Origin of the sequence: Actinacidiphila acididurans (genome assembly GCF_016918855.1) — a bacterium.
Taxonomy (GTDB): domain Bacteria; phylum Actinomycetota; class Actinomycetes; order Streptomycetales; family Streptomycetaceae; genus Actinacidiphila; species Actinacidiphila acididurans.
The window spans coordinates 56311-286996 of the sequence record NZ_JADKYB010000003.1 but is presented as its reverse complement, the minus strand read 5'-3'; the positions used below and the strand labels follow the sequence as shown (position 1 = coordinate 286996).

Genomic DNA, 230686 nt, shown 5'->3' with positions numbered 1-230686 from the left:
GGGGGCGCAGTGCGGCAGGATGGACGGCATGGCGACGAAAGAGGCGGCCGGGCTGGGTGCGACGATCCGCGCCTGGCGGGAGCGGCTGTCCCCGCCGACTACGGGGCTGCCCTCCGGCCGCACCCGCCGCGCGGCCGGGCTGCGCCGGGAGGAGCTGGCCGAACGCGCCGGCGTATCGGTCGATTACGTGGTGCGCCTGGAGCAGGGGCGGGCCACGACCCCGTCGGCCCAGGTCGTCGCCTCCCTCGCCCGCGCCCTGCGGCTGACCGCGACCATCTCTACCGCATGGCCGGGCTGGTCCCCCCGAACGACGCCCCGATCCCCGATCGCATCCCGCCGGGCGTGCAGCGCGTGCTGAACCGGCTCGGGGACGTCGCGGTCGCCGTGTTCGCCGCGGACTGGCAGATGATCTGGTGGAACCCCGGGTGGGTGGGACTGCTCGGCGATCCGTCGCTGTCGCCGCCGGAACTGCGCAACTTCGCCCGGGAGAGGTTCCCGATCGGCCTCGGGCAGGTACGCGTCTCCCTGTGGCCGGTGTCGGTGCAGAGCCCCGACGAATCGGACCTCGCCATCGTGTCCGACCTGCGCCGCGCCACCGGCCGCTTTCCCCATGACGCACGCCTGGCGGAGCTGATCCATGAGCTCACCGAGGGCAATCCGACCTTCGCGCGGCTGTGGGCGAGCGGCACGGTGGCCGCGCATCGCGAGGACCGCAAGACCGTGGAGCACCCCGAGGTCGGGCCGGTCCACGTGGACTGCGATGTACTGACGGACGGCGATTCCGAGCTCAAGATCGTGATCCTGACCGCGTCGCCCGGCAGCGCGGACGAGGCGAAGTTCAAGCACGCCCTGGGTGCGGGCGTCGGCAGCGCCCCGGCCCCCGCTTTCTGACCGGGCGGCGCCGCCGGCCCGCGGTGCTCACCGGTCGGTGGACCGCCAGAGGATCTCGCCGTCGGTCATCTCGTCGGTCTCGCTCAGTCCGAGGGCCCGGGCGATGCCGATGGACGCCTTGTGCCCGGGGTGGATGTGAGCGGTCAGCCCGTCCACGCCGTGCGTGCCGAGCCAGTCGGCCATGGCCCGCGCGCTCTCGCGGCCGTAGCCGTTGCCCTGGTGGTCGACGCCGATCACCCAGGCGAGTTCGGCCTCGGTGCGGCCCGGAGCGGGGTGGTACAGGGTGGCCTGCACGGTGCCGACCAGTTGCCCGTCCGTCAGGCGGCGCAGCATCCAGTTCAGCCAGCCGTGGCTGCCGTCCGGCGACTGCCCGGCCGACTGGCGCAGGTATTTCGCCTCGAGTTCCTCCAGCGTGCACGGTGTGCCGCCGGTCCAGGTGTGCAGTCGCTCGTCGTCGAAGACCGAGACGGCCTCCCGCGCGTGTTCGACGCGCAGTGGCTCCAGGTGGAGCCGGGGCGTTGTGAGGGGTGCGGCGGTCGGCCAGATGGCGATGTCGGACACGCGGAAGATCGTATCGACTGTGCCGCCGGTGGCCCGGCGAGATCGAGCGACTCGCGGCCGAAAACGGTGCTGTCCATGTCAACACCGCACCGCTACGTTGAACAGTCGTTGCACCTTGGACGTGATCACGTCATTCGTCCGACATCTGGAGGCGCACCCGTGGCAACCAGTCCCGAAATCGCCACGTCGCCCGATCCCCAACTGGACGCCGAACTCGACGCCGCGGCGCTCGAGGCGGCGCTCCCGACACTCACCGAGAAGCTCGGCAGCCTCTCCGCGACGCTCACCGAGGACGAGCGCGCGGTGCTCAGCAGCATCGTGACCTCGGCGAGCCTGCACCTGAAGGAGCTGCAGAACATCAACGCCGAGGCCGAGTACATCTACTCGAAGCCGATCTCGGCCGCCGCCACCCCGACCATCCGGGAGCAGCTGCTCGACCTGCCCGAGGTGCTCGGCTTCACCGAGTAGCGGCGCGAAGGCCCCGATCAGACAAGCCGAGCAGAGGAGACTGCGGTGGAACCCTCGACGTTGGTGGACCGGTTGTCCCAGTTTTCGTCCGAACTGACCACCGCAGAGCGGGAGAACCTGAAATTCCTGCTGAGCATGGCCGCCGGGGGTCTCCTCAGCGGCCATGCCCGGACCGTCGCGGAGCCGCTGCGCAAGGCCGCGCTGACCACCGCCCAGCACTCGCTGCCGAAACTGCACGGCGCCCTGCGGCCGGCGTTCGACACCGGTGTCGTGTTCTGCGGCCGGGGGCCGTTCTTCTCGGCGGACGACCTGGCCGTGCTGGACCGGGAGTCGCTGGCGTACCGGGCCCGGGCCGAGCGGTTCCAAGACCACTACGTGGCGTCGGGCGCCCCGGTCGCCCGCGAGCTGGCCCTGTCACAGTCGGTCAGCGACTTCCTTGCGGCCAAGGTCGGCCCGGTGCTGCCCACGTACAAGGCCAACTACCTCTACTACGACGAACCCGGGCTCGGCATCGATCCGCATGTCGACAAGGACGAGTTCTCGCTGAACGTCCTGACGATGCTGGAGCACCGGGCCGAACCACGGCAGTCCGAGCTGATCCTCTACCCGCCCGACCAGGAGGCCCTGCGCATTCACCTGGACCCGGGGGAATCGCTCGTCTTCTTCGCCGACAGCGTCACCCACCAGCGCACCCGGACGGTCTCTGGCGAGGCGATCCGGCTGGTGTCCTTTGGCTACCGGACGATCGGGAGTGCGGCATGAGCGACGGATCCGCGCTGGGGCGCCGGCTCGCGGACCTGCACCGCAGCCTGACCCCGGCCGAACAGGCCAACCTGAAGCTGATCCTCGGGCTGTCGGCCGGCCGGCTGGTCCCGGACAAGGACCCCGGCTCCGAGCAGGGCCGGCGGGCGGTGTCCGAGGCGCTGGAGATCCTGTGCCCGTACGACGTCGCCGATCCCCGCGGCATCCAGTACCGGGGGCGTCCGGACTTCCTCACCGGCGACGTGCTCACCTCGCTCATCGACGAGGCGCGGGACGTGGGGCGGACGGCCGTCCCCTTCGACGAGCACTACCTCGGCTGCGGCGGCCCGATCGCGGACCGGATCGCCACCAGCAGGGAACTGGCGGACGTCGTCGCGAGCGTGGTCCCCGGCGCGGAGGCCACCGGCATCGCGAGTTACTTGTTCTACCGCGATCCGGGCCAGGGCATCATCCCGCACATCGACACCGACATCTTCTCGCTCAACGTCCTCATGATGCTCGCGCACGAGATCCCGCAGGGGCCCGGTGAACCCTCCGCGCTCTACATGCACTTCGCCGACGGCACCGAACAGCGGCTGCAGCTGACGCCCGGCGAAGTGGTCATCTTCCTGGCGGGCACGCAGGCGCACAGCCGCACGCCCATCCGGGCCGGCGAGCGCGTGACCATCCTGACCTTCGGCTTCATGCCGCAGGGAGCACCGCTGGAGAACTACCGCCGGTGACTGTCGCCCTCGGGATTCACTGCGGACACGAATCCTCCTGCGCGGTCGTACGCGACGGCCGGCTGGTGGCCGCGGTCCAGCAGGAGCGGGTCACCCGCCGCAAATACGACGGCCAGGAGTTCCTGTCCAGCCGGCTGCCGATCGAGGCCGCCCTGCGCGCGGCCGGGGTGACGATGGACGACGTCGACATCGTGGTCAGCTCCTTCCAGGCGGCCGGCCCTTCGGCCGTCGGCTTCCAACGGCCGCTGGTCTCCCCGGCGTTCTCGGCCTTCGACCCGCTCGACGTCCGCCATCACGTCGTCTCCCACCACCTGGCGCACGCCGCCTCGGCCGTCTACCCGTCCGGCATGACGACGGCGACCGTCCTGGTGTCGGACCTCGCCGGGACGACGTCGCGGGACGGGAAGGACTACGTCCTGCCGTTCGAGCAGTTCTTCGGCCGCTACGGCACGGACACGCCGGCCGACGCCGCGCTGTTCACCGAGATGCGCTCGGTCTACGCCTTCCGCGACGGCGAATTCGAGCTGCTCGACCGGGCGTTCAGCGCACCGCACAACCAGCCCGACGTCTTCGTGCAGAGCGAGGCGAGCCTCTACGACAACGTGGCGCGGTTCCTTTTCCGCCAGGAGCACGCCCACGGCCAGCTCATGGCGCTGGCGGGTCTCCCGGTGGAGGGGCCGGCCAAGCTCGTGACCGGTGACATCGTCACCGCGGACGCGGTGCCCCGGCTCAAGAACGGCTGGCAGCTCTTCGACGCCGCGCCGGATCCCGTGGCCAACGCCGACGTGGCCGCGGCCGTGCAGGACGCCTTCACCCGGCTGCTCACCCACCACGCGCGCCGCGCGGTCGCGCTCACCGGCCACCCCGACCTGTGCTGCGCCGGCGGGGTCTTCCTCAACCTGACGGCGAACACCGCGATCGCCGAACTGCCGGAGGTACGGGAGCTGTACGTGCCCTCGTGCCCGCACGACGCGGGGATCTCGGCCGGCGCCGCCTTCCTCGGCTGGGCCCGCGCGCAGGCGGATCCGGCCGACCGCCGGGCCCGCTCCCCCCGCCGGCCCCGCCTGGGCGACGACTTCCTCGGCCGCCCCGCCGAGCCCGTCACCGCCGAGCACGCCGCCGAATACGGCTGTACGCCGCTGTCCGCGCCGGGTGACGCCGACGCGGCCGCGGCCCGCGCCGCCGAGGCGCTGGCGCGGGGGTCGATCGTGGCCCGCTACGCCGGCCGGGCCGAGTTCGGTCCGCGGGCCCTGGGCAACCGGTCGCTGCTGTGCCACCCCGTGACCTGCGCGGACGCCCGGGCGAAACTGAACCGGCTCAAGCAGCGGCAGGACTGGCGGCCGGTCGCCCCCATGGTGCGGGAGGAGGACTTGCACACGTATTTCCGCGGCCCGGACCGGTCCCCCTTCATGAACTTCAACTTCCAGGTCCGGGAGGAGTACCGCGGCATCCTCGCCGAGGCCGTGCACGCCGACGGCACCGCCCGGGTGCAGACGGTCCGCGCGCAGGACAACAAGCCGCTGCACGACCTGCTGACGCGGGTGGCCGAACTCGGCCAGGTTCCCGTCCTGATCAACACCTCCTTCAACGGGCCGGGCCAGCCGATCATCGACTCCGCCGACGACGCGCTGGCCTTCGCCCGGCACCCGCTGGTCGACCATGTGCTCACCTCGGACTGCCTGTTCGCCGCGTCGGGGTCCGGGCCCATCCCGGTACGGCGCCCGCCGTCGGTCGTCATGGCGATGTTCGGGGCCGGCGCCGACGCGAAGTACGTGCTCAGCAAGGGGAATGCGGCCGGCCCGGTGGACCGGCGGCTGTTCCTTGACCTGTGCCAGGGCGACACGGCGCTGGCCGACAGTGGTTCCCCACTGGTCCGGGACTGCCTTCGGGCCGGACTGCTCGTCGAAGCCTGAGGCCTGATGACCACGGAAACCGAGGAGACCGCGGCGGCACAGCACAGCGAGCCGCTGGCGACCGCCCTGCCCGTCGCCACCTTCCTGTCCTACTTCGCGATCGCCGCGGTGGAGTTCTCCGTGCCGTTCGTGGCGGTGGCGACGCTGGGCGCGAGTTCGCTCGTCATCGCCGCCCTGGGCATCTGCCGCTTCGCGCCGCAGGTGCTGCTGGCCCGGACCGCGGCGCGCACCGTCGAACGCTACGACCAGCGCACCGTCATGCTCGGCTCCGAACTGCTGCGCGTGGTCGCCTTCCTGCTCTCCGCCCTCGCCCTCGCCTTCACCCGCGGCGCGGGGCTGGCGATCTTCGCGCTGGCCAACGTCGCCCTGGCGTGCGCGTCCATTCTGACGGCGGTGGCCACGCAGGTGCTGGTCCCGGCCGTCTTCGCGGAAGAGGAGCTGCCGCGGGTCTACTCCCGGCTCGGCATGGCCGAATCGACCGCCGACGCGGTGGCCCCCTTCCTCACCGGGCTGAGCCTGGCCGCGATCGGCGTCTCCCGGTCCTTCGGCGCCGCCTCGGTCCTGGCCCTGGCTGCCTGCGCCCTGCTGCTGCGCATCCCGCGGATCCGGCTGCCCGCCGCCGAGCCCGGCAGCCCCGGACCGGCGACCGGCGCCTCGCGCAGCACCCTGCGGCGCGGCCTGCGGCTCAACGTCCGCACTCCCCCGCTGCGGATCATCACCCTGTGGGCGGTGTCGTACAACTTCGGCCAGTGCGTCATCGAAGCGCTCCTGCTCATCGCGCTCGTCGACCGGACGCCCGTCGGCGCTGCCTCCTACGGCGTGATCCGCACCGGCGCCGTGCTGTTCGCCGCCGTCGGCGCCTACGCGGCCGAGCGGCTGCCCGCACCGCTGCGCAGCGGCCTGGGGACCTCGCTGTTCGGCTGCGGCGCGGTGGCCTCGTACGCCGTCCTGGGCACCGGCGTGCACATCGGCGGTACGGCGGGGCTGGTGGTCGTGCTGGCCGGGTTCGCCCTCGACGAGTTCTGCTCGGGCGTCGTACTGGTGCGCATCCAGGCGTTCCGGGCGCGCGCGATCACCGACACGGACCGCCCCATCGCGACCGCGGCCTACCGGGCCGTCAACCTCACCGCCGTCCCCGCCGGCTTCGCGGTGGGCGGTGTCGCCGGCCTGCTGATCAGCCCGGCGAGCACCATCTTCGTCGTCGGCCTGCTGATGATCCTGCCCGGGATCCTGATCCTGTCCCGTTCGGTGCGCGCGACGGCGTGACGCTCCCCGCCGGGCCCGGCGGCGGGTTCGGGGGCTCAGCCCGCGAGCAGGGGCGTCACCCGGGACAGTGTGTCCTGGATGTTGGCCTCGGTGACCAGCGCCCGGGCGTCGGCCGGGGTCAGCCACCGCAGGGGGGCGTCCGGGTGCTCCGGCCGGACCCTCTCGGGGTCCGCGGTGGCCAGGACGAAGCGCAGGTCGGCGTGTTCGTGCGCCTCCTCCCGGCTGTTCGCCGGGACCGGCACGATCACCAGGTGCCGCGGGTCCCGGTCCGGCCACGGGGTCAGGTCGGGCAGGCCGGTCTCCTCCTGGGCCTCCCGCAGGGCGATGGCGAGCGGGTCGTGTTCGCCCGGGTCGGCGTGCCCGCCGACCAGCAGCCAGGACCGGTGGCGCGGGTGCCGGCGCAGCAGCACCCGGCCGCTGTCCGGGTGCACGATCAGCGCCGAGGCCGTGACGTGCAGCGGGTTGGACCGCGGCCACGGGTCACCGGCTTCGGCGAGGGCACGCACCCGGTCCACGTCGGCGTGCTCCGCCGCGGTCCCGGGCCGGTAGCGGGCGAGGACGTGGGCGAGCGCGCGGTGGGTGGAGGACATGGGCCGGATCCTAGTGAGCGCGGGGTGGGGAGGACTCGTGATTTTCCGGCGGCAGGGCTCAGGGTCCCGGTGGATGCGGGGCGGCTCCCGCCGTGCCCGGACGGACCGGGCGCGGGCAACCTTCGAAGGAGTTCGGCGGTCAAAGCTGTGAGTCCGGCCCGGCCGGCGACTCGCCGGCCCCGGGGACCGGGCCGAGTCCTGGGGGGAATCACCTGTGAAACCACGTCCGTTCACCATCCGCATCGCCACCGCCGTGTCGCTCGCCGCGGCCGCGACCGGTGTCGCCGCACTGCCCGCCCACGCGACGGACGGCCCGCCGCCGCAGCCGTACACGCTGACCGTGTCCGCCGACCCCGCCGCCACCGACTACGGCCACCGGACCGTGGACGTCTCCGGCGTCCTCACCAGGGCTGACGGCACCCCGGTGGCGAACGCCTCGGTCGACGTCACCGAGAGCGTCCTGTTCGCCACCTGGAACCCCTGGGGAGACCCCATCCCGCCGACCGAAGCGAGCGAATCCCACGCCCTCGGGCCGGTCACCACCGACGAGAACGGGCGGTTCACCCTGCCCGGCACCGTCATCGCCCACTTCGGGAACGGCTCCATGCTCGGGGCCCTGGCCACGGTCGACATCGATGCGCAGTGGGACCCGGACGGCAACCCCGACACGTACGACTCCGTCTACGGTTACACCGAGGTGCGCACGCCGGGCGTCCAAACGGGCGTGTCGGCCAAGGTCGACCGGACGCGGGTGCACAAGGGCGACGTGCTCACCGTGACCGGCACCGTCTCCGTGCCCGCGGGACACGGCAGCCCGGCGGGGACGCAGGTGTTCCTGCGGGCCTTCTGGGAGGACGAGTGGAGTGCTCGCGCGACGGCCGACGCGACCGGGCACTACACGATCAAGTACCCCGTGCGGGGCTACGACCAGGACTTCGAGGTCATCACCGCTCCCCAGGACCTCTACCTCACCGGGGCCGACGCGTCCCTGCCCGTGCACAACCCGGTGGGGATCACGTACTCCAACCTGTCCGCCACCGTCGACCGCAACGGCGTCGCCACCGTCCAGGGGCGCCTCAACCAGGGCTGCTACCAGTACCACAAGGAGAAGGTGAACCTTCAGTTCGCCAAGAAGGGCGAGAAGGTCTGGCACACGGTCGCCACCGCCGTGAACGACGCCGACGGATGGCTGAAGGCCACGTACAAGGGCGGCAACGGGCTGTACCGGTGGAGCCACCCCGAATCCGACAACTGCGTCCTCTACAGTTCGGCGTCCCGTACGGTCTACCGCACCATGGAGCGCATCGCCGGGTTCCGTGCCACCCCGCAACCGGTGCGCAAGGGGCAGCCGTTGCGGCTCAGCGGCACCCTGCAGTACCTCGACGGCAGTGTCTGGCGCAACCGCGGCACGCACCCGGTGGAGATCTGGTACCGGCCGACCAGCGTCAGCACATGGGTGCGCAAGGCGGTCGTCCAGTCCAATACGAAGGGGTACTTCCAGAAGACGGTGACCGCCGGCGCCGACGGCTGGTGGCGCGCGGTGCAGGTCGGCGACGCCACGACGTACACCTCGGTCAGCCCCTCGGGCTGGGTCGACGTCCGCTGACCCGTCCGGGCCCGTATCCACCGGCCGCCGGGCCGGCCGTTTTTGCGGCGCGCCCCGCCCACACCGCGGGGCGCGTCGCCCTTCCCGGCCGCCGTGCGGTCAGCCGGTGATCTCGGCGATCGACCGGACCGCCGTTTCGAGCACGTCCGTGCCGGTCAGGGCGGTCGCCGCGCCGGGCGGGACCGGCCGGTCGTCGCGGCGGGTGACGCGGAAGGTGCGGGACTCCCCGGGCAGGAGGGTGACCAGGGCGTCGTCGACGGCGAGTTCCTGCGGCTCGGTGCCGAGCGCCGCGGCGAGCCGGTCGGCGAAGACGCAGACGTCCCGCAGCAGGGTCACGGCGGTGACGGTGAGCCGGAGTTCGCCGTCCGTGACGGCGAGATCGATCCGGCGCTCCGGCGGTACGTGGGTCAGTTCGCGGTCCGGACGGTACGTCCAGGTGGTCCTGACCCCGCCGGCATCGACGACGAGCAGTTCGCCGTACGGGTCGTCGGGCAGGGCGACCACGGGGTCGAGGGTCAGCCGGTACGTCCCGCCCGCCGGGCAGTCGGGGCGCAGCCGGACCGCGGCGCGTTCGCGGCCGTCGAACCCGATCCGCCGGACCAGGACGTCGGGGCGCCACGGCGTGCCGGAGTCGTCGGCGTCGTCGGCCAGGACGAGGACGAGTCCCGCGTCGCCGGTCGGGTCGTGGGTGGGGCCCGGGTGCACCGGCTGGATCGTGGCCAGCCGGGGCGCGAACGCGTGCCGCAGCGCGTACCAGAGCGGCTTCTCGATGCCGGCGCTGTCGACGGCCGACCAACTGATGGCCGGCCAGCAGTCGTTGAGCTGCCAGACGACGACCCCCGAGCACCGCTCGCGCGAGCGCAGCCACTCGACGCCGGCCGCGACGGCCCGGGCCTGGACCACCTGGGTGGCGAAGTGCCAGTCGGCGCCGTCGCGCGGGGTGGGCACGTGCGGCTGCAGGCCGCGGGTCAGCTTGTGCATGCCGTCGATCGCCCGCAGGTGGTGGCGGGTCAGCGGTGAGTCGGGGCCGGGCGTCTCGCCGTCGATGACGCGTTCGAGGGTGGTCCACGCGGCGGGCCCGCACCAGCCCATCTCGGCTACGAAGGCGGGGTCGTGGTCGCGGTAGTGCGCGTAGTCGGCCGTGTTCCAGGCGTCCCACAGGTGGCTCGGGCCGTGGGTGTCGGCCAGCGGGTCCCGGTCGAGGTCCCCCGACCAGGGCGAGTTGGGCAGGTACGGTCGGGTGGGGTCGAGTCGGGCGAGCACGCCGGGCAGGACGTCCAGGTAGTACGCCGCGCCCCAGCCGCGGGTGCCGAGCTGGTCGGCCCAGCCCCAGTGGTGGCGGCCGAGCACCGTCTCGTTTCCGCCGCACCACAGCACCAGGCTGGGGTGCGGGGACATCCGGGCGACGGCCTGTTCGGCCTCGGCGGTGACCAGTGCGGTCGTCTCGGCGTCCTCGCAGTAGGCGGCGCAGGCGAAGAGGAAGTCGTGCCAGACCAGGACGCCGCGTTCGTCGCAGGCGTCGAGGAACTCCTCGGTCGCGAAGTGGCCGCCGCCCCACACCCGCAGCAGGTTGGCGTTCCCGGCGACGGCCTGGTCGATCCGCCGCTTCACGCGTTCGGGGGTGACCCGGCCGGCGAAGGTGTCGTCGGGGATCCAGTTGTAGCCGCGCACCCGTACCGTCCGGCCGTTGACGACCAGGGCCCAGCGGGTGCCGGCCGCGTCCGGGGTCTCGTCGAGGGCGACGCTGCGCAGGCCGATGCGGACGGTGGTGGCATCCAGCAGGGCACCGGCCTGGACGAGTTCGGCCCGCAGCCGGTAGCGGGGCTGCGCGCCCAGGCCGATCGGCCACCACAGGGCAGGGTCGTCCACGGTCAGGGTGATCGCGGTCTCGTCGCCGGTGACGGCGCCGGTGGCCCATGCGGCGACCTGCCCGTCGGGGTCGGTCAGTTCGACCCGGACCTGGGAGCCGGCCGGTGCGTCGACCCGTACGTGGGCGGTGACGTGGGCGGCGCTGTGGTCGGGGGTGAGCCGGGTGAGCGGCCGGACGTGCTCGATCCGCCCGCGGTGGATCTCCAGGCGGATGCCGCGCCAGATGCCCGCGGTGACGTAGTGCGGTCCCCAGTCCCAGCCGAAGTTCGCCGCGGCCTTGCGCAGGTGCGGGTAGGGCTCGTCGTACGGGCTGGGCAACGGGCCGTGCGCGCGTTCGTGGGCGCGGGCGGCGTCCCAGGCGGAGGCGAAGCGCACCTCGATCGTGTTGTCGCCGGCCCGCAGGGCGTCGTCGACGGCCCACCGGTAGGCCAGGTGCTGGTCGCGGGCGGCGCCGATGTGCTGCCCGTTGACGTACACCTCGGCAATGGTGTCGAGGCCGTCCGCGACGAGGTCGGTGCGGGCGCCCGGCACCGGCGACCACTGGACGTGGCGGCGGTACGTCCACCGGGAGCGGCCGACCCACATCTGCTGCTGCTCGCCCCATCCGGTGTCGGGGTCGGCGAGGAGCCCGGCGGCGATGAGGGCGGTGTGCACCTCGCCGGGCACCTGCGCGGGGACGGCTGCGGTGCGGACGGCGCCGGGGACCTCCGGCGGGCCGCCCGACCAGGTCAGTTCCCATGCGCCGCCCAGGTCGAGCCGGGTGGCGGCGGTGGGGGTGGCCGGCTGCGTGGTGAGTGTCATCCTTTGACTGCCCCTGCGGTGAGAGCTTCCTGCATGCGACGGCTGGAAAGCGAGTACGCGACGTACACCGGCAGGAGGGTGAGTACGGTGCCGGCGGTGAGCACGCCGAAGTCGGTGGCGTCGGAGACCAGGGTCGGGAGGGCGACCTGGGCGGTGCGGATGTCCGGCGCGGTGCCGGTGATGGTGAGCGAGAACAGGTACTCGTTCCAGAAGGCGAGCAGTTGCAGGATCGTCACGCTCACCACGCCCGGCATCGCGATGGGGATGAACACGTTGACCAGCAGCCGCCAGTTGCCGGCGCCGTCGAGGGCGGCCGATTCCACCAGCGCCGGCGGCACGGTGCGCATGAACTGGGTGAGCAGCAGCACCGACAGCGGCAGTGCGCCGGCCGGCAGGAACAGCATCTGGAATTCGCGCGTGTAGAACAGGTTCATCTTGATCGACAGCACCACGGTGGGGATCAGCGCGGCGAACGGCGGGATGAGGAAACCGACGGAGAAGGTGCCGGTGATCAGCCGGGCGAGCCGGTTGTCCAGGCGGGCCAGGGCGTAGGCGGCGGGCAGCGCGAGGCCGAGCGTCAGCACGATCGCGACCGCCGAGATCAGCGCCGAGTTGAGCAGGGCCTGCCCCAGGTCGGCGGTCCGCCAGGCGGTGGAGAAGTTCCGCCACAGCCAGTGCTCGGGCAGCGCGAAGGGATGGGTGAAGATCTCGATGTTGGTCTTGAGGGCGCTGACCACGAGGTAGTACAGCGGCGCCGCGAGCACCAGGGCGTACAGCCAGGACAGCAGGCCGGCGACCGGGCCGCGGGCGCGCGGTGAGCGGCGGCGCGCGGACGGGCGGACGGCAGCGGTGGCGGGCCGGGGCGGTGCCGGGCGGCGGGGCGGAGGCGGCGGCTGGGGCAGCCGGGTGGCGGGCTGCGGGGCGGTCATCGGGTCCTCTCCCGAGGGCTGCGCAGCAGCGCACGGATCAGCAGCATCCCGGCGACGCCCAGGAGGAGCAGGACGACGCCGACCACCTGGCTGTAGCCGAGGTCGCTCTGGCCGAACGCCTTCTCGTAGACCAGGTACGACAGCGTGGTGGACGAGGTGCCGGGTCCGCCCTTGGTCAGCAGCAGGATCAGCGCGGCCGAGGTGAACAGCGTCCACAGGAACTGCAGCATGGTGAGCGTGCGGACATAAGTCTTGACCATGGGGAAGGCGATCTGCCACATGATGCGCAGGCGTCCGGCGCCGTCGATCCGGGCCGCCTCGATCACGTCGGCCGGCACGCTGGCCAGGCGCGCGGCGAACAGCACGGCGGTCCAGCCGATGCCACGCCACAGGTCGATGGCGATGAGGCTGGGGAGCGCGGTACTCGGGTCGGCGAGCCAGGAGGTGCCGAGCGAGTCCAGGCCGACCGCGCGCAGCAGGCCGTTGGCCCCGCCCTCGGGGGACAGCACCCCGTAGAAGATCATCCCGGTGACGGAGATCGAGATCAGGCCCGGGGAGAAGTACAGCACCGACAGCACCCGGTAGCCGCGGGGTTTGGTGCTCAGGTGGTAGCCCAGCATGAACGCCAGCGGAATCATCACCGGGATCACGACGGCGACCTGCACCAGGCTGTTGCGCACCGCGTCGTGGAAGGTGGGGTCGGCGAAGACGTGCCGGATGTTCCGCGTCCCGATGAACGTCGGGTCGTAGATCAGGCCCTTCCAGCGCAGGGTGGCGATGACGAACATGGCGACGAGCGGGCCCACCGAGAACACGGCGAACCACACCAGGGACGGGACGGTCAGCCACAGCAGGCGGGGCGAGTTCAGGCCGCCGCGGCGGCCGCGGCCGGGTCTGCGAGCGGCGGTCGGGGGCGCGGCGCGGCCCCCGGCCGGGATGCTGGTCGATGACATGTGTGTGTCCTTCGGCGAGACGACGGCGGTCAGCCCGTGGCGGTGGGTCAGCCCTTGGTGGCGCTGTCGAGGCCGGCGCAGATCTTCTGCGCCGTCGACTTGCCGTACGCCCCGGTCAGGACCTGGATGATCCGGTCGGACGCGGAGCCGATCCAGACGTCGGGCACGACCGGGTAGTCCACGGCGGTGTCCAGGTGGAGCGACTGGGCGAGCAGCGGGTCGGTCGCGTACGAGCCGAAGTCGCCGCTGGTCGGGGGCAGGATGCTTGCGTCCTTGACGAAGTGCCCGACGCTGGCGTTCGCGTAGAAGGCGGTGATCAGCCGGCGTACCTTGTCGATCCGGTCGGGCTGGGCACCCCGCTTGGTGATCATGAATCCGACGCCGGTGAAGCCCTGGAACGCGGTGGGCTTCCGGTACGTCGAGCCGCCCGGCACCGGAAGTCCGGCCAGTGTGGTGTGTTTCTCGATGCCGGTGCCGGACTTGGTGGCCTCGGTGTACGCCCAGGAGCCGGCCGACATGATCGCGGCCTTGCCGGAGTAGAAGGACGCGTACATGCTGTCGGCCGTCAGGCCGGCGGAGTCGTCGGCGAAGACACCGGCGTCGCGCAGCCGGGTGAACAGCTTGATGCCGTCCATGACCGACGGGGTCGCGCAGTAGCCGCCGTTCTTCATGACCTTCTCCATGGTCGCGGCGTCGGTGTAGGACTGCGCGATCTGGTAGAAGAGCTTCTGCCCGGTCCAGTCGTTCCCGCCGACGACCAGCGGCTGGATGCCGGCGGCGCGCAACTTGCCCGCGTCGGCCACGAGTTCGTCCGTGGTGGTCGGGATCTTCGGCACCCCGGCCTTCTTGAGCAGGTCGGTGTTGTACCAGACCGGCCAGCTGAACCCGGAGAACGGCAGGCCCTGCAATGTGCCGTCCGGCTTGCCGCCGACGCGCCACTCGTCGAGCGCCGCGGGCTTGATCCGGTCCTGCAGGCCCCACTCCTTCAGGTATCCGTCGACCGGGACGGTGACGCCCGCGTCCAGCCAGCCCAGCGTCTTGTCGAAGAGGTTGACGATCACCAGGTCGGGGGACTTGCCGGCCGCGACGGCGGTCTCGACCTGGTCGTCGATGGTCTCCAGGCCGTCGGTGGCGTTGACCTTGATGCCGGTCTGAGCGGTGAATGCCTTGAAGACGCTGCTCTGCGCCCCGGCCGCCGAGTTGCCGGCCGACCAGCGGGTGACGACGTCGATGGAGTTGCCGCCGCCGGCGGCGTGACCGCTGGTACCGCAGGCGGTCAGGCCGAGGGCGAGGGCGCTGACGATGAACACGGCCACGGCGCGCACGGCCCGTGGCCTGGTGCGGTGGTTCATAGGCTTTCCCTTGCTGTGCGGGCAGGACAGGGGACAGCGCGTCGATCACGGCGATCGGCCGGTGGCGTGCGGGGAACGACGAGCTGGAACGAGCCCGGGACGGGTCGTCCCGGGCGGTCACCGAGAGCACACCGGCCTGCGCGGCGGGTGCTCGCCAGACAGCGTGGAGCACCCCAACCGCCAAGTCAATAACTTAGATTAGTAATCTATTAAAGCGCCCCGCGGGCGACCAGCCGGGCCGGCGCCGCCTTGACGACGCGTCCGCCGGCCGCTGGCGCACCCTCCGCCAGGGCCTGTGCCAGCGCGTTCCCGACGAGTTCGCCCAGCTCCTGCACGTCGTGGCCGACCGCGCTGAGCGGCGGCACGGCAAGCTGACACAGCGCCGAGTCGTCCCACGCGACCAGCGCGAGGTCGGCCGGGACGGCCAGCCCGCGGCGGCCCGCCTCGTGCAGCGCGCCCAGCGCCATCACGTCGTTGTCGAAGACCAGCGCGGTGGGCCGCTCGGCGGACGCGGCGAGCGCGGCGATGGCGCGTACGCCCGCCGCCTCGGAGTAGTCGCCGTCGAACACCGTGGTGCGGACCCCGTGTTCCGCCGCGACCGCCTCGAAGGTACGGCGCCGGATGATGGTGTGCGCCATCTGCGCCGGGCCGCCGACGTGACCGAGGTGCGTGTGGCCCGCACCGACCAGTCCGGCGACCACGTCCCGCATCGCCACGTCGTCCTGCGTCCACACCGCCGGCAGTCCCCCGGCCGTCTCCGGATCCCCGATGACCACGGCCGGCATGCCCAACTCCTTGACCAGCGCCACGCGTTCGTCCCCGGGCAGCAAGTCGATGAGGATCATGCCCTGCACCTGGCCGTACCGGGCCCAGGCGCGCATGCGCTCACCTGCCTGCCGCACCGTGGCGACGACCTGGAGCAGCACCGGCACCCCGAGCGGCACCAGGACCCGCTCCATCCCGGCGATGAACTCGTGGAAGAAGGGCTCGGCGCCGAGCACCTCCGCGTCCCGGACCAGGGCCAGGCCGACCGGGGTGCCCTCCTGCGGGCGTGCCGTGCGGGCGGCCGGTGCCGAAGCCATGCTTCCTCCTGGTCGATCGGCCTCGTCTAACCTTCATCCACATAACGTGGTCGTGCGACAGCGTACGGCGGGACGAGAGGTGGTCGACGGTGGCCCGACGGGAGTCTTCGGCCGCGGGGCCCGGCAGCCGCGCGCTGGTCGTGGACCTCATCCGCTCCTCGGGGCCGATCAGCCGGGTGGAGCTGGTGAAGGTCACCGGGCTGACGCAGCCGACCATCTCCAACATCGTCCGCCGGCTGATCGACGACGGCGTGGTCCGCGAGACCGGCGACACCGTGGCGACCCGCGGCAAGCCCCGCGCCATGCTGATCATCAACTCCCGTGCGGCGTACGGCGTGGGCATCCACATGGCCGCCGACACCCTGACCTGCGTGGTGACGGACACCCGCGGCGGGACCATCGGCCGCCAGCTCGTGGCCGCGCCCGCCGACGGCCGGCCGGCCGAGGTGGTCGCCCGGCTCGCCGCGCTGTACCGCGACGTCACCGACGGCCTGGGCCTGCCGCCGCGGAGCGTGGCCGGGCTGGCCGTGGTCGGGCCGGGGCCGGTCGACGTCGCGCGCGGCGGGTTCCTCGCGCCGGACCCGGGGCAGCGCGCCGGGCTCGATCTCGCGCAGGCGCTGAGCGGCCGGCTGGACGTCCCGGTGCTGGTCGACAGCGATGCCGCGGCGGCGGCCGTCGGGGAGTTCTGGGGGCGGCAGGTCTCGCGCGAGCGGACCTTCGGCTGCCTCTACATGAATTCCGGCATCGGCTCCGGTGTGGTCCTGGACGGCGCCCTGCACCGCGGCGCCAGCTCCAACGCGGGGAAGATCGGGCACATCGCGGTGGTCCGGGACGGTGAGCCGTGCCCGTGCGGCAACCGCGGCTGCCTGGAGCAGTACGCCGCTCCACACGTGGTCGTCGGGCGCGCGCGGGCGCTGCCGGGCCTGGCGGAGCGGCTGTCGATCCGGCCCGAGGACCCGGACGCGCGGGCCTTCGACGTGCTGGCGCGCGCGGCGCTCTACGGCGACCAGGAGGCCCGTGCGCTCGTGGACGAATCGGCGGCGCTGCTCGCGGAGGGCGCGGTCGTCCTCGCCAACCTGTGGGACCTCGACACGCTGGTGCTGGCCGGCCCGGGATTCGCCGTCGCCGGGTCCGTCTACGTCACCGAGATCCGCCGCCGGCTCGCGCAGCGGGCGTTCACCCGGGACGTGCACGGCGTTCAGGTCGACCTGTCCAGCAACCCGCGCGACGCCGCGGCGATCGGCGGGGCGGCGCTGGTGCTCCAGGGCTCGGTCGCGCCCGGCCACGGGCCGCAGGTCGCGGCGCGGGCGTAACCGTACGGATCCGACGCCGCGTCAGGCGCCCTGTGTCCGATGTCTTGCTGACGGGGCAGCACGCCGGTACGGTGCACGAGCCGCCGGGACTGTCGCAGGTCGAGTACGCACTCGACTTGCATAGATTAATAATGAAACTTATCGGCTTCCGTGAAGGAGCCCCCCATGAGACTCCGCAGGACCCGCCGGACCGCGCGCTTCGGCGTCCGGATCAAAGCGCTCGGTGCCCTCGCCGGCACCCTCACTCTCCTGGCGCTCGCGCTGCCCTCGTTCGCCGCGCACGCCGCGGCCCAGGCCCCGCGCGTCATCCATGTCGCCAAGAACGGCAGCGACAGCAACCCGGGGACGCAGGCCGCCCCGTATCTGACGATCAATCACGCGGCGCAGGAGGCGCAGCCCGGCGACACGGTGATGGTGCACGCCGGGCTGTACCGCGAGACGGTCAAGCCCGCGCGCGGCGGAACCGACGAAGCGCACCGCATCACGTACACCAACGCCGGCGACGGCGAGGTGGTCGTCAAGGGCTCCGAGGAGGTCAACTCCTGGACGCAGACCGGCGGCAACGTCTGGAGCGTCACCCTGCCCAACAGCTACTTCGGCGACTACAACCCGTACGCGACCGGCCAGCCGCAGGGCGGTGACGGCGGCACCTTCCCGGGCTACACCGCGGGCGACGTCTACCTCAACGAGCAGGCGTACTACGAGAAGCCGTCACTGAGCGCCGTACAGGGGTCGGCCAGCAGCTGGTACTCGGAGGTGTCCACCAGCAGCACCACCATCTGGGCGAACTTCAACGGCGCCGATCCGAACGCCGGGCTCGCCGAGATCAACGTGCGCCGGCAGATCTTCGCCCCGGACGCCTGGGGCCTGGGCTACATCACCGTCAACGGCTTCACCGTGAAGCAGGCCGCGAACACCTACTCGGACTTCCCGAGCAGCCCCACGCGGCGGCAGGCCGGCGCCATCAGCGTCAACGGCGGCCTGAAATGGATCATCGAGAACAACATCGTGATCAACGCCCGCACGATCGGCATCGACATCGGCCTCGGCAACGACGAATGGGCGGGCAACCGGCCCGGCACGACCCGGACCGACTTCCACGACACCGACAAGTACGGCTCGCACATCGTCCGGAACAACTACATCGCCAGATGCGGCCAGTCCGGCATCGCGGGCGTCTTCTCCTGGCATTCCCAGATCCTCTACAACATGATCGAGGACACCAACTACCGCAACGAGTTCAGCGGTGCCGAGACCGCCCCGATCAAGGTGCACTACATGAACGAGGGCCTGATCAAGGGCAATTACATCAAGAACTCCAAGGGCGGGAACTCGGCCGGGATCTGGACGGACTGGGGTAACCAGAACGTCCGCATCACCCAGAACATCGTGATGAACAGCCCGTGGGGCTACTACGCCGAGGCCGTCTTCGGCCCGATCCTGGTGGACAACAACGTCTTCATCGGCAACAGCGACATCCGGACGCTGGACGCCACCGGTGTGGTCTTCGCCCACAACCTGTTCATCGACAACGGCAGCATCCACAACGACGGCAGCGGCCGGGACGCTTACTACTTCCAGCCGGGCACGATGAACCAGACCACCGCGCTCACCTCACCGGAGAAATTCTTCTGGTACAACAACCTGGTCCAGGGCTCGACCCTGCCCGACAACGCGACGGACAAGACCCAGGTGAAGGAAGGCGACTTCACCGGGGTGATCTCCAACGTGCACTACACGGCGACCAACACCCAGATGTCGCTGAACTTCGACCTCGACGCCTCCGGCATCCACGGCCTGACCCCGGTCACCCAGTCCCGGGTGGGTGTCATCCCGCTCGCCGACCAGAGCATCGCCGCCGATGTGACCACCGACTTCTTCGGCCAGCCGGTCAACACGAGCAATGTCATGGCAGGCCCGTTCGCCGCCGCGCACAGCGGCACCAACTCCTTCACGCTGTGGCCGCCGGCCGGCCAGACCGTACCCAAGCCGCCGACGAACCTGCCGGTGAACCTCTCGCTGAACCCGGGGACGAAGGCCGTCGCCTCCTACCAGGACGGCGCCTACACCGCCGCCAACGCCATTGACGGCAACGCCTCCTCGCGCTGGTCCAGCGACCACAGCAACGACCCCAACGCCTGGATCCACGTCGACCTCGGCGGCGAGTACAACGTCAGCACCGCGGTCCTGTCCTGGGAGGCGGCGTACGGATCAGCGTACAAGATCCAGGTCTCGGACGACGCCACGCACTGGACGGACGCCTACTCCACCACCAGCGGCCTGGGCGGCAACGAGACGGTGACCGTCAACAAGGCCGCGCGGTACGTCCGCATGCAGGGCGTCACGCCCGCCACCCAATACGGCTACTCGCTCTGGGAGTTCGAGATCTACGGCACGCCGGCCTCGGGCGGCGGCAGCGGCGCCCCGACGGTCTACGGGGACAGCAATTACTCGGGCCCCTCGGCGACCTTCCCCGCGGGCAGCTACGACCTGCCGCAGCTCCAGGCCGCCGGTATCGCGAACGACAGCATCTCGTCGCTGCGGGTGCCGGCCGGCTGGACCGTGACCGCCTACGCGGACGCGGGCTTCTCCGGGACCCAGTGGACCTTCACCGCCGACGCCCCCGACCTCACGGCCACGGGCAACAACGACAAGATCTCGTCCCTGCGCGTCACCGCCGCCTGATTCCCCCCAGCCCGCACCGGCCGCTCACCGGTGCGGGATTCACCTCGGGCAAAGGACCCCCACGCATGAAACACCGCACGGAACTCCGCACGAACCGGCCCCGCTCCCCCGGCGCCGTCGGCAGGCGGCTGCTCGGCGTCACCCTCCCCCTGCTGCTGCTCTTCGTGACCTCCCTCCACTCCAGTGCGGCCCAGCCGGCCGACACCCCGGTGAACCTGTCGCTGGGCCCCGGCGCGACAGCGGTCGCCTCGTACCAGGACGGCTCGTACACCGCGGCCGACGCGATCGACGGCAACACCGCGACCCGCTGGTCCAGCGACCACAGCAACGACCCCAACGCCTGGATCCACGTCAATCTCGGCGGCGAGTACAACGTGACCACCGCCGTGCTGGTGTGGGAAGCGGCGTACGCCTCGGCGTACAGGATCCAGGTGTCCGACGACAGCACCCACTGGACGGACGCGTACTCCACCACCGGCGGGCACGGCGGCACCGAGACCGTGACCGTCGACAAGGCCGCCCACTACGTGCGGATGCAGGGCGTCACCCCGGCCACGCAATACGGCTACTCCCTGTGGGAGTTCCAGGTCTACGGCACGACGAGCAGCGGCGGCACGGGAAGCCCCGGCTCGGCGACCATCGCGCCGTCGACCACGTACCCGCAGACCTACAGCGACTGGCAGGACGGTCTGCTGGCCGGCAACGGCAAGCAGGGCATCATCGTCTTCGGCAATCCGCGCAACGACACAGTCGTCTTCGACGACAAGGACTTCTTCATGGCGCGGACGGAGGCCCACCCGCACCGGACGTTCAACACCGTCAGCGCGGACAACATCAACCGCATCCGTGACCTGCTGATCGCCGACGACTACCAGGACGCCAACCAGCTCGCCGCCGACGTCCAGGGATACCAGGGCGGCGGCGAGGGCAGTAAGCACCCCGGCTACAAGATGACGATCGCGATGCCGGACAGCGGTCCCATCAGCAACTACGTCCGCTCCACCGACTACTCCTCGGGCGTGGTCAAGGTGAACTGGACGGACGACAAGGGCAATTGGGAGCGGGACTCATTCGCCTCCCGGACCGACGGCGTCACCGTGCAGTACCTGCCCGCGCCGGCCGGGCAGCGGCTGGACGTCAAGCTCGGCCTGTCCATCGACCCGGGCATGAACCTGCTCAACAAGGGCGTCACCTACACCAACAACTCCACCACCGACTTCCTCAACCTGCGGGCGAAGTACCCCAGCGGCAGCTTCAACGCCGGCTACGAGGGCGTCACCCGGATCGTGACCGACGGCACCAAGACGATGTCCGGCACCGACGTGTCCGTCTCGGGCGCGAGCTATGTGATGCTGCTGTCGCTCACCCAGCGCTACAACGGCACCTACAACGGCGGCGTGCCGGCCGAGCAGGACTGGAACAAGCAGCTCCTCCAGTCGAAGCTGGCCGCGATCAACGACAACTACCAGACGCTGCTGAACCGCCATGTGGCCAAGCACAGCGCGATCTTCAACCGGGTCTCCCTCGACTTCGGCGCCTCGCCGCAGGACCGCGCCAAGTCCACCGAGGAACTCCTCGCCGAGCAGAAGGCGTCCTCCACGCCGATCCCCGCCCTGTACGAGCGGATGTTCTACGCCGGCCGCTACCACCTGCTCGGGTCGAGCAACGAGACCGCCGCACCGGACCTGCTCGGCAACTGGACCGGCGACAGCAATGTCGGCTGGGACGGCTACTACCACCTGGACGCCAACCTCAACCTGCAGATCTCCAGCGGCAACATCGGCAACATGCCCGAGGCCATGGCCGGCTACTTCTACCTCAACAAACAGTGGCAGAACGACTTCCGGACCAACGCCAAAAAACTCCTCGGCACCAGAGGCATGCTCACCGGCGGCAACACACCCAACACCGAGGGGCTGATCTCCAACATCAACTTCGACTACCCGTACCAGTACGTCACCGGCGGCGAGTCCTGGCTGCTCTACCCGTTCTGGGAGTACTACGAGGTGTCGGGCGACAAGAACTTCCTCGCCAACCAGTACTACCCGCTGATCCGGGACATGGGGGACTTCTACGAGGACTTCCTGGTCAAGAAGGACAGCAACGGCAAGTACATCTTCGCGGGCTCCATCTCCCCGGAGAACACCCCGCCGGGCGGTGTGCCGCTGGCCGTCAACTCCGTCTACGACATCTCCGGCGCCCGGTTCGCCCTGTCCACGCTGATCCAGACCAGCAAGATCCTCGGGCGTGACGCCGACAAGATCCCGGTCTGGCAGGAGAAGCTGGACAATCTGCCGCCGTACCTGATCAACAACGACGGCGCGCTGGCCGAATGGGCCTGGCCGGACCTGGCCAACAAGAACAACTACCAGCACCGGCACTCCAGCGGCCTGATGCCGGTCTGGCCCTACCGCGAGATCACCCCGGAGACCAACCCTGCCCAGTTCAAGGCGGCCCAGGTGTTCCTGCAGAAGAAGGACGCCGGGAACTACGAGAACGCCGGGCACGGCCTGCTGCACGGCGCGCTGATCGCCGCCGACCTGAACCAGCCGGACTCGGTCGGGGCGAAACTGCTGCGGTTCGCCAAGGAGGACTACTACTACACCGGCATGGCGACGTCGCACTACAACAACCACAACACCTTCGCCACGGACGTCGTCAATTCCGTGCCCACCGTGATGATGGAAATGCTCGCCGCCACCAAGCCGGGCACGCTGGAGCTGTTGCCCGCGCTGCCCAAGGGCCTGGACAAGGGCTCGATCTCCGGCCTGCTCGGCAAGGGCCAGTTCACCATCAACAATCTGAGCTGGGACATGGGCAGCCACACGGTGAAGGTGACGCTCACCTCGGGCATCGACCAGAACCTGACGCTGATCCAGCGCTCGGGCATAGCGTCGATCACCGCGGACGGCGTCACGGTCCAGAGCTCCCCGCTCGGCACCATCGCCCGGGTCCTGCCGCTGCAACAGGGGAAGACCGTCACCGTCAACCTGACCCTGAACGCGCCGCGGACCAACCTGGCCCAGGGCAAGCCCGCCTCGGCCTCCTCGGAGTCCAACAGCGACCAGACCGCCGCCAAGGCCTTCGACGGCGACCTGTCCACCCGCTGGAGCGCCAGCCAGAGCGCCGACAACTGAATCCAGGTGGACCTGGGCGCCACCTACAACATCAGCGAGGTCGACCTGATGTGGGAGGCGTCCTACGCGAAGGGCTACAAACTCCAGGCGTCCACCGACGGGTCGACGTGGCGGGACATGTACACCCAGACGAATTCGTCAGGGGGCACGGAGAAAATCGCCGTAAGCGGACCGGCCCGGTACGTCCGCATGCAGGGCACGGCGACATCAGGCCAATGGGGCTACTCCCTCTACGAGATGCAGGTGTTCGCCTAGGTCGTCCGGCCGCCCCGTGAAATGACACATCAGGAAGGGTGCCGGGCTCCTCCCCGGCGAGGGCCCGGCGCCCTTCCGCATGCTTCCGGTCACCGTCCCGGGTAGGCCAGAATGCCGACCCGGGCTTCCATGCGAGGAGTTGGCGATGAGCGGGCCGGAGTTCCTGCAACTGGACGTATCCGCGGCACGGTCCGGGCGGGCCCCGGCGACCTGGGGTCAGCAGGCGGTCTGGGACGCGGTCCTGGTCCTCGGCGAGGACGCCCCCTGGTACAGCGTGAAGGCCGGCTTCGAACTCCCCTCCCCGCGGCCGCGCGCCGCCGTGCTGGAGGCGCTGACCCACGCGGTGCGACTGCACGAGGGGCTGCGGACCCGGCTGGAGCCGCAGGACACCGGCGCGCTGACGCAGATCCTGGACGCCTCCGGTCGCATCCCGGTGACGGTGCGCACCAGCGCGCGCGAGGACACCGCGGCCGCGGGCGGGGAACTGCTCACCGAACTGGGCGCCCGGCCCTTCGACTGCGCCGTCGAGTGGCCGCTGCGCATCGGGCTGGTCGAGGCCGACGGCCTGGTCCGCCATTACGTGATGGTGGTGGCGCACACGGCGGTCGACGGCGGTGCGCTGCGCCGCCTGGCCCGGGACGTGGTCATGATGCTGGACGGCGTGTCACCGCAGCGGATACGGGAGCTGTTCCCGGCGACCCAGCCGCTGGACGAGGCCGCGTACCAGCAGTCGGAGCGCGGGCGCAAACGCGACGCCGCCTCCCGCCGGTACTGGATCGGCAAGCTCGGCAAGGGGCCGCGCGAGCTCTTCCCGCCGCGCGCCGAGCGGGCGCCCGGCCCGGTGTCCCCCTACGCGATGCTGCACTCCCCCGCGCTGCTGCCCGCGGTGGACCATGTGGCGGCCGCGCGCGGGGTGAGCAGCGCGTCGGTGCTGCTGGCCGCGGTGGCCCAGCAGACCGCGCGGCTGAGCCGGACCGCGGAACCGCTGCTCCAGGTGGTGGTCAGCAATCGCTTCCTCCCCGGTATGGCGCAGTCGATCAGCACCGTGGCCCAGGAGGGGCTGTTCCAGCTCCAGACGGGCTGGGAGGACTTCGGGTCCCTGGTGAAGTGGGTGCACACCGGCGCGCTGGGCATGTACCGGCACGCCTCGTACGACAAGCGGCTGCTGGACCGGGACATCGAGGACCTGCGCGGGCGGCTGCCGGACGTGGCGGACCACTCGTGCTTCTTCAACGACACCCGCGAGCCTGAGCTGTACCGCCCGCCGGCCGGCGACGCCTCGTCGCTGCCACTGGCCCGATCGCGTGAACTGAGCACGCTGGCCTGGCCGGGCGAGTCCTCGCCGCGCAAGAACGTCACCTTCGCCGTCAACGTGAACGACGAACCGGGCGCGGTCAAACTGTCGATCACGGCCGACACCGCGCTGCTCCCCCCGGCCGACATGGAGTCCTTCCTGCTGGGCATGGAGGAAGCGGTGATCGAGGACGCGCTCGCCACCGGCTGCGCCTGAAAGCGGCCGAACAGCCGCTCCAACGACTCGTACCGGTCGGGCCCGCTTGTGCGCCACTCGGCCGCGGCGCGCGCCATGATCGCCGAGCGGGCGGGCAGGAGCTGTGTCATGGTCGGTGCGGAAAGGGGTGAGGCCCGGTGAAGACGTCGCTCACGACTGCCGCGCTGCTGCGGCGGGTGCTGCCGAACCCCGACGGGCCCGGATACGTCCTCGCCGGGATGAACCGGCTCGAACAGGCCGATGCCCTGGACGGGCTGACGCAGGTGCTGCGCCGTGCCGTACGGGCGGTGCCGCTCGGCCGCAGCAGGGACGTCCTGCACGGGCGGTGGCTCGGCCACCCCGTGCATCCCGTGCTGGTACAGGTCCCGGTCGGCGCGTGGATCTCCTCGGCGGTGCTGGACTGGACGCCCGGCGGCAGCCGGTCCGCGGCGGTCCTGATCGGTGTGGGGCTGGCGGGCGCCGGGCCGGCGGTCCTGGCCGGGCTCGTCGACTGGGCGGAGCTGGAACACGAACAGGCCCGAGTGGGCCTGCTGCACGCGGCCCTGAACACCACCGCGGTGGCCTGCTACACCGCGTCCCTGACCGCCCGGCTCACCCGGCGCGGGCTGCGCGGGCGGCTGCTCGCCCTGGCCGGCCTGTGCGCGGTCGGCGCGGCAGGAGCGGTGGGCGGCCATCTGGCCTACCGTCAGGCGTCGGGGACCAACCACGCCGAGGCCGTCCCGCACCTCGTGCCTCCCGGCTGGCATCACGCCGGCCCGGTGGCCGAACTCCCGGTGGGACGCCCGGTGCGCCGGATGATCGGGGAGGTGGCCGTGGTGGTGGTCCGGGGCGCCGGCGACACCTTCCACGTCCTCGCCGACAGCTGCACCCACCTCGGCGGCCCGCTCTCCGAGGGCGCGGTCGAGAACGGCTGCCTGCGCTGTCCCTGGCACGCCAGCACCTTCCGTCTCACGGACGGCTGGAACAACCACGGCCCGGCCACCGCCCCGCAACCGGTGTTCGACGCCCGGGTGGCGGACGGCCAGCTGGAAGTACGGCTGCGCACGCCCCCGCCGACGCCGCACTGACCCCGCAAGGGGCCGTCCGTCACCAGCCGGAACGTATGCACGGCTCCGAGCTCGGCCCGATCGACCGGACCCGCACCCCGCCCGCGCCCGGCGCGTCCGTCTCCTCCTTCATGGTCCGCGCCCGGGGATGGGGTCAGGCGGCGCGGGTCGTGCCCCGTTCGAGGGTGCTCAGCGCGCCGCGCAGCAGGATCCGGCCCGGCAGCCCCACGCCCGCGGCCTCGGCCACGACTTCCGCCGCGGTGAGCAGGGCCGGGACGGCGAGCGGGGCCGCGGCGCGCAGCAGGCGCGCGGCTTCGGGGAGGAGGGCGGGCCCGGGAAGGGCGGCCGGGAGGGTGATGCGTATCGTGATGGTCACGGGTGCTCCGACGGGGCGACCCCGGCAGGGGTACCAGGGGTACGAACATGGGTCGTACCCCCAGGCAAACCCGGCGAGGCCAGACGGACGGGTCGCACACATGTCCAGCGGGTGAATTCGGGGCGAATCGGGCGTGCCGCACTCAAGCCGCGCCCGGTCCGTACTCATTCCGAGCGGAGAGCCGTGGCCACGCGGGGCGCGAGCGCGGCGGCCACGGTGGCCGTCGCGGAGCAGCCGGTGACCGCCGCCCAGGCGACCGGGCCCAGCGGGGTGCAGCCGAAGAACTGGCTGACCCCGGGCGTCTGCACGACCGCGACGAGCACGGCGGTGGAGATCCCGGCCGTGGACAGCACCAGCGGGCTGTGCCAGTCGGTGATGAGCGTCTGCCCGAGCTGGGTGCCCACGAGCGCGGCCAGGCCCATCGTGTCGGCCCGCTTGCCCCGGCCGGTCATCCGGCCGATCTGCCAGGCCCCGGCGGCGCCCAGCGTGGTGGCCCCGCCGCGCACGGCCAGCACCCTGGCCAGGTCCGGGCCGAGCAGCCCGGGCGCGGGACCCCCGGCCAGCGGGTCGGCGCCGGCCGTGGACGGGCGCGCGGGCGCCACGGCGACGGCCAGGGCGGGCAGCATGTCGGTGAGCAGGTTGACCAGCAGGAGCTGACGCGTGCTCAGCGGGGCGCGGCCGGAGAGCGCGGTGCCCAGGACGGTGAAGGCGACCTCACCCGCGTTGCCGCCGACCAGGATGCCGACGGCGTCGCGGACACTGCGCCACAGGGTGCGGCCCTCGACCAGCGCGTACAGGAGACGGTCGGGGGCGGGATCGGTCAGGACGAGGTCCGCGGCGGCCCGGGCCGCCCCGGAGCCGTACGCCGACAGGCCGATGCCCACGTCGGCCATACGGATCGCCGCCGCGTCGTTCACCCCGTCGCCGGCCATCGCGACCACGTGTCCGGCCCGCTGGAGGTCGTGGACGACCCGGACCTTGTGCTCGGGGGACATCCGGGCGAACACCGCGCTCGCCGCGGTCCTGGCGATCCGGTCCGGTTCCGCCAGCGCGTCCAGCTCCGCCCCCGTCACCACTCCGGCCACCTGGATCCCCAGGTCACGGGCCACGGCGGCGGCGGTGGCCGGGTGGTCGCCGGTGATCATCGCGATCCGCACCCCGGCGTGGGACAGGCGCTTGACCGTCTCGGCCGCGCCGGGCCGCGCGGGGTCGGAGATGGCCAGGAAGCCGAGCAGGGTCAGGCCGTCGATCCCTTCCGGACGCAGGTCCGGTTCCGTCGCGGCCCGGCCCGGTGACGCCTGGGCCACCGCGAGCACCCGCAGTCCGTCGTCGGCCAGCCTGCGGACGACGTCCTGGGCGGCGCGTCTGCGGCCCGCGTCCAGGGGTACGGCGGCGGCGCCGGGATCACCGACCACGGCCGAGCAGCGGGCGAGGACCGTCTCGGGGGCGCCCTTGACTGCGAGGCCGGGGCGGCCCGCGTCGGTGCCCGCGGTGGCGGAGAAGCCGCGGCTGGCCTCGAAGGGGAGTTCCGCGGTCACCCGCCAGGCGTCGTCGGGCGGGCAGTGGGCCGCCGCCGCGTCCACCACGGCCTGGTCGGTGGCGTGGGCGAGCCGTCCGCCGGTCCCGGGCCGGGGGCAGGCCCGGGCCGCGGTGCGCAGCAGGATCAGGCCGCCCGGGCCGGCCAGGTCGACCTCGTGCTCGCAGGAGGCCGCGCGGGTCACGGCCAGCCGTCCCTCGGTGAGCGTGCCCGTCTTGTCGTAGGCGACGACGTCCACCCGGCCCAGTGCTTCCAGGACCCGGGCGGAGCGGGTCAGGACGCCGTGCCGGGACAGCCGGCGGGCGGCGGCGGACTGGGCCACGGTGGCCACCAGGGGCAGCCCCTCGGGCACGGCGGCCACGGCGACCGCCACGCCGGAGGCCAGGGCCTGGCGCACCGGTGTGCCGCGCAGCAGCCCGAACATGGTCACGGCGGCGCCGCCGACGCCGACGGCCGGCAGCGCCACCCGGGTCAGCTCGGCCAGATGGCCCTCCAGACCGGTCGGGACCCCGGCGGCGCCGGCGAGTTCGGCGGCCCGGCCCGCCTCGGTGTGCGCCCCGGTGGCCACCACCACGGCGTAGCCGGTGCCCGAGAGCACGGTGCAGCCCTGGTAGACCATGCAGGTGCGTTCGGCCAGTTCCGCGCCCGGGGCGGCGGCGGGGTCCTTCGCCACCGGCGTGGGCTCCCCGGTCAGGCTCGCCTCGTCGACCTCCAGCCGGTCGGCGACCAGCAGCCGGGCGTCGGCGGGCACGATGTCGGCGGGGCCGAGCGCGATGACGTCGCCCACCCGCAGGTCGTCCGCGGCGACCGTGTCGGTGCCGGCCCGCGCGAGCCCGGCGAAGAACCGGCTCCGGTCCCCGGTGACCGGCCCTTGCGGCGGCTCCCAGCGCAGCCGGCGCGCCGAGACGCGTTCGGCCAGCAGCAGCCCCGACAGCGCCCGTTGCGCGCGCAACCGCTGGGCGCCACTGATCAGCGCGTTGCCGGCCATCACCCCGCCGACCAGGGCCGAGTCGACGGTGGAGCCCACGGCGGCCGACGCGGCGGCGCCCAGGGCGAGGACGGGGGTGAGCGGGTCGCGCAGTTCCTCGCGTACGGCACCTGCCAGTTGGACGCCGGCCCGGACCGCCGGGCCGGTACCGGTGACGCGGGCGGCGTACTGCGCGCCGTCGACGAGCAGCCGCCGGGCCCGGGCCACGGCCGGGTCCGGCGTGGGCGCGGCCGCTGCGGTGGCCGGCCGCCCGCTGACGGTGTGCAGGACGGCGAGGGTCTCGCGGGCGCCGAGGGCGTGCCAGGCGCCGCGCACCCGCGGCGGCGGTGGCGTACGACGGGCCAGGCGCCGCGCGGTGCCGACCCCGCCGGCCTGGGCCAGCAGGGCGGCCCCGTGCACCGGTGACGTGGTCAGTCCGGCCACGCCGCGGCGGGCGTCCGAGCCGGTGGCGGCGAGCAGCGCGCCCAGCACCGAGCCGCCCACCGACAGGTGCGCGGACCTGCGGCTGACGTGGCGGGCCTCGCCGGTGGCGGTCAGGACGCGCCAGACCTCGGCCAGCCCGGGGCCGCAGACCAGATCGGCCGACCAGCACACCCGTTCGGCCGTACCCGCCCGGGTCAGCACGCCGACGCCGAGGTCGGCGGCAGCCAGGGCGTGGTCGGCGTGCGCGCTGACCAGCAGGACGACTTCGCCGTCCGCCTGCAGTGCCCGTACCTCGGAGGTCAGGGACGCCGCGCCGTCCAGCACCCGGTCCGCCCACGGCAGCAGCTCGCGGACCGCGGCGTGCCCGGTGAGGATCAGGCGTCCGGCCGCGGACCGGGCCGCGGCCATGACGGCCTCGGCGAGCGGGTCGAGGTCGTAGGTCACCACCACCTCGCCGCGTTTCCCGCCGTCCGGGCCGAGGAGTTCCAGCGGCAGACCGTCGCGCAGCGCGGCGCCGGGCCGCCCGGGCCGGCTGCCGCGGACCCGCCGCAGCCGCCATCCGTTGCCGCTCCAGGGGCCGGCGCCGGCCAGCTCGGCGGCCGGCCGGCCGGACAGCACGGACTGGGCGGCACTCCACACGCCGGCCTCGTCCAGGTCGTCGCCGGCCACGGCCGACAGCAGGCGCGGGCTGGCGGCGCACAGCGCGGCCGAGTCGATCACCACGGTGGTCACCCGGTCGAGCACCCGCAGGGCGTTGCCGTTCATGGGCACCACGCCCAGGCGGGCCAGGTCGCGGCCCAGCCACGCGCTGAACGCCTCACGGCCCATCCCGGCGGCCTTGGGCACGGTCGCCAGCAGGGCCCGCGCGGAGCGCCCGGGATCACCCGTCCAGACCAGCAGGCCGCCGGCGCCGGCCAGCCCGGCCAGTGACGTACGGTCGGCGCAGATCTCGACCGGCCCGGGCGGGAGCGGCGCCGGGCGGGGCAGCCGCTCGGCGATCCGCGGGTGCAGGCCCTTCCCGCCGCGGACCAGTTCGTGTTCCCGTCTGGCCCACACCTGCTGGCGGGAGCGGATCTCGGCGAGTTGCCACACCCGCTGCGCCCCGTCCAGGGCGATGGCGGCCACGCCGTCGGTGAGCGCGTGCGCCGCCGCGCTGGAGACGGCGAGGACGACGTCGGTGTGCTGTTTGCCGAGCCGCTTCTCCAAGGCGCGGCGCACCCGGGGCTGGGTCTCGGCGACCACCGCAGGGACGCGCAGGGCCACCGGGAGGACCCGCAGCGGTACGACACGGCGGACGGCTGCGACCCCGAGTCCGGCGACGTCGGCGAGCAGGACGGCCTTGGCCAGGGCGGCCGGCGCGGTGTCGGAGGGAAGCGGCGGGCGCAGGCCGGGGAAGTCCTCGTCGTCGGTGCCCTGTTCCCGCTCGATCTCCTCGACCAGGTCGAGCAGGTCGTCGGCGTCCACCTGCTGCTCGTCCAGGTCCACCACGACCTGGCCGAGCACGGCGTTGACCTCGGCCCAGTGCACTCCGTCCATCGCGCGGACCGCGGCGGTCAGCGCGCCGCTGAGCCGTTCGTGCCGATCGCCGTGGCCGGTCAGGCCGCGCACCTCGATGTGGGCGCGTCCCCGGTGCGCCCACACCCGGCGGCGGCCGCGGCGCGGTCCGGCGTCGGCCAGGGAGGCGACCGCTTCCACGAGGTCGGCGGGCATGCCGCCCACCGCGCCGAGCAGGGCACGGCTGCCGTGTTCCACCCGTTCGGCGGCATCCCGCGCCGCGCTGCCCAGTACGCCGATCGGTCCCGCCACCAGACCGGCCATCGAGGGCGCGAGCCCACTCCAAGGCAGCACAGCCGTCTCCCTTCGCCCACGGACTCCGCTCGAAGCCCGTTCGAACTCCGCTTGCACCAGGTCGTCGCCGCCCCGGCGGCGGGTACGAGGCGTACCCGCCGCCGGGGCGGCAGTACCCGGACGTGCACATGGCACGCATAGGCACATAGCGGAATAATGCGACTTAATAGGGCATGACTCTTCATCGTGATCGGCTATAGGAAGGATCCGGCATGACGACCCCCACCAAGCGCACCCGCAGCGGGCAGGGCCGGACGGCAGCCGAGGCCGCGAGGGGCACCCGCGCCCGGAAGGCCACGCGCCCCGCGTCCGAGGCCGGGCGCAGGCGGGCCACGGGCAGCACGACCACCCGCGAACGCGCCGCGGACGGCGCCGAGCACGCCCATGACATCACCGTCACCATTCCGGTGGACCGCGCGGCCGACACCGCGAAGAAGGCCGTGGCCCTGCCCGTCGCCACCGCGCGCCGCGTCCTGCCCGCCAAGGGCGGCCTCCCGCTGTACGCGGGCCTGGGGGCCCTCGGTGTCGCGGGCGTCCTCGAATGGCCGGTGGCGGTCGGGATCGGCATCGGTTACGCCGTCCTGCGCCGCGGTGGCCCCCTGGAACCCCGGCCCGAGGAGGACGGCAACCGCTGACGGCCCGGGCCAAGGGGGCGCGTGTGTTGTCCGGGCAGAAGTCCTCCGTGGCCTGGTCCACCTTCCGGCCGGACGGCTTTGCACTACGGGGCAGCGCACCCCTCCTTCGTCCCGCGGGCGGATCTCCCCATGCCCGCCCGGCCAAGTCCCCTCCGGGCCACCGAAGTTGTGTGCCACCTCTGAACATGCGAAGGAACCACGACAGGTTGCTTCACTCGTCGGGGCGACAGCGGCACGGAGGGGCCGTCACGTGTCCCATCGGATGGCTACGGTCGTGTTCCGTACGTCATTTCGGCTGCCTGGGGAGGTCACGGGATGACGGTCGAATCCGTACGGCCGACGAGGACGGTCGACGGTTCGTGGGGCCGGCGTCCTGACCGGACGCGACCAGGCGAGGGGGGAACACATCATGGCGTTGCCCGTGAAGTGGCTGTACGTCAGGGACACCATTCAGGTGAACGACCAACTGCTCAACGAGATCAAGGCCGAGATCACCTTCCACGCGCTGCCGGCCGGTTCGTTGCTGGCCGTGGTCGCCCGTGAGATCACCCATGACCAGGGGTATGTGCTGGCCCTTGCGGACTACCCGCTGCTTTTCGTGGCCGAGACCTACCGGGGCCAGGGCGGCGCGATCGACACCTCTGGGCAGCAGGGCGCTTACGGGGGCACCGGTACCGCCGGGGGAAAGGGCGGGCACGGACCGGAGGGCCGGGACGGCGGGCCCGGCGGCCCGGGCGGAGAGGCCGGGCCCGGCCGTGCCGGGTCACCGATCACGCTGCTGGCGGCCCAGGTCAGCGATCTGCGGCTGATCGCACGGGGCGGCCGGGGCGGCACCGGCGGCTCGGGCGGCCGGGGCGGGGCCGGCCTCGAAGGGCACAAGCCCAACAAGCCGGACATCGACGGTACGGATCCGGGCAACGGCGGCCCCGGAGGTCCGGGAGGACACGGCAGCACCGGCGGGCCCGGAGCGGCGATCGTGGCCGAGTTCATCACCCAGTCGGGTCTGAACGCGGACGGCAGCGGCGGCGATCCAGGGACCGCCGGGGCCGGGGGCGCGGGCGGACAGGGCGGCGGGGGCAACAACGGGATCGGCGACCCCGGTCCGCAGGGACCTGTCGGCTCACCCGGCGCCCCTGGCCCCTCGGTCCTCCCGCAACTGACGGGGCACGCGGACGGCGACTGGTGGGCGCTGGTCCTGGATCGGCTGGGGGACAACGCCCGGATCTGGGCGGACTACCGCACCCGGGTGGGCGAGTACCACTTCCGCGGTTACGCGCCGGGCGATCCCGGCAAGAGCGGCCACCGGGCCGTCGCCGGGTACGAGTTCGGGCGAGCCCTGACCCTGGCGGCGGATCAGGCGCAGGCAGCGGAGCTGTCCCGCTATGTCGCCGGGAACCTCACCCCGGTCGGGCAGCCCTACGACCTGGATCTGGTGCCGGACTTCCCGCAGTTCGAAAAGGTCGTCACCGATTACGACACCATCGTCAAGAGCCTTTTCGACAACGGTCTGAGCCTGCTGCTCCGGGCGGAGGACACCGGGCAGAAGAACCAGCGGCTGCAGACGGACATCGGCCATCTCGTCGGCCTGGGCTCGGTGCTGGACATCGAGAAGACGGCCGCCGCGCTGGCCGTGGAGGAAGCCACGGCACGGCGGGCCGAAGCCCAGCGCCGGGTCGTCGTCAACCAGGCGGCGATCGACGCCGTGCTCGAGCAGATGGACGAGGAGCGGCTGGATTTCCCGATCGAGCAGGTCGTCTCCACGGTGGCCGCCGCCGCCAAGGCCGTGGCCGGTCTGCTGGCCTTCGCGGGCGTCTTCGCCGTCGCCGCCGTATCGGCCCCGGGAACCGCTCAGGGCGCCTTGTCGGCCTCCGGCGCCCCCGCTGCCCTGGACACTCCCACCGCGTCGAGCCCTGTCGCCGTACCGGACGCCGCCGTCCAGGCGTCCTCTGCCGACCTCGATGCCGCTTCCCGTTACGCCGCCGCCGCGCGGCTGACGATCGCCCGGGCGGAGGCGGTGGAGAAGTTCGACCTGAACACCGGCACCTTCGAGGGCGCGTACCTCGTGGAGTGGATGGACTGGAGCGACCCGCAGAACCCGAAACCCAAGGACGACAAGAAGGACAAGCTCGGCGATCTCAAGGACCTCCTCGGGGTGGCCAAGGACTTCGCCGACCTGGGGAGGACCATCGGCCAGCTGCGTATCGCCGAGGTGAGCCCGGAGACCGCCGCCCTGCACAAACAGCTGGTGCTGCGGCAGATGGAACTCCTGGCCGACCTCGACCTGGCCAAGCTCGACCTCGGACAGAAGAACATGCTCGCGGCCGAGACGCAGGCGAAGATCGCCCTGAACCAGCAGGACCTCGCCGACCTGCGCAATCTCCAGGCGGGCTGGGACGCCGACATCGCCAGGCTCAGCGCGATCGCGCGCATGGTGATCGCCCAGACCCAGGTCTACATGGACGTGCTGATCACCTACGCCTTCTACGCCAACCGGGCCTTGGACCTGTGGACGTTCAGCGGCAACGCCCCCCGCTTCAGCTTCGACATCGGCCATCTGCCCCCGGACGACGTCGAGAACGCCTACCAGCCGCTGGCCCGAGGCGACGACAGCCGGATCATCCCGCTGCTCAACGCGTACCTGACCACCTGGTCCCGGATGCCGGAACTCATCGCGCTGCGCGCGGCCTACGACGAATACCAGAACCATCTCGACGACTACAACCTGCGGCTGACCGTCACCAGCCCCGCGGTCCTGGACTCCCTGCGCGCCACCGGCACCGCCGAGTTCGACGTGACGCTGGCCGACTTCCCCACCGTACTCAAGGAGTTGAAGACCGACGGAGTGCACATCGGTCTGGTCGGTGCCACCGGCAACGCCCAGCACATCCCGGTGTTCGTCCGGCACGGCGGCGCGGCCGTCAACCGGTTGCGCGACGGCAGCCACGTCAGCCTCACCGCCCCGGCCCGGCGCACCATCGTCGACGCCACCCTCGACGCCTCCGAGCCGGGCCACCGGGAGGGCAGCCGGCCCTCCTTCTGGGGCCGCAGCCCCGCGACGACCTGGCAGATCACCATCGATCCGGACGACGCGAAGCGAGCCGGCCTCGGCCTGGCCGGGCTGAGCGCGCTGAAGGTGTCGCTGTTCACCTTCGTCTACGACACCGGCAGCCCTTCCGGCCCCGCGGCGGCTCCCATGGCCGTCCAGGCCGACTTCGAGGGAACCGGGCATCCCGTCACGGCGCAATGGTCTCCCGAGGACGGCATGTGGACGGTACCGCTGTCGTCCGGCGGCTCGGTGATCGTGCCGTTCGGGCAGGCGGGGGACTTCCCGGTGCCCGCCGACTACGACGGCGACGGGAAGGCCGAGCCGGCCGTGTGGCGCCCGTCGAACGGCAAGTTCTACTCCAGGCCGCTGGCCGGCGGGCCGAGCATGATCCGGCCCTGGGCGGACCCGACGTACCGGCCGGCGCCCGAGGACTACCCGGGCCTTGCCCGGTTCGCGCAGGCGTGCGGGATCCGGGCCAACCGGCTGGCCGAGGCCGGGCGCGCCGCCGAGGCCGTCACGGTGGCCCGGCAGGCACGCGACGGGTACCGCAAGCTGGCCGACGCGGACGGCTCGTACACCACCGCTCTGGCCTCCAGCTCGGTGTTCCTCGGCAACTACGCGCAGAACGCCGGTCTGACGCCGGAGGCACTGACGGTGACCCGGGAAGGCGTCACCCTCTACCGCGGTCTCGGGGACCGGCCGGGGCTGGCCTGGGCGCTGACGAACCTGGCGTTCCGGTGCTCGGCGGCCGCCGACGCGGGCGGCGCGGTGGACGCGCAGCGCGAGGCACGGGACATCTACGCCCACCTGGCCCAGACCGATGCGGCCACCTACCAGCCCCAGCAGGCAAAGGCCGACGTCTTCCTCGGGGCCTACCTCACTCAGGCCGGCCGGTACGCCGACGCCGTCACGGCGGGCCAGGCCGGGGTCGACCTCTACCGCCGGCTGGCCCAGGACCCCGAGCTCGCCTGGTCGCTGTGGAACCTGGCGCTACGGCTGTCGGCCGCCGGACAGGCGTCGGCGGCGGCGGACGCCCAGGGCGAGGCACGCGACGTCTACGCACGCCTCGCCCGGACCGACCCCGCCACCTATCAGCCCGAGCTGGCCAACGCCGCCTTCCAACTGGCCCGGCTGCTGGTCCAGGCCGGCCGCCGCCCCGAGGCGCGCACCGCCGCACAGCAAGCCGTCGACCTCTACGGCCAGCTCGCCCAGAGCGACCCCGGTGCGTACGCGGCGCGATTGGAGGAGGCCCAGCACCTGCGCGACTCCCTGTAGCGACGCACCCGTGCCCTGCCCGGCCGGTCCGCCGGGCGCGGCCGCGCGGACACGCGCTGACCTGCCGAGTGCCGCCGCACGGCACGAGGCACGGCTACCCTTCGACCGGTTCCCGGTGTCCGCCGGAACGGCAACCGGGGGAACACCGGGGGCGGTTGCCGGCTTGGAACCGAGCACGTGACCGCCACCGAGGAAGGGAAGCGACCAATGGAGACCTGGGACGCGATCCGGGCCCGCCGCAACGTCCGCAGATACCGGCCGGACGCGGTGTCCGACGAACACCTGCGGCAGATCCTGGAGGCCGGCCGGCGGGCCCCGTCCGGGGGGAACCGCCAGCACTGGGACTTCGTCCTGGTCACCGACCGCCGGCAACTGGCCGATCTGGGCGCCATCTGGCAGGGCGGCCAGTACATCGCCGCCGCGGCCGCCTCCATCGCGCTCGTCCTCCCCCAGCCCCGGGACGAACAGGCCGTGCTGCTCGACCAGTTCGACCTCGGCCAGGCGACGTACGCGATGATGCTGGCGGCGACCGACCTCGGCATCGGCACCGGGCACTCGCTGGTGGGCGATCAGGACAAGGCGCGGGCGATCCTCGGCGTACCGCAGACGCATGTCGTCTCCTATCTGCTCGGGGTCGGCCACCCCGCCGACCGGCCGCTGCGGCCGATCGTCACGCCGAAGCGGCGTCCGTTCGACGAGGTCGTCCACTTCGGCCGCTGGCAGGGCAAGGACGACCCCACCCGCTAGCCGCACGAGGCGCCTCCAGTTCTTATAACGATGGAAAGATCTCGCCTCCTGACGCACCCACTCCTCCTCGCAATCGGCCGCCACCCCCGGAGCAGCGGAAAAACCCGTGGCCTCCGCGGGGTTGACGCGAACCTGTGAGCGGGGCCAGATTTCCATCGTTGTACAAGCCGCATACGACGGAGGCGATCCACTGTGCGTCAGCACATCATCAGGGGACCGAGCAGACGCAGATCCGCACCGCCGGCACAGCGCCGGCTGACCGCCTGCTTCGCGGCGCTGGCCGCCGTCGTCGCGCTACTGCTGAGCGGGACCGCGCAGCAGGCCGGCGCGGCGGGAGTTGCCGCGCCGGCCGGGACCGACCCGGCCGCGCCCTACCCGGAAGTGGGCCCCGGGACGCATTTCCTGGACGACGCCTCGTACCTGTCGGGGATGGACGACCCGCAGTGGTACGAGGCGAACATCCCGTTCGTGGACCTGCCGGACGCCACGATGCAGAGCGTCTACTACTACCGCTGGCGCACGTACAAGGAGCACCTGCGCTACACCGACCCGGCCGACGGCTGGATCTCCACCGAGTTCCTCGACTGCTGCGGCTACGCGGCGCCCTACCAGGCGATCAACGCCGCCGCCGGGCACCAGATCACCGAGGGCCGGTGGGTACGTGACCAGTCCTACGACGACGACTACATCCGCTTCTGGCTGACCGGCCCCGGCGCGGGCGCCAAGCCCGCGACCGACGACGTCAACGCCGACACCTCGGACTGGGCGCACGAGTACAGCGTGTGGCTGGCCACCGCGGCGTACGAACAGGCCCAGGTGACCGGCGACTTCAGCCGGCTGCGGGCGCTGCTGCCCGCGCTGGTGCGCCAGTACCGCGGCTGGGACAAGCAGTTCGACGCGAGCCTCGGCCTGTACTGGTCGGTCCCGGTATGGGACGCCATGGAGTTCTCCGCGTCCTCGTACGCGTCCAGCGATCCGTACCACGGCGGCGCCGGCTACCGGCCGACGCTCAACTCCTACCAGTACGGCGACGCCATGGCGATCAGCGAGATCGCGGCGTCGGCGGGCGACACCGCCCTGGCCACCGAATACGCGGGCCGGGCCGCTCAGTTGAAGGCCGGGATGCAGAAGTGGCTGTGGGACCCGAGCCGCCACTTCTACTACACGATGGCGCGCGACAACAATCCCGGCCACAAGCTGTCCGACACCCGCGAGGAGATCGGCTACCTGCCCTGGATGTTCGGCGCGGCCGGGTCCGGTGACACCGACGCGTGGTCCCAGCTGCTGGACCCGCAGGGCTTCGCCGGCGCCTACGGCCCCACCACCGCCGAGCGCCGCAGCCCCTGGTTCATGCACGAGGCGTCCGGCTGCTGCCGCTGGGACGGGCCGAGCTGGCCCTACGCCACCTCGCAGACGCTGACCGGGCTGGCCGATCTGCTGGACGACAGCCCGGCGCAGACCACCATCGGCAAGGACGACTACGCCGCCGCACTGGCCACGTACGCCAAGACGCAGATGCGGAACGGCCAGCCGTACGTGGCCGAGGCCCACGACCCGGACAGCAACCGCTGGATCTACGACGGGTACAACCACAGCGAGGACTACAACCACTCGACCTACAACGACCTGGTGCTGTCCGGGCTGATCGGCCTGCGCCCGCAGTCCGGCGGTTCGCTGCGCGTCCAGCCGCTGGTCCCGGACTCCTGGGACCACTTCGCGGCCGAGAACGTGCCCTACCACGGCCACAACGTGACCGTGCTGTGGGACCGCGACGGCAGCCACTACCACCAGGGCGCCGGCCTGCGGATCTACGTCGACGGCCGGCTCGCGCACTCCTCGCCGACGCTGCGCGACACCACCATCGGCGTCGGTGCCGTGCAGGCCCAGGCGGCCACCGCGCCCGCCGCGCACCTGGTGAACGACGCCGCCAACCCGCTGCGCCAGGGCTACCCCAAGCCCATCACCTCGTACACCTGGCCCAACGACAACCCCTGGAACGCCCTGGACGGCAAGGTCTGGTACAACCAGGTGCCCGAGGACACCCGCTGGACCAACTACTCCTCCCCCAACGCCCAGGACTACTACGGCGTCGACTTCGGCGCGCCGACCCCGGTCGGCGACATCCGCTGGTACGGCTACGACGACGGGGGCGGCGTACGGCCGGCCGCGGCGTACCGGGTGCAGTACTGGGACAGCTCGGCCTGGCAGGACGTGCCGGATCAGGTCCGCACGCCCCAGCAGCCGGCCGGCGACGGCCTGAACCGTGTCACCTTCCCCACCCTCACCACCACCCGGGTCCGGCTGCTGTTCACCAACCCGCCGGGGGCGTTCGTCGGCGTGACGGAGTTCGAGGCGTGGGGTCCGTCCAGTACGGACGCGACGGTCGCCGTGGGGCCGACCGACGCCAACGGCCTGATCAGCGTGGGCACGGCGACGCCGGTCGACGTGACCGTGCACAACACGGCCAAGCGGCCGCTGGACTCCGCCTCGGTCGCGCTCGGCCTGCCGGCCGGCTGGACCGCGCAACCGGTCGGCGCCCAGCCGTCGGTGGTCCGGCCGGGCTCCTCGGCGGTGTGGCACTACACGGTCGCCGCTCCCGCCGACGCCGCGCCGGGCACCGCCGCCGGGCTGCTGGCCACCGCGACGTACCAGCAGCCGGGCGGCCCGGTCGAGACGACGCACCGGCTGCAGAACCTGCACACCGCGTACCCGCCCGGACAGCACGACCCGGTCGGGGTATGGAGCCTGGACGAGGGCACCGGCGCCGTGGCGCACGACCCGGCGGGCGGGCACGACGCGGCCCTGACCGGCGCTCCCGCATGGGTGCCCGGCGTGTCCGGCACCGCCCTGCAACTCGACGGCCGCTCGCAGTACGGGCAGACGGCCGGGCCGGTGCTCGACACCACGGGCAACTTCACGGTCAGCACCTGGGTGAAGCTGGACAGCACCGGCTCCTGGGCCACCGCGGTCAGCCAGGACGGCCCGGTCAGCAGCGGCTTCTACCTCCAGTACTCGCTGGCCGACAACCGGTTCGCGTTCTCCACCGCCGAGGGCCGCGCGCTGTCCGACCAGCCGCCGGTCACCGGCAAGTGGTACCGGCTCACCGGCGTCCACGACGCCGACGCCGGCTCGTACACCCTGTACGTCGACGGTGTCGCGCAGTCCACCGTGTGGCACCAGCCCTCCGGTGACGCGGCCCCCGGTCCGCTCGCCATCGGCCGCGCCTTTTCCGGCAGCCACAACGCCGACTACTGGCCCGGCGCGATCGACCAGGTGCAGGTCTGGAACCGGGCGCTGAGCGCCGCGGATGTCGCGGCCCTGCCCACCGCCTGAGCCCGTGCAAGCAAGCAGCCGGGGCGCCGTCGTGACGGCGCCCCGGCTGCTTGGTTATGCGGCTGTCTCGGTGTCCGGCTGTTTCGGCCTCGGCGGATCCGCTACCGGCCGTTCAGGTGCGGGAAGCGGAATTCGGTGGTGCTGTGGAAGGCGTCGGCCGGGGTCAGGACGGTGGAGGGGTAGTCGGGGCGGTTCGGGGAGTCGGGGAAGTGCTGGGTCTCCAGGCAGACCGCGCCGTGGCGTTCGTACGGCTTGCCGTCGGCTCCGCTGAGGGTGCCGTCCAAGGTGTTGCCGCTGTAGACCTGGATGCCCGGCTCGGTGGTCCACACCTCCAGACGGCGGCCGCCGCGCGGGTCGGCCAGCCGGGCGGCGCGGCGCAAAGTGCCGTCCTGCGGGCCCGGGCCGAGCACCCAGCAGTGGTCGTAGCCGCCGGCCGCGCGCACCTGGGGGTGGGCGTCGTCGATGTGCTCGCCGATCAGGTGCGGCTCGGCGAAGTCGAAAGGGGTGCCGGCGGTGGGCTCCGGCGCGCCGAGCGGGATACCGGCCGGGTCGACCGGCAGGTAGGACGGGGCGTCCAGGGCCAGCGTATGGCCGAGCACGTCGCCCACGCCCGCGCCGGCGAGGTTGAAGTAGGCGTGGTGGGTCAGGTTGACCACGGTGGTGCGGTCGGTGCGCGCGGCGTAGTCCAGCCGCAGGGTGCCCTGGCGGTCGAGGGTGTAGGTCACCGAGGCGTCCAGGGCGCCGGGGAAGCCCATGTCGCCGTCCGGGCTGTGCAGGGTCAGCCGGAGGCGCACGCCCCTGTCGTCCAGGTGTCCGGATGCCGCCTGCCACACATGCCGGTCGAAGCCCTCGGGGCCGCCGTGCAGCGCGTGGCCGCGGTCGTTGACCGGCACCCGGTACGGGGTGCCGTCCAGGGTGAACCGGCCGGCCGCGATCCGGTTGGCGTAGCGGCCGATCACGGCGCCGAAGAACGCGCTGTGCGCTTCGTATTCGCCGACCGACGGCAGGTTGAGGACGACGCAGTCCTCCTCGCCGCCGGGGGCCGGCACTCGCAGGCTGTGCAGGATCGCGCCGTAGGTGAGCACTTCGGCGCGGACGCCGGTGCCGGAGTCGAGCGTCCAGCGGTCCACGGGAGCGCCGCCGGACGTGACGCCGAAGGCGGAGCGGACCAGGGATGGGCGAGTCATTCGGTTCCTCGGACGACGGGCGACTGCCGCCGGGAGCAGTCGGCTGGGTGTGGGGAGGGCGGCGCTGGCCGGGGTACGGGCGCCCGGCGGGCGGGGCGCGTCCGGGGGCCGGCCGTGCCGGGCGCCCGGGGCCCGCCCGGCCCCTCGTCGACTCGCGTACGACGAGGGTGTGGCCGGGCGTGATGCGGCGCGGGGCGGGCGGCGGCGACTCCGGGTCCCGGTCGATCCGGTCCAGCAGCCGGGTGACCGCGAGCCGGGCGATCGCGGAGGTGTCGGGCGCGACCGTGGTCAGGGAGATCGCGGCGTACCGGCCCTCGTCGGTGTCGTCGAAGCCGACGACGGCGACGTCCTCGGGCACGCGCAGGCCGCGCTGGGCCAGCACGCGCATCGCGCCCAGCGCCATCTGGTCGTTGTAGGCGAACACCGCGTCCACCGGCGGGCGCCCGCCGTGGCCCGGGCCGGCCAGCAGCCGGGTCATCGCGTCCATGCCGTCCTGGCGGCCGTGCCCGTCGGTGGCCACCACCAGGGAGTTGCGCGGTTCGCCGCCGGCCGCGGCCACTTCCAGCCGCCAGCCGCGCAGCCGCAGATGGGCCTGCCGCCGGCCGCGGTCCGGGCGGGCCCCGATGAAGGCCACCCGGCGGCGGCCCAGCGAGGTCAGGTGCCGGACCGCGGTCCGCGCGGCGGCGAAGTCGTCGATGGCGACCCGGTCGTAGGGCACGCGGAAGCCGGCCTCGCCGAGCAGCACCAGCGGCACCGTGCCGGAGCGGGCCAGCAGGTCGGCCTCGCCGAGCCCGGCCGGGCTGAGGATCAGCCCGTCGGCCGGGTACGAGCCGGTGCCCTCGCACACCATGAGCTCCCGCTCGAACGAGCCGCCGGTCTGCTCCACCAGCACCGTGCGGTCGTACCGGGCCGCGGTCGCGATCACCGCGTCGGCCAGTTCGGCGAAGTGCGGCCGGGCCAGGTCGGGGATCGCCATGGTGATCAGCCCGGTACGCCCGTGGCGCAGGTGGCGCGCCGTCTGGTTGGGCCGGTAGCCGAGTTCGGCGACCGCCCGCAGCACCCGCTCACGGGTGGCCGGGCGCAGGTGCGGGCTGCCGTTGACGACCTTGGACGCCGTCCTGAGCGAGACGCCGGCGCGCGACGCCACGTCCTTGAGGCTGGCCCCCACGGCGGCTCCTCCCTTCTGCGGCGCGGGCCCGGACGGCGGTCATTCGAGTTGCTGGGTGCGGCTGAGCAGGGTCTGCAGCAGCACCACGGCGGCGAGGAAGCCGCCGTTGACGGTGTCGGTGAAGGCGGAGCCGTACTGCGAGAAGTAGTGGTCGATCAGGTTGTGGATCACCGCGAGCAGCAGCACGCCGCTGGCGGTGCCGCCGATCGATCCGCTGCCGCCGGTCAGCAGGGTGCCGCCGATGACGACGGAGGCGATGGCGGTGAGTTCGTAGCCGACGCCGATGGTGGTCACGCCCGAGCCGAGCCGGGCGCCGCCCAGCGCGCCGGCGGCGGCCGCCAGCGTCCCGGACAGCAGGTAGACGAGCACTTTGGCGCGGACGACGGGCAGGCCGAGGAGGGTGGCCGCGTGCTCGTTGCCGCCCATCGCGGTCAGGGTGTGACCGAAGCCGGTACGGGTGAGCAGCACCGCGCCGAGCACGAAGAACGCGGCGGTGATCAGCACCGGGGTCCACACACCCGAGCCGAAGTTGCGGAACGCCGAGTGGGCCGGCACCAGATAGGTGGTGGCGCCCTCGTTGGTGACGGCCTGGAGCAGTCCGCGCAGGCCCAGCAGGCCGACGAGGGTGACGATGAACGGTGCCATCCCGGCCTTGGCGACCAGCAAACCCTGCACGGTTCCCCAGGCGGCGCCGACGGCGAGCGGCAGCAGCACGGCGAGCCATGTGCCGTGCGTCGAACCGTAGGCGCCGAGCACCCCGCCGAGCGCGTACATCGAGCCCACCGACAGGTCGATGCCGCCGGTGATGATGACGAAGGTCATGCCGAGCGCGAGCAGCCAGACGAAGGCGTTGTTGCCCAGGATGCTGCTGATGTTGGACCAGGTGGGGAAGGTCGAGGAGGTGGCCGAGGCGATGGCGCACACCAGGACCAGCACGGCCAGCGCGCCGCGGCGCTGCAACTGGGAGGCGATCCGCTCGCCGAGGGTGGCGCGCGGGGCACGGGTCTTCGCGGTCGCCGGCGGCGGCAGCACGGTGGAGGTCATCGGGTACCACGCTCCTGGGAGGCGTAGACGGCGAAGCAGATGATGGCCGCCTCCACGATCTGGGTGTACGAGGTGTGCACGTTGTGCTGCGTCAGTACGGCGGTGATGAGCTGCATGAACAGCGCGCCCGCGACGGTGCCGAGGACGCGGACCCGGCCGCCGGTGAGCGGGGTGCCGCCGACCACCACCGCGGTGATCGCGTTCAGTTCCATGTTCAGGCCCTGGTTGGCCGGGTCGGCCTCGGCGCCGTGGCCGACGATGAGCAGCCCGGCGAGCGCCGACAGGACCCCGGAGATGACGTACACGGTGACCAGCACGCGGCGGACCGGCAGCCCGGACAGCCGGCTGGCCTGGCGGTTGTCGCCGATGGCGACGAGCTGCCGGCCGAAGGTGGTGCGCCGTACCAGAAAGCCGGTCAGCAGCGCGCAGACGGCGGCGATCCAGGCCATCTCGGGGATGCCCACGAGGCTGCGGGAGCCCAGGTCGAGGATGGCGGACTCGGTGACGGGCTTGGCGGAGTTGCCGTTGATGAGCTCGGCCAGGCCGCGCACGCCGATCATCAGGGAGAGCGTGGCGACGATGGGCTGGATCCGGGCGAAGGCGACCATCGCGCCGCCGACCGCGCCGGAGGCCGCGCCCAGCAGCAGCGACACGAGCAGTGCGGGGAGCAGGCCGTAGCCGAGATAGAGCGGCACCACCGAGGCGGCGAGCGCGATCACCGCGCCGACCGACAGGTCGATGCCCTCGGTGCCGATGACCAGGGCCATGCCGAGGGCGACCAGCAGGGTGGGCGCGACCTGGTAGAGCTGGACGCGGATGTTGCTCATCTCGACGAAGTTGGTGTCCAGGCCGACCGCCACGGCGAACAGCACGGCGAGCGCCGCGTAGACGCCGTACTCCTGGAGCAGGCGGCGGAGCCGCGCGCGGTCGAGCGCGGGTCCGGTCCAGGTGAGGGAGGTCATGCGTGGTTCTCCTTCACGGGCGCGGCGGCCGGGTCCTGCGCGGGGGCCTGCGGCGTCCCGGCGGGGTCGTCGGGTGAGTCGGGTGTGCCGGGGGCGGCGGACGTGCTGGCGGCGCTGTCCGAAGCGGTCTCCGACGCGGCGTCCGGGTCGGCGTCCGGGTCAGGAGCGGGCGCGTCGGGCGAGACGGCCGGCGCGGTGGCGAAGGCGTCGAGCAGACCCTCCTCGCTGACGTCCTGTCCGACGAGATCGCCCACCACATGGCCGTCCTTCAGGACGACCACCCGGTCCGAGCCCTCGATCAGCTCCTCCAGGTCCGAGGAGATGAGCAGCACGCCGAGCCCGTCGCGGGCGAGTTCGTCGATGATCGCCTGCACCTCGGCCTTGGCGCCGACGTCGATGCCGCGGGTCGGCTCGTCGAGCAGCAGCACCTTGGGGTTCAGGCACATCCAGCGGGCCAGCAGCACCTTCTGCTGGTTGCCGCCGGACAGGTCGCTGACCTTCTGGTCCGGCCCGGACGCCTTGATCCGCAGCCGCTCCATGAAGAAGCGGACCACCTCGTCCTGCTTGGCCCGGTTGACCAGGCCGGCCCGGGACAGGCGGGGCAGCGCGGCGAGTGAGATGTTCTCGCGCACCGACAGGTTGGGGATGATGCCCTCGGCCTTGCGGTCCTCGGCCAGCATGACCACCCCGGCCCGGATCGAGGCGGCGGGGCTGCGGCGGCGCATCGGCCGGCCCTCGATCTCGACGCTGCCGGACTCGGTGCCGAGCGCCCCCACGATCGCCTTGGCGGTCTCGCTGCGGCCGGCCCCGAGCAGGCCGCCGAGGCCGACGACCTCGCCGGCGTGGATGTCGAGCGACACGTCGCGGATGCGGTGACGTACGGTCAGGTTCTGCGCCGACAGCACCGGCCGCTCGGTGCGCCGCTCGTGCCCGCCTGCGTCGAAGGCGGTGGTGCCCTTGTCGCGGACGGTGGACATCTCCCGGCCGAGCATCAGGGAGATCAGCCGCAGCCGCTCCAGGTCGGCGATGTCCCCGGTGTGCACGACGGCGCCGTCGCGCATCACGGTGACGCGGTCGCAGATCGCGTACAGCTCGTCGAGCCGGTGGCTGACGTAGACGACCGCGATGCCCTGCTCCTTCAGCCGGCGGATCACCGAGAAGAGGGTCTCGACCTCGCGCGGCTCCAGGGACGAGGTGGGCTCGTCCATGATGACCACGCGGGCGTCGACCTGGACCGCGCGGGCGAGCGCGACCATCTGCTGCGCGCCCAGGCCCAGGGTGCGCAGCGGCCGCGTGACGTCGACGTCGACGCCGTAGCGGCCGAGGGTCTGCGTGGCCTGGCGGTTCATCCGGCCCACGTCGACCAGGCCGAACCGCCGCGGCTCACGGCCGAGGTACAGGTTGCGGGCCACCGACATCAGCGGGACCAGGTTGACTTCCTGGTAGATGGTGGAGATCCCGGCCGCCTGGGCCTCCAGGGGGTTGCGGAAGTCGCGGTCGCGGCCGTCCAGGCGGACCGTGCCCCGGTCGGGGCGGTAGACCCCGGTCATCACCTTGATCAGGGTGGACTTGCCCGCGCCGTTCTCGCCGATCAGCGCGTGCACCTCGGCGGGCCGCAGCGCGAAGCCGACGTCGCGCAGCGCGTGCACGCCCGCGAAGCTCTTGTGCACCCCCGAGACCTCCAGCACGGAGTCACTGCGGGGGTCGAGGTCCTGCTGGACCACGTCTGCCTCCTCGTACGGGGCTGCCGGCAGGCAGCCCGGGGCCGGCCCCGGACCGGAGGGACGGGTGGGGACCCTCCGGCCCGGCCGCATCAGCCGGCGCGACGGTCAGTACACGAGACCCTGCGACAGGGCCTGCTTGGCGTTGTCCGTGGTGAAGTGACCGTCCTTGATGATCACCTTGTCCTGCACGCCGGAGGTGCCGTAGAAGTTCTGCAGCGACTGGAAGGCGAGCGGGCCGAACCGCGGGTTGGTCTCGATGTCGGCGACGGCCAAGCCGGAGGCGACGTTCTGGACCATCTGCTGGATGCCGTCGATGGACACGATCTTGACGTCCTTGCCCGGCGTCTTGCCGGCCGAGCGGATCGCCTGGATCGCGCCGAGCGCCATCTCGTCGTTCTCGGCGTAGACCGCGTTGATGTCGGAGTGCGCCTGGAGCAACTGCTCCATCACCTTCTGGCCGTCGGTCTGGGCGAAGTTACCGGTCTGCGAGGCGACGATCTTGATGTTCGGATACTTCGCCTTGACCTGGTCCTGGAAGCCCTTGGTCCGGTCGGTGGTGACGTTGTTGCCGGGCGTGCCGGTGAGGATCGCGACGTGCGCGTTGCCGCCGGTGGCGGTGTTGAGGTCGTCGGCGGCGATCTGGGCCTGGCCGTAGAAGTTCGAGCCGATGAAGGCGATGAAGTCGGTGCAGGCGGTGCCGGTGACCGTGCGGTCGATGGTGAGCACCGGGATCTTCTTGGCCTTGGCCTGGGCCAGGGCCGGTCCGAGGCCGTCGGAGTTCTCCGGAGCCACGACGAGGACCTTGGCGCCCTGCGCGATCATGTCCTGGATCTGCGAGTTCTGGGCGTTGACGTCGGCGTTGGCGTTGCGCTCGATGAGCTTGACGCCCAGTCGCTTGGCCTCGTTCTCGATGCTCTTGGTCTCGGTGGCGCGGAAGGGGTTGCTGGTCGACTCGGACTGGGAGAAGCCGACGACGGTCTTCCCGTCGGTGATGTCCAGCTTGGCGACCCCACCGCCGTACTTCTGGTACGTGCAGCCCGCGGCGGCGGCGCTGTCGGTGGGCGTGGCCACCTGCTGGGCCGCGGCGGTGTTGTCCGCGGCGCTGCTGGACGGCGACGAACTCGACGAGTCGTTCCCGGAGTTGGTGCAGGCGGCGGCGGTGAGGCACAAGCCGGCCGTGATCATCGCGGCTGCTACGGCCTTGGCGCGTGGGATGGCGATCATGCGCCGATCACATCCTCGGAGGCGGTGAAGGGAGGGACGGTTGAGGGTGCGGGGAGCAGTCGCTGAACTCCCGCTCTTTCCAACGTTGTAGAGACCCTGAGCCCAGCGTCCTCACACTGTCAAGCGTCCGTGCAAGGATTTCTGTCCGGGACCCGGAAATCGGCTCCGTGGCGCATCGGCTGGGCAACGCGCGGGGGCGGAACGGAAAGTCACAGGTGAATGCCGCTTCCATCCGGCCGTCCAGGGCGCTTTGACGTACCTTCGGAAGCGACAAACCGGAAAGTACGCGCCGTGGGGGTGGACAACCCGCCGCGGAGCGTGCTGTCATGCCGGTGCTTTCCAACGTTATTACTTGAAGGCACGCGAGAGCCGCCGCGGCGTCCGTCGGGAGCCGCGCTCGACGCCTTCCTCCCACCGATCGCGAGCCCCCGGGCCCCGCGCGGCCGCCTCGTCGCGTCCGGCCCCCTCACCGCCACCGCCCGGGCAAGCACCCAGAGCCGTCCCCGCGACGGCACCCGCCGGCCCACGGGCCGGCCGGCCATGTACGTCGCAGGTTCGTTCCAGGAGGAATCCGCATGTCCGAAACCGTCAACTCGCCCGCCGCTCCCGGTGACGGCGGTGAGCCCCGAAGCGCAGCCCCGGGCGTGAGCCGCCGAGGACTGCTCGCCAGATCCGGTGCGGTGGGCCTGGGCGCGGCCGGGGTGGCGCTGCTGCCCGGCGTGGTCACCGGCGCGCAGGCCGAGCCGTCGACGGCGGCGGGGTCGGCCCCCGCCACGTCCGCGTCCGGCAGCCCCGCCCTCCCGGCCTTCGACCCGCTGCGGCCGCCGGCCGTCCCGCTCGCGGTCCGCTCCCCGTACCTGAGCACCTGGATGACGGCCGACGTGCCGGCCGGGCACTGGCCGAGCTTCTGGACCGGCCGCGTCACCGCCATGACCGGCATCGCCGTCATCGACGGCCAGAACTACCTGTTCCTCGGCGCCCCGGGCGTGCCGAACCACCCGCTGTCGCGCGGGCTGGTGCAGCGGTCGCTCACACTGACCGCGACGCGTTCGCGGTTCGAACTGGAGGGCGGCGGGGTGCGGCTGACCCTGACGTTCCTGTCCCCGGTCGAGCCGGGCGACCTGCGCCGCCAGTCGATGCCGCTGTCGTACCTCTTCGCCGAGGTGCGCTCGCTCGACGGCAAGGCGCACGACGTCGCCCTGTACTTCGACATCTCGGGCGAGTGGGCGCACGGCAACTCCGGCACGAAGATCCAGTGGGCGCAGGAGCAGGTGCCGGCCTCCGGCGCGGGCCCCAGCCTGACATCGTTGTCCTTCACTCCGGCCAGCCCGCAGGTGCTCAGCGAGAACGGCGACACCGCCTCCTGGGGCACGGTGGTGTGGAGCGCCGCCAACCAGGACGGGCTGACCTGGCAGATCGGCGCTGACACCGACGTGCGTCCCGCGGCACTGTCGAACGGCAAGCTCGGCAACACCGTCGACACCGCGCAGCCGCGGGCGATCAACGACCGCTGGCCGGTGTTCGCCTTCCACTTCGACCTGGGCAGCGTGCGCAACGCACCGCGCACCGCGGCACTGTCGGTCGGCCACGTCCGCGAGCCCGCGGTGAGCTACCTGGGCGCGCAGCTCCCGCCGCTGTGGAAGTCGTACTGGTCCTCCTGGCAGGACATGGTGGGGTACTTCCACGCCGACGCGGACGGTGCGCGGTCCCGCACGGACTCCCTCGACCGCCGCATCCAGCGCGACGCCACGGCGGCCGGCGGTGCCAAGTACGCGGCGCTGTGCGCCCTGTCGCTGCGGCAGGCGTACGGCGCCACGGAACTCGTCAGCCGCAACGGGAAGCCGTGGGCGTTCCTGAAGGAGATCTCCTCCGACGGCAACGTCTCCTCGGTGGACGTCACCTACCCGACGATCCCGGTCTTCCTCTACACCGACCCCGAGTACCTGCGGCTGCTGCTCGAACCGCTGCTGGACTACCCCGAGAACGGCGGCTGGCCCAAGGAGTTCGCCGAGCACGACCTGGGTTCCAGCTACCCCAACGCCAGCGGCCACAACGACGGCAACGAGGAAGACATGCCGGTCGAGGAGTCGGCCAACATGCTCCTGATGACCGCGGCCTACCTCGCCCGGACCGACGCGGCGACGGCGAAGGCGTTCGCCACCGACCACTACGCGATCCTGCGGCAGTGGAGCGACTACCTGGTGGCCAACGCGCTCGACCCGGGCTACCAGAACCAGACGGACGACTTCACCGGGTTCATCGCGCACAGCGCCAACCTGGCGCTCAAGGGCATCCTCGCGATCGGCGCGATGGCCCAGGTCGCGACCGCCGTGGGCAACGCGGCCGACGCCACCCGCTACCGCGCCACCGCCAAGGACTACATCGGCCAGTGGGTGGCCAAGGCGCAGGACACCACGCCGGACCACCTCAAGCTCGCCTACGACCAGCCGGGCACATGGAGCCTGAAGTACAACGGCTACCCGGACGCACTGCTCGGGCTCGGCCTCGTGCCCGCCGAGGTGGCGCAGGAGGAGGCCGACTGGTACCTGACGCAGGTCAACCAGTACGGCATACCGCTCGACCCGCGCCACTCGTACACCAAGGGCGACTGGGAGATGTGGACCGCGGCGTGGCTGCGCGGGCACGCGGTCAGCCAGGTGCTGATCGACACGCTGTACGACTTCGCGACGGCGACGCCGACCCGGGTGCCGTTCTCCGACTGGTACGACACGGTGTCGGGCACCCAGAGCGGTTTCCAGGCCCGTCCCGTGGTGGGCGGCATCTTCGCGCTGCTGAGCCTCGGCAAGTAGCGGCCGGGTTCCGCGGGCACGCCACGGAGCCCGCCCGTCTCCGGGAAGGAGGCGGGCGGGCTCCGTCCGGCCGTCAGGCGCCCGGCGCGGCGGTGGACTCGCGGGCGACCAGGGTGTAGCCGGGCTGGATCCGCTCGGCTTCGACCTGCCGGTCACCGGTCAGCCGGGCCACCACCCGCTCCACCGCCAGGCGGGCGATCGCCTGCTTGTCCGGTGCCACCGTGGTCAGGGCGACGGTGGAGAACCGGCCCTCCTCCACATCGTCGAAGCCGACCACGGACACGTCCTGCGGCACCCGCACCCCGCGCTCCACCAGCGCCCGCATCGCGCCGAGCGCCATCAGGTCGTTGTACGCGAACACCGCGTCGGGGCGCTCGCCGCGGTCCAGCAGCGCGTTCATCGCCGCGGCCCCGTCCCAGCGCCCGTACCCGTCGGTCGCCGCCACCAAGGACTCGTCGCAGGGCAGGCCGGCCGCGGTCAGCTCCTCGCGCCAGCCGCGCAGCCGCAGGTGGGCCGGGCGCCGGGCCATCTCGCGGCGGGCCCCGATGAAGGCGATCCGCCGCCGGCCGAGGCCGCTGAGGTGCCGTACCGCGGTACGTGCCGCCGCCACGTTGTCGATGGCGATCTGGTCGTAGGGCGCCTCGTACTCCCGCTCGCCCAGCAGCACCAGCGGCGCGTCGTCGCGACGGCCGAGCAGATCGGAGGTCTCCAGCTCGATCGGGCTCAGGATCAGCCCGTCGATGACGTGCGCCCGGAAGCCCTGGGTGACCAGGACCTCGCGTTCGCGCTGGCCCGCGGTGTGGTCGAGGAGCACCGTGTAGTCGTGGCGTGCCGCCGCGTCGATCACCGCGCCGGCGAGTTCGGCGAAGTACGGGTTTCCCAGTTCGGGCACGGCCAGCGCGATGATCCCGGTCCGACCCTTGCGCAGATGACGCGCCGTCAGATTCGGCCGGTAGCCCAGCTCGTCGATCGCCCGCTGGACGCGTTCGCGCATCCCCGGTGTGACGTGCGGATAGTTGTTGACCACGTTCGACACGGTCTTGACGGACACGCCGGCCAGTTGCGCGACGTCTTTGAGGCTGGCGCCCATGGAGTTCCTTCCCTCGGCATCCGGACGTGGGACACGGCGGTCCCGGGCCGCGGTGCCCCACGTCCGGAGTCCAGGGTCCGGCCAAGGAACCGGCGACCGCGCTCCGCCGCCCTGTCGACCGGAGCCCCGGGCGTGCGGACGGAGGCACCATCCGCACGCCCGAGCATGTTTTACAACGTTATACAGACACATCCGACCACCGCAAGTATCCGGCAGCGCCTTCTGCGTGGCTGCCGGCGCGGACACGACCAGCAGCGGTCTGGAAGCTTCGCCGAATGCGCCGCGCGGGGCATCCGGCACTTCCCGCTGTGGCAGCACGCTGGAGTGCGGCTGTTTATAACGTTGAATGATCGCGGGTACGAGGGGTGGTGGGTGGTGGAGGGGTCCATGGGGTGACCGCGGGCCGGTCAGTGTCCGTTCGCGGAGGGAAGCGCGGCGGTCGTGGTGAGGCCATAGGCCAGGTGGGGCACGGCGTCGGAGAGCCAGTCCTTGGCGGACCAGGTGCGGGGGTCGGAGATGCCGAGGGCCACCATGGGCAGGTCGGCGACGGCCATGGCCAGCGCGCCGGCCAGCGGGGCCTCCGCCCACCAGGGCAGCCGCGAACCGGTCGCCCGCAGGGCCCCCACGGCCGCGCCCACGCCCGTACCCACCGCGATGCCGACGAGCGGGCCGAGCCCGGCCAGCCGGTTCTCGCGCTTCGTCCCGTCGCCCGGAATCCGCACGCCCGCCTTCTCGGCGAAGGTGTCCACGACCTGCTCGGGAGTGCTGCTGGAGGGCCTGGCCCGCACGGCCATGTCGACGTACGCGGCGCTGTTCAGCGCGGTCGTCCCGGCTGTCCCGGCCAGGGCGCCGCGGGCCATCAGGCTGAGTACTTTGCTCATGGCCCGCGGGTGCCCGGACACGCCGGACGGAAAACCCGGACAACGTGGCCCCGCTCCCGGGCGCCCGGAGGTCCCGGGCCGGCCGTGCGGAGGCCGGCCCGGGACCTGCGGAGGCGGTTCAGCAGTAGCCGCTGTGCAGGTAGTCGCGGTTTCCGGGGGTGCCGAGGTCGAGCGGGATGTCGACGTGGCTCGGCAGGGCGTCGAAGGTGGTGTTGGTGAGGATGAACTCCTGGCCGGTGTAGCGCTGTTGGACGGTCTGCCAGTCGGCGGGCGCGCACACGAACGGGTTGGCGTAGGTGTTGTAGCCCACCCCGGCGCCGGTGTTGAGGAAGCCCGCGTCCTGGCACTGGTAGAGCACGGCGCGCAGGGCGGCCGCGTTCCGGGGGCCCTTGTACCCCGTGGTGAAGTTCTGGAAGCAGGTCTTCGACTGGCCGGTGGAGTACGGGGAGGGTCCGGCGGCGGCGAGCGCGTCGAGGAAGTCGCGATTGCAGCCGATGGCGGCCGTCGGATCGCTGCCCTGGAGCAGCGCGGTCCGGTCGCAGCCGGTCACCGTCTGGAAGGCGCCGACGACGTCCTGGTTCGGGCCGATCCCGGCGTAGATCCGGGCGAGTTGCTGCTCGGCGGCCGGCGGGAAGGCCGCCGTGCCGTACTGCGCGGCCAGCACCTGCTGCCAGGTCCCGAAGGTCGGCACCTGGGCCCGGACGCCGGCCGGGAGGGTGTAGACCTGCAGGTCCATCGGGTAGTTCCAGGTGTCCAGGCCCGGGAAGCCGACGAACGACAGGATGCCGATGCCGACCTTGTCGGGCCGGTTGCCGTAGAGGTTGCGCAGCTTCAGGTAACTCTCCAGGTTGCCGCCGGAGTTCGCCCACGCGAACCAGAAGCCCGCCGGATACAGCGAGCTGTCGCCGCGGGAGAAGGCGGTGACGTACAACGACGGGGAGACGCACCGTACTTGCCGTGCGTCCCAGGCGGCCTTGTACTCGGCCGGCGTGGAAATGCAGTCCTGCCGGGCCGGCGCTGCCGCCGCCGCGCGGGACTGCGGGAGCGCGGTGGTCGCCGTCGCAAGGACCAGGGCGCAGGTGGCGAGGATCGTGAACAGCCACCTGCCCCGGCCGGATCGCGGATGCTGTGGGCGCACGTCGCTCCCTGTGGCTCGACGGAGGGGTTCCCGCACCAGCGGGCCCCGGGAATGGGTTGACCTCACGCGAGCAGTCTTGACGACCGCGCGACAAGGAGGTCGGCCCATTGCTCCACTTGCCGGTCGGCCGTCCGGGTGATGGCAGGATACTTGCGACAGATGCCGTCGACGCCATGGCACGGACGCCGGTCAGGCATTCGGGGCCGGCCCGGGCCCCGGTCGCGGGAAGGACGGAGAAGTACCGATGGCGCGCACGAACCACCACGTCGCCGTGCTCGTGCTGGAAGGGGCGAAGCCGCTCGACGTAGGGATCCCGGCGCAGGTGTTCTCCCGCCGGCCGAGCATGCCGTACGAGGTGCGGGTGTGCGGGGCCGCGCCGGGGCTGGTGACCGGCGGCGACGGGCTGTCGTACCACGTGGCCGAGGGGCTGGACGCCCTCGCGCACGCCGACACGGTCTTCGTGCCCGGCTACCGGGAACCGGCGACCACCGAACCCCCGGCCGCGGTCGTCGGCGCCCTCATGGCGGCGCACGAGCGCGGGGCGCGGCTCGCGGCCATCTCGACCGGGGCGTTCGCGCTGGCGGCGACGGGTCTGCTCGACGGCAGGCGGGCGACCACGCACTGGCACTACACGAAGGCGCTCGCCGAGAAACATCCACTCGTACGGGTGGACGAGAACGTCCTGTTCGTGGACGCCGGCAATGTTCTCACCTCGGCGGGCGCGGCATCCGGCATCGACCTGTGCCTGCATTTGGTACGGCGTGACCACGGCGTCGGGCTGTCCAACCACGTGGCCAGACGCCTGGTGGCGGCGCCCTACCGCAGCGGCGGGCAGGCCCAGTACGTGCCGCGCAGCGTGCCCGAACCGCTGGGCGACCTGTTCGCGAGCACGCGCGAATGGGCACTGGAACACCTCGCCGAGCCGCTGACCCTCGAAGAACTCGCCCGCAACGCGCGGGTGTCGGCGCGTACGTTCTCCCGGCGGTTCGTGGAGGACACCGGCTACACGCCCATGCAGTGGGTGCTGCGGGCCCGCGTCGACCTGGCCCGTGAGCTGCTGGAACGCACCAGTCTGGGCGTGGAGCAGATCGCCGTGCGGGTCGGGCTCGGCACCGGCGCGAACCTGCGGCTGCACTTCCACCGCATCCTCGGCACCTCCCCCACGGAGTACCGGCACACCTTCTCGGCCTGAACCGTCCGCCTCGAGCAGCCCTGCGGCCCTGAACACGAGGAGTCCGTCCGGAGAATGACGGGAGGCGCCGGTCCGACGGGCAACCGACGAGAACCCGCCTGGCGAGATCCTTGCGGACCGTGGCGAAAGGTCTGGCGCGATACTTGCGCATGCTGTCGTTCAGGCCAATGCCGCCCCGGCCACCGGCCGCCGACGATGGGGAGCGGATACGAAAGGACTTCCCATGACCCGCATTGCCGTCAACGGATTCGGCCGCATCGGACGCAACACCCTCCGCGCCCTGCTCGAGCGCGGCAGCGACCTCGAAGTGGTCGCCGTCAACGACCTGACCGCCCCCGAAATGCTCGCGCACCTGCTCAAGTACGACAGCGCGCTCGGCCCCCTGGGGCGCTCCGTCGAGGTCGACGGAACCGACCTCCTGGTCGACGGCCGCCGCATCAAGGTGCTCGCCGAACGCGACCCCGCCGCCCTGCCGTGGGCCGAGCTCGGCGTCGACATCGTGCTGGAGTCCACCGGCCGCTTCACCGCGGCGAAGGCCGCCCGCGCGCACATCGACGCCGGAGCCAAGCGCGTGCTGGTCAGCGCCCCCTCCGACGGCGCCGACGTCACGCTCGCCTACGGGGTGAACACCGAGGTCTACGACCCCGCCGCGCACGTGATCGTCTCGAACGCCTCGTGCACCACGAACGCGCTGGCGCCGCTGGCCTCCGTGCTGGACGACCTGGCCGGCATCGAGCACGGCTTCATGACCACGGTGCATGCCTACACCCAGGAGCAGAACCTGCAGGACGGCCCGCACCGCGACATGCGCCGTGCCCGCGCCGCCGGCGTGAACATCGTGCCCACCACCACCGGTGCCGCCAAGGCCATCGGCAAGGTCCTGCCGAACCTCGACGGCAAGCTGTCGGGCGACTCGATCCGCGTACCGGTCCCGGTGGGCTCGATCGTGGAGCTCAACACCGCGGTCACGCGCGAGGTCACCCGCGACGAGGTGATCGAGGCCTATCGGGCCGCCGCCGACGGCCCGCTCAAGGGCATCCTGGTGTACGCCGACGAGCCGCTCGTCTCCAGCGACATCACCGGCCGGCCGGCCTCCGCGATCTTCGACTCGGCGCTCACCCGCGTCGACGGCAGGCACGTCAAGGTGGTGGCCTGGTACGACAACGAGTGGGGCTTCTCCAACCGCGTCGTCGACACCCTCGAGCTGCTGGCCCGCGGCTGACGGACCCCCCGCCGAAAACCGGCGCCCGAGGAACCCGCACCCGGCCGCCCCTCCCCCGACCACCGCAAGGTCACATGCGCACGTACGTCTCGATGTCCTGCTGGAACTCGGCGAGCGCACGGTCGGTGAGGGCGGGCCGGGTGTCGGCGATGGCGGCCAGGTAGTCGTCGGTGCCGGCCGGGATGCCGCGGCGGGCGGTGACCTCGCGTTCGAAGGCGGCCTGGGCGCCCTTGCGGGCGGCGAACTCGATGTCGGCGGGAGTGAACATCTCGCTGGCCGTGACCAGTCGGGGCAGGTCGACGTCGTCGACGGCCGGTCCGAGGTAACGCCGCCAGATCGCGGCGCGGGCGACCGGGTCGGGCGGGCCGACCGGGATGACGTAGTCGAAGCGGCCGGGGCGCAGGAAGGCCGGGTCCAGGGAGCGTACGGAGTTGGTCGCGCAGATCATCAGCCGGTCGTCGTGGTCGCGGAAGCCCGGAATGAGCTTGAGCAGTTCGTTGGTGACGCCGTGCGCGGGGTCGGCGGCCAGGCCGGAGCGCACCCCGGCGATCTCCTCGACCTCGTCGATGAACAGCACCACGCTCTCCAGCCCGGCCAGTTCGCCGAAGGTGTCGCGCAGTGAGGCGGCCAGGCCGCCGTCGCCGGACGAGGCCAGGCGGGAGGGGAAGAGCTCCACGAACGGCCAGTCGAGCCGGGAGGCGACGGCCTTGGCGAAGCTGGTCTTGCCGGTGCCGGGCGGCCCGAACAGGATGACGGCCTTCGGCGGCCGCACCCCGTACCGCTCGGCCAGCGCGGGTTCGGACAGCGGCAGCACGACCCGCCGTTCTACGGCGTCCTTCTCCCGCTCCATCCCGGCCAGCGCCTCCCACAGGCCGGGCGGCTCGACCCGGCCGCCGAGTTCGGCCAGCAGGCCCGCGTCGGCGGCGCCGAGGTGTTCCACCTTCTCGTAGAGGAGCAGCCCGGCCCGCCTGCGGTAGCCGGAGTTCTCCAGGGCGGCGGTCCCGGTGGCGCCGGGGGTGAGGATCGCGCCGATCCGGCGCACCCCCTGGTTGCGCAGCCGCCGTTCCAGCTCCGTGATCAGTGAGCTGCCGATGCCGCGGTTGCGCCACATCGGACCGAGCGCCACCAGCGTGATCCAGGCCCGTTCGCCCTGCGTACGGGCCATCGCCATGCCCACCAGGTCCGCGCCGACCACCGCGACCACGGCGGGCTCGCCGGCCCGGGCCCCGGCCATCACCTCGGAGACCGGGAAGACCGAGCTGCCGTCGTCCACCTGCCGGTCCTGGTCCCAGAGTTGTATGGCGCGGTCCAGGTCGTCGTCGTGGAAGTCCCGCAGTCGCCATGTGGGCATGATCAGCACCTGCCCTCCATTGTTCCCGAGGCGGGGCCGTACGGCGACCCGGGCGTGCAGCGACGCGGAACGGCGTACGGCGGGCAGGACGCCCGCTCAGCGGTACGTGCCGCCGTCCCGGCCGCTCGCGTCCGACATCATCGGCGGGGGTGGTGGTGTGGGTGGGGGGACGGTGAGGCTGCCGTGGCGTTCCATGCGCTGCCGGCGCAGGCGGGTGCCGGCCAGGGCGGTCACCACGGACTGGATGACGACGAGGTACATCAACTGCCGGTAGACGAATTGCTGGAGTGGCAGTGTCCACAGGGGGCGTGGGCTTTCCTTGCCGAGCCGGAAGGCGTACAGGCCCATCCCGACCTGCACGGACGGGGACGTCATGGCAGTGGTGGTTCTCCGCGGCAGGGCGCCAGGTGGCTCGTCAGTGGCCGTGGGCGGTGTGGGTGGGACTGGGGACAGGGTGACTCGCGGTGCTCTTGCCGTGCGTGACCGTCGGCGAGGCAGTGGAAGTGCCGGTGGCCACGGGAGCACTGGCGGCAGTGGTGGACGGTGCCGCGCTGGGACTCACCGTGCCGGCGGTCGGGCTGGGCGCCGGACCGTGACCGGCCGCCTTGCCACGGGGTGGACCGGCCACCGGCACGGTCCCGCCGGTGGGTGCACCTGCCTGCGTCCCACGAGTCGGCGGCGTCTGCCGGACGGTGGTGGCGCCTGCGTGCGGATCCTTCGTCACGGCCCCCGGCCGCGGGGCATGGTGGTGACCGCCCGGCCCGGGCGCCTGGGGCAGCGGCAGGTAGGGCGAGGAAACGGTCGGTCCGCCGAGCGCCGAACTCACCAGCAGCGCGACATAGGCCGCGGCCGGGAGCACCAGGATCCGGCCGACGCGGCGCACGCGCCGCTGCCGCCGCCCGGAGGCGTCGACGAAGACGGGTCGGGTGGCCGCATGACTGCCCCCGGCGGGCCGAACGGGCGGGCCGGGAGGAGCGTCGGTGCGGGGGGAGGGCTGCACGGCTGGGCACCATACAGGCCCGGTCCGGTCTTGGCGACGCGGCCCATATTCCCGACATGTACCGACTGCGCGCCTCATGGGTGGGCGCACCGAGGCGCCAGTAACGTTTCCGTACGCCTGTGCGCTTCCCTGTATCGAACCGTGTCCCCGCACGGTGGAGCAACCCGTGGAGTGGTTGCAGCGGCCGGGCGCGCGGTGGTCCTTTTCACCGGTACCCCCTCGGTGCCCGCGCGTCCGGCCGAGCCGCGGCAGCCACGGGGCTGCCGCGGCTCACGGGTCAGAAGGCGCCGATGCCGTTCGGCGTGCCGAGACCGGTCGGGCCGTCCCAGCCGGTGCGCGCGTTGCACCACTGGCTGGTGGTGCAGGAGCCGTTGCTGCCGGAGGTCACGTCGTTCAGGGACGACGCGTGGGTGTAGGGGTAGTTGTTGTCGATGGACGCGGTGTTGCCGGCCAGCCCGTACACCGAGGCGATGATCGGGGAGGCGACGCTGGTGCCGCCGAAGACCAGCCAGCCGGACAGGCCCTGGTAGGCGGTGCTGTCGTAGACGGCCACACCGGTGGACGGGTTGGCCACGGCGGAGACGTCGGCCTCGGCCCGCTTGGCGCAACCGGTGCTGAAGGACGCGGCGCCGCTGAGCGCGGTGTTGTAGGCGGAGCAGCCGCTGCCCGCACCGCTCCAGGCGGTCTCGCTCCAGCCACGGCTGTTGGACGCGGTGGACAGCGAGGTGCCGCCGACCGCGGTGACGTAGTGCGAGGAGGCCGGGTAGCCGGCGCCGTAGCCGCTGTCACCGGAGCTCGCGGTCACCGCGATGCCCGGGTGGTTGTAGTACGAGCCGTAGGTCGCATCCGAGGCGTCCGAGCCGCCGTAGCTGTTGCTGATGGCCACCACGCCCGGGGTCGCTGCGGCGGTGTTCACCGCCGCGCCGAGGTTGGCGAAGGACGAGGAACTCGCCTCGACCAGCAGGATGTGGCAGTTCGGGCAGATCGCCGAGACCATGTCGACGTCCAGGGAGATCTCCTGCGCCCAGCCCCCGTTGGCCCGCGGGTACTTGGTGCCGCCGGTCTGGTCGACCTTCTTGAAGCAGCCGTTGGCCGTGGTGCAGGCCGGCAGCCCGAACTGGGCACGGTAGACGCCGAGGTCGGCCTCGGCGGTGGGGTCGTCGTACGCGTCGACAATGGCGACGGTACGGCCAGAACCGGCAGTGGCCGACGGCAGGTTGTACGCCGACTGCAGGCTGCTCGGGCCGAAGCCGGAGGGGGTGGCGTGCGGTGCCACCGAGGCGGGCGCGACCAGGTCGGTGCGGACCAGTGCCTCGCAGGCCGCGAAGCCCGCCTTGGGAGTGGCACACGAATGCGCGGGGGCTTTGCCGGCCGGCTGTGCGGCGGCGTGCGAGGCTGTTGCCGAGCCGAGGACCGCAAGCGGGATCGCCGCCAGAACCGCGGTCACCGTGCTTAACAGCCGTGCGCGCAGGAGCATATGACTCTCCTCGGGTAGTGGAGTCTGCGACGGCGCCAGAGTGAAGGAAAAGCGAACGGTTGGAAAGCCATGGGATGTTAAAGCTCGACGTCAATCACGCTTCTGACCTGCACAGATGGTGAATCGGACAGCGATGCGGTGACATGTCCATGGAGTTGCGAAGCCAAGTAGCCATGAGCTAAAATGACAGGTTCACCTCATGTCCCAACTGGCAGGCTTGGCCGAATCGTTACCATCGCAAATCGGACGCCTGGGGCCAGAACGCGGAAAAGTGCGGGCGAACGGTCATGTACCCGACTTGACGTGCGCGGGTGCTCCCCCGGAGGCTTTGTGCCCTCCCCCCCGACTTCACACATCCATCCTCAGGTTGGTATGCCCATGCGCGTCCTACCATCGGTCGGTGCCGCGGCAGTTGCCGTGGCGGCGACCGTGGTGCTCGCCCCGGGTGCGTCTGCCCACGGCAACGCACCCGGTGACAACGGCACCATCAAGATTCACGATGCGAAAACCGGCGCGGAGCTGGTCAAGAACGAGCCGCACGTGTGCACGTTCTACCTCGACGCCTTCTTCTTCGACGGTCTGCAGAAGGCCGACTGGAAGATCGTCGACCAGCCGCCCACCGGCAAGGAGGACGTCGTCGCCTCCACCGGCGCCATCACGCTGGACGGTTCCGGCCACGGCCGGACCGACGACATGACGCTGCCCGACGGCCACTACAAGCTCCTGTGGAACTTCGACGGCGAGCACGGCAAGGCCAAGCAGAAGGTCTTCTGGGTCGACTGCGCCGCCGAGGGCGGCACGGCCTCCGGCGGCACGACGGACGGTGGCTCCACGGCCGGCACCACCGGCGGTTCCACGGACGGTGGTTCCACTACCGGCACCACCACCGGCGGGTCCGACGGCGGCACCGCGTCGGGCGGTTCGACCACCGGCACGACCAGCGGTTCGACCGGTGGCAGCACGGCCGCCGGCGGCTCGACGTCGGGCAGCACGAGCGGCGGCGACACCAGCGGCACCGATTCGACGAGTTCCCCCGTGGCCGCGTCGTCCAGCGGCAGCACGGGCGGGTCGGGCGGCAGCCTCGCCGAGACCGGCGCGTCGGTCGCCGGCGCGTCGGTGCTGGGCGTCGTCCTGCTGGCGATCGGCGCGGCAGTGATGTTCCGCCGCCGCGGCAGCCGTCAGCACTGATCCGCTGACGCACTGACCGCGCGCGTCGGCGCGTACGGCGGCGCCGGTCCCTCGCGTGAGGGACCGGCGCCGCTCGGCGTTTCCGGCAGGTGTGTCCGGCAGGTGTTCCCGGCAGGTGTGTCCGGCCTTCGTTGCCGGTGCGTCAGTTCTGCCGCAGAGCCGGCATCGGGACCGGGACGTTGAACGCGGTCGCGCCCGCGCCGACCCCGCCCTCGCAGGTGTTGGGCGGGTCGGTGGTCACCCCGCGGGTGGAGGGCTGCTCGGCGGCCCAGAACATGTAGCCCAGCAGGCCGGAGGTGCTGCCCGCGCCGGCCGGGGCCGCGGTCTGCGTCCAAGTGCTCGTCGCGTTCTGCACCGAGGACGCGAAGTCATTGCACTCCGGGCGGACCTGGGACCCCTCGGCGATGTAGAGGCTTCCGGTGAACTTCGCCGGGGCCAGCGGCGGAATGGCCGGGCTGTAGTTCGCCTTGCCGGTCAGGTGCTCCTGCCAGTTGGACTCGGCGGTACTCGCCGAGGGCTGCTTGCTGGGCACCATGGCGTTCGCGTAGTCCAGCACCGGGGCAGTGGTGGTCAGCCAGTGCGCGGTGGCGTACTGGTCCAGTCCGATCAGCCAGCGGTCCCCGGCCGCCACGTCGATGGTCAGCCGCGCGGTGGGGTCGGCACCCGTCGCGTCGTACGGGTGCGCGGCGCGGTAGGCGTCGATGAAGGCCTGCAGACCGGTGGTGTTCGGGCTGGAGCTCTCCTCGTAGTCGATCTCGATGCCGACTCCGAGGCGGGTGGCCAGGGCCGCCGCCCGCTGGCCGAGCAGGGTGGGGTTCTGGGAGAGCGCGGTGTTCCAGTCGCCGGTGTACGTGATGCCGCCGATCGAGAGCATCACCCGGATGCCGTGCGCGGTGAAGTAGTTCACCACCGACTGCGTCATCCCGACCGGGACGCCGTCGGTATTGGCCGTGTCCGTCGTGCCGTTGAGCAGGGTGAGCGGGTTGACGAAGCTGAGCACCACCAGGTTGACCGAGGGGCGGCCGTCGCCGCGGTCGATCAGCCAGTGGTTGTTGTGGTCGAAGTCGGTCATGTCACGGACCGTCGCCCAGGTGCAGGCGTCGTTGCCGCAGTGCCAGGCCCCGTACACCTGCGGCAGGGTGCCGGCGGCGGCACTCGCCGGGAGGGCGGGCGGCACGGCCGCGGCGGCGGCCACCAGGACGGCGGCGGCGCCGAGGGACCTGAGCGACCGCAGCGGCCGGAGCCACCGCCACGGCGTGCGCGCCCGCGACGACCGATCGGACCGCGGGGACTCGAGGGACTGGGTGAAGCGGGATCTTCCGGACAGCACACGCATGGACGCCTCCTGGCGTTCTTCGGGTGGCCCATCGGGACAGCCCTTCACCGTGACGCCCTTGACTGACCTCTGTCAATAATTGGTCCGGACCTGATCCACAGCGCTTCCGTCGGGCGACAGACACGTGCCCCGGGGCCGCGTCGTCGAGGACGCGGCGCCGAGGCCCGGGTCACTCCGTGGGGTAGATGTCCCCCGCGGCCATCATGCTCTCCTGCTCGCTGTCGGAGTCGAGCTGCCGGGCCCGCTGCTTCAGCCGTTCGCGCTCGTCGGGATCGGAGCTGCGTTCGGCCGCGGAGCGCAGGCCGCGGGCCTCTTCGCGGAGCGCCTCGATGTGGGCGTGGGACGGGCCGGTGTACGGGTGGGATGCGCTGCTGCCGCTCATGATCGAGCCTCGTTCCGTGTCGCGCGCCTTCCGTTTCCAGGGAACCAGGTGCCGCGCGCGACGGCCACCCCGGCGTGCCGGGTCCGGCTGCCGGAGGAGAGGATGACCATGTGCCGTTCACCCTGAGTCATCCCGCGGCCGTGCTGCCGTTCCTGCGCGGCGGGCGGCCCCGCGGTCCGCTGGTCGCCTCGGCGCTGGTCGCGGGGTCGCTTGCGCCCGACGTGCCCTTCTTCACCGAGTCGCTGGTGCACGGGACCTTCCGGTACGGCACCTTCACGCACAGCCTGGCCGGCATCCCCACCGCCGACGTGGGCATCGCCGCCGCGCTCGTCGCGGGCTGGCACTGGCTGCTGCGCGAGCCGCTGGTGGCCCTGCTCCCCGCGCGGTGGGCCGACGCCGCCGACGCCCTGACCTCCCCGTCCGGCCGCGGGCCCGGTCCGGCCGACGCGGCGTGGTTCACCGTGTCCGCGGTCCTGGGCGCCGTCACCCACGTGGGCTGGGACGCCTTCACCCACGACGGCCGCGTCGGGGTACGCCTGCTGCCGGTGCTGGCGCACACCGTGGCGGGCCGGCCGGTCTACACGTGGCTGCAGATCGGCTGCTCGGCGGCCGGGCTGGCGGTCCTCGGCTGGTATGTGCCGCACATGCTGCGGCGCGACGCAGTGTCGCCCGCGCCCGCCACCGCTCCCCCGCCGCCGTCCGGGCCGCGCATGTCCGGCCGCGCCAAGGCGGCGGTCGCGGCCCTGGTCTCAGCCGCCGCGGCGGCCGGTGCCGGCCGGCGCCTGTCCGGCTGGACCCCGGGCCCCGGCGGCCCCTTCTCCCACCTCCTCGATGCCCTCCCGTCCGCCCTCTTCGGCGCGGGTACGGGCGCGGCGGTGGGCCTGACGGCCTACGCGGCAGTGTCCCGCGGTGCGACGGTCCTGCGCCGGCGTACCCGCTAGGTGCCGCCCGGCGGAGCATTGCTGCGGTGCGTCGTGCTGCGGCTTGAGGCGCCTTTGACGGCGGCCTGAAGTCGATTGCCGGGGTTCCACTGGCGCGCAAGCATCCTCGGATGGGCGCGGATGAGGGCCGGAAGCTGGTACGGGTCGTGCAGACGTGTTCTGCCTGTCCCTCGCAGTGGGACGCGTGGACGGCAGACGGTCAGTACTTGTTTCTCCGATACCGGCATGGTCAGGGCTGCGTCGAGTGGCATCCCGGCCCTGACCCCGATTCCGACACGCCGGGCTCTTGGAACAAGGGCCTCTCGGGCCTCTTGACCGAATGGGACGACGGCACCGGAAGCGGTGTGATCAGCCTTGAGGATTTCCTCGCGGCAGCGGGCCTGGCGCTGGCGTCCGGTGCCTCGGTGAGCTGATGTCCTGCACACGGTCATGTGCGGAACCGGAGGACGAGGGCGGCCGTGGCGTCGCGGCCGCTTGGTGCGTTCGGGGGGTGCTCGCGCGGCGACCGGGTGTGGCGGCCGGGGCCGCGGGGACGGGGACCGTACGGTCGGAGGGCGCCGGGCGCCGGGTGGCAGGGCCGCGGAAGGCGTCGGGCCCGGAACAGTGATCGGGCGTACCCCGGTCGTGCTGGCTCTCAGCGAAGGTGCAGCGGATGGAAGGCGAGCCGGACCGTACCCGTACCGACCCTGACGTACGGGACGACGTGCGGCGCCATCTGCCGCGTACCGACACCGTGCTCGCAGAACCGCGGCTGGTGGCCGCCGCCGGCCGGCTGGGGCGGGGGCTGGTGAAGGCGGTGGTGGCGCAGGTGCAACAGCGGGCGCGGGCCGGGGAATTTCCTGCCGCGGAGGTGGTCGAGCGGGTGGTGGCCGCGCTGCCCGCCACCGCGTCCACGCTGCGGCCGGTGCTCAACGCGACCGGTGTGCTGCTGCACACCAACCTGGGCCGCGCGCCGCTGTCGCAGGCCGCCCTCGACGCGCTGCTCGCCGCGGGCGGCACCACGGACGTCGAGCTCGACCTGGCCACCGGGCTGCGGTCCCGGCGGGGCCGGCCGGCCTTCGAGGCGCTGCTCGAACGGGTGCCGGCCGCGCAGGCCGCGCACGTGGTCAACAACGGCGCGGCCGCGCTGGTGCTGGCCGCGACCGTGCTGGCCCGGGGGCGGGAGATCGTGGTGGGCCGGGGCGAGCTGGTGGAGATCGGCGACGGCTTCCGGCTGCCCGACCTGCTGGTGTCGACCGGCGCCCGGCTCCGCGAGGTCGGTACGACCAATCGCACGACGCGGGCCGACTACGCCGCGGCCGTGGGGCCGGAGACCGGGTTCGTCCTCAAGGTCCACCCGTCCAACTTCCGCGTCACCGGTTTCACCAGCCAGGCCGGTGTCGCCGAGCTGGCCGGGCTGGGCGTGCCGGTGGTCGCCGACATCGGCTCCGGGCTGCTCACTCCCGAACCGGCGCTCCCGGACGAGCCGGACGCGGCCACCTGGCTGCGGGCCGGCGCCGACCTGGTGACCGCCAGCGGCGACAAACTCCTCGGCGGGCCCCAGTGCGGCCTTCTGCTGGGCCGCGCCGACCTGGTGGAGCGCCTCGCCCGCCACCCTCTCGCCCGCGCCCTGCGCGTCGACAAGTTGACTTTCGCCGCCCTGGAGGCCACCGTACGGGGCCCCGCCCCGCCGGTCCGGCTCGCCCTGCACGCCGACCCGCGCCGCCTGCGCGAACGAGCCGCACGCCTCGCCGCTGACCTGCGCGCCGACGGCCTGGACGTCCACGCCGTCGACTCCGAAGCCGTCATCGGCGGTGGCGGCGCCCCCGGCGTCACCCTCCCGAGCGCGGCCCTGTCGCTGCCCGCTTCCTGCGCGGTCCTCCTGCGCCGGGCCACTCCCGCAGTGCTGGGCCGGGTGGAGTCCGGCCGCTGCCTACTGAACCTGCGCACGGTCCCGGAGGAGTCGGACCCGACTCTTGCGGCCGCCATCCGGCAGGTGGGCGCGACGGCCGCACCCGAACCCGCACCGCCACGCACCGAAACCACCCTCGCCCCCTCCCCCACCGGCAGGTGACCCATGCGCCTCCTCGCCACCGCCGGACACGCCGACCACGGCACATCCGCCCTCGCACGAACACCGACCGGAACCGACCCGGCACCCGCGGCCGCCATCCGGCAGACATGCACGACACCCACCCCCGCACCCGAACCCCGCCAACAACCCGAACCCCCACCGCCACACCCGAGAACCGCCCCCGCCCCCACCCCCACCGGCAGGTGACCCATGCACGTCTTCGCCACCGCCGGGCATGTCGACCACGGCAAGTCGGCGCTGGTACGAGCGCTGACCGGGATGGAGCCGGACCGGTGGGCGGAGGAACGGCGGCGCGGGATGACGCTCGACCTCGGGTTCGCGTGGACCGAGGTGCCCGGTGCCGGGCAGGTGGCGTTCGTCGATGTGCCCGGGCACGAGCGGCTGGTGGGCAACATGCTGGCCGGGGTCGGGCCGGTGCCGGCCGTGGTGTTCGTGGTCGCCGCCGATCAGGGGTGGCAGGCGCAGTCGCAGGAGCACCTGGGGGTGCTGGACGCGCTCGGCGTCGGGCACGGGCTGCTCGCCGTGACGCGCGCCGACCTGGCGGACCCGGAGCCCGCGCGGAAGGAGGCGCTGGACCGGATCGCGGAGACCTCGCTGGGCGCCGTGCCGTCGGTGGCCGTGAGCGCAGTGACCGGCGCCGGCCTGGCCGAGCTGCGGACCGAACTGGCCCGGACCGCCGGTGCGCTGCCCGCGCCCGATCCCGGCGCGGACGTACGGCTGTGGGTGGACCGCGTGTTCACCGTGCGCGGCCGGGGCACGGTCGTCACCGGCACCCTCGGCGCGGGCACCCTCCGGGTGGGCGACCACCTCGAATCCGCCCGCGGCGGGCGGACGTTGCGGGTGCGCGGCCTGGAGGCACTCAAGGAGCCCCGCTCACAGGTGGGCGCGGTGGCCAGGGTGGCCGTCAACGTGCACGGCCCCGGAGCCGACGCCCTGCGCCGCGGGGACGCGCTGCTCGCCCCGGGGCGCTGGCTCACCGCCGACACCGTGGACGTACGGCTGACCGGCGACCCGGCCCGTGACCTGCCGCGGCACCTCACTCTGCACGCCGGTTCCGCGGCGGTTCCGGTGACGGTCCGTCCGCTGGGCGACGACACCGCCCGGCTGCGGCTCGCCGCCACCCTGCCGCTGCGGATCGGCGACCGGGCGCTGCTGCGCGATCCGGGCCGGCACCGGGTACCGGCCGGAGTGACCGTGCTCGACGTCCGGCCGCCGGTCCTCGCCCGGCGCGGCGCGGCCGCCACCCGGGCCCACGACCTGCGGGCCCTGACCGGCCGGCCGGACGGGGCCGGCGAGCTGCGCCGGCGCGGCCTGGTGCGCCGCAGCGAACTCGCCGCCATGGGCGCGGCCGCGCCCTCCGAGCCGGTGGCCGGCGACTGGCTGGCCGACCCCGCACACTGGACGGCCCTCGGCGAGCGGCTGCGGGAAGCGGTCAAGGAGCACGCCGCCGGCCACCCGCTGGAGCCGGGCCTGCCCTTGGAGACGGCCCGTCAGGTGCTGGGCCTGCCCGAACGCTGCCTGGTCGAAGCGCTGCTGACGGCCGGTTCCGGGCTGCGGCAGCGCGAGGGCCGGATCTACGGCAGCCGGTCCCGTCCCGCGCTGCCGCCCGCGGTCGAGGCCGCCGTCGCGGCCGTACGCGCCGACCTGGCCGAGGCGCCGTTCCGTGCGCCCGAGGCCGGCCGGCTGGCGGAGCTGGGGCTGACACCCCGGCTGCTGGCCGCGGCGGCAGCGGCCGGGGCACTCCTGCGGATCGCGGACAGCATTGTGCTGCTCCCGGGCGCGGACGCCCGGGCCGCCGCGCTGCTGTCCCGGCTGGCGCAGCCGTTCACCGCGAGTCAGGCCCGCCGCGCCCTGGACACCACGCGCCGGGTGGCGCTGCCGCTGCTGGAGCACCTGGACCGGCAGGGCCGGACGGTACGGCTGGACGGGGCCCTGCGCCGCTGCGCCCCCGCCGCGGAACCGGAGGAGGCGCGTACCGATGCGGGCTGAGCCGGCGCCGGGCCCCGGCACAGCGCGTCGCAGCGCGAGCGACGAGCGGAGACGGACGGGAATCGAACCCGCCTGCCCGAGTTGCTCGGGCACCTCGGTTTTGAAGACCGGGAGGGCCACCAGGCACCCTTACGCCTCCCCGCCGGGCGCCTTCGCGCGACACGGCGCGGGGAAGCCCGGACGAGCGTCCATCGAACCCGCGCGTCCGGTATGTGTCAACGTGCCGCACCGCGCACCTGTATGCGCGATTTGCGCGCCCGTGGCGCGGGCGGACTCCGCGCGAGGAGAACCCAGCACCGACATGAGAGGGGAATAGTGATGGCGACCGCGACCCGGCAGCAGCAGGAGCAGGCGGAGAGCGTCCGGCTGACCCAGTACGCCCACGGCGGCGGCTGCGCCTGCAAGATCCCGCCGGGCGAACTGGAGGAGATGGTCGCCGGGCTCACCGGCCGCACGCCGGACCCGGACCGGTCCGGCGACCTGCTCGTCGGGCTGGACAGCGGCGACGACGCGGCGGTGGTACGGCTGCCGGGCGGGCCGGGCGAACCGGCCGTCGTGGCCACCGCCGACTTCTTCACCCCGGTGGTGGACGACCCCTACGACTGGGGCCGGATCGCCGCCGCCAACGCCCTGTCGGACGTCTACGCCATGGGCGGCACACCGCTGGTGGCCGTCAACCTGCTGTCCTGGCCGCGCGAGGTGCTGCCCTTCGCGCTGGCCCGGGAGGTGCTGCGCGGCGGGCTGGACGTCGCGGCCGAGGCCGGCTGCCATGTGGCGGGCGGGCACAGCGTGGACGATCCCGAGCCGAAGTACGGCATGGCGGTGACCGGTGTGGCCGACCCGGCGCGATTGCTGCGCAACGACACCGGCCGGCCCGGAATGCCGCTGTCGCTGACCAAGCCGCTGGGCCTGGGCGTTCTCAACAACCGGCACAAGGCGACGGGTGAGGTCTTCCAGCAGGCGATCGCCACCATGGTGACGCTCAACCGCGAGGCGTCGCGCGCCGCACTGGCCGCCGGAGTCGTCTGCGCGACCGACGTCACCGGATTCGGCCTGCTGGGCCACCTGTTCAAACTGGCCCGCGCCTCGGGGGTGACCGCTGTGGTGGACGCCTGCGCGGTCCCGCTGCTCGACGGGGCGCGAGAGGCCGTACGCGACGGCTACGTCAGCGGCGGCACCCGCCGCAACCTGGCGTGGGTGGACCCCCGCACCGACTTCGGCACCGCCGACGAGGCGACCCGTCTGCTCCTGGCCGACGCCCAGACCTCCGGCGGCCTGCTGGTGGCCGGCGAGATCCCCGGGGCCCCGGTCATCGGCGAACTGCGCCCCGCGGGCGAACACCGGCTCGTCGTGCGCTGACCCCGGTGGAGGGCGCCAGGCCGCCGGGCGGCACGACGACTCGAGGAACGGGGTCCGGTCGTCGGGGCGGGGCCGAGGGAGTACGCCGGGATCCGCCACGGCCGGCGCGGCGTCGCCGCTGTGGCGCCCCGTCAGGTCTCACACGGGTGTGTTCGGCGATCGCCCTGCGGCGCGCACAGGGCGCCGACCCCGGCGTGTCGGGATCGGTCCCGTTGTCCCGGCGAACCCGGCAGCCGGCTCGGGCAGGCAGCCGACCGCGGTGAAGAACGAGGTCGGCACACGTCGGGCGCCCATGTGCGTCGGCCTCACGCCCGCTCCTCTGCCTTCTTCGCCTCCAGGCGTTCGCGTTGCGGCACCACCACATAGGCCGGGTCCTCGGTGGAGGCGACGCCCGCCGCGAAGACGCCGAAGCGCTGGAGGACGCTGCCGGTGAGGAGGGCCAGGCCGGCCGCCGCCGCGGCGGGGCGGCTGCGGCGGGCGACGGTGAGCGCCGCTGCCGCGCCGCCCAGGGTGAGCAGTTCGGCCGCCCGGCGCAGGCGACCGGCACGGCCGGTGGTGTAGGCCGTGGTGACCAGGCCGGGGCGGCGCTCGATCAGACGGGACGCCAGGAGTTCGGCGACCGCGCCGGCCGCGCCCAGTCGGCGGGCGGGGCCCGCCTCGGCGACCGGCGCCACCAGCATGCCCAGGCCGCCGCCGCTGGCCGCCGCCGAACCGGTGAAGACGAAGGGCAGTTCGCGGCGGACCTCGTGCCAGGCGGGGGCTGCGGTCTGGGTCAGCAGCACCGCCGTGTAGGAGGCGACCCCGGGGGCGAAGAGGGCGGCGGACAGCCCGGCCGGGCGTGCGGCGGCCCGCGCCAGGCGGCCGGGCAGGGTCGCGTGCAGGGCGGGCGGCAGCAGTTCGGCCCCGGCGGCCAGGCCGCTGCCGGGACCGTAGGCGGCCAGGATCCAAGTGCCGACGGACATCGGCGAGGACGGCTTGGCGACCCGCAGCATGTGGTGGAACCGCTCCGGCCGGCCCAGGTCGGCGATCAGCAGGTAGGAACTGACCGCCAAGGCGCCGAAGCCGCCCAGCCGGCAGCCCCGGCACAGTGCCCGCCGCCCGGTCAGGTCGGCGCCGGCCGCGAGCAGGGCGGCACCCGCCGACAGGCCGCCGGTGAAGAAGTACGCCGGGATCCGCCACTCCCACACCGGCGGCTTGAGCACGGGCCGCCCGTAGTACGAACGGAACTGCGCGGGCGGCACCATCGACTGCTCCCGGCTGCCGTCGCCGCCCCGGCCCGCCCCGGAACCGGCCGCGCGGATGCCGGTCGCCCCACCCCCGCGGGCCGTTGCGCCCCCGCCGGCTTCACGGTTGCCGCCGCCGTCCCCCGTACCGCCGACCTCACCGTTCTCCCCGGCGCTTCCCGTAGCGCCGACCGTTCCGCCCCTGCCGACCTCGCCGTTCCCGCCGACATCCCCCGTACCACCGACCGTCCCACCCTCGCCGTTCCCGCCGACATCCCCCGTACCCCCGGCCGCCGCCATCGCGTCGCCCTTCCCCGCGCCGCGCCCGCGCCCCCTGCGCTTCCCACTCCTCATGACCGGTCCCCGCCGAGGAAGACCGCGGCCGCCGCGGCCAGCATCGCGGAGGCGGCCAGCCCCGCGGATTTCCACATCGCCGGCAGGTCGCGGGTGGGCACCACGGGGTCGGGCGGCAGGCCGTACACCTCCGGCTCGTCCAGCAGCAGGAAGAAGGCGCCGTCGCCGCCCACGCCGTCGTCCGGGTCGTGACCGTAGAGCCGGGCCTCGGTCACTCCGGCCTCGTGGAGCTGCGCCAGGCGCCCGGCGGCCCGTTCGCGCAGTTCGTCCAGCGGGCCGAACTGGATGGACTGGGTGGGGCAGGCCTTGGCGCAGGCCGGTTCGAGATCGCCGCGCAGCCGGTCGTAGCACAGCGTGCACTTCCAGGCCCGGCCGTCGTCGTGCCGCCGGTCGATCACGCCGTAGGGGCAGCCGGACACGCAGTAGCCGCAGCCGTTGCAGATGTCCTGCTGGACCACCACCGTGCCGAACTCGGTGCGGAACAGCGCGCCGGTGGGGCACACGTCGAGGCAGCCGGCGTGGGTGCAGTGCTTGCACACGTCGGAGGACATCAGCCAGCGGAAGTCGGTGCGCTCCCGTGCGTCGGCGTCTGTGCCGGGCAGGTCGAAGGAGGGGAATCCCAGGTGCACGGGGGCGGTGCCCAGGTCGCCGCCGTCGCGTGGCGTGCCGGGCAGGGCCCGGGCCACGACCGAGGCGGCGGCCTCGGTCGTGGAGGGGCCGGTGGGCAGCTCCGCCAGGCCGGCGTCCTGCCGGCCGAGCGGGCGTTCCTGCTCGACGAAGGCGACGTGCCGCCAGGAGTTCGCGCCGAGCATGCCGGTGTTGTCGAAGGACATGCCGAGCAGGTCGAGGCCGTCCTCGGGGACGTCGTTCCATTCCTTGCAGGCCACTTCGCAGGCCTTGCAGCCGATGCAGACCGAGGTGTCGGTGAAGAAGCCGACCCGGGGCGGGTGGTCCCGGTGGCCGGCGTCGGCGGCGGGGTCCGCGAGCGGCCCGAAGAAGCTCTGTCCGTGCCTCATGAGGGGTCCTCCGGCCATTCGCAGGGTTCGGTGTGCTCGGGCCGGTCGGTGTCGCCGGCCGTCACGACACGGGTGCCGGTACGGGGGGTGATCCCGGCCCGGTGGCGGTAGTCCGCCACGTAGGCGAGCAGGTCCGGGCCGCGCGGGCGGCGTCCGGGCCGTACGTCGCAGGTCAGCACCTTGCTCTCCTGGATGAACACGTTGGGGTCGACGACCACGCCGAGCAGGTCGTTGACGACGTCCCCGGTGGTCAGGCCGACGGATCCCCAGTGGTAGGGCATCCAGACCTGGTGCACGACGCGGCCGTCCAGGAGCAGCGGCGCCATCCGGTCGGTGACCACGACCCGGGCGTCCACGGCCGTCCGGCTGGTGATCACATGGGCCCAGTCCAGGTGCCGCAGCCCGCGTTCGGCCGCGAGTTCCGGGGCCACCTCCACGAACAGCTCGGGCTGGAGTTCCGACAGGTACGGCAGCTGCCGGCTCATGCCGCCCGCGGTGTGGTGCTCGGTGAGGCGGGCCGCGGTGAACACGTAGGGGAAGACGTCGCTGTGCGCCTCGGGCGGGGCGGGGTTGGACGGGTTGTCGGGCCGCCCGTACACCTTGCGCACCGGGCTGGCCTGCTGTCCGTAGAGCACGTTGCGCATCGGGGACTCGTGCGGCTCGTAGTGGGTGGGCAGCGGGCCGTCGGCGAGGCCGGCCGGGGCGAACAGCCACGCCTTGCCGTCGGACATCATGATGAACGGGTCGTCGCCGCGCAGCGCCTCGGGCCCGGAGGCCCCTTCGGGCGGCCGGTAGTCCGGCGGCTTGGTCCGCTCGAAGTCCGGGATGTCGTCGCCGGTCCATTCCCCGCGCTCCTCGTCCCACCACACCAGGGCCTTGCGGGCGCTCCAGGGGCGGCCCTGCGGATCGGCGGAGGCGCGGTTGTAGAGCACGCGCCGGTTCATCGGCCAGGTCCAGCCCCATTCGGCGTCGTAGGGTCCGCACTCGGAGCGGGGGGTGCGGCGGCGGGCCTGGTTGACCTCGTCGGCGTAGACCCCGCTGTAGATCCAGCAGCCGCAGGACGTGCTGCCGTCGGCCCTGAGGTCGGTGTAGCCGCTGACGGTGCGTCCGGTGTTCAGGTCGATCCCGTTGATGTGGCGCAGCACGTCGGCGGAGGAGGGCTCGTCGCCGTCGGCGGCGTAGTCCCAGGCGAGGTCCTGGACGGGGCGGTCGCGCGGGTCGGTGGAGGCGGCCAGCCGGGCCTTGAGCCGCAGCGCGAGCTGGTGGAAGAACCACAGTTCGGAGCGCTGGTCGCCGGCCGGTGCGACGGCCTGGTCGCGCCATTGCAGCATCCGCTGGGTCTGGGTGAAGGTGCCGGACTTCTCCACGTGCGAGGCGGCGGGGAAGAAGAACACCTCGGTACGGCACCGCTCGGGGACGATCTCGCCGGTCTCGATCTCCGGCGCGTCCTGCCAGAAGGTGGCGCTCTCGATCATGGTGAGGTCGCGGACGACCAGCCAGTCGAGGTTGGCCATGCCCAGGCGCTGCAGGCGGCCGTGGGCGGAGCCGACCGCGGGGTTCTGGCCGAGCAGGAAGTAGCCGAAGACCTTTCCGTCGACCATGTCCATCGCGGTGCGGTAGGTGCCGTGGTCGCCGTTGATCCGCGGCAGGTGGTCGAAGCAGTAGTCGTTCTCCGCGGTCGCCGCCTCGCCGAAGTACTCCTTGAGCAGCGAGACGGTGTAGGCGTCGGCGTTGCCCCAGAATCCCTTCTGGTTCCGGCCGCTGATGCTCTCCAGGTACGCGGCCAGCGACTCGTGACTGGTGTCCGGCATCGGCAGGTAGCCGGGCAGCAGGTTGAAGAGGGTGGGGATGTCGGTGGAGCCCTGGATGCTGGCGTGGCCGCGCAGGGCGTAGATCCCGCCGCCGGGGCGGCCGATGTTGCCCAGCAGCAGCTGGACGATGGAGCCGGCGCGGATGTACTGGGCGCCCACCGAGTGCTGGGTCCAGCCGACGCTGTAGACCAGGGCGGTGGTGTGCTCCCGGCCGGAGTTCGCGGTCCAGGCGCGGCACACGTCCAGGAACAGGTCCCGCGGCACCCCGCAGATCCGCTCGACCGCCTCCGGGGTGTAGCGGCAGAAGTGCCGTTTGAGCACCTGGAGGACGCTCCTGGGGTGCTCCATGGCGAGGTCGGCGGCGATCTCGCCGGCGTGGCCCTCGACGGTGGGGCCGCCGGCGCCGTGCCGGGAGGACGCGGCCTGCTCCTTGTCCCGGCGGCCGGGCCGCTCCGGCGCCGCGACGCTCTCGTACGCCCAGCTGGAGGAGTCGTACGAGGCGGTGAGCGGGTCGTAGCCGCTGAACAGGCCGTCCAGGTCCTCGGTGTCGCGGTAGCGCTCGCTCAGCAGGAAGGTCGCGTTGGTGTACGACTGCACGTACTCCCGGAAGTGCAGGTCGTGGGTGAGGACGTAATTGATCACGCCGCCGAGGAAGGCGATGTCGGTGCCGGCCCGCAGCGTGACGTGCTGGTCGGCGAGCGCGCTGGTGCGGGTGAAGCGCGGGTCGATGTGGATGACCTTGGCGCCGCGTGCCTTGGCCTCCATCACCCACTGGAACCCCACCGGATGGGCCTCGGCCATGTTCGAGCCCATGATGACGATGCAGTCGGCGTTGACCAGGTCCTGCTGGTAGTCGGTGGCGCCGCCGCGGCCGAACGAGGCTCCCAGACCGGGAACCGTGGCGGAGTGTCAAATGCGGGCCTGGTTCTCCACCTGCAAGGCGCCCAGCGCGGTGAAGAGCTTCTTGATCAGGTAGTTCTCCTCGTTGTCCAGCGTGGCGCCGCCGAGACTGGCGATGCCCATGGTGCGGCGCAGCGGGTTGCCGGCCTCGTCGGCGTCCTGCCAGCCCTTGCGCCGCGCGTCCAGCACCCGGTCGACGACCATGTCCACGGCGGTGTCCAGGTCCAGGTCCTGCCACTGCGTGCCGTAGGGCGCGCGGTACCGCACGGTGCGCACCCGCTGCTTGCCGGTGACGAGTTGCTTGCTGGCCGAGCCCTTCGGGCACAGGCGGCCGCGGGAGATCGGGCTGTCCGGGTTGCCCTCGATCTGCACGACCTGCTCGTCCTTGACGTAGACGCGCTGGGCGCAGCCGACCGCGCAGTACGGGCACACCGAGTCGACGACCCGGTCGGCGCCGCGGGTGCGGGGTTCGAGGCCGGCCGAGCGCGCGGACTGCGCCGCGCTGCCGCGCCCGAGCGGGTCGGTCCCGGTGAGCTGCCGGTACACCGGCCACTGGCCGATCCACTGCTTCACGCCCATCCGCCTGCTCCTTCGTGCGGTGGCACCTGCCCGATCCCGACCGTACCGGGCGGGTCCGCACCCGCAACCGGGGCGGCCGGGCCGGTGCGCCGGACCGCGCCCGGGGTCGCGCGACCTGCGGCGCCGGGGGCCGTTGCTCCATCCGGTCGGTCCGGCTGGGCCATTCGGGGTGCGCGGGCGGGGCGCCGCCGTGCTCGTGCGCCGCAGGTCGTTTCCTGGGTGCGGAGGTGTCGCGTTCCCATGAAGTCGTCCCTGAACAAGCCGTCCATGAACAGATCGCGTTTCGCAGGACCGCGCCTGCGGCGGGGCGCGATCGCCGCCGCCACCGCGGCGGTGCTCGCACTGCTCACCACCATGACGGGGGCCGCCGACGCGCGGACGGCCGAGCCGCCCATGCCGTCCGGTCCCCGGGTCCCCGACGGACAGGCCTACATGGGGGTGGGCACGAGAATCCACGAGGGCTGGGAGAAGGCCGGGGAATCCGGCACGCCCACCCCGCGCAGTCAGACCGACGGTGTCCAGGGCATCGACGTGTCGCACTGGCAGGGCACCATCAACTGGACGTCGGTGCACAGCGCCGGTATGCAGTTCGCCTGGATCAAGGCGACCGAGGGCACGAGTTCCCGGGACTCGTCCTTCGCCGCGAACTACCTGAACGCCTATCACGCCGGGGTGATCCGGGGTGCCTACCACTTCGCCCGCCCGGACCTGTCCGGCGGCTCGACCCAGGCCGCCTGGTTCGCCGCGAACGGCGGCGCCTGGTCGGCGGACGGCCTGACGCTGCCCGGCGTCCTGGACATCGAGTACAACCCGTACGGGGCGTCCTGCTACGGCCTGTCGACCAGCGCCATGCGCACCTGGGTGTCGGACTTCTACACCGCCTACAAGGCGCGGACCGGCCGGGACGTCGTCGTCTACACCAACGCCGGCTGGTGGAACACCTGCACCGGCAGCTGGACCGGGATGTCGGGCAAGAGCCCGCTGTGGGTGGCTCACTGGACCACGGCGGCGAGCCCGACGCTGCCGAGCGGGTTCCCGTACTGGACGGTCTGGCAGTACGACGACGGCGGCACGGTCAGCGGCATCACCGGCGCCGTCGACCGCGACAAGTTCAACGGCACCAGCAGCCGCCTGCTCGCCCTGGCGAACAACACGCCCTGAGCCGCTCCCGGTGAGCCGGCCAGGTGGCCGTTCCCGTACCCGGAGGGTGTAGGGGAACGGCCACCTGGACCTTGGCCGGCTACGCCAGGGTGACGGCCGCCGAGCCGGTCAGGCCGCCGGAGGCCACGGTGACGGTGACCGTGCCGGCGCGCACGGCGGTGAGCGTACCGGTCGCCGGGTCGAGCACGGCCAGGGTCGTCCGGCGCCGGGCGGCGGACTTCGCCTCGGAGGGCGAGTCGGTGACGACCACGCCGGAGTCGCCGCTCCAGGTCACGCTGGCCGGGAAGCGCAGCGGGAACCGCAGGCCGAACTCGCTGGTGACGCCGGTCGCGGTGAGCGCCGCGGAGGCGCCCACCGCGACCTGGCCCGGGGCCGACACCTCGATGCCGTCGATCACCGGCCGGCTCTCGGCCAGCAGCCAGTCGCGGGTGCCGGGGCTGGGCTGCCCGGCCTTCACCTTCGCCGGCCGCGGGTCGACGCCGACGTTCATCCACCCGAAGAAGCCGCCCTGGTCGGGCGAGCTGTACGGGGTCTTGCCGACGGCCGGTGTGTTGACCTCAAGCACGCCGTCGGCGCGGGTGACCGCGGCGGTGTGCGCGTGGCCGGTGAACAGTGCGACCGGCTTGCCGGACCGCTCCCGGAAGTCGGCCAGCCAGCGCTTGAGCAGGTCGGCCTCGAGCTGGTCGGACAGCTGCGAGGCGCCGGCCCCGGACGGGTCGTGCAGCGGGTGGTGGAAGGAGATCACGACGCCGGTGACCGAGCGGTCGCCGGCGGCCTTGTCCAGTTCGGACCGCAGCAGCGGCACCTGGTCCCAGTCCGAGGTGCGCATGTCGCCGGTGTGGGAGTCCAGCAGGATGAACCGGGTGCCCTTGTGGTCGAAGATCTGCCGGTTGGGCCGGCCGGTCGCGCTGAGGAAGGTGTCCAGGCCACCGGTGGCCGACAGGCCGGCCTCGTGGTTGCCGGGGGTCCAGTAGACCGGCAGGTCCGCCGGGACGTGGTCGCGCAGCAGCCCGTTGGCCAGGTCGAAGTCGGCCTGGGTGTTGTTGTCCACGAAGTCGCCGTTGATCAGGATGAAGTCCGGCTTGCTCGCGACGACCTGGTCCAGTGCGATCTCCGCCTGCCGTCCCGAGAAGGAGTCCAGCCCGGCCGCGGCGCTCACGTGCAGGTCGGAGAGCACGGCGAAGGTCCAGCGGCCGTCCGGGACGCCGCCCTGCTCGGTGACGTACGGGTCGGGCTGCGGCGGTTCGGTGGTGTCCGGCTGCTGGCCGACCTGGGCGGTGAGCGCGTCGAACTCCAGGGCGCCCGCGTTCTTGTTGGTCTGCGAGGTCTCGGCGATGTAGACCCGCTGCAGGGTGATGGGCTCGGAGAAGCCGGCCGGGATGTCGCCGACGACCCGGCGCCAGCCGGTCCAGTCGATGGTCGCGGCGAAGGTGAACGGCACGTTGGTGGTGCCCTGGGAGTACATCATGGCGCGCAGCCAGTGGTTCCGGCCGTCGCCGTTGACCCACAGGGCGAGCTTCCTGGCGCCGCTGGGCAGGGTGATCGGGCCGGGGCCGGCGACCGCGTAGGCGGCCGAGGTGCTGGTCTGGCCGGTGAAGTCGTAGGTGAGCTTCAGCGCGTTGTTGCCGGCGGCGGCGCCGGGCCGCTCCGGGGCCGCGACGAAGGCGACCGAGGCGGTGCCGCGGGCGGAGGTGGCGGTCCAGTGCTCGGTGGGCTCGAAGTCGGCGAGCGGGACGTCGACCAGGCCGACCGTGACGGGGAGCTTGGCGGTCACGCCTGCCACGGTCGCGGTGACGGTGGTGGCCTTGCCGCCGGCGTCGGCGCCGCCGGTGACGACCAGCCCGCCGCCCGCCGCGGGGGTCACGGTGACGACGGTGCGGTCGTAGTCGAGGGTCACGTCGCGCGGGGCGACGGGGGCGTCGAAGCCGTCGGCGTCGTATCCGGTCAGGCCGACGTTCGCCGTCGTGCCCGGGTCGATGGTGACGGCGCGTTCGGTGAAGGCCAGTTTGTGCAGGCCGCCGAGGACGCGTACCTCGTGCTCGCCGTCGGCCCGGCCGGACCGGGCCCGCAGGGTGCCGGCGCCGGGCCGCTTGGCGCGGAAGACCCCGTCACTCGCCTTGCCGAGCGAGCGCGGGTCGGCGGCCCAGTCCACCGGGTTCCCGCCGTCGAGCGGCACCGGCGCCCACGTCTCGTCGTAGCCGGCGACCGCGAGGTCCAGGGTCAGGCCGGGGATCACCCGGTCGGCGCCGGGCCGCACGTCGAGGCCGTGCAGGGTGCCCGAGCCCTTGGCGGCGAACAGGCCGACGCCGTTGGGCACGGGCCGTTCGCTGCCGTCCGAGGGGGTGTTGACGACGCCGACCACGGCGTCGCCGGGGCGGCGGGCGACGAGTTCGGTGGAGCCGCCGCCGTCGAGCATGAACGCCTCGTCGGCGCCGAGGCGGACCATGAGCTTGGCCATGTCGTCGAAGCTCAGGCCGGCCGAGAAGTTGGCGGAGCCGTCGACCGCGACCAGCAGCAGCCGGTGGCCGCCGGCCGGCCAGCCGATGGCGGTGCGCGGCTTGGGCGCGTCGTTTCCGGTGCTGGGCGGGAAGTCGACCGCGGTGCCGCCCTGGACCAGCACCGCGCCGCTGCCCAGCGCCATCTGCAGGTCGGTGGGCGCGTCGCTGCGCGGGGCGAACGCCACGGCGACGGCGTCGCCCGGCTTGGTGCCGGCGAGCTGTGCGGCGGCGGCGCCGCGGCCGAGGACGATCAGGCCGCCGTCGGGGACGGGCGTGTTGGTGATGGCGCTGTTGACGGCGGTCACGGTGCCGCCGGAGACGACGAGTTCGGTGTACGGTCCGGCGTCCTGGATGAGGGTGCGGTTGCCGGCGCCCCACTGCGGGGTGAAGGCGACCAGGCTGTCGGCGGGCACCGAGGGGGAGTTGAGCGCGGCCAGCGGCCGCTGGGTGCCGGCGACCGTCACCGTGCCGGTGAGCACCAGGTCGGCCAGGCGGGCCACCCGGTCGGCACCGACGGCCGCGACCGTGGCGTGCTGGGAGGTGCCCTTGCGCAGCTTCCCGCCCTGGATCTCCGGGCCCTCGGCGGCGAAGGTCTCGGTGATGTCGAAGTAGTCGCCGTTGACGGCGGCGACCGCGTGCGCCGCGTCGGCGGCCTGGGACAGCGGCCGCGGGTCGCTCACCTTGTCGGCGATCAGGTCCACGCCGACCGACGCCCGGCCGAGGTCGGCGTTCAGCACGTGCACCCGCAGCCAGCCGGTGCGGCCGAAGGTGTCGAACGAGGTGAGGACGATCCCGGGGGCCACCGGCCGGTCCACCCGGTCGGCCTCGACCGACTCCCCCGGAACGGTCGTCGCGTACGCCGGCACACCGGTGCCGTCCGGCTCCGCCGGGCCGGTGCCGGGCGCGCTGCCCGCGGGTCTCGCCGCGCCCGGCGCGGTGGCGGCCTCGGCGGTTCCCACGCCGGCGGTCGCCGCGAGCCCGGCGGCGACGGCGCCGACGATGAGTCCGCGGCGCGTGACGCCCGCGGTGTCGTTGTGGTGAAGGTCCATGGTGGCTGAAACTATTCGCTCCGCCCGACGCCGAGATGAACGGCAGATGGGCACGAGGTCGTGTCTTCACTCTCCGGCACGAGCGGGCGGGCCCGCAAGGGTCCGGGCGGTGGCTGCTGCGGCCGACCGGGGGGCCGGCCCGTGGCGTCGGCCTCGGCGAGGTCGGAGGTCGGCGAGGGCCGCGCCGCCGGCCACGAGCGGCGTCCCGGCCCGGCGGGCAGGCAGGCGCTCCGGTCCGGCAGCCCGTCAGCCGATCCGCAGGACGAGCTTGCCGTGCGCCTGCCCCGACCGGCTCGGCTCGGCGGCCCTGCGCCAGTCCTCCAGCGGGAGGACACCCGCCACGGGCACCGGGAAGCGGCCCTCGGCGGCGAGTTGCGCCTACGCGCCGAGCACGTCGGTGCGCAGAACGGCTTCGGTGCCGAAGCCGATGCGCACGCCCAGTTTCCGGCTCTCGGCGAAGTCGCTGAGCGTCAGCACGTTTTCGGGCGTCTTGACGGCGCGCATCAGTTCCGATGACCCGCGCCCCTCGCTGGAGCGCGATCTGCGCCGCGGCCTATCCGACGGTGGCGCCGGCGCCGTTCACCAGCACGGCCGCGCCCTCGCGGGCCCCGAGTTCGTCCGCGTGCCCGGACAAGCACGGGGTGAAACCACTGGGTAAGAGCGCATACCGCGACGGGATCGCGCGGGCGTGAGCCCCCGCGCGCACAATGAGCCGAGCGGGAAAATGCCCCCGGGTGGCGGTCAGAAATACACCGGACCCGACTGGATTTCCGGCAACACACCTTCATCTGCGGTCAATTGTTGTCGGCCCTTAGCAATATGATGACTGATCACCTCATCCTCTTTTACGGTCATCCGGCGGGCTCGCCTGTGACGCCCGCGTGACCCGAGACGAAGGTGGGGGAAATACGTGACCCGAACCCTGCTGTCCGGCACAAGACCGCGGCCGCCCCTGAGAAGGGCGGCCGTCGCCGTGGGCGCCGCGTTGCTGGCGATCGCCGCCGGCTCCGTCCAGCCCGTCGTCGCCGACGCCACCGCGCCCGCGGACACCCCGCGCCCGGCAGCCGCCCACGGGGCGGCAGCCGCGGACGCACCGGGCACATCGGTGCTCACCAAGAGCGCCGGCGACATCACGCACCCCGGCCAGTCCCCGGCCGACCACGGGGACACCGTCAACTGGACGGTCGGCTACCACAACGCCGGCACCGGCGGCCCGGCGCCCGCGGTGATCACCGACCATCTGCAGGGCGCCGGCGCCGCGCAGACGTACGTGCCCGGCTCGTTGTCCGTGCCACCGGGATGGACGCCGTCCTGGTCGACGGACGGGACCACGTTCGGGCCCACCGACCAGGGCGCCGCGACCACCGACGTGCGCGCCAGCAACCCCGGGGCCACCGGCAACGGCACCGAGGTGCGCGCCGACCTGCTGCCGCCGGTGCAGGCCGCGCCACGCTCCACCGGAGGCGACGGCTTCAGCCCGATCCTGTACCGCGCCGCCTCGGGGGACGTGGAGGCATGGAACATCTACCACCACACCGGCCCGGCGGCGCCGTTGGTGGTCTGCAACGACCTGTCCTCCGGGCAGCCGTGCCCCGGCGGGCCCTGGCCGCGCCCGCTCAACACGACGGCCGGGCCGCTGGGCAGCGGCAGCACCGGCGACGTCTTCACCCCGCTGACGCCGCAGTACGTCCTCGACCCCGGCCGGCCCGGCATCGTCTACTACCCGGCGGTGACCGCCGGCTCGGTCGGCGTCGGCTGCCTCGACCTGGCCGCCCGCGCCAACTGCGGGTTCGTGTCCCTGCTCGCCTCCGGCGGCACGCCCTCCGGCGCCAACGGCCTGGCCGGGCTCGTCACCACCGGCGGCGACGTCTACGGCGTGGCGAGCACCGGCCAGGTGCTGTGCATGGACCTGGCGACCCGCGCCCCTTGCGCCGGGCAGCCGTTCGCCGCCATTGTGCCGCCCAACCACGACCTTCCGGGCAACACCTATGCCCTCTACCAGGGCGCCACGGTGGTGGCCGACGGCAAGGTGTTCGCGTCCTCCGCGCCGCAGGCCGCCTCCACGGTGAGCGGGCCGCCCGCCCTGGGCTGCTTCGACCCGGCCACCGCGGCGGTGTGCGCGGGCTGGACGACGCCCCACCCGGCGGGACCCTCGGCGAGCGCCTACACGTACAACGTCTTCGCCGCCTACGACACCGCCGGGCACGTCACCGGCGTGTGCACGGCCGACACCACCGGCGGCGCCCCCGACACCACCTGCTACGGCCTCGACGGCAGCGCGCAGCCGCCCGCCGCCACGGGCCTGGGGAGCCTGTCGGCCGGCGCCCTGGTGTTCAACCCCGAGGTGGTGACCGCGGACGGCGGCACCCGCAGCTACTTCCCCGTCTGGGGTGGCGCGCTGCCGGGCAACACCGTCTGCTGGGACTGGACGTACGGCCGGCCCTGCGCGGGCTTTCCCACGGCCGCCGGCCATCCGAACGTCAACGGCGGCGCGACCCGCGACTACGGCTACACGTACGACACGACGACCCGCTGCCTGATCGGCCTGGGCGACGCGGGCGTGCTGTTCTCCATGGACCCGGCCACCGGCGCCTCGCCGTGCCTGCACAGCGGCGCCTCGGTGACCTTGCGCCCGGGCGCCTTCTACTGCGACGGCGCGCCGGGACACGTCCAGGGTTACACCCAGGCACGGCTGGAGAACTTCGACCTCTCGCACGCCGACTTGACCGCCTCGACGGTGACGGTGAGCGACCCGGACGGCGGCGTCGTCGCGGCGCCGCCGCTCACCTCGTCGGGCGTGATCGACCTGTCGGGGATCTCCGCGGCCGCCCATCCGGCCCTGACCGTCACCGTGCGGCTCGTCCTGACCGGCACCGGCGACTTCGGCGGGACCGGGCATCCCGCGCTGACCGCGTCCTTCCAGGGCGACGACCCGCAGGTGTGCCTGCGAACCGTGGTCGGCACGGACTGCACGATCGCCCAGGTCGCCGACCAGGCCACCGGCTCGGACAGCACCGGGGCGCTGACCTCGAACACGGTCTCCCTGGAGGTGGCGCCGGGGGCCGCGTGCCAGCCGCACGTCAGCGTGAACAAGGAGATCTGCGCGTCGACCTCGTGGCACGCGTGCGGCCCCGGCGGCCCGGGCCCCTGGGCCAAGACCAGCCCGGTCGGCCTGCTGCAACTGCTCGGCACCGCGTACTGGCGGATCACCGTCACCAACGACGGTCCGGTGGACGCGGTGGACGTCACGGTCAACGACCCGACGACCCCGGAGTGCCGCTCCGAGGCGGGCACCTTCACCCTGGCGGCGGGGACGAGCCGGCAGGTCTACTGCGACTCCTTCGTGCTGGCGCTGCCGCTGAAGAACACCGCCACCGCGACCTTCACGCCCGCGCACTCCCCGCACGGCACCTGCCCGACCGTCACGGCGCCGTCGTCGGCCGTGGCCTGTTCCCTGCTGTGCATCCTCACCAAGAACGACCGGACCGGCCACCCGGCCTGATCCCGGGTCCGGACCGGCCACCCGTCCTGCCCGCCGCAATGGTGACGGGCAGGGCGGACGCAACGGGCTCGCCCCGGGCGCCCTCCGGGGCGGGCTCCTGGCCGCCGCAATTGTGACGTGAATCACTCCCCCCGGCCGAACAAGAGCCGTGGGACGCCGTGTTGTGACTCATATGACGGGTCGCGGGGGCGAGTTCAGTCGTAGGGGGGCAGGACCATGGCCGCGCTGAGTGCGCCGGGCTGGCTGATCCGTTTCGTGCCGCGGCCGCAGGCACGGCTGCGGCTGATCTGCTTTCCGCACGCCGGAGGCACCGCCCTGGCCTTCTTCCGCTGGGCGCGCCGCCTGCCCGAGGACATCGAAGTGGTGGCCGTGCAGTACCCCGGGCGGGCCGAGCGGCAGGGGCACCCGATGCCCGGCGGGATGCGCACCCTGGTCGCCGGGGTGCGCGCGGCGGTCGCGCCGGTCGCCGAGCAGGGACCGTACGCCTTCTTCGGCCACAGCATGGGCGCTGCCGTCGCCTACGAGACCGCGCTCGCGCTGCGTGCCACCGGTGTCCCCGGGCCGGAGCACCTGCTGGTCTCCGGCCGTTCGCACCAGGGACCGGATCTGCCGGAGAGTTCGGACGACCAGGAAGCGGCCATGCGCCTGATCCGCCGGCTCGGCGGCACGTCGCCCGCCCTGCTGGAGGACGCCGAGACCCGCAAGGCCATCCTGGCGATGGTCACCGCCGACTGGCGCCTGCTGGAGAGCTACCGGCCCTCCCTCCCCGAGCCGCCGCTGTCCCTGCCGGTCACCGCCATGACGGGCAGCCACGACCCCATCACCGAGGTCGACGGCATGCACTCCTGGTCCCGCGTCACGGGCGGCCCGTTCGCCCTGAACGTCTTCCCCGGCGGCCACTTCTACCTCGACACGGCGATCGACGACGTGATCGCCCACATCACCGTGGTCCTGCGGGCCTGATCCGGCGCCTGCGGCCGCCGAACGCCGGACGGCCGCCGCGGGCTGCGGGCACCCCCAGCGGTAGCTGGGGAAGACTCGCCGCCCACGACGGCCGGGGCGCGTCAGGGCCGGTTCAGGACCGGTTCACAGCCCTTGCGGGCCCTGGGTATGCGACGGGTGGTCAGTTGCCCGCCGGGTGGACGCGGATCGTCGCCGTCGCCGTACGACCGGAGCCGGCGCCGGTCGCGGTGAGCACGGCGGCACCGGAGGGCTGGTCCGCGGGGAGCGCGGCCTGGAACGCCACGGTGCCGTCGGCCGCGGCCACGGCGGTGGCGAGCGTGGCGCCGCCGAGCGTCAGGGTGACGCTCTCGCCGTCGCGGTAGCCGCCGGCGTGCAGGGCCAGCGCCTGGCCGGCAGCGGGGGTCGGGTCGGAGACGGACAGCTTGCCCGGGTCGCCGAGGGCCTCGTGCTCGGCGCACACGTCGCCCTGGACGCCGACCGGGGGCGCCGGGGTGGCGGTTCCGGTGACGCCGTCGTCCTCGCGGACGGTGACGGTGCCGAAGTCCTGGCTGCCGAGCACCGCGTCGGTCGAGTCGGAGACGGCGACCTTGTACGAGGTGGTCGCCGCGGCCCCGGGCACGGTGTCGCCGGTCATCGGGACGGCCACAGCCTGGCAGGTCGTGCCGGGTGCGAAGGTGACCTTCTGCACGGCCAGGCCGACCTTGCCGGTGGCCGAGCCGATGACGGTCAGGTAGGCGGTGACACCGGACCGGCTGGGCTGCGACAGGTAGACGGCGACGTGGTCGGTGGCCGGGCCGGAACCCTCCTCCACGGTGGTGGAGGCCACGTTCACGGCCGTGCGCGGGTGCACGTCGGGCGTACCCAGGCCCTTGCTGTCGAAGCCGAGGTCGGACAGGTACACGCCGCCGGTCGTCGCGCCGTCGGCGCCCACGGCCGGAGTGAAGGTGACCTTCGCCAGGCGGTGCAGGTCGAGCCCGGCGGCCTCGAGCGTCGCGGTCGGCACGTGGACCTGCTGGAGCACGATCTTGCCCAGCAGGGTGGACGTGCTGGCCGGCATCCTGGTCACGCCCCACCGGTTCAGGGTGGAGACCGGGGCGCTCCAGGTGTGGCCGAAGCCGTCGGTGACGCCCAGGGTCATGTCGGTGCCGGTGGCCACGGACTCGTCCGGGGACATGTCCACGGTCATCTCCTGATAGCCCGCGGCATTGCGCTGCTCGGGCGCCAGCGCGACCGAGACCGCGCCGTCGGTGCCGGTCCAGGTCACGTGCGTCATCGGGTTGAGCGGCACGTTGGGCGCGTAGTTGGCCGGTGTCCAGTACGGCACCTGCTGGTTGGTCAGCGTGCTGCCCGGGTTGGTGCAGTACGGCAGCGCCTGCGCGACGGTCCGCCCGTACTTGCTGGCGCAGACCGTGGCGGTCACGTCACCGCCGGCGGTCACCTGCGGCGAGGCGGACTGGAAGGTGGCGACGTCGGTGCGCAGCGAGGAGGGCTGCTGGGCGACCGTGCGCACGTCGGCGTAGCCGGCCACGGAGGACGGCTCCTGCCCGGAACCGTCGAACATGCCCGCGAACTGCTTCTGCCCGGCGAGCGTCGACTCGAAGAAGCCGGCGATGTACGCGGAGCCGACCTGGTACTGCTGGGTCGGGCTCAGCCGGATGTTGTGCCCGGAGGCCAGCGCGGTGGCGCTGGTGCCGCACACCGGGTCGTTGCTGTTCGACCAGTCGTCGGAGGCACCCGGGTAGGGCGGCGTCCAGGATGTGTTGTAGAAGTCGTGGTCGGTGCCCATGACCCAGATGTCGGAGCGCTGCACGTCGTCGCGGAAGGTGCCGTCGCGCGAGTCGGCGTAGAAGTGCTGGCCCTGCTGGTCGGACACGTCGCCGTCGCAGTACGGCAGCAGTGTGGTGGTGATCACGTCGGGCAGGGTGGCGCGGGTGAAGTCGATCGGCGCCAGGGCGAAGACGGACTTGATGTTCCACGGGTGCGGCAGGGCCTCGTTGAGGGTGCCGGCGGTGACCACGCCCTCGCCGCCGCGGGAGTGGCCCATCAGGCCGATCCGGCTGAAGTCCATGCTGCCGGCGAGCTGCCCGGCGGTCAGTGTCCCGCCCGGGTAGGTGGCCAGGCCCGCGGTGAGCGCCTGGCTCATGGTCATGTCGTTGCCGGTGGCCGCGTCGTGGTAGCTGACGGTGCGGCCCTCGTCGACGGCCTTGAGCATGGTGAGGGTGTCGAGCACCAACTGCCCGCGGGTGGCGGCCCCGTCGTCCGGGGAGAGCTGGTTGTCGTTGGCGTTGATCGCGTTGGCCGAGATCGACACCACGGTGAAGCCGTCGGCGGCCAGCGCCTCACCGGCGCCGTCGTAACCGGCGTAGCTGAGGATGGGCGCGGTGCCGGTCGGACAGGGCCAGCCGCTGGTGCCGCGCAGGGTGGTGGTGTTGTAGCAGGCGCTGTGCCGGCCGTGCAGGAAGATCACCAGCGGGTGCGCCCCGCCGCCGGTGGGCAGGTAGATACGGCCCTCCAGCTCGCCCCGGATGCCGCCGATGTCGGCGAGCGGAATCGCCTGGGCGCCGAAGTTGTAGTCGGCGATCGTGTACGGGTGGGTGCCGACGGTGGTGGGGTCGGCGGTCGCGGCGTCGGCCCCGGCGGCCGGGGTCTGCGGCGCGGCCCGCTTGGCCTGGGCCCGGTTGCCGAAGGACGGCAGCGTGCTCGGGCCGGTGGTGGTCGAGGCTCCCCCGCTGGACCACTGCCAGGAAACGGCCCGGGCGGTCGCCGCCGCGGGGTCGGTGGTGGTCACCGACAGGGTGAGCCCGTCGGCCGATTCGACGGCCGGGCCCAGGTCCTGGCCGTCGGCGAGGAGTTCGGGGATGTCGTTCTTGACGGGCAGGGCGGCGGTCAGGCTCAGCGACACCTGGTAGCCGCCGGCGGCCCGGGTCACCGTCCAGCCGTCGCCGGAGTCGACGACGGCCGTGTCCGGTCCGGGCGCGGCGGCGGCCGGCAGCGCGAGCGCGGTGGTGCCGGCACCGAGCGCGAGCAGGCCGGCGGCAGTGGCGGCGAGCGGGCGTATCAGGCCCCGGGTGGTTCTGTGTCGTGTCACTCGGTTCACTCGGTCTCTCAACTCGTGTTCTTGCTCGTGGAACAGTTGGGCGGAGGGGGACGGTCGGGCGCGGCCGGTCCGCCGGGCCGCGGCGGACCGGCCGCGCGGCCCGGCGGCCGCGTAGCTGTGGGACTGACGACGCGCCGAACCGCCGACGGATCGATTGCCGACTTGTCGGTGTGTCGACGTTTCCGGAGACATGGGACGGCCTGCGGAAATCCTCGGGAACCCGTCAGCGGCCCCCGACCGGCGTCGTCGGAAGCGGGCCGGCCGCCGCGCGGTCAGCGGCCGGTGGCCGGCGGGTCCGCCTCGGGGTCGTCGTGCGGGTAGGGGTAGAACTCGGTGCCGAGCTTGGGCACCCAGCCCACGGTGGCGATCGGTGTGCCCTCCCCGGGGTGCTGCGGCGGCAGCCCGGCGTTGATCACCGGGCCCCAGGCCACGGTCAGGAAGCTCATCGCAGGGCCTCCTCGGCGACCAGCGGGTCGTTGGACAGCTCCGGCGGGGTGGCCGGCTCGACGACCAGCATGCGCGGCGCGACCTTCGGGGTGGCGGCGCTGAAGTCCGGGTCGGCCGGGGCCGCGTTGTGGTACTCGGGGTAGTGCTCCTGGTAATCGATGGCGGCCTGGACGATCAGTGGCTCGCTGAATCGCGGGCCCCAGAACTGCGCGGCGATCGGCAGGCCGACCGTGGTGTCGTAACCGATCGGGAAGGAGACCATCGGCCAGGTCAGGGCGTTCGGGAGCTGGTAGTACGCCCGGTAGACGGGGAAACCGCCGCCGGCGCGCAGGCCGATCTGGGCGCCCAGGGACAGCACGAGCATGAAGTCCACGCCCGCCGCGTCCAGCGCGGCCTGGTAGTTGGCCTGAAGGGTGCGGCGGCGCTTCTCGCCCTCGACGCGGACCGAGGCGGGGATGGCGCCGCCGAAGCGGATCGCCGAGTCGAAGGAGGACGTGGTGTCGTTGGGACCCTTGCGGCCGTACTGGGCGAGCAGAGCCGCTGCCTGGTCGGCCGGGCGGGTGGCGGCGAAGTCCTTGACCGCGTCCCAGTAGCGGATCTCGTAGCGGTTGGGGCTGAGCACCGCGGAGGACGGCGAGACCGAGGAGCCGTCGACGGTGGCCAGCACGTCGGTGCTGGAGAAGTACGGGTCGTTGGCGGCGACGGTGACGTCCAGGCCCGGGAACTCCTTGACGGTCGCGCCGAGCGCGGTCAGTTGGCTCTTGAGCCGTTCGAACGCGGCGGCGTGGTCGGCGTCGTAGAGGTCCTGCGGCTTGGTGCCGGTCTGCATGCCCTTGCTGGTGCGCATCCAGTCGGACAGCGGGATGCCGATGGTCAGGCCGGCCAGCGGCCGGTGGCCCTTGCTGGCGGTGAGCGGCATGGCCGGGAAGGGGTCGGGAGCGGACAGGGTCAGCGGGTCGTTGGCCGGGTCGGGGCCGTGGATGACCGACATGATCAGGGACGCGTCGCGGACCGAGCGGGCGATCGGGCCGAGCACGTCGTAGCCCGGGGACAGCGGCATGAGGCCGGCCACCGAGTTGGTGCCGAGCGAGGGCTTGATGCCGCTGGCGCCGTTGGCCGCGGACGGCATCATGATGGAGCCGCCGGTCTCCTCGCCGATGCAGGCCGCCGCCAGCCGGGCGATGGGCGCGACGCCCGAACCCTGACTGGAACCACCGGGCACGTACTTGGGGTTCCAGGCGTTGCCGGCGAAGGTGCCGGTGATCGAGCCGGAGAACGCCGAGCACACGGTGTGGCCGAGGATGACGGCGCCGGCCTCGCGCAGCCGGTGGACGACGGTGGCGTCGCGCAGGGCCGTGTTGCCGTCGAAGGCGTGGCTGCCGTCCTTGGCCTCCAGGCCCTTGACGGCGACCGAGTCCTTGATGCCGAACGGGATGCCGAGCAGCGGGGGCAGGTCCTCGCCGGAGTGCCGGGCCCGGGCGAACCGGGCGTCGGCGGCGGCCGCCGCGGCCAGGGCGCCGTCGCGGTCGAGCCGGACGAAGGCGTTGTAGCCGCCGTTGTCGCCGTAGGTCTCGAAGGGGCCGTTGAGGCGGTCGATGCGGTCCAGGTACGCCTGGGTGAGCTGGACGGCGGTGATGACGCCGGCCCGCAGCAGGACGGCCAGCTCGACGACCTCGTAGTCGACCAGCCGGGCACGCTTCTTGATGCTCGACAGGGTGGGCAGGGCACGCTGGAAGGCGGTTGCGCCGGAAGTGCCGGAGTTCCCCGGGGAGTCGGCGACGGCGGGCGCTGCCACCGCGGTGGAGACGGCGACGGCTCCGGTCACGGCCGCGGCGCCACCGAGTACGGCGCGCCGGCTGAGCCCGGTGCGGGCTGCGGCCGGAGCCGGTCTCGCGGGAGTCCCGGCGGGTGTGGATGTGACGCGTTCTGCTGTCATCGGCAGGATTTCCTGTCCTCGTTCATGGGCTGTGCGTGGGACGGGCAAAACGTGAACGTGGGGGGAATTGCGGCACGCCGAGACTCTAGGACCTGCGGAATTGCCGGGGGAAGGTCCGCCCTGGATATTTCCGCGCCGCCCGCGCCGGGCCCTGCGATGTGTTTCCGGGGCATTCCGGAGGTGTGACGCCCGGTCACCCGACAACGCGTCACGAATCGGACGCAACCCACCCGAGCGCACGGGGATTCAGCCGGTTCGGGCCCCGCCCTCACAGGCAGGTGAAACAAAAACTCAACATTGCCCGTTATTATGACCAGGTCATGACAATCTAAAAGAAATTCGAGAAATCCCATTCCCCGGCCGGCGGAAATACTCGCCCGTAACCCCGCCGATTACCGGACGTTCCGCCTCCCCGGTCCGCCGGCGCTGTTGATCCGCCGGTCACCGGCGAGGACCGCCACCGGGTACGTGCCGCGCCGCACGCCGGGCAGCCGCTCCCGGCCGCACCCCCTGAGTGGTTCAACATTGTACGTTCTCCGGGTCCGGCCGTCGCGGGTGCCCCGGTCATAACGCCTCGTCAACGCCGCGCGGGGAGCCCGCCGCCCCGGCTCCCCGCGCGCCGCCGTCCGGCGCCGCCACTACAGGCTGGCGCCGTCGGTGAGCAGTTCCTGGATGCCGATGCGGTGGTAGAACTCGGCCCGGATCCGGTCGGCGACGGCCGAGACGACCTCGCTGCCGTCCTTGCTCGGGTCAACGTGGACCCGGAACGGCCGCTTGCCGGCCGGCAGACCGACCACGCGCACGATCTCGTCGGCGACCTCGTCGGCGGTGCGGCCCTCCGGGAAGATGTCCGCGAGGGCCTGCGCCATGCTGTCCCGCAGGGCGCCGTACCGCTCGTCGTACGCCGCGGCCCGCTCGGTGTCGGCCGGCGATCCGGCGTGGGCGAAGTGGTTGGTGCCGCTGGTGTACGCGCCGGGGACGACGACGACCGTGTCGATGCCGAACTTGATCAGCTCGCCCGCGTAACTCTCGGCGAGGGCGTCCATGCCGGCCTTGGCCGCGAAGTACGGAGCCAGGAACGGCGGGTGGCCGCCGCGGGTGGACGAGGACCCGACCCACACCAGCAGGCCGGAGCCCTGTGCCCGCAGCACCGGCAGGGCGGCGCGGTTGACGCGCTGGGTGGAGAGCACGTTGATGTCGTACACCTGGGCCAGTTGTTCGGGGGTGAACGCCTCGGTGGGGCCGAGCACCATGTGGCCGGCGTTGTGGACCACCACGTCGAGGCGGCCCTGCTCGGCCACGATGCGCTCGACGGCCGCGTCCACCGACGCCTGGTCCTGCACGTCCATCTCGATGCCGCGCACGTCGATGCCCTCGGCCGCGGACAGTTCGGTGAGTTCGGCGACGCGCGCGGCGTTGCGGTCGGCGGTGGCGCGCATGCCGGCGTAGACGGTGTGGCCGGCCCGGGCCAGCGCGCGGGCGGCGAGGTTGCCGAAGCCGCTGGACGCGCCCGTGATGACGACGACCTTGTTCCCGGGGTTGGGTGTGTTCACGGTGTTCTCGCTCATGGCCTTCTCCTGTCGGTGTGCGCGAGGTGGGTGTCTCAGGGGGTGACGGTGTGTCCGGTGCGGCGGGTCAGGCGAGGCCGCCGTTGCTGAACAGCACCTGGCCGTTGACCCAGCGGGCCGGGCCGGCCAGGAAGGCGACGGTCTCGGCGATGTCCTCCGGCCGGCCGAGCCGCTCCAGCGGCACCGCGTCGGCGAGGCGGTCGACAGCGGCCTGGTCCTTGCCGTCCAGGAACAGCGGGGTGGCGGTGGGGCCGGGGGCGACCGTGTTCACGGTGATGTCCTTGCCGCGCAGTTCGCGGGCCAGGATCAGGGTGATCCCCTCCACGGCCGCCTTGCTCGCCACGTACGCCCCGTAGGACGGGAACTGGGTGCGGGTGACCGAGGTGGAGAAGTTGACGATCGCGCCGCCGGTGCGCAGCCGCCGGGCCGCGAGCTGGTCCACCACGAAGGTGCCGCGGATGTTGGTGCGGTAGATCTGGTCGAGGACGTCCAGGTCCAGGTCCGCTATCGGGCCGAGCCGCATGATGCCCGCGGTGTTCACCAGGACGTCGATGCCGCCGAACGCGGTCTCGACGGCGTCGAAGGCCGCCGCCATGGCGTGCTCGTCGGCCACGTCGCCGCCGACCACGACGGCCCGGCCACCGGCAGCGGTGACCTGCGCGACCAGCTCCTCGGCCTTGGCCTTGTTGCCGGCGTAGTGCACGCCGACCGCGAATCCGTCCTTGGCCAGCCGCTCGACGACCGCGCGGCCGATGCCGCCGGAACCGCCGGTGACCAGTGCGACGCGGGGGGAAGTGGTGTCGGTCATGACAGGTTGTCTCCTTGCGAGAGTGAGTGTGACGTTGAAGTCGAGGGTGAGAGTTGGGTGCGCCGCACCCCCGTGGCTCCGACGGCGGGGGCGGCGAGGTGTGTCGCGGCCAGCCGGTCCGCCCACTCCAGGAGCAGGCCGGTCTCGCCGTCGGTCAGGGCCGCGGGCGGCGCGGTGCGCAGGATCGCGGCGAGGGTGATCGCGGCGATCGCGGTCGCCTCGTCGGCCCCGGAGTGCACCGGCGCCGGATCCGCGCCGGTCAGCACACCGGCCAGCACGATGTCGCGGACCAGGGCGGACAGCGACAGTTCGGGGAACAGCCCCGGGTGCGTGACCAGGGACAGCGCCAGGCCGGTGTTGGCCGACATGACGATCTGGGTCGCCGCGCCGGCCGGCACCCGCAGCAGCCCCGCCGTCGCACACCGGTCCACGGTCCGCCGCAGCAGGGTGTGCATCTCCTTGACGGCCGCGGGCTCGGTGCCCAGCCCCGGCACGAACATCAGCCGGTACAGGTGCGGGCTGGACAGCGCGAACGCCACGTGGTTGTCCCAGCCGTCCCGCAGATCGGCGGCCGGGTCCCCGGTGGGGGCCAGCGCCCGCTTCGAGGCCAGGTACCGCTCGAACCCGGCGTCGACCACCGCGGCCAGCAGACCGTCCTTGTCGCCGAAGAGCCGGTACAGCGTCGGTTGCGCTACGCCTGCGGCGTCGCAGACCGCACGTGTCGACACGTCGCCGGTGGACGACTCGGCGAGCAGCCGCGAGGCCGCGCCCAGAATCATCGCTCGCGTGTTCATGTAATCGACGATAACAGCTTTTCTTATCGGTGACAACGGTGACCTCGTATCGTCGATACGATCATGGAGCGCGGTTCGCCGGAAGTGCCCCACAGGGGCGCGGGGAACTGCGCGAGCAGCCCACCACGGGCTGCACGTCGTCACCGGCCCGAAGGGGCAGTTGGTGCCGTGTCCGGACCACCGGCCGGTGGCCGGTTGCTCGCGCAGTTCCCCGCGCCCCTGGGTATCCCGGGCGAACCGCCCGCCGCCAGGCGGTACCCCTCGCCCCGGGTGGGGTGCTCCCGGCGAACCGCTCTTCCGTATCGCGTAGCGTTGATAATGTGACCGAGCAGTCAGCGTTGCGCCTCCGCATGCTGCAAGCAGCCGAGCAGCAGCTTGCCGCGTCGTCCGACCACGACATCTCCACCCGGGCCGTGTGCGAGGCGGTCGGGGTGGGCCAGCCCGTGCTGTACCGGCTCTTCGACGACAAAGCGGGACTGCTCAGCGCGTTGGTGGACTACGGCTTCGAGCGGTACGTCGCGCGCAAGCAGGCCATGGAGATCACCGACGACCCGCTGAAGGACCTGTGGGCCGGGTGGGACGACCACATCGCCTTCGCCCAGGAGAACCCGGCGATCTACCGGCTGATGTTCTCCCCCACGCTCGCCCGGCAGCCGGAGGCGCCCCGCACCATCTTCAAGCTGCTCGGCGACACGCTGGAGCGGTGCGCCCGGATCGGCGCCCTGCTCGTCACGCCGGAAGCGGCGGCGCAGCGGATCCTGTCGGCCAACATCGGGGTCGCGCTCGCCCTGCTGGTGCGCCCCGACATCTACACCGACCCCGCCATGTCCGACAGCGTCCGCGACGCGGTCTTCGCCGGCTGCGTCAGCGCGCCCGTTGTGGAACATGGCGGTACAGGCAGCGGCCGGACCGCGATCCAGCTCGCCGCCCAGCTCCGCGACCGCCCCGCCACGTCGCTGGGCGAGGAGGAGCAGCGGCTCCTGCTGAAGTGGCTGGACACACTGGGCCAGTGATCCGCCCGGACGACGCAAGAAGCGGCACATGAAACCAAATGGTTAGTTCCGATACCCTCGTGTCATGACCCAGAAGTCGGAGCAGACCAAGGCCCGCATCCTCCGGGCGGCGACGGAGGAATTCGCGCGGTACGGCATCGCGGGCGCGCGGGTGGACCGTATCGCGGCGGCGGCCGAGGCCAACAAGAACCTGATCTACATGTATTTCGGCAGCAAGGACCGCCTCTTCGACGAGGTGTGCGAGGCGGCCGTCGAGCGGCTGGTCAGCACCGTGCCGTTCGAGGCGCACGACCTGCCGGGATACGCGGGCAAGCTGTTCGACTTCTACCGCGCCCACCCCGAACTGCTGCGGCTGGCCCGCTGGCAGGCGCTGGAGCGGCCGGAGCCGGCCGGGATGCCCGGCGGCCGCGCCGCCACCGAGATCAAGCTGCGGGAGCTGGCGAAGGCCCAGGCCGAGGGGGTGGTGGACGCCGGGATGCCGCCCGAGTCGCTGCTCACTCTGGTGCTCAACCTGTCCGCCGCCTGGAGCGACGGCTCGGTGGAGGGCCGCTTCGACCAGGAGGATCCCGAGTTGGTCAGCGCCCGTCGGCACTGGGTCGTGGTCTCCGTGGGGCGGCTGACCCGGCCGCCGGGCCCGCAGGCGGGGTAACGGGGCAGGTCCCGGCCGCAGCGGAGGGCACCATCCGGCCGCGCTTGCCGTCGGGGCCGCCTCGGGTTAGCGTATAACTAACTAGTTAGAAAGTGCCGAGCCGCAGCCCGGCGCCACAAGAACCCCGAACAAGAACCCCGAGCAAGGAGCCCGAGTCCGATGCCCGACTTCGACAACCTGTTCATCGGCGGCCGCTGGGTCGCCCCGGTCGACGGCGGCGCCTTTGAGGTCCGCTCGCCCCACGACGGTTCCCTGGTCGGCCGTGCCGCCCAGGCGAGCCCGGCCGATGTGGACCGCGCGGTGGCCGCGGCCCGCGAGGCGTTCGACAACGGCCCGTGGCCGAACCTGGCGCCCGAGGCCCGGCAGGAGGTCGTACGCCGCTTCAACGCGCTGCACGCCGCCCGCGCCGAGGAGACGGCGCGGCTGATCACCGCCGAGAACGGCACGCCCGCCTGGTTCACCCAGAGCCTCCAGGCGTCGCTGGCCGAGCAGACCGACGCCTATCTGCGCGCCGCCGAGGCGTACCCCTGGGAGGAGAAGGTGGAGAGCCCGGGCGGTTCGGTGTCGCTGGTGCGGCGTGAGCCGGCCGGCGTGGTGGCCGCCGTCATCCCGTGGAACGCGCCGCACCAGTCCGCGCTGGTCAAGATGATTCCCGCGCTGCTCGCCGGCTGCACCGTCGTGCTCAAGGCGTCGCCCGAGACGGCCCTGGACGGGCTGCTGCTCGGCGAGGTGTTCGCCGAGGCGGGCTTCCCCGAGGGCGTGGTCAGCATCCTGCCGGCCGGCCGGGAGAGCAGCGAGTACCTGGTCTCGCACCCGGGTGTCGACAAGATCGCCTTCACCGGCTCCACCGCGGCCGGCCGCCGGATCGCCTCGATCGCGGGCGAGCAGCTCAAGCGGGTCAGCCTGGAACTGGGCGGCAAGTCCGCGTCCATCGTGCTGGACGACGCCGACCTGTCCGCGGTCGCCCAGGCGGCACCGCTGCTCGCCTTCTCCAACAACGGCGAGTCCTGCGTCGGGCACACCCGTCTGCTGGTGCCGCGCAGCCGGTACGAGGAGTTCGTCGCGGCCGTCGCCGAAGCGGCGGGCCGGGTGACGGTGGGTGACCCGGCGGATCCGGCCACCTTCGTCGGGCCGCTGGTGACCGCGGTCCAGAAGGAGCGGGTGCAGAGCTACATCCAGTCCGGGATCGACGAGGGCGCGCGACTGGTGGTCGGCGGACTCGGCGCGCCCGAGGGGCTGGAGCAGGGCAACTACGTCCGCCCAACGGTCTTCGCCGACGCCGACAACTCCATGCGGATCGCCCGCGAGGAGATCTTCGGCCCGGTCCTGGTCATCATCCCCTTCGAGGACGACGAGGACGCGGTGCGCATCGCGAACGACTCGCCGTACGGCCTAGGCGGCGGTGTGTGGACCGCGGACCGGGAGCGCGGTCTGGCCGTCGCACGCCGGATCCGTACCGGCACCTTCATGGTCAACGGTGCCCGCGGCGGCTTCGACGCGCCCTTCGGCGGCTACAAGAACAGCGGCATAGGCCGGGAGTTCGGGCCGGCGGGCCTTGGCCACTACGTGGAGCTGAAGAGCATCGCCCTGTGACCCTACGGTCGGTGGAGCGCGGCGCCGGGCCGGTGGCCGGAACCGGGGGCAGGCCGGAACAAGGGCGCCGGAACGCCCCGGATCAGGAGTTGCGCGCCGCCCGCCGCTGCCGCTTGCCGAGCGGGGCCTGTGACAGGTCCTCGGCCTGGGAGCGCAGGTTCTTCCAGCCGTAGCCGCGCTCGGTCAGCCATGCCTGCGCCGCCGCCTCGGCCCGTTCGGTCGCGGCCAGGATGTCCTCCTCCGCCTCGCCCGTGTCCTGGAAGCGGAAGGTGAAGGCGGCCCGGGCGGCGAGGTCGTAGCTGAGGTGGCCCTCGGCCGTGAACGCCGCGTGCAGGACGTCGTGTTCCGCGGCGTGGGCGAGGAGTTCGGCCCGCTGCTCGGCGCCGAGCCCGTCGAAGACGCCGCGGACGGTGATGCGGAAGGTGCGCGTACTCACGCCGCGACCTTAGGGCGCAGCGGCGTTCGAGCTCCACCGGTTTTTCGCGGCGCCGCGCAACGAGCAGCGGCCGGTGCCGACGCGGGCACCCCGTACGGGAGTCGGCACCGCCGGTCCGGGCCGCCACGGACGTCAGGAACCGTTCATAATGCGCGCATGACAAAGAGCACGGTGCCGTCCCCGCCGGGGCTGGTCCGCCCGTGGCTGACCGCGGACGCCCGGCGGTGGGCGGCCACCCGTCCGCCGTGGTGGGCCCGGCCGGTCCTGGCCGCGCCGGTCCTGGTGCTCGCCCTGGTCGTGGTGCTGGCGCTGAGCCCGGATCAGGTGTGTTCGCCGCAGTCGCCGTGCGGCGAGCAATGGTGGGACGCGGTCGGCACGATGCTGCTGGTGCCGCACCTGGTCGGGCTGTTCGTGCTGCCGGAACTGGCGGTGCTGACCGGGCCTGTGCTGCTGTTCTACGGCGCCGGGCCCGTGCGGTGGCAGGGCGGGACCGGGGAGAAGGTCGCGGACGGCGCGATGATCGCCGCGCTGTGCTGGACTTCGGCCGTGGCCGGGGCCCGGCTGCTGGGGCGGCGGCGGCAACGGCGGCTGGTACGGGAGGCGGCCGGCGGCCTCACCGGCCGGGCCCCGCGGCCGACGGACCGCGACGCCGCCTCTCGGGGCCCGATCCGCATCGTGCTGGGCGCGCTGCTGTGCGCGGCCGCGGCGGGGGTGCTCGGCAGCGTCGTGCTGGACGACACGGCGACCGACCGCACCGCCCGTACCGCCGCGGTGCGCGACGTGCCGGTCGTGGCGTACAGCCGGGACGACTACCTGCTGACGGTGCGACTGCCCGACGGCCACCGGCACCGGTTCGACGTCATCGGCGACTACACCGGGGTGCGCACAGTACGGGTCCGGGTCCGCGACGAGCGGGACGGCACGTGGGTGCAACTGGCCGCCGAGCCCTACGGCGACCATTTCGTCCGCCAGGCCCTCGGTCTGGGGCTGGCCGGTCTCGGCCTGGTCTCGCTGGTCTCCGGCCTGCTGGCCCGGCGCCGCATGGCCGCCCTGCGGCACGGCCCGGTCCCGGTGCTGCGGGTGCGGGTCCGCGGCAACGAGGGGCGTACGGAGGTGTTCGCCTTCGACGACCCCGAGTACGCGCGGCCGGTGCTCCATTACGTCCCCAGCACCGGTGTCCCGGCCCCCGCCGGCCCGGCCGTGCTCTACGGGGCGGTCAGCAAGGGCGGCGCCGTGGTGCTGTCCGGCGCGGGTCCGGACGGACTGCCGTTCGTCGAGGCGTCCTTGCCGCCGATACGGCCGGGCGCCGTCGAGGCCCCGGCGGAGACGGCCGGTTCCGGTGACACAGACGACGACATCGGGCCATGGGACCCGGACAGCCCGGTCACGGGCCGCGAGGCCGAACACCTGCTGGCCGCCGAGGTCAGGGTCGGGCACGCCCTGGCCACCCTGCCGCCCGGAGGTGTCCCGGTGCGCTGGCACGCCGGTCCGGTCGCCCGCGGCGTGGGCATCCTGCAACTCCTCGCCGTGACCGCGGTGGTGGCCGTGGCGTGGTGGCACGGCTTCGTGTGGCACGTGGTGGTGGCGATGGGGTTCGGCGCCGCGGTGTGGCTGGTCTACCTCACCTCCCTGATGTTCTGGCGGATCACCGCCGACATGGACGGCCTGCGCATCGGCACACTCGGCCGCGGCCGTACCGTCCCCTGGGCCCTGGTGTCCGGCGCCCACCGCACCCGCCGCGGCGAGCTGGTCGTCTCCCGGGCCGGCGGCCTTCCACCGCTCAGCCTCGGCACCGTGGGTTCCCCCACCCTGGAACGCCGGCTCCGCCGCCCCGGACGTGCCACGATCGCCGCCGCCCAGATCACCGCCATGGCCCGCGACCCGCGCCTGCGCCCGGCCCTGCGGGCCTGACCGGAGGAGGGCGCGGAGGCCGGAATGCCGTCTTGACGCGGTCACGCCAGCAACTCATCATCGGTCATCGTCCGGAGGTCAGCGTTGACGCCCTGCCAACGTTGTCATCGAGGTGCGGCGACCGAAGAGGGTTCACATGCGCCGGAAGATCTGGATCCTGTTCGTCGTGCTGACCGCGGGCCTGGCGGTGTTCCTGCCCGGCGCGCCCGCGGTGGCCGGCACCACATGGGACTACCCGGAGTTCCCGTACCAACCCACCGCCTACGACGAGCCGTTGCGGGGTCAGTTCCACTTCAGCTCGCAGCAGGGCTGGATGAACGACCCGAACGGCCTGGTGTACGCCAACGGGCTGTACCACTTCTTCTACCAGCACAACCCGCATGGCCTGGCCTGGGACACCATGCACTGGGGCCACGCCACCAGCCCGGACCTGGTGCACTGGACGCAGAAGCCGATCGCGCTGGAGCCCGGCGTGCACCCGGGCGACCTGTGGTCGGGCGGCGGGGTGGTGGACAAGGCGAACACATCCGGCCTGAAGACCGGTTCGCTCGATCCGATCGTGGTCTTCTCCAACACCGACGGCGTCAGCGTCTTCTACAGCAACGACAACGGGCGGACGTTCCAGGCGTACGACAAGGGCCGCAAGGTGGTCACGGTGCCGGCCGGCGTCACCAGCCGTGATCCCAAGGTGTTCTGGGACGCCGCCCGCAACCGCTGGGCGATGGTGGTGTGGTCGGACCAGGGCGGCAACGGGGTCAGCATCTACACCTCGCCGAACCTGCTGAACTGGACGTTCGCCAGCCGCTTCCAGGCCTCCTGGCTCTTCGAGTGCCCCGATCTGTACGTGCTGCCGCTCGACGGCCGCGCCGACCAGCAGCAGTGGGTCCTCACCTCGGCCTCCGGCCAGTACGAGGTGGGCACGTTCGACGGCACGACGTTCCGCACCACGTGGACCCAGCCGCAGCAGATGAACCTGGGCACCACGTACGCGGGCGGGAGCTTCTACGCGGCCGAGACGTTCACCAACACGCCCGACGGCCGTACCGTGCAGATGGCCTGGCAGGGCGGCAACCAGGGCAGCACCTGGACCGGCGACGCGACGTTCCCGGTGACGCTCGGCCTGGTCAGCACCCCGGACGGGCCGCGCATCACCCGCACGCCGGTCGCCGAACTGTCCTCGCTGGCCTCGGACACCAGGACCTGGCAGAACCAGACGATCGACGCGAGCACGGGCGGCAACCTGCTTTCCGACGTCAAGGCGGACACGTACGAGATCACCGCGCAGTTCGACGTGACCGGCGCGACCGCGACACAGTTCGGCTTCGACCTGCACGCGCGGGCCGACGGCACCGAGGACCGCCGCGTCGCCTACGACACCGCCGCCCAGACCCTGTACGGCAAGCCGCTGCCACCGCGCAGCGGCAAGGTCAGCATACAACTGCTGGTCGACCGCGGTCAGTTGGAGATCTTCGCCGACAGCTACCGCTACTCGCTGTCGGACAACGTCGCCTTCGACTCCTCCGCGGCCAGTCAGGGCATCCGGCTGTTCGCCACCGGCGGCCGGGTGAAGCTGGACAGCCTGACCTTCGCCCGGCTGGGCAGCAGTTGGGGCACCGGGCAGCCGACCCAGTCGACACTGGACAGCAACCTCGGCGGGCCGTGGCACGCGCCCGCCGGCACGTGGACCGATGTCGCGGGCGGCAAGCAGGGGTCCGCCGGCGGCGACGGCTTCTACCTGAGCGCAAGCAGCGCGGGTGACGCCGTCTACCAGGGCGATCTGACGCTGGGCACCGCGCAGGCGGCGGGTCTGACCTTCCACGCCGACGCATCGGGCGCCGGCTACACGGCCAACATCGACGACACCGGTGTGGTGAAGCTGTGGCGGCCGGGCCGGGACATCGCCGTCTACCACACGCCCATCACGCAGGGCCGGACGTACCACCTGAAGGTCCAGACGGACGGAGCGCGCATCCGCGTCTGGCTCGACAACGGCGCCAGTCCGGTCATCGACGCCACCGACACCACGTACGCGAGCGGCCTGTTCGGCGCGAACGTGTTCAGCGGCGCGGCCAGCGTGCAGAACCTGAACACCGGCGCCGCGGGGCTCACCGCCTTCGACGCCGGGCGCTGGACGCCGGCCGCCGGCACCTGGACGGTCACCCCGGCGGGCCTGCACGGCAGTTCGGCGCAGGACGGCTTCTACCTCAGCGACCGCACGGGCACCGACTTCACCTACCAGGGCGACCTGTCGGTCACCAACGGCGTGGCGACCGGGCTGACCTTCCGCGCCAACGCCTCGGGCGCCGGCTACACGGCGAACGTCGACACCAGCGGACTGGTGAAGCTGTGGCGGCCCGGACAGGACATCGCCGTCTACCACACCCCGATCACGGAGGGCCTGACCTACCACCTGCGGGTGCAGACGACGGGAGCACGTATCCGGGTCTGGCTGAACAACGGCCCCGACCCCGTGATCGACGCGACCGACACCACCTACGCGAGCGGGCTGTTCGGCGTGAACGCCTTCTCGGGCGACACCGTCGCGCAGAATCTCTCGGTGAGCTGACGCATCCGCCCGGGCGCCGGCCGGTCAGGGCCGGGGGCGCCCGGGAGCCGCGAGCAGGCTGCTGTCGAGGCGGGAGAGCAGGTCGGCCGGGGAGGCGTGGACCGCCTCGGCGCCGGCGGCCAGGAGTTCCTCGCGCGACCAGCCGCCGGTGAGCAGGCCCAGGCAGGGGACGCCGGCCTTCCCGGCGGCCTGCACGTCCCAGACCGCGTCGCCGACGAAGACCGCCCGCTCCGGCTCCGCGCCGGCCCGCTCGAGGGCGCGGTGGACGAGGTCGGGCGCGGGTTTGCTGGACGACGCGTCGTCGGCCGTGGTCACCGCCGTGATCGCCTCGTCCGCGCCGAGCGCGCGGGTCATCACCTCGGCCTCCTGCCGCGACGCCGAGGATGCCAGGACGACCCGCCAGCCGCGCCGCGCGCACTCCCGCAGCAGGTCGGCGGCGCCCGGCAGCGGCACGAGGCGGCTCCAGTACTGGGCGTAGAGCACGTCGTGGGCGGCCTTCAGCACGGCGTCCTGCGCGCGGTCGCGGTCGTCCGCCAGCAGCTCGTCGAGCAGGTGGTCGCTGCCCATGCCGATGCCCCGGTGGATCCTGGCCGACGTGACGACGTGCCCGTTCTGGCGCAGTGCCTCCCACCAGGCCACGGTGTGCAGGTAGACGGTGTCCATCAAGGTGCCGTCCACGTCGAAGAGGACGGCGCCGGGCGCGTCGGTCGCTTCCGGCTTCGGCATGGTCGTGCCTCGATTCTTCGGGTCTCGGTTCTTCGGGAGGGCCGTACGCGTCGGTCGGTCGGGTCAGCGCTCGCGGTACGGCCGCGCGGCGTCCTCGCGCAGGGCCAGGCCGTGGCCCGGTGTGCCGTCGGCGCCGGGGTGCACTGCGCCGCCGGAGGGGTCGAGGGTGCCGGTGAACAGCCGGTTCTCGATGCGCACATGGTCGTGGAACCACTCCAGGTGGCGCAGGTTGGGCACGGCGGCGGCGGTGTGTGCGTGCAGGTGGGGCGCGCAGTGGCCGGAGATCTGCAGGCCGTGGGCCTGGGCGAGGGCGGCGGCGCGCAGCCAGACGGTGATGCCGCCGCAGCGGGTGACGTCGGCCTGCAGGCAGTCCACCGCGCCGGCGCCGAGCAAACGGTGGAAGTGGGCGAGGGTGTAGCCGTACTCCCCCGCGGTCACGTCGGCGCGGACGGCGCCCCGGACGAGGGCCAGCCCGGCGAGGTCGTCGGAGGAGACGGGCTCCTCCAGCCAGGTGACGTTCTCCGCTTCCAGCACGGACCCGAGCCGGATCGCCTGTTTGGCGGTGTACGCGCCGTTGGCGTCCACGTACAGGTCGGCCGCCTCGCCGATGGAACGCCGGGCCCTGGTGATCCGCATCCGGTCCCGGGACTCGGCCGTGCCCCATGACTCCCCGACCTTGATCTTCACGCGGGGAATGCCGAGTTCCTCGGTCCAGGTGCGCAGTTGGCGGTCCTGCTGCCGCTCGTCGTAGGTGGTGAAGCCGCCGCTGCCGTAGACGGGGACCTCGTCGCGGGCGGCGCCGAGCAGCCGGACCAGGGGCAGGCCGAGGAGGCGGGCCTTGAGGTCCCACAGGGCGATGTCCACCGCGGAGATCGCGTGCCCGCAGACGCCGGGCCGGGCCGCGTTGCGCACGGCCCGGCTCATGGCCTCGTTGGCGGCCGGCACGTCCCATGCGGAGCGGCCGGTGACCAGCGGCGCGAGGTGGTCGTCGATCACCGCGGCAGCGGCGGGAGAGCCGTACGTCCAGCCGAGGCCCTCGATGCCGGCGGCCGTCACATGGACCGTCACCAAGGTGGTGGCGTCCCAGGCGAGGGTGCCGTCGGCCTCCGGGGACTCGGTCGGCACGGTGTACACGCCGGTCCTGACCGACTCCACCCGCGGCGCGCCGGCCGCCTGCGGCTCGGCGGCGAGCCGGGCGGGCTCGGTCACGCGCCGGCTCCGGCGCCCGGCCGGTCCTCGCGGTGCCGGCGGCCGGGCAGCATCTCCTGGATCTTCGCCTTGACGCCCTGCCGGACCATGCCGACCCGGTCGCTGTCGCCCTGCAGGACGGCTGAGGCCGCGGCCTCGATCTGGTCCCAGGTGGCGTGCGGCGGAATGGGCGGCACGGCCGGGTCGGTGCGGAAGTCGATGACGAAGGGCCGGTCGGCGACCAAGGCCTGCCGCCAGGCGTCGTGCACCCCGCCGGGCTCCTCGATCCGTATGCCGTCCAGGCCGACGGAACGGGCGAAGTCGGCGTAGCGCACGTCCGGGATGGCCTGCGAGGGCAGGAACTGCGGTGCGCCCTCCATGGCCCGCATCTCCCAGGTGACCTGGTTGAGGTCCTGGTTGTTGAGCACGGCGACGATCAGCCGCGGGTCCTCCCACTGCCGCCAGTACTTGGCCGCGGTGACGAGTTCGGCCATGCCGTTCATCTGCATGGCGCCGTCGCCGACCAGGGCGAGCGCGGGGCTGTCCGGGTGGGCGAACTTCGCGCCGATGACGTAGGGCACGCCCGGCCCCATAGTGGCCAGGGTGCCGGACAGCGAACCGCGCATGGCACCGCGCATCCGCAGGTGCCGGGCGTACCAGTTGGCCGCGGACCCGGAGTCGGCGGCGATGACGGTGTTCTCCGGCAGGAGCCCGTCGAGCGCGTGCACGACGTATTCGGGGTTGACCGGGTCGGCGTCGACGGCGGCCCGCCGCTGCATGACGTCCCACCAGCGGGCGGTGTTCGCCTCGATCGTCTTGCGCCAGGCGCCGTGCTTCTTCCGGTCCAGCTGCGGCAGCAGCGCCTTCAGCGTCTGCTCCGCGTCCCCGACCAGATTCACCTCGAACGGATAGCGCAGGCCCACCATGAACGGGTCTATGTCGATCTGCACCGCGCGGGCCTGCCCGAACTCCGGCATGAACTGCGTGTACGGGAAGCTGGAGCCGATCACCAGCAGGGTGTCGCAGTCACGCATCATCTCGTACGAGGGGCGGGTGCCGAGCAGCCCGATGGAGCCGGTGACGTACGGCAGGTCGTCGGGCAGCGCGTCCTTGCCGAGCAGTGCCTTGGCCACGCCGGCGCCGAGCACGTCCGCGACCTCCTCGACCTGGGCGCGGGACCGCCGGGCGCCCTGGCCGACGAGGACGGCGACCTTCTCGCCGGCGTTGAGGATCTCGGCGGCGTGCGCGATGTCGCGGTCGGCGGGCATCGGCGCGTAGTCGGCGACGCCGAGGCTGGAGGGCACCATCTTGAAGGCGTGGGTGGGGGCGCTGTAGTCGAGTTCCTGGACGTCGGCGGGGATGATGACCGCGGTCACGGTGCGCTTGGTGTACGCGGTGCGGATCGCCCGGTCGATGACGTTGGGCAGTTGCTCGGGGACGGTGACCATTTCGCAGTAGTCGGCCGCCACGTCCTTGTAGAGGCTCAGCAGATCGACTTCCTGCTGGTAACTGCCGCCCATGGCGCTGCGGTTGGTCTGGCCGACGATCGCGACCACCGGCACGTGGTCGAGCTTGGCGTCGTACAGGCCGTTGAGCAGGTGGATCGCGCCGGGGCCGGAGGTGGCCGCGCAGACGCCGACCCGGCCGGAGAACTTGGCGTAGCCCACGGCCTCGAAGGCGGCCATCTCCTCGTGCCGGGCCTGGATGAACTCCGGTTTGTTGTCGGCCCGGCCCCAGGCCGCGAGCAGGCCGTTGATGCCGTCGCCGGGATAGGCGAAGACATGCCGGACGTCCCATTCGCGCAGCCGCTGGAGTATGTGGTCGGAGACTTTGATCGACACGGGACTTCCTCTCGTGGGGCTCTCGTGGGGGCTCTGGTCAGGCTCTGGTGGGACTTCGTCGGGCTCTCGGGGCCGGGGTGGCTCGGGGGTTCGGTCGTCGCCCGGCGCGTCATCGCCGCCGCGTCATCGCCTGGCGCGGCGGGCCAGCGCGTAGGCGGCGCCCGCGGTGCCGCCGGCGGCCGCGAGTGCCGCGGCCGTCGTGGCGAGGCCGGCCCGGACCCTGGAGGGCGGCTCCGGGCGGGCGGCGGCTTTCTCGGGGTGGTCGGCGGGCGCGGGTCCGTCTAGGCCGAGGGCCAGGACCTCGGCCAGGTGCAGGGCGCGGCGGCCGGTGCCGCCCTCCTCGATCTGGGTGCGGCAGCTGAAGCCGTCGGCGATCACCAGGGCGCCGGGGGCGGTGCGGCGGACCGCGGGCAGGACACCCTGCTCGGCGATCTTCATGGACAGTTCGTGGTGGCCGCGTTCGAAGCCGAAGTTGCCGGCCAGGCCGCAGCAGCCCTCGTCCAGGACGTCGGCGTCCAGCCCGGCGCGGCGCATCAGCTCGCGGTCGGCGTCGAACTTGGTGACGGCGTGCTGGTGGCAGTGGGTCTGCACGGTGGCCGCCCGGGTCAGCCGGGGCGGCGTCCAGTCGTCGGGCGCGTGCCGCAGCAGCAGTTCGGAGAAGGTGAGGAACTGCCCGGACAGCCGCTTGACGTCTTCGTCGTCCGGCATCAGCTCCGGGGCGTCGGACCGGAAGACGGCGGTGCACGACGGCTCCAGCCCCACCACCGGGGTACCTGCCTCGATCCACGGCCGCAGTACGTTCAGGGTCCGCTTCAACACCCGCTCGGCGATGCCGAGTTGGCCGGTGGAGATCCAGGTCAGCCCGCAGCACACCGCTTGGGTGGGCACCGTGACGCGGAATCCGGCGTCCTCCAGCACCCGGACCGCGGACCTGGCCACGGACGGATGGAAGTACGTACTGAAGGTGTCGGGCCACAGCACCACCGTGCGCGGATCGGCCGGGTCCGGCTCCGCAGTGCCGCGCGCACGCCACCAGGCGAGGAACGGCTCGTCGGCGAACAGCGGGGCGTCCCGGTCGGCCACTCCGGCCAGGCGCTTGCCGAGCCGGGCGATTCCCGGGGCGCGCAGTGCGGTGTTGGCCACGCCCGGCGCGATCGAGGCAGCGCGCGCCCACAACGGCAGCCATCCCAGGGCGTAATGAGCCGCCGGCCGCAACCTGCCCTCGTAGTGATGGGACAGGAACTCCGCCTTGTACGTCGCCATGTCCACCCCGACCGGGCAGTCCGACTTGCAGCCCTTGCAGGCCAGGCACAGGTCCAGGGCGTCCCGGACCTCCGTCGAACGCCAGCCGTCGGAGACCGGCGAGTCCGCGTGACCGCCGATCATCTCGAACAGCAACCGGGCCCGGCCCCGCGTGGAGTGCTCCTCCTCCCCCGTGGCCCGGTACGAAGGGCACATCACCCCGCCCTCATGGGTGCGGCAGTTCCCCACCCCGACACACCGCATGACGGCCGTGTTGAAGGAGTGGCCGTCCTCGGGGTACCCGAACCGGGCGTCGGAGTCGTCGCGCGGCCGCCACCGCGGTCCCAGCCGCAGCTGACCGTCCACCGGGTTCGGCGCGACGACCTTGCCGGGATTCATCCGGTTGTCCGGGTCGAACAGGCCCTTCAGCTCACCGAAGGCCTGCACGAGCCGTTCGCCGAACATCGTCGGGAGCAGTTCGCCCCGCGCCTGGCCGTCGCCGTGCTCGCCGGACAGCGAGCCGCCGTAGGAGGCGACGAGCTCGGCGGCCCGGCGCAGGAACTCCCTGAAATCGGCGACCCCTTCGGCGGTGCGCAGCTGGAACGGGATCCGGGTGTGCACACAGCCCTGCCCGAAGTGCCCGTAGAGCGACGGGTGGTCGTAGCCGAATTCGGTGAACAGCCGCTTCAGGTCGCGCAGATAGTCGCCGAGCCGGTCCGGCGGCACCGCGGAGTCCTCCCAGCCCTCCCAGGTCTCGCGCTCGTCCGGCGGGCGCGCGGTGACGCCGAGGCCGGCCTCGCGGGCCCGCAGCATGCGCTGTTCGCGCTGGGTGTCGTCGGAGCGGGCGACGGTGGGATCCCCCGGCGTGCGGCCCAGCGCCCGCAGCAGGTCGTCCGCCTGCCGGTCGGCGTCCTTCTGGTCCTCGCCGGTGAACTGGAGCAGCAGCCAGCTCTTGCCCTCGGGGAAGGTGCGCAGGGACTCCAGGTGGCTGCCCTCCTCCCGCATGAGCTGGGCCATGCGGTCGTCGAGGGCTTCGAGCTGGGCCGGCGAGCTGTGCTCCAGAATGCGCGGCACATCGTCGGCGGCGGCGCAGATGTCCGGGTAGCCGAGCACGATCATGGCGTCGGCCGGGGGCACGGGCACCAGCTCGAGCTCGGCGCGCAGCACGGTGACCAGGGTGCCCTCGCTGCCCACGAGGCCGCGGGCCACGTTGAAGCCCTTCTCGGGCAGCAGGTCGTCCAGGTTGTATCCCGAGACGCGCCGGGGAATCTGCGGGTATCCGCGGCGGATGTCGGCCAGGTACTCGTCGGCGATGTTCCGCAGGCCGGCGTAGAGTTCCGCGCGGCGGTCGCCCATCGCGGCGATCGCCTCGTACTCCTCCGGCGAGGTCGGGCCGACCCAGCAGCGCACTCCGTCGTAGGTGAGGATCTCCAGGCGGCGCACGTTGTCGACGGTCTTGCCGTACGCCTGGGCGGAGGCGCCGCAGGAGTTGTTGCCGATCATGCCGCCGATCGCGCAGTGGCTGTGGGTGGACGGCTTGGGGCCGAACATCAGCCCGTGGCCGGCGAGCCGCCGGTTCAGTTCGTCCAGCACGATGCCCGGCTCGACCACGCAGGTACGGGCCTCGGCGTCCACCGAGACGAGGCGGTCGCAGTACTTGGTCCAGTCGATGACCACGGCGGTGTTGGTGCACTGGCCGCCGAGGCTCGTACCACCCCCGCGGGAGAGGACCGGGGCACCGAACCGGGCGCAGACCGCGACCGCGGTGGCACCGGCGTCCACCGTGCGCGGCACGACGACGCCGATCGGGACCTGCCGGTAGTTCGAGCCGTCCGTGGCGTACGCGCCGCGGCTGCCCGCGTCGAACCGGACCTCGCCGTCCACCTCCTCCCGCAGCGCCGCCTCCAGGGCGGCATCGTCCAGGGTGCGGGTGGAGGTGGAGCGTTCAAGGATGCTCATGCTGGCCCTTCCCGGTGCGCTGCCGTCCCGGCGCGATCAGTGGCCCGGGGCCGTGTCCGGCCCCTGCCTGCGGGGGAGGTACCGGACCGATGGGCCGCGTGCCCCGCTCAAGTGATCGCGTGCCCGGTCGGCATCCTGATATTCCACGCCTTACGGTCACTGCTCACGCTCCGCAGCCGCCGATACGTCGCCGCGACGCCGAGGACCGCGCTCTCAGGTGCGTCTCGTCAGGCGCGTTTGCGGCGCGCGGCCCCGGCGGCCGCGGCGATCCCCGCGGCGGCGGTGGCGGCCAGGGCGGCGGAGGTGTGCCGGGCGGCCCGGGTCTGGGGCGAGCGGGGGTGCGAGCGGTCGTCGAAGATGCCGTGGGCGCCGAAATCGTGCGCAGCGCCGGAGGTCCCGTCCAGCGGCTGCCACAGGTTGTGCGGCCGGTTCGGCTTGACCGGTTCCGCCGTCTGCTGCGCGTCGTAGCCCGTACGCGCCAGGTAGCGGTCGAGCAGCCCGGCGGCGATCCGGTTGGCGAGGATGGTGGCCACCGTGGAGGCGCCGACGTAGTACTGCTTGCGCCGGGGATGGCGGGCCGCGTGCACCACGGCGCGCGCGGCCACCTCGGGCTGGTAGATGGGCGGGACCGGCTGGGGGTGGCGGGGCAGGCGGGAGAGCACCCAGGAGAACTGCGGGGTGTTCACGGCCGGCATCTGCACCACCGTGATCCGTACATTGCTCCCGCTGTGCATGAGCTCGGTGCGCACCGACGAGGTGAAGCCGTTGACGGCGTGCTTGGCCCCGCAGTACGCGGACTGCAACGGGATGGAGCGCTCGCCGAGCGCCGAGCCGACCTGCACGATCGTGCCGCGGTCCCGGGGCAGCATGCGGGAGAGCGCTTCCCGGGTGCCGTTGACGAAGCCCAGGTAGCTCACCTCGGTCACCCGCCGGAACTCGGCCGGCTCGATCTCGGTGAACGGCGCGAAGACCGAGGTGAAGGCGACATTGACCCAGATGTCGACGGGACCGAACCGCTCCTCCACCGCGTCGGCGGCCGCGGCGACCGCGGCGTGATCGGCGACGTCGGTGGGCACGACGAGTGCCTGCCCGCCCAGCTCCCGCACCTCGGCGGCGGCGGCCTCCAGCCCGGTACGCCCGCGGGCGAGCAGCCCGATCCGGGCTCCCCGGCGGGCGAACTCGCGGGCCGTGGCCCGCCCGATGCCCCCGCTGGCTCCGGTGATCACGACGGTCTCGGGCATGGTTCGCCTTCCTTCCGGTGCACGGTGCTGCGTTTCCACGGTGATGCGTTGATGTCGTGCGTTGCGGTCATGTGCTGCGGTGATGCGTCGGGCGGTGCGGAGCTGCCGGTCACAGGTCGCCCCGGGCGACCGCCTCGCACCCCGCTGCGGACGCTTCTGCCCACCCGCCGGTAGGTGAAGCTCCGCCATCGGAGGCCGGAATACGACGCATGATCCGGAGATACGGGGGCAACTGTGCGCCATGGTGACTCATGACCCGTCGAGCCCTCGCCCCGCCGTATCCGCCACCGCGGTCGTACGGGCCCAGGGCGACCTGGACCTGTCGAACCTGGAGCCTCTGGCCAACCGGCTGCGGGCCGCCGCGGCGAGCAGCCCGGTGGTGATTCTGGACGCCGCTGACATCACATTCGGCGATTCCAGCTTCCTCCGCATCCTGATCGATGTCGCGCGCACCACGGACCTGCGCGTCGCGGCGCCGCGGCCCGCGCTGCGGCGGCTCATCGAAATGGTGGGGCTGGACGCCGTCCTGAAGCTCCACGATTCGGTCGAGGAAGCCCGTGCCGTGCCCGCCGCCAACGGCGAGCAGCGGCTGTGACTCCCCGCGCGGCGGCCGCGGCGCAGGTCTTACGGACAACCCGACGGGAGGCGCGATGACGACCCAGCCGATGACCGTCCGGCTCGGCGGTCACCCGGTCCGGATCACCCACCCGAACAAGGTGCTGTTCCCCGGGGACGGCCTGACCAAGGCCGATCTGGTCGGCTACTACCGCACGGTTGCCCGCAGGATGCTGCCCCACCTGCGCGGACGGCCGCTGATGCTGGAACGCCATCCGAGCGGGACCGACGATCCGGGCTTCATGCAGAAGGACGTGCCCGACTCCTTCCCGGACTGGATACGGCGGGTGGAGCTGCCCAAGCAGGGCGGCGGCAGCGTCCGGTACGCGGTGTGCGACGACACCGCGACCCTGGCGTATCTGGTCGGCCAGAACTGCACGACCTTCCACCGTTTCCTGTCCACCGCCGACCACCCGGACCGACCCGACCGGATCGTCTTCGACCTCGACCCGCCGGACGCGGACTTCGCCCCGGTACGGCAGGCCGCGCTACTGCTGCGCGATGTGCTGCGGGACCTCGAGCTGCCGTCCCTGCTGATGTCGACCGGCTCGCGCGGCCTGCACGCCGTGATCCCGCTCGACACCGGGGGCGGCGCCGACTTCGACCAAGCGCGCGCCTTCGCCCATGACGTCGCCGAACTGCTCGTGGCCCGCCGCCCCGACGCCCTCACCATCGAGCCGCGCAAGGCCGCCCGCGCGGGCCGGCTGTACGTGGACGTCCAGCGCAACGCCTACGCGCAGACCGCCGTCGCCCCCTACAGCCTCCGGCCGCTGCCCGGCGCGCCCATCGCAGCGCCCCTGGCCTGGGACGACATCGAGGACCCGGATCTGACGCCGCGACGCTGGACGCTGTCCCGCGCGGACGAGCTCCTGCGGACCGACCCGTGGCACAACGCTCCCCGGGGCCACTCCCTCGCCGCCGCCCGCCGCCGATTGACCGCCCTGCAACAGCAGGCGTGACGTGCGGGGGCAAGGCCCGGCTCAGTGGCTCAGCGCGTTCACGGCCACGATGAGCAGGCCGAGCAGCAGGTCCACCGCGCCGACCCGGCAGGCCCGCGCCCAGCCCTGGCCCGCCGACCGGGCCGCCCACAGCCCCCACCCGAACAGCGCGGCGGTGTTCAGCAGCAGGGCCACGCCGATCCCGCCCGCCTCGCTCCACCAGCCCGCCCAGGAGCCCAGCAGCACGGCCACCGTGGGCACCGCGGCGGCGACCAGGGGCCATTCGGTGACCACCGACCGGGCGGCCTCGACCGTGGTCTTCCGTCCGCCCGGCGTCCAGTGGGCGATGGCGTGCGCGTAGCCGTGCGAGGCGGCCGCGGCCAGGGCCGCCACCATGATCCACAGCGCGTCGTACCCGGGATTGGGCTGGCCGGTGTCGTGGTCGAGCGCGGACGCCAGGGAGCTGGCGAGCACCGTTCCGTACACCCCGCCGAACAGCACCCGCTGCAGGGCCTGGCGCGACGCGCCGGCGGCCGGGGGCTGGTCCAGGCTGTCCGGCACGGTGCCGCCCTTCCTCGTCCGACGTTCGCGCGGCCTCCGATACGGGGGTTTCCGCACGATACCGCCGGATGCGGACGGACCGGTCGCGGCGCCGATGACCCGTCGGCACGTGTCATCCGGGCCGATCGGCGTATGGACGCGCGGCCCATCCGGTGCAACTCTGTCCCGCACCCTCTGGGAAATGCCCCGCCGCACTTCCCCTCCGGTGCGGCGGGGCACCATCGCGGCTCCGACCTGTCCGGCCGTCCCCTCGTGGCTCGCATTCCCGCAGGCGGGGCCCCGGTCAGTCCCCGGCCGCCGCCAGCGCCGCCCTGATGTCCGCCGCCGGCGCCGGGCCCGCCGGCCGTCCCGCGAAGTCCTTGGTCTTGCTGTCCGAGTAGGGCACGCCGTAGGCCGGGGTGCCCGGCTGGAAGCGGCGGCCCTCTGCGAGCGGCCCGGCGTCCACCACGTCGTATCCCAACGTGGACAGCAACTCGGTGGCGCGCCGCTTGGCGTCCGCGTTGTCGCCGGCGATCGGCAGGGCGGTACGGTCCGGCGTACCCGCCGGCCGGGCCAGGTCGCCCAGGTGGGCGAAGTAGATGTTGTTGAACGCCTTCACCACGCCGGAGTCGGGCAGGTGACGCTGGAGCAGTTCACTGTGCGTCAGCTCGCCGGAGTCCAGTTCCGGGATCTGCCCGTCGCGCTGCGGGTAGTAGTTGCCGGTGTCGATCACGGTCTTCCCTACAAGAGGCTCGCGCGGAATCTCCGGTACGGCCCGGACCGGGACCGACACCACCACGATGTCTCCCGAGGCGGCCGCCGCCTCCGCGGTCGCCGCCCGGGCCCGCGGCCCGAGCTCCGCGACCAGGTCCTGCAGCGTCTCCGGCCCGCGCGAGTTGCTGACCACCACGTCCAGCCCGGCGTCGACCGCCAGACGGGCCAAGGTGCTTCCGATGTGTCCACTGCCGATGAGTGCCAAGGTCGTCACGGCATCGACAATAAGCCGTCCCCGGGTTCCGTCCCGTCGGACCACTCCGATGGGCGAGCGGAAGCGTGGCGGACACGAGACGACCGGGGCTGACGGGGCGTCGGGAAGCCGGCCGTGGCTCGATCCTGAGGGCGCCGACCTGCCCGAACCGCGTACGGCCGCCGCTCTGCCCGAAGCCGGCGATGGTCGCCACCGACCACGAAGCGGAACCGGTCAACGGGCCCATCTGCCGTACCCGGGCGGTGTCTCCCCCCGGAGCAGGTCGATGAACGCGCGACCGCACGCCCCGTTCCCCGAGGTCAAGTCCGGGCCGCCTGCCGGGAAGGCGTCACCGTGGCCGCGCCTTCCCGCGTCGGCGGGACTCGTCCCGGCAACAATGCACCCGCGCGGGCGGCCACTTGGTCCGTACCTGCCGGTGCTCATGGGCGTTGCGCAGGGCCTCCGGCACAGGATGTGCGGGATAATCGACCGGTGGCTGGCCCGTCTGATTCCTCGGTGCTCGTCGGCCGGGAAGAGCACGTGGCCCTCCTGGTCGACGCGTTCGAGCGTGCGCGCGGCGGGGAGCCGCGGATCGTGCTCGTCGGCGGGGACGCCGGGATCGGCAAGACGCGGCTGGTCCAGGAGCTGGGCACGGTGGCGATGGGCCGGGGCGCCGTCGTAGCGGTCGGCGAGTGCGTGGCGGCGGGAGCGCAGCGGCTGCCCTTCGCGCCGTTCACCACCGTGTTGCGGTCGTTGCGGCGGCAACTGCCGGCCGAGGTGGCCGCGGCCGTTGGCGGCCGGGAGGACATGCTCGCCGCCCTCGTGCCCGAACCGAGCGAGGTCCGGCCGCCGGTCCCCGAACCCGACGGCGCCTCACGGCTGTTCGAGCTGACCGCCCGGGCGCTGGAGCAACTGGGCGGGGAGCGGCCCCTCGTCCTGGTGCTGGAGGACCTGCACTGGGCGGACGAGTCCACGCTGAGCCTGCTGGCGTACCTGTGCCGCCCGCAGCGCACCGGGCAACTCACCCTGGTCGGCACCTACCGCACCGGCGACCTGGTCGCCGGCCACCCGTTGCTGCCCGTGGTGTCCGAACTGCGGCGGCTGCCCACGGTGACGGACGTCGTGCTGCCCGGACTGACCCGGGACGAGGTACGGCAACAGGTCGCCGCGATCCTGTCGGCGGAGCCCTCGCCGCCGCTGGTGGACGCGATCCACCGGCGCTCGCAGGGCAACCCGTTCTACGTGGCGGAGCTGGCGCGCACCCAGGACGTGGACGAGTCGGTGCGCGGACTGCTGTCGGCTCGGCTGCGCGCCCTGCCCGCGACGGCACGGCAGGTGGCCCGCCTGATCGCCGAGAGCGGCACGGACGTGGAGTACCCGCTGCTGCGCGCGGTGGCGGGACTGCCGGAGAGCGAGCTGAACGAGGCCCTGCGCGCGGCCGTGGCCGGCGGCATCCTCCTGCTCGCACCGGATCCTGACCGCCCGGGCCACCGCTTCCGCCACGCCCTGGTCCGCGACGCGGTCGGCGACGAGATCCTGCCGGGCGAACGCGCCCTGCTCAACCAGCGGTACGCGCGGGCCCTGGAGGCCGACCCGTCCCTGGTCCGCCCGGACGAACGTGCCACCCGGCTCGCAGGCCACTGGTTCGCCGCCGACGACGTGTCCAAGGCCCTGCCGACAGGCCTCCGGGCAGCCGCCGACGCCCACCACCGGCACGCCCACGCCGAGCAGCTCCAGATGCTCGAACGCGTGCTTCGGCTGTGGGACCGCGCACCCGAGCAGGTCCGTACGGGCCTGCGTCCACCGGACGCCGCTTCCTTCCGGCACTTGCGTCCGGCGGCGGCGGGCGTGGCCGACTCGGCGGGAGGGGCGTCCGGCCCCGACGGGGCCACGGCCGTGGCGACCCGTACGTCGGAGGCAACCGGCCCGACCAGTACGACACTCGGCCTGGACGGAACAGCCCGGGCGGGCGAGACCGGCGCATCGAGCGAAGTGCCCGGCCCCGACCGTGCCACGAACCCGGCCACTGCGGCCCCGACGACGGACGCAACCGACCCGGCCGACACGGACAGGACCGATCGGACGGGCGGGGCCGACACTGCGGATGGGGTGTCCAATCCCGGCGGCGCCACGGGTGCGGCCACAGCCGACCGTACGGCCGACGCGACCCTCCCGCCCCGTACGACAGTTACCCCCGACCCGGCCCGCACCACGGAACCGCCCGAACTCGACGAAGCGCCCCTGACCCGGCTCGACGTGGTGGCGGAAGCCGCGCTGGCGGCGCGGCTGAGCGTCAACCGGGAGCGGGCGCTGGCGTTGACCGAAGAGGGGGTGTCGACTGCGGAGGCCTCTGGTGATCGGGCGGCCGCCGCCTGGTTCTGGGTGCAGCGTTCGCTGCTGGTCCAGGACTTGGCCCTGGGGGACGGCCTGCGCGAGCTGGACCGCGCGCAGGAACGCGTACGGGGCCTGGCGCCGTCCGCCGTTCACGCTGTCGTACTGGCGGAGGCGTCCGAGTGGGGCGCCCGGCATCAGCCGGGACCGGACACCGTGGAGGCCGCCGAGCGTGCCGTGCGGTACGCGGAGGAAGCCGGGGCGCGGGAGGTCGCGCTGGACGCCCGGATCGCCCGCGGCCGGCTCAAGGCGGCAACCGCCGGCTACCAGGAGGGCCTGGCCGAGTTGTCCGCGCTGCGAGGGATCGCCGAGGAGACGGGGTCGGCCGCGCTGCTCGGCCGGGTCGGGCTCGCGCTGCCCTCGGCGCTGGAGGGCGCGGGCCGTTCGGCCGAGGCGGTGGCCGCGGCCGAGGAGGCGGCCCGGTTGTGCCGGGCTCGCGGGCTGGTCGACGCGGAGGCGCGGGTGCGCTGTGACCAGTCCCTGTCGCTGTACTCATTGGGCCGCTGGCCGCAGTCGCTCGAGGCGATCGACGAGGCGGCGGCGTCGGCCCGGTCCCGCACGGCGCACGGGCTGGCCGCGGTACGCCGGGCTCAGATCGCCCTCGTGCAGGGCGAGTTGGCGGCGGCCCGCAAGCATGTGTCCCGAGCGCGCGAGCAGTTCGGCGGTCACGATCCGCAGCCGTGGCTTCTCGTCCACCCGGCGGAGGTGGCGATGCGGGTGGCGGCGTGCGACGGCGACATCGACGCGGCCCGGGCGGAGTTCCGGCGGATCGCGGCCCTCGGGCTGTCGCCGGGCACGGAGCGGTACGCCCTGCCGATGCTGTGCACGGCCGCGGCCGTCGAGGGGGACGTACGGGAGTCCCGCGGTGCTGACGCCGACGGCCGGCAGATCCTCGCGGCGATCCGCGGTCACGCGGTCGGGATGGGGCACGCGATACCGGTGTGGCGCGCGCACCGGCTCTGGCTGGACGCCGAACTCGCGCGGGCCGCGGGCAACCCCGTCCTGGATCCGTGGGCCCGGGCCGCCTCCGCCTTCGCGGGGCTGGAGCGCCCGTACGAACTGGCCTCGGTACGCGGCAGATGGGCGGCCGCCCTGCTGGACCGGGGCCGCACCCGGGCCGGCACCGCACTGCTGCGGCAGGCCCACACGGCGGCCACAGATCTGGGCGCGGTCCTGTTGGCGGCCCGGCTCGCCGATCTCGCGACCGCCCGCGGCATCGCCCTGCGTCCGGCCCGGCGCGAACCCGCCCCCGCACGCAACGGGAGCCGGCCCCTACGGCCGCCCCGCTCCCCCGCCGCGACGGGCGCGGACGGGCTCACTGCCCGCGAGCGCGAGGTCCTGCGCCTGGTCGCGGTCGGCCACAGCAACCGCCAGATAGGCGAGGACCTGGGCATCTCCCCCAAGACGGCCGGCCTCCACGTCTCGTCCGTCCTCGCCAAACTCGGCGTCACCAGCCGCACGGAAGCAGCGGCCCTGGCCTCCCGGCTGGCGCTCTTCCGGGACATCTGAAAGCAGCTGCCGGCCCCCTGCCTGACCTGCGCGAACGCAGGGCAGAACGGGGTGCGGCGGCATCTGGGGGACTTCTCCGGGACTTCACACCCGGACGGGGCGTCCAGCAGGGCTTGTCCAGCCCCGGCCCGTCCCAGGTGAGGCTACGCGAAGATCGCGCCGATGGCGGCACCGCCCCGTGCACCCGCGCGGGGCAGGCGGAACAAGTACGCCCAGGACAAACGCCGATGCGAAATCGTCGCCAGAGCGAACGTGGCGTGACCCAGCATCAGAAATGGCAGTAGCTGTAGTACGAGCCAAGTGCGGCTATGGCCTCTGGGCCGAGCTCAGGATGCCGCTCGCTCATTGTCGCCTCCGCCGTCCGCGTTCCGGTAGCCAGATCCTCGCCCTGAAACGGCAGCGCCATCATCTCCGTCACCAGCGCCTCCAGTTGCGGCCGAAGCTCCGCAGCCACGGTTCCGAACTCTCGCTCAAGGCAATCGGGGTCCAGATGCGGGAAGCCGTGAGGTTCGTGCGTGACGAACATCCCCATGGCCCGGGTGAGTCGGTCATCGACGGACACGAGTACGAGCCTAACCCGTCCAATGGCGCCCGCGACAGCACCACCACCAGCAGCGGCATCGGAGCAGGACGGGGCATCGCCCTATCCACTGAGCCAGAGCAGGCGGCTACGGGCCCGAAGCCGGGGCCCGGTCCACCGTCCCCCTCCGGCACGTCACGATCAGCGCCGGTCCCCTGGCCGACCTCGCACTAGGACGAACCTAGGACGGCCGGCGGACTCGTATTCGTAGCGTCACGGGCAGGTATCCAGCTCGTTCCCACGCGACGAAAACGGAGTACACGATGATGAGGGTCCGTAGGAAGCTCGCGGCGGTCGCCGTCGCCGGCGGCGTCCTCGCCGGCAGTGTCGCACTGGCCGCACCGGCCGGCGCCACCGTCGTCAACGTCGGCTGCCCGACCAACCAGGTGACCGTGTACAGCGACGGCGGCAACTACTGCTACACGCTGGTCAAGGACGGGAACACCGGCCCCGGCTGGGCCAACATTCCCAACTCGTGGGCGGTCGGCAGCGGCAACGACACCGGCTATGTCCAGGCTGATTCCGGCTGGATTCCGGTCCACTTCAGCCCGGGCAGCATGGTGGTGCCCGACTGTCCGTCCGGCTGCTACTGGACGACACGGTGGATCTACATCACCAACAACTAGCGCCAGTCGGCTCCGCCCGGCACGCGGTGGGTGCTGTCCGCCCGTCCGGGCACGCCTCGCGCCGGTCCACCCCGTGAAGCCGGCACGCGGCAACGCCGTCCCGGCCACTGCGGTCACCGGTCACCGGTCACCGCAGTGGCCGCCACCACCGAACACAGACAACCGGGACCAACCGAGGTCGCATGGTGAGCATCAAGACCGCTCCGGCTATCAGTGCAGCACGATGTGCGGCAGTTCTGGCAATGCTGATCCCTGTGGCCTCCTGTGCCCACGGAGCGGCTGAGCAGCACGGTTCGCCGCCGCCGCTCGGCCACGTCCCCGTGATCACATCGGTCGACCAGATCGCGTTGCCCATCGACTCCTACGAGGTCACCGTCGAGCAGACCAGGACGTTGTTCGAGGCTTCCACCGTGGTGACCCAGCAGTGCATGCGGAGTTACGGCCTGTCCTATCCGGCTCCGCAGTGGGGCGACGCGTTCAGCGACACTCCTCGGGATCTCAAGAGGCGTTCGGTGGTCTACGGCTTCTTCGATCCGGCCGCCCCGAGGAATGACGGGTACGACGCGGTCGCGGTCGGCGACGGCAGCCCCCAGCCGCCCCTCTCCGACGCGGTGCGCACGGTGCTCGACGGCGTGGACAGAACGAACAGGCCCGTCACCGTGTACGGCGGTAAGGCCGTGCCCGACCACGGGTGCCTGGGCCGGGGAAGGGCAGAGGTGGGGGATCCACCGATGCCCGCGGACTCCGAGGAGTTGCCGGACGGCGGGCCGAAGGTTCCGGCGACGGATCCCCGGATGGTCGGTGCCAACGCCGAGTGGAGCCGCTGCATGAAGTCCAAGGGCTTCGGCTACGCGTCACCGGGGGCGGCCTATTTCGACCGGAAGTGGCGGTCCGTACCGAGACCGGGGGCGGTCCCGGTCCCCCTCACTCACACGCGTGAGGAGATCGCCACGGTGACCGCGGATCTGGACTGCAAACTGTCGACGAACCTGATGGGCGTCGCGGTAGCCGTCGAGACCGCGTACGACAAGCAGTACATCGGCTCGCACGCCGCGGCTCTCTCGGCCTTCACACGGAGTCTGGACGACCGGCTCGCAAAGGCGCAGCGCATCATCGCCTCCGGCGGGGCGGCCGCGGGATGAGCCAGGCGCCGGTGAACAGCGCTCCCGCCACGGCCGGGCAGCAGGACCGAGCAGGAAGGTGGCGGGCACCCCGCGCGACTCGCCCTCGGGCCGCTTGCTGATGCCGCCGGTCGGCCGCACGCCCCCCGGGTGGGAGGGGGCCGGCGGCGATCGTGGAGATCCTCTCCGCGGGAACGCCGAGCGCGAGCGCCGCCTCGGCCGTCTTCTCCGTGCCGAAGAGGTCGGTCGCCGGACGGTCTCGCCGGCCTCAACGCCGATCGCCGCCGAGGCGGTCAGTCCCGCGCCTCATCCGTCCGGTGGGCGGCAGGAGCCCGTCGATTGCTCCTGCCGCCCACCGGCGCTCTCGCGCAATCCGGATCTCAACCAGCAAGCGAGGAGTGATACATGCACCGCACCTGGGCCAGGCACGTCCTGGCCACGAGCGCGACAGTGGCGACAACAGCCGTGCTGCTCTCCTTGAGCGGCCCCCCGGCGCTCGCCGCACCGCCCACCCCCAAGCCCACGAGCACCGCTCCGGCCCCTGCCAAGCACAGGAGCAGCGCTCCGGCTGCCGCCACCTCCCCCACCGAACGGGCCCGCTACCTCGGCCCCGGCTGGTACGACTCCCGCGACCTGATCCTCGACACCGCCGAGGACTCCGCGGGATACCACCTGTTCACCGCGGCCGGCCGGTCCGGCTTCGTCTGGCAGCCGCTGGCTACGCTCAAACCGCTGGACCTGGACGCTTCGGCCTGGACCGGCTACTCGTGCCCGACCGGCGACGGCAAGCACGTCGTCGCCGTCGTGGCGCCCGCGGGCTTCGCCGACGTACCGACGCTCCGGGACCGGGGCGCCTTCGCTTACGTGGTGGACGTCCCGGACGGCAAGGTCCACCCGGTCACCTCGGGCGTCGCGCTGACGTACTCCTCGCCCGGGTGCGGAGCCGGTGACGATGCGGTGCTGACCCGCAGCCTCGGAACGGACGAGCAGGGCACCCAACTGCTCACCGTGCACGCCGACACCGCGACCGTCTCCGCGCCGATCACCGAACCCGGTCAGTTGACCAGCGCGGTACCCGCGGGGAAGGGCCGGATCCTGGCCGCGCGCGGCGCTTCCCTGGTGCAGGTGGACGAGCGGGGCACCGTACAGGCCCTCGCCACGGGGCCCGGCCAGGTCTTCGACATCGTCGCCGACCAGGCCGGAAACGCGACGTTCCTGGCGAAGCACGGCGTCGACGCCGACGTCCTCCGCGTGGCCGGCGGCCGGCTGACCCGGCTCGCTCACGGAGAGTTGACAAGCACCGGCCTGTTCAACGGCCGCGGCGGCCACGCCGTGCTGGTGGCCAGATCGCTGAGCGGATCCGTCCCGCACGGCGTGGCCACGACCATCACCGGAAGCCTGCCGGACGTCGTCGACGGCGTCTCGCTGGACGGGCAGGCCGTGGCCGGCCACGCGGCAAGCGCCCGCCCGGCCGCCGACGGTACGACCGCCGGCCACTCCTCCGCGAGCGACGCCGGCCGGATCGCCGTCCAACTCGTCGCCACCGCCACCGGCCGTACCCTGCCCGGCAGTACGGGGCTGGGCCGGGCCGCTCCGGCCACCACCGCCGTCTCTCGCACCGGCTTCGCGACCGGCGCGACGGCCCCCGGCCGCCTCTCGACGGCCGCCACCGCCCCCCAGACGCTGGCCTGCGCCGTACCGCGCAACGACCCGACGCTGCAGGCCATGCAGCCGGGGGCGCCGCAGGTGCAACGGGCGGTCGACCTCGCCGTGACCGGCCAGTTGACGGACCAGCGCCCGGCGAACTTCCTGAACATGGGGCTGGCCGCCTACCAGCCGAGCGCCGACTTCCCTCCGCATGCGCTGACGGGCGGCGGCACCGTACCGGCCCAGGTCTTCCTCGGCCTGCTCGCGCAGGAGTCCAACTTCGAGCAGGCGTCCTGGCACTCGCTGCCCGGCCTGTCCGGCAACCCGCTGATCGCCGACTACTACGGCTCGGCCGGCACCGTCGACGTCATCAACTACGCGGCGGCGGACTGCGGTTACGGCATCGCCCAGGTCACCACCGGGATGGCCGCCTACGACCCCACCTACTCGCAGCACGGCAAGATGAAGATCGCCGTGGACTACGAGGAGAACATCGCGGCCGGCCTGCAGATCCTCGAGGACAAGTGGAACCAGCTCGCGGCGGCTGGGACCATCGCCAACAACGGCGACCCGAGCAAGATCGAGAACTGGTACTTGGCCCTGTGGGCGTACAACACCGGGTTCCACCCCGCCGACTCGTCCGGCAACAGCGGCCTCGGCTGGACCAACAACCCGGTCAACCCCGCCTATCCGCCCAACCGTGACCTCTTCCTGCGCAACGGCTACGGCGACGCCTCGCATCCCGCCGACTGGCCCTACCAGGAGCGGGTCCTGGGCTGGGTGGAGCACCCGATCCTGAACTACAAGAGCCAGACGTCCTACCTGACGCCCCGGTACAGCGGGGCGATCCGGGGCCTCATCATCCCGCCGACCACCCTCTTCTGCGACGGGTCCGACAACTGCGACGCGTCCGACCCCACCAAGACCTTCTGCGGCTACGGGAACCTGACCAAGGACGACCCGCTCTACTACCACTGCTGGTGGCATCAACCCGTCACCTGGGCACCGGACTGCGCGACCTCGTGCGCGACGCAGTCCCTCGCCTTCGCCCCGGGCTCCGCCGACCCCGGGGTGACGAACCCGCACCCGGCGGACTGCCAGTCCAGCCTGCCGGCCGGCGCGGTGATCGTGGACGAACTGGCCACACCGAGCCAGAACACCGCCGGCTGCACGGGCATGAACTGGACCAACGGCGGCGCGTTCACGATGACGTACGGTACGAACGCGGCCGGCGACCCGATCGCGGCCATCGACACCCACCAACTCGGTGCCGGCTTCGGCGGCCACCTGTACTTCACTCACAACCGTGCCGCGAGCGACCCCCAGCACCAGGTGACCGGCACCTGGACCGCGCCGCTGCCGAGCAGCCTCTACCACGTGCTCGCCCACACACCGAGCACCGGCGGCACCACCGACTCCGCGCACTACAAGGTGACCGCCGCCGACGGCACCGTCTACGACCGCCCGATCAGCCAGCACACCAGCGCCGACGAGTGGCAGAGCGTCGGCTACTTCCAGCTCGGGAGCAACGCGCAGGTCACACTGAACAACGTGACCGACGACAGCAAACTCGGAACCCACGACGTCGCCTTCGACGCCGTCGCGTTCGTGCCGGTCTCGGGCACCTTCCAGCACCACAGCTTCGACGCGGTCTCGCTCTTCGACCCGCAGCAGGACATCACGACCCACGCGCCGAGCTCCTTCCAGAGCCCCCTGAACACCATGCCGATGCTGTACGCCTGGGGACTGGACCGTACGGTCGGCGGCCCCGACTGGGCCAACCCGCAGCAGCAGGACGTGGGCCTGGGCGGCATGAGCTTCCCCTCCTGCGACACCGGCCCGAAGACCGCGAACTGCGTGGGGCAGGCCACGCTGACCGCGGTGCAGAACTGGGGGAACGAGGTCCAGGAGGCGGGTGACACCGCCACCGGCACCGGCACCCCCGATGGCATGACGCCCGCCCGGCTCATGCAGTTCTCCGTACCGCGCCCCGACCTGTCGAAGACGCCCGACCAGAACTACGCCGCCGACACCAGCTACAAGCAGAAGACCCACATCGACGTCACCTACGCGGTCGACGCCAACGGCAATGTCTTCAGCGGCTCGCAGTCGGCCGTGGTGACCAGCCGCACCGGCACCACCGAACTGCCGGACTGGCTGGTGGCCTTCGTCGCCGGGGTGCAGACGGACTACGGAATCCCGATTCCCGACCTGTCCTACGACGAGGTCGACGCCAACACCTACACCGGCGATCCGACCCACGTACCCAACCCGCTGGTCACAGGTACGGCGCCCGGCCAGGCGTACATGCCGCACGTCAGCGCCCCCCAGGTCGACTCGACCGGCAAGTGCGTCGCGGTCAAGTCGATCAGCGGCGGATCGATCGGCTACCGGCCGCTCGACACCCAGTCGGGCAGGACCGACGCCAACTTCAGCGCCTGGGTCGGCCAGATCCGGAACGCCGTGAACGCCGGGCGGATGCCGCCGCAGATGGCCACCACCGCCACCGACTTCTACAACATGTTCTTCCGCGGCTGGGGCGACACGAACGGCTCGCTGTTCAACGGCGCCCCGCCCATCTGGCAGCAGGTCGACATGGCCTTCTGCTCCGACGGGACGGTCAAGTCGACGCAGACCGTACCGAACGGCGACGACAGCCCGGAGAACAGCCTCGTCGCGCAGAGCTACATGCCCAACCTCTACCTCTACCTGGACGGGAAGATGGTCGACCAGACCGGCCACCCGACCACCAAGCCGGTGCAGACCGGCGACTTCGTGAACTTCTCCAACATCCCCGGAGTCAACAGCGACGCCGGCAACGCCTACGACAACTGCAACATCACCGAGCGGGGCAACGGGGGCAACCCGTGGAACATCGGCCCGCCCGCGCCCGGCACCAGCCAGAACGCGACCCCCCGCCACCTCATCTACTGCGACGACCTGAGCTGGTACGACGACACGTACGCACCCTGACCGCTCTCTCACCGCTCTCTGACCGCTCCCGGCGCGCGGTGGCGCTTCCCGCCCACCGCGCGCCGCCTCCCTCACGGCGACGACGGCCGCGCCGGAGCTTTCGTCGCGTCCATGTCCCCGATCGTCCGCCACAGCCGCAGCGCTCGCCCGCGGTGCCGGTGCGCCTGGTCGTGGTCGCCGGCGGCGGCGTCCAGGTCGCCGATCAGTTGCCAGCACGCGGCCTCGTCCTCGCGGTCGCCGTGCCGGTGGAACAGTTCCGCCGCGCGCTCCAGCGCCGGGCTCGCCCGTTCCCGGTCGTGCCGGCCCGCGTACACGCGGCCGACCTCCAACAGCGTGTACCCGGCGCAGCGCTCGTCGGCCAGTTCCTCGAAGGTGGTCAGGGCCTGCCACAGGCAGCGCAGCGCCTCGTCCGGATCACCGCGCCGGTCGTGCAGCCGGCTGAACCGTCGCAGTACGACCGCCACCCGGTGCCCGTCGTCGAGCGCCGTCGCCTGGCTCAGGGCCTCGCCGAACCAGGACTCGGCCTCGTCGAGTCTGTCCTGCATGAGCCGCATCACGGCCATCGAACAGGACAGTTGAGCCTCGAGGTGCCGGTCGCCCTCACCGACCGCGAGGCCCAGCGCCCGCTGGATGCGGTCGACGGCTTCCTCGTAACGGCCCTGCACCCGGCTGACCGTGCCCAGCATCGCCATCGACAACGCCTCGCCTCGCTTGTCCCCGGCGTCCCTGCACAGCCCGGCGGAGGACACCAGGGCACTCGTGGCCCCGTCGAAGTGGTCCCGGTAGATGTGCAGTTGGCCGAGGCCGCGCAGCAGCACCGACGCGCCACGCGCGTTGCCGACGGCCTGGACCGCGTCCAGCGCGAGCCGGTGCCCGTGCTCCCAGTCCTGGTACAGGCACCGGTGGTCGTAGTACGTCACCGGGCCGGCCGCCAGCTCCCAGGCCATCTCGTCCAGTCCCCAGTCCACGGCCAGCTTCACCGCACCGAGCAGGGTGTCGCGTTCCGCGTCGAACCAGCCGACCGGGTCGGCCAGCAGCCGGTCCGCCACCGCGTCGGGCAGCGGCAGGCGTGGCGCGGAACCGGGCTCGGCGACCAGCAGCCCGGCCGGCAGCCCGTCGGTACCGCGCCCGGTCAGGTCGAGCCAGGCGGCCAGCACCCGGACGATCGCGTCCCGCTTGTCCTGCTCCGGCAGCCGGTCGGCGACCTCCACCGCACAGGTCCTTATCAGGTCGTGCAGCCGGTAGCGCGGCTGGCCGATGGCGTCGGTGGTGCTGAGTCGCACCAGGCTGGCGTCGACGAGGGTGTCCAGCACGTCCTCGGCGTCGGGGCGGTCCAGCAGCGGGCCGACCACCCAGCCGGGCAGGGTGTAGGGGCCGAGCAGACCCAGCAGGCTCAGCGCGCGCACCGCGTCGTCCGGCAGCAGCCGCAGGCTCATCTCCACGCTGGCGCGCACGCTGAGATCCCCGATCCTCAGCTCGGCCAGCCGCCGGGACTCGTCCTCGATCCGTTCCCGCAGCACCCGCAGCGACCAGGCCGGGCGCCCGGTGAGCTTGGCACTGGCGATCCGGATCGCCAGCGGAAGGTTGCCGCAGCAGTCGAGGATCGCGTCGGCCTCCGCCGGCTCCCGCTCGACCCGCTGCCGGCCGACGATGCCGGTGAACAACTCCCGCGCCTCTTCAGGGTTCAGCACGTCCAGGTCGATGTGCCGGGCGCCGGGAAGCTGGGTCAGCAGGGTACGGCTGGTGACCAGCACGGCGCAGCCGTCGGCCCCGGGCAGCAGCGGCAGCACCTGATCGGCGTAGCCGGCGTCGTCCAGCACCACCAGCATCCGGCGGTCCACCAGCAACGACCGGTAGAGCGCGGCCCGTTCCGACAGGGCGCCGGGTATCGCGCTGCCCGCGATCGAGAGCGCTCGCAGCGCCTCGGCCAGCATCAGCGCCGGGTCCCGCGGCTCGTCCGAGGTCGCGGCGAGGTTGAGATAGAGCTGGCCGTCGGGGAAGTTGGCGCTCGCCAGCCGCGCGGCGTGCGTCACCAGGGAGGACTTGCCGACGCCCGGACCGCCCACGACGACGGCCACCGGGGCCCGGTTCGCCGCCGACCCGTCGAGTAATCGGGCGACCTCGGCGAGCGCGTCGACCCGGCCCACGAAGTCGGGTACGTCGAGGGGCAGTTGGCGCACCGGCATCGCCATGACCGGCTCTTTGTCCGCCGTGCCGGAGCCGTCCTGCCGTTCGTCCGAGGGACCGCTCGGCGGGACGGGGACCGCCAGGGCGGGATCGGCGGCCAGGATGCGCAGGTGCAGCGCCTGGATCGGCGGGGTGGGGTCGACGCCGAGGTCGTCCACCAGTGTCCGGCGCAGCCGCTCGTACACCTGCAGCGCCTCGCCCTGCCGCTGGCAGCGGTAGAGGGCGACCATCAGGTGCTCGGCGACCTGCTCGTCGTAGGGGTGCTCGCGCCGCAGGGCGGTCAGCTCCTCGATGACCTCACGGTGACGCCCCAGGTCGAGTTCGATGCTCAGGCACAGCTTGTGCGTTGCGGCGCGCGTTTCGTTCAGCCGGGCCGCGTCGAGTTCCAGGACCCGGCTGGAGATGTCGATCAGGGCGTCACCGCGCCAGCAGGTCAGCGCGCGCCGCAGCGCGACAGCCGTCTCGGACGGCGTCTTGTGCCGTTCGGCGAGGCGCCGCTGCTGGTCGAACTCCAGCACGTCGAGCTGATCCGCGGTCAAGTGGATCTCGTAGCCGCCGCGCCGCGTGCTGATCAGGGAGCCGGGCGCTCCGCACGCGGCCAGGTTGCGGCGCAGCCCGGACACGGCGTCCTGGACCTGGCGGACCGCGGTGGCGGGTGCCTTCCCGTCCCACATCACGGCGACGAGCCGTTCCATGGCCACGAGGTTGTTGGCGTCGACCAGAAGCGCGGCCAGCATCTTGGCCTGCCGCGGTCCGTCGAGCCGGACCTCTCGCCCGGTGATCTGGGCGCGTAACGGCCCCAGCACGCCGAATCTCATGTTCCCCCCGGCACGATCAGCGTCCAGCCCCCCCCCGGCCGACCTCGCACTAGGACGAATCTAGGACGGCCGACGGACTCGTGTCCATAGCGTCAGGTGGGGCACGGAGCTGTTCCTGCGACGCAAGGGTCGGCCATGTTGCCGCGAACAGGCGGAAAGCAGGCATGAAGATCTTTGGTGCCCAAAGTGGCGCCGCCCGGCGGCGGGTGCACCGGCAGGGCCGCGCAGGCCGTACCCAGCGGGCGGCCGGAGAGAACGGGGGACTCCGGCCGCCGTCAAAGAGAATTCGCTGAATCGTGCGATCACCGCATCAGGCAGCCGCCGGCATGACGAGACAAGGAGTTCGATGACGATGCGGCGCGACTGTGCCGTGCCTGCCGTCGTCGCATTGTTTCTGGCAACCGCGGTGACCGGCTGTACGAGTGCCGCCGGCGGTCATCCGGCGGCGACCGGAAATCCGAAACCGGCGGCGACCCCGCATGCATGTGCAGGGGCTCCCCACATGCGCCTCATCACGGTGGGGCGTCGGTGAAACCGGCGGGTCTCCCGCGGTCAGGGGGACGCGGGGTGGACGGTGAAGCCGAGCACGCGCATTGCCCGTTCCACCTCGCCGGCGTTGAAGTCGCGCCGGTCCTGACGGGTGAGGACTGCGCCGACCTGCATGATCGGGTACCGTACGCCGCCTATGTCGACGCTTTTGCCGGTGACGGGTTCGGGGACCACCCCTTTCATCGCCTGCTCGACCTCGGCCGGGTGGAAGTAGAAGTGACGGCGGGCGATGGTGACGCGCATCGTTCCTCGACAAAGGGGGGAGGGTGGAGCCGGAAAGCGCCGACATCCTCGTGCTTCCGGCGAAGGGCTGGTGCCGCCGGAGGTGCTACGGAGCCGTCTCCGGGGCTGGGCGCCGCCGCAGGGGCGCTCCTGCGTGGTGGAGGTGTCGTAGCGCCTGGGCGTACGAAGTGACGAGCCCGCTCTCGGTGTACTGGATGCCGAGTTCGGCGCAGTACGCCTTCACTATCGGCTGGGCGCGGCGCAGATGGGGGGTGGGCATGCTGGGGAAGAGGTGGTGCTCGATCTGGTAGTTGAGACCGCCCAGAACGAGGTCGGTCAGGCGTCCGCCCCTGACGTTGCGCGAGGTCAGGACCTGGCGGCGGAGGAAGTCGGGCCGGTCGTCGCCGGTCAGCGTCGGCATGCCCTTGTGATTGGGCGCGAACGTGCAGCCCATGTACACGCCGAACACCGCCTGGTGCACGGCCAGGAAGACCAGCGCCTGGACAGGAGGGAGGACCAGCAGCAGCGCGGCGGCGTATCCGGCGATGTGCAGGCCGAGCAGGACCGCCTCCAGGGCCCGCTGCTTGCAGGCCGGGCGGAACAGCGCCCGCACGCCCGCCACATGCAGGTTCATGCCCTCCAGGGCGAGCAGGGGGAAGAACCAGTACGCCTGCCGGGCACCGAGCCGGCGCGGCAGTCCGCGGGCCGCCCGCGCCTGGTCCTGCGACCACACCAGAATGTACGGAACGACGTCCGGGTCGAGGTCCTCGTGGTTGGGGTTGGCGTGGTGGCGGGTGTGCTTGTCCTGCCACCAGCCGTAGCTCATGCCGACGCACAGGTTCCCGGCGATCCGCCCGGCCGCCTCGCTGGGCCGGCGCAGCCGGAAGACCTGCCGGTGGGCGATGTCGTGCGCGACCAGGGCCACTTGTGCGAACATCACACCGAGCACGCCCGCCGTCACGAGCTGCCACCAGGTGTGACCGAGCAGGACGAACGCCACCCACGTACCCGCGTAGCACACCGCCAGGCCACCTGTCCGGGCCCCGTAGTACCCGGGGCGCCGCGTCATCAGGCCCGACGCGGTGATCCTCCGGGCGAGCACCGCGAAGTCGCTGCCCTCGCCGTTCGGTGCGCTCTCCGGCTCGGTCGCATACGGTCCCTGGCCGGCGGCCGCGGCCGCGGGCCTCACGCGGCACTCCGGCGCCGGGGCACGGACCGGGTACGCACCGCTCCGCGGCCGGAGCCGGGCGGCAGGATCCGCGCTGCCTGGCGCCGACGTCCCGAACGCCCGGCCGTGGTGCCCCCGGCGTGCGTGACGGCGACCGGCGGGGCGATGACGACGGGGACACCGGAAGGCGTGCGCGCTCCGGTGATTCGGGCGAGTTCCGCGTCCGCGGAGTGCACCGCGGTCCCGCGCGCGCTGATGCCGGCGTCCGCCATCATCTTGTTGACGGAGCCGCGCTGGTCGGGCAGGACGAGCGTGACGTCGCGGCCCCTCGCCCCGGCCCGGGCGGTGCGCCCGCCGCGATGCAGGTAGTCCTTGTGGTCGGCGGGCGGATCGACGTTGACGACGAGGCCGAGGTCGTCGATGTGGATACCGCGTGCGGCCACGTTCGTGGCCACCGGCACGGTGATCTCACCGCTCCTGAACCGGGCGAGCGCGTGGCCGCGCTGTGGCTGCGACTTGCCACCGTGCAATACCGCCGCCGGGATCCCGCCCGCCGGCAAGGTCCTGGTCAGCCGGTCGGCGGCGCGTTTACCGGCCAGGAACAGCAGCACCCGTCCCTCCCGGGCGGCGATACGGATCGTGACCGCTCGCTTGTCCTCGGCCGTCACATGCAGGAGGCGGTGGTCCATGGTGCCGACGGTGCCGGCCGGCGGGTCCACGTGATGGACCACCGGTTCACTGAGGAACCGGCGGACCAGCCGGTCGACGCGGCGGTCCAGCGTGGCCGAGAACAGCATCCGCTGGCCGTCCGCGGGCAACTGCGCCGGCAGCGCGGTGACCTGCGACAGGAAGCCCATACCGGCCATCTGGTCGGCCTCGTCCAGTACGACCGCCCGGATCCGGGCCAGCCGGCAGTCGCCCCGGTCGACCAGGTCCCGCAGCCGGCCCGGGGTGGCTATGACCACCTCGGCGCCGCCACGCAGGACAGCGGCCTGGCGGCGGATCGGCATCCCGCCGACGACGGTCGCCAGCCGCAGGCGCACCGCACGGGCGTACGGGGCGAGGGCTTCGGTGACCTGCTGGGCCGGCTCGCGGGTGGGAACCAGGACCAGGGCCAGCGGCTCCCGCGGCTCCGCACGCCGTCCGGCCGTACGCGCCAGCAGCGCGAGACCGAAGGCCAGGGTCTTGCCGGAGCCGGTACGGCCGCGGCCGAGTACGTCCCGGCCGGCCAGCGAACTGGGCAGCGTCGCGGCCTGGATCGGGAAGGGTGCGGTGATGCGCTCGGCGGTCAGCGCGGCCGACGGCGCGGCGGGCAGGCCGAGTTCGGCGAAGGACGTGGCCATCGGCGCGGGTGCGGTGCCAGCGGCCCTCGCGGTGCCTGCGGTCCTCCGGGTCTCGGCCGTTCTCTCAGTGCCAAGGCTCTCCGCGAAGCCGGCCGCAGGCGCCGTCCCCATGGTGTTCGCGCCGGTCACCGCAGGCGCGGACGCTCCCGGGCCGGACGGCGTGGCCTGAGCGCGGCGATCCGCCGGGCGGGGCCGGCGGCGCGCGGAGCGGTGGGTGGGGACGGAAAGCGGATTGCGATTCTTTTCCTGCACACCGGAGTCTTCCTCGAAAGCGGCGCGTGCCGGAAGAGGACTCCGCACTGGCAATCGCGCGGGGATCCGCAGAACGAGCCGATGAAATGGTGGTGCGGACAAAAGCAGGACCGGGCCCCGCGCCCAAAGTGCGGGACCCGGTCGGAATGCCTTCTCCCGGATCAGGCCGGGACGATGTTCTCCGCCTGCGGGCCCTTGCGGCCCTGCCCGACGTCGAAGCTGACCTTCTGGCCTTCCTGGAGCTCACGGAAGCCCTCGGCCGCGATGTTCGAGTAGTGGGCGAAGACGTCGGCGCCGCCGCCGTCCTGCTCGATGAAGCCGAAACCCTTTTCCGCGTTGAACCACTTCACGGTGCCGGTCGCCATGTCGATCTCCTCTGACAGGGGCAGTCCCCGGACCCGCACCTCGCGAGCCCGGCGTCGCTGCGTTGACCCCAACCGGAGGCCGACAACAAAAAATGCGCCCAAAAGGTCACATCCTGTCAGGCGCACACAGCATTCATGGGTACCAAAACTGCAACTTCTCGAACGGTAGCACAAGCGGGGACGACCGTGGCAGACGCGGCGGGCCAGGGCTTCCGCCCGGGTTCCGGCGGCGGTCGCGATGGGTCACCTCCCGTCGCAGGACGGAATTTCCCGGCCTTGCTCGCCATTCGGGCGGCAATGACCTCGACGGTGCGCACCGTTCCACTCATCCGGGCAGTACGCTGAATATATATATCGAGAGTTTTTCGTGCGGTAGCTGTCGTACGGCACCATCAAATGATGAAGAAACGGGGCAAGGGCCCATGATCTTCCCACTCGCGGCAGCCTGACACACGCTCATTTCCCGTGACCCGTCGCGGGGGCTTCCGTCCCTGAGCGACTGCTGACTCCCTTGCGTGGGCGACCGGACGGAGCCGCCCGAACCCCGCAGGCGCGCGACGAACAGCGCCACCACCGAGCACGTCGCGAGGTACGTGGCGCAGCTGCTGCGCGCCTGGTTCGCGAGCACCGAACAGCGCAGCTACCCCGCCGGCGATACACCGTCAGCCGTATGGTGTGGCGGATCCGGCCCGACTGCGTGACCGTCGGCGGACCGCGAAGTACACATCAGCCGGTCCGGAGCCCTCCCCCACCCGCACACGATCTGCCTGATCTCCTACGGTGTCGGCCGGTGCGACCTGCTGGTGACACCGCTCGGCGCCCACGCCGCTCCCGCCTGATCCCACCGGGCTGGCTCCGGCCCTCCGCCCTTTCCCACGTCGCCTTCGAGCGCGTCGACCGGCTCCGAGGGTGCGGGGGCAGGCCCGCGGCCCGGCGGCTGCCGAGCGGTGCCGCTTCACCGCCGATGACGGGTGCGATGGTGTTATGTCGCAAGGGCGAGCCGAAGGGCTTCGGATGGCGGGACTTCCACGACCTGATCATCCGCGCCCGCGCCCAGCTCGGCGGCCCGGTCGTACTCGTGTGGGACAACGTGCGCCTGCGCCTGACCAGACCACTGCGCGAGTTCATCGAGGCCAGCTCCGGCTGGCTGACCGTGTTCCAGCTGCCCACCTATGCCCCGGACCTGAACCCACAGGAGGGCATCTGGTCGCTGGTCAAACGCGACATCGGCAACCTGGCCGCAGCCGACCTCGGGCAGATCACCCGGGCCGTAAAGCATCGCCTGAAGCAGATCCAGTATCGCCCTGACCTGGTCGACGGCTGTCCGGCGGGCACCGGCCTGATCACGGACGGCTGACCACATCACCGATTCAAGTTCAACAGCCGCACAGGGACCGTGTGTGCTCGGAGACCTCTCCCGCCCCGGCGCCTCCCGCGGCAACACTGATCGTGACGTCCAACCCCTGTCCCCCAACCTCCGGCTCCTTCATGAGCGGCGGGCCTGGGGACTTCGCCGGTCGCCGTCCCCGCCCGTCGGCGCCGATGGTGATCACGTGGAGGAGTCGGACGACGTCGGCGACCTCGGGGCCGGTGCCGTCACCTGCGGTGCCGGGGGTCGGGGAGGTGGGGCAGGTGCCGGCCGCGGTCCCTCCGGGCCGGAACCCGGAGGGACCGCGGCCGGCGAGCCTTGGGTTCAGCCGGTCCACAGTTGTGTGTCGCCGCCGTAGCAGTCCCACTGCACGAGGCCGGTGCCGTTGGACGTACTCCACTGCGCGTCGAGGCACTTGCCGCTGTCGACGTTCACGACCTCCCAGCCGGCGTGCGTACCGTTGTCGACGTACCGCAGGAACCACTGCTGAGTGGTGCCGTTGTAGCAGTCCCACTGGTGCATGACCTGGCCGTTGGCGTGGCTCCACACGGCGTCGAGGCACTTGCCGCTGTCGACGTTCACGACCTGCTCGCCGTTCCAGTACCACAGTTGGGTGGCACCGCCGTAGCAGTCCCACTGGTGGATGTCCGTCCCGTTGTCGTGGCTCCACACGGCGTCCATGCACTTGCCGCTCTGAACGCTGCGGAAGTAGCCGCCGCTGACGCTGCTCGTGGTGACGGCGGCAAGCGGCCGGTCCTGCACCGCGGCCGGCTTGTTCCGGTCGGCGGAGCCCGGAAGGGAAGGCCGCGAGTGGGACGGGGTCGCCTGCCTGGCCGACCTGCCGGCCGCCTGAGCGCTGACGGCAGGGAACGCGAACAGCGCGACCGCGGTCAACAGCGCCAGTACGCCCAGCGGTCCGCGGCTCCGCACGGGCCGGTACACCCGGTGCAAGAAGCGTGGTGTGTCGGTATTTCGCATGAGTACCTCCGTGTATGTTGGGTTCGAGCTTCCCCGGCGGGCGGCGACGCTGTCGCGACCGGAAGCCCTCTCTCGGTGTGCCCGGGGTACCCGCGAGTGTGGCTGTGCGCTCTGGACGTTCTCTGTACGTCGTCGCAGTGGGCGCTGGATGGGGTGTTCGTCCTCATGGGGCTGCGGGCGTGCGTGACCAGACGCCCAGGTGCGCGCTTCAGCCCGCGGTGATCAACAGGTGATGAACATCAGCGCGGGCATTCAAAGCCGCGGGCGGCCCCATCGCAGGCCGGGGACACCGTCGTCTGCCGAGGCTTGAGCAGAAGGTCTCAACCGACCGCGGATTGCTGGATGGCGTCGGCCATGGCACCGGGTGCTGACGGTGACCTTCGACAGGACGCCGACCCCACCCCGCTCCCACCAGGCCCGGCGCCACCGTTCCACCGTGGAACGCTTCGAGGGCGGAGAGAAGAACCGGGAGATCAGGGAGCCGATCCACGTTTCGGACCGCCCGTCGGCTCCCCCTCGCATACCGACAACGCCAGCCCGTAGTGGCCACGCCCATCGGTCAGCGGCCGCCCCGACTTTTCCCGCTGCCTTTCTGGCCGTGTCCCCGCCGTGGGACGTGGAGGCGCCGAGGAAGACGGGACGGGGCGAGCGACTCCGTCTGATTTCGCAGCGACAGTGGCAACAAGGGCAGCAATAACGACCAGGTACCGACCAGGGAGGCGAGAGTCGGGCCTGCCTGACCGTGTGCGCGCAGAGGCCCGTTCGAGCGCTGGGCAGGCCTTGCACCTGCATCTCCCCGCAGGAAGCGGGGTGTCTTTCCTTGGACGACCAACGCACCGTCGCCTGGGTCGAGTTGACCCGGGCGGCTCAAGATCCACTATACAGCAGGAGCGCTCCGCGAGCCGACCCCCGAGTCCCAGGACCCGTTCTCGTCGGTCTCGTCAAGGATCCGCGCCGGCCAGCCGCCTCACCCTGCGGCAGATCGCTCCGCTGTTCGAGGTGTCGAAGTCCGCCGCCGACCAGATCGTCGGCCACCTCGCCCCGGCGCTCGCCCTCGACGCCGGCACCCGCCTGGTCGTGGCGGTGGGCAAGCCCAGGCCCGGCAACCACAACGGCTGCCGGGCCTGGGAGGAATCCGGCAAGAAAGCAGCCGTCGGCGCGACTGCCGCCTCAAAGGCGACGGCGTCCACCACGCCGTCCTCGGCATCGCACGCCTGCGCAACCTCGCACTCACCGCCTGACGGACAACCCCACAGGCCCGACCCGCACACCGAAGATCAATTACGGGACAACCTTTGGCGATCAGCACCTCCGTTCGGGAACGATCGTCACAACACAGGCGACCGCCAAGCTCCCAACGGTTCTCGGCTGTGCGTCCTATGCGGTCAGGAGGTGTTCGATGCGCTGGTTGGTCAGGGACTCGCGATCGTAGCGGCATCTGGCGCAGCGGGTGCCGGCAGCCTGTACCCGGGATCGTTGCGGTGGGCTTTGGTGTGTGCGGCCCTGGCGGGGTAGGCGGTGGGAATGGCCGATACGGTGCCGGTGAGGTGGCGTGGTCGTGGAGGAAGGGATCCGGTGGCAGCGGCCGTCGGGGAACGCCGGCAAGGGATGGCGCAGTGCAGGTCAGCGGGGTGTATCAGGGCGAGGGTGCCGATATCGCCGCGGCCCGGCGGCTGGTGGAGGAGTTGTTCGCCCGCCTGGGAAGCGTGGGGACGAGGGTGGCTGCCGCTGTCGCTGTCAACGTCAAGCTGGTGGTCAGCGAGCTGGCCACGAACGCGGTGAAGTGCACCGCGGGCCCGTTCGGCGTGGACCTGCGGGTCATCGCCGGCGCGGTGGAGATCACCGTGTGGGACACCTCCACGCAAGTGGTGACGGCGATGGCCGCTGATCCGCTCCGGGTGGGCAGCCACGGCATGGAGATCGTCAAGGTGCTGTGCGGCGGTTTCACCACGACGCCCACGGTCACGGGCAAGCGGATCACCGCGCGGATGCCGTTGCGGTCGGCAGCCGCCTGAACCGGCCCTGCGACGATTTGACGTGGTGATCGGCAGTGGTGCCGCGCAGAAGGCCGGATGCTCTACTTGTCGGTGAGCATCCCGGCGCGCAGCTTGGTCAGGGTGCGCGACAGAAGCCGGGAGACGTGCATCTGGGAGCAGCCGAGTTCGGCGCCGATCTCGGCCTGGGTCAGCTCCTGGCCGAAGCGCATCTGGAGGATCCGGCGCTCCCGGTCGTCCAGTTCGTCCAGCATCGGGGCCAGCGTCCGGAAGTCCTCCACGAGTTCCATCGCCGGATCGAGGCCGCCGATGGTGTCGGCGTAGGAGCGGCCGCCGTCCTCACCTTCCTCGCCGCCGCCGGGCAGGTCGATGGAGCCCGCGGTGTAGCCGTTGGCGGCGACCAGTCCCTCGATCACCTCGTCCTCGGGGATTTGCAGGTACGCGGCGATCTCGGCGACCGTGGGCGGGGCGTCCAGGACCGCGGTCAGGTGGTCGCGGGCCTGGGCCAGTTCCACCCGCAACTCCTGCAGGCGCCGGGGCACGTGCACGGCCCAGGAGGTGTCACGGAAGAACCGCTTCATCTCCCCGACGATGTACGGGATGGCGAAGGTGGTGAACTCCACCTCGCGTGACAGGTCGAACCGGTCGATCGCCTTGATCAGCCCGATGGTGCCGACCTGGAGGATGTCCTCCATCTCCTCCTGGCCGCGCCCGCGAAAACGGCGGGCGGCGAACCGTACGAGGGACATGTTCATCTCGATCAGCGTGTTGCGCGCGTAAGCGTGCTCGACGGTGCCCTCTTCCAGGATCTGCAGCCGGTCGAAGAAGAGCCGCGACAGCTCCCGGGCGTCGCCCGGCGTCACCTTCTCCGCGTGCTCGATGACCGGCAGTCCACCCACAGCCGGGACGTTGCGGCCGGCCCCCGCCGGCCTCGTGGTGGTGCCCGAACCGTGCGTGGTAACCCTCATGTGATCGCCCAACGTTGCCGATTGTGTCGACAGCCGCCTGCCCACTCCCGCGCCTCGCACACCCGCAACGGGTTGCCGCGGTGGACTCCGGGCGGCAGTGCTTCCCCGGCATGGTCGGGCTGGACGATCCGTGGGCGTCCGCCCGCCGGACACCGCTGACGCATTCGCTGTGCCAGTACGTCGTGACCAACGGCAAGCCCCTGGTGGTGAGCGATGCGCGATTCCGGGTCAGGCGGAGGCGGGTTGCGTGCCGTCGGCCGGGAGGGAGAAAGGGACGCTGGGGTCCGGGGCGGGGCCGGTGATGGACAGGTGGACCGTCTCCGTGGCGCCCGCGTTCCAGTTGCGGTGCGGTACGCCCTGGGGGAAGTGCACCAGGCCGCCGGGCCCGACCGTGCTGAGCTGCCCGTCGACCTCGACCGTCATGGTCCCGGAGAGCACGTAGAAGACCTGCTCGACCACGTGGGTGTGCAGTCCCTCCGGTGAGCCGCCGCCCGGCGGGGTGCGGATGTAGCCGACCCCTACCGCGTCGGCGCCGTCCGCCCGGTCGAGCAGCTTCTGAACGTAGCGCACCTCGGGACCGGCGGCGGCGAGCGCCGCGAAGTCGACCTGGCGTACGTACGGGAACGGGGGCGCGGAGTCGTCCGTCAACGTTCCTCCTCTCGCGCCGCGCGGGGGGTACGGGCTCCGGTCGTGCCGGGCTCTCCGTTCCGCGCAGCGACTCGTGCGGGATCGGGCCTGCCGCATGCAGCATGCCGCTTCGGCCGCCGAAGTGTCGACACCTCATGCGGCATTTTTTCGAGCTCCAGCGTCTAGACACGAAGTTTCCCCACTGTTTCAATCCGAGTGTCGACACTTCCCGGACATGCTCGGTGCTCGGCTTCACCTCAAGCAGGAGGTATCCCCGTGAACGACCCACGCCGAAAGCTCGTCGTGGACGATCTGCGGATCGGACACTGGTCGCGGCGCAGCGGCACCTTCGCGCTCGCCTGTGACGGACTGACGTTCGACGTGGCGGAGAACGCGTTCGTCGCCATCGTCGGACCGAGCGGCTGCGGGAAGACGACGTTCCTGACCGCGCTGGCCGGGCTGATCCCGGTGGAGTCCGGCCGCTTGGAGCTCAACGGCGAACAGATCAGCGGTCCCTCCCGTGACCGGTCGCTGGTCTTCCAGCAGGCGTCCCTCTTCCCGTGGCGCAACGTCGTGGCCAACATCGAGTTCGGCCTCAAGGCCCAGGGCCGGCTGGACGCCGAGGGCAGAGCGCGCGTCGCCGAACTCGTCGAGCTGGTCGGCCTGTCGGGCAAGGAGGACAAGTACCCGCGCGAGCTTTCCGGCGGCATGAGCCAGCGGGTCAACCTGGCCCGCGCGCTTGCTACCGACCCCGATCTGCTGCTGCTCGACGAGCCGTTCTCCGCGCTGGACGCGCAGACCCGCGAGCTGATGCAGGAGGAACTGACCCGGGTCTGGCAGGCCGACAGCGCGGGCAGCGGCAAGACCGCGGTGTTCGTCACGCACGACGTGCCGGAGGCGGTCTTCCTGGCCGACCGCGTGATCGTCTTGTCCAGCGGGCCCGCCCACCTCGTCGAGGTGGTCGAGGTGAACCTGCCCCGCCCGCGCGGCCCCGAGGTCAAGCGCTCGCCGGAGTTCCAGGAGATCAGCGACTACATCCTCAGCCTCGTCATGAGCCAGAACAAGCCCGGTCGGAGGACGGAAGACCATGACAGCAACGCAGCTCTCTCCCGGTAGGGTGCGCAAGACCCCGGCCGGCGCCGCGGCGCCGGGGCGCCGCAGGGCCTTCGACCGCTACCTCAACCCGGTGCTCGGTGCAGTGGGCGTCGCGGTGGTCCTCGCCTCCTGGCAGATCTGCGCCTCGACGGGCGTGGTCGACCCGAAGTTCAGCAGCTCGCCGTCCGGGGCGTTCGGCGCCCTGGTCGACTCCTTCAAGTCCGGCGACGTGTGGTCGCCGCTCGGGTCGACGCTGTCCATCGTCGCCTGGGGCATGGTGATATCGATCGTGGCGGCGATCCCGCTCGGGCTGCTGATCGGCCGCAACCGCGTGTTGTACGCGCTCACCGACCCGCTGATCAGCATCATGTACTCGGTCCCGTACGTGGTCTTCCTGCCGATGCTCATCTTCTGGTTCGGCATCGGCGCCGACGCACGCGTGGTCATCGTGGTGTGGAGCGCGCTGTTCCCACTGCTCATCAATGTGATCGCCGGCGCCCGCAATCTGGAGCAGAGCCACCTCCAGGTCTCCCGGGTCTTCTGCGCATCGCGGCTGATGACCCTGCGCTCGGTCGCGTTCCCGGCGACGCTCCCGTACATCCTCGCCGGCGTCCGGCAGGCGGTGGGCCGCGCCCTGATCGGAGCGATCGTCGCGGAGCTGTTCATGGGCTCGGCGGGACTGGGCTACGTGGTCCAGCTCAAGACCTCCAACTTCCAGACGGACGACGCGATGGCGGCCATCGCCGTGATCGCCGTCATCGCAGTCCTGCTCAACCACGGCGTCGCGTACCTGGAGCAGCGGCTGACCTTCTGGTCCCGCACGGACTGACCGCCCGGCCCCCACCCCTCGCGCTCTCCCTCTCCCCCTCTCCCCTCTCCCCCGCTCGCCGCTCCCCCTTCACCGGCCGGTTCCCCCTGCCCGGCCGTCCTTCATCCGGCTCCGTCCCCGCACTGTGCCTTCGCTGTGCCATCACACCTGAGGAACCCTCATGAAGATCGCCAGACTGGCTCCCCTGCCCCTGGGCGCCGCGCTCGCCCTCCTGGTCACCGGCTGCAACGCAGCCGCCTCCACCCCGTCCTCCAGCATGAGCATGAACATCGGGTACACCGCGATCGGCGCAGCCTACGCGGACCTCTACGTCTGCCAGGACCAGGGCGTCTTCAAGAAGAACGGCCTCAACGTCAAGCTCACGCTGCTCAACAGCAGCTCGCAGCTGGTGGCGGCGCTCGTCAGCAACAGCGTGCAGGTCGGGGCGGGCACGGCGCGGACCACCGCACAGGGCATCATGAAGGGTCTCGACCTCAAGTACGTGGCACTGCCCATCTCGCACTACTACCTGGAGATGTGGGGCAAGTCGTCGATCACGTCGGTCGACGGCCTCAAGGGGCAGAGAATCGGGCTCAGTTCGCCCGGGTCGCTCGGCGACGCCTCGCTGGACGCGCTGCTGGAGCAGAAGGGCTGGAGCGGGAGCGACGTCAAGAAGACCTTCCTGAAGAGCTCGCCGGCCGAGGTCACCGCGCTGGAGAACGGCGCCGTGTCGGCAATCGTCACGCAGCCGCCGACCGGCACCCAGACCCGGGCCAAGGGCTTCAAGAAGATCATGGACTTCACCCGGTTCCCGGCCGCCGCCAACGCCTACACCGTCAAGGGCGACTACCTCAAGAAGAACACGAAGGCCGTCACGGCGTTCGCGAAGTCCGAGGCGGAGTGCCTGTCGATCCTGCACAAGAACAAGTCCGCGGCGATCGCCAGCATCATCAAGCACAGCGGCAACACCGACCGGTCGTTGGCGCAGTACTCCTACGACTTCTTCGAGCCGTTGTGGGCGAAGACGCCCAGCGTGGCGCCGCAGCTCATCGACGACGCCTTCACCCAGGCGGTGGCGACGGGCGGCGGCAAGAAGCCCGCGGACCCCGCCCAGTACGTCGACAACTCCTTCGTCGACAGCTTGGTCAAATCCGGTTATATCGCCGGTCTCTACAAGTAGCGGGCAGCAGCCCGCACGGGCACGGCGCACCCCGGAGACGATGAGGAGGTAGGTGACGTGGGATCCCTGGAGGATGTCAACGACCTGCGCGACTGGCTCGACCTCGCGCGGAAGATGGACGAGGTGCGGACCATTTCCGGCGCCCACTGGGACAGGGAGATCGGCGCCGCGTCCGAAGTGAACTACAAGCGCCCGTCACCCCCGGCGCTGCTCTTCGACGACATCGAGGACTACCGGCCGGGTCAGCGGGTGCTCACCGCCAGCATGGCCAACGCCCGCAGGCTCGGCATGACGCTGCGGCTCGGCACCGACCTGGACGACCGCGGCCTGGTCGAGGCGCTGCGGAGGCGGCCCGGCGAATGGGTCGAGAACGCGGCCAAGTACCCGGTGCGGGAGGTCGATGCCGGGCCCGTGTGCGAGAACGTCGTTCGGGCCCCGGACGCCGACCTGCTCGGCTTCCCGGTGCCCAAGTGGCACGAGGCGGACGGCGGGCGGTATATCGGCACCGGCTGCGCGGTGTTCACCACCGACCCGGACACCGGTGTGCTCAACGCGGGCGCGTACCGCATGCAGGTGCAGAACGGCGGGAAGGCCGCGAGCGTCAACATCGAGGCGGGCAAGCACGGCGCGGCGCACGTGCGCGCCTGGTTCGCCAGAGAGGGCCGGGCGCCGGTCACCGTGTCGCTCGGCCACGACCCGCTGCTGCTCGTGGTGGCCGGCACCGAAGTGCCCACCGGACTGTCCGAGCTGGAGTACGCCGGGGCAGTGCGCGGCCGGCCGGTCGAGGTGGTCCGCGGTGAGGTGACCGGGCTGCCGGTGCCCGCGTACAGCGAACTCGCCGTGGAGGGCTGGCTGTACCCCGACCGCAAGGAGCCGGAAGGGCCGTTCGGCGAGTGGACCGGCTACTACAGCGGCGGCACCACGCCGGTCCTCACCATGGACATCGAGCGGATCTACCACCGCGACGACCCGATCCAGCTGGGCGCCCCTCCCGGCAAGCCGCCGCACGACTACTCGTACATGCGCAGCGTGATGAAGTCCGCGATGATCCAGGATGCGCTGGTCCGGGCCGGTCTGCCGGGTGTCGAGGGGGTGTGGGCCCACGAGGTCGGCGGCGGGCGTCAGTTGCTGGCCGTGGCCATCCACCAGGGCTACGCGGGCCACGCCCGGCAGGCCGGGTACCTGACCTCGCAGCTGCCGTCGGCGGCCTACATGAACAAGTTCGTGATCGTCGTGGACGCCGACGTGGACCCGCGCAGCCTCAACGACGTGATGTGGGCGGTGTGCACCCGCACCGACCCCGCCGAGGACATCGAGACGATGCGCCGGACATGGGGCAGTCGGGTCGATCCGCTGCGCGCGGCGGGCCTGCCGCCGTTCAACACCCGTGCGGTGATCGATGCCTGCCGGCCGTGGACCCGGCTGCAGGACTTCCCACAGGTCGCCGAGTCCGGCCGGGACCTGATCGACCACGTGGTCCGCCGCTGGCCCGACGTGCTGGGCGGCGCACGGTGAGCACGAACTCCGCCCTGTCCATCGTCTCGGGCTTCCCCTCGGTCAGCGAGGGGACCCGGCGGCTGGAGCTGATGCGCATCCTGAAGCGCGGCACGGCCGGCGACAGCATCGCCGACGAGATCGCCGTAGCGGTCGCCGCCGACATCATCGAGGGCCGGCTCTCGCCCGGCGACGACGTCAACTCGGTGGAGCTGGCGCGGACGTTCCGCACCAGCCGCACCCCGGTCCGCGAGGCGTTGCTGGTCCTGCAGCGGGAGGGCTTCGTCGAGCTGGCCGCCCGGCGCAGGCCCCGGGTGGCCCGGCTGGCGTTGCGGGAGGTGCGGGAGCTGTACAGCCTGCGTGCCTGTCTGTACTCGGTGGTGAGCCGTACCGTCGTCCGGACCGCCACCGACAGCGACTTGGAGGTGCTGCGCGGCCATCAGCGGGCCCTGGAGGCGGCGGCCGCGGCGGGCGACGTGGACGCGTACTTCTGGGTGAACGTGCAGTTCCGCAACGCCGAGGCGGAGATCGCCCGGGACGCCACGATCCGCCGGGTGCTCGACACACTCGGACTGCGCGCCCTGCAACTGCGGCATCTGAGCCTGTCCCAGCCCGGGCGGCTGCATCCATCGCTGTCCGACCACGCCCGGCTGGTGCGGGCGTACGAGGACCGCGATGCGAACCTGGCCGCCGCGCTCACCCAGTCCCTGGTCCTCGGCGGGCTCGCCGCCGTCGAACGCTCGGGCTGGACCGGGGACGAGCCATGACGGCCCCCCGCGGCGGCGAGGGCCGCACCACAGGCACTGGGTCGGCACCATCGACACGAAGGACGGCAATGGCGGTTCCCCTGCGTTTCCGGCTCAACCACGAGGACGTCGAGATCCACGTCCACGACCCCGCGGCGACCCTGCTCGACCTGCTGCGCGGCGACCTCGGCCTGACCGGCACCAAGTCCGGCTGCGCCATCGGGTACTGCGGGGCCTGCACGGTCATCGTCGACGGCGAGGCCGTCCCCGCGTGCCTGCAGATGGTCGGCCTGCTCGAAGGCCGCGAGGTGCGGACCGTCGAGGACCTGGCTGGTCCCGGCGGCCTGGACCCGGTGCAGGACGCCTTCGTCACATGCGCGGGCATGCAGTGCGGTTTCTGCACGCCCGGGCACGTCATGGCGGTGCGGGCGCTGCTCGACCGGGATCCCGACCCCGGCGAGGAGGAGCTGCGCCGGACCGTCGACGGCAACTACTGCCGCTGCACCGGCTATGTGAAGATCCTGGACTCGGCGCGCGAGGCCGTGGCCCTGGAGCGGGCGCGCGCTCAGGAGGTGCGCTGATGTCCACCGCACACGCCTCGGCCGGCCGCGCCGCGGCCGCCGACGCCCCGCAGGCGCCGGTCGCCCCCGAGCTGTCCCTGGACCGTGCCGTGCTACCGCCGGTGATCGGCACCGCGGTCCAGCGCGTCGACGCGGTGGAGAAGGTAACCGGCCGGTCCGCCTTCGCGGGCGATGTCCGCATCCCTCGGATGCTGCACGGCGCCGTGGTCCGCTCACCGCACGCCCACGCGCGCATCGTGTCGGTCGACACCACGCTCGCCGAACGGCTGCCAGGCGTCCACGCAGTGGTGACCGGCGCGGACACCGCACGCATCAAGTGGGGCGCGTTCCGCCCCGACCTCTACCCGCTGGCCCTGGACCGGGTCCGCTACGTCGGCGACGAGGTCGCCGCCGTCGCAGCGACCGACCCGGAGACCGCGCGGCGGGCGGCCGAGCTGATCCGGGTCGAGTACGAGGTGCTGCCCGCCGTGCTCACCCTGGACGAGGCGCTCGCAGAGGGCGCGCCGTTGGTGCACGACGACGCGGTCGGCAACCTCGCGCACGAGTTCGGTTACGACCGTGGCGGCGCGGACGCGTGGTTCGAGCGCAGCGACGTGATCGTCGAGGGCGTGTGGCAGACCACCCGCCAGTGGCACGGCTCGATCGAGACGATCGGCTGCACCGCGGAGTGGTCGCAGGACCGGGTGACCCTGTGGGTCAACACCCAGACGCCGTTCCTCGCCCGGCAGCGGTACGCGACTGCGCTCGGCCTGCCGCTGCGGGCCGTGCGGGTCGTGCAGACCGAGGTGGGCGGCGGCTTCGGCGGCAAGTCGGGCGACGACAACACCTCGGTGATCTGCGCCATCCTGGCCCGCAAGTCCGGCCGGCCGGTGCAGCTGGTCAACACCCGCGAGGAGGAGTTCCTCGCCGGCCGCCCGCGCATCCCCATGCGCTACCGGGTCCGGCTCGGCTTCACCTCCGACGGCCTGGTGACCGCGAAGGACATCGACCTCATCGCCGACAACGGCGCCTACACCGGCAAGGCCCAGGCGGTGCTGGGCGCGGCCACGGTACGGCACGACGCGCTGTTCAACTACCGTGCGGTGCGCGCTCATTCACGTCTGATCTACACCAATCTGGTGCCCACCGGCGCCTTCCGCGGCTTCGGCAACCCCTCCGCGGACTGGGCCGTCGGGCAGGCGTGGGACCTGGCGGCGGCGCGGCTCGGCATCGAGCCGCCCGACCTGTTCCTGCTCAACGCCGTGGAGGCGGGCAGCGTCTCCGCGCACAACCACCGGATCAGCAGCTGCGAGCTCAAGCAGTGCATCCGCCGCGCCGCCGAGGCCATCGGCTGGTACGAGAAGCGGGCCGCCCCCACCCCCAACCGGGGCCTGGCGATGGGCGTCAGCGTCCATGTCTCGGGCCGCCGCAGTTTCGGCGACTACGACGGCAGTTCGGCCATGGTGCGGCTCACCGAGGACGGCCGCGCCGCGGTGATCGTCGGCGAGGGCGAGATCGGCACCGGCGCCCGCACCACCCTCGCGCAGATCACCGCTGCCGAACTCGGCCTGGCCGTCGCGGACGTCACCGTCTCGCGCCCCGACACCGACCTGACCACGCACGCGCTCGGCGCACTGGCCAGCCGTGTCACCTATGTCGCGGGCAACGCGGTGCGGCGCGCCGCCAAGCACGCCTGCGAGCAGCTGCTGGGCGCAGCCTCCCGCCAACTCGGCCGTCCCGCAGCGGAGTTGTGGGTCGAGGACGGCATGGTGCACGCGCCGCCCGCCGCGGGCGAGGACACCCCCGTCCATGTGCCGGTGGGCGTGGTGGTCCGCGCCGAGCTGTACCGGCCCAACGGGCAGCCCATCGTCGGCATCGGCTCGTTCGACAACCCCTCGGAGTTCCCCGACCAGGCGCGCTTCGGCAACGAGTCGGGCGCGTACAACTTCGTCGCGGAGGCCGCGGAGGTCGAAGTCGATCCGGCGACCGGCGCCGTGACCGTGCTGGAACTGGCCGCCGCGGTCGACTGCGGCACCGTGCTCAACCCGCCGCTCGCCCAGGGCCAGGTCGAGGGCGCCATCGCCCAGGGCCTCGGTATGGCGATCACCGAGCGCTTCGATTGGGCGGACGGCGCACCGACCCGCCCCAACTTCGTGGACTACAAGCTCCCTACCGCCGGCGTCATGCCCACTCTGCACGTCGAGTTCGCCGACTCCTACGAGCCGACCGGACCCTACGGCGCCAAGGGCGTCGGCGAGATCGCCCTCGACCCGGTCCCGTCGATCGTGGCGAGCGCCGTGGCCGACGCGGTGGGCGTGCGCATCCACGAACTGCCCATCACCGCCGAGAAGATCTACTGGGGCATCCACCGGCCGGAGCCGGGCGCGCCCGGCGCGGCGGACGACCCGGCCGAGTTCCCCGAGCAAGGGAATCCACGATGACCACCCTCGACCGCGCCCTTGAGCACACCGGGCCCCTGGAACCGTCGATGCTGCTCACCCCGCATTCCCTCGACGAGGCGCTGCGGCTGCTGGCCGCCGGGGACGCCGCGGTGGTCGCCGGCGGGGTGGGCCACACGCTGCGCCGCCACGACCGGCGCCCCTGCCCTGCCACCCTCGTCTCCGTCGGCCGGCTTCCCGGCTTCGACACCGTGACCTGGACGGACACCGAGGTGGTGATCGGCGCGGGCGTCCGGCTCAGCGCCCTGGAGGCCGACGTCCGGCTCGCGGCGGCGTGGCCGATGGTCACCGAGGCGGCCGGATCGGTGGCGACCGCCCGGATCCGCCGCATGGTGACGCTCGGCGGGAACATCGCCGCCGACGACGACAGCCACGACCCGCCGGTGGCGCTGGCCGCGGCAGGCGCGCGGCTGACCGTCCGCGACGCGCTGTCCGGCCGGACCCTCGCGATCGGAGACATCGGCGGACTGCGCAGGGACGAGCTGATCCAGGACGTCCGCCTGCCGCTGACTGCTCCGGACCAGGGCACGGTGGGCTCGTCCTTCCAGAAGTTCCTCGTCCGCGGACTGTGGGAGTACGCCTGCGTGAACGTCGGCGCGGTGGTACGGCTCGATGCCCGCGGCGCGGTGCGGGACTTGTCGCTCGCGGTGGGCTCGGTGACCGGCGGACCGGTCCCGGTCGACCTGGCCGGCCTCGCGGAAGAAGCCGGCGAGGCTGCGGGTGGCATCGACGACCGGGTGATCGACGAGGCCGCCCGGCGCGCCGCGGAGCAGACCAGCCCGTACGGCGACGTCCGCGGCTCCGCGGCGTACAAGACCCGGATGATCGCCGAGTTCGCCCGGCGCGCCCTGACCACGGCGGCGCTGCGCGCCGCGGAAGGAACCGGCCGATGACAGCCACCGCCGTCGAGGGGACGGCCACCGCTCGGGACGGCGTCCCGCTGTCCTACACCCGGTACCCGGCCCCGGCGGGCGCCCCGCGCATCGCCTTCGTGCACAGCCTGGCCCTGGACCGCTCGCTGTGGTCCGGCGTCACCGAGGCGCTCACCGGGCGCGCCGAGATGGTCGCCCTGGACTGCCGCGGCCACGGCAGGTCCGGCCGCCCGGCCGGCCCGTACAGCGTCGGGCAGTTCGCCGACGACCTGCGCGACCTGCTGGACCACCTGGGCTGGCCGGAGATCACTGTCGCGGGCTGCTCGATGGGCGGGTGTGTCGCCCAGTCCTTCGCCGCACGGCACGCCGACCGCACCCGCGCCGCGCTCTTCGTCGACACCACCGCCTGGTACGGGCCCACCGCCGTCGAGGACTGGGCGAGCCGCGCGGCGGCCGCCCGGGGCAAGGGCCTCGCCTCGCTCGTCCCGTTCCAGCTGACCCGCTGGTTCGGCGACGCCTTCCGCACCGGCCACCCCGGCCTGATGGCCCGGCTGACCGAGGTCTTCACCGCCAACGACCTGGCGGCGTACGAGGCCACCTGCGCAATGCTGGGCACCGCCGACCTTCGGGAGTCCGCAGCGGACATCGGCGCCCCGACCGCCGTGCTGGTCGGCGCGGACGACCGGGCGACGCCGCCGGAGATGGCACAGGACCTGGCGGCGCGCATCGGCGACGGCCCGGCGGTCGTCGTGGCCGGCACGCGCCACCTGACGCCGCTGGAGAACCCCGACGTCGTGGTGGACGCGCTGGTGCGGCTGACCGAACGGGTCGTGCGAGGGCCGGAGGCCGGTCACGCCGGTCACGCCGGTCCCCCGGCCGCGGCGGCCGAGACGGCCGAGACGGCGACGGACGGCCGCTCGTGAGCGCCCCCGCCGCGGCAGGACAGGCCGCGAAGCCGCTCGTCGTGGACGTCCACGCGCATCATGTGGGCGCGCCCGCCGTGCGGCGGATCCGCGAAGAGGGCGCCGAACACGGTGTGCGGCTGGTGGAACAGGGCCCGGTGACCCGCGTGGAGGTGGCCGGACGGCTGACCGGGCTGCCGCTCGTCCCGCCGCTCAGCGACGTGCCGACACGGCTGGCCTGGATGGACGCCGCGGGCGTCGACGTCCAGTTGGTCGCGCCATGGATGGATCTGGCCGGGTACGACCTCGACGGTCCCGCCGGGCTGTGGCTCGCGCAGGTGCAGAACGACTCACTGGCCGCGCTGGCCGCCGCGTACCCCGACCGCTTCCGGGCGGCCGCCGCCGTGCCCTTGCAGCAACCGAAGCTCGCCGCACAGGAGTTGCGGCGCACGGTACGGCAACTCGGCCACCGCGCCGTGCAGATCGGCGCCCGGGTGAACGACCTCGGCCTGGACGATCCGGGGCTGGACGTCTTCTGGGACGCGGTGGAGGAGCTGGACGTCCCGGTGATCGTGCACCCCGCCGAGTTGGAGGTGCCCGAACGCCTCCGGCGGCTGTTTCTGCACATCCTGGTCGGCAACCCGTCGGAGACCACGTACGCGGCGGCCGCACTGATGCTCGGCGGCGTGCTGGAACGGCACCCACGGCTGCGCGTGCTGCTCGTCCACGGCGGCGGCTTCGTCCCGTACCAGATCGGGCGGCTGGACCACGGGTTCGACGCCGCGCCGCCGCCGGTGCGGGCCCGGGGCGAACTGTCTCCGAAACGGCTGCTGGACCGGCTGTGGTTCGACTCGGTGCTGCACGACGACGCGGCGCTGCGGCACCTGCTGGACGTCGTCGGCGCCGGCCGGGTCGTGCTCGGCAGCGACTACCCGTTCCCGATGCGCCTGGACCGGCCGGTCGAGACGATGGACGCACTCGCCCTGTCGGGCCCCGACCGCGCCGCCGTGCTCACCGCGACGGGACTGTTCGGCGAGGTCAGCCCGGAGAGCCCGTCCAGCCTGAGCGCTCCACCGCGGCAAGACCCCGGCGGACGATGGACTGCGTGAGCGCGGCGGCCAGTTCGCCCTCCGCGTCGACGTACGCCCGGACCAGTCGGCGGTGGTCGTCCACCGAGGTGTCCAGCCGGCCGGGCAGCGACAGGCTGAGGTGGCGCAGTTGCAGGGTGCGGATGCCGACGGAGTCCAGCACATTGCGCACCGTCTCGTTGCCCGCCAGACGCGCCTCGGTGTTGCGGAACTCCACGATCAGCCAGAAGTACCGTTCCTGGTCCCGGGCGGCCGCCGCCTCCTCCAGCCGGGTCTGGATGTCGTGGAACACCGCGATCTGCTCCGGGGCGCACAGCGCCACGATCCGGCGGCTCACCAGGCCGTACAGCTCGGAGCGCAGCTCGTACATCTCGCGGACCTCGGTGAGTCCCAGGTGCTTGACCCTGGGGCGCTTGCGGGCGGCAATCTCCACCAGGCCCTCGCGCTCCAGGGTCAGCAGGGCCTCGCGGACGGGGGTGCGGCTGCTGCTGAACCGCCGTGCCAGCTCGACCGAGTTGAGGTCGTCGCCGGGCTTGAGCCGGCCCTCGACGATGCCGCTGCCGACCGCGATCAGGATCTCGTCGGTGACGCCCGAGATCTCCTGCGAGCGCCGCAGCACCCGCAGGATCTCCCGTTCGCCCGCCGTCAGCGGCGCTCCCGGCTCCCGCGGTGACCCCCAGGCCCTGCGCGGCTCCGCATTCGCCGCCGGCCCGGGCCCCGGCTGCTCCCGCCCGCCCATCCCCGTCATCACGCACCGCCTCAAGCCTGGTCCCAGCTCATCGAAAGGTTCCTCATGGATCACCACATCACACCACGGGTGCCCTGGGTCATCGGTATCACGGGAGCCAGCGGGACGCCGTACGCGGCGGCGGTCGTCAGGGCGCTGCTCGACGCGGGCGAGGCGATCGACCTGGTGGTCAGCCGGGCGGCCCGGCTGACCATGGCCGACGAGACCGGCCGGTCCTTCCGGGAGGTCCAGTGGCGGCCCGACGTACGGGAGTTCATCGGCCGCGACCCGGGCGACATGCGGGTCTGGCGGCCGGAGGACTTCGCGGCCGGGCCGGCCTCCGGCACGTACCGGACCCGCGGCATGGTGATCGTGCCCGCCACGACCGCGGTGGTCGCGGGCGTGGCGACCGGCATGAGCAAGGACCTGGTGCAGCGCGCCGCCGACGTGACGCTGAAGGAGCGCAGGCCCCTGGTGCTGGTGGTGCGCGAGACGCCGCTGCGCCGCGTCGCCCTGCAGCAGATGGCCGACCTCAGCGGCGAGGGCGCCGTCGTCCTGCCGGCCTCCCCCGGCTTCTACGCGGGAGCGCAGGACGTACAGCGGCTGGTGGACTTCGTGGCGGCCAAGGTCCTCGATGTCGTCGGCGTGCCGCACACCCTCACGCAGCGGTGGCAGGGCCGGCTCGGCGCGGGACGTGCAGCGCCGCCCGGGGGCGGCCCGACGGTGGAAGCGGCGCAGTCTCCCGCCGGGGACGGGGAATCGGCGTCGGACGGCCCATCTGGCCAGTACGAGAGCCGCGTCCGGTCGGACGGGCAGGCGGCGGACGGGCAGGAGGCGGTCCGTGAGGAGGTGCGGGCCGGTGCGTGAGATCCTCCCCCGGGTGCGCGACTGGCTGTGCGACGGCACTCCCTTCGCGATGGTCACCGTGATCGGCGTGCGCGGCAGCGCCCCGCGGCAGCCCGGCGCCGCCATGGCGGTCGGCGCCGACGGGCAGGTGGCCGGCAGCGTCTCCGGCGGCTGCGTGGAGAGCGCGGCGTACGAGGCCGCGACCGAGGCGCTGGCCACCGGCGAGGCCGCGCTGCACACCTACGGCGTGAGCGACGACGACGCCTTCGCCGTCGGCCTGACCTGCGGCGGCACCCTCACCGTGCTCGTCCGGCCGTTCACCGAGCCGGCGGCGCGGGCCGTGCTGCTGAACCTGGTCGAGGCCATCGGCCGCAGTGAGCCCGTCGCGGCCGTCACCGTGGCGGGCGGCAGCGGCCCGCTGGGCGCGCTGCGCCTGGTGCGGCCTGGCCGGGCCGACGGCACGCTCGGCGCAGCGGGGCTCGACCGGGCCGCGGCGGACGACGCGCGCGGCTTGCTCGCCCAGGGCACGGCCGCGCTGCACCACTACGGGCGGCACGGCGAGCGGCGCATGGACGAGGTCTCGGTCTTCATCGAGGCGTTCACCCCGCCCGCCCGCATGCTGATCTTCGGCGCGATCGACTACGCCGCCGCGACCGCCCGCATGGGCGCGTTCCTCGGCTACCGGGTGACCGTCTGCGACGCCCGCCCCGCCTTCGCCACACTCCAGCGCTTCCCGACCGCCCACGAGGTGGTCCGCGCGTGGCCGCACGAGTACCTGGCCGGTACCGAGGTCGACGAGCGGACCGTCATCTGCGTCCTGACGCACGACCCGAAGTTCGACGTCCCGCTGCTGCACGCGGCACTGCGCACCCACGCCGGGTACATCGGCGTCATGGGCAGCCGGCGCACCCACGACGACCGCACCGCTCGGCTGCGCGCCGAGGGCGTCGGCGACGCGGATCTGGCCCGGCTGGCCTCCCCGATCGGACTCGACCTGGGCGCGCGCACCCCGGAGGAGACGGCGGTGTCCATCGCCGCCGAGATCGTCAGGTCACGGTGGGGCGGGAGCGGCCGTCCCCTCACCGAGCTGACCGGTGACATCCACCGGCCATAGGTACCGGCGGCAGCAGCGGGCGCCTCGCGCAAGGCACCTGACATGAGCAACCTGAATCACCCGCGGTGGGTGATCGGCGGCAGGCACCGGCCCCGTCGGCCCGCCTCACGCCCGGGAGTCCGCGCCCGCCGTCACAGCCGCGCCCCACAACTCCCGTACGGCGTCCGCGATAGCCGCCACGCCCTCATGGATCTGCGTGCCGGTGGCGGCGGCGTAGCCGAGGACGAGGCCGGGCGGCAGGGGGCGCTGGGCGTGCCAGGACAGGGGCTGGACCTTCACCCCGCGGGCCAGGGCGGCTGCGGCGAGCTCGCGGTCGGCGAGGCGGGCCGGGTCCGCGTCGGGAGTGCCGGGCCCTTCGAAGGTGACCGTCAGGTGGAGGCCCGCTGCCGCGCCGTGCACGGTGGCCCCGGGCAGGTACGTGCGGATCGCCGCGATCATGGTGTCGCGCCGCCGGCGGTGCCGGGTGCGCAACAGCCGCAGGTGGGCGTCGAGTTCGCCCGACTCCATCAGACGGGCCAGGACGAGCTGGGGCAGGGCGGAGTTGCCGAGGTCGGCGTAGCGCTTGGCGGCGAACAGGGCGTCGAAGTGGCGGGGCGGCGGGAGCAGCCAGCCGATGCGCAGGGCGGGCGCGAGGAGTTTGGAGACGCTGCCGGCGTAGCAGACGTGTTCGGCGAGCAGGGCGCGCAGCGCGGGCACCGGCGGGCGGTCGTAGCGGTGCTCGGAGTCGTAGTCGTCCTCGATCACGAGGCCGCCGTCGCGGGCCCAGCCGAGCAGGTCACGGCGGCGCTCTCCGCTGAGCACGACGCCGGTGGGGAACTGGTGGGCCGGGGTGAGCAGGACCGCCCGGGCGCCGGTGGCCCGCAGGGCGTCGACCCGCAGGCCGGCGGCGTCGACCGGGACCGGCGGGGTGCGCAGCCCGGTGCCGGCCACATGCTGGCGGGTGCCGAGCGAGCCGGGGTCCTCCACGGCCACCGCGTCGGTGCCGTCGGCGCGCAGCACCCGCCCGAGCAGGGTCAGCGCCTGGGCCGTACCGGCGACGACGAGGATGCCGGCGGGGTCGGCGACGATGCCGCGGTTGCGGGCGAGCCAGCCGGCGACGGCCGTGCGGAGGGCGGGGGCGCCGCGCGCGTCGGCGTAGCCGAGGCCGACGGCCGGCAGGTCCCGCAGGACGGCGCGTTCGGCGCGCAGCCAGGCCGCGCGCGGGAAGGCGGTGAGGTCGGGCGTGCCGGGCGACAGGTCGATCCGGGCCGGGGCCGCCCGCAGCAGGTCGAAGGCGTCCGGGCCGGGCGGTGCGCCAAAGGGGGGCGTGGCGACGCCCGGTGGCGCGGCGGGGGCCGGGGCGCGGGTGCCGACGGGCGCGGCCACGACCACCGTTCCGTTGCGGCCGCGCCCCGCGACATGCCCTTCCTCGGCCAGCCGCCGGTACGCCTCGGTGACCACACCCCGCGAGACGTGCAGGTCGGCCGCAAGCGTGCGGGTGGCGGGCAGCCGGCTGCCGAGCGGCAGGCGGCCGTCGCCGATCGCGTCCCGTATCCGCCCGGCCAGCCAGTCGGCGCGTCCGCCGGCCGGGGCGTCGCCGATGCTCAGGTGGAGGAAATCCGAACCGCCCCCTTTGGACCTGTGCGAGCCCTGCCCGTTGGACCTGTTCACCGGTCCATTGTGGCAGCAGGCTCGGGGTGTGGACACGACGACGAAGGCAGGCACGGAACAGCGGCGGGCAGCCGGTTACGTGCACGGGTACTCGACGGGCGAGGCGCGCCGGCTGGGTGAACAGGCCGACACGCTGGCCGCGTTGCTGCACGCGGGCACCCGGTATCCGGCGGGCAGCAGGGTGCTGGAGGCCGGCTGCGGGGTGGGCGCGCAGACGGTGCACCTGGTGGCGGCCAGCCCCGGCGCGCAGTTCGTCGCTCTCGACGTCTCCGCGGACTCGCTGGCGCGAGCCCGGTCCCGGGTGGCCGCGCAGGCGCCGGGGGCGCGGGTGGAGTGGGTGCACGGCGACCTGTTCCGGCTGCCGTTCCCGGACGACTCCTTCGACCACGTCTTCGTGTGCTTCGTGCTGGAACACCTGGCGGACCCGGTGCGGGCGCTGCGGGAGGTGCGCCGGGTGCTCCGGCCGGCCGGCACCATGACGGTGATCGAGGGCGACCACGGCTCGGCCTTCTTCCACCCGGACAGCGCACACGCCCGTGCCGCGATCGGCCACCAGGTCCGGTTGCAGGCCGCGGCGGGCGGTGACGCCCTGCTCGGCCGGCGGCTCCACCCGCTGCTGACCCGGGCCGGATACGCGGACGTCTCCGTCGCTCCCCGCACGGTCTACGCCGACCCGTCCCGCCCGGACCTGGTGGCCGGCTTCACCCGCGGCACCTTCATCCCGATGATCGAGTCCGCCGGGGACCAGGCGGTGGCGGCGGGCCTGACCACGCCGGCCGACTGGGCGCGCGGCATCGCCGACCTGCGGCGGACCGCCGGGCAGGACGGCACCTTCCACTACACCTTCTTCAAGGCGGTCGCGATGCGCCCGGACCGTCCTTGACCGCCGGTCACCCGATCCGGTGGGCGCGGGGCGGCCGGTGGGCCGAACGGGCGATACGGGACCGCGGCGACGCGCGCCGCGCCCGTAGAGTCCGGGGCTGAAGGGCGTCCAAGCCAGAAGTCGAACTCAGGCCGTCATCGGGCGCCCTTCGCCATGGCCCGGGCGATCGGTGCGCTCAGGACACGGTGCCGGCCTCCGCCGAGGCCGTCGCGTCCGGTTCGGCCACGGCCGCCGGCATGGCGCCGTCGCTGTCCGCGCCGTCGCTCTCCCCGGCCAACTGGGCCGCGACGACCGGGTGGTGCCGCACGATCGGGTGGACGGCGAGGCCGACCAGGACGGCGCCGACCGCGAAGACCGGCCAGCCCAGCGTGTGCGGGAGCACCAGCGCGGTGAGCATCGCGGGGGCGGCGATGGACTGCAGGGCGGTGCCGAGCTGGAAGGTCGCCAGGTACTGGGCGCGGCGGTCGGGCCGGGCCAGTTCGTACGAGATGGTCCAGCCGCCGGCCGACTGGAGCAGTTCGGTGCAGGTGACGAGGACGGCCGCGAGGATCGCGAGGAGCACGCCGATCCAGACCGTGTGGATGCGGCCCATCGCCCAGCAGGCGACGGCGAATCCGGCGAGCGCGTAGCCGGCCCAGCGCAACGAGGCGACGGCGCCCGGGAGTTTGTCGGCAGGCCGGGCGAAGCGGGCCTGAAGGACCACCGCCATCACGGTGTTGAGCACGTACAACGGGCCGTACACCCCGATCGGGACCCGGGTGTGGTGGCTGATCCACAGCGGCAGGGCCAGCGGCAGCAGGGTGAGGTGCATGGACAGCAGGCCGTTGAGCACCGCCACGCCCACGTAGCGCGCGTCGTGGGTGAGGGTGGGGCGCCGGGCGGTGGAGGGCGCGGCCACGGTGTCCAGCCGGGTCACGCCGGCGCGCTGGAGCAGCAGGGCACAGATCGCGAAGGAGACGGCGTTGCCGGCGACCAAGGTCGTGAAGCCCCAATTGGAGCTGATCTGAATGCCGGCGGTGGCCACGAGCGCCCCGACGCCGAACCCGACGTTGCGGGCCGCGCGGATCTTGGCAAGAGTGTCCACCCGCTCGGCCGGCGAGACCACGGCGCTCACCACGGCCTGGCTGACCGGTGGCACCGCCGTGTCGGCCAGGCCGATGCAGCAGGCCACGACGGCGAAGAGGGCGAAGCTGTTGGTGACGCAGTAGGCGGCGTAGCCGAGGCCCCGCCACAACTGGAGCCCGACGTAGACGCGTCCGGCCCGGACCTTGTCGGCCAGGATGCCCAGCGGCACCGCGCCCAGCAGCCCGGCGAGTCCGGCCAGCGACAGGCCGAGGCCGACCTGTCCGGCACTCAGGCCGACCACGTTGGTGAAGTACAGGGCGGAGCCGGCGTAGAACATGCCGCTGCCCAGCGAGTCGATGACGGCGATGCCGGCGAGCCGGCGGCCGATCCCGGAGGCCGGCACCAGGGCGTCGGTGACCAGCCGTCCGGCACCGGCCCGCCAGCCCTTGCTCCGCGGTCCGGCTCCGGTGCTGTCCGGGGCTGATGGCTGGGTAGTCATGCTCTCCGTTCGGAGCCGGCGGGACGGACGGGAGCGCTCGCCGTGCCGGGCTTGCCGGTGGCGCGCGGGCAGCCTTGTGACCAGCGGGGCCCCTGTGAGCATGATGGGCAATTTCGGCTCGAAGAGCCAGAGCCGGGGGCGTCTGATAGTAGACATGTCCCGAACGAGACAGGCCTGGGCCGCATCCGGCGAACGGACCGTGTACGGACGGACGGGATGTGCCGGACGCGCCCCTGGGGAGGCCTGCTCGTCGAGCCGACGATGTCGACAACAGGGGGACGAAAGCCGGATGGACCACGGGATGGACACAGCGGGAGACAGACACCTGTACCAGGTGCTGTTGAGCGATCCGAACGCCGATCCGCTGGACGTGCAGCGGCAGTCGGGCTACGCCGCGCAGGACATCGAGGCCGCGCTCGGCCGGCTGATGGACCTGGAGGTGGTCGTCCCGGCGGTGGAGCTGGAAGGCCTGGACGCCTTAGGGGGTACGGACCACACGCGCCCGGGTTGGCAGGCGTGCGACGACGGCGAGCCGGCGTCGGCCACGGGCCTGCCGCGCAGCCGCCCGTGGCTGACGGCCGCCTCGCCCAGGGTCAGCCTGATGCACCTGATCGACCAGAACGAGGCGGAGCTGAACACGGCGATGCGCCGGATCCGCACACTGCGGACCACGATGGCGGCGATCGTCGCCGAGTACGACGCCCTGTACGCGCGGGAGGCCGGGGGCGGCAACGCCACGGTGGTGCTGGGCCGGGAGCGGATCGACGCCTTGCTGCTGGAGGCGGGGCGGGGGGCGCGCCGGGAGGTGGTCAGCATGCACCACGCGGTGCCGGTGACGGCGGGCATGCTGGCGCGGCCCGGGGCAGGGCGCGCTGACGCCGGGCAGCCGGCCGCCCGGGTGATCCACCTGATGTCCACCGCCCGCACGCCGCAGGGGCTGACCAACCTCCAGGAGCTGGCCGAAACCGGCGCCGACGTCCGGCTGATGGCGCACACGCCGTTCCGGCTGCTGGTGGCGGACTCCTCGCTGGCGGTGGTGGAACGCCTCGTGCCGCGCGCGCAGCCCGCCGCGGTGGTGCTGCGCGGCCGGGAATTGGGTGAGGCGCTGCGCGAGGTCTTCGACTTCTGCTGGCTGTCGGCCGCTCCCCTCGCCGAGCACCGGGCGCAGGCCGAGGCGACCGCACTCGAGCAGCGGCGCGGCGCCGGCGACCCGGCCGAGCGGCCCGAGCGGGCCGAACGGTCCGTCCCGGCCGCCGTGGACCGGCGCGGGGCGCCCCGGCTGACCGAGCAGCAGCGGGCGGTGCTGCGGATGCTCACCGACGGCATGAAGGACGAGGCCATCGCCCGGAGCCTTGGCATCTCGGTCCGCACCCTGGGCCGCCTGATCGGCGGCCTGATGGCGGATCTGCGGGTGACCAGTCGCTACCAGTTGGGCGTCCGCGCATCGGTGCTGGGCTGGGTGCACTGATCCGGGTGCGCTGGGATCCGGGCGCACGAGATCCGGGTGCGCTGGGATCCGGGAGCGCTGGGATCCGGAAGCGCTGATCGGGCCGCGCCGGTCCGGGTGCGCTGGTCCGGTGCACTTGACGGGCCGGCGCGGCGGGCGGCGAACGGGCGGCCGGGAGCGCCGACCGGGCGGGAGCGCCGGGTGGCGCCGGTCACGTCGGACCGCGGCGGGCGGCCGCACGCGGGCCGGCCGGCGCGGGCCGCGTGCCTGGTCGGCGTCCTGCCCGGGCCCGGCGGCCCCCCGGACGGGTGTGGTGGCCAGGTGTTGCCACGACTGGCATCGGACAGCGGAAGCGCTTTACTCCCCATCTGCTCGTCTTGCAGGATCGACAGCGCCGTAAGCCCTGCAGGCCACTGACGTCCTGTACCGGGCAAGGGCAGTTCTGCCGCCTCGTGCCGGACGGCCGCACCCCGGTGCGGTCCGGCAGTTCTGCCGGGCGGCGACACAAATCCATCCCACGCAGTTTTCCTCGCCGGTGACACCCGGTGCCGGTTCGCCGTGCCCGCGTGTCCGCAGCTCAGGAGTTCTTCGGCATGCCCTCACCACTCGCACCGCAGGAGCGCGGCGGCTCGCCCGGACACAGCGGTCCGGCGGTCTTCCGGCTGGCGCTGACCGAGCCGACGGCGATCGATCCGTACCGCTCGCAGGAGGTCGAGGGGATCCTGGTCACCAAGGCGCTGTTCGTCGGTCTGCTGACCGTGGACGGCGAGGGGCGGCTGGAGCCGGCCGTCGCGCACCGCTGGGACTGCACGGACGACGGTCTGACCTGGACCTTCTCCTTGCGCACCGACGTCCGGTTCAGCAACGGCGAACCGGTGGACGCCGACAGCTTCCGCCGGGCGTGGAGCCGGGCCTGCGATCCGGTGGCCGGGTCGGAGACGACGTACCACCTGGCGGGCGTCGAGGGCTGCGCGGACGCGGTGGCCGGGCGGACGCCGGAGCTGTCCGGGGTGCTGGCCCCGGATCCGGCGACGCTGGTGGTGCGGCTGACGGCACCGGACTTCGAGTTCGACAAGAAGACGCTCCAGCCGGTCTTCAGCCCGGTGCCGCGGGTGGCCGGCGGCGCGCTCGACCCCGTCTTCAACGACGAGCCGGTCGGCAACGGGCCGTTCCGGCTGGACGGGCCGTGGCGGCACCACGAGGGCATCCGACTGGTGCGCAACGAGCACTGGTTCGGCGAGCCGCCGGCCCTCGACGTCGTCGAGATCACCCTGCTCGACCCGGCGGACGCGGTGGAACGGGAGTACCAGGGCTTCCTGGACGGCCGGTTCGACTTCGCCCGCATCCCCCCGCAGAACCTGGCCGAGGCCGCCCGGTCGCACCCGGACGGGTTCCTGGAACAGGACCTGGCCGGCGTGAACTACCTGCTGCCGTTCCTCATGGGGCCGCCGATGGACCGGCGGGCCGCCCGCGAGGCCGTGTCCTGGGCGATCGACCGCGACGCGATCATCGCGGAGGTCTTCGGCGGCTACCGCACCCGCGCCGCGTCCCTGGTCCCGCCCTCGCTGCCCGGCGCACATCAGCCGGACCTGGCGCCCAGTTGTGTCCGGCACGATCCGGAACTGGCCCGCAAGTGCGCGGCGGAGGCGGGTCTTTCGCCGGGCACGGCGCTGGACCTGGCGTACAACACCGGCGCCGGCCACGAGCCGTGGATCGAGGCGGTGGCAAGGCAACTGCGCACGGTCCTCGGACTGGACGTGCGCACCCACGCCATGACGCCGCGTCAGCTCGTGGAGTACCGGACCGGACCGGACGCCCGCGGGCTGTGCCGGGCGGCCTGGGCGTTCGACTACCCCACGCCCGACAATGTGCTCTTCCCGCTGCTCCACTCCTCCTGCACCCGCCCGGACGCCGACGGCGTCGCGCACGGCGACAACGAGGGCCGGTACGTCAATCCGGCCTTCGACGCCGCGCTGGAGCGGGCCCGCGGCAGCCGGGACGCCGCCGAACGCGACCGCTGGTTCCGCGAGGCGGAGCGGATCGCCGTGGCGGAGGACCTGGCGATCGTCCCGCTGTGGTTCCGCACCCACCACCGGGTCTTCGACGCCGAAGCCTTCACCGGGGTGCGCCTGGACTTCTACGGCAATCCGACCCTCCCGCACATACGTCCCGTGTCCGCGCCGCCCGCCCATGAAGACGCGGCGGCCGGAGCCGGCCCGCTGGAAGGAAAGTGACTCGAGCCATGCCCGTTCCGCATCAGCAGACCACCCCGGACGAGGACGAGCCGTACGACGTGCTCGGCATCGGCTTCGGCCCGGCCAATCTCGCCCTCGCCATCGCCCTGGAGGAGGCCGACCCGGGACTGCGCGCCCACTTCCTCGAAGGCCGCCAGGACCCGGTGTGGCAGGGCGGGATGATGCTGGAGGGCTCCAACATCCAGAACCACCCCTCCCGGGACCTGGTCACCCTGCGCAACCCGCGCAGCCGCTACAGCTTCCTCAACTACCTGTACGAGGAGGACCGGCTGCTGGAGCACCTGAACGTGGCGGCCGAGTTCCCGCTGCGCAAGGAGTACGCGCAGTACGTGTCCTGGGTCACCCGGCACTTCGACCACCTGGTGGAGTACGGGCAGCGGGTCGCCGACGTCGAGGTCGCCGAGCACCGCGGCGAGCCGGTGTTCGCGGTCACCACCGAGCAGGGGGCGCGCCGCACCGGGCGGTCCCTGGTGGTGGGCCCGGGCCGCACCCCTTACGTCCCGGCGCCGTTCGACACCATGTCCTCGCCGCGGGTGTTCCACCTGACGCAGTATCTGTACCGGCTGCGGGAGCTGGAGCAGGCGCCGGCCCGGATCGCGGTGATCGGCGGCAGCCAGAGCGCTGTCGAACTCACCCTGGACCTGTCCCGGCGCTTCCCGCAGGCCCGAGTGGTGGACCTGGTCCGCTCCTTCTCGCTGCGGCTGAAGGACACCAGCCCGTTCAGCGAGGAGGGCTACTTCCCCGGCTTCACCGACTACTACTACCGGGCAAGCCGGGCCAGCAAGCGCGAACTGGACGCGTACATGCGCGCCACCAACTACTCCTCGGCCGACGACGACGTGCTCAAGGAGCTGTACCTGCGGATCTACGAGCAGCGGCTGGACGGCGACCAGAAGGTGTTCGTGCAGGGCAACCGGCAGGTGATCGCCGCCGAGGACGACGGGCGCGAGGTCACGCTGCGGATCCGTGAGACGCACACCGGCGAGCTGACCGAGGAGGCGTTCGACCTGGTCGTGATCGCCACCGGCTTCCGGGACCTGGGGCCGCTGCCGCACCAGGAGGCCTACCCGCCGCTGCTGGCGGGCGTGGCCGGCCGGCTGCGCTTCGACGAGGACGGGCATCTGGCGGTGAACGTCGACTACAGCCTGGAGTCCGACGTCCCCGGCGGCATGCCGCCGCTGTTCCTGAACGGCCTGTGCGAGTCCAGCCACGGCATCGGCGACGCCGGCTCGTTCAGCCTGCTCTCGCTGCGCGCCGACGTGATCCGTACCGGTCTGCGCGACCGGCTGGCCGCCCGCGCCACGGCGTCCGTCGCCGTCTGACGGCCGGCCGCCACCCCTCCCCCCACTTCCCACTCGACCCGGATCCCGGCGCGCGCCGGATCCCTCCTTCCATGGATCGGACAGGATGAACACGCACAGTGCTCCCGTGGTGCGCACCGCCGTACCGGGGCCGCTCAGCCAGAAGTACCTGGCGCGGCAGGCGAGTTCGGAGTCGAACGCGCGCAGCTATCCGCGCTGGCTGCCCATCGCGGTGGAGCGCGCCCAGGGTCCCTGGATCGAGGACGCGGACGGCAACGTCTTCCTCGACGCCCTGACCGGAGCCGGCGTGCTCTCGCTCGGCCACAACCACCCGGTGGTGGCCGAGGCGGTGCGCCGCCAGCTCGACACCTTCGTGCACGGCCTGGACCTGCCCACACCGGCGAAGGCGGAGTTCACCGAACGCCACCTGGCGATGCTGCCGCCGGGCCTGCGCGACCGGATGCGGATGCACTTCTGCGGTCCCACCGGCGCCAACGGCGTCGAGGCGGCCATCAAGCTGTGCAAGATCGCGACCGGCCGCAGCGAGGTCGTCTCCTTCCAGGGTGCCTTCCACGGCAGCACCGCCGCGGCGATGGCGCTGACCGGGAACACCGAGACGAAGGGCAAGGTCGGCGGCGCGCTGCCGGGCGTGCACTTCTTCCCCTTCTCCTCCTGCGCGCGCTGCCCGCTGGGGCTGCGGCCGGAGACCTGCGAGACCAACTGCGCGACCTACCTGGAGCGGGTGCTGACCGACCCGAACGGCGGCGTCACCCGGCCCGCCGCGGTGATCATGGAGATGGTGCAGGGCGAGGGCGGCGTCGTGCCGGCCACCGCGCAGTTCGCCCGCCAGGTGCGGGAGATCACCCGGAAGCTGGACATCCCGCTGATCGTGGACGAGGTGCAGACCGGCTGCGGCCGCACCGGCACCTGGTTCGCCTTCGAGCAGTACGGCATCGAGCCGGACGTGGTGGTCGCCTCCAAGGCGCTCAGCGGCATCGGCCTGCCGGTGTCGGTGCTGATGTACGACCAGGCGCTGGACGTGTGGGAGCCGGGCGCGCACATCGGCACCTTCCGCGGCAACCAGCTCGCCTTCGCCGCCGGTGTGGCCGCCCTCGACGTGATCCGCGAGGAGCGGGTGCTGGAGAACGTGCGCGAGCGCGGGGCCCAGCTGGCGGAGCTGCTGCCGGCCCTGGCCGGGCGGCACCGCTGGATCAACGACGTGCGCGGACTCGGGCTGATGTGGGGCATCGAGCTGGCCGACCCGGACGCCGGACCGGACGCGACCTCGCAGACCGTCACGGCGATGGCCCGGGCGGTGCAGCGCGAGGCCCTGCAGCGCGGCCTGATCTGCGAGGTGGGCGGGCGCGACGACACCGTCGTACGGCTGCTGCCGCCGCTGAACGTGACCGAGGAGCAGATCGGGTTCGTCGTGGACATCCTCGACCGGGCCTTCACCGAGGCGGCCGGGTGAGTCCGGCTCCCGCCCGCCGGGGCCGGCGGGGGCGCGCCGCGCCCGGTACCGGCCCGACCGTACATCCGCGCACCGCAGGAGGAACCCATGAGCGCTGACATCCGCTCCGGCCGTCCCGACGGGTCCGATCCGGACGGTCCGACAGCCCGGCTCGGTACGGCCGATCCGGTCGACCTGGTCGGAGTCGGCTACGGCCCGGCCGCCCTGGCGGTGGCCACGGCGCTGGACGACGCCGCGGAGGAGGCCGCCTGCGCCCGGCACGGCGCGGCGGTCGGCCCGCAGCCGACCGCGCTGTTCCTGGAGCGCGCGAAGTCCTCCGCCTGGCAGCCGGACATGCTGCTGCCCGGCACCGACATCCAGCACCACTTCCTGCGCGACCTGGCCGGGCCGCGCAACCCGCGCAGCCGCTTCACCTTCCCCAACTACCTGAAGGAAGTGGGCCGGCTCTACCCCTTCACGCTGCTGGGCGGCTACGTCAGCCGGCAGGAGTGGTCGGCGTACGTGGAGTGGGTCGCGACCTCGCTCGACCAGCCGGTGCGCTACCGGCAGGAGGTGCTGGAGGTGGCGCCGGTGACCGACGACGACGGGGTGGTGCGTACCGCCCGCGTGGTCGCCCGGGACACCGCGACCGGCGCCACGGCCACCCACCTGGCCCGCAACGTGCTGGTCTCCACCGGTCACCAGCCGTACGTGCCGGAGCTGTTCGCCGACGTGCTCGGCGAGCGGGTGTTCCACTCCTCGGGGTACCTGGCGCACCTGCGGTCGCTGCCCCGGGAGGCGAACCTGCGGATCGCGGTGGTCGGCGCGGGCCAGAACGCCGGCGAGGCGCTGCTGCACCTGGCGTCCGCCTACCCGCAGGCCCGGATCACCTCACTGGCCCGCAACTCCGGCTTCCGGCTGTACAACCTGGGCCACTTCAGCAACGAGGCGTACTTCCCGGGCGAGGTCGACTACTTCTACGCCCTGGACCGCGGCCAGCGCGAGTCGGTGTTCGCCGAGGTGCACTCCACCAACTACGCGGGCGTGGACCCGGACGTGAGCACCGGGCTGTACCAGCTCGCCTACGAGGACCGGCACTTCGGTCCCGGCCGGCTGGACTTCCGCCGCCGGGTGTCGGTCGAGGCCTGTGAGCCCACCCCCTCCGGGGCCTACAAGCTGACGACCCGTCAGGTGCACAGCGGCGCGGTCGAGGAGCTGGAGGCGGACGTCGTGGTGCTGTGCACCGGTTTCCGCGAGCCGCGCTTCCCCGCGCTGCTGGAGCCGCTGCGCCGGCACGTCCGGTTCGACGAGTACGGCGACCCGCTGGTCACCCGGGCCTTCCGGCTGGAGACCGGACCGGAGTGCACGGTCGGCGTCTACCTCAACGGCATCACCGAGTGGCGGCACGGCATCAACAGCGCGACCTCCTTCAGCACCATCGCCGTGCGTGCCGAGCAGATCCTCACCGACCTGGCGGCGCACCGTACCGAGGACACGCCCGGCCGCGCACGGCCGGTCCGCCCGGCGCCCGAGCCCGAGCCCGTGGCGCCCCTGCCCCGCTGAACCGGCCGAACCCGGCCATTACCGGCCCCCCGGCCACCCCCGGCCGACCCGCCGCGACGAAGGAGCCTTCCGCATGCACGCCTTCTCCTGGAAGCACGACGAGCTGGTGCACGAGCCCGCCTACAACACCCACGCACGCCGGATCTTCCCGTTCCCGGGCGTGGAGGAGCCGTTCTGGGGCGGCGCATGGGTAGCGGTCGATCCCGGCGAGACGATCACCCCGCACGCCCACGACGAGAAGGAGATCTTCTTCATCGTGACGGGCCAGGGCCGCTGGCGCCTGGGCGACGAGGTGCGCGAGGTCGGCTACGGCGACACGCTGTACATGACGCCCTTCGTCGAGCACGACCTGACCAACACCGGCACCGAGCGGCTGGTGTTCGTGAGCATCTGGTGGGGCGGCGCGGAGGCCGTGGCCAAGGAGCGCGCCCAGTGGGCCGAGCGGCTCGGCGTCGCGCCGGAGCAGCCGGAGCAGCCGGAGCAGCCGGAGCAGGCAGAGCCCACCGAAGCCGCCGCCGCGGAGGGCACGCGGTGACCGACGGGCAGCCGTACGACGCGATCGTCGTCGGGGGCGGCGTGGTGGGCGCGTCGCTGGCGCACCACCTGATGCTGCGCGGCCTGCGCCGGGTGCTGGTCTGCGAGCAGGGCCGGTTCCCCGGGGCCGGCGCGACCTCCCGCTCCGGCGGGCTGCTGCGCCAGCACCACACCACGCACGCCGACACCCGCCTGGCCGTCCAGGGCCTGCGCGCCTACCAGGACTGGGCGGAGCGGGTGGGCGGTGACTGCGGCTACCGGCGCACCGGCTTCGCTATGGTCGTGGCGGAGAGCTACGCGGACAGCCTGGCCAAGAACACCGCCGCGGTGCAGGAGGCCGGCGGCCGGGCGTATCTGACCGAGGCGGACGAACTGGCCGCCGAGTACCCGGGACTGCGCCTGGACCGGCCGGTCGCGGTCTCCTTCGAGCCGGACGGCGGCTACGCCGACCCCGCCGCCGCGGCGAGCGACCTGCTGGCCTCCGCGCGGCGGCGCGGCGCGGTCCTCGCCGAGGGCGTGCGGGTCACCTCGGTGACGGTCTCCGGCGACCGGGTCACCGGAGTGACCGGCAACCTCGGCGCGTTCAGCGCCCCGCTGGTGTTGCTGGCCGGCGGCGCCTGGTCCCGGGAGCCGGCCGCGACCGCCGGGGTGGACCTGCCGGTCGAGCCGCGCCGCATCGGCATCGCCCGCGGCCGCACCGGCGAGCCCGGGCACGCGCTGCCGGTGTGCATCGACGACACCCTGGGCACGTACTTCCGCCCCGAGGCGGACGGCGGCCTGTGGTTCGGGGTGCCGGCCGATCCGGCGGTGCCGCTGGACGGCTGGCCCACGCCGCTGACCGGCGCCGAGGTCGACGCGGCCCGCCGCAACCTGGCCCCGCGGGTGCCCGCGCTGACCGGCGCGCTGATCGACGGCAGCCGCTCCGGGCTCGACGGCTACACCCCCGACCGGCGCCCGCTGATCGGCCCGGTGGGCCCGGAAGGGCTCTACGCCTGCACCGGCTTCAGCGGCGGCGGCTTCAAGACCGCCCCCGCGGTCGGCGAGCTCGTGGCGGCCGAGGTCACCGGCGGCGCGCCCGAGGAACTGCTGGCCCCCTACCGCCCCGGGCGCTTCGGCGCCGGGACTCCCGCAGGAAGTGACTTCCCCTATGGGCACATGTGACGTGGACGCGTCCGGAGCGCAGGGCGGCGACGCCGGCCCGCGCAGCCGCCGTCCCGGCCGGCGGCTGCGGCTGCTGGTCGCGCGCATGCGGGAGGACCTGGACGTCGTCCTGGACAAGGACCCGGCGGCGCACAGCCGCTGGGAGGTGCTGCTCTACCCGCACATCCACGCGCTGTGGCTGCACCGGGTCGCGCACTGGCTCTACGGGCACCGCCGCACCCTGGCCGCGCGGGCCGTCTCGCTGTACGCGCGGCGGCGCACCGGCGTGGAGATCCACCCCGGTGCCACCATCGGCCGCCGCTTCTTCGTCGACCACGGAGCCGCCGTGGTGATCGGCGAGACGGTCGTGATCGGTGACGACGTGATGCTCTACCACCAGGTCACCCTCGGATCGGTGGGCTGGTGGAAGGACCTGGGACGGGCCTCGGGCGCGCGGCGCCACCCGGTGATCGGCGACCGGGTGGTGATCGGCACCAACGCCAGCGTGCTCGGCCCGATCACGGTCGACGCCGACTGCCTGATCGGGGCGCACGTGGTGCTCACCGACTCGGTGCCGGCCGGTTCCCGGGTGTTCCTGCCGCCCGCGATGGTCCAGCCCCGCTCCGCACGCGCGGCCGCCCCCGGCAATCCCGAGTCGCTGACCGGGCTGACCGAGGAGGCGCCGCAGGAGAACGCGCCCGCCCCGGCCGTACCGCACGCCCCGGCGCCCCCGGCCGCGCCGACCGTCCCGCCCGCCGTCCGCCTCGTCCGTACGACCAAAGGACCGATCCCGCGATGACCACGACCAGGCCCGCCATCATCACCAGCGCCCCACCCAACCCCAACGGCGACCTGCACCTCGGGCACCTCGCCGGGCCGTTCCTCGGCGCGGACGTGCTCGCCCGGCGGCTGCGGCAGGCCGGCCGCGAGGTGCTCTACGTCGGCTACTCCGACGAGCACTCCTGCTACGTCCCGCGCCGCGCCGAGGAGTTGGGGATCACGGCGCACGACGCGGCGCTGCTGTTCGGCAACCGCATGGAGGAGACCCTCTCGCTGGGCGCCATGCACCACGACTGGTTCACCCGGCCGCTGACCGACGACGTGCACACCCGGACCGTCCAGCGCTTCTTCCTGGGCCTGTGGGAGAAGGGCGCGCTGGAGGTCCGCGAACTGCCGGTGTTCCACTGCGGCACCTGCGACCGCTACTTGTACGAGGCCGAGGTGCGCGGCAACTGCCAGTACTGCGGCGACCCTTCGGACGGGGTGTACTGCGAGGCGTGCGGCCTGGCGCAGGACCCGGCGGGGCTGTCCGACCCCAAATGCACCCGTTGCTGGGAGCCTGCGCAGACCCGTACGCTCAAGCGGATCGCCTTCCCGCTCGACGACTACCGGGAGCGGCTGACGGGTTACGTCGCCGCGGCCGGCGCCGCCGCCGAGTGGCGCCCGCGGCTGACCGCATACCTGGAGGGACTGCTGGCCGGACCGCTGCCGCTGACCCCGGTCAGCCGGGAGGCCGACTACGGCATCCCGGTGCCGCTGCCGGGCTGGGAGGGGCACGTGCTCGACACCTGGTTCAGCGGGATCTGGGGATATGTCGCGGGCACCGCGCGGCTGACCGCCGCCCAGGGGCACCCGGACCACTGGGAGGAGCTGTGGGCCGGCGACGGCACGCCGGGCGGCGCCGAGGAGGACAGCGGCGCGGAGATCGTCCACTTCATCGGCTTCGACTGCAGCTTCTCCCACGCGGTGCTGTGGCCCGCACTGCTGATGGCCCACGGCGGGCTGACGCTGCCGACCCAGGTGGTCATCAACGAGTTCTACCGGCTCGAGGGCGAGAAGTTCTCCACCAGCCGCGACCACGCGATCTGGGGCGGGGACTTCCTGCGTACCGTGCCCGCCGACGTGCTGCGCTTCCACCTGTGCCTGACCGGCCCCGAGCGGGAGCAGACCAACTTCGCGATGAAGGAGTTCACCGCGGTCGTGGACGACGTGCTGGTCGGCGGCCTCCAGCGGTGGCTGGACCGGCTGGAGGCGCTGGCCGCCGAGCACGGCGGCACCGTGCCCGCCGACGCCCCGTCGCTGGCCGGCGAGGGCGCGCCCGGCCGTGCGGTGCGGCTGCTCGCCGAGGCCGGACGGGCGCTGGAGCCCGCGGTGTTCAGCCCGCAGGCCGCCACCGCCGCGATCCGCGACGCCGTCCAGGCGCTGGCGGCCGACACGGAGGGCTGGGACGCCCCCGGCGCCGGGAACGGCGTGGTGCTGCGCACCCACCTGGAGCTGCTGGCCCGGCTCGCGGCGACGGCGGCCCCGGTGATGCCCTACTTCGCCGAGAAGGTGTGGCGGGGTCTCGGCCTGGCCTGGGCCGACCCGGTCCGGCGCATCCCGCCGCTCGCCGCGACGGGCGCGGACCGGGTGCTCGCCCCGGGCGCGCGGCTGCCGCTGGGCTTCTCCGAGCTGTTCCGGCCGATCGGAGCGGGGCGCGCGTGACCGTGCCGCTGCGGGAGGGGCTGGCCGTCGCCGAGGGTGTCCTCGGCGCCGGCCTGCTGCTCATGCCGCCGGTGGCCGCCGGGCTCGCCGGCGGCGCCGCGCCCTGGGCATGGGCCTTCACGCTCGGCACGGGAACCCTGTTCTGCCTGGCGATCGGCGCGCTGGCTCTTTCCCGCACCGGCCCCGGGTCGCTGGCCGAGGTCACCGGCCGGGCCCTCGGGCCGCGCGCGGAGGACGCCGTGACGGCGCTGTACCTGGCCGGCTTCACGGTCGGTCAGGCCGCCATCGCGCTCGCCGCGTGGCGGCTGGCCGCCGCGGGACTCGGCACCGGTACGGGCCAGGCGGCGTGGTGGGCGCTGCTCGTGCCGGTCCTGGCGACGGGGTTCGCCGCGCGCGGCGTGCTGCCGCCGGCCGGGTGGCGGCGCGCGCGTCCGGCCGCGGCCTGGCTGCTGGCCGTCGTGCTGTGCGCCGACCCCGCACTGCTGTCCGCCGCCGGCCTGGTGCCCGGCGGCGGTCACCGCTGGTGGGCCGCGGCCTTCCTGCTGCTCTTCGCCGGTGTCGGCTGGGAACGGGTGGCCCGGATCGCCCCCGGCCTCGCCGGCTTACGCCGCACCGCGGCCGCCGTGCTGACCGGCGCGCTGCTCGTGACGGCCGCCTGCCTGGTCCCGGCCCTGTGGCTGCGGGCCGCCCTGCCCCCCTCCCCCGGCGCGCCCGGCCCCGTGACCCGTACCGCCGCGGTCGCCGCGGCGCTGCTCCTCGCCACCTACTGCGCCACGAACATCGAGGCCGCTGGGTCGTTCCTGCTGAGGCTGCGTCACCGGTGGGGCCGGGGCGCCGCTCCGGCGGTCGCGGCGCGGCAGACGGTACCGGAGCGGCAGGCCGTACCGGAGCGGGTGACCGTACCGCGGCCGTCCGGGCCGTCACCCGCGCCGGGGCCGGCCACGCACCACGCCGGGCCGGCCTCGCCGCACGCCGAATCGCTGCCCGCTCTCACCGAACCCGCCCTGCCCTCCGCCCGGACAGCCGTACGTACCACCGGCCCCGCCTCACCGCTCCCCGAAACGCCCACCGCCCCCACCGAACCCGCCGCCACGGCCGCCGGACCCTCCGCCCTATCAGCTGTACGTACTGCCGCACCCACCTCGCCGCTCCCCGAAGCACCCACGACCCCCGCCGTATCCACCCCCGCGACCGCCGGAAGCGCCGCAGCCGCCGCCCTATCGGCTGCACGTACCACCGCACCCACCTCGCCGCTCCCCGAAGCACCCACGACCCCCGCCGAACCCGCCCCCGCGACCGCATTGACCGCCGGGCCTTCCGCCCGGTCAGCCGTACATACCACCGCACCCGCCTCGCCGCTCCCCGAAGCACCCGCGACCCCCACCGAGCCCGCCCCCGCGACCGCCGGAAGCACCGGGCCCTCCGCCCGGCCGGCCGCAGCCGCCGCGCGGGCCACCGTCGGCGTCGGCGTGGCCGTCGGCGTGCTGCTGTGCGGCGCCGGGGCGTTCGGCTGGAGTGTCACCGGGCTGCTCGGCGGGCCGGCCGTCGCGACCTGGGCGGCGTATCTGCTGGGTGGGGCGGCGGCGCTGCGGGCCGGGCCGGCGGCGGCGCGGATACCGGCGGTGCCCGCCGTGGCCGCGCTCGCCGTCTGCGGCATCGCGGCCGTCCTCACGCTCTGACCCCCTGAACCGCACCGACTCCCCCGTACCGACCGAGAAAGAAAAGGACATCCTCGTGATCGAGCCCATCGAGATCCCGGACGCCACCCTGGAGCCGGAGGCGTACAAGCAGGCGCTGCTCGACCTGATCGGCGAGAAGGACCCGCTGGAGGCGCTGAGCGCGACCGCCCCCGAGGTGCGCCGGCTGCTCGGCGACCTGCCGGACGAGATCGTGCACGCCGAGCCGGAGCCCGGCGAGTGGCCGGCCGCCGCCGTGGTGGCCCACCTGTTCGACGTGGACATCGTCTACGGTTTCCGGTGGCGGAAAGTCCTCACCGAGGACGACCCGGTCTACCCCGGCTACGACGAGAAGCTGTGGACCCCCCTGGCCCGGCTGCCCTTCCAGCAGCTCCTGACCGCCTGGGAGGGCCTGCGCGCCTCCAACATCGCGCTGATCGCGGCCACCCCGCGGGAGCTGTGGAGCCGGACCGGCGTACACGGCGAGCAGGGCCCGGAGACGTTCGACGAGATGGTCCGCAAGTCCGCCGCCCACGACCTGGCGCACGTGAACCAGATCGAGCGCGCGATCGAGGCCGTCCGCGCCCGCTGACGGCCCGTCAGGCCGACACGTCAGACCGGCACGCCGGACCGTACGTCACAGGAGATCCGATCATGAGCACCGACCTCGACGCCCTGTTCTCCCCCAAGAGCAAGCTGTTCGACGTCCCGGCCGCCGACCCGTCGGCCGCCACCGCGTTCTTCCTCAGCAAGCTGCACTTCGAGTGCGACCCGTCCGACGTGTGGCACGACCTCCAGCAGGGCATCACCGGCTTCACCGTGCTGGACGTGCGCAGCCGGGAGGCGTACGCGGAGCGCCACGCGGCCGGTGCGGTGAGCCTGCCGCACTGGGAGATCACCCCGGAGAGCGCCGACGGCCTCGGCCTGGACCGGGACACGCTGTATGTCACCTACTGCTGGGGCCCGCACTGCAACGGCGCCACCAAGGGTGCCGCGAAGCTCGCCGCGCTGGGCTACCGCGTCAAGGAGATGATCGGCGGCCTGCCCGGCTGGGAGGCCGAGGGACAGCCCGTCGAGGGCACGTCCGTGTGACCCGCGGGCGGGCGTGCGGGGTCCCGTACGCCCGCCCGGCCAGCACCACCCCACCGACCCACCACCGCCGCACGGCCGCAGCGCCGCACCGGCGGGCCGGCCCCAACAGGAGCACCATGAACCCCGACCGTACGGTGCTGATCATCGGCGGAAAGCTCAAGATCGTCCAGAAGGCCCGGGCGCTCGGCCTGGACGTCGTCCACATCCAGGTCAAGGAGCAGTACGGGCCCGCGCACCAGGAGCTGGTGGCCGGCGCGCTGCTCGGGGACTACACCGACTGGCGGGTGCTGCGCCCGCTGGCCACCGCGGCGCACGAGGCCTGGGGCTTCGCCGCCGCGCTGTCGCTGACCGAGCCGGGCCTGGACCCCACCGGCCGGGTCAACGACCTGCTGGCGCTGGGCGGTACGTCGTACGAGGTCAGCCACCGCTTCACCGACAAGGCGCTGATGCGCGAGCACCTGGCGGCGGCCGGCGTGCCGGGACCGGCGCACGCGCTGCTGCGCGAGCCGGCCGACCTGGCCGCCTTCGGCGCGGCGCACGGCTACCCCTTCATCGTCAAGCCGACCGCGGTGACCGCGAGTTTCGGCGTCATCGAGGTCACCGGCGAGGACAAGCTCGACGCGGTGTGGGCGCGCATCGACGAGCTGCGGCGCGAAGGCGCCAACCAGTGGGCCCGGTTCTTCCCGGTGGGCGACTTCCTCGCCGAGGAGTTCCTGGACGGCCCGGAGTACAGCGTGGAGAGCTTCAGCTTCGCCGGCCGGCACGTGGTGATCGCGGTCACCGAGAAGGCCGTGCTGGGCACCGGCTTTGTCGAGCTGGGGCACGCCCTGCCGGCCCGGCTCGACCCGGCGCTCGAGCAGGCGGTCGTCGAGGCCACGGTGACGTTCCTGGACGCGATGGGGCTGGCCGACGGGCCCGCGCACACCGAGATCAAGCTGACCGCGCGGGGGCCGCGGGTGGTCGAGTCGCACAACCGGGTCGGCGGCGACCGGATCAACGAGATGGTGCACGCCGCCTACGGCATCGACCTCGACACGTACACCATCGGCTGGCCCTTCCGGCTGGTGGAGGAACTGCCGGACCGGCCCGAGCCCAAGCGCGCCGCGGCCACCCGGTTCCTGATCGGCACCCCGGGCAGGGTCACCGAGGTGCGCGGCGTGGAGGAGGTGCGCGCCGATCCGTCGGTCGTCGCCTTCGACTTCGACATCGCGCCGGGCGCCACCGTGAACCCGCTGCGCGGCAACTGGGACCGACTGGGCCAACTGGTGGTCACCGGCGAGGACACCTCGGCCGCGATCGCCACCTGCGAGCGGCTGACCGGCAGCGTCGAGGTCGTCACCGGGGGCAAGGCGTAGATGCGGCTGCTGCTCGTCATGCGCAAAAGCGTCCTGTGGCACGCCGACCACATCGACACGCTGCGCGCCATGGGCCGGGAGCTGCACCTGCTCACCGAGGTGCCCGGCCTCGACGTGGACGGCCGGTTCGCCGCGGTGACGGTGATCCCGGCGGGCCTGCCGGTGCGGGAGGCGGTGGACCGGGCGGTCGCGATCACCGCGGCCGAGGGCATCGGCACCGCGCTGACCTTCGCGGAGACCGACATCCACCTGACCTCGCTGGTCAACCGGCGGCTCGGGCACGCCTGGGCGGTTCCCGAGGCGGACGCGATCGCCCGGGACAAACGGCGGCAGCGGGAGTTCCTGGACGAGCACGGCCTGCCCACCGTGCGGCACGCGGCGGTGTCGAGCACGGCCGAGGGCCTGGCCGCGGCGGAGCGGATCGGCTATCCGCTGATCGTCAAGCCCACGCACGCCGCGTTCAGCCGGGGCGTGGCGCTGGTCTCCGGCCCGGAGGAACTGGAGGGCCGGCTCGGCGACATCGAGGAGCTGGCCCGCTCCGGCGACGGCAACTACTTCACCGGCGCCGAGCGGACGTACGCGCTGCTGGAGGAGTTCCTGCCCGGCGAGGAGGTGACGCTCGACGGTGTGGTGCTGTTCGGCCGGTTCCACCTGGCCGGGGTGATCAACAAGATGCACATGCCGGGGCCGTACTTCGAGGAGGACTTCTACACGCTGCCCTTCCGCCGCCCCGAGCTGGAACCGGAACTGGCGGGCATCGCCGAGGCCGTCGTCAAGCATCTGCGGGTGGAGCACTGCCTGTTCAACATCGAGCTGCGGCAGGACGCCGACGGGCAGTTCCGGGTGGTGGAGTTCAGCACCCGGATGAGCGGCGGGCAGAACTACCGCAACCTGCGCGAGGTGCACGGCATCGACGTGGTGCGGCTGTACGTCAAGGCGCTCGGCGCCGACGGCCACGAGGAGGTGTGGGCGGGCGAGACGCCCCGGCTGCCGGCCCGCCGCGCCACCTGCATCACGTACGCCTACCGGACCGGCGTGGTACTGCGGAACACCCCCGGGCAGGCGGCCCTGTCGCCGCACTTCCAGTCGTACGTGCCGGTGGCGCGGCCCGGCGACCGGCTGCGGCGGGCGCCGGAGGGCTACGACATCGCCGGCTCGCTGAGCGTGGCCGGCCCCTACCGCGAACCCGCCGACGTGGACCGGATCGAGGCGGTGGCCGCGGAGCTGGACCGGCGGCTGGACGTGCTGGTGGTGCCGGCGCCTCCGGCGCTTCCGGCGGGCGGTGCCGGGTGATCACCGCCGCGGGCTACGCGCTGCGCCCGGCGACCCGCGCGGACGCCGCCGAACTGGCCCGGCTGTACGCGGATCACGCCCGGTACGAGAAGGCGGCGCCGCCGCACCCGGACGCGGTGGCCGCGCTGCTGGACGCCGCGGCCGGGCCCGCGCCGCGGGCCTGGGCGCTGGTCGCGCAGCCGCCGGGCGCACGTGGCGCACCTGGCGGCCAACTGGCGGGGTACGCCGCCTATTCGCTGGAGTTCGCGGCCTGGAGCGTACGTGAGTACGTGCACCTGGACTGCCTGTACCTGGACGCCGAGCACCGCGGCAAGGGGGTGGGGGCGGCGCTGCTGGACGAGGTCGCCGCGCACGCGGGCCGGCTGGGCGCGCCGCGCGTGGAGTGGCAGACGCCGGACTGGAACGAGGGTGCCGTGCGCTTCTATCGTCGGTACGGCGCAAGGGGGTTGGCGAAAGTGCGGTTCAGTCTGCCCCTGCCCGCGCCCGTCCCGCCGGCCGATCCGGCACCCGGCGGATCCGTGTCCCGTACCCCCACCCCACCTCCTGGAGACCAGCAGTGATCGACGGCATAGGCCACGAGCAGGTCCTCTTCTTCGGCTTCAGCGCGAACATCCTGGGCAAGCTGGCCGGCGACCTGCCGGACGGCAGCGTGCTCGTGGTGGAGGAACCGGACGTCGTGCGCAAGCGCGACCTGCACCGCCTGGCCCTGAGCCACCCGATGGTCTCCCGGGTGGTGGAGCGGGAGTACCAGAAGGACGACGAGCTGCTGCGGCTGCTCAAGGAGGAGGCCCCGGCGGCGCTCGCCGTGGTGCCCGGTGTGGAGTACGGCGTCACCGCCGCGGCCGTCGCCGCCGACGTACTGGGTCTGCCGGGCGCCGGGCCGACGGGCGGCCGGGTGTTCCGCGACAAGCGGCGGCTGCGCGACCTCGCGGCCGGGGCGGGAATCCGCAACCCCCGCTACACCCTGGTGACCGGTCCCGAGGAGGCCGAGGCGTTCATGGCCGAGGTGGGCGGGAGCTGCGTGCTCAAGCCGACCGGCCGTCAGGCGAGCCTCGGCGTGCAGATCCTGTCCTCGCCCGACCAGATCCGGCCCGGCTGGTCGCTGACCACCGACCTGGAGGAGGGCCGGGTCGTCCCGGACCGGGGCATCCCGTCCGATGTGCTGATCGAAGAGGCCGTCCACGGCGCGGAGTTCAGCGTGGAGATGCTGGTCACCGGGGGCAGGCCGTGCTTTTCCAACGTGACCGCCAAGGACGTGCTGCCCGGCCGCTTCCCGGTGGAGACCGGCCATGTGCTGCCCGCGCCGATACCCGAGGACCTGCGGTCACGCCTGGTCGGCGCCACCGAACGCCTCGCGGCGGCGGCCGGCTTCGGGGCCGGGGTGCTGCACTGCGAGTGGATCGTGGACGACGACCCGTCCGGCGAGCCGGTCCTGGTGGAGTGCGCGGCCCGGATGCCGGGCGACGAGATCCCGCTGCTCATCCGGCTGGCCTACGACTTCCCCTTCATGCGCGCCTACCTGGAGACCCTGCTCGGCCGCACCCCCGACGTCCCGGCCGCCCCCGCGGGCGCCGCCGCCATCCGGTTCGTCCCCGCGGCCCCCGGCACGGTGACCGCCGTCGAGGGCGTCACCGAGGCCCGGGCCCTGCCGGGCGTCCACACCGTCCACGTCACCCCGGCCCCCGGCACGGTGGTACGCCCCACCCACTCCTCCTGGGACCGGGCCGGCGAAGTGATCGCCGAGGGCCCCGACCCGTCGGCCGCCGTCACCCTGGCCGAACAGGCCGCCGGGCTGATCCGCATCACGACGCAGGACGCGTCGGCCTGACCGACAGGCCCGGCCCGGGCCGGTTGTCGGTGCCCCCGGTTGTCGCCCGCCGACAACCGGGGAGGCCGACAGTGACCGGGGCTCGATGCGGAGCTCGGCCGCCTCGAAGTGCTGCACGCAGCGTGAAGTGATGGCTATGGGTGAAAGGGCGTCACGGGCATCGCGTGGCTGTCAGGCTGAGAACGGCACGGCAGCGGAGCACCTATGCGCCGCTGGGAGCGCGGCCGTACGGAGGCATGATGTCCACCAGCACCGATGGAGCCCGCCCCAACCCTCTGCGGGGATTGCCCGATCAGATCCTCCGGGCCGGGGCGGAGGTGTCCTCCCCGGCGGGCCTTCTCGACTTCATCGGGGAGGTGTCGACGTTGGCCGACGCGATCGAGGGCGGCCTGGCGAATGCCGCATGGCGCGGCCATCTCTCCGAGGCGGCCTCGGTCGATGACCGTCCCCCCATGCCGCAGGTGCAGGAGCTGCTGCGGCGCGGTGGCTTGGACAGGGAGGGCGCGAGCCCCGGGCACGCGGCGTTCGGCCAGACCGTTCTCAGCGCCATGCGGGCAGCCCGGACCCTCCACGACGCGGCATCGGCGGCGCGGGCAGCGGGCATCACCGAGGACGTACGTGTGCGGGTGGAGAAGGCTCAGGCCCGGCGCGACGCGGACGACGCCGCCTACTTCAAGGACACGATGGACGCGATCGCACGAGTCCTCGCCGAGACCGTCCCGGATGAAGCCCAGGAACGGACCACCCTCGCGCTCCAGCGCGAGCTCGCGGCGGTACGCCGGCGCCAGGGCGACGGGCAGAATTCGGCGGATGGCCGTTGAAGCACGCCGGGCCGGCGCTTCCGGCGAAGGCGACTACGCACAATTGTGCGGGGCACCCCGCCCGGTGACGGGACGAGCACGGTGATCGTGCCTGTCGTGCGCGCAGGTGCGCGTAGCATGCCGCGTGTATTCCGTATTCGCGATCGGAGGATCCTGTGAGCGCCCAGCCCGAGCAGCCCCAGGACCCCAGGGTCCGCGCGATCCCCCACACCATCAACGCCATCGGCGACGCCCTGTCCGGGGCGGACCGGGCCAGGTTCTACGCCGAAGTCCTCAGCGCCGAGGCGGGCCAGCCGATCGACGCGGTGATGGACCGCTGGTGGATGAAGGCAATGGTCGACCGGGTGCCCGGCGCGGAGCACAGCCGCGCGAACGCCGAGGCCGGACGGCGCCTGATCACCATCGACGACCTTGCCGAGCGGCTCGGCGTCCCCGAGGACGCCCGGTGACCGATCCCGGCGGCCGGGGACGCGGCGGCTGGCCCGCGTACGTGGAGCAGATGCCCGCGGCGGCCATGGAGGCCATGCCGCGCCCCTTGCACACGGCCGTCGCGCGCTTCATCAGGGCACTGGCCATCGAGGCCGGCGCCGCGATCGACGCCGGCAAGGAACCCCCCGGCAGCTCGGTGGGCGCCCACGACCACCGGTACCTGATCCACATCCCGGGCGAGCCGATCGTCATCGAGTACACGGTCCACCGCGACCTCCGCGAGCTGCGCATACCCGTCCTGGTCTGGATCCACTGACCGCAGGCCCGGCGGGTGGCCCGGCAGCCCGGCCGGCCCCGGCCGACGACCGCGCCACCCACCTCCTTCCGGGAGCAGCGGACACCGTACGGTTCACCGTCGAAGTGCGCGGCGGGCGAGCCAGTTGCCGAGGAATTGGCCGGCCTGCACGATGACGACGATCGTCGCCACGGTGATGTAGACGACCGGCCAGTTGTACCGCTGGGATCCGTAGGTGATGGCGAAGTCGCCCAGTCCGCCGCCGCCGAAGAGGCCCGCCTGGGCGGACATGTCGACGACGGCGACGAAGATGAACGTGTAGCCGAGGATCATCGGGCCGAGCGCTTCGGGGATCAGCACGGTCAGCAGGATGCCGACCGGCCGGGCGCCGGCGGCTCGGGCGGCTTCGATCACGCCGGGATCCACGGTGAGCAGATTCTGCTCGACGATCCGGCTGATCGCGAACGCCGCGGACAACGACAGGGCGAAGGTGACGGCGTTCGTACCGATCGTGGTGCCGATCGTGTGCAGCATGACGGGCTGGATCGCGGTGAGGAAGATGACGAACGGGATCGGCCGTATCACGTTGACCAGCACGTTGACCGCCAGGAACACCGCCCGGTTGGCCATCAGGTTGCCCGGGCGGGTCGCGTACAGCACCAGTCCGAGAGCCAGGCCGAGCAGCCCGCCGGCGACGACCGAGATGATCACGATGAAGAAGGTCTGCCGGATCGCCTCCCGGTACACCGGCAGGTTGGTGACGAACTCGTGCATCTTTCAGGCCCCTTCCTGGGGGTCCGGCTCGGGGTCCGGGTTCTCCTCGATCACGTCGACACCGTCGGAGCGCAGCGCCGCGAGCACGGCGTCCACGGCCGCGCCGGGACCGGTGAGGTCGAAGGTCAGGCTGCCGACGGGGCGTTCCTGGAGTTCGCTGATGCCGCCGAACACGATCTCCGCGGCCACCTGGTGGTCCAGGAAGGTACGGGCCAGGCGCGTCTGGAAACCCTGCTGGTCACGCACCCGGACCGTCACGAGCCGCCCGCTGTGCGTGCGCCGCAGCCGTGCCAGCGTCGCCGGTGACGGGCGGTCACGCAGCGCCGTGCCGACGAAGCGCCCGGCCGCCTCGGTCCGAGGGCGGGCGAAGACGTCGTAGACGCTTCCGGTCTCCACCAGACGGCCGGCGTCCAGCACCGCGACCCGGTCCGCGGTCGAGCGGATGACGTCGAGCTCATGGGTGATGATCACGATGGTGACACCCAGGTCGCGGTTGACCCGCCGCAGCAGGGCCAGCACCTCGCCGGTCGTCTCCGGATCGAGCGCGCTGGTCGCCTCGTCCGCCAGCAGCAGCGACGGCTCGGTGGCCAGGGCCCGGGCGATGCCCACCCGCTGCTTCTGCCCGCCGGACAGCCGCTCGGGGTGGTCATGGGCCCGGTCGAGCAGGCCGACGAAGTCCAGCAGCCGTGCCACCCGGCGGTCCCGCTCGGGCCGGCGCACACCGGCGACCTTCAGCGGATACGCGACATTGCCGGCGACGGTGCGCGACCGGAACAGGTTGAACTGCTGGAAGATCATCCCGATGTCGCGCCGCACCTCGCGCCTGTCCCGTTCGCTCAGCGCGGTCAGGTCGTGCGGGCCCACGTGCACGCGGCCCGAGGTGGGCGTCTCCAGGCCGTTGATCAGCCGCACCAGGGTGCTCTTGCCGGCCCCCGAGTAGCCGATGATGCCGAACACCTCGCCGCGGCTGATCTCCAGGCTGATGTCCTCCAGCGCCACGAGCGGGGCGCCGCGGCGGCCCTTGCCGGGGAAGGTCTTGCCCACGTGCTCGAAGCGGACGTGCACCTGTGGCGGCGCACCGGCCGCCTGCGTACCGACGGACATCGGCCTCCTCGTCTCCGTCTCCTCTTCCGGTGCGGGCTGCTGCGCGCTACTTCCGCGCGGCCCCGGCCTGCTGTTCCACGGTCGCCAGTTCCGACTGCAACTGCGCGGCCGGCACCGTACGGAAGACCGCGGTTCCGCCGTTGGCCTGCTGCACTCCCTTCTCCACGGACGGGTCGTGGTAAAGCGCGGCCAGCTTCAGATAGGTCGCGTTGTCCTTGTCGGCGCTGCGGGCGACGAAGATGTTCACGTACGGCGCGGCCGCGGTGCCGGCCGGGTCGTCCTGGAAGATGGCATCCGACGTCGGCAGTTTCGCGCTCGTGGCGTAGTTGTTGTTGACGATCGCGGCGGCCACCGAGCCGTTCTGCACCGCGCCGGCGGTCTGCGAGGCGTCCAGCGTCACCACGTCGACCTTGTGCGTCAGGACGTCGTCGGTGGTCGAGAAGGCCGTGCCGCCGTCCTTCAGGGTCAGCAGCCCGGCCGACTGAAGCACCAGCAGACCGCGGGCCTGGTTGATCGCGTCGTTGGGAATCGCCACCTTCGCCCCGTCCGGGAGCGCCGAGGGCGTGCGGTACTTCAGCGAGTACAGCGGCAGCGGGTACACCGCGGTGGCACCGATGGGCTGCAGATCGTCGTGCGCGGTGGTGTTGTAGTTCGCCAGGTACTGAATGTGCTGGAACTCGTTGAGGTCCAACTGCTTCTCGCGCAGCGCCGGATTGGGCTGACTGTAGTCGTTGAAGTTCACGTACTTCACGGTCACGCCCAGCTTCTGCTTCGCGAGGTCGGCGAAGGTCCGCCAGTACGGCTGGGAGGCGTCGACCACACCGATGCGCACGGTCCGGGAATCGTCCGAGCCGCCGGTGAACGACAGGACCAGGCCGACCACCAGGGCGGCGGCCAGCACCACCGCTGCCGACACGATCCATGCGATGCGCCGCCGGCCGCCACCGCGCGACGGCAGTCGGGGCTCGGCATCCGGCTCGTCCGGGGCCCCGCTCGATATGGGTGACTCGGGCATGACAGTTACCTCCAGGCAGGTTCAGGGGGTGGAGCGGGCGGTGCGCGGTGCGGCACGATCAGGAATCGAGCGGCGGGCGCGTGGATCCGGCCGGACATGCCGCGGCCGGCGCGCAGTTCACCGCGCGGTGCGGGCGGCACGAGGGAGCAGCAGGTCCAACGGCCGACCGGGCCAGGTGAAAGGCCGTGGCGCGGAGGCGGCCACGGGCGCAGGGGAAATCAGCGCGGTCGGCTCAGGTCGTGCGGTGCCGCGAAGAGGTCAACGACACAGACAGCTGGCAACCTGGACGTAATCGACCGGGCGTCGACTCGTCAACAGGGCAGCAGTACTCATGCCGCACACGCTAGCAGCTCGCGCGCGGCGCCGGGGTCCACTCCCCCGTGCCCGTGAGGGGCGCCATTGCCCGGTGCTTCTCGGGCAGTTAGCGTGATCTTCGGCCCGGGGCGCGGTGCCGTGCCCGGCCCGGGAACCGGACGGCTTCGGCCCCCACGCAGAAAGGCTTGCCGTGCCCATGGAGTTCTCCGGCGCCGACGCCACTCGCGGCGGGGCGCGCGCCGTTCCGGCCGGCACGGCGGCGCAGTACGAGGTGCGGCCGGCGGCGCTTGCGGATCCCCTCGTACGACCGCTGCTGCGCGAACTGGAAGAGGAGTACAGCACCCGTTACCCGGGGCGTGCCGGCGGACGCGCGGAGCTGGCCCGCTACCCCGCCGAGGAGTTCGAACCGGCACACGGCGGGCTGCTGCTCATGCTTCTGCGGGACGGCGAGCCCGTCGCCGGAGGCGCCTACCGCCGATACGACGAGCAGACCGCCGAGCTCAAGCGGATCTGGACGCACAGCGCCCACCGCCGCAAAGGGCTGGGCCGCCGCATCGTCAGCGCACTGGAACAGGCCGCCGCCGCGGCCGGCTACCGGCGCGTCTACCTCACCACCGGCCCCCGCCAGCCGGAGGCCAAGGGCCTCTACCTCGCGGCCGGATACACCGCGCTGTTCGACCTGAGCGCCGACCCGGAAACCCTCGGCGGCCCACTCCCCTTCGCCAAGCACCTCGTCGGCACCTCACCGGTCCGCCCCGACGAATTCCGCCCCACCCCGCGCGTGGACTTCGGCCCCGCACCTGCCACGGACGGCCGCCCCCACAGCAGTTGACGCCCGCCGCGGGGTCCGGCCGTCTCGGGTCAGGACCGCCGCGGCGCACCCGGACCCGGCCCAGGCACGCCTCAGCCGCGGCGGCCGCCCGGCCGACGTGCTCAGCCACGAGCCGCCGCGCCCGCTCACCGTCACCGTCCTGGACAGCGGCCAGGATCGCCCGATGCCTGTCAACGGCCTTCGCCGGCTGGGCGCTGCAGCCGGCCCCGAGCTGGTTCGGAATGGCGAGCGGCGCAGTGTCCGCGGCCTGGATCGCTTCGTCCTCCTCGCCCCGATGCGTGCCTCAGGCCCGCCCTGCCGGGCCGCCGCGCGGTATGTGTATTGAATATTAAATCCAACTTGGAAGCGTTGCCGCCTCTCGCCGGCGGCTGGCACATTGCGTTTTACGCAAGGTTTTCAGGCCCCGGGACCGGAGCGCCCGCGGAGCACGCGGGTCCGCCCGACAGCCGGCGCGCAGCGCACCGCGCGCGGCACCCAGGCATCTCGACGGCCATTCGTGGCGCAGCGTCGCGCCACGAATGGAGTTGCACGACACCCCGCACACCAGCGGAGTCGGCCCACCCCGACCCCGCGACGGAGAACGGTCCGGTCAGGCCGGGCCGCGAAAGGCGATGTCGTCAGATGACCAGCAGCGAAAACTCGAACCTCTCCCGCCGCACCCTGCTCAGAACCACCGCTGCCGCAGGCGCAGGGGCAGCCGCGACCGTGATCCACCCGGGTGTCGCCTCGGCGGCCCCGGCCACCCCCGCGACGGACGACCCCCACCGGCCGTCCGCCGGAACGCAGCAGAAGGGCCGCATACCGACTCCCGCGGAGTACTTCGGAACGCCGATCGGAACCGACGGCTTCCTCGCCCAATGGCACTCGATGGTCCCGTACTTCCAGCTCATCGCCGAGCGCAGCGACCGGGTGACGTACGAGGAGATCGGCAAGACCACCCGGGGAAATCCGTACATCCTGCTGACCATCAGCTCGCCGAAGAACCTGGCCCGTCTCGACGAGCTGGTCGCCACCAACGCCCGGCTGGCCGACCCCCGGGGCCTGTCCGAGGCCGACGCGAAGAAACTGGCCACCCAGGGCAAGCCGTTCTACTACGCGCAGGCCGGCATCCACTCGACCGAGGTCGGCAACTCCCAGGCCGCCATCGAATGGGCCTACCGGCTGGCCACCGAGCAGTCCGACTACATCGAGAAGATCCTCGACAACCTGGTCATCCTGCTGCAGCCGTGCCAGAACCCGGACGGCATCGTCCTCGTCAACGACTACTTCGCCGCCACCGCCGGCACCGCCTATTCCCGCACCTATCCCGACCTGTACAACAAGTACACCGGCCACGACGACAACCGTGACTGGATCATGCTCACCCAGGTCGAGAGCAAGTACAACGTCGCGATCCTGAACAAGTACCGCCCCCAGGTCTTCCAGGACTCCCACGGCGCCAGTTCCGGCTCTCCCCGGCTGTTCACCCCGCCGTACCTGTCGCCGTACGACCCCAACATCGACACCATCCTGGTGCAGCAGACCGACACGGTCGGCCTGGCGATGCAGCGCGGCATGACCGCCGCCGGCATGAAGGGCAACGGCTGGGGATCGGAGTACGACTACTGGTCCCCGTCCCGGCAGTACTGCGTCTACCACGGTTCGGCGCGCATCCTCACCGAGGCGGCGGCCGCCGCCAACCTCGCCTACCCGCAGGTGGGTACGAAGCCGCTGGGCCAGCAGACCACCGACATCAACTTCATCGAGCCGTACGACTCGAACACCTGGACGCTGCGCAACATCGTCGACTGGGTCTCCCAGGCCTTCTACTCGGGGCTGGAGACGGTCGCCTACGACACGTACAACTGGCTGTTCAACACCTACCGCGTCGGGGTCAAGGCGGTCACGCGGACCAGCCCCTACGCCTATGTCATCCCGGCCGGGCAGCGCGACCCGCAGGCGGTCCTGGACGCCCTGGAGATCTTCCACCTCGGCGCCGTCGAGATCCACCAGGCGCAGGCCGCGTTCACCGCCGACGGCAAGCAGTATCCGGCGGGGTCGTACATCATCCACCTCCAACAGCCCTACGCCGGGTTCGCCAAGACCCTGCTCGAGGTGCAGGACTACCCGCAGCTGCTCCAGTACCCCGGGGGCCCGCCGCAGCGGCCGTACGACACCACCGCGCAGACCCTGCCGATGCTGCTCGGCTTCCAGGCCGACCTCGTCACCACGTCCTTCCCGGCCGACACGAAGCTGCTGAGCTCCGTCAGGCCCCCGGCGGTCGTCACACCGCCCGCACCGCCGAGCACCGGGGCGTACGCGATCGGCCCGGAGTCCTACGGGGTGTTCCGGATCGTCGCCGCGCTCCAGAAGCAGAACATCCCGACCTTCCGTGCCGCCGCCGCGTTCACCGACAACGGCCGCACCTTCGCCGCGGGCACCTTCCTCGTGCCGCCGTCCCGGGCGGCCCAGCAGCTCCTGGAAGCCCAGTCGAAGGCCACCGGCATCCCGGTGTCCGCCCTGCGCGCCGTGCCCTCCGTGGCCGGCGTCCAGCTCAAGCCGGGCACGAGAATCGGCCTGCTCAAGCCCCCGGACAACATGCCGTCCGGCTGGCTGATGTGGACGTTCGAGCAGTACGGGGTGGACTACTCGGTGGTGGCGGCGAGCGACTACGCCGACCTCGCCGGCCGCTACGACGCCATCGTCATGCCGGAAGGGGTCAGCAAGAACTCCATCGTCAACGGCCTGAACCCGAAGAACTATCCACCGGACTGGGCGTGGGCGTTCGGCGTCGGCACCACCGGCTGGAACCAGCTGCACGACTTCGTGACCGGCGGCGGCACACTGGTCACCTTCGGCAGCGGCACCGCCACCGCCCAGTCGCTGTTCGATCTGCCGATCGCCTCCACCCTCCCCGGCGGCTCCTCCTCGGACTTCTACTGCCCGGGATCGCTGCTGAGCCAGGAGTTCGACGCGCAGAACCCGGTCGCGTGGGGCGTGCCTGCGGACAACCCCGTGTGGTTCGTCTCGGACGACGCCTACCGGGTGACCGACACCAGCACGTACCCGGTCGAGGTGGTGGCGAAGTACCCCGACAGCGGCAACCAGTTGCGAAGCGGCTGGCTGATCGGGGGCGAGAACCTCGACGGCGCGGTCAACGGGCTCGCCTGGACGATCGGCGACGGTTACGTCGTCACCTTCGGCAACGAGATCGGCTTCCGTACCTGGAACCGGTCCGAGCAGCGGGTGCTCTTCAACGCCGCCTACTACGGGCCGTCGACGAAGCTCACGGCCGACCGGTTCCGGCGCCTCGGACAGTAGAACGTCGCGTGGCGGGCGCGCCCCGCGCCCGCCACCGCGGAGCCTCACGGAGAGGAAGTCACCGGTTGTATCCCGACGACGGGAAATGGACCAGCGCGCTGACCCACCTGGAGTGCGGACGGTGCTTCGAGCGGTACGACGCGGACGTGCCGCAGAACGTGTGCCGCTGCGGCGCGCCGCTGCTCGCCCGCTACGACCTCGACCGGGTCCGGACCTCGGTCCGGCCGCAGGACATCGCCGCGCGCGGCGCGGACCTGTGGCGATACCGGGAGCTGCTGCCGGTACGGGATCCCGCGCATGTGATCACCCTCGGCGAGGGCTGGACACCGATCCTGCCGCTGCCCGGGTACGGCCGGCGGATCGGCGTACCCGGCCTGCTCGCGAAGGACGAGGGGATGCTGCCGACCGGCAGTTTCAAGGCCCGCGGCGCGGCGGTCGGCGTCTCGCGCGCTCACGAACTGGGGGTGCGGCGCCTGACACTGCCGACCAACGGCAACGCGGGCGCCGCCTGGGCCGCCTATGCCGCGCGGGCCGGTACGGAGTGCCTGGTGGTGATGCCCGCGGACGCTCCGCAGGTGACGCGGAAGGAGTCGCTGGCGGCCGGCGCCCGGGTGTACGTCGTCGACGGTCTGATCGGCGACGCCGGCCGCATCGCGGGACAGGCGGTGAAGGACGGCTGGTTCAGCGCCGCGACGCTGCGGGAGCCGTACCGCATCGAGGGCAAGAAGACGATGGGCCTGGAGATAGCCGAACAGTTCGGCTGGCGGGTGCCGGACGTGGTGGTCTACCCCACCGGTGGCGGAGTCGGCCTGATCGGTATCCGCAAGGCGCTCGACGAGTTGACCGCACTCGGGTGGATCTCGGGGCGGCTGCCCCGGTTCGTGGCCGTGCAGTCCACCGGCTGCGCGCCGATCGTGCGGGCCTTCGAGGCGGGGGCCGAGACCGCCGAACCGTGGCCGGCTGATCAGGCCCGCACCGTCGCGTTCGGCATCAACGTCGCCGCCGCGCTGGGCGACTTCCTCATCCTGTCCGCGCTGCGGGACAGCGACGGCACGGCGATCGCCGTCGACGACCGGGAGATCCTCCAGGAGCAGGTGGCCTGTGCGGCCTCCGACGGTGTGCTGATGTGCCCGGAAGGGGCCGCGACGCTGGCCGCGGTACGCCGGCTGCGCGCCGACGGCTGGCTCGGCGGGGACGAGGAGGTCCTGGTCCTCAACACCGGAAGCGCGCTGAAGTACGAGGACTCCTTGCAGGTCGGCCGGCCACCGCGGCTGGCACGTGACGCCGACCTGCCGCCGGAGGCCGCCGCCACGGCGGGCCCGGGCGACGCCCTGCGCGCGGACGGCGACCGGCGGACGCCGCGATGACGAACCCGCCGAGCGTGGACGGTCCCTCCGCCCGGCCACCCGCCGACCCTCGGGCGGCGATGGTGGAACTGCGCGGCGTGCACAAGTCGTACGGCAGCGTCGAAGTGCTCAAGGGCGTCGACCTGACGGTGGCCCGCGGCGAGGTGGTCGCCGTCATCGGCCCGTCCGGTGGCGGCAAGAGCACCCTGCTGCGCTGCGTCAACCTGCTGGAGCCGGTGAGCGCCGGGCAGGTACTGCTGGAGGGCGAGGACCTGACGGCGGCCGGCACCGACCTGAACACGGTACGACGGCGTATCGGCATGGTCTTCCAGCAGTTCAATCTCTTCCCGCACCTGTCCGCCGTCGACAACCTCACCCTGGCGCCGCGCAAGCTGCTGCGGATGCCCAAGGACGAGGCACGGAAGCGGGCCTTGGCGCTGCTGGCCCGAGTGGGCCTGGCCGACAAGGCCGACGCCCACCCGCGACAACTGTCGGGTGGGCAGCAGCAACGGGTCGCCATTGCCCGCGCGTTGATGATGGACCCGCACGTGATGCTCTTCGACGAGGTGACCTCCGCACTCGACCCGGAGCTGGTCAGCGAGGTCCTCGACGTCATGCGGGACCTCGCCCGCTCCGGGATGACGATGCTCTGCGTCACCCACGAGATGGGCTTTGCCCGCGAACTCGGCGACCGTCTGGTGTTCGTCGACGGTGGCGTCATCGCGGAGCACGGCCGCCCGGCCGATGTCCTGGACCGGCCCCAGAACGACCGAACCCGCCAATTCCTCCGCAAAGTCCTCCGATAACCCGCCGATTCCTCCGCAAGTCCTCCGACAGCCCGCCAGATCGAGCAAAAGGATGCACACCGTGAGATCGAAGTTCGGCATTGTCATCGGCGCGGCGATGGTCATGGTCCTCGCCGCGGGCTGCTCCTCCTCGTCCTCCTCGTCCGGGGGTTCGTCCGCGTCGGCCGGCGGCTCGGGCGGTGCCACCGCCACCGGCAGCCCCGTCGACGTGGGGGCGCCGCTGCCCGACGAGGTGAAGAGCAAGGGCAAGCTGACCGTCGGCGTCAAGTGCGACTACCCGCCGTTCGGATACATCGACGAATCGTCGAAGAACGCGGGCTTCGAGATCGACATCGCCCACCAGTTGGCCTCCTACGCTTTCGGCGACCCCAACGCGCTGACCCTGACCTGCGTGACCGGATCCAACCGGGTGTCGTTCCTGACCTCCAAGCGCATCGACCTGATCGAAGCGACCATGAACTACACCCAGGAACGCGCCCAGACCATCGACTTCTCCACTCCCTACTTCGACAGCGGCGTGAAACTGCTGGTGCCCAAGGACTCCCCGATCACCTCCTTCGGCCAACTGGCCGGCAAGTCCGTCATCAGCATCTCCGGCGCCACCGCCAGCCTCTGGCTGAGCCAGTGCATGAAGGACGTCAAGCAGTCCCTGTTCACCGAGACCAGCCAGGCGCTGACCGCGCTCAACCAGAAGCGCGGCGTCGCGTTCGCCCAGGACGACACCCTCCTGCTCGATCTCGCGGCGAAGAACTCCGCACTCAAGGTCGTCGGCGACGCCAAGGCCGACAGCCCCTGGGGAATGGGCGTCCGCAAGGGCGACACGCAGATGCTCACCTGGCTCAACGCGGCCCTGGCCCACCTGCAGCAGGCCGACTTCTTCTGGACCGATTTCCGGAAGACCGTCACCGACACTTCCGTACAGCAGCAGTTCGCCAAGTACGTACCCCGCCCGGGCAGCAACCTGACCTACCCGTCCGGCTCCACCCTTCAGTGCTGAGCATGCCCGACGCCGCCGGCTACCACTTCGAACCGGGCTTCATCGCCCACCACCTCGGCGAGCTCGGCTCCGGCCTGCTGCGAACGCTGGCCATCAGCAGCATCGGCATGGCCGGCGCCCTGCTCGTCGGGGTCCTGCTCGGCGCGATCAGCTCGCTGCGCATACCGGTGGCCCGGCACCTGATCACCGTCTACGTCGAGGTGTTCCGCAACACCCCGCTCCTCGTGCAGATCTTCTTCCTGTACTTCGCGCTGCCCGACATCGGGCTGCAATTCGAGGGTTTCACCGTCGGCTGGCTGTCCCTGCTTCTGTGGGGCGGTGCCTACAACGTGGAGAACTTCCGCGCCGGCTTCGAAGCCGTCGAAGGCGGCTACGTCGAAGCCTGCCGGGCCCTCGGCTTCTCCCGCCCGGCCGCCTTCCGGCACGTCACCCTCCCGCTCGGCGCCCGCATCGCCCTGCCGTCGGTCACCAACATCCTCATCTCCGTCTTCAAGAACTCGTCGTTCATGGTCGCCATCAGCTACCCCGAACTCACCGACACCGCCGTCAACATCGTCGCCGTCAGCTTCCGGGTCTTCGAGATGTTCCTTGCCATCGGCGTCATCTACCTGGGGCTGGTCTGGCTCATGTCCCTGGGCGCCGGGGCCGTCGAACGTCACTACGCGATACCCGGAGGACATTGATGGCCCCATGGGTCGGGCCGGTGGCGAGCTACCTCGCCACCGGCCTGCGCGAAACGGCCCTGCTGGCGCTCGCCTGCGTCGCCGCCAGCCTCCTGGCCGGAACACTGGTCGGCTCCGTACTCACCCTGCCCAGCAGAGCGGTGCGGGCGCCGGCCCGGGTCTACGTCGAGATCTGGCGGGGCCTGCCGATCATCATCATCCTGTACTTCATCTTCTTCGTGCTGCCCATCATCGGACTGCGGGTGGACACCTTCGGCGCCGCCGTCATCGGACTGTCCCTGTGGGGCAGTGCCAACGTGGCCGAAGTCGTCCGCGGGGCCGTGCAGTCGGTGCCCCGCGGGCAGGCCGAGGCCGCCGCGGCGCTGGGCTTCTCCTGGACCGGACGCATGCGGTACGTCCTGCTGCCCCAGGCCGCGCGGCGAGCACTCCCCCCGCTGATCGGACTGGTCGTCAACCTCATCCAGCAGACGTCACTGGCCGCCGTCATCGGACTGCTCGACATCCTCGAGGCATCGCAACGCTCGATCGAACGCCTCACCCTCTCCGGCGGCTCCTCCCATGCCGTACCCATCCTCGGGGCCGTACTCGCCGTCTACTTCGTGATCTGCCTGCCCCTGACGATGCTGTCCCGCTGGTACGAGCGGAGGCTTCACTGAGGTGTCCGGCCGCGCCGATCGCCTTCGGGGCAGCGGCGCGATCGGTACCATCGTCACGGGAGAAAGGGGGGAACCCGGCGACCATGACCGTCCCGCGCCGCACCCTGCTGAACGCTGCCTACGACCATGTGCGGGGTGCCATCCTCGACGGCTCCCTCGCGCCGGGCTCCCGCGTCACCGTGCGTCCCCTCAGCGAACAGCTCGGGCTCAGCCCGACCCCCATCAAGGCCGCCCTGGCCGCACTCGAACGCCAGGGCTTCCTCATCGCCGTCCCGCACCGCGGCTACTTCGTCCCCGAGACCGGCACCGACGACCTGCTGGAGCTGTACGAGCTCCGGGAGGCGCTCGACGGAATCGCCGCGCGCCGGGCGGCCGTGGCACCCGACCACGCGCGGATGGCCGTCCAGCTCAGCCGGCTGCTGGTCAGGCAGCGCAAGGCCATCGAGGCCGGCAACCTGCATTCCTACGGGGAGCTGGACCTGGCGTTCCATCGCCTCATCTGGGAGGGCTCGGGCAGCCGACGGCTCATCCCCATCGCCGAGAACCTCATCGCCCAGGTACGCCTGGGCAACCGCCTCTCCGCCCAGGCCCCCGGCCGACTGCCGGTCGCCCTCGACGAGCACGAGGCCATTCTCGAGGCGATCCGCACCGGAGACCCCCGCGCCGCGGAGCAGCACATCCGCCTCCACGTCCGCCAGGCGGGCCATGCCCTGCGCCGCTACCTCGGGGCGCAGGACGCCGCCGAGCGGGCCTAGTGCTCCAGTCGTCCACGCCAAAACGTGTTCTGTTGGAGCCGGCCCGGCGGTGGCTGGTAAATCGTCATTCGCCGTCTCTGTTCACGGCTTCCTCGCCGGTCCGGGAGTCCCCGCCGGCCCGGTCGGCCGCTCCGCCCTCGGCCAGGGCGGCCAGTTCGCCGAGCGGAACCGGGACGGCGGGGGTGCGGCCGGAGAGTGGGCGCAGGTCGTCCGCGGTGGGCCGGCGGCCGCTCGGGCAGGCGGCGATGCCTGCGGTCGCGTAGCCGCAGATCCGGCCCTGGCACCAGCCCATACCCGGCCTGGCCAGCATTTTCAGGGTGCGCGCGTCGGTCGCGCCGAGGTCGTCCACGGCGTGCCGCAACTCTCCGTAGGTGACCTCTTCGCAACGGCACACCACGGTGGAGTCCAGGAGCCATTGCGGCCAGGCGGCCGGGACCGGATAGGCGCGGTGCATGGCGTGGGCGAACCGTCGTCCTCGCCGGATCCGGGCCTGGGTGCGCCGGATCTCGGCGGCCCCGCCGGGCAGGGAGCCGAGCGAGACGGCCAGGGCGAGGGCGCTGAGCCGGCCCTCGCTGACGGACAGGGCGGCGCCGCCCACGCCGGTGGCCTCACCGGCGACGTACACACCGTCGATGCTGCTGCGCTGGAGTTCGTCGACCGCCACGACCAGGGAGCCGTCGATGTCCTGCCGGGTGGTGGCGCCGAGCATGAGCGGGAGTTCGAGTGAGGGCGTGAAGCCCCAGCCGAGGGCCACCAGGTCGGCGGCGATCTCCCGTTCGGGTCCGGCCGGCCGGCCCTCGCGGTCCGTCTTCACCGTTCGTACCGCCTCGACCCGGCCGTCGCCGAGGACGGCGCGGACGACGGTCCTCGTACGGTACGGGATGCGGTGGCGCGCCAGCGTGGCGGCGTACTGCGCGGCCTCGACTCCCTTGCCGGGGGCGGACACGGCGCCGACCGGGTCACGCAGCCAGCCGAGCGTGGCGTTGGCCTCGACGACGGCCGCGACCTGTGCGCCGGCGCGGGCGAGCCCGGTGGCGACCGGAAGCAGGAACGGCCCGGTCCCGGCGACGACGGCGCGCCGGCCGGCGAGGGTGCGCTGTCCCTTGAGCAGTGCCTGCACTCCTCCGGCGGCCATGACGCCGGGCAAATCCCAGCCGGGAACGGGCAGTTGGCGGTCGTACCCTCCGGGGCACAGGATCAGCGCGCGGGCCACGACGGGTTCGCGGCCGCCGGTTGTCCCCGGGGTCGGCACGGTGGGGGTGACCCGGAGGGTGAACGTCCCGCCGTCGTCACGGGTGGCGAGCCACACCTGGCGGCCGGGCAGACAGTGGATGCGCCCGGCGGTGCGCAGGGCGTACAGGCGGTCGCGCAAAGCGGTGAAGGCCGGCCAGCCGTGGTGGCCGTGGCGGTCCTCCGGGCGGGCCCGGTTCTCGTCGTAGTGCCGCCAGAACTGGCCGCCGGGCTGTGCGGCGGCGTCGACGAGGGCTACGTCCAGCCCCGCGTCGGCCGCCTCGACGGCGGCGGCGAGTCCGGCGGGACCGGCGCCGACCACGGCCACGTCATGCGTCCGCGGCATCGCCGTCCTCCTTCGCGTGCGTCCCTGCGCCGTCACGGTCGTCGTCGCCGGATTCCAAGGCGTCGCCCAGGCGCATGCCGTCGGCCGCCGGGACCAGGCAGGCGCGCTCGGCACGCGCGCCGTCGATGGTGATGAGGCAGTCGAAGCAGACGCCGATCCCGCAGAAGAGCCCGCGCGGCCGCCCCTGCTTGCGGGTGGTACGCCAGTCGGGGATTCCGGCGGCGACGAGGGCCGCGGCGACGCTCTGACCGGGCTCGGCGGGGACCTCGGCGCCGCGGAAGGTCATCCGGTACGTCACGGGGAAACCTCCTCGGCGCCCTGGTGCGGGTCGGAGAAACGGTCGGGGGCGAACGGCGCCAGGTCGAGGTCCGGCCGCTTGCCCGCCAGGCCCTGGGCGATCAGCTTGCCGGTCCCGGCGGCCAGGCCGATGCCGGCGCCCTCGTGGCCGCAGGCGTGCCACAGGCCGGGCGCGCGCGGGTCGGGGCCGATCACCGGGAGGTGGTCGGGGCAGTAGGGGCGAAAGCCGTGGTACGTACGCATCAGGCGCACCTGGCGCAGCATCGGGAACAGCGCGACGGCCTTGGCCGCGAGGGTGCTGATGGCCGGAACGGACACCGTACGGTCGAAGCCGACGCGCTCGCGCGACGCGCCGATGAGGATGGTGCCGCTGTCCGTGCCCTCGACCACGGGCGAGGTCTGCAGGGCGGCGTCGGAGCTGGCCACGTCGCCCACGTACTCGGCGGCGTACACCTTGTGCCGGATGGTGCGGGGCGGCATGGGCTCGGTGACCAGGACGAATCCCCGCCGGGGGCGGACCGGGACCGGCACGCCGGCCAGGTCCGCCACCTCCCCCGCCCAGGTGCCCGCCGCGTTGAGGACCGCGCCGGCGCGGATGTCGCCCGTGGTGGTGCGCACGCCTGTGACGCGGTCGCCACTGCGCAGCAGGCCACTGACCTCGGTACGGGTGCTCACCCGCGCACCCATGTCCCGGGCCAGGCGCAGCAGATGGGCCACCGCGAGCATCGGCTGCACCTGCGCGTCCTGCGGGTAGTAGGCGGCCCCGCGCAGGTCCCGTGACACGTGCGGCTCGTAGTCGGGCAGTTCGGCGTGCCCGACATCATGGACCTCGACACCAGCGGCGCGCTGCTGGACGTTGAGGTCCCGCAGCGAGGCAAGGCTCCCCTCGGTCGCGGCGACGACCAGACCGCCCTTGGCCTCGAACTCCCACCGGCCGGCGTGCTCGGCCAGGTCCTCGCGCCAGGTCCGCTGCGAGTAGAGCGCGAGGTCGAGTTCGGGGCCGGCCTCCTTGTCGGAGACCAGCAGGTTGCCCTCCCCCGCGCTGGACGTGCCCGAGGCGATCGCGCCGCGTTCCACGACGATCACCCGCAATCCGGCCAGCGACGCGAAGTACGCGCAGGCCGCGCCCACCACGCCGGCCCCGACGACCACCAGATCCGCGCCCGCCGGGCCCGCCGTCACGGGGCGTCCTCGGTGCCGCCGGCCCACAGCCCCCGTACGTGGGCGATATGACGGCGCATCAGTTCCTCGGCGGCCGCCGCGTCGCGGGCCTCGATCAGGTCCATGAGGGCGTGGTGCTCGGCGGCCGAGTGGCCCAGCCGGCCGCTGTGCAGCAGCGGGGACAGGCCCAGCAGCCGGGTCTGGTTGCGCAGGTCGGAGACGACGTCCACCAGGTGCCGGTTGTCGCTGTAGCCCAGCACGGTCAGGTGGAAGACGTGGTCGGCCCTGATGTAGCCGACCAGGTCACCGCGTTCGACGGCGTCGACGATGGCCTGCGCCAGTTCCCGCAGGGCCGGAAAGTCCGCCTCGGGAATCACCGGCACGCAGGTGCGTACGGTCGGCGGCTCGATGAGCAGGCGTACCGCGGCCAGGTTGTCGAGGTCCTGCTCGGAGACCTCGGTGATACGGAAGCCCTTGTTCGGCTGGGCGACGACCAGGCCCTCTTTGACCAGGTCCAGCATCGCCTCCCGGACGGGCGTGGGCGAGACACCGAAACGCGCGCCGAGCGTGGGCGCGGAGTAGACGACGCCGGGCTCCAGCTCGCCGGAGATGATGGCGGCCCGCAACGCCTCCCTCACCCGGTCGCGCAGCGTCTCCCGCTGGCCCAGATGCTGCAGGTTCGGGGTGGACAGTGCGTTCACGGACAGTGCGTTCACAGCAGGAATCCCGCGGGAAACGGGTCGGTCGGGTCGAGGTGGAACTGCGAGGTGCCGGTCACCCAGGCCCGGCCGGTGATCGAGGGCAGCACCGCGGGATACGGCCCGACGGCGGTCTCCCCGAGGAGGCGTCCGGTGAAGCGGGTACCGATGAAGGACTCGTTCACGAAGTCCTTGCCGATGCCCAGTTCACCGCGGGCGTGCAGTTGGGCCATGCGGGCGCTGGTGCCGGTGCCGCACGGGGAGCGGTCGAACCACCCGGGGTGGATGGCCATGGCGTGCCGGGACAGTTCGGCGGTGGAACCGGGAGCCTTGAGGTAGACGTGATGGCAGCCGGAGATGTCGTCGCGCTCGGGATGGACCGGCCGGGCCGTACCGTTCACCGCGTCCATCACGGCCAGCCCGGCGGCGAGCAGATCGGCCGACCTGGACCGGTCGAACGGGAGCCCCAGGTCGGCGAGATCCACGATGGCGTAGAAGTTGCCGCCGAACGCCAGGTCGTACCCCACCTCGCCGTAGCCGGGCACCTCCACCTTCGCGTCCAGCGCGTACGCGAAGGACGGTACGTTCTCGATGGTGACGGACGTGGCGGCGCCGTCCTCGACCGACACGGAGGCGACGACGAGTCCGGCGGGAGTGTCGAGCCGGATCGTGGTCACCGGCTCGGTGACCGGCACCATGCCGGTCTCCACCAGGACCGTGGCCACCCCGATCGTGCCGTGGCCGCACATCGGCAGCAGGCCGGACACCTCGATGAACAGCACCCCGTAGTCGGCGTCGGGGCGGGTCGGCGGCTGCAGGATCGCCCCGCTCATCGCGCCGTGGCCACGCGGCTCGTACATCAGAAGCGTGCGGACGTCGTCGCTGTGCTCCATGAACCACAGCCTTCGCTCGGCCATGGTCACGCCGGGGATCACGCCCACGCCACCGACGACCACCCGGGTCGGCATGCCCTCGGTGTGCGAGTCGACGGCATGGAAGGTACGCCGGGACCTCACTTGTAGCCCTTGGCGAGTACGGCCTCGGTCTCGGCGGTGATCCGGTCGGTCTGCTCGGGCGACAGCGACAGGCGCGGCGGGCGGCAGGCACCGCCCTCGAGGCCGGCGATGTCCATCGACAGCTTGATCGCCTGTACGAACTCGGTCCTGGAGTCCCAGCGCAGCAGCGGGTGCAGGTCGCGGTACACCGGCAGCGCCTTGGCGAGGTCGGCGGGGTCGCCGGAGGTGGCCAGCCGGAAGAGCTCGACGGTGCTCTCCGGGATCATGTTCGGGTAGCCGGCGATCCAGCCGACCGCGCCGGCCATGCCCAGTTCGAGCAGCACATCGTCGGCGCCGACAAGGATGTCCAGGCCGGGGGCCAGCTCGGCGATCCGGTAGGCCCTGCGGACGTCGCCGGTGAACTCCTTGACGGCGACGATCAGGCCCTCGTCGAAGAGCTCGGCCAAAAGCTCGGGGACGAGGTCGACCTTGGTGTCGATCGGGTTGTTGTACGCCACGACCGGCAACCCCACCTCGGCGACCGCCCGGTAGTGCGCCACGACCGCTCCCCGCTCCGCGCGGTAGGCGTTGGGCGGCAGCAGCAGCAGCGAGCCGGCTCCGGCGGCGGCGGCCTGCTCGGCCCAGCGGCGCGCCTCCAGTGATCCGTACGCGGCCACACCGGGCATCACGCCGAATCCGTCCGGCGCTGCCTGAACAGCCGTCTCGACCACCCGCGCCCGCTCCTCCGCGGTCAGCGTCTGGTACTCGCCCAGCGAACCGTTGGGCACCACACCGTCGCAACCGCCGGCCGCCAGGAAGCGCACATGCTCGGCGAAGGCGTCGTAGTCGACGGACAGATCGTCGTTGAACGGCAGGGCGCTGGCGACGTGGACGCCGCGCCAGGGCTTCGCAGGGTTGGTCATGCCACGGCTCCTCGAGTGAAGGTGCCGAAAGGCTAACAGTGCAATGTCACATCGCATAGATCCCGGTCGTTGATCCATTTCTCCGGCTCATCGGGGCGGCCAGGGCCCCCGCACCCTCGACGTCGTCCTGCTCGAGGGTGCGGGGGTCGAGGCGGAAGCGGGCCCGGGTCCGAGCAACCGGCCTCAGGGGGCGAGTTCGGCGATGCGCGAGAAGGTGTTCTGCGCTCCCGTCACCACGACCCGCACCTGGGTCGTCGTCACGGGGTCACCGAACGCCACGCGCTGGAAGACGGCCGTGCTGCCGGACACCGTCGCGCGGGTGGTCCACTGCGTGCCGTCCCAGGTCTGGACGGTGAAGTCGGTGATCACACCGTCGGGGTGGGAGACGAGTCCGACGCCGTCGAGCGTGACCGGGGTCGGGCTGCTGACCGTGAGGGTGTCCGGATAGGCGTTGTCGGTGTTGTCGTTCCAGAAGGTGGCGCTGTTCCCGTCGATGGCGTTGCCCGGGTCGTAGGTGCGGGTGGCGCCGTCCACGACGTTCGGGGCGTGCGAGGACGAGGCCGTCGCGGTGGTGCCCGCGGGCCAGTCGCCGAGGACCAGGACCCGTACGGAGCCGGTGCCGGTGGTGCCGTCCGGAGCGCGCACGGTCACCGGCACCGTGTGGATCCCGCCCGCCGTTCCCGCCGGCACGGCGAGCCGTACTGTCGCGAGGGTGGCTGTCGGCGCCGGGGTCAACGGGATGGTCGCCGGGGTGGCGGTCGCGGTCCAGCCGGCGGGCACCTGCGCGCCCACCGTCACGGAGCCGGAGCCGGAGCCGGAGCCGGAGCCGGAGCCGGTGGCCGATGCCCCGACCAGCACCTTGACGTCGGTGGCCGCGCCGGCGGTGACGGGCGCGGGGTCGGCGGCCGTCACCGAGAGGTGGGTGACCGGGGTGGCCGGCGCCGTGACGGTGAAGGTGTAGTCGCCGGAGCCCGCGGTCAGCGTCAGCGCGGAGGCGCTCAACTCGCCCGCGGACAGGCCCGGGTCGGACTGGTCGGGGCGTCCGCCGGTGTAGAGGGTGCGGTCGCCTTCGCGGATGGTGGACGAACTGCCGCCCAGCAAAGGCACCTTGACGGTCGCGGTCGCGCCGACCGGCACAACGATGTGGTACGTCAGGGTGCTGCCGTCGCGCTGCCAGGAGCTCTCCACCGTGCCGCGGACGGTCTGCTGCGTCGCCGAGACGTGCGTCAGGTCGCCGACCACGTTCGGCGCCAGGGTGAGGCCCTGGTACCCCGGGCCGCTGTCGTCGGTGCGGATGCCGGCCAGCTGCTCGTAGAACCACTGGCCGATCGAGCCGCCCAGACCGATGTGGTCCTTGGACGACGTGCCGTCCGGGGACGAGGAGTTGGACCACTTCTCCCAGATCGTGCCGGGCCCCTGGTCGACCATGTACCCGAAGCTCGGGGCGTCCTCGCGCTCGGCCAGGGCCAGCGCGACATCGTCGCGGCCGTAGGCGCCCAGTGCCTGGAAGACGAAGGTGGTGCCGACGAATCCGGTGGTGACGTGGTCGTCGTGGGCCGTGATGTCCTGGATCAGCCGGTCCAGCGTGGCCTGTTCGTGGCCCGCGGGGACCAGGTCCAGGACGAGCGGCATGGCGTAGGACAGCTGCGAGCCGTTGCCGAAGACGCCGGTGCCGGCGTCGAAGTAGCGCTTCAGGAAGCCGGCCTTGATCTGCTCGGCGAGCGCGCCGTAGTGGGCGGCGTCGGCGCTCCTGCCGAGGACCCCGGCCATCTTGGTGAGCAGCGTGGCGTCGAGGTAGGAGAACCCGGTCTGGAAGTAGCCGTGCGGGGTGCTCACCGTGGACAGCCAGTCCTCGCCCCAGGACGTGGGGGCGCGGACCACGACGTGGTCGGCGTCGCTAATGGTGGCCAGGTAGTCCACCCACGCCTTGACGTGGGCGTAGTTGGCCGTGATCGGCGCTGCGGCGCCGTAGCGGACGTAGGAGTCCCAGATGATCTGCGGGTAGGCGGTGCCCCACGCGGGGTCGGTGGCCCAGCCCGTGCTGCCGTTGGCGGGCGCCACCGAGGGCAGGCTGCCGTCGGCGTTGGCGCTGGTGGCGACGTCACCGAGCCACTTGTCGTAGAACGCCTGCATGTCGTAGTTGCTCATCGCCTCCTGGTCGGAGTCGCCCGCGTCGCCGAGCCAGCCGTGCCGTTCGCGGGTCGGGCAGTCGACCGGGATCGACTGAAGGGCGTTGAGCTGGGTCTGCGCGACGCCTGCCTGGATCGTGTTCAGCAGCGCGTTGGAGGTGCTGAACTGCCCGGTGACGGGTACGTCGGTGTGCACGGTCTGCGCGGTCACCGTCGCCTCGGCGTCGTCGGGCAGGCCCGTCACCTGCGCGTAGCGGAAGCCGGCGTAGCCGAAGTGCGGGGCGTACGTCTCGGCGGCGCCGCCTCCGGCGAAGGTGTAGTGCTCGGTCTGCCGCGGCGGGTCGGAGGCCGAGAAGCTGATGTTGGACGTGGTCACCTGGTTCTTGGCGTCGAGGATCTCGCCCTGGGTGACGGTGACGCGGGTGCCGGCGGGCTGTGCGGCGGTGAGGACGGCCCAGCCGGTGCGGTTCTGCCCGAAGTCGTAGACGCGCACGCCGGGCGCCGGGCGGGTCTCCTTGACCGGCTGGATCGTCTGCGTGATGCGGGTGGGCGGCGTGACGTCGGCCTGCAGATCGGTCATGGCGTCGAGGACGACCGGCGGAGTGCCGCCGTACGCGCCGAGTTCGGCCAGCCGGAAGGTGCAGCTGCTGCCGATGCAGCGCAACTCGGTGGCGGTGACGCGGATGTAGCGGGCGGTGACGGGGGCGGGGATGTCGACCGGTGTCGTACCGGGGTTCGGCTGGTCGGCGTCGGTTCGGTCGACGACCGTGGTGGCCTGCGCGAACGTCGGATCGTCGCTGACCTGGACCTTGTACCGCACCGGGAATCCGGCACCGGGGAAGTCGCCGCCGGTGTCGTTCGTCGGCCGGGCCGGGAACAGGCGGATGCTGCTCAGCCGCTGGTCCGAACCGAGGTCGGTCTGCACCCACTTGAGGGCGTCGGGGTGGGACTCGATGCCCGAGTGGTAGCCCTCGGAGGCGTCGACGGAGCCGTCGATGCCGTCGGTGAGCGCGGCGGGCGACCAGCCGGCGGTGGTCGTGGTGTCCAGCGCGGTGACCGGCCTGCCCTGCGCGAGGCTCTTGTCGTGCGCGACCGGGAACAGCGCGTGCACCGGCGCCCAGCCGCTCGCGTCGAAGCCGGCGGTGTCCCAACCCGCGACGGCCTTGCGGGCGTCGTACGTCTCCCCGTACCAGAAGTCGTCGCCGGTGACCGGGCCCGGCGCGGTCCGCCACGACGGCGAGGTGCCGAACGCGGTGGTGCTGCCATCGGTGTACGTGATGTCGAGTTGGGCGGCGAACACCGGTTGGCCGCTGAACTGGCCCTTGCCCGCCATGAATCCGAGGGTGTCACGGCCCTGGCGGAGCAGCGCGGTGACGTCAAGGTCGCGGTAGAGCACGCGGCTGCCGTAGTCGGTGACGGAGGAGTCGAGGACCTCGTTCGGTGCCACCCGGGCGCCGTTCAGGTGGGGTTCGGCGATGCCCTGAGCGCCGAAGTACAGCCGGGCGCGCGCCACCGGCTTGCTCACCTCGAAGTCGCCGCGAACGTAGGCGCCGTCGTTCACGCGCAGCCAGGAGGCGGCCGACCAGTCGGTGGCCGCGAACAGCCCGGTGTCGAAGGTAGCGGGCGCCGACCACGGCGACGCCTGGCCCTGGCGGTTCCAGGTCCGCACCGACCAGGTGTACGTGTGGTCGCCGAGCAGCGCGGGGCCCGCGTAGGCGGTGTCGGTCGAGTTCGCGGACCGCACCCGGCCCGAGTTCCAGCCCTCCGCCGCGCGGTCCTCGGCACCGCTCCCGCGCGGGATGACCTTGATCTGGTACGCGGTCTGCGCCTCGGCCCGGCCGGTGTCGCGTACCGTCCAGGCGAACGACGGCCGGGCGTCGCCGACCAGCGCGCCTGCGGCCTGCCCGTCCACGCGCAGCCCGGTCGGGGCGAGCGGCCCGGTGGTGCCCGGATGCGCATCGGCACGGGCGGTGGCGGGCGTGGCGAGTCCCGCCCCGGTCAGCGCCGCGACGGCCGTGAGCACCGCCAGGGATCTCGGCGCCATCGCCCTCACCGCCCCTCGGGCCGGACGGTGACGGTGTGGGCGCCGGGGCCGAGGCCGTTCAGCAGGATCCGGCCGCCCCCGTCCTGGAGCGTCGCGCCGTACGCGGCCGGCCTGCCGCCGGACCAGGCGCGGCGGCCGTCGACGGTGACGGTGACGGCGCGGCCGTCGGTGGGTACGGCGACCTCGCCGCGGGTGCCGTGCGGCGCGCGGACCGCGAGGGTGAACACGCCTGCCGCCGGGTGCTGCCAGTGGGCGGTCAACGGGCCGTGCGGGGTGGGGACCTGGCCGCGCGCCCAGGCGATTGACCCGGGGTGCGGGCGCACCGACCAGGAGGCGAAGCCGGGCGCGGTCGGCAGCACGCCGAGCAACTCGTTGGTGAGCGCGGGCAGGACGCCCGTCGACCAGCCGTGGGCCATGCTCGTGTACGCGCCCTCGTACAAGGAGCCGTCCGGGCCGATGCCCTCCCAGTGGGTGGTGCCCGGGTCGTTGCGGTCCATCCAGCCGTAGGTGCGGCGGATCTGGTCGAGCGCGGAGTCGGCGCGGCCGGCCTCGAACCGCGCGAGCAGTTCGGGGTAGGAGGTGAAGGCGTAGACGCGCTGCGAGGCGCCGCCGAAGATCGTGTCGTTGTCCATGAAGGCGTTGCCGTACGGACGGACGGTCGTGGCGTCCAGGTGGGCGAGCGCGGCGGCGGCCCGTTCGGCCTCGGCGACGCCCGCGACGACGGCCAGGGAGTTGCCGTCCTGCGCGTGCCGGACCGCGCCGGTCGCCGAGTCCAGGTACGCGCCCGCGTCGGCGTCCCACAGGTGGGCGTTGACGGCGTCGGCCACCGTGCCGGCCCGCGTGGTCCACCGCGCCGCGTCGTCGGCGTGGCCGAGGAATGCCGCGAGCGCGGCGGCGTCGCGCAGCGCCTGCACGTACAGCACGTTGTAGTAGGTGACGCGGCCGGTGCGGCCGAGGAAGGCGTAGTCGCCGTAACCGCCGGTGTTGTTCAGTCCCTTGCTGAGCAGGCCGTCGGCGTCGGTGACCGAGGGGTACCAGCCGTCGAGGACCTTCACCAGCTGCGGGTAGTAGCGGGTCGCGTAGCCGCGGTCGCCGGTGTAGAGCACGTAGTCCCAACTGCAGGTGACCCACCACAGCGGGTAGTCGAAGAGCGGGAGCGTGTAGTTGTTGATCGACGCCGGGGGGATCCAGCCGTCGGCGCGCTGGTGCTCCGCGAGGTCGGCCAGCACGTTGCGGGCGGCCTGCGCGGTGTCGTCGTGCGTGAGGTAGAGGGTGCGCGCGGAGACGGCGAGGTCGCCGACGTACGGGTCGCGGTCGCGCTTGGCTCCGTCGTGCAGCACCAGCCGGCCGTCCAGAGTGGGCGAGTCGGCGCCGCGCGGGTCGATGTCGTCGGGTCTGAAGGTGTCGGTGACCAGCTCGTTGGTGTACGCGGCGCCGTACCAGTAGCGGTTCAGGTCGTCGTCGGAGCTCAGGAACCAGCCGCGGTAGGTGTCGGGCGTGCCGACGTAGCCGGTGAACTCCAACCACACGGAGTCGACGGCGACTTCGCCGAACGGCTGGGCGGCGGGGGCGTCGGCGGGCAGCGCGTCCAGGCTGATCTGCACGTAGCGGAAGCCGTGCAGGCCGTCGGCGTAGACCTGGCTGCCGCTCTGGTAGCCCTTGACGTCCTTCCAGTCGGCGCCGCCGGCCGGCACCGCGATCTGGTCGGTGCCCTGGGCGGGCACGCCGGACTGGTCGGAGCGGGTGAAGTCGCTGCGGTCGGTGAGGAATTGGAGCGTCTCGGAGAACGCCAGCCGGATTCCAGGGCTGTTGTCGGAGGCCGAGGCGAAGCGCAGGTGCGGGTAGCCGACCACGACCTTGCCGAAGTCCACGACCACGCGCGGTATCTCGTCGTCGGCGAGGACACCGGGGTAGACCTCGTTGACGCGGGTGAAGTCGCCCTTGGGGGTGTCCTGGTCGGCGGTGACGGTGATCCGCACCCGCGTCGTGGCCACCGGCGCGGCGAAGGGCACCGCACGGCGGACCCGGTCGTTGCCGGTGACGGTGGCGGCGGTGCTCCAGGCGGCGCCGTCCCAGGTCTCGACGGTGAAGTCGGTGGGGAAGCCGTCGGGGTTGGACAGCAGCGTGATGCCGGGCAGGGTGACGGGCGCGGCCGTGGTGATCGTGAGGGTGTCCGGATAGGCGGCGATGGTGTCGTCGTTCCAGAACGTGTCGGTGTCGCCGTCGATGGCGTTGGACGCGTCGTAGGTGCGCGGGCGGCCGTCGTTGCCGTTGTTCGGCGCGTGCGAGGAGGACGCGGCGGCCGTGGTGCCCTCCGGCCAGCGCGGCGGGTCCGCGGGCTCGGGCCGCTTCAGCACGGTGGTGCCGCCGCCCGGCCGCAGCAGGGCATCGGCGCGGGTGACGTCGCCGCTGCTGCGGACGATCCCGGTCGGCCGGACGGTGCGGCCGGACGGACCCTGGACGTAGGACTGCCAGGACGGCGCGGCTTCGTGGGCGGCTTCCTGGGACGCGCCGGCGCTTGCGGCCGCCCCGGTCGGCTCGGCGGGCTGGGCCGAGGCGGCGGCGGGAGCCGCGGCGCCCACGGTGACCCCGGCGGCGGCGAGCGCGGCTTTCAGGACGGTACGGCGCTGCGGTGCGGGAACGCCGGGCTCGGCCCCGGCCGATCTGTCGGGCATGTGCTCGGGCATGTGCGGCTCCTGATCGATCACTTGACGAAGCATTTGAACGATTCAATAGGTGCAACGGGCAGCAGGCTACAAGCGCGGTTCGGTGATGTACAGAGATTGCGCACGCAACGAGCATCAGCGTGAATCGTTCAAAGGTCACTTTGACGCAGCACGCGATTGGCCTGAAGCATGTGGAGGAGGCGCCGGCCGTACGGGACCGGCTGCTGACGGCCTCGGCCAGGCCGTGTCACTGCTGCCCGGTCCCCAGTGGCGGAAGCCGCTCACCGTCAGGGTGTCCGGCGATCACGCCTGGGTCTGCGTCCGCGAGGTGCGGCTCAGGTCGCGCCACTGGCGCGGGGACATGCCGTAGGCGCTTTTGAAGGCGCGGCTGAAGTGGGGAGCGCTGACGAAGCCCCAGCGGCTGGCGATGGACGCGATCGTGGCGCGGTCACCGCGGGCCGAGGCCAGTTCGCGGCGGCACTGCTCCAGCCGCTGGGCACGTATCCACTCCCCCAGGGACACCCCGGCCCGGGACAGGATCCGGTAGAGCTGGCGCTCGGAGATGTGGTGCTCGGCCGCGAGCCGGGCCGCGGTCAGGTCGGTGTCCCCCAGGTGCAGCCGCATGTACGCCAGCAGCCTGTCCTGGAGCGTGACGTCGAGCGCGTCCGCGGCCAGGTCCGCCGCGCCCGCGCCGATCGTCACCAGGGCTCGCAGCAGTTCGACGCATGGTTGGGCCAGCAGGTCCGCCCCTGCGCCGGCCTCGCCCGTCCGCCCGGCTTGCGCCAGCCGGGCGAAGTACCCGGCCGCCGCGTCCGCCACGGGATGGCCCGCGCCGATACGGCGGGCGCTCACCCGCTCCAGGGTGGGCGACGGCACAGCGAGCATGCGCACCGGCACCCGGACGGTCACCAGCTCGACAAACCCGGAGTTGGCGACGGCGTACGGACGGAGGTTGTCGTACACGCAGAAGTCGCCCGGCTTCATCACGGCCTGCCGGCCGGCCTGCTCGATCGTCGTGCGACCGGATATCTGCAGTCCGGCGACGGCGTAACGTTCGACGTTCTCCTCGGTCCCGTCCCGATCCCGCCGCACGGTCATCGCTCCCCAGCCGCCGCTGCTGATGCCGACGGGGCCGTAGGAGAAGTCGGAGAAGACGCCCTGGATCCGGTTCGGATCGGGCTCCATCATCACTTCGACGCGCCCTTCGCGCAGGCGCGCGAGTTCGCGGATCATCTCATGGCGGTCTGCCGGCCGGACGCGTCCGATGTCGAACCCGTACGGCACGGCCTGCCGTTCGGTCGCGAAACCGTTTGGATCGTGCAAAGTCACTGGCGCGCTCACTTTCCGGGCCGCCCCGTCATACCCGCAGCACACCGACACGCTACTCGGCTACCGGCGAGTTCGCAGATCAGCGCCACGTCGGGAGATGTCCGGGGGCACTGCGGAGCCGGTGGTCGGCTCCGCAGTGCCCCCGGACAGACCTTCCGGCCCGGAAGGTGCCCGGCTCACATGTGTACGTGCATCACACCCTCCTCGGACGGGCGGGGAGCGCCGCTGCGGTGCAGGGCCACCGCGAGGAGCACGCCGGCCACGAAGAACCCGGCCGCCCACCAGTAGGCGGTGTCGTATCCGTGGAGCTGGGACCGGGCGAGGACCTCCGCGCCGGCCCCGCGGCCGGCCAGGTAACGGGTCGCCGCCGATGCGGCGAGTGTGTTGAGCAGCGCCGTGCCGACCGAACCGCCGACCTGCTGCATGGTGTTGACGGCCGCGGAGGCGACGCCCGCGTCCTGCTCAGCCACGCCGGACGTGGCCACGGCCATCGCGGGCGGCAGGGCGATCCCGATCCCGGCACCCAGCAGGAGCAGCGGCGGCAGCACGTCGGCCGCGTAGGAGCTGTGCAGGCCGAGCGCGGTCAGCCAGGCCATCGCCGCGGCGGACAGCGCCATGCCGGCCGGGACGACGGGACGCGGACCGAAGCGGGGAAGCAGGTTCGTCGTGGCGAGCTGCGCCGTCACGATCATGGCCCCGATCATCGGCAGGAAGGCCAGACCGGTGCGCACCGGGCTGTAGTGCAGCGACAACTGCAGGTAGTAGGTCAGGAAGAGAAACACACCGAAGATGCCGGCACCGGAGATGGCCAGGACGGTGAACGACGCGCCCCTGTCCCGGTCGAGGAGGACCCGCAACGGGAGCAGCGGATGCGCGGCCCGGGTCTGCCACGCGACGAATGCCACCAGCAGTACACCGGCCCCGGCGAGGAATCCCCAGGTCATCGGCGAGCCCCAGTGGTGGGTCTCGGCGTTGGAGAAGCCGTAGACCAGGCCGAAGAGGCCGGCGGTGACGAGCAGGGTTCCCGGCAGATCCAGCCGGGGCCGCTCTGTGGGGGCGCCCTTGCGCAGGAACACCAGGGCGCCGGCGAAGGCGAGGGCGGCGAACACCAGGTTCACGTACAGGGTCCATCGCCAGCTGAAGTGTTCGGTGAGCAGGCCGCCCAGCAGGAGTCCGACGCCGCCGCCCGCGCCGCCGATCGCGCCGAAGACGCCGAAGGCGGTGCCCCGTTCCTTGGGATCGGTGAACGTGGTGTTGAGCAGGGACAGGGCGGCGGGGGCGAGCAGCGCGCCGAACAGTCCCTGCAGGGCGCGGCCGGTGACCAGCACCTCGAAGTTGCCTGCGGCGCCGGCCAGCGCGGAGGCCCCGGCGAAACCGGCCACGCCGATCAGGAAGACGAGCCGGCGCCCGATCAGGTCGGCGAGCCGGCCGCCGAGCAACAGCAGGGAGCCGAAGGCGAGCGAGTAGGCCGTGACAATCCACTGGCGGTTGCCGTCGCTGAAGCCCAGTGCCTTCTGCGCGGAAGGCAGAGCGATGTTCACCACGGTCGCGTCGAGCACCACCATGAGCTGGGCGAGGGCGATGACCACCAGGATCTGCCAGCGGTGGTCGGCGCGCCCGGTGGGCTCGGCGGGCTGCGGTGCCGCTCGGGAAACGGAGGAGGTGGACGGGGTGGACATGGAGCAGGCTCCAGACACGGTGAGTGACGTACGAAACGGTTTCGTACGTGCGATGGAGACAGGGGTGGCCCGGGGGACTTGCCGCCGGAGCTGCGCCAACAGCTGCCGACCTCAGTCAAAGTTAGTGGCATTTACATTGTGAATGCCACTAACCTTAGGAGCATGCCGTCACATGTCAAGTCGGGTCGCTACCACCACGGAGACCTGCGCAGAGAACTGGAAGAGGCAGCGCTCGCCCTGGTCGCGGAGCGTGGCCCGCGGGGATTCACCATGGTCGAGACCAGCCGGCGGGCGGGCGTGAGCGTGGCCGCGCCCTACAAGCACTTCGCCGACCGCGACGCCCTGCTCGCCTCCCTGGCGGCCCGCAGTTTCCGCGAGCAGCACCGGCGTTTCACCGCGGCGACGGCGGCGAGCGAGGACCCGGCGGAGCGGATCGCCGCATTCGCCGCCGCCTATGTCCGGTTCGCCGCCGAGGAGGCGGCCCTGTTCGACGTGGCCTTCTGCGCGGACGTCGACAAGTCCAGCCACCCCGAACTGACGGAAGCGGGGCAGGCCCTGTTCGACGCGCTCATGCCCATCACCCGACGGCTCGCCCCGAGCGAGGAGGCGGCCTTCGACCTGCTGATCCGTATCGCCGCCGCCGCCCACGGACTGGCCCTCCTCCACCGCCAGAACATGTTCGGGACTACGCCGGACACCCTGGCCGCCACTGAGGCCCGGTCGGCCCGCACGGCGCGCGACATCGTGGCCGGCGCCATGGACCGGCCGACCGCCTGACGGCGTGCCGACCGGCTAACGGCTCTTGGGCGCGGGTCCCTCGGGCGCGGGTCCGGCCTGCGGCCGGACGGCGGCCTGATCGCGGACGGCGATCCCCACCAGCACACGGCGGCGGCGCACGATCCGGTCGAAGAGGTGGATCACCCGCAGCGGGAAGTACTTCCGGGCGAGCAGGCGGTGCGCCCGCGCCGCGTCCGGCCCGGTGAGGAGACTGGCGGTGCCCTCGGCCGAGGGGGCGCCGTTCGGGACGCGGCCCGCGCTGTCGCACGGGGCGATGACCACCCGGCTGTTGTTGCGGATGCGCTTGACCTTGCCGGTGTCGGCGGGCGTCAGGAGCAGCAGTTCTCCCGCGTCGACGGCGAAGCCCACGGGAGTGGGCACCGGCCGGCCGTCCTTGCGATAGGTGGTCAGGCTGACGTAACGGCCGCCGGCGAGACGGTCGAGAACCTCGGTGAAAGTCTCCATGGCACCCTCAAGGCGAAGAGCCGAGTTAATGGGATTAACATTGCTGGTGAATGAGACTAACATCCGACTCGGGGCACATGCGTGCCACGGGGAACAGCCGCGCGGCGGCTTCTTCGTGATCGCTGAGGCTCCCCCGGCCGCCCGGCCGGCTGTCCAGCCCCCGCGCGGAAGCCCGACACGATCAGGCAACAAGCGTGCGGAACAGAGCAAGACCCCGGCATCGCACGATGCCTACGCTCGCAGCGTATTCACAGATCTACGGCGTTGGTGCACGAGCACCGCCTCCCCCTGCCGCGAGCGGACGGACACGTCCCGCCCACGCGACGGGTCCCGGCCCTCCGGCTCCCCCGGAGCCGCGGTCCGGGAAGCCGAGGCAGGACCTGCTGAAGCAGGGCCCGGTACTCGCGAACCGCCGTCGGCACACGCTTGGGATGTGGTGCGATGCGGTACGAGGAGAACCTCTCCGGACGGCATGGTCCGCTCGTCGGCAGGGACGCCGACATCGAGCGCATCACCGCCTTGGTGGGCGGTCGCGAAGGCAATGCGCTGGTCGTCTCGGGCGAGGCGGGTGCGGGGAAGAGCGCCCTGCTCGGTGCCGTGGCCGACGGCCGCGAGGCGACGGGCACCCGGGTGGTGCGGGGAGCCGGCGCGGAATTCGAGGCGGACATCTCGTACGCGGGGCTGCACCAGATGCTCTATCCGCTGCGCGACACCTTCGGCGAACTCGACGACACCCACCGGGAGGCCCTGCGGGTGGCCCTCGGCCTCGGCGCCGGGGACCCGCCGGACCGGCTGCTGGTCTGCAACGCCACCCTGATCCTGCTGCAGAAGGCGGCGGCGAGGGCGCCGCTGCTGGTGGTCATGGACGACTTCGCCTGGCTGGACAAGGCGAGCCAGGCGGTCCTGGGCTTCGTCGCGCGTCGGATCGGCGGCAGCGCGGTCAGCCTGCTGGTCGCGGCCCGGTCGTTCCCCGCCGGACCCAACCGCAGTGCCCTGCCGGTGTACGAACTGCCTCCGCTGCCCGACGAGGCCGCCGACGCCCTGCTGACCGAACGGTTCCCCGACCTGAGCCGGCGGGTCCGCGTCCGGTTGCTCCAGTCGGCGGGCGGCAATCCGCTGGCGTTGCTGGAACTGCCCGCGGCGCTGCGCAGCTCCCAGCGCGCAGCCCATGAGGAGCTGCCCCCCGTCCTTCCCCTGGGCGTCCGTCTGCAGGACCTCTTCGTCCGCCGGGTGTCCAGCCTGCCCTCGTCGTCGCTGAACCTGCTGCTGCTGGCGACCCTGGAGGGAAGCGGCGACCTCGCCACGGTGCTGTACGCCGCACGCCGCCTGGACACCGCGATCGACCTGGCCGACCTCGCCCCGGCGGAGCGCGAGGGCCTGATCGAGGTCGACGAGGGGGCGGGCAGGATCCTCTTCCGGCATCCCCTGATCCGCTCCGGCGTGGTCGCCGCCACCACCAGCGGCAGCCGGCGGGCGGCGCACAGCGCCCTGGCCGATGTCCTGGCCCGCCGGCCCGAGCGACAGGCCTGGCACCTCGCCGAGGCGACGGTCGCACCCGACGAGCGGGTGGCTGCCCTGCTGGAGCGGGCCGCGCACCACGTGATGCGACGCGGTGACGCCGTGAGCGCGGTCACCGCGCTGGCCCGTGCCGCCCACCTCAGCCCCGGCGGTCCGGACCGGGCGAGGCGCCTGGCCGAAGCCGCGTACATCGGGGCGGACGCGGCCGGCGCGCTGTCGGTCGCCTCCGAGCTGCTGGAGGACGCCCGGCGGGCCGACCCGCTGCTGGGCGGCTCGCTGCGTGCGGCGGCGGCCGCGGTCATGCTGGTCCTCAACCGGGACGGCACCGTGGAGACCGCCCACCGGCTGCTGGTGGGCGCCATCGAGTCCGGCGACCACCGCCACGACTCCGGTGACGGCGCGCTCGTCGACGCCCTGCACCTGCTGGCGCTGCTGTGCTTCTACAGCGGCCGCGAGGACCTGTGGCGGCTCTTCCACGAGGCCATGCGGCGCCTGCGCCCGGACGTGCCGGACCCGCTGGCGGCCACCGCGCTGACCATCGGGGACCCGGCCCGGACCGCCGCGCAGGGCCGTCCGCGGATGGAGGCCGCGCTGGAGCGGGTCCGCGACGAGACCGATCCCGCGCTGATCATCCGAGCGGGGACGGCCGCGGTGTACGCCGACCGCCTGGGCGACCTGCGGGAGGCCTCCTGGCGGGTGGTCCGCCAAGGCCGCGACGGCGGCCCGGTGCGCCACCACCTGGGCGGGCTGGTGCATCTGTGCATGGAGGACTGGACCACCGGCCGGTGGGACGAGGCGATCGCGCTCGCCCAGGAGGGCGCCGCACTGTGCGACACCTCGGGGTACAAATTCTTCCGCTGGTACTACGAATACCCTCTGGCCGTCATCGCGGGAGCGCGCGGTGACACCGACACCTGCCACACGCTGGCCGACCACATGACCCACTGGGCACTTCCCCGCGGCGTGCAGGCCGCGGCGGACTACGCGGAGCACAGCCGGATCGTGGCGGACCTGGGCGCGGGCGACTTCGACAGCGCCTTCCACCACGCCGAAAGGGTCAGCCCGGCCGGGGAGCTGGCGCCCTACCGCCCGCACGCGCTGTGGATCGCGATGGACCTGGTCGAGGCGGCCGTGCACACCGGCCGCGTCGCCGAGGCGCAGCGCCACGTGGAGGCGCTGCGGGCGGCCGATCCGGCGGCGGTCTCGTCGCGTCTGGTACTGCTCTGGGGCGCGGCCGAGGCGCTGTGCGCGCGGGCGGACGACGAGTCGCTGCGGCTCTTCGAAAAAGCGCTGGCCGGCCCCGGCGTGGCGCGCTGGTCCTTCGACGCCGCCCGGGTGCAACTGGCCTACGGGGAGCGGCTGCGCAGGGCCCGGGCCGCCGCGGAGGCCCGCAAGGCGCTGCGGACCGCCGCCGACACTTTTCACCGGATCGGGGCACGCCCGTGGGAGGAGCGGGCGGCCAAGGAACTGCGGGCCGCCGGCGGAGCGGGCCCGCGCAGCCAGGAGATGACGGCAGGGAACCTCACCCCGCAGGAACAGGAGATCGCGCAGCTCGCCGCCTCCGGCATGACCAACAAGCAGATCGCCGCACGCCTGTTCCTCTCCCACCGTACGGTCGGCGCGCATCTCTACCAGATCTTCCCCAAGCTGGGCATCAGGTCCAGGGCCGCGCTGCGGGACGCGCTGGACGCCCTGCGGTGATCCGGCCCCGGTGCCGTCCGGCGCTCGCGCCGAAGGATTCACGTCTCGTCGGAAACGGCCAGGGCCCGCCGCAGTTCGGCGATCGCCTCCTGCAGGGCATGGATGTCGGACTTGTCGGCCGCCTGGTCCTTGCGGTTCAGGCTGACCACCAGGGTGCCGCCGGGTTCCAGGGTGACCAGGGCGGTGTCGGCCACACCGTCACCGCCCTGCCGGCGAATGGCCACCTCGAGGTCCTCCGGGCGCATGCCGTGCCAACCGTTGGCGGCCGGCAGCCAGCGCCCGTTCCGCGCCAGCACCGTGGCCGTCCCCTCCAGCAGCTTGCTGATCCGCTCGTATCTGGCCGTCAGCCGGACGACGACGGCATTGACCCCGACGAGCACGGCGGCACCGAACGCCGCGCCGGACACCGACACGTCCGACCCGATGATCGCGTTCTGCACCACGTTGGACAGCAGCAGCGTGACCACCAGGTCGAAGGTGTTGAGCTGGGCGAGCTCCCGCTTGCCCGCGACGCGGAGGAGCACCAGCACCAGCATGTACACCAGGATCGTGCGCAGGGCCTTCTCCGCGTAGGGAATCCCGCTCACGAACAGATCCTGAACCACGGTTCGTACTCCTCCGGGGGCGGACGGGCCGGTGCCGCGCGGGCCCGCCCGGTTTCGGGTGCGGGCCGCGCGGCCGTACGGACTACCGGTTCGACGCGGCGATCGCGGAGCGCGCCACACCCGCCGCGCTCGCGGGGTTCTGCCCGGTCACGAGCCGGCCGTCGGTGACGACGTGCGGCGCCCAGAGCTCCGGGGCCGAGGTGTGCTTGGCGCCGTCCGCCTCCAGCCGCGACTGCAACAGGAACGGGACGATGCGGTCCCGTCCGATGGCCCGCTCCTCGTCGTCGGTGAAGGCCGCGATGTTCTTGCCCTCCACGAGGAGGTGGCCGTTGCCGAGCCGTGCGGTCGTCAGCGCCGCGGGGCCGTGGCAGACGGCCGCGACGACACCGCCGTGCTCGTAGACCTCCCGTATCACGCGCTCCAAGGGGGTGTTGTCGGGGAAGTCCCACATCGTGCCGTGTCCGCCGACGAGGTAGACCACGTGGTACTCCCCCGCGTCGACGGCGCCGATCGCCGGGGCGTGGTCCAGCAGCTCGGCCACCTGCGGACTCGCATGCCAGGCGGCCTCGTTCACCGAGTAGCCGCTGGAGCCGTCCTCCGGCGGCCGGCCGCCCGCGATCGTGGCCACGTCGACCTGCCAGCCCGCGTCCCCGAAGACGACCCACGGGTCGGCGGCCTCGGCGACGGTGTAGCCGGTCGGTTCCCCGGTGGAGCCCAGGTCGCCGTGGCTGGTGAGAACCAGGAGAGCACGCGGTTTTTCGGTCCCGGTCATTCCTCGCACCTTTCTCTTGCCTGTGGCTGACGTATCCACCGTGCGGGAATTACCTCCGGCCCTGCATCGGTAGAATGACTGTCTCCACCACGTGACCGGCCGGCCGCACCCTGGTCGGACGACTTGTCACGGCATCGTGCAGGGATGGGCAAGGATCTGGCGGAGACAGGCATCCGGGGCGCGGTCCGTCTGATTAGCGTGTGATCCATTGTTCCGCTTCGCCAGGAATCCATGGGATATCCATGGGATTCACAGAAGGGATGGATCATGAATTCTCACGACGGCTCCGGTGCGACCGGACCCGCGCCCCTGGGCAGTTGGACGGCCCCGGCCTACGAAATCGTTGCGGAATTCGAGGACCTGATGCCTACCGGTGTCACGGTGAGCGATTCCGGCCGGGTCTTCGTCTCGTTCCCCCGGTGGGGGGACGATGTCCCCTGGACCGTCGCCGAGGTCGTCGACGGGAAAGCCGTGGCCTACCCGGACCTGGAGTCCAACACGTGGGCGCCGGAGGACGATCCGGACCGCCTGGTGTCGGTCCAGAGCGTGATCGTTGACCCGGCCGGGCACTTGTGGCTGCTCGACACCGGCAGCCTCGCCTTCTCGCCGTGGGTCGAGGAGGGACCCAAGCTGGTGGAGATCGACCTGGCCACCGACGAGGTCGTCCGTACGGTGCGGCTCGACCCGGCCGCGGTGACGTCCACCACCTACCTCAACGACGTCCGGTTCGACCTGTCCCGGGGCAGGGGCGGCTACGCCTACATCACGGACTCGCAGCCCCACGGGGCCCTGATCGTGGTGGACCTCGCCACCGGCGAGAGCTGGTCGCGCCTGCGGGGTCACGTCTCGACGACGGCGACGGAAGGCTTCCGCGCCGTGGTCCAGGGTGTGGTCCGGGAGAACTACGTGGTCGGCGCGGACGGTATCGCCATCGGCCACGACGGGGTGCGCCTGTACTACTGTCCGCTGTCGGGGCGCCGGCTGTACAGCGTGGACACCGCGGCGCTGACCGACCGCTCGCTGGACGACGAGGCCGTGGCCGCCACGATCGTGGACCACGGCGACAAGGGCGCGTCGGACGGGATGGAGTCCGACACGGAGGGCGGCCTATACGTCACCGCGTATGAGCACAGCGCCGTGCTGAAGCGGACGGCGGACGGCGCGTGGTCCACGGTGCTGCACGGCCCCGACGTGCTGTGGCCGGACACGCTGGCGCTGGCGGCCGACGGCTACCTGTACGTGAGCGTGAACCAGCTCCCGCGCACTCCGCTGTTCAACGGCGGCGTCGACCAGCGCATCCCGCCGTACCGCATCGTGCGGGTTCCGGTGAACGCCCGGCCGGTTCGGCTCGGCGCGCCGGGCTGACCGGCGGCCCGAGAGATGCGGTGCGCGTGGCCTCCGGTGGGCCGACGCGCACCGCACCGTGCGTTGTGCCGTCCCGAAGGGAGCCCGTCAAGCGCCCGGCTCCTTCACCGGCGCGGCCTCGGCCCACTCGGCCCTGGTCGTCGGCTTGCCGTCGACCGTCTCGATCACAACCTTGGAATTGGTGAGGACTTCGCCGAGGGACCGGGGTCCGCGGAAGGGGCGGCCCCCGATGTGCCAGCCGTCCGTGTGCAGTTCCTCGATCAGGACCCAGACCACCTCGCGAAAGGCCTCGGATCCCTCGAATTGGACCATCACATCGGTGAGTGCCGCGGCCATGGCGTGCTTCTCCTCCTCCGAGAAGACGCCTTCCACGAGTTTGACGTTGACAAAAGGCATTGCGACCATTCCTTTCGGTAGCCGAAGAACACCGCACACCGCTCTCCGCATGGGGAAGCGGGTCCGCGCCATTCGATGCTAGAACCGCGGGATCGCGGCGACTTGACCGGACGTGCACAGTTCTTGCCTCGGCCGTCGCAGGCGCCGGAGCGCACCCACCCGCACCCCCGGCAGGCCGGACTTCGATCGATTGCCCGGGCCCTTCGGCCGCAACGGCCGGCGGCAGTCGAATGACCGATGTCGGCGCCGCCCGCCCGGACGCACTCTGCACGAGTGGGCGGCTGAGCCGGAAGAGCATTCGCGCTCGTCACGCGCGCCCGGAACGGCGCGGACGGTGTCCCGGGCGCCCGGCCCCTCCGACCGCCTCACGACACAGGCGGATTCAAGGAATCGAGCGAAGATGACGGCCGTACATCCTGTCCTGACCCAACAACCCACGCTGCGAGCGGTACGCAGCCGGACCGTCGTGGTGCCGCTGCGCCGCCCGGTCATCGCGGGCATCGGACGATTCGACCAATGGCCCCTGGTCCTGGTCGACGTCGAGACCAGCGACGGCGTGACCGGCAGCAGCTACATCGCCCCCTACCGGGCCGCCGCCATGCCGGCGATCGCCGCGGAACTCCGCGACCTCGGGGAGGTGTGGAGCGACAAGCCCCTCGCGCCGGCTGACGCCTTCGCGCAGTTCGGCCGGTCACTGAACGTCGTCGGTGTGGCGGGCGTGTCCATGATCACCCGGTCGGCCCTCGACATGGCCCTGTGGGACGCGCTGGCCAAGACCGCGGGGCTGCCGCTGGCCCGGCTGCTCGGCGGCACCATCGGCCCCGTGCCGTCGTACAACAGCAACGGCCTGTGGCGGCACGGCATCGACACGCTGGGCAAGGAGGCCCGGGAACTGCGGGACGAGGGCGGTTTCCGCGCCATGAAACTGCGGCTCGGGAACCCCGACGTCCGCCACGACCTCGACGCCGTGCGGGCGGTCCGGGACGCCGTCGGCCCCGACATCGACCTGATGGTGGACTTCAACCAGGCCCTGGGCTTCGGCGACGCGGTCCGGCGCTGCCACGAGCTCGACGAGCAGGGACTCTACTGGTTCGAGGAGCCGATCGCGTACGACAACGTGGAGGGGTACTCCCGCCTCGCCGGCAAGATCCGCACTCCCTTGCAGTTCGGCGAGAACTACTACGGGCCGCGGGACCTGTTCACCTTCCTGCGCAGCGGGGCAGTCCCGTACGCCATGGCGGACCTGATGAGGATCGGCGGCGTGTCGGGATGGCTGCAGGCCTCAGGGCTGGCGGCCGCCGCGGGCACCCAGCTCTCGAGCCACCTGTACCCGGAGATCGCGGCGCACCTGCTGCGGGTGACCCCGACGGCGCACTGGCTGGAGTGGGTCGACTGGGCGCACCCGGTCCTGGACGAGCCGTGCCTGCCCGTGGACGGCACGGTGACGGCGACCGACAAGCCGGGTACGGGGGTGGCCTGGGACGAGAAGGCGGTCCGCAAGTACCTCGCGCACGGGGCCTGACGCCCTCAGCCGCCCTGTCGTCCCGGCGCCGCGGCGCGGGCGCGACAGGGCGGCCGGCGGTCGACCGACCGGCCGGATGTTCTTGCCTGTCCCTGCCGAGTTCTTGCCCGCGCCGCTTCGCCACTGTGCGGTGGAACCAGGGCCGCTATGCCTGGCACGCCGTGCAATTGACGGAGTTTCAGCCGAATGACACAGGGAAGTCCAGCGAAAAAGCCTTTATTTCCTCCGGATTGAAACATAAACGGCCGGGTGCTCCAGGCCCTCCTCCTTGACTGCGGCCGACGATCGGACGATTGTCCGTGTGCGCCCAACCGCGGCAGGGACAGCGGCGGTTGGGCGAGCGGCGCTGCGCAGCCCGTTTTCTCCCTGCTTTCCCTTCTGTCAGATCTCACAGAATCGATGGAGACATGGGTCTGGAATCCTTGATCCGCAGTGGGCCCGCCGTGTCCGGCGGAAGGCCGCGCCGCGCACGCGCCGCCGCGATGCTCGGGGCGGTGGTTCTGGGGGCCGCGCTGCTCGGTCCGCAGGCCGCCAGGGCCGACACGCAGCCGCCCGTGCTGCACGTCACCCTGACCACGGCGGACCTGAGCAGCGCGATGGCGCCGCAGCCCGACATCACCCTCGGCGCACCGGCCGCGCACCCGGACGTGACGCTCGACGACACGAAGTCACTGCAGAGCGTCGACGGCTTCGGTGCCGCTTTCACCGACAGTTCGGACTACCTGCTCGCGGGCCTGCCCGCCGGTCGGCGGGAGAGCGCCATGCGCGCCCTGTTCAGCCGGCAGGACGGCATCGGCCTGTCCTTCATGCGCGAACCCATGGGAGCCTCGGACTACTCGGCCAGCCCGCCGGACAACGCGGCGGCGTACAGTTACGACGACAACGACGGCGTGCCCGACCCCACGCTCGCACACTTCTCGATCGCCCACGACGAGCGGTACGTCATCCCGGTCGTCAAGCAGGCCCAGGCGCTCAACCCGGCGATGAAGCTGTACACCAACACCTGGAGCCCGCCGGCCTGGATGAAGACCACCGGCTCGATGATCCCGGTGGACGGCGACGCCGGCACCCTGACCCCGGCCGGCTACCCGGCCCTGGCCCACTACTACGTGGCGTTCCTGCGCGCGTACGCGGCGGCGGGGGTCAACGTGTGGGGCATCACCCCGCAGAACGAGCCCTCGGTCACGCCCAATGGCTACCCCGGCATGAACCTGTCGGCGGCCCAGGAAAGCAAGCTCGTCGCGCAGTACCTGTCCCCCGCGCTGCACAATGCCGGGCTGGACACGAAGATCCTCGGAGCGGACGACAACCCCAGCGTCGGCTACGAGGAATCGCTGGTCTCCGACCCGCAGACCGACCAGGACCTGTACGCACTGGCGTACCACTGCTACGGCGGCAACATCGGCGACATCGCCAAGGTCGCGGCCGACCACCCCAAGCGCTCCTACCTCACCGAGTGCTCGCCGCCGCCCGGCATCGCCCCGATGACCACCAGCCAGCTCATCATCGACTCGATCAACGCCGGCGTCAGCGGCGTCGACACCTGGAACCTCGCCCTCAACCCGGGCGGCGGCCCCAAGATGGGCGCGGGCTGCACCAACTGCGACGGCCTGGTCACGGCCAACCCGGACGGCACGGTCACCTACAATCTCGGGTTCTTCCAGATGGGCCAGTTCTCCCGGTTCGCTGACCCCGGGGCGACCCATGTCGGGGTGACCGCCGCCGATTCCTCGGCGATCTCCGCGACGGCCTTCCGCAATCCCGACGGCAGCGAGGCCCTGGTGGCTTCCAACAACAGCGGCCGGGACCGAACCTTCACCACGGCGTGGAACGGCAGCGGCTCCTTCGCCTACACCCTGCCCGCCGGCGCCACGGTGACGTTCTCCACGGCCGCCAAGCCCGCGCTCGACGTGCCGCGCGACGGCGCCGGCACCGTGCTGTACACGCACACCGGCACGGGCACCGGCGAGTGGGACTTCGAACCCCCGGGCGCCTGGGGCACCAGCGACGGCAACGCGTACTCCAGCCAGAAGGGCGCCACCGCCACGCTCTCCTTCAAGGGCAGCGGCGTGACGCTCTACGCCTTCCCCAACTCCCTCAACGGCATCGCCTCCCTCGCCGTCGACGGCGGCCCCGCCAAGCTGGTCGACTTCTCCACCGCCCCGAGCCGTACCCCCAGGGCCATGGCCGCCTTCGGCGGGCTCGACCCCACCCGCACCCACACCCTGGTGGAGACGGTCACCGGCACCAACGGATCCGCCGACCGCGGTTCGTACGCTTCGGTGGCCTCCGCGGTGACGACCTCCGACACCCTCGCCCCCACGGTGACCCTGAGAACCGACCCGCAGCAGCCGTCCGGGACCGGCGGCTGGTACACCGGACCCGTCACCGTCACCGCGACCACCTACGACAACGCCGACCCGGCACCCGTCGTGGAGACCAAGGTGGACGACGGTCCCTGGACTCGCGCCCACAGCAACTCCGGCAGCGTGTCCGTGACCCGGGACGGCACCCACACGGTGGCCGCCCGGGGCATCGACCAAAACGGAAACACCTCCGCCCCCTCGACGCTCACCGTGCGCGTCGACGCCACCGGGCCGACGGTCACCACCCAGGTCAGGCCGCCCTTCCCCACCGGGGCCGACGGCTGGTACACCGGTCCCGTCACCGTCACCGTCACCGCGGTGGCCGCGGACGCGGTGGACCGCGCCCCGCGCCTCGAGTACCAGTTGGACGGCGGCGCCTGGACCCCCTACCGGGGCGGGATCAGGATCACCGCGGACGGCCTCCACGACGTGGTGGTCCGGGCCATCGACTCCGCCGGCGCGACGTCGCGGCCCGACCGGCGGACCGTACGCATCGACGCGACGGCGCCGGTCTCCAACGCGTCCCTCGACCCGGCCCGGCGCACGGTGACCCTGCGCGCCGCGGACAGTACGTCAGGCGTCGCCACCATCCGATACCGTCTGGGCACCGGCCCCTGGCAGACCGCCACAGGACCCGTACGGATCGGCAAGGACAGCACTGGCATCAGCTACCGGGCCGTCGACACCGCCGGGAACATCGAGCCGGTCAACGCCCTGACAGTGGCGGCTGCCAGCGTTGGTTGACAACGTTGTCTTCTCTTTCCTTTCCCTATGTTCGTGTGAGGGGACTCCAGCATGACAAGCACGTCCGAACAACCGCCCCGACCGTCCCGGCGCTCCGTCGTGACGGCGGGCTCCACGCTGCTGGCCGGATTCGGCCTGGGCGCCGTGCTGCCCGGCGCGGCCCGCGCGTCCGAGCCGACCGGCACGCCCGCGGCGACCACGGCGGGTGAACTCGCCATCTACCGTCCGGTCCAGGTGTCGTCGACGGCCTACGCGGCCACCGCGGCCGAGTTCGTCGTCGACCGGCTGAGCTCCCCGGGTGTCAAGGGCTCCGGGTGGCGGGCCGGCGACGGCGACCCGCAGTGGATCTCGGTGGACCTGCAGGGGGTCTGCCGGGTGACCTCGGTCCGGCTGACCTTCGAAGCCGCCGCGGGCGACCCGGTCTTCATCCCGGCGACGTCCGGCAACTGGTCCGACGGCACCACCGGCCAGGAGATCCTGTCCAGCTACGCGACCGAGTTCGTGGTGGAGACCTCCCTCGACAACCGGTCCTGGTCGAGCGTGTACCGAACGACGTCCGGAACGGGCGGGGCGGTCGACATCGCGCCGAGCGCCCCGGTGACCGCCCGCTGGGTGCGGATGACCGCAACCAAGCGGTCGACCGGCAACCCACTCGGCCTCAACGGCTTCGAGGTGTACGGCACCCCCGGCGGCGACCGCCCCGCCGCGACCGGCTGGACCGACTGGGGCCGCCACACCCGTGTCGCGCCCCCGCTGACGACCGCCGCGGACGGCACTGTGCCGCTGGAGTCCGGCTGGACGCTGACGATGGACGACTGGGCGGGCGGCGAGGGCGCCGACCTGTCGAAGCCGGGCGTGGACACCAGCACCTGGCTGCCGGCCACCGTGCCCGGCACCGTACTGGCCTCGCTGGTGGACCAGGGCAAGCTGCCCGACCCGGTGGCCGGCTTCAACAACCTGCACGTGCCCGAGGCCCTCTCCCGCCACTCCTGGTGGTACAAGAGGGATTTCGAGCTGCCAGCCGGCCTGGACATCGCCGGCGGCCGGCACGTCTGGCTGGAGTTCGACGGCATCAACCACCGGGCCGACATCTGGCTCAACGGCAAGCAGGCCGGCACGATGACGTACCCGTTCGCCCGTGCCGCCTACGACGTGACGGCGCTGCTCGGCACCGGCACCCAGGCGCTGGCTGTGAAGATCACCCCCATGCCGCTCCCGGGCAGCCCAGGTGACAAGGGCCCCGCGGGCGAGTCCTGGGTCGATGCCGGCGCGGGCCAGATGAACCTCAACTCACCTACGTACCTCGCTGTTTCGGGCTGGGACTGGATGCCGGCCGTGCGTGACCGGGTGAGCGGCATCTGGAACCACGTGCGGCTGCGCTCCACCGGTCACGCGGTGATCGGCGACCCGCGGGTGGACACCGAGCTGCCGAATCTGCCCGACACCTCCACCGCTCGACTCACGATCCTGGTGCCGGTCCGCAACGCCGACAGCGCCGATCACGCGGTCACCGTGACCGCTGAGTTCGACCGGGTGACGGTCAGCCGGACCGTCACCGTCGAGGCCGGGCAGAGCACCGACGTGGTTTTCACGCCGGACGACTACGCCCAGCTCACGGTCCGCGACCCGGAGCTGTGGTGGCCCAACGGCTACGGCGACCCGGCCCTGCACGACCTGGCGCTGACGGCGGTCGTCGACGGCCGCACCAGCGACCACCGCACCACCCGGTTCGGCATCCGCGAGTTCGGTTACGACTACAAGATCACCCTGCCGTTCGTCGCCTCCGGCGACGCCTACACGCAGTCCGTCGACGTCGGCGCCCGGCAGGCCCGCTACGTACGCGTCAACTGCCAGACGCGCGCGACTGGTTGGGGCTTCTCGCTGTGGACGGTGGCGGTGCTTGACTCCGCGCACCCGGACCAGGACCTGGCCCTGCACGGGACCGCCACCTCCTCCACGGTCGCCGACGGGACCGACCCGTCCGCGGTCACCGACGGCAACGCGAACACCCGCTGGTCGTCGGCGTACGCGGACGGCCAGTGGATCGAGGTGGACCTCGGCTCGGTGAAGTCCTTCGACCGGGTCGACCTCGCCTGGGAGCAGGCGTACGCCCGGACGTACACGGTGCAGGTCTCCACCGACGGGTCGACCTGGACGGACGCCAAGGCGGTCGACAACACGGCCCTGCCGCTGCCGTTCAACGGCGGCGACGCCAGCCTGCGCGTCGAGTCGGTCCCGGTGACGACCGCACGGTACGTGCGGCTGTCCTGCGGACTGCGCAACACCGACTGGGGCAACTCGCTGTGGACGCTGTCCGTCCTGGACAGCTCGAATCCGGGCACCGACCTCGCGCTGCACAAGGCGGTCACCGCCTCCACCGAGGACCCGTCGTACCCGGCGGTCAACGCCACCGACGGCAACGGCAACTCCCGCTGGTCCAGCCAGTACCTGGACAACCAGTGGATCCAGGTGGACCTCGGCTCGGCGCAGACCTTCGACCAGGTCGCCGTGCTGTGGGAGGCGGCGTACCCCAAGACGTACGCGATCCAGTCCTCCGGCGACGGCAGCACCTGGACCGATCTGAAGACGGTGAGCAACGCGCCGGAGCCGCTGAAGATCAGCGTCAACGGCGTACGGGTCTTCGCCCGCGGCGGCAACTGGGGCTGGGACGAGCTGCTGCGCCGGATGCCGGCCGAGCGGATGGACGCCGCGATGCGCATGCACCGCGACATGAACTTCACCATGATCCGCAACTGGGTCGGCTCCAGCGACCGTGAGGAGTTCTTCGCCGCCGCGGACAGGTACGGGCTGCTGATCTGGAACGACTTCCCCAACGCCTGGGGCATGGACCCGCCGGACCACGACGCCTTCAACACGATCGCCCGCGACACGGTGCTCCGCTACCGCATCCACCCGAGCATCGTGATCTGGTGCGGCGCCAACGAGGGCAACCCGCCGCAGGCGATCGACGACGGCATGCGGGCTGCGGTGCAGTCCGAGGACCCGGACATCCTCTACCAGAACAACTCCGCCGGCGGGATCATCAACGGCGGCGGCCCCTACAACTGGGTCGAGCCGACGGCCTATTACGACCCCGGCTCGTACGGCAGCCACAGCTTCGGCTTCCACACCGAGATCGGCATGCCGGTCGTCTCGACCGCCGAGAGCACCCGCGACATGGTGGGCGACGAGCCCGAGTGGCCCGTCGGCGGTCCCTGGTACTACCACGACTGGAGCGAGCACGGGAACCAGCAGCCGCAGAGCTACGTCGCCGCCATCGAGGCCCGCCTGGACACGGTCCAGGATCTCGACGACCTCGCCGTGAAGGCGCAGTTCGTCAACTACGAGAACTCCCGGTCCATGTTCGAGGCGTGGAACGCCAACCTGTGGAACGACGCCAGCGGCCTCATGCTCTGGATGTCGCACCCCGCCTGGCACAGCACCGTGTGGCAGACCTACGACTACGACTTCGACGTCAACGGCCTCTACTACGGCTCCCGCAAGGCTTGCGAACCGCTGCACGTCCAGGCCGACCCCACCACGTGGAAGGTCACCGCGGTCAACCACACCCCGAACGCGATCAAGGGCGCGACGATCACCGCGCGGACGTACGACCTGAACGGCAGCCAGCTCGGCGCCGCCAAAACGGCGTCCGCCGACCTGGCACCCTCCACCGCCGTGGCGTCCTTCACCGCGGACTTCGGCGCGAGCCTGCCCGACTTCCACCTGCTGCGCCTCACGCTGGGCGACAGCAGTGGCCGGACGCTGTCGGAGAACACCTACTGGCGCTACCGCACCCCGGCCGCCATGAAGGCACTCAACACCGCCCGGCAGACCCGGGTCACGGCGAGTATCGGCCGGGTCACCGCCTCCGACGGCCGGCGGCAGTTCACCACCACCGTCCGCAACACCGGCTCCGCGATCGCGGCTATGGTCCGGCTCTCCCTGCTCGACCAGCGGGGCAACCGGGTCCTGCCGACCGTGTACGGCGACAACTACCTGTGGCTGCTGCCCGGCGAGTCCCGCCGGCTCACCGTCTCCTGGCCCGAGCACGCGATGAGCGGGGACCCGGTGCTCCGGGTCGCCGGCTACAACACGCCGACCGCGACGGCCCATTCGTAAGGGATGTGCTGAGCGGCCGCTCGTGGCGTCTGTTCCCGGCGGCCGCTCGTAGCGGCGTCCAGGGTGCGGGCACTTTATCGGGAGTACCCGCACCGGCCGCTTTTCCAGCGGTGCCGTCTTTTCCAGCGGTGGCACGTGTGCGGGTATGCCCCGCCGGTCGAGTCATATGACAGATGCCGACGCCCACCGCCCCGTCCGAGGCTGGGGAAGACCTCGAAACAGCAGGGCACCGTGCAGAAGGAGCGCCTCATGGCCGCGCAGACGATGGAGGCAGTCGGTTCGTACCGGGGGCTTCCGGTGGACAGTCCGGGGAGCCTGCAGGACGTCGTGGTACCGGTGCCGCGGCTGCGTCCCCGTGACGTGCTCGTACGCGTGCGGGCGGTGTCGGTCAATCCGGCGGACGTCAAGCTCAGAGCGAGCCTGCCCGCCTCCCGCGATCCCCGCGTCCTCGGCTTCGACGCGGCGGGCGTCGTCGAGGCCGTCGGCGCCGAGGTCAGTACCCTCGCGGTCGGCGACGAGGTCTGGTACGCCGGTGACATCACCCGCGCCGGCAGCAACGCGGAGCTGCACGCGGTGGATGAGCGCATCGTGGCGCTCAAGCCGGCGTCGCTGTCGTACGCCGAGGCCGCGGCCCTTCCGCTGACCACCATCACGGCCTGGGAGTCGCTGTTCGAGCGCTTCCGGCTCACGGCGCAGTCGCGGGGCACCCTGCTGGTGATGGGGGGCGCCGGCGGCGTCGGCTCGATCATGATCCAGCTCGCCAAGGAACTCACGGGCGTTCGCGTGCTGGCGTCGGCGAGCCGTCCGGAGTCCTCGGCCTGGGTCCGTGACCTGGGCGCCGACGCGGTGGTGAACCACCACGACCTGGTCACGACAACCCAGGAGCAGGCGCCCGAGGGTGTGGAGTACATCTTCAGCCCCCACTCACGCGGCAACATCGACGCGTACGCGACCCTGCTGCGGCCCTTCGGCCACATCACGGCGATCGACGAGCCGCGGGACCTGGACCTGGTCCCGCTGAAGCCCAAGAGCATCGCCTGGCACTGGGAGCTGATGTTCACCCGCCCGATGTTCGGCACGCCCGACATGGACGCGCAGAAGAAGCTGCTCGGCACGGTCGCCGGACTCGTCGACGACAAGCGTGTCCGCACCACCGCGACCACCGTCATCGAGGATTTCAGCGCCGCCGGGCTGCGCGAGGCCCACCGGGCGGTGGAGTCCGGCCGGACCGTGGGCAAGGTCGTGGTCACCCGCTGAGGACGGCTGCCGGCTCTCGGCGGAGGGAGGGATCGTGCTGGTTGTCCGGGGTTCCCACCGGGTCCGGCGGAACTGGCTCGGCCGGGTGACCGCGCTCAGGCCCGCGAAGCCGCCTTGGCCCGACGTGCTCCGCTCGGGGCTGTTCCTGCCGGGACCGATGGCGCTCGGGCTCGCGACCGGGCAGGTGGCCGCCGGTCTGTTCGGCACGCTCGGCGCGCTCCTGGGGATCCTCGCCGAGCGCAGCGGTACCACCGGCCAGCGGGTGACGCGGATCAGTCTGGCGGCCGGCGGTGGAGTCGTCGCCATGCTGCTGGGCCCGCACACCGCCGGTACCGGCGTCGCGCCGTTGCTCGTCGTCGCCGGCTTCGCCTGCGTCTCGGGCGTCGTCAGTTCCGTTCACCCGACGCTGTCCTTCGCAGGCATGCAGTTGCTCGTCCAGATGTCGGTCGCCGGGGGCCTGTCCCCCGGCGTGGCCCGGCCGGTGCTGCTCGCCTGGTACGTGGGCGCGGTCGCCTGGGTGCTGCTCGGTGTCCTGGTGCAGGGCGCGGTGGAGCGCACGTCGCGCCGGTACCGGACGGAGGTCGCCGGGGCCGTGTCCGCGCTCGCCGACGCGGTACGCGGCGGGGAGCCGGGGCTGCTCGCCGCGCAGACGGCGATCGCGGCGACCGACGACCTCGTGGCGCTCGCCACCCCCGTCCGTCCCGCCCTGCGAGGCGAACTCGAGGCCCTGTTCGGCATCACGAGCCGACTGCCCGAGGTGGCCACGGCAGCGGCGGCGGCCGTCCAGCGGGCCGACCCGCGCGTGCGCACGGCGTTCGCCGGCGAAGTGGACGAGGTCGCCGCCGCGATCGCCGCCCGGCGCGCGCCGGCCCTCCCGGCGGACCCGGCGGACCCGGCGGACCCGGCGGCGGAGCGCCTTGTACGCCGGGCCCGCACGCTGCTGCTCGCCGCGGCCGCGGCCCCACCGCACGACCGGGCCGGCCAGTGGCGGGCCCGGTCCAGCCGCCGCATAGTCGACGCGCTCACGAGCGCGTCGACCCGCGCGTACACGGTGCGTGTCGCGCTGTGCATGACCGCGGCGGAGCTCGTGCGCCAGGCGGATCCCGTCGCGCACAGCTACTGGGTGCTCATCACGGTGGCCATCTGCCTCAAGCCGGACTTCCAGGCGGTCCTGGCCCGGACACTGCAGCGCATCGCCGGCACCCTGATCGGCGCGCTGCCTGCCGTGCTGCTCGTCCGCGCGACGTCGCACGTCGGCCAACTGGTGGCCATGGGGCTCCTCGCCTGCGGCATTCCCTACACGGTGCGGCGCAACTACGGGCTGTTCGCGATCCTCATCACGCCGATCGTGCTGATCGTGCTGCACTTCGGCGGACCGGTCGGCGGCGCCGGTGTCGTCGAGCGCATCGTCAACACGCTGCTGGGCGGTTGCGTGGTGCTCGTCTTCGGGTACGTCCTGTGGCCGGGCACATGGCGACCCCCCTCCAGGACCCGTATCGCCCGGCTGCTCACCACGCTCGCGTCGGTCCTGGACCCCGCAGTCGGCGACACGGGTCGTGCGCGAGCGCGGGTGTACGCCGAACTCGCCGACCTGCGGACGGTCACCGGGCACGGCCCGTACGAACCTCCCGCAGTCCGAGCGAGGCGGCTGCTGTGGTCCGACGTGGTGGACGGGGCCCTGGCGGTGGTGACCGCGGGTACCCGGGTGGCCGGCACGGACGACGCGAGCCGTCTTCCCGGGGCGGCGGCCAGGCTCCGGACGCTGTCGGAGGCGGTGCGCGGCCGCGTCCCGTGGGCCGGCCCCTACGGCTCCGGCGCCCCGGCGCCGGCCGGCGAAGTGGACGAGCAAGTCGTGGCCCTTGCCGCCTCGGTCGCCCGGGTGTGGCCGCCGCGGACACGGGGTGCGCGGCGACAGCACCGGGACTCGCCAGCCGAGCCCAGCCCGACGGACGCGGCATGGTGACGGCCGGCGCACACCATGTCGACCACCACGGCGTGGCCTCCCGCAGATCGCGTGCCCCTGTCCCGGCCCGGCGCATGCTGCCATCCCCCGCACGCGCCGGGCCGGTGCTTCACGCGCGACTCGCACTACTCCGTCCGCAGGTCCCGCAGGTTCGTCCGGGCCAGTTCGACGATCTCGTCGCCGCGGCCGGACAGGATGGTACGAGTGGCGTACAGGGTGAACCCCTTGATCTGCGCCAGTTCCAGTTTGGGCGGCATCGACAGTTCGTGCCGAGCCACTTGGACGTCCACCAGTGCGGGGCCGTCGTGCGCGAAGGCCGCCCGCAGGGCCCGTTCGAGTTCGGACGGCCGCTCCACCCGTTCCCCGTGCAGGCCGGCCGAGCGCGCCATTCCGGCGAAGTCGGGGTTGATCAGCTCCGTGCCGTAGTTCACGATGCCGGCGGCCTTCATTTCCAGCTCCACGAAGGACAGGGCCCCGTTGTTCAGGACGACCACCTTGACCGGGAGTTCCTGCTGCCGGAGCGTGAGCAGCTCGCCCAGCAGCATGGCCAGGCCGCCGTCGCCCGAGAGGGTCACCACCTGACGGCCCGGGTGGGACGCCTGTGCCCCGAGGGCCTGCGGCAGCGCGTTGGCCATCGTGCCGTGGTTGTACGAGCCGAGGATCCGCCGCTTGCCGTTCATCGTCAGGTAGCGGCTCGCCCATACGGTCGGACCGCCGACGTCGACGCAGAAGACCGCGTCCTGCGCCGCGATTTCGTCCATCTTCGCCACCACGAACTGCGGGTGCAGCGGACCGCGGTCGTGGCCCGGCGAAGCCAGCGCGTCAAGCCTGCGGCGCGCCCGTGCGTAGTGGGCGGTCATCGTATCCAGGTGGTCGGTGTCGGTCTTCGCCTTCAGCAGCGGTGACAGGGCCGCCACGGTGTCGCGGACGGTCCCGACCAGGGGCACGTCGACGGGGGTGCGGCGCCCGATGTTCTCGCCCCGTATGTCCACCTGGATCACCGGGACACCCTCGGGATAGAACTGGCGGTAGGGGAAATCGGTGCCCAGCATGAGCAGCGCGTCGCAGTGCTCCATGGCCCGGTAGCCCGAGCTGAAGCCCAGCAGGCCGGTCAGCCCGACCGTGTACGGGTTGTCGTACTCCAGGTACTCCTTGCCGCGCAGCGCGTGTACGACCGGTGCCTTGAGCTGCCCGGCGAGGGCTACCACCTGGTCGTGCGCGCCCTGGCAGCCCGCGCCGGCCAGAATCGTCACCCGGGAGGCGCCGTTGAGGATCTCGGCCGCCGCCACGAGCGCGCTGTCGGAGGGCCGGACCACCGACTCCGCGGCACGCACCACGTGCACCCGGTCGTCGTCCCCGGCCGGGTGGAGGAAGATCTCCCCGGGCACGACGACCACCGCGACCCCGCGGCGCTCGACGGCCGTGCGCATCGCGATCTCCAGTACGCGCGGCAACTGTTCGGGAACGCTGACCAGCTCGCTGTAGACACTGCACTCGGCGAACAGGTCCTGCGGGTGGGTCTCCTGGAAATAGCCGCCGCCGATTTCCGCGCGCGGGATGTGCGCGGCGATGGCCAGCACAGGGACCCGGCTCTTGTTCGCGTCGAACAGTCCGTTGATCAAGTGCAGGTTGCCGGGGCCGCAACTGGCAGCGCACACGGCAAGTTCCCCGGTCAGGCCGGCCTCGCCGGCCGCCGCGAACGCCGCCGCCTCTTCATGCCGTACGTGCTGCCAGGCGATGCCGCCGTCCCGCCGCAGGGCGTCCGTGAAACCGTTCAGCGAATCGCCCGGCAGTCCGTAGACCCGCCGGATTCCCGATTCCCTGAGAGCGGCGACCATGTGGTCCGCCACAGTCCGGTGCATGCTGTGCTCCTCACCCGATTGGCCGGACCCTGTTCGTCCGTCCGGCCTCCGCCGACCGACCCGCTCAGCTTGTCCCGACCCGTGCCGGAGCCTCTTCTGTCATTCGACTGCGAGCGGGCGCCCGGCCCGAGCACGGGCGTTTCGACTCCCACCCGGACGAGGTCGCCGACCTGGATGCTCCGGACTCCGCCGACAAGGTCCAGACCCGGCCCGGATACGGTCCGCGGCCGCCCCGCTACCGTCGGCCAGCCGTACCCCGTCGACCCGGCCGGCGGTCCCGGTGAGGGATTCCACCTCCACGTCGGGCAGCAGATCCACGCCGTGATCGGCGTGCAGCGCGGCGAACACCTCGGCCGCCTCGGGCCCGAGCACCTTCAGCAGCGGCAGCCCGGAGCGCTGGAGCAGGGTCACCTCGGCGCCGGCCGTCCGGGCCGCGGCGGCGGTCTCGAGGCCGATCCACCCGCCACCGATCACGACGATCCTGGCCCTGCCGTGAAGACGGACTTGAGCCGCTCGCTGTCCTCGACCCGGCGCAGGTACAGGACGTTGTCCAGGTCGGCGCCGGGGACGGTCAGACGGCGCGGGGACGAGCCGGTGGCCAGGAGCAGCTTGGCGTAAGGGATCCCACGGCCGTCCGCCAGTTCCACCGTCCGCGCCCGCGGGTCGAGCGCCCGGGCGCGCGTGCCCAGCAGCAGTTCGACGTCGTGTTCCCGGTACCAGTCGTCGGGGTGCACGAAGATCGCATCACGTTCTTCCGCGCCGAGCATGTAGCCCTTCGAGAGCGGCGGCCGTTCGTACGGCTTCTCGCGCTCGTCGCCGATGATGACGAGCGGGCCGCTGTGGCCGTGCTGCCGCAGCGCTTCGGCCGCCTTGCCGGCGGCCAGACCGCCACGGACGATCACGAAGGTGTTCACAGAAGTCCTCATCCCGGGTCTCGCAGGCGGCATGTCCTGTCGGGCAGATCACCCGACCGACCGGGCAGCCGCTCCTGCCGGGACAACCCCGGAACCGCCGACGGGGATACGGCCGCTGCACCGGTGCGGAGTACCCGTCACACCGGTCCGGAGTACCCGGTCGTACCGCCCGCCGGACCAGTGGCCGGGCCGACGTGCCTCAGTCGTCCAGCGACGCCACGTAAGGAGCCAGCTTGGCCGGATTCATGACCCACAGAATGCGTTCGATGCCTCGCGGCGACACGTCGAGGGACAGCAGCGCGACCGGCTCGCCCTCGACCGATACGAGGACGGCCGGCCCGCCGTTGGCCTCGACCCAGCGGGTCCGCGTGGGCGGCCAGAAGCGCGGGGCGAAGGCGGCGAGGTACTTGGAGACGTGCGACAGTCCGACGACCGGGATCCTGGACGCGCCGCGCACCCCGTCGCCGTCCGTCCAGCTGACCACGTCCTCGGTGAGGACGTCCTCGAGCACCGCCAGATCGCCGGACTGCGCCGCGGCGAGGAACACCTCCATCAGGCGCCGGTGAGCCGTGGCGCTGACCGGCTCCCTGCGCTCCACCGCCAGGTGCTTCCTGGCGCGGCTGACCAACTGGCGCGTGTTGGCCTCGCTCGTCTCCAGGATCTCCGCGATCCGCTGGTACGGGTAGTCGAAGGCCTCCCGCAGCACGTAGGCCGCGCGTTCCACCGGGTTCAGCTTCTCCAGGAGGAAGAGCACGGCCAGGTCGAGGACCTCCGCGCGCTCCGCGCCGAGTTGCGGATCCGCGCTGGTGTCGACCGGCTCGGGAAGCCAGGGCCCGACGTACGACTCGCGCCGCACCCTGGCGGACTGGGCGAAGTTGATCGCCAGACGCGTGGTCACGGTGGCCAGGAAGGCCGCCGGATCGTTGACGACGGCGCGGTCGGTCCGCTGCCACCGCAGCCACGCGTCCTGGACGATGTCCTCGGCTTCCGCGGCGCTGCCGAGCACGCGGTAGGCGATGCCGAAGAGCCGGGGACGTACCGCGATGAAATCCCTCGTCGCCCGGTCGAGGGAGCCCGCGTCGTCCTCGGCGTGCATGGTGTCCTCCAGATCCGGAGCGCTCATGCTACAAGCCGCCGCGTCGGGGCCCCCGCCGCCATGCCCGGCCCTCACGAGCGGGAACGGGCACAGCGGGGGTCACCCGGGCGCCGGGAAACCGAAGGGCGCTTACTCCACGAAGGAGGAGTCGTGCTTCTCGAGAAAGGCGGCGCGTTCCTCGAGCCGGATCGATACGCTCTCCCATATGACGGACCAGCCCGTGGTCGAACTCTCCGAGGCCGAGTACCGACGGGTGTGGGACCGCTTCTACGCGGAATTCGGCTTTCGTCCCAGTATGAACTCGGCGATGTGGCCGGCGATCAAGGAACCGGACGCCTCGGTCACCTGGAGCCTGGGGGCGTTGGACGACGACCCGGACTACGAACTGCTCGACAGACTGGTCGAAGTGGTCGAGCAAGGGCTGAGGGCGGTCTGCGTTCCTCCGCAGGGCGGTTTGTTCGCGCTCGACTGGCACCATGCCTCGTACCGATTCTCTCCGCACCTGGTCGGAGGCCCCGAGCAGGCACAATGGCCGCTGAGCCCGTACCCCGACGGCGATTACTACATCTATCTTTCCGAGGATTTCCGCACCGGTAGCTTCGGGCATCCTTGGGAGTTCTCCCTGTGTCTCTTCGGGCAGGAATTCCTCAGCCTTGTGGAAGCGTCGGTCGACGAAATTCTTGGCACGCCGATACGCAGATCCGGTCGGCCTGTCCCCCGTACGTAGCGCTACGAGCCCTCGCCGGCCTCGGCGGAGGCGCGCTTCCCCGTCCGTAGGAAGAGGGCGGCCAGGACCGCGCCGGCGAGCACGAGGGCCGCGTTGACCAGGACGGCGGTGCTGATGCCGTCGAGAATCACGTGCTGGTCGGTCGATGTGCCGACGTGCGCGGTGACGACGGCGCTCATGATCGGCGTGCCCATGGTGATGCCGACCTGCTGGCTCATGGTGGCGATGCCGGTGGCCATGCCCTGCTCGGTGTCGGGCAGGCCGGAGGTGGCGGTCACCATGAAGCCGACGATCACCAGCATGTTGCCGACGCCGCCGACGAAGGTGGCGGTCAGCAGCAGCCACATCCAGCTCCGGCTGTCGCCGAGGCCGACCAGCGCCGCCGTGGCCGCAGCCTGAACCAGCCCGCCGGCCACCAGGGTGGGTGTGGCGCCGATCCGCCCGATCACCCGGGACGCGGCGACACCGCCGGCGACGGTGCCAAGGCCCAGGACGCCGAAGGACAGGCCGGCGGCGAGCGCGGAGAAACCCAGCACCTTCTGGAGGTAGAGGGTCATCAGGAAGACCAGGGAAGTCTCGGTGACAAAGGCCAGCAGCCCGGCCAGGTTGCCGAAGACGACCGTGCGGCGGCGCAGGATCCGTACCGGCACGAGCGGTTGCGGCGAGCCCTTCTCCACGACGTAGAACGCCACCAGCAGCACCGCTCCCACGATCAGACCGATCAGCGCCCAGGAGTCACCGAAGCCGTGCTCGCCCGCCCTGGTCAGACCGTAGACGAGGGACAGCAGGCCGATGGTCACGGTCAGAGCGCCCGGTACGTCGAGCCGGGCGCGGTGGTCGCCGCGGCTCTCGGCGATCACCGTGGGGGCGACGATCAATACGGCCAGCGCCACCGGCACGTTGATGAAGAACGACCAGCGCCAGCCGATCAGTTCGGTCAGTACTCCGCCGAGCACGGCGCCGGTGGTGAAGCCGGCGGACATCAGCGCGCCGTTCAGCCCGAGCGCCTTTTCCCGCAGCGGCCCCTCGGGGAAGGACGACGTCAGCAGCGACAGGCCGGCGGGGGTCACGGCGGCCGTGGCCAGGCCCTGCGCGACCCGGGCGGCGATCAGCATCTCGGGGTTGACCGCCAGCCCGCCGACCAGTGAGGCCGCGCCCAGGACGGCCAGCCCGGCCAGGAACAGCCGCCGCCGGCCGACGATGTCGGCGATCCGGCCGAACAGCAGGGTGCACCCGGCGGCGGCGAGCGCGAACGCGGTGCCGATCCACTGGAGGTTGCCCAACGAGAAGCCGAGCCCCTTGCCGATGACCGGGAGCGCGACGTTCAGGATCGAGAAGTCCACGGCAAGCATGAACTGCGAGACGAGCAGCACCGCGAGGACCAGCCCGAGGCGCCGGGTGAGTCGCTCCGGTGGGGCCGGCGGCCTTGCCGCTGACACGTCGTTCACTGTCGACATCGTCTGAACTCCCTCTCGCCTTCGGCCATCACGCTGAGCGAGAGTCTGCGAAGGCCCGGGAAACGCAGCCAGTCCCTTTTGTTACGTACGCATCGCGTGCGTAGGACCGCCGTTCCTACCACGGGCAGGGGGAGGATCGGCTCCCGCGCGCCCGGTTGCCCGGCGCGATACTGATCGGTATGGACGCACCCATGGGACTCGGTGAATTCCTGCGCACCCGCCGGGCGCGGCTGCGGCCCGAGGACGTCGGACTGGTGTCGTACGGGGCACGGCGCCGCGTTCCGGGGCTGCGCCGCGAGGAGCTCGCGCGGCTGGCCGGGGTGAGCGCGGCGTACTACACCCGGCTGGAGCAGGGGCAGAGCAACAACGCCTCGGCGGCGGTACTGGACGCGCTGGCGCACGCCCTGCAACTGAGCGACGACGAGCATGCCCACCTGCGAAACCTCGCGCGGCCCTCCCGTACCGGGCGGCGCCCGCCGGAACGCCCGGCCTGCGCCAGGCCCGGTACCAGGCAGCTGATCGGCGCGATGGGCACGGTCCCCGCGATCGTCCTCGACCGGCGCAGCGACATCCTCGCCTGGAACCCCGCGGGCCACGCCCTGATCGCCGGCCACCTCGACTTCGCGGCTCCGGACAGCCACTGCGACCGTCCCAACCTGCAACGCCTGCTGTTCCTCGACCCGCACACGCGCGAGCTCTACCCGCGCTGGGAGGAGGAGGCCAAGCGCGCGGTGTCCTCCCTGCGGCTCATGGCCGGGCGCTACTCCGACGACCGGCGGTTCGCCGAGCTCATCGGTGAACTGCTCTTGAAGAGCCCCGAGTTCGCCACGCTCTGGCAGCGCCACCCGGTGCACAACTGCGTCTGCGGCACCAAGTCCTTCCACCACCCCCTGGTCGGCCCGCTCGACCTGTCCTTCGAATCCCTGCACATGCCCGACGACTCCGGCCAGTGGATTCTCATGTACAGCGCCGAAGCCGGCTCCCCCTCGGACTCGGCCCTCCGCCTGCTCCTCGACTTCCTCGCACCCCCGAGCGCGGACCCGGTTCCGGCACACGCCACCGAGCCGTTGCGATGACTCCGCGTCGCGGCCGCGGCCTACGGGCACGGGTTTGAGCGTTCGCCGGAACAAAGCCACGCCGCACGGCACAGCGCCGCAGCTCAGCACCCGCCAGAAGTCATGGGCAAGATGAGCACATGGTCAACGACGAGGACGCGGGCTTCACCCTTCCGCGGGGAGCGTCGGGCTTCTTCCGCCCGGAGGACGGGCCGCTGCCCGAGACCGATCTTCGAACCCTGCGCTCCGCGCTGTACGCAGCCGCCCGTGCCGCCGGAGGCAAGGTGGGTGAGTGCGAGAAACAGCGCTACCCTCGCACATTCCATACCGCGACGGTCATCGATGACACGGGCGAGCACATCATCCTTTGTCACGCCTATCACCCCTGGATCGCATTCGCCCAGGAGCGCCGGGACTGGTACACCGAAGAGTTCCTCGCACCACCACAGTGGGCCGGCGCATTCGCCCACCTGGGGTTCCTCGTGCTCAGCCGGGCGCAGCTCACCACGCCTCTCTCGGACCTCGACACCTCGGTCCTGACCCCAAGCGAGTGGCGCGAAGTTCGTCGCCACGGCATCACCACGCTGGGCGGAGTGCTCTTCAACGCCTGGGACTGATGAGCGACGGCCGGGTCGGGCGTGGCTACGTTCACGGGGTCCCTCCTCGTCGAGGGGCGTTGAGTCCTGAATGGGTGATCCCGACTCGACCTCCGTCGTCCTGTGGACCCGCCTGGCCTTGAAGCCACTGGACCCGATCACAAGGTCACCAACGACTACAAGGGCGGCATCGCGACGGCATCGCAGCGCACCCGGGCCGGCTTTACGTACCAGGCGTGGTGGGAGAGCATGCCGACCAGGCTCGCCAAGCCGACGGGTTCGTCGATGAAGGTCTGCTGGCGGTTCCCCGTGGGCGACCTGCGCCAGATCGACATGCTGGACAGCCGCCAGTACCGCACCGCGGACAACGACCCGGTGATCTCGCGCCTCGGCAACGAGCAGGAGGCCTGGCTGATCGACGGGATCAACCAGTACGGCGCGCGCTGGAACGTCATCGCCCAGGGCCAGCAGCTCGGCGACATCCCCCGCCTCCAGCCCCACCCGGAACCGCATCTACGGCGCGTACTACGAGCCCGGGTTCCAGCCGGTGATCCTGACCGGCGACATGAACTGGACCATCGTCCTGGACGCCCTGCTCGAGGTGCCGAACGCCGGCAGCCCGATCGTGGGCACGGAGTTCATCGCCACGTCGATCACGTCGACCGGTGACGACCCCGGCAGCGCGGCCACGAAGAACAACTGGCTGAAGAACCCGTGGGTGAAGTACGTCGACGGCCTGCGCGGCTACATCAAGTCGGAGTTCACCCCGACCGGCATGACCGCGGTCCAGCACGACGTCCAGTACGTCAGCCGCCCCGGCGCCCCGGGCTTCGACGCCCAGAAGTTCTTCATCGAGCACGGACGCGCAGGCGTCCAGCTGATCTGATCCGGGCACCTGA

General features: G+C 72.5%; 164 protein-coding genes, 1 tRNA gene and 10 pseudogenes. 97 read left to right on the top strand and 78 right to left on the bottom strand.

What is annotated here, in order from left to right:
• Window positions 1–19: 19 nt before the first annotated feature.
• Window positions 20–891, top strand: a pseudogene (locus tag ITX44_RS06685) (helix-turn-helix domain-containing protein).
• A gap of 27 nt (window positions 892–918) precedes the next feature.
• Here ITX44_RS06685 and ITX44_RS06680 read toward each other — a convergent pair.
• On the bottom strand, window positions 919–1452 hold the full coding sequence (locus ITX44_RS06680) for a GNAT family N-acetyltransferase (RefSeq protein WP_205356095.1): 534 nt from the start codon (window positions 1450–1452) through the stop codon (window positions 919–921).
• Between the two features lie 159 nt (window positions 1453–1611).
• On the opposite strand from ITX44_RS06680, the gene ITX44_RS06675 reads away from it, so the two are divergent.
• From ITX44_RS06675 to ITX44_RS06655, 5 genes are read left to right on the top strand one after another with little or no spacing between them, the layout of a single operon-like run.
• Window positions 1612–1920: a hypothetical protein gene (locus ITX44_RS06675; RefSeq protein WP_205356094.1), complete on the top strand. Its 309-nt coding sequence runs from the start codon at window positions 1612–1614 to the stop codon at window positions 1918–1920.
• Window positions 1921–1965: 45 nt separating this feature from the next.
• Window positions 1966–2682, top strand: a complete 717-nt coding sequence (locus ITX44_RS06670) for a hypothetical protein (protein WP_205356093.1) — start codon at window positions 1966–1968, stop codon at window positions 2680–2682.
• The gene (locus ITX44_RS06665; RefSeq protein ID WP_205356092.1) at window positions 2679–3404 is read left to right on the top strand and encodes a hypothetical protein; all 726 of its coding nucleotides are present in this window, start codon (window positions 2679–2681) and stop codon (window positions 3402–3404) included. Before ITX44_RS06670 ends, ITX44_RS06665 begins: the two co-directional genes overlap by 4 nt.
• The gene (locus ITX44_RS06660; RefSeq protein WP_205356091.1) at window positions 3401–5317 is read left to right on the top strand and encodes a carbamoyltransferase C-terminal domain-containing protein; all 1917 of its coding nucleotides are present in this window, start codon (window positions 3401–3403) and stop codon (window positions 5315–5317) included. Before ITX44_RS06665 ends, ITX44_RS06660 begins: the two co-directional genes overlap by 4 nt.
• 6 nt (window positions 5318–5323) lie before the next feature.
• Entirely contained in the window at window positions 5324–6583 is a 1260-nt protein-coding gene (locus ITX44_RS06655; protein ID WP_205356090.1) for an MFS transporter, read from the top strand.
• 35 nt (window positions 6584–6618) lie between these two features.
• Here ITX44_RS06655 and ITX44_RS06650 read toward each other — a convergent pair whose 3' ends face one another.
• A complete protein-coding gene (locus ITX44_RS06650; RefSeq protein ID WP_205356089.1) occupies window positions 6619–7173 on the bottom strand; it encodes an NUDIX hydrolase in 555 nt (184 codons plus the stop codon).
• A 214-nt stretch (window positions 7174–7387) separates the two neighbouring features.
• On the opposite strand from ITX44_RS06650, the gene ITX44_RS06645 reads away from it, so the two are divergent.
• A complete protein-coding gene (locus ITX44_RS06645) occupies window positions 7388–8779 on the top strand; it encodes a transthyretin-like family protein (RefSeq protein WP_205356088.1) in 1392 nt (463 codons plus the stop codon).
• A gap of 99 nt (window positions 8780–8878) precedes the next feature.
• Here ITX44_RS06645 and ITX44_RS06640 read toward each other — a convergent pair whose 3' ends face one another.
• From ITX44_RS06640 to ITX44_RS06620, 5 genes are all read right to left on the bottom strand, one after another.
• A complete protein-coding gene (locus ITX44_RS06640; RefSeq protein ID WP_236060153.1) occupies window positions 8879–11449 on the bottom strand; it encodes a glycoside hydrolase family 2 protein in 2571 nt (856 codons plus the stop codon).
• On the bottom strand, window positions 11446–12378 hold the full coding sequence (locus ITX44_RS06635) for a carbohydrate ABC transporter permease (RefSeq protein ID WP_205356087.1): 933 nt from the start codon (window positions 12376–12378) through the stop codon (window positions 11446–11448). The genes ITX44_RS06640 and ITX44_RS06635 overlap by 4 nt, the downstream gene beginning before the upstream one ends.
• Complete coding sequence (locus tag ITX44_RS06630; protein ID WP_205356086.1) at window positions 12375–13331, bottom strand: carbohydrate ABC transporter permease; 957 nt, start codon at window positions 13329–13331, stop codon at window positions 12375–12377. Before ITX44_RS06630 ends, ITX44_RS06635 begins: the two co-directional genes overlap by 4 nt.
• Window positions 13332–13378: 47 nt before the next feature.
• Window positions 13379–14683 (bottom strand): ABC transporter substrate-binding protein, encoded by a 1305-nt coding sequence (locus tag ITX44_RS06625; protein WP_205356085.1) that lies wholly within the window; start codon window positions 14681–14683, stop codon window positions 13379–13381.
• Between the two features lie 209 nt (window positions 14684–14892).
• Window positions 14893–15765: a LacI family DNA-binding transcriptional regulator gene (locus tag ITX44_RS06620; protein WP_205356084.1), complete on the bottom strand. Its 873-nt coding sequence runs from the start codon at window positions 15763–15765 to the stop codon at window positions 14893–14895.
• 89 nt (window positions 15766–15854) lie between these two features.
• Here ITX44_RS06620 and ITX44_RS06615 point away from each other — a divergent pair, with 89 nt between their 5' ends.
• The 6 genes from ITX44_RS06615 to ITX44_RS06595 all read left to right on the top strand — a co-directional run bounded on the left by ITX44_RS06615 (window position 15855) and on the right by ITX44_RS06595 (window position 25732).
• Window positions 15855–17078, top strand: coding sequence for an ROK family transcriptional regulator (locus ITX44_RS06615; protein WP_205356083.1), 1224 nt, complete (start codon window positions 15855–15857; stop codon window positions 17076–17078).
• Between the two features lie 165 nt (window positions 17079–17243).
• On the top strand, window positions 17244–19763 hold the full coding sequence (locus ITX44_RS06610) for a galactose-binding domain-containing protein (protein ID WP_205356082.1): 2520 nt from the start codon (window positions 17244–17246) through the stop codon (window positions 19761–19763).
• A gap of 65 nt (window positions 19764–19828) precedes the next feature.
• A complete protein-coding gene (locus ITX44_RS06605; protein ID WP_236060152.1) occupies window positions 19829–22900 on the top strand; it encodes a glycosyl hydrolase family 95 catalytic domain-containing protein in 3072 nt (1023 codons plus the stop codon).
• Window positions 22901–22906: 6 nt separating this feature from the next.
• Window positions 22907–23155, top strand: coding sequence for a discoidin domain-containing protein (locus ITX44_RS40825; RefSeq protein ID WP_307795129.1), 249 nt, complete (start codon window positions 22907–22909; stop codon window positions 23153–23155).
• A 145-nt stretch (window positions 23156–23300) separates the two neighbouring features.
• A complete protein-coding gene (locus ITX44_RS06600; RefSeq protein ID WP_205356081.1) occupies window positions 23301–24665 on the top strand; it encodes a condensation domain-containing protein in 1365 nt (454 codons plus the stop codon).
• A 218-nt stretch (window positions 24666–24883) separates the two neighbouring features.
• The gene (locus ITX44_RS06595; protein WP_205356301.1) at window positions 24884–25732 is read left to right on the top strand and encodes a Rieske (2Fe-2S) protein; all 849 of its coding nucleotides are present in this window, start codon (window positions 24884–24886) and stop codon (window positions 25730–25732) included.
• 133 nt (window positions 25733–25865) lie between these two features.
• Here the strand turns inward: ITX44_RS06595 and ITX44_RS06590 are convergent, their stop codons facing one another.
• Together ITX44_RS06590 and ITX44_RS06585 are read right to left on the bottom strand one after the other, a co-directional pair.
• Entirely contained in the window at window positions 25866–26087 is a 222-nt protein-coding gene (locus ITX44_RS06590; protein ID WP_205356080.1) for a hypothetical protein, read from the bottom strand.
• Window positions 26088–26251: 164 nt separating this feature from the next.
• On the bottom strand, window positions 26252–30883 hold the full coding sequence (locus ITX44_RS06585) for a cation-translocating P-type ATPase (protein WP_307795128.1): 4632 nt from the start codon (window positions 30881–30883) through the stop codon (window positions 26252–26254).
• Window positions 30884–31095: 212 nt separating this feature from the next.
• Here ITX44_RS06585 and ITX44_RS06580 point away from each other — a divergent pair, with 212 nt between their 5' ends.
• The 4 genes from ITX44_RS06580 (at window position 31096) to ITX44_RS42560 (ending at window position 39919) form a co-directional block, all read left to right on the top strand.
• Complete coding sequence (locus ITX44_RS06580) at window positions 31096–31518, top strand: hypothetical protein (protein WP_205356079.1); 423 nt, start codon at window positions 31096–31098, stop codon at window positions 31516–31518.
• Between the two features lie 409 nt (window positions 31519–31927).
• Entirely contained in the window at window positions 31928–35839 is a 3912-nt protein-coding gene (locus ITX44_RS06575) for a tetratricopeptide repeat protein (RefSeq protein ID WP_205356078.1), read from the top strand.
• A 207-nt stretch (window positions 35840–36046) separates the two neighbouring features.
• Window positions 36047–36586 carry a nitroreductase family protein gene (locus tag ITX44_RS06570; protein WP_205356077.1) on the top strand — a complete coding sequence of 180 codons (540 nt, stop codon included), beginning with the start codon at window positions 36047–36049 and terminating at the stop codon, window positions 36584–36586.
• A 192-nt stretch (window positions 36587–36778) separates the two neighbouring features.
• Window positions 36779–39919, top strand: a complete 3141-nt coding sequence (locus ITX44_RS42560) for an MGH1-like glycoside hydrolase domain-containing protein (protein ID WP_205356076.1) — start codon at window positions 36779–36781, stop codon at window positions 39917–39919.
• A gap of 101 nt (window positions 39920–40020) precedes the next feature.
• Here ITX44_RS42560 and ITX44_RS06560 read toward each other — a convergent pair whose 3' ends face one another.
• From ITX44_RS06560 to ITX44_RS06535, 6 genes and pseudogenes are all read right to left on the bottom strand, one after another.
• Complete coding sequence (locus ITX44_RS06560) at window positions 40021–41106, bottom strand: aldose epimerase family protein (RefSeq protein ID WP_205356075.1); 1086 nt, start codon at window positions 41104–41106, stop codon at window positions 40021–40023.
• A 118-nt stretch (window positions 41107–41224) separates the two neighbouring features.
• A pseudogene (locus ITX44_RS06555) lies at window positions 41225–42274 on the bottom strand (LacI family DNA-binding transcriptional regulator); the annotation flags it as partial.
• 39 nt (window positions 42275–42313) lie between these two features.
• Complete coding sequence (locus ITX44_RS06550) at window positions 42314–43318, bottom strand: ABC transporter permease (protein ID WP_205356074.1); 1005 nt, start codon at window positions 43316–43318, stop codon at window positions 42314–42316.
• Window positions 43315–44280 (bottom strand): ABC transporter permease, encoded by a 966-nt coding sequence (locus ITX44_RS06545; protein WP_205356073.1) that lies wholly within the window; start codon window positions 44278–44280, stop codon window positions 43315–43317. Before ITX44_RS06545 ends, ITX44_RS06550 begins: the two co-directional genes overlap by 4 nt.
• Window positions 44277–46004, bottom strand: coding sequence for a sugar ABC transporter ATP-binding protein (locus ITX44_RS06540; RefSeq protein WP_307795127.1), 1728 nt, complete (start codon window positions 46002–46004; stop codon window positions 44277–44279). Before ITX44_RS06540 ends, ITX44_RS06545 begins: the two co-directional genes overlap by 4 nt.
• A gap of 105 nt (window positions 46005–46109) precedes the next feature.
• On the bottom strand, window positions 46110–47228 hold the full coding sequence (locus tag ITX44_RS06535) for an ABC transporter substrate-binding protein (protein ID WP_236060151.1): 1119 nt from the start codon (window positions 47226–47228) through the stop codon (window positions 46110–46112).
• Between the two features lie 575 nt (window positions 47229–47803).
• Between ITX44_RS06535 and ITX44_RS06530 the strand changes: the two genes are divergently transcribed.
• Window positions 47804–50038: a glutaminase family protein gene (locus ITX44_RS06530; protein ID WP_205356071.1), complete on the top strand. Its 2235-nt coding sequence runs from the start codon at window positions 47804–47806 to the stop codon at window positions 50036–50038.
• A gap of 73 nt (window positions 50039–50111) precedes the next feature.
• Here the strand turns inward: ITX44_RS06530 and ITX44_RS06525 are convergent, their stop codons facing one another.
• The 3 genes from ITX44_RS06525 to ITX44_RS06515 all read right to left on the bottom strand — a co-directional run bounded on the left by ITX44_RS06525 (window position 50112) and on the right by ITX44_RS06515 (window position 53147).
• Window positions 50112–51128: a LacI family DNA-binding transcriptional regulator gene (locus ITX44_RS06525; protein WP_205356070.1), complete on the bottom strand. Its 1017-nt coding sequence runs from the start codon at window positions 51126–51128 to the stop codon at window positions 50112–50114.
• 407 nt (window positions 51129–51535) lie between these two features.
• Entirely contained in the window at window positions 51536–52009 is a 474-nt protein-coding gene (locus ITX44_RS06520; protein WP_205356069.1) for a hypothetical protein, read from the bottom strand.
• Window positions 52010–52127: 118 nt separating this feature from the next.
• Window positions 52128–53147 carry a hypothetical protein gene (locus tag ITX44_RS06515; RefSeq protein ID WP_205356068.1) on the bottom strand — a complete coding sequence of 340 codons (1020 nt, stop codon included), beginning with the start codon at window positions 53145–53147 and terminating at the stop codon, window positions 52128–52130.
• A gap of 244 nt (window positions 53148–53391) precedes the next feature.
• On the opposite strand from ITX44_RS06515, the gene ITX44_RS06510 reads away from it, so the two are divergent.
• Both ITX44_RS06510 and gap read left to right on the top strand, forming a co-directional pair.
• Window positions 53392–54339 carry a GlxA family transcriptional regulator gene (locus tag ITX44_RS06510; RefSeq protein ID WP_205356067.1) on the top strand — a complete coding sequence of 316 codons (948 nt, stop codon included), beginning with the start codon at window positions 53392–53394 and terminating at the stop codon, window positions 54337–54339.
• 223 nt (window positions 54340–54562) lie between these two features.
• On the top strand, window positions 54563–55561 hold the full coding sequence (gene gap / locus ITX44_RS06505) for a type I glyceraldehyde-3-phosphate dehydrogenase (protein ID WP_205356066.1): 999 nt from the start codon (window positions 54563–54565) through the stop codon (window positions 55559–55561).
• A 70-nt stretch (window positions 55562–55631) separates the two neighbouring features.
• Here the strand turns inward: gap and ITX44_RS06500 are convergent, their stop codons facing one another.
• Both ITX44_RS06500 and ITX44_RS06495 read right to left on the bottom strand, forming a co-directional pair.
• A complete protein-coding gene (locus tag ITX44_RS06500; protein ID WP_205356065.1) occupies window positions 55632–56912 on the bottom strand; it encodes an ATP-binding protein in 1281 nt (426 codons plus the stop codon).
• 96 nt (window positions 56913–57008) lie between these two features.
• On the bottom strand, window positions 57009–57287 hold the full coding sequence (locus ITX44_RS06495; RefSeq protein WP_307795126.1) for a hypothetical protein: 279 nt from the start codon (window positions 57285–57287) through the stop codon (window positions 57009–57011).
• Window positions 57288–57376: 89 nt separating this feature from the next.
• On the opposite strand from ITX44_RS06495, the gene ITX44_RS42095 reads away from it, so the two are divergent.
• Window positions 57377–57508 carry a hypothetical protein gene (locus tag ITX44_RS42095; RefSeq protein ID WP_265934177.1) on the top strand — a complete coding sequence of 44 codons (132 nt, stop codon included), beginning with the start codon at window positions 57377–57379 and terminating at the stop codon, window positions 57506–57508.
• Window positions 57509–58189: 681 nt separating this feature from the next.
• Here the strand turns inward: ITX44_RS42095 and ITX44_RS06490 are convergent.
• Complete coding sequence (locus ITX44_RS06490) at window positions 58190–59389, bottom strand: S53 family peptidase (RefSeq protein WP_205356064.1); 1200 nt, start codon at window positions 59387–59389, stop codon at window positions 58190–58192.
• Window positions 59390–59767: 378 nt separating this feature from the next.
• Between ITX44_RS06490 and ITX44_RS06485 the strand changes: the two genes are divergently transcribed.
• Complete coding sequence (locus ITX44_RS06485; RefSeq protein WP_205356063.1) at window positions 59768–60577, top strand: LPXTG cell wall anchor domain-containing protein; 810 nt, start codon at window positions 59768–59770, stop codon at window positions 60575–60577.
• A gap of 142 nt (window positions 60578–60719) precedes the next feature.
• Here the strand turns inward: ITX44_RS06485 and ITX44_RS06480 are convergent, their stop codons facing one another.
• Both ITX44_RS06480 and ITX44_RS06475 read right to left on the bottom strand, forming a co-directional pair.
• Complete coding sequence (locus tag ITX44_RS06480) at window positions 60720–61913, bottom strand: glycoside hydrolase family 18 protein (protein ID WP_205356062.1); 1194 nt, start codon at window positions 61911–61913, stop codon at window positions 60720–60722.
• Between the two features lie 169 nt (window positions 61914–62082).
• On the bottom strand, window positions 62083–62295 hold the full coding sequence (locus ITX44_RS06475) for a DUF6381 family protein (RefSeq protein WP_205356061.1): 213 nt from the start codon (window positions 62293–62295) through the stop codon (window positions 62083–62085).
• A 110-nt stretch (window positions 62296–62405) separates the two neighbouring features.
• Here ITX44_RS06475 and ITX44_RS06470 point away from each other — a divergent pair, with 110 nt between their 5' ends.
• The 4 genes from ITX44_RS06470 (at window position 62406) to ITX44_RS06455 (ending at window position 67299) form a co-directional block, all read left to right on the top strand.
• Window positions 62406–63236, top strand: a complete 831-nt coding sequence (locus ITX44_RS06470; protein ID WP_205356060.1) for a DUF4184 family protein — start codon at window positions 62406–62408, stop codon at window positions 63234–63236.
• Window positions 63237–63346: 110 nt separating this feature from the next.
• A complete protein-coding gene (locus ITX44_RS06465) occupies window positions 63347–63649 on the top strand; it encodes a hypothetical protein (RefSeq protein ID WP_205356059.1) in 303 nt (100 codons plus the stop codon).
• 239 nt (window positions 63650–63888) lie between these two features.
• Window positions 63889–65289: an L-seryl-tRNA(Sec) selenium transferase gene (gene selA, locus ITX44_RS06460; RefSeq protein WP_205356058.1), complete on the top strand. Its 1401-nt coding sequence runs from the start codon at window positions 63889–63891 to the stop codon at window positions 65287–65289.
• A gap of 210 nt (window positions 65290–65499) precedes the next feature.
• Entirely contained in the window at window positions 65500–67299 is a 1800-nt protein-coding gene (locus tag ITX44_RS06455) for a selenocysteine-specific translation elongation factor (RefSeq protein WP_205356057.1), read from the top strand.
• Window positions 67300–67345: 46 nt separating this feature from the next.
• Here ITX44_RS06455 and ITX44_RS06450 read toward each other — a convergent pair.
• Window positions 67346–67438 (bottom strand) — tRNA-Sec (locus ITX44_RS06450).
• Window positions 67439–67617: 179 nt separating this feature from the next.
• On the opposite strand from ITX44_RS06450, the gene selD reads away from it, so the two are divergent.
• A complete protein-coding gene (selD, locus tag ITX44_RS06445; protein ID WP_205356056.1) occupies window positions 67618–68658 on the top strand; it encodes a selenide, water dikinase SelD in 1041 nt (346 codons plus the stop codon).
• A 305-nt stretch (window positions 68659–68963) separates the two neighbouring features.
• Here selD and nrfD read toward each other — a convergent pair whose 3' ends face one another.
• Genes nrfD through fdh form a run of 3 tightly spaced genes read right to left on the bottom strand, consistent with a single transcriptional unit; the run spans window position 68964 to window position 74541 of the window.
• Complete coding sequence (gene nrfD, locus ITX44_RS06440) at window positions 68964–70235, bottom strand: NrfD/PsrC family molybdoenzyme membrane anchor subunit (RefSeq protein WP_236060150.1); 1272 nt, start codon at window positions 70233–70235, stop codon at window positions 68964–68966.
• Window positions 70232–71251, bottom strand: coding sequence for a 4Fe-4S dicluster domain-containing protein (locus ITX44_RS06435; RefSeq protein ID WP_205356055.1), 1020 nt, complete (start codon window positions 71249–71251; stop codon window positions 70232–70234). The genes nrfD and ITX44_RS06435 overlap by 4 nt, the downstream gene beginning before the upstream one ends.
• Window positions 71248–74541 (bottom strand): formate dehydrogenase, encoded by a 3294-nt coding sequence (fdh, locus tag ITX44_RS06430; protein ID WP_236060149.1) that lies wholly within the window; start codon window positions 74539–74541, stop codon window positions 71248–71250. The genes ITX44_RS06435 and fdh overlap by 4 nt, the downstream gene beginning before the upstream one ends.
• A gap of 240 nt (window positions 74542–74781) precedes the next feature.
• On the opposite strand from fdh, the gene ITX44_RS06420 reads away from it, so the two are divergent.
• Window positions 74782–75702: a GH25 family lysozyme gene (locus ITX44_RS06420; protein WP_236060148.1), complete on the top strand. Its 921-nt coding sequence runs from the start codon at window positions 74782–74784 to the stop codon at window positions 75700–75702.
• Between the two features lie 79 nt (window positions 75703–75781).
• Here ITX44_RS06420 and ITX44_RS06415 read toward each other — a convergent pair whose 3' ends face one another.
• The 3 genes and pseudogenes from ITX44_RS06415 to ITX44_RS42090 form a co-directional block, all read right to left on the bottom strand.
• Window positions 75782–79249, bottom strand: coding sequence for a phosphodiester glycosidase family protein (locus ITX44_RS06415; RefSeq protein WP_205356052.1), 3468 nt, complete (start codon window positions 79247–79249; stop codon window positions 75782–75784).
• A 246-nt stretch (window positions 79250–79495) separates the two neighbouring features.
• Window positions 79496–79615, bottom strand: a pseudogene (locus ITX44_RS42960) (NADP-dependent oxidoreductase); the annotation flags it as partial.
• Window positions 79616–79627: 12 nt separating this feature from the next.
• Complete coding sequence (locus tag ITX44_RS42090) at window positions 79628–79753, bottom strand: hypothetical protein (protein WP_265934176.1); 126 nt, start codon at window positions 79751–79753, stop codon at window positions 79628–79630.
• Between the two features lie 406 nt (window positions 79754–80159).
• On the opposite strand from ITX44_RS42090, the gene ITX44_RS06410 reads away from it, so the two are divergent.
• Window positions 80160–82751, top strand: coding sequence for a DUF7617 domain-containing protein (locus ITX44_RS06410; protein ID WP_205356051.1), 2592 nt, complete (start codon window positions 80160–80162; stop codon window positions 82749–82751).
• Between the two features lie 216 nt (window positions 82752–82967).
• Window positions 82968–83714 (top strand): thioesterase II family protein, encoded by a 747-nt coding sequence (locus ITX44_RS06405; RefSeq protein WP_205356050.1) that lies wholly within the window; start codon window positions 82968–82970, stop codon window positions 83712–83714.
• A gap of 160 nt (window positions 83715–83874) precedes the next feature.
• Here the strand turns inward: ITX44_RS06405 and ITX44_RS06400 are convergent, their stop codons facing one another.
• From ITX44_RS06400 to ITX44_RS06375, 6 genes are all read right to left on the bottom strand, one after another.
• A complete protein-coding gene (locus tag ITX44_RS06400) occupies window positions 83875–86802 on the bottom strand; it encodes an alpha/beta hydrolase (RefSeq protein WP_205356049.1) in 2928 nt (975 codons plus the stop codon).
• 281 nt (window positions 86803–87083) lie between these two features.
• On the bottom strand, window positions 87084–87257 hold the full coding sequence (locus ITX44_RS06395; protein WP_205356048.1) for a hypothetical protein: 174 nt from the start codon (window positions 87255–87257) through the stop codon (window positions 87084–87086).
• Window positions 87254–89083, bottom strand: a complete 1830-nt coding sequence (locus tag ITX44_RS06390; RefSeq protein WP_205356047.1) for an amidase — start codon at window positions 89081–89083, stop codon at window positions 87254–87256. Before ITX44_RS06390 ends, ITX44_RS06395 begins: the two co-directional genes overlap by 4 nt.
• A 749-nt stretch (window positions 89084–89832) precedes the next feature.
• Window positions 89833–90762, bottom strand: a complete 930-nt coding sequence (locus ITX44_RS06385; RefSeq protein WP_205356046.1) for an SDR family oxidoreductase — start codon at window positions 90760–90762, stop codon at window positions 89833–89835.
• A 67-nt stretch (window positions 90763–90829) separates the two neighbouring features.
• Window positions 90830–91570 (bottom strand): SDR family oxidoreductase, encoded by a 741-nt coding sequence (locus tag ITX44_RS06380; RefSeq protein WP_205356045.1) that lies wholly within the window; start codon window positions 91568–91570, stop codon window positions 90830–90832.
• Window positions 91567–92364 carry a TetR/AcrR family transcriptional regulator gene (locus tag ITX44_RS06375; protein WP_205356044.1) on the bottom strand — a complete coding sequence of 266 codons (798 nt, stop codon included), beginning with the start codon at window positions 92362–92364 and terminating at the stop codon, window positions 91567–91569. The genes ITX44_RS06380 and ITX44_RS06375 overlap by 4 nt, the downstream gene beginning before the upstream one ends.
• Before the next feature lie 320 nt (window positions 92365–92684).
• Here ITX44_RS06375 and ITX44_RS06370 point away from each other — a divergent pair, with 320 nt between their 5' ends.
• The 3 genes from ITX44_RS06370 to ITX44_RS06360 all read left to right on the top strand — a co-directional run bounded on the left by ITX44_RS06370 (window position 92685) and on the right by ITX44_RS06360 (window position 95619).
• Entirely contained in the window at window positions 92685–93377 is a 693-nt protein-coding gene (locus ITX44_RS06370; RefSeq protein WP_307795125.1) for a TetR/AcrR family transcriptional regulator, read from the top strand.
• A gap of 64 nt (window positions 93378–93441) precedes the next feature.
• Window positions 93442–94026 (top strand): TetR/AcrR family transcriptional regulator, encoded by a 585-nt coding sequence (locus tag ITX44_RS06365; protein WP_205356043.1) that lies wholly within the window; start codon window positions 93442–93444, stop codon window positions 94024–94026.
• A gap of 159 nt (window positions 94027–94185) precedes the next feature.
• Window positions 94186–95619, top strand: a complete 1434-nt coding sequence (locus ITX44_RS06360; protein WP_205356042.1) for an aldehyde dehydrogenase — start codon at window positions 94186–94188, stop codon at window positions 95617–95619.
• A gap of 82 nt (window positions 95620–95701) precedes the next feature.
• On the opposite strand, the gene ITX44_RS06355 is transcribed toward ITX44_RS06360, so the two are convergent.
• Window positions 95702–96055: a DUF6204 family protein gene (locus tag ITX44_RS06355; RefSeq protein ID WP_205356041.1), complete on the bottom strand. Its 354-nt coding sequence runs from the start codon at window positions 96053–96055 to the stop codon at window positions 95702–95704.
• A 156-nt stretch (window positions 96056–96211) separates the two neighbouring features.
• On the opposite strand from ITX44_RS06355, the gene ITX44_RS06350 reads away from it, so the two are divergent.
• Window positions 96212–97966 (top strand): hypothetical protein, encoded by a 1755-nt coding sequence (locus ITX44_RS06350; RefSeq protein ID WP_205356040.1) that lies wholly within the window; start codon window positions 96212–96214, stop codon window positions 97964–97966.
• A 136-nt stretch (window positions 97967–98102) separates the two neighbouring features.
• Window positions 98103–100532: a glycoside hydrolase family 32 protein gene (locus ITX44_RS06345; RefSeq protein WP_205356039.1), complete on the top strand. Its 2430-nt coding sequence runs from the start codon at window positions 98103–98105 to the stop codon at window positions 100530–100532.
• Window positions 100533–100556: 24 nt separating this feature from the next.
• Here ITX44_RS06345 and ITX44_RS06340 read toward each other — a convergent pair whose 3' ends face one another.
• The 5 genes from ITX44_RS06340 to ITX44_RS06320 all read right to left on the bottom strand — a co-directional run bounded on the left by ITX44_RS06340 (window position 100557) and on the right by ITX44_RS06320 (window position 108729).
• Window positions 100557–101258, bottom strand: coding sequence for an HAD family hydrolase (locus tag ITX44_RS06340; RefSeq protein ID WP_205356038.1), 702 nt, complete (start codon window positions 101256–101258; stop codon window positions 100557–100559).
• Between the two features lie 63 nt (window positions 101259–101321).
• Entirely contained in the window at window positions 101322–102467 is a 1146-nt protein-coding gene (locus ITX44_RS06335; RefSeq protein ID WP_372440843.1) for an enolase C-terminal domain-like protein, read from the bottom strand.
• The gene (locus ITX44_RS06330; RefSeq protein ID WP_205356037.1) at window positions 102464–104287 is read right to left on the bottom strand and encodes a thiamine pyrophosphate-requiring protein; all 1824 of its coding nucleotides are present in this window, start codon (window positions 104285–104287) and stop codon (window positions 102464–102466) included. The genes ITX44_RS06335 and ITX44_RS06330 overlap by 4 nt, the downstream gene beginning before the upstream one ends.
• A 123-nt stretch (window positions 104288–104410) precedes the next feature.
• The gene (locus tag ITX44_RS06325) at window positions 104411–107488 is read right to left on the bottom strand and encodes an FAD-binding and (Fe-S)-binding domain-containing protein (RefSeq protein ID WP_205356036.1); all 3078 of its coding nucleotides are present in this window, start codon (window positions 107486–107488) and stop codon (window positions 104411–104413) included.
• 227 nt (window positions 107489–107715) lie between these two features.
• Window positions 107716–108729 carry an SDR family oxidoreductase gene (locus ITX44_RS06320; RefSeq protein ID WP_205356035.1) on the bottom strand — a complete coding sequence of 338 codons (1014 nt, stop codon included), beginning with the start codon at window positions 108727–108729 and terminating at the stop codon, window positions 107716–107718.
• Window positions 108730–108970: 241 nt separating this feature from the next.
• Between ITX44_RS06320 and ITX44_RS06315 the strand changes: the two genes are divergently transcribed.
• Together ITX44_RS06315 and ligD are read left to right on the top strand one after the other, a co-directional pair.
• Window positions 108971–109324, top strand: coding sequence for an STAS domain-containing protein (locus ITX44_RS06315; protein ID WP_205356034.1), 354 nt, complete (start codon window positions 108971–108973; stop codon window positions 109322–109324).
• A gap of 55 nt (window positions 109325–109379) precedes the next feature.
• Window positions 109380–110303, top strand: coding sequence for a non-homologous end-joining DNA ligase (ligD, locus tag ITX44_RS06310; RefSeq protein WP_205356033.1), 924 nt, complete (start codon window positions 109380–109382; stop codon window positions 110301–110303).
• Window positions 110304–110324: 21 nt separating this feature from the next.
• On the opposite strand, the gene ITX44_RS06305 is transcribed toward ligD, so the two are convergent.
• Both ITX44_RS06305 and ITX44_RS06300 read right to left on the bottom strand, forming a co-directional pair.
• Window positions 110325–110843, bottom strand: coding sequence for a hypothetical protein (locus tag ITX44_RS06305; RefSeq protein ID WP_307795124.1), 519 nt, complete (start codon window positions 110841–110843; stop codon window positions 110325–110327).
• Window positions 110844–111126: 283 nt separating this feature from the next.
• Complete coding sequence (locus ITX44_RS06300) at window positions 111127–111810, bottom strand: NADPH-dependent F420 reductase (protein WP_205356032.1); 684 nt, start codon at window positions 111808–111810, stop codon at window positions 111127–111129.
• Window positions 111811–112281: 471 nt separating this feature from the next.
• Here ITX44_RS06300 and ITX44_RS42555 point away from each other — a divergent pair, with 471 nt between their 5' ends.
• Entirely contained in the window at window positions 112282–115689 is a 3408-nt protein-coding gene (locus ITX44_RS42555) for a helix-turn-helix transcriptional regulator (protein WP_205356031.1), read from the top strand.
• 268 nt (window positions 115690–115957) lie between these two features.
• Here the strand turns inward: ITX44_RS42555 and ITX44_RS06290 are convergent, their stop codons facing one another.
• Entirely contained in the window at window positions 115958–116251 is a 294-nt protein-coding gene (locus ITX44_RS06290) for a hypothetical protein (protein ID WP_205356030.1), read from the bottom strand.
• Between the two features lie 281 nt (window positions 116252–116532).
• Here ITX44_RS06290 and ITX44_RS06285 point away from each other — a divergent pair, with 281 nt between their 5' ends.
• The 3 genes from ITX44_RS06285 (at window position 116533) to ITX44_RS06275 (ending at window position 122636) form a co-directional block, all read left to right on the top strand.
• Window positions 116533–116895, top strand: a complete 363-nt coding sequence (locus tag ITX44_RS06285) for a hypothetical protein (RefSeq protein WP_205356029.1) — start codon at window positions 116533–116535, stop codon at window positions 116893–116895.
• A gap of 182 nt (window positions 116896–117077) precedes the next feature.
• Window positions 117078–118037 (top strand): hypothetical protein, encoded by a 960-nt coding sequence (locus tag ITX44_RS06280; protein ID WP_205356028.1) that lies wholly within the window; start codon window positions 117078–117080, stop codon window positions 118035–118037.
• A gap of 384 nt (window positions 118038–118421) precedes the next feature.
• Window positions 118422–122636 carry a golvesin C-terminal-like domain-containing protein gene (locus ITX44_RS06275; RefSeq protein WP_205356027.1) on the top strand — a complete coding sequence of 1405 codons (4215 nt, stop codon included), beginning with the start codon at window positions 118422–118424 and terminating at the stop codon, window positions 122634–122636.
• 71 nt (window positions 122637–122707) lie between these two features.
• Here the strand turns inward: ITX44_RS06275 and ITX44_RS06270 are convergent, their stop codons facing one another.
• From ITX44_RS06270 to ITX44_RS06250, 5 genes are all read right to left on the bottom strand, one after another.
• Window positions 122708–125629, bottom strand: a complete 2922-nt coding sequence (locus ITX44_RS06270) for an AfsR/SARP family transcriptional regulator (protein WP_205356026.1) — start codon at window positions 125627–125629, stop codon at window positions 122708–122710.
• 564 nt (window positions 125630–126193) lie between these two features.
• A complete protein-coding gene (locus ITX44_RS06265; RefSeq protein WP_205356025.1) occupies window positions 126194–126433 on the bottom strand; it encodes an SCO5918 family protein in 240 nt (79 codons plus the stop codon).
• Window positions 126434–126518: 85 nt separating this feature from the next.
• The gene (locus tag ITX44_RS06260; RefSeq protein ID WP_372440842.1) at window positions 126519–127601 is read right to left on the bottom strand and encodes a fatty acid desaturase family protein; all 1083 of its coding nucleotides are present in this window, start codon (window positions 127599–127601) and stop codon (window positions 126519–126521) included.
• On the bottom strand, window positions 127598–128923 hold the full coding sequence (locus ITX44_RS06255; protein ID WP_236060146.1) for a DEAD/DEAH box helicase: 1326 nt from the start codon (window positions 128921–128923) through the stop codon (window positions 127598–127600). Before ITX44_RS06255 ends, ITX44_RS06260 begins: the two co-directional genes overlap by 4 nt.
• Before the next feature lie 413 nt (window positions 128924–129336).
• A complete protein-coding gene (locus ITX44_RS06250; protein ID WP_205356024.1) occupies window positions 129337–129540 on the bottom strand; it encodes a cold-shock protein in 204 nt (67 codons plus the stop codon).
• A 988-nt stretch (window positions 129541–130528) separates the two neighbouring features.
• Here ITX44_RS06250 and ITX44_RS06245 point away from each other — a divergent pair.
• Window positions 130529–130897, top strand: a pseudogene (locus tag ITX44_RS06245) (transposase); the annotation flags it as partial.
• Window positions 130898–131233: 336 nt separating this feature from the next.
• On the opposite strand, the gene ITX44_RS42075 reads toward ITX44_RS06245, so the two are convergent.
• Window positions 131234–131839 carry an RICIN domain-containing protein gene (locus ITX44_RS42075; RefSeq protein ID WP_205356022.1) on the bottom strand — a complete coding sequence of 202 codons (606 nt, stop codon included), beginning with the start codon at window positions 131837–131839 and terminating at the stop codon, window positions 131234–131236.
• Between the two features lie 1008 nt (window positions 131840–132847).
• Between ITX44_RS42075 and ITX44_RS06235 the strand changes: the two are divergent.
• Both ITX44_RS06235 and ITX44_RS06230 read left to right on the top strand, forming a co-directional pair.
• Window positions 132848–133128, top strand: a pseudogene (locus tag ITX44_RS06235) (hypothetical protein); the annotation flags it as partial.
• Between the two features lie 375 nt (window positions 133129–133503).
• Complete coding sequence (locus ITX44_RS06230) at window positions 133504–133902, top strand: ATP-binding protein (protein ID WP_205356021.1); 399 nt, start codon at window positions 133504–133506, stop codon at window positions 133900–133902.
• Window positions 133903–133964: 62 nt separating this feature from the next.
• Here ITX44_RS06230 and ITX44_RS06225 read toward each other — a convergent pair whose 3' ends face one another.
• Window positions 133965–134849, bottom strand: a complete 885-nt coding sequence (locus ITX44_RS06225) for a SigB/SigF/SigG family RNA polymerase sigma factor (protein ID WP_205356020.1) — start codon at window positions 134847–134849, stop codon at window positions 133965–133967.
• A gap of 228 nt (window positions 134850–135077) precedes the next feature.
• A complete protein-coding gene (locus ITX44_RS06220; RefSeq protein WP_205356019.1) occupies window positions 135078–135497 on the bottom strand; it encodes a cupin domain-containing protein in 420 nt (139 codons plus the stop codon).
• A 255-nt stretch (window positions 135498–135752) separates the two neighbouring features.
• Between ITX44_RS06220 and ITX44_RS06215 the strand changes: the two genes are divergently transcribed.
• From ITX44_RS06215 to ITX44_RS06170, 10 genes are all read left to right on the top strand, one after another.
• Window positions 135753–136592 (top strand): ABC transporter ATP-binding protein, encoded by an 840-nt coding sequence (locus ITX44_RS06215; protein WP_205356018.1) that lies wholly within the window; start codon window positions 135753–135755, stop codon window positions 136590–136592.
• On the top strand, window positions 136564–137400 hold the full coding sequence (locus tag ITX44_RS06210; protein ID WP_205356017.1) for an ABC transporter permease: 837 nt from the start codon (window positions 136564–136566) through the stop codon (window positions 137398–137400). The genes ITX44_RS06215 and ITX44_RS06210 overlap by 29 nt, the downstream gene beginning before the upstream one ends.
• A 160-nt stretch (window positions 137401–137560) precedes the next feature.
• The gene (locus ITX44_RS06205) at window positions 137561–138559 is read left to right on the top strand and encodes an ABC transporter substrate-binding protein (RefSeq protein ID WP_205356016.1); all 999 of its coding nucleotides are present in this window, start codon (window positions 137561–137563) and stop codon (window positions 138557–138559) included.
• A 57-nt stretch (window positions 138560–138616) separates the two neighbouring features.
• Window positions 138617–140074, top strand: a complete 1458-nt coding sequence (locus ITX44_RS06200; RefSeq protein WP_205356015.1) for a UbiD family decarboxylase — start codon at window positions 138617–138619, stop codon at window positions 140072–140074.
• Entirely contained in the window at window positions 140071–140820 is a 750-nt protein-coding gene (locus ITX44_RS06195) for a GntR family transcriptional regulator (protein ID WP_205356014.1), read from the top strand. Before ITX44_RS06200 ends, ITX44_RS06195 begins: the two co-directional genes overlap by 4 nt.
• Before the next feature lie 68 nt (window positions 140821–140888).
• On the top strand, window positions 140889–141380 hold the full coding sequence (locus tag ITX44_RS06190; protein ID WP_205356013.1) for a (2Fe-2S)-binding protein: 492 nt from the start codon (window positions 140889–140891) through the stop codon (window positions 141378–141380).
• Window positions 141380–143800 carry a xanthine dehydrogenase family protein molybdopterin-binding subunit gene (locus ITX44_RS06185; protein WP_205356012.1) on the top strand — a complete coding sequence of 807 codons (2421 nt, stop codon included), beginning with the start codon at window positions 141380–141382 and terminating at the stop codon, window positions 143798–143800. Before ITX44_RS06190 ends, ITX44_RS06185 begins: the two co-directional genes overlap by 1 nt.
• Entirely contained in the window at window positions 143797–144711 is a 915-nt protein-coding gene (locus ITX44_RS06180; protein ID WP_205356011.1) for an FAD binding domain-containing protein, read from the top strand. The genes ITX44_RS06185 and ITX44_RS06180 overlap by 4 nt, the downstream gene beginning before the upstream one ends.
• Window positions 144708–145613 (top strand): alpha/beta fold hydrolase, encoded by a 906-nt coding sequence (locus ITX44_RS06175; protein WP_205356010.1) that lies wholly within the window; start codon window positions 144708–144710, stop codon window positions 145611–145613. The genes ITX44_RS06180 and ITX44_RS06175 overlap by 4 nt, the downstream gene beginning before the upstream one ends.
• Complete coding sequence (locus ITX44_RS06170; protein ID WP_205356009.1) at window positions 145610–146701, top strand: amidohydrolase family protein; 1092 nt, start codon at window positions 145610–145612, stop codon at window positions 146699–146701. The genes ITX44_RS06175 and ITX44_RS06170 overlap by 4 nt, the downstream gene beginning before the upstream one ends.
• Here the strand turns inward: ITX44_RS06170 and ITX44_RS06165 are convergent.
• A complete protein-coding gene (locus ITX44_RS06165; RefSeq protein WP_205356008.1) occupies window positions 146631–147428 on the bottom strand; it encodes a GntR family transcriptional regulator in 798 nt (265 codons plus the stop codon). The genes ITX44_RS06170 and ITX44_RS06165 overlap by 71 nt on opposite strands.
• A gap of 45 nt (window positions 147429–147473) precedes the next feature.
• On the opposite strand from ITX44_RS06165, the pseudogene ITX44_RS06160 reads away from it, so the two are divergent.
• Window positions 147474–148109 (top strand): annotated as a pseudogene (locus ITX44_RS06160) (UbiX family flavin prenyltransferase); the annotation flags it as partial.
• 157 nt (window positions 148110–148266) lie between these two features.
• Window positions 148267–149367, top strand: a complete 1101-nt coding sequence (locus tag ITX44_RS06155) for an XdhC family protein (RefSeq protein WP_205356006.1) — start codon at window positions 148267–148269, stop codon at window positions 149365–149367.
• Window positions 149368–149472: 105 nt separating this feature from the next.
• Here the strand turns inward: ITX44_RS06155 and pdxR are convergent, their stop codons facing one another.
• Window positions 149473–151017, bottom strand: a complete 1545-nt coding sequence (pdxR, locus tag ITX44_RS06150; protein WP_205356005.1) for a MocR-like pyridoxine biosynthesis transcription factor PdxR — start codon at window positions 151015–151017, stop codon at window positions 149473–149475.
• 28 nt (window positions 151018–151045) lie between these two features.
• Between pdxR and ITX44_RS06145 the strand changes: the two genes are divergently transcribed.
• Complete coding sequence (locus ITX44_RS06145) at window positions 151046–151900, top strand: L-histidine N(alpha)-methyltransferase (RefSeq protein WP_307795122.1); 855 nt, start codon at window positions 151046–151048, stop codon at window positions 151898–151900.
• 175 nt (window positions 151901–152075) lie between these two features.
• Here ITX44_RS06145 and ITX44_RS06140 read toward each other — a convergent pair whose 3' ends face one another.
• Window positions 152076–153464 (bottom strand): MFS transporter, encoded by a 1389-nt coding sequence (locus ITX44_RS06140; RefSeq protein ID WP_205356003.1) that lies wholly within the window; start codon window positions 153462–153464, stop codon window positions 152076–152078.
• Between the two features lie 301 nt (window positions 153465–153765).
• Between ITX44_RS06140 and ITX44_RS06135 the strand changes: the two genes are divergently transcribed.
• From ITX44_RS06135 to ITX44_RS06045, 19 genes are all read left to right on the top strand, one after another.
• On the top strand, window positions 153766–154932 hold the full coding sequence (locus tag ITX44_RS06135; RefSeq protein ID WP_205356002.1) for a helix-turn-helix transcriptional regulator: 1167 nt from the start codon (window positions 153766–153768) through the stop codon (window positions 154930–154932).
• A 545-nt stretch (window positions 154933–155477) separates the two neighbouring features.
• Entirely contained in the window at window positions 155478–157145 is a 1668-nt protein-coding gene (locus tag ITX44_RS06130; protein WP_205356001.1) for a peptide ABC transporter substrate-binding protein, read from the top strand.
• Window positions 157146–157153: 8 nt separating this feature from the next.
• A complete protein-coding gene (locus tag ITX44_RS06125; RefSeq protein ID WP_205356000.1) occupies window positions 157154–158488 on the top strand; it encodes a lysine N(6)-hydroxylase/L-ornithine N(5)-oxygenase family protein in 1335 nt (444 codons plus the stop codon).
• Between the two features lie 85 nt (window positions 158489–158573).
• Window positions 158574–159938, top strand: a complete 1365-nt coding sequence (locus ITX44_RS06120) for a diaminobutyrate--2-oxoglutarate transaminase family protein (protein ID WP_205355999.1) — start codon at window positions 158574–158576, stop codon at window positions 159936–159938.
• Window positions 159939–160025: 87 nt separating this feature from the next.
• On the top strand, window positions 160026–161480 hold the full coding sequence (locus ITX44_RS06115; protein ID WP_205355998.1) for a SidA/IucD/PvdA family monooxygenase: 1455 nt from the start codon (window positions 160026–160028) through the stop codon (window positions 161478–161480).
• 73 nt (window positions 161481–161553) lie between these two features.
• Window positions 161554–162015: a cupin domain-containing protein gene (locus tag ITX44_RS06110; RefSeq protein WP_205355997.1), complete on the top strand. Its 462-nt coding sequence runs from the start codon at window positions 161554–161556 to the stop codon at window positions 162013–162015.
• Window positions 162012–163175: an NAD(P)/FAD-dependent oxidoreductase gene (locus tag ITX44_RS06105; protein WP_205355996.1), complete on the top strand. Its 1164-nt coding sequence runs from the start codon at window positions 162012–162014 to the stop codon at window positions 163173–163175. The genes ITX44_RS06110 and ITX44_RS06105 overlap by 4 nt, the downstream gene beginning before the upstream one ends.
• Complete coding sequence (epsC, locus tag ITX44_RS06100) at window positions 163162–163953, top strand: serine O-acetyltransferase EpsC (protein ID WP_236060144.1); 792 nt, start codon at window positions 163162–163164, stop codon at window positions 163951–163953. The genes ITX44_RS06105 and epsC overlap by 14 nt, the downstream gene beginning before the upstream one ends.
• Window positions 163950–165638 carry a class I tRNA ligase family protein gene (locus tag ITX44_RS06095; protein WP_205355995.1) on the top strand — a complete coding sequence of 563 codons (1689 nt, stop codon included), beginning with the start codon at window positions 163950–163952 and terminating at the stop codon, window positions 165636–165638. Before epsC ends, ITX44_RS06095 begins: the two co-directional genes overlap by 4 nt.
• Window positions 165635–167317 carry a hypothetical protein gene (locus tag ITX44_RS06090; protein WP_205355994.1) on the top strand — a complete coding sequence of 561 codons (1683 nt, stop codon included), beginning with the start codon at window positions 165635–165637 and terminating at the stop codon, window positions 167315–167317. The genes ITX44_RS06095 and ITX44_RS06090 overlap by 4 nt, the downstream gene beginning before the upstream one ends.
• Window positions 167318–167372: 55 nt before the next feature.
• Window positions 167373–167906 (top strand): DinB family protein, encoded by a 534-nt coding sequence (locus ITX44_RS06085; protein WP_205355993.1) that lies wholly within the window; start codon window positions 167373–167375, stop codon window positions 167904–167906.
• 62 nt (window positions 167907–167968) lie between these two features.
• On the top strand, window positions 167969–168406 hold the full coding sequence (locus ITX44_RS06080; protein WP_205355992.1) for a rhodanese-like domain-containing protein: 438 nt from the start codon (window positions 167969–167971) through the stop codon (window positions 168404–168406).
• A 116-nt stretch (window positions 168407–168522) separates the two neighbouring features.
• The gene (locus ITX44_RS06075; protein WP_205355991.1) at window positions 168523–169761 is read left to right on the top strand and encodes an ATP-grasp domain-containing protein; all 1239 of its coding nucleotides are present in this window, start codon (window positions 168523–168525) and stop codon (window positions 169759–169761) included.
• Between the two features lie 18 nt (window positions 169762–169779).
• Complete coding sequence (locus ITX44_RS06070) at window positions 169780–171054, top strand: ATP-grasp domain-containing protein (RefSeq protein WP_205355990.1); 1275 nt, start codon at window positions 169780–169782, stop codon at window positions 171052–171054.
• Window positions 171051–171614: a GNAT family N-acetyltransferase gene (locus tag ITX44_RS06065; protein ID WP_307795121.1), complete on the top strand. Its 564-nt coding sequence runs from the start codon at window positions 171051–171053 to the stop codon at window positions 171612–171614. Before ITX44_RS06070 ends, ITX44_RS06065 begins: the two co-directional genes overlap by 4 nt.
• Window positions 171611–172882, top strand: coding sequence for an ATP-grasp domain-containing protein (locus tag ITX44_RS06060; protein ID WP_205355989.1), 1272 nt, complete (start codon window positions 171611–171613; stop codon window positions 172880–172882). The genes ITX44_RS06065 and ITX44_RS06060 overlap by 4 nt, the downstream gene beginning before the upstream one ends.
• 236 nt (window positions 172883–173118) lie before the next feature.
• Complete coding sequence (locus ITX44_RS06055) at window positions 173119–173703, top strand: hypothetical protein (protein WP_205355988.1); 585 nt, start codon at window positions 173119–173121, stop codon at window positions 173701–173703.
• 155 nt (window positions 173704–173858) lie between these two features.
• On the top strand, window positions 173859–174152 hold the full coding sequence (locus tag ITX44_RS06050; protein WP_205355987.1) for a hypothetical protein: 294 nt from the start codon (window positions 173859–173861) through the stop codon (window positions 174150–174152).
• Entirely contained in the window at window positions 174149–174448 is a 300-nt protein-coding gene (locus tag ITX44_RS06045) for a hypothetical protein (protein ID WP_236060143.1), read from the top strand. The genes ITX44_RS06050 and ITX44_RS06045 overlap by 4 nt, the downstream gene beginning before the upstream one ends.
• Window positions 174449–174541: 93 nt before the next feature.
• On the opposite strand, the gene ITX44_RS06040 is transcribed toward ITX44_RS06045, so the two are convergent.
• From ITX44_RS06040 to ITX44_RS06030, 3 genes are read right to left on the bottom strand one after another with little or no spacing between them, the layout of a single operon-like run.
• Window positions 174542–175201 carry a methionine ABC transporter permease gene (locus tag ITX44_RS06040; protein WP_205355986.1) on the bottom strand — a complete coding sequence of 220 codons (660 nt, stop codon included), beginning with the start codon at window positions 175199–175201 and terminating at the stop codon, window positions 174542–174544.
• 3 nt (window positions 175202–175204) lie between these two features.
• Window positions 175205–176305 (bottom strand): methionine ABC transporter ATP-binding protein, encoded by a 1101-nt coding sequence (locus ITX44_RS06035; protein ID WP_205355985.1) that lies wholly within the window; start codon window positions 176303–176305, stop codon window positions 175205–175207.
• A gap of 46 nt (window positions 176306–176351) precedes the next feature.
• On the bottom strand, window positions 176352–177320 hold the full coding sequence (locus ITX44_RS06030) for a MetQ/NlpA family ABC transporter substrate-binding protein (RefSeq protein WP_205355984.1): 969 nt from the start codon (window positions 177318–177320) through the stop codon (window positions 176352–176354).
• Between the two features lie 511 nt (window positions 177321–177831).
• Here ITX44_RS06030 and ITX44_RS06025 point away from each other — a divergent pair.
• Window positions 177832–178467, top strand: coding sequence for a GNAT family N-acetyltransferase (locus ITX44_RS06025; RefSeq protein ID WP_205356289.1), 636 nt, complete (start codon window positions 177832–177834; stop codon window positions 178465–178467).
• Window positions 178468–178570: 103 nt separating this feature from the next.
• On the opposite strand, the pseudogene ITX44_RS42955 reads toward ITX44_RS06025, so the two are convergent.
• Window positions 178571–178690, bottom strand: a pseudogene (locus ITX44_RS42955) (hypothetical protein); the annotation flags it as partial.
• A 398-nt stretch (window positions 178691–179088) separates the two neighbouring features.
• Between ITX44_RS42955 and ITX44_RS06015 the strand changes: the two are divergent.
• The 7 genes from ITX44_RS06015 to ITX44_RS05985 all read left to right on the top strand — a co-directional run bounded on the left by ITX44_RS06015 (window position 179089) and on the right by ITX44_RS05985 (window position 187010).
• Window positions 179089–181767 carry a M14 family zinc carboxypeptidase gene (locus ITX44_RS06015; protein WP_205355983.1) on the top strand — a complete coding sequence of 893 codons (2679 nt, stop codon included), beginning with the start codon at window positions 179089–179091 and terminating at the stop codon, window positions 181765–181767.
• A 65-nt stretch (window positions 181768–181832) separates the two neighbouring features.
• Window positions 181833–183134, top strand: coding sequence for a threonine synthase (locus ITX44_RS06010; RefSeq protein ID WP_205355982.1), 1302 nt, complete (start codon window positions 181833–181835; stop codon window positions 183132–183134).
• Complete coding sequence (locus ITX44_RS06005; protein ID WP_372440841.1) at window positions 183131–183919, top strand: amino acid ABC transporter ATP-binding protein; 789 nt, start codon at window positions 183131–183133, stop codon at window positions 183917–183919. Before ITX44_RS06010 ends, ITX44_RS06005 begins: the two co-directional genes overlap by 4 nt.
• Before the next feature lie 61 nt (window positions 183920–183980).
• Complete coding sequence (locus tag ITX44_RS06000) at window positions 183981–184916, top strand: transporter substrate-binding domain-containing protein (protein ID WP_205355981.1); 936 nt, start codon at window positions 183981–183983, stop codon at window positions 184914–184916.
• 2 nt (window positions 184917–184918) lie between these two features.
• Window positions 184919–185599 (top strand): amino acid ABC transporter permease, encoded by a 681-nt coding sequence (locus tag ITX44_RS05995; protein WP_205355980.1) that lies wholly within the window; start codon window positions 184919–184921, stop codon window positions 185597–185599.
• Window positions 185599–186255: an amino acid ABC transporter permease gene (locus ITX44_RS05990; protein ID WP_205355979.1), complete on the top strand. Its 657-nt coding sequence runs from the start codon at window positions 185599–185601 to the stop codon at window positions 186253–186255. The genes ITX44_RS05995 and ITX44_RS05990 overlap by 1 nt, the downstream gene beginning before the upstream one ends.
• A gap of 83 nt (window positions 186256–186338) precedes the next feature.
• Window positions 186339–187010, top strand: coding sequence for a GntR family transcriptional regulator (locus ITX44_RS05985; protein ID WP_205355978.1), 672 nt, complete (start codon window positions 186339–186341; stop codon window positions 187008–187010).
• Window positions 187011–187074: 64 nt separating this feature from the next.
• Here ITX44_RS05985 and ITX44_RS42550 read toward each other — a convergent pair whose 3' ends face one another.
• The 10 genes from ITX44_RS42550 to ITX44_RS05935 form a co-directional block, all read right to left on the bottom strand.
• Complete coding sequence (locus tag ITX44_RS42550; RefSeq protein WP_205355977.1) at window positions 187075–188586, bottom strand: FAD/NAD(P)-dependent oxidoreductase; 1512 nt, start codon at window positions 188584–188586, stop codon at window positions 187075–187077.
• Entirely contained in the window at window positions 188570–188884 is a 315-nt protein-coding gene (locus ITX44_RS05975) for a (2Fe-2S)-binding protein (RefSeq protein WP_372440840.1), read from the bottom strand. The genes ITX44_RS42550 and ITX44_RS05975 overlap by 17 nt, the downstream gene beginning before the upstream one ends.
• Entirely contained in the window at window positions 188881–190065 is a 1185-nt protein-coding gene (locus tag ITX44_RS05970; RefSeq protein WP_205355976.1) for an NAD(P)/FAD-dependent oxidoreductase, read from the bottom strand. Before ITX44_RS05970 ends, ITX44_RS05975 begins: the two co-directional genes overlap by 4 nt.
• Window positions 190062–190760 (bottom strand): GntR family transcriptional regulator, encoded by a 699-nt coding sequence (locus tag ITX44_RS05965; RefSeq protein WP_307795120.1) that lies wholly within the window; start codon window positions 190758–190760, stop codon window positions 190062–190064. The genes ITX44_RS05970 and ITX44_RS05965 overlap by 4 nt, the downstream gene beginning before the upstream one ends.
• The gene (locus ITX44_RS05960) at window positions 190757–191758 is read right to left on the bottom strand and encodes a proline racemase family protein (protein ID WP_205355975.1); all 1002 of its coding nucleotides are present in this window, start codon (window positions 191756–191758) and stop codon (window positions 190757–190759) included. Before ITX44_RS05960 ends, ITX44_RS05965 begins: the two co-directional genes overlap by 4 nt.
• On the bottom strand, window positions 191755–192660 hold the full coding sequence (locus ITX44_RS05955; RefSeq protein WP_205355974.1) for a dihydrodipicolinate synthase family protein: 906 nt from the start codon (window positions 192658–192660) through the stop codon (window positions 191755–191757). Before ITX44_RS05955 ends, ITX44_RS05960 begins: the two co-directional genes overlap by 4 nt.
• 183 nt (window positions 192661–192843) lie before the next feature.
• Window positions 192844–196833, bottom strand: coding sequence for a family 78 glycoside hydrolase catalytic domain (locus tag ITX44_RS05950; protein ID WP_205355973.1), 3990 nt, complete (start codon window positions 196831–196833; stop codon window positions 192844–192846).
• Between the two features lie 5 nt (window positions 196834–196838).
• Window positions 196839–199520 (bottom strand): alpha-L-rhamnosidase-related protein, encoded by a 2682-nt coding sequence (locus ITX44_RS05945; RefSeq protein WP_236060142.1) that lies wholly within the window; start codon window positions 199518–199520, stop codon window positions 196839–196841.
• Between the two features lie 282 nt (window positions 199521–199802).
• Window positions 199803–200732, bottom strand: a complete 930-nt coding sequence (locus ITX44_RS05940; RefSeq protein ID WP_205355972.1) for a helix-turn-helix domain-containing protein — start codon at window positions 200730–200732, stop codon at window positions 199803–199805.
• A gap of 272 nt (window positions 200733–201004) precedes the next feature.
• Window positions 201005–202507, bottom strand: a complete 1503-nt coding sequence (locus ITX44_RS05935; protein WP_205355971.1) for an MFS transporter — start codon at window positions 202505–202507, stop codon at window positions 201005–201007.
• Window positions 202508–202669: 162 nt separating this feature from the next.
• Between ITX44_RS05935 and ITX44_RS05930 the strand changes: the two genes are divergently transcribed.
• On the top strand, window positions 202670–203284 hold the full coding sequence (locus ITX44_RS05930) for a TetR/AcrR family transcriptional regulator (RefSeq protein WP_205355970.1): 615 nt from the start codon (window positions 202670–202672) through the stop codon (window positions 203282–203284).
• 15 nt (window positions 203285–203299) lie between these two features.
• Here the strand turns inward: ITX44_RS05930 and ITX44_RS05925 are convergent, their stop codons facing one another.
• Window positions 203300–203749, bottom strand: a complete 450-nt coding sequence (locus ITX44_RS05925) for a PPOX class F420-dependent oxidoreductase (protein ID WP_205355969.1) — start codon at window positions 203747–203749, stop codon at window positions 203300–203302.
• Between the two features lie 441 nt (window positions 203750–204190).
• On the opposite strand from ITX44_RS05925, the gene ITX44_RS05920 reads away from it, so the two are divergent.
• Window positions 204191–206968 (top strand): helix-turn-helix transcriptional regulator, encoded by a 2778-nt coding sequence (locus tag ITX44_RS05920; RefSeq protein ID WP_205355968.1) that lies wholly within the window; start codon window positions 204191–204193, stop codon window positions 206966–206968.
• A 38-nt stretch (window positions 206969–207006) separates the two neighbouring features.
• On the opposite strand, the gene ITX44_RS05915 is transcribed toward ITX44_RS05920, so the two are convergent.
• Entirely contained in the window at window positions 207007–207573 is a 567-nt protein-coding gene (locus ITX44_RS05915) for a DUF421 domain-containing protein (protein ID WP_205355967.1), read from the bottom strand.
• An 82-nt stretch (window positions 207574–207655) separates the two neighbouring features.
• A complete protein-coding gene (locus tag ITX44_RS05910) occupies window positions 207656–208345 on the bottom strand; it encodes a type 1 glutamine amidotransferase domain-containing protein (RefSeq protein WP_205355966.1) in 690 nt (229 codons plus the stop codon).
• Between the two features lie 267 nt (window positions 208346–208612).
• On the opposite strand from ITX44_RS05910, the gene ITX44_RS05905 reads away from it, so the two are divergent.
• The gene (locus tag ITX44_RS05905; protein ID WP_205355965.1) at window positions 208613–209710 is read left to right on the top strand and encodes an L-dopachrome tautomerase-related protein; all 1098 of its coding nucleotides are present in this window, start codon (window positions 208613–208615) and stop codon (window positions 209708–209710) included.
• 87 nt (window positions 209711–209797) lie between these two features.
• Here ITX44_RS05905 and ITX44_RS05900 read toward each other — a convergent pair whose 3' ends face one another.
• Entirely contained in the window at window positions 209798–210106 is a 309-nt protein-coding gene (locus ITX44_RS05900; protein WP_205355964.1) for a tautomerase family protein, read from the bottom strand.
• 400 nt (window positions 210107–210506) lie between these two features.
• Here ITX44_RS05900 and ITX44_RS05895 point away from each other — a divergent pair, with 400 nt between their 5' ends.
• From ITX44_RS05895 to ITX44_RS05875, 5 genes are all read left to right on the top strand, one after another.
• Window positions 210507–211628: an enolase C-terminal domain-like protein gene (locus ITX44_RS05895; RefSeq protein WP_205355963.1), complete on the top strand. Its 1122-nt coding sequence runs from the start codon at window positions 210507–210509 to the stop codon at window positions 211626–211628.
• A gap of 494 nt (window positions 211629–212122) precedes the next feature.
• On the top strand, window positions 212123–214738 hold the full coding sequence (locus ITX44_RS05890) for an OmpL47-type beta-barrel domain-containing protein (protein WP_205355962.1): 2616 nt from the start codon (window positions 212123–212125) through the stop codon (window positions 214736–214738).
• Between the two features lie 51 nt (window positions 214739–214789).
• A complete protein-coding gene (locus ITX44_RS05885; protein ID WP_205355961.1) occupies window positions 214790–218860 on the top strand; it encodes a discoidin domain-containing protein in 4071 nt (1356 codons plus the stop codon).
• A gap of 249 nt (window positions 218861–219109) precedes the next feature.
• A complete protein-coding gene (locus ITX44_RS05880; protein WP_205355960.1) occupies window positions 219110–220117 on the top strand; it encodes a zinc-binding alcohol dehydrogenase family protein in 1008 nt (335 codons plus the stop codon).
• A gap of 34 nt (window positions 220118–220151) precedes the next feature.
• Window positions 220152–222080 (top strand): FUSC family protein, encoded by a 1929-nt coding sequence (locus tag ITX44_RS05875; protein WP_205355959.1) that lies wholly within the window; start codon window positions 220152–220154, stop codon window positions 222078–222080.
• A gap of 125 nt (window positions 222081–222205) precedes the next feature.
• Here ITX44_RS05875 and poxB read toward each other — a convergent pair whose 3' ends face one another.
• The 3 genes and pseudogenes from poxB to ITX44_RS05860 form a co-directional block, all read right to left on the bottom strand.
• Window positions 222206–223942 (bottom strand): ubiquinone-dependent pyruvate dehydrogenase, encoded by a 1737-nt coding sequence (gene poxB, locus ITX44_RS05870; RefSeq protein WP_205355958.1) that lies wholly within the window; start codon window positions 223940–223942, stop codon window positions 222206–222208.
• Between the two features lie 126 nt (window positions 223943–224068).
• A pseudogene (locus ITX44_RS05865) lies at window positions 224069–224868 on the bottom strand (NAD(P)/FAD-dependent oxidoreductase); the annotation flags it as partial.
• A gap of 187 nt (window positions 224869–225055) precedes the next feature.
• Window positions 225056–225952: an RNA polymerase sigma-70 factor gene (locus ITX44_RS05860; RefSeq protein ID WP_205356284.1), complete on the bottom strand. Its 897-nt coding sequence runs from the start codon at window positions 225950–225952 to the stop codon at window positions 225056–225058.
• Window positions 225953–226157: 205 nt separating this feature from the next.
• On the opposite strand from ITX44_RS05860, the gene ITX44_RS05855 reads away from it, so the two are divergent.
• A complete protein-coding gene (locus ITX44_RS05855) occupies window positions 226158–226679 on the top strand; it encodes a DUF2716 domain-containing protein (protein WP_205355957.1) in 522 nt (173 codons plus the stop codon).
• 2 nt (window positions 226680–226681) lie between these two features.
• Here ITX44_RS05855 and ITX44_RS05850 read toward each other — a convergent pair whose 3' ends face one another.
• Window positions 226682–228136, bottom strand: a complete 1455-nt coding sequence (locus ITX44_RS05850; RefSeq protein ID WP_205355956.1) for an MFS transporter — start codon at window positions 228134–228136, stop codon at window positions 226682–226684.
• A 179-nt stretch (window positions 228137–228315) separates the two neighbouring features.
• On the opposite strand from ITX44_RS05850, the gene ITX44_RS05845 reads away from it, so the two are divergent.
• The 4 genes and pseudogenes from ITX44_RS05845 to ITX44_RS42065 all read left to right on the top strand — a co-directional run.
• On the top strand, window positions 228316–229212 hold the full coding sequence (locus tag ITX44_RS05845; RefSeq protein ID WP_205355955.1) for a helix-turn-helix transcriptional regulator: 897 nt from the start codon (window positions 228316–228318) through the stop codon (window positions 229210–229212).
• 119 nt (window positions 229213–229331) lie between these two features.
• The gene (locus ITX44_RS05840; RefSeq protein WP_205355954.1) at window positions 229332–229808 is read left to right on the top strand and encodes a hypothetical protein; all 477 of its coding nucleotides are present in this window, start codon (window positions 229332–229334) and stop codon (window positions 229806–229808) included.
• 102 nt (window positions 229809–229910) lie between these two features.
• Window positions 229911–230213 (top strand): annotated as a pseudogene (locus ITX44_RS42950) (alkaline phosphatase D family protein); the annotation flags it as partial.
• Between the two features lie 79 nt (window positions 230214–230292).
• A pseudogene (locus ITX44_RS42065) lies at window positions 230293–230673 on the top strand (hypothetical protein); the annotation flags it as partial.
• Window positions 230674–230686: the final 13 nt, after the last annotated feature.

What these genes read in the sequence shown, in the direction of transcription:
- ITX44_RS06665 (WP_205356092.1), top strand. Translation starts at nt 2,679, where the DNA reads ATGAGCGACGGATCCGCGCTGGGGCGCCGGCTCGCGGACCTGCACCGC.
- ITX44_RS06655 (WP_205356090.1), top strand. Translation starts at nt 5,324, where the DNA reads ATGACCACGGAAACCGAGGAGACCGCGGCGGCACAGCACAGCGAGCCG.
- ITX44_RS06650 (WP_205356089.1), bottom strand. Translation starts at nt 7,173, where the DNA reads ATGTCCTCCACCCACCGCGCGCTCGCCCACGTCCTCGCCCGCTACCGG.
- ITX44_RS06640 (WP_236060153.1), bottom strand. Translation starts at nt 11,449, where the DNA reads ATGACACTCACCACGCAGCCGGCCACCCCCACCGCCGCCACCCGGCTC.
- ITX44_RS06635 (WP_205356087.1), bottom strand. Translation starts at nt 12,378, where the DNA reads ATGACCGCCCCGCAGCCCGCCACCCGGCTGCCCCAGCCGCCGCCTCCG.
- ITX44_RS06630 (WP_205356086.1), bottom strand. Translation starts at nt 13,331, where the DNA reads ATGTCATCGACCAGCATCCCGGCCGGGGGCCGCGCCGCGCCCCCGACC.
- ITX44_RS06625 (WP_205356085.1), bottom strand. Translation starts at nt 14,683, where the DNA reads ATGAACCACCGCACCAGGCCACGGGCCGTGCGCGCCGTGGCCGTGTTC.
- ITX44_RS06620 (WP_205356084.1), bottom strand. Translation starts at nt 15,765, where the DNA reads ATGGCTTCGGCACCGGCCGCCCGCACGGCACGCCCGCAGGAGGGCACC.
- ITX44_RS06610 (WP_205356082.1), top strand. Translation starts at nt 17,244, where the DNA reads ATGAGACTCCGCAGGACCCGCCGGACCGCGCGCTTCGGCGTCCGGATC.
- ITX44_RS06605 (WP_236060152.1), top strand. Translation starts at nt 19,829, where the DNA reads ATGAAACACCGCACGGAACTCCGCACGAACCGGCCCCGCTCCCCCGGC.
- ITX44_RS06600 (WP_205356081.1), top strand. Translation starts at nt 23,301, where the DNA reads ATGAGCGGGCCGGAGTTCCTGCAACTGGACGTATCCGCGGCACGGTCC.
- ITX44_RS06595 (WP_205356301.1), top strand. Translation starts at nt 24,884, where the DNA reads ATGAACCGGCTCGAACAGGCCGATGCCCTGGACGGGCTGACGCAGGTG.
- ITX44_RS06580 (WP_205356079.1), top strand. Translation starts at nt 31,096, where the DNA reads ATGACGACCCCCACCAAGCGCACCCGCAGCGGGCAGGGCCGGACGGCA.
- ITX44_RS06575 (WP_205356078.1), top strand. Translation starts at nt 31,928, where the DNA reads ATGGCGTTGCCCGTGAAGTGGCTGTACGTCAGGGACACCATTCAGGTG.
- ITX44_RS06570 (WP_205356077.1), top strand. Translation starts at nt 36,047, where the DNA reads ATGGAGACCTGGGACGCGATCCGGGCCCGCCGCAACGTCCGCAGATAC.
- ITX44_RS06560 (WP_205356075.1), bottom strand. Translation starts at nt 41,106, where the DNA reads ATGACTCGCCCATCCCTGGTCCGCTCCGCCTTCGGCGTCACGTCCGGC.
- ITX44_RS06550 (WP_205356074.1), bottom strand. Translation starts at nt 43,318, where the DNA reads ATGACCTCCACCGTGCTGCCGCCGCCGGCGACCGCGAAGACCCGTGCC.
- ITX44_RS06545 (WP_205356073.1), bottom strand. Translation starts at nt 44,280, where the DNA reads ATGACCTCCCTCACCTGGACCGGACCCGCGCTCGACCGCGCGCGGCTC.
- ITX44_RS06535 (WP_236060151.1), bottom strand. Translation starts at nt 47,228, where the DNA reads ATGATCGCCATCCCACGCGCCAAGGCCGTAGCAGCCGCGATGATCACG.
- ITX44_RS06530 (WP_205356071.1), top strand. Translation starts at nt 47,804, where the DNA reads ATGTCCGAAACCGTCAACTCGCCCGCCGCTCCCGGTGACGGCGGTGAG.
- ITX44_RS06525 (WP_205356070.1), bottom strand. Translation starts at nt 51,128, where the DNA reads ATGGGCGCCAGCCTCAAAGACGTCGCGCAACTGGCCGGCGTGTCCGTC.
- ITX44_RS06520 (WP_205356069.1), bottom strand. Translation starts at nt 52,009, where the DNA reads ATGAGCAAAGTACTCAGCCTGATGGCCCGCGGCGCCCTGGCCGGGACA.
- ITX44_RS06510 (WP_205356067.1), top strand. Translation starts at nt 53,392, where the DNA reads ATGGCGCGCACGAACCACCACGTCGCCGTGCTCGTGCTGGAAGGGGCG.
- gap (WP_205356066.1), top strand. Translation starts at nt 54,563, where the DNA reads ATGACCCGCATTGCCGTCAACGGATTCGGCCGCATCGGACGCAACACC.
- ITX44_RS06500 (WP_205356065.1), bottom strand. Translation starts at nt 56,912, where the DNA reads ATGCCCACATGGCGACTGCGGGACTTCCACGACGACGACCTGGACCGC.
- ITX44_RS06495 (WP_307795126.1), bottom strand. Translation starts at nt 57,287, where the DNA reads ATGACGTCCCCGTCCGTGCAGGTCGGGATGGGCCTGTACGCCTTCCGG.
- ITX44_RS06490 (WP_205356064.1), bottom strand. Translation starts at nt 59,389, where the DNA reads ATGCTCCTGCGCGCACGGCTGTTAAGCACGGTGACCGCGGTTCTGGCG.
- ITX44_RS06485 (WP_205356063.1), top strand. Translation starts at nt 59,768, where the DNA reads ATGCGCGTCCTACCATCGGTCGGTGCCGCGGCAGTTGCCGTGGCGGCG.
- ITX44_RS06480 (WP_205356062.1), bottom strand. Translation starts at nt 61,913, where the DNA reads ATGCGTGTGCTGTCCGGAAGATCCCGCTTCACCCAGTCCCTCGAGTCC.
- ITX44_RS06475 (WP_205356061.1), bottom strand. Translation starts at nt 62,295, where the DNA reads ATGAGCGGCAGCAGCGCATCCCACCCGTACACCGGCCCGTCCCACGCC.
- ITX44_RS06465 (WP_205356059.1), top strand. Translation starts at nt 63,347, where the DNA reads ATGGGCGCGGATGAGGGCCGGAAGCTGGTACGGGTCGTGCAGACGTGT.
- selA (WP_205356058.1), top strand. Translation starts at nt 63,889, where the DNA reads ATGGAAGGCGAGCCGGACCGTACCCGTACCGACCCTGACGTACGGGAC.
- ITX44_RS06455 (WP_205356057.1), top strand. Translation starts at nt 65,500, where the DNA reads ATGCACGTCTTCGCCACCGCCGGGCATGTCGACCACGGCAAGTCGGCG.
- selD (WP_205356056.1), top strand. Translation starts at nt 67,618, where the DNA reads ATGGCGACCGCGACCCGGCAGCAGCAGGAGCAGGCGGAGAGCGTCCGG.
- nrfD (WP_236060150.1), bottom strand. Translation starts at nt 70,235, where the DNA reads ATGAGGAGTGGGAAGCGCAGGGGGCGCGGGCGCGGCGCGGGGAAGGGC.
- ITX44_RS06435 (WP_205356055.1), bottom strand. Translation starts at nt 71,251, where the DNA reads ATGAGGCACGGACAGAGCTTCTTCGGGCCGCTCGCGGACCCCGCCGCC.
- ITX44_RS06420 (WP_236060148.1), top strand. Translation starts at nt 74,782, where the DNA reads ATGAAGTCGTCCCTGAACAAGCCGTCCATGAACAGATCGCGTTTCGCA.
- ITX44_RS06415 (WP_205356052.1), bottom strand. Translation starts at nt 79,249, where the DNA reads ATGGACCTTCACCACAACGACACCGCGGGCGTCACGCGCCGCGGACTC.
- ITX44_RS42090 (WP_265934176.1), bottom strand. Translation starts at nt 79,753, where the DNA reads ATGCGCGCCGTCAAGACGCCCGAAAACGTGCTGACGCTCAGCGACTTC.
- ITX44_RS06405 (WP_205356050.1), top strand. Translation starts at nt 82,968, where the DNA reads ATGGCCGCGCTGAGTGCGCCGGGCTGGCTGATCCGTTTCGTGCCGCGG.
- ITX44_RS06395 (WP_205356048.1), bottom strand. Translation starts at nt 87,257, where the DNA reads ATGAGCTTCCTGACCGTGGCCTGGGGCCCGGTGATCAACGCCGGGCTG.
- ITX44_RS06385 (WP_205356046.1), bottom strand. Translation starts at nt 90,762, where the DNA reads ATGAGCGAGAACACCGTGAACACACCCAACCCCGGGAACAAGGTCGTC.
- ITX44_RS06380 (WP_205356045.1), bottom strand. Translation starts at nt 91,570, where the DNA reads ATGACCGACACCACTTCCCCCCGCGTCGCACTGGTCACCGGCGGTTCC.
- ITX44_RS06375 (WP_205356044.1), bottom strand. Translation starts at nt 92,364, where the DNA reads ATGAACACGCGAGCGATGATTCTGGGCGCGGCCTCGCGGCTGCTCGCC.
- ITX44_RS06365 (WP_205356043.1), top strand. Translation starts at nt 93,442, where the DNA reads ATGACCCAGAAGTCGGAGCAGACCAAGGCCCGCATCCTCCGGGCGGCG.
- ITX44_RS06360 (WP_205356042.1), top strand. Translation starts at nt 94,186, where the DNA reads ATGCCCGACTTCGACAACCTGTTCATCGGCGGCCGCTGGGTCGCCCCG.
- ITX44_RS06350 (WP_205356040.1), top strand. Translation starts at nt 96,212, where the DNA reads ATGACAAAGAGCACGGTGCCGTCCCCGCCGGGGCTGGTCCGCCCGTGG.
- ITX44_RS06345 (WP_205356039.1), top strand. Translation starts at nt 98,103, where the DNA reads ATGCGCCGGAAGATCTGGATCCTGTTCGTCGTGCTGACCGCGGGCCTG.
- ITX44_RS06340 (WP_205356038.1), bottom strand. Translation starts at nt 101,258, where the DNA reads ATGCCGAAGCCGGAAGCGACCGACGCGCCCGGCGCCGTCCTCTTCGAC.
- ITX44_RS06325 (WP_205356036.1), bottom strand. Translation starts at nt 107,488, where the DNA reads ATGAGCATCCTTGAACGCTCCACCTCCACCCGCACCCTGGACGATGCC.
- ITX44_RS06320 (WP_205356035.1), bottom strand. Translation starts at nt 108,729, where the DNA reads ATGCCCGAGACCGTCGTGATCACCGGAGCCAGCGGGGGCATCGGGCGG.
- ITX44_RS06315 (WP_205356034.1), top strand. Translation starts at nt 108,971, where the DNA reads ATGGTGACTCATGACCCGTCGAGCCCTCGCCCCGCCGTATCCGCCACC.
- ligD (WP_205356033.1), top strand. Translation starts at nt 109,380, where the DNA reads ATGACGACCCAGCCGATGACCGTCCGGCTCGGCGGTCACCCGGTCCGG.
- ITX44_RS06285 (WP_205356029.1), top strand. Translation starts at nt 116,533, where the DNA reads ATGATGAGGGTCCGTAGGAAGCTCGCGGCGGTCGCCGTCGCCGGCGGC.
- ITX44_RS06280 (WP_205356028.1), top strand. Translation starts at nt 117,078, where the DNA reads ATGGTGAGCATCAAGACCGCTCCGGCTATCAGTGCAGCACGATGTGCG.
- ITX44_RS06275 (WP_205356027.1), top strand. Translation starts at nt 118,422, where the DNA reads ATGCACCGCACCTGGGCCAGGCACGTCCTGGCCACGAGCGCGACAGTG.
- ITX44_RS06265 (WP_205356025.1), bottom strand. Translation starts at nt 126,433, where the DNA reads ATGCGCGTCACCATCGCCCGCCGTCACTTCTACTTCCACCCGGCCGAG.
- ITX44_RS06255 (WP_236060146.1), bottom strand. Translation starts at nt 128,923, where the DNA reads ATGGCCACGTCCTTCGCCGAACTCGGCCTGCCCGCCGCGCCGTCGGCC.
- ITX44_RS06250 (WP_205356024.1), bottom strand. Translation starts at nt 129,540, where the DNA reads ATGGCGACCGGCACCGTGAAGTGGTTCAACGCGGAAAAGGGTTTCGGC.
- ITX44_RS06225 (WP_205356020.1), bottom strand. Translation starts at nt 134,849, where the DNA reads ATGAGGGTTACCACGCACGGTTCGGGCACCACCACGAGGCCGGCGGGG.
- ITX44_RS06210 (WP_205356017.1), top strand. Translation starts at nt 136,564, where the DNA reads ATGACAGCAACGCAGCTCTCTCCCGGTAGGGTGCGCAAGACCCCGGCC.
- ITX44_RS06205 (WP_205356016.1), top strand. Translation starts at nt 137,561, where the DNA reads ATGAAGATCGCCAGACTGGCTCCCCTGCCCCTGGGCGCCGCGCTCGCC.
- ITX44_RS06190 (WP_205356013.1), top strand. Translation starts at nt 140,889, where the DNA reads ATGGCGGTTCCCCTGCGTTTCCGGCTCAACCACGAGGACGTCGAGATC.
- ITX44_RS06185 (WP_205356012.1), top strand. Translation starts at nt 141,380, where the DNA reads ATGTCCACCGCACACGCCTCGGCCGGCCGCGCCGCGGCCGCCGACGCC.
- ITX44_RS06180 (WP_205356011.1), top strand. Translation starts at nt 143,797, where the DNA reads ATGACCACCCTCGACCGCGCCCTTGAGCACACCGGGCCCCTGGAACCG.
- ITX44_RS06175 (WP_205356010.1), top strand. Translation starts at nt 144,708, where the DNA reads ATGACAGCCACCGCCGTCGAGGGGACGGCCACCGCTCGGGACGGCGTC.
- ITX44_RS06165 (WP_205356008.1), bottom strand. Translation starts at nt 147,428, where the DNA reads ATGACGGGGATGGGCGGGCGGGAGCAGCCGGGGCCCGGGCCGGCGGCG.
- ITX44_RS06140 (WP_205356003.1), bottom strand. Translation starts at nt 153,464, where the DNA reads ATGACTACCCAGCCATCAGCCCCGGACAGCACCGGAGCCGGACCGCGG.
- ITX44_RS06135 (WP_205356002.1), top strand. Translation starts at nt 153,766, where the DNA reads ATGGACACAGCGGGAGACAGACACCTGTACCAGGTGCTGTTGAGCGAT.
- ITX44_RS06125 (WP_205356000.1), top strand. Translation starts at nt 157,154, where the DNA reads ATGCCCGTTCCGCATCAGCAGACCACCCCGGACGAGGACGAGCCGTAC.
- ITX44_RS06120 (WP_205355999.1), top strand. Translation starts at nt 158,574, where the DNA reads ATGAACACGCACAGTGCTCCCGTGGTGCGCACCGCCGTACCGGGGCCG.
- ITX44_RS06115 (WP_205355998.1), top strand. Translation starts at nt 160,026, where the DNA reads ATGAGCGCTGACATCCGCTCCGGCCGTCCCGACGGGTCCGATCCGGAC.
- ITX44_RS06110 (WP_205355997.1), top strand. Translation starts at nt 161,554, where the DNA reads ATGCACGCCTTCTCCTGGAAGCACGACGAGCTGGTGCACGAGCCCGCC.
- epsC (WP_236060144.1), top strand. Translation starts at nt 163,162, where the DNA reads ATGGGCACATGTGACGTGGACGCGTCCGGAGCGCAGGGCGGCGACGCC.
- ITX44_RS06095 (WP_205355995.1), top strand. Translation starts at nt 163,950, where the DNA reads ATGACCACGACCAGGCCCGCCATCATCACCAGCGCCCCACCCAACCCC.
- ITX44_RS06080 (WP_205355992.1), top strand. Translation starts at nt 167,969, where the DNA reads ATGAGCACCGACCTCGACGCCCTGTTCTCCCCCAAGAGCAAGCTGTTC.
- ITX44_RS06075 (WP_205355991.1), top strand. Translation starts at nt 168,523, where the DNA reads ATGAACCCCGACCGTACGGTGCTGATCATCGGCGGAAAGCTCAAGATC.
- ITX44_RS06070 (WP_205355990.1), top strand. Translation starts at nt 169,780, where the DNA reads ATGCGCAAAAGCGTCCTGTGGCACGCCGACCACATCGACACGCTGCGC.
- ITX44_RS06055 (WP_205355988.1), top strand. Translation starts at nt 173,119, where the DNA reads ATGATGTCCACCAGCACCGATGGAGCCCGCCCCAACCCTCTGCGGGGA.
- ITX44_RS06040 (WP_205355986.1), bottom strand. Translation starts at nt 175,201, where the DNA reads ATGCACGAGTTCGTCACCAACCTGCCGGTGTACCGGGAGGCGATCCGG.
- ITX44_RS06035 (WP_205355985.1), bottom strand. Translation starts at nt 176,305, where the DNA reads ATGTCCGTCGGTACGCAGGCGGCCGGTGCGCCGCCACAGGTGCACGTC.
- ITX44_RS06030 (WP_205355984.1), bottom strand. Translation starts at nt 177,320, where the DNA reads ATGCCCGAGTCACCCATATCGAGCGGGGCCCCGGACGAGCCGGATGCC.
- ITX44_RS06025 (WP_205356289.1), top strand. Translation starts at nt 177,832, where the DNA reads ATGGAGTTCTCCGGCGCCGACGCCACTCGCGGCGGGGCGCGCGCCGTT.
- ITX44_RS06015 (WP_205355983.1), top strand. Translation starts at nt 179,089, where the DNA reads ATGACCAGCAGCGAAAACTCGAACCTCTCCCGCCGCACCCTGCTCAGA.
- ITX44_RS06005 (WP_372440841.1), top strand. Translation starts at nt 183,131, where the DNA reads ATGACGAACCCGCCGAGCGTGGACGGTCCCTCCGCCCGGCCACCCGCC.
- ITX44_RS05995 (WP_205355980.1), top strand. Translation starts at nt 184,919, where the DNA reads ATGCCCGACGCCGCCGGCTACCACTTCGAACCGGGCTTCATCGCCCAC.
- ITX44_RS05990 (WP_205355979.1), top strand. Translation starts at nt 185,599, where the DNA reads ATGGCCCCATGGGTCGGGCCGGTGGCGAGCTACCTCGCCACCGGCCTG.
- ITX44_RS05985 (WP_205355978.1), top strand. Translation starts at nt 186,339, where the DNA reads ATGACCGTCCCGCGCCGCACCCTGCTGAACGCTGCCTACGACCATGTG.
- ITX44_RS42550 (WP_205355977.1), bottom strand. Translation starts at nt 188,586, where the DNA reads ATGCCGCGGACGCATGACGTGGCCGTGGTCGGCGCCGGTCCCGCCGGA.
- ITX44_RS05955 (WP_205355974.1), bottom strand. Translation starts at nt 192,660, where the DNA reads ATGACCAACCCTGCGAAGCCCTGGCGCGGCGTCCACGTCGCCAGCGCC.
- ITX44_RS05950 (WP_205355973.1), bottom strand. Translation starts at nt 196,833, where the DNA reads ATGGCGCCGAGATCCCTGGCGGTGCTCACGGCCGTCGCGGCGCTGACC.
- ITX44_RS05945 (WP_236060142.1), bottom strand. Translation starts at nt 199,520, where the DNA reads ATGCCCGAGCACATGCCCGACAGATCGGCCGGGGCCGAGCCCGGCGTT.
- ITX44_RS05940 (WP_205355972.1), bottom strand. Translation starts at nt 200,732, where the DNA reads ATGATCCGCGAACTCGCGCGCCTGCGCGAAGGGCGCGTCGAAGTGATG.
- ITX44_RS05935 (WP_205355971.1), bottom strand. Translation starts at nt 202,507, where the DNA reads ATGTCCACCCCGTCCACCTCCTCCGTTTCCCGAGCGGCACCGCAGCCC.
- ITX44_RS05930 (WP_205355970.1), top strand. Translation starts at nt 202,670, where the DNA reads ATGCCGTCACATGTCAAGTCGGGTCGCTACCACCACGGAGACCTGCGC.
- ITX44_RS05925 (WP_205355969.1), bottom strand. Translation starts at nt 203,749, where the DNA reads ATGGAGACTTTCACCGAGGTTCTCGACCGTCTCGCCGGCGGCCGTTAC.
- ITX44_RS05920 (WP_205355968.1), top strand. Translation starts at nt 204,191, where the DNA reads ATGCGGTACGAGGAGAACCTCTCCGGACGGCATGGTCCGCTCGTCGGC.
- ITX44_RS05910 (WP_205355966.1), bottom strand. Translation starts at nt 208,345, where the DNA reads ATGACCGGGACCGAAAAACCGCGTGCTCTCCTGGTTCTCACCAGCCAC.
- ITX44_RS05905 (WP_205355965.1), top strand. Translation starts at nt 208,613, where the DNA reads ATGAATTCTCACGACGGCTCCGGTGCGACCGGACCCGCGCCCCTGGGC.
- ITX44_RS05900 (WP_205355964.1), bottom strand. Translation starts at nt 210,106, where the DNA reads ATGCCTTTTGTCAACGTCAAACTCGTGGAAGGCGTCTTCTCGGAGGAG.
- ITX44_RS05895 (WP_205355963.1), top strand. Translation starts at nt 210,507, where the DNA reads ATGACGGCCGTACATCCTGTCCTGACCCAACAACCCACGCTGCGAGCG.
- ITX44_RS05885 (WP_205355961.1), top strand. Translation starts at nt 214,790, where the DNA reads ATGACAAGCACGTCCGAACAACCGCCCCGACCGTCCCGGCGCTCCGTC.
- ITX44_RS05880 (WP_205355960.1), top strand. Translation starts at nt 219,110, where the DNA reads ATGGCCGCGCAGACGATGGAGGCAGTCGGTTCGTACCGGGGGCTTCCG.
- poxB (WP_205355958.1), bottom strand. Translation starts at nt 223,942, where the DNA reads ATGCACCGGACTGTGGCGGACCACATGGTCGCCGCTCTCAGGGAATCG.
- ITX44_RS05860 (WP_205356284.1), bottom strand. Translation starts at nt 225,952, where the DNA reads ATGCACGCCGAGGACGACGCGGGCTCCCTCGACCGGGCGACGAGGGAT.
- ITX44_RS05855 (WP_205355957.1), top strand. Translation starts at nt 226,158, where the DNA reads ATGACGGACCAGCCCGTGGTCGAACTCTCCGAGGCCGAGTACCGACGG.
- ITX44_RS05850 (WP_205355956.1), bottom strand. Translation starts at nt 228,136, where the DNA reads ATGTCGACAGTGAACGACGTGTCAGCGGCAAGGCCGCCGGCCCCACCG.
- ITX44_RS05845 (WP_205355955.1), top strand. Translation starts at nt 228,316, where the DNA reads ATGGACGCACCCATGGGACTCGGTGAATTCCTGCGCACCCGCCGGGCG.
- ITX44_RS05840 (WP_205355954.1), top strand. Translation starts at nt 229,332, where the DNA reads ATGGTCAACGACGAGGACGCGGGCTTCACCCTTCCGCGGGGAGCGTCG.